Genomic DNA, 230,686 nt, shown 5'->3' with positions numbered 1-230,686 from the left:
GCGCCGGAAAACATACTGAAACACCTGCACATTCCCTGGAGGTCACGGAAGGGCGCGGTTGCCTCGGTCCGCTCCGGGGCGCAATCCACGTCCTGGACGGGCACCACGCACGGGGTCCGGCGTCAGGGCGTCGGCGGGTCCTGGCGCCGCTCGAATTCCAGCACGTCGCCGCCACGCAGGTTGAAGGTCAGGTGGCGCGGCGCGCCGCCGCTGTCCAGCGTGAACGTGTCGATCGCGCCCAGCCCGCGCAGGTAGTCGCTTTCGAGCGCGGCGCGGGCCGCCGGCACGCACGCCATGCGCGTGGCGGCGGGCGCGTCGATCGCCAGCTTGCCGCTTTGCAGCTTGTAGCTGCCCATGTAGCGATTGCAGCCCGAAAAGCCTTCGACCCGGTATTGCTTGCCCTGCGCCAGGAAGGTCAGGCGGATCGGCTCGCCGTTGTCGCCATGCGGAATCTCGCGCAGGGCGCCGCCGGACTGCGTCCAGCGCACCAGCTCCCAACTGGTCTGGGCCAGTGAATCCGCGCTGCTGGCCGCGTTGGCGGCGGCGGCGCCCTCGGCGCGCGCGCCTCCGGTCGATCCGGCGCAGCCGGCCAGCGCTATGGCCAGCATTCCGGCGCCGACCAGGCGGCAAGGCGTAGACAGGAAGGTAAACATGGACAGCACTCCTGAAAAGACACAGCCTCGACTGTAACCGCATGGGCTCAGCACGTCCCGTGCCCTCCTCCCGACAGCCGAATCCCAAAGCTGCACGCGGGGCGAGGCGCGTTACGCCGCGCGCTGGAAGGGGTGCATCGTATGCCGCATGGCGGCGGGCCGCCGTGGCGCGCAGAATCGGCTGACGCCTCGCGCCCGGCCGGCAACGGCCCGGCTGACGACCAAGACAATTTCCGGAGACACGGCGATGGGCATGCTGAGAACTTTGCTGGCGCTGTCCGTCGTCCTGGATCACCTGGGCGGCGGCGCGACCGACTGGCTGGTGGGCGGGCGCCTCGCGGTGCAGCTTTTCTACGTGATATCGGGCTTTCTGATCTCCTATGTGCTGACCGCCACTGACCACTACCGCGACGCGCCCGGCCGGTTCTACGCCAACCGCGCGCTGCGCCTGTACCCGATCTACCTGGCCGTGGCCGTATTGACGCTGCTGGCCTATGCCGTCGGCGGCGAGGGGTTCTGGCGCGTTTACGACGGCCTGCCGCTGGCCGCCACGCTGTTCCTGGCGCTGTCGAATCTGTTGATCCTGGGCCAGGACTGGCTGATGTTCTTCGGTATCGACCACGGCGCGCTGGCCTTCACCGGCAGCTTCGCCCGCAGCGACGTGCCGCTGTACCAGGGCCTGCTGGTGCCGCAGGCCTGGACGCTGGGCGTCGAGATGAGCTTCTACCTGATCGCCCCCTTCGTGCTGCATTCGCCCCGGCGCCTGCTGGTCCTGCTGGCGGCGTCCCTGGCGCTGCGCGTGGCGCTGATCGCCAGCGGCATCGGCCTGAGCGACCCGTGGACCTACCGCTTTTTCCCCACGGAACTGGCGCTGTTCCTGGCTGGATCGCTGTCGCACCAGATGCTGCTGCCGCGCTGGCAGGCCTGGAGCCGCCGCGTCGCCTGGCTGCCCGAGCTGGGCACCGGCCTGCTGACGCTGTACGTGCTGGTGCATTTTTCGATCGGCATGCCGCATACGCTGCGCGACGGCCTCGCGGTGCTGCTGTTCGCGGCGCTGCTGCCGCTGGCCTTCCTGTTCCAGGCGCGCCATCGGCTGGACAAGGCCATCGGCGAACTCAGCTACCCGATCTACATTGGCCACGCGCTGGTCATTCTTTTTTTCGGCTGGCTGCTCGACGGCGCGCAACTGCGCCAGCCCGCCATGTTCACGGCCCTGGTGGTGACCGGCTGTATCGGCTTTGCCGCGTTGCTCAACAGCCTGATCGCCGATCCGGTGGAACGCCTGCGCCGGCGCCTGCGCACGACGCAGCCGCCAGCGGCGACGGACGCGGGCAACGCGCCCGAAGCGGCGCGCAGGAAAACGCCGCGACGGCGCGCCGCCGCCACCGCCGTGGGGACTATTCGCCGCGCGCCTTGATGTAGGCCGCCAGCACCTGTTCGATCTGGCGCTTTTCCTGTTGGCTCAGGCGCGCATAGGTCGCGTACGACACCGTCTCGAACGGCCAGGGCGGCTGCTCGGGATGATTGCTCGCATTCATGGCGGGCTCGGCATAACCGGGGTTGAGCATCGGCCCTTCGCCGGTGCTGAGCCACATGGGATTGACCCGCAGCGCTCGCGTCAGCTTGATGAGCGCGTCGCTGGAGGGCTGCTGGCGTTGGCCGCTCTCATAGTTGCCGATAGCGCTTTGCGACAGGTTGCTCGCGACCGCCAAGTCTTTCTGTGTCCATCCCTGAAGCATTCTTGCAGTGCGCAGACGATGGCTAAACGTGTCCAATCGATCAACCTGAGACATTAATATGAATTTATTTATTTGATTAAAACATCTCAATACTGCCGCCAAAGAAAGGGATTACACCCCAATTCCGGGGCTAATCCGTAAATCGCTGCGCGCTCCGCCGCCCGTTGCGGCGCGCCACCCGCGGCCAGCGCCAGGACCTGCGGCGGATCAAAAAAACCCCTTGCTATCATCGGTTTGCGCGCTGGCGTCGCCCCCGCTCCCGCCCGCCTCCTCCAAGGTCCGCAACCGCCAGGCCGGGGATTAAAAGCCGGCCCGAGTTTATGGGTATTCACCGATTAAAAATAGAAAATAATGTATCGGTAATACTTAATATTTTATTGTCGCAACTGCATAAAAAAACAGTGTTTCAAGGGCTTCGCGGGGTTATGCGGCGAGACCACTGTTACCAGCAGAAACTACAGAAACGTATCTTCACAAAAAAACACGCCCGTGTTTAAATGAAACACGGGCGTGACTTCCATGCGGAATCGGATCATCGGCGGCCTGCGCGCAGCGCGCTCAAGCCAGGCGCCGTCTCAGACCCCGACCGTAGCCTCAGCGGGCCGTGGCCCCGGCACGGATCAACAGTTCAGACCTTCGCCCGCCATCAGACAACATCGCCAGATGCCGCCACATCATGGCGCAGCAGAGGGAGAGGGGCATGACACGCAACGCAGGCGCAGGCGGGCATCCATGAACAATACGCTGGACGTCATCTTTCTCGGCCTGGAAGACGCCAGGCATGCCCGGCTGGTCGAAGCCCTGTCGCACCTTGGATTCAGCGTGCGCCGCTGCCATGACCTGGCCGACGTCTACGACCGCTATTCCCGGCGCCCGAGCCCGCTGATCATCCTGGAAGCGCCGCTGCCCGACATCCACAATGCCGCCGTGCGGTTGCGCGCCATCGACCGCGGCCTGGGGATCGTTGCGATTGCGCCCTTCGGCAGCGAAGAAAGCCGCATCCGCACCCTGCTCTGTGGCGCCGATGCCTGCCTGCCGCCCGATGTCACCGGCCTGGAACTGGCGGCCGTGCTGCAGGCGCTGGTGCGGCGCGCGGTGGGCCTGGACATGTCCGACCATATGGCCGACAGCGCCGCCGACGAGCCGCAGCAGGAAGCCTGGCGGCTGGTCAACAAGGGCTGGACGCTGATCAGCCCGAGGGGCTACAGCCTCGGGCTGACCACGGGAGAACGCGATTTTCTGACCCGACTGGTGAATGCGCCAGACCGCAAGGTCAGCCGCGATGCGTTCTATCCGGACGGCGCCGAGGACGCCGACGGCGCCATCACGCGGCGCCGCTTCGTCGACGTCATGATCAGCCGGCTGCGGCGCAAGGCGGCCGCCAATCACATGACGCTGCCGATCCGCGCCGTGCATGGCTGGGGCTATATGTTCGCGGCGGACATCACGCTGGAACTGGAACCGCGGGAGGGGGGAGAGGAAGGTCGTCCGGAAGGACAGGGAGACTGGCGCCGCTACACGCTGGATGCGAACGCGCCCTCTTACTGATACGCTACGGGCCAGGCGGCTGGCGCCAGGCGAAAAAAACGCGGCGCTGCCCCGAAGGTAAGACGCCGCGCTAAAACAACACGTGAGCCTGGAGTCATCAGCCGGCACTGATGCCTTCTACCTAGATCACGCGATTCCAACATTCGTGCCTCGTACAACTCACGCACGGGCTAGCCGTGAGCCCGGTTGGGGTCTCTAGTCCCCGCCCAAGCTGCAGCGTGATTAACGCCCGGGGATTTCGTCCGCCCTAGCAGCTGGCGGGCTTGTCGCCCGTATCAGCGGCGTTCCTTTCGGATAGCCGCGTGATGAACGAAGTTTAGGACGTCGGCCGCAATTCAAGTAATTCTTTGTTGATAGCCTTCTATACATATTGGATATAGCGAGCCCCGCGCCCGGGCCGATAGAATGCCGTCAAAGGACGCCCCCGCCATGCCCCCTCTGCTGACCCGCGCCGCGCGCAGATTGCGCCGCACCATCGCCCTCGTTCCGCCCAACTGGTGCCTCGCCATCCTGGTGGCGCTGGATGGATATGCCTTCATGCATCCGGTGCTGCGCGAAGTGCGCGCCCGCGAGTATTCCTTCTGGCTCGCGCTCGACAACTGGCATGACGTCATGCGGGTAGTCGGCCTGCTGGAGATCCCGCGGCTGGTGCTGGGCGTGGGCCTGCAGATCATCGCGCTCGGACTGATCCTGAAGGCGCGCATCGCCTGGGCGTTCTCGCTGGTGCTGCTGATCGGCATCGGCACCTTCGCCATCCTGGGCCACGACGGCCGAGCCGGGCTGGGCATCTATACGCTGGTGCTGGTGGTCGCGCTGATCGCGTACTGGCGCCGCTTCGACCGCGCCAGCGTCACCGCGGGCTCGCTGTTCGCGCTGGTCAGCATGGTGTCGCTGCTGATCTACGCGGTCTTCGGCACGCTCTACATGGGCGAGGAATTCAATCCGCCTATCAGGGACGCGGCCACCGCCCTGTACTTCTCGATCGTCTCGATGTCGACGGTGGGCTATGGCGACATCACGCCGCACAGCAACGCGGCGCGGCTGTTCACCGCGTCGATTATCATCCTTGGCATCACCGTCTTCGCCACCTCCATCAGCGCGATCGCCGGCCCGGTGATCGGCGGCAACCTGAAACGGCTGGTCAAGGGCCGGTTTTCCAACGCCATGAGAAAAAACCACATCATCATCGCCGGCGCCACTCCCCTGGCCATGAGCGTCTACGACGGCCTGCGCCGCCGAGGTGATGAGGTCACGGTCATCGTTCCATCCGGCACGCCGCAGGAATACCCGCCCGCCACCGACCTGATCGAAGGCGACCCGTCCAGCGTCGAGGTGCTGCGCAGCGCGGGCGTGGCCCGCGCGCGCTACGTGCTGGCGTTGCGCGAGGACGACGCCGAAAATGCCTTCATCGTGCTGGCCGCCAAGGAAGCCACCGGTGACCAGGGCGCCAAGACCGTGGCCCTGGTCAACACCAGCAAACACCTGGAGAAAATCCGCCGGGTGCAGCCGGACCTGGTGTTCTCGGTGCAATTGCTCGGCGCCGAGCTGCTCACTCGCGCCATCAATGGCGAGCCGCTGGACAGCCAGTCGATCACCGAACTGTTCTTCGCCAAAGCCGCGCCGCAGGCCAAGGCCGGCTGAGGCCGCCCCTTGCGGCGAGGGCGCGGCTACAGGCCCGCCGCCCCTTGCGCGCTAGCCGCAACGTTAGACGTTGCCCGATAACGTGACGGGCGGCCGCGCCGCGTTCTCGGCATACCAACGGACGAAGTCGGCCGAGCGCATCGGCCGCGCAAACAGGTAGCCCTGGATGTATGCCACACCGCGCGCCGTCAGGTAGGTGAACTGCTCCGGCATCTCGACGCCTTCGGCCACCACCGCCAGGCCCAGCCGGTGCGACAGCGTGATGATCACGTCGAGCACGGGCGTTTCCTCGCCGCCGGGTTCAATCGCGTGCACGAATCCTTTGTCGATCTTGAGGTAATCGACCGGGAACTTCTGCAGGTACGACAGTGAACAATGCCCCGTGCCGAAATCGTCGATGGCCACGAAAACGCCCCGCTCGCGCAACGTGTCGATATTCCTTCGGGCCTGCCCGCCGTCCGAGATCAGGCTGCGTTCGGTGATCTCCAGCACGATCAGCGAAGGCCGGATGGCGCCGCGGAAAGCCTGCACATCCGCCACCAGCGACGGGCTGGAGAGATGCTCCGGCGCCACGTTCACGGCGACGTGAAAATCCGGCGGCGTGGTCCAGCCCTGCATGTCGCGCTGGATCAGCCTGAGCAGATGCTGCGTCAGCGGCACGATCATGTCGTCGGCCTCGGCCGCCGCGATGAAGATGTCGGGCCGCACCGGACCGACGCCCGGGCGGGTCCAGCGCATCAACGCCTCGACGCCCTCGCAACGGCCGCTGCGGTTACCGTACACCGGCTGGTATTCGACATGGAATTCGTCGGCCGCCATCGCGCGGCGCAGTTGCTCCTTGAATGATTGCCGGCTCACCTGCAGGCGATAGGCGCCGAACGCCAGCAACGCGCCGCACAGCAGGGCCACCGGCAGATAACCCACCAGCAACTGCTGCCAGGCCTCCACCACGGTTTCGGCCGGCGCCATCACCCTGACGACCAGGTCGCCGCGACCGGCGACCGGCTCGGCCGACTCGAACAAGCGCTCGACGGCGGCCCCGCCCCATGCGTCGTTGCGGATGGGCGCGCCGCCGCCCAACGTGACCTCCATCTGGTAAGCCCCCAGCGACGACACCGCGTTGAGCAGGTCTTGCACGTAGCGCCCGTCAACCACCACCACGCCGCCCCGGCCGTCCTCGCCGGCCATGCCCAGCAACAGGGCCGAACGGTCGGGCGCCAGCGGTGTGCCGGCCACGCTGACGAACCATTGCGTCGGCGGCGTGCCAACAGGCCAGCGGTGGAACGCGCCGGTCTCGTAGTCCACCTCGCCCAGGGCCGACGAGCAATAGATGTGTTCTTGCTTGACCAGCAACAGCGAGCGGAAATACGGATTGAGCGTGCCCCAGCGGTACAGGTCGGCGCGCGCGGTCTGGCAGGGCTGCGCCGACAGGGCCGTGACGCGCGGCAGGATATCGAGGGCGCGGGCCAGGATCTGCTCGGTCTGCACGCGCACGATCCGCCCCGCCGTGGCGGCTTCGGCGCGTTCGGTGCTCAACGCGTGCAGCCAGGTCCAGCCGATGCAGCCGAGCACGGGCAGCACCAGGGCCAGCGCCACCGGGAAATAGCGCCAGGACGGCACGCGGACCGTCATTCCTGAAGTGGGCACATCGTCCTCGCAACGTCAGTCATGGGGAGACGCAAGGATACAGGCAGGCGCGGCCCGGCGCGCGAGTGCGCCGCAATAGCTCGAATGGATGTTTTTCCCATATACTGAATGATACTTATTATTATCATTTGGTATGTCCCATGGGAAAGCCGTCCGCCTTCTCCGCCCTCGCTTCCCTGTATGTGGACTATCGCCCGTGGCTGGTGGATCGGCTGCGCTTTCGCCTGCGCAATCATGCCGACGCCGAAGACCTCGCCTCGGAAACCTTCCTGCAGGTCGCCTCGGTCCGAGAACCGGTTCCGATCGCCGAGCCCAAGGCCTACCTGTCCACCATCGCGCGACGTCTCCTGTTCCACTTCTGGCGGCGCCGCGAACTGGAGCAAGCCTATCTGCAATGGCTGACGCTGCACGCAGCCGACAGCGCCCCCTCGCCCGAGTCCCAGGCCCTGGCGGTGGAAACGCTGCTGCGCGTCGACACCATGCTGGCCGGCCTGCCGCCCGCCGTGCGCGCGGTGTTTCTGTACAGCCAGTTGGACGGCTTGACCTACGCCGAGATCGGCCTGCGCATGGGCCTGTCGGTACGCACAGTGCAGCGCCACTTCGCGCAGGCGCTGGAACGCTGCCTGCGGGTGCAACGCGAGGAACGCGCATGACCCGCGAAGCCGATCGCCAGGCAGTGCAATGGATGGTGCTGCTCAGTTCCGGCACCGCCAGCGCCGCCGACCACAGCCGCTTTCGGCAGTGGCGTGAGGCGGCGCCCGCGCATGCGGACGCATGGCAGGCGCTGCAGGCCGGCGTCGGCCAGCCGCTGCAGGCGCTACGCGCGGCCGGCCTGTCGGCCACGCCGGGCTCGGCCGTGCGCGACTTGCTGGCGCGCGGCCCGTCCCGCCGCCAGTTTCTGGGCAAGACACTGGCGCTAGCCGGGGTGGGCGTCGGTGGCGCGTGGCTCGGTGCCCGCCTCTGGCGGGATCGCGGCGACTGGCACACCGACACTGCACAGCGTCTGTCGATCTCGCTGGACGACGGCAGCCGGCTGGAGCTCGATGCCCGCAGCAAGATCCGGCTCGAATTCAGCCCCCAGGTACGGCGTGTGCGCTTGCTGCGGGGCGCGGTGGTCGCTGCCATCGCCCCTGATGCCCACCGTCCGTTCTGCGTCACCACCGACGATGGCAACGCCTGGGCCCGCGGAACCGAGTACATGGTACGCAAAGAAGCCGACCACAGTGTCGCGGCAGTGCTGGCGCACGAGATCCGCATCACCACCCGCGCCGGCCACCAACTCGACCTGGCCCAAGGCCAGGTGGCCCGCTATGACGCCAGCGGCATCCGCCCGCTGGCGGCGGAGCGCGCTGCCTCCCTGGCGGCATGGCGTGAGGGACGGCTCGAGGTCCTGGACGCGCCGCTGGCCGCGGTAGCCGATGCACTGCGGCCCTACATGCCCGGCGCGCTGCACCTTTCCGAACGCGCCGCCGTCCTGCGGGTGCAAGGCGTTTTTTCGCTCGATCGTCCGGAACAGGCCTGGGCGGCGCTGGCCGCGACCCTGCGACTCAAGATCACCCGCTATGGCGGCTGGCTGACGTGGGTCGATCAGGCATGACGCGGTTCCCCGCCGCGTTGAAAACAACTAATTACAAATTGCGTGTCCGGTTTTTCGCCGCCGATACACCTCCGGGTAAATCCACCCACTTGTGCTCTCCCGGAGATCCCCCGACATGCCCCGCCTCTCCCGCGCCAGTCTGCTCTTGACGGCCGCGTTGACCGCCCCCGCCGCCTTCGCGCAACCGGCGCGACTGGTCTACGACCTGCCTGCCGCGCCGTTAGCCACCACGCTCAACCGCATCGCGGTACAGAATGACCGCGTGCTGTCAGTGGACCCGGCGTTGATGCGGGGCCTGGACGCGCCCGCGCTGCATGGCAGCTATACGCTGGACGAGGCGCTGCGCCACGTGACCGCCGGTTCGGGACTGGAGCCCGTGGCACTGCCCGGCGGGGCGCTCACATTCAAGCGCAATGCACAGGCGGTGCCGATACTCACGCCGATCAGCGTCACCGGCGCCGCCGAGAACGCCTGGGGCCCGGTGCAGGGCTACGTGGCGCGTCGCAGCGCCACCGCGACCAAGACCGACACGCCTATCATCGAGACACCGCAGTCGATCTCGGTCATCACCGCGGACCGCTACAACACGCTGGGCGCCACCAACATCAAGGACGCCCTGGCCTACACGCCCGGCGTCTCCACCACGACCTATGGCTCGGACTCGCGCTACGACTGGGTGTCGCTGCGCGGCTTCGACGCGTATACGCCCGGCTTCTACCTGGACGGGCTGCCCTTGCGCAACAACGGCAACTGGGGCATCTGGCAGACCGAAAACTACGGCGCGGAGCGCATCGAACTGCTGCGAGGACCGGCATCGGTGCTGTTCGGGCAGACGGGCCCCGGCGGCCTGATAAACGTGGTGAGCAAGCGCCCGCAGGAGGAGCCGCTGCGCGAGTTGCAGGCGCAGGTGGGCGACCATCAGCGCCGCCGCCTCGCCGCCGACTTCACCGGCCCGATGGATGAAGACGGCAAGTGGCTGTACCGTTTCGTCGGCATGGGCCTGGACTCCGAACTGCCTGCCCATGGCATCGACAACGACAGGCTGTACCTGGCCCCATCGCTGACCTGGCGGCCGTCGACGGACACCACCCTGACGTTGCTGACGCAGTACGCGACCAAGCGCGGCGGCACCTACACGCGGGCCCGCCCGGCCGTAGGCTCGCTGGTGCCGACGCCGGCCGGCACGCACATCCCGGCATCGCTGTTCGTCGGCGAACCCGGCTATGACTACTTCAACCAGACCCAGTGGATGGCCGGCTACGAATTGGAACACCGCGTCAGCGATGCGCTGACGCTGCGCCAGAACCTGCGCTACGGCCACCTGGACCTCGATTATTCGGCGGTGCAAGCCAGCGGCTATGCCAGCGTCAATGACGACGTCACGGATCCTGCCAACTACCAGGTGTTGCGGCGCTCGGCGTTCGGCAGCCGCGAACATATCGCCAGCTTCAACGTGGACAACCAGGTCCAGACCGACCTGAGTCTGGGCAATTGGCACCACCGCATCCTGGTGGGCGTGGACTACCAGCGCAACCGCATCGACCAGGTCAGCTTCAGCGGTGGCAAGGCGCCCCCGCTGGACATCAACGACCCGAAGTACCGCCAGGGGCCGATCACGCGCGCCAAGCCCTGGATGGATGCGGACCTGACGCTGGCGCAGACGGGGGTGTACCTGCAGGATCAGATCAAATGGAACGAGCGCTGGGTCGCCACCCTGGGCGGCCGCTATGACAGCGCCGACAACAAGCTGCGGGACCGCCAGGACGGCACCACCACCCGCATCAGCAGCCACAAGTTCACCAGCCGCGCCGGCCTGGTCTACGTGGATCCGACCGGCTGGGCGCCGTACGTCAGCTATGGCGAGTCCTTCATTCCCACCGCCACCGTCGACTCCTCGCAGCGCAAGCCATTCAAGCCGGAGACCAGCCGCCAGTACGAGGCCGGACTGCGCTACCAGCCTCCCGGCACCAAGGACAGCTACAGCGTGGCGGCGTTCGACCTGCGGCGCCGCAACTACATTACCTACGACGCCGACTCCATTCCCCGGCAAACCGGCGAGGTCACGGTGCGTGGCGTCGAATTCGAGGCCACCGTGCAGCCGATTCCGCGCCTGAACGTGATCGCCGCGTATTCGTGGACACCCAAAGCCGCGGTCACGGCCAGCAGCAACCCCGATGAAATCGGCAGGCAGGCCACCGCCGTGCCGCGGAACCGGGCCTCGCTGTGGGTCGACTACCGCTTCGAATCGCGTATCAAGGTAGGTGTGGGCGCGCGCTTCACCGGCGCCAACTATGGTGATGGCAGCCTGGCCCCCAAACAGGTGCCGTCGTTCGTGCTGTTCGACGCAATGATCGGCTATGACATCGACCGCTGGAGCCTGGCGCTGAACGCTCGCAACCTGACCAACAAGACCTATTTCGCCAACTGCGGCTACGGCAATTGCTATTACGGCGATCCTCGCACCGTAATCGCCACCGCCAGCTACCGTTGGTAGTGACGGGCTACAGCAGGTCGCAGATCAGCGCCACATGCGCCTCGCGCCGCTGCGGCAGGTTGAGGCGTTCATCCGGTCCCAGCAGGATCGCCATGAAGATGGCGTGGACCACCGGCGACAACAGCAGCCACGGGTGCCGCAACGCGGCGCCGTCGCCGCACAGGCCGCGCGCGCGGGCCAGTTCCAGCAATTGCGCGATGTCGGCCTGGTGCGCATCGGCGGTCTGTTCGCGCCAGCGGCGCGCCAGGTGCGGCACGCGCAGGCTTTCGGCCAGCAGCAGGCGCATGGCGGCGATCATGGCGGGGTTGGCGAGGCTGGCGTAGAGATGGTTGACGAGCCGCTCGGCCAGGTGGCGGGGGCTGGCCGAGCCTTCGACCAGGGCGCGGGCGTCGAGACGGGGCGGACAGAGGTAGCGCGCCAGCAGCGCCTCGAAGACCTCTTCCTTGCTGGCGAAGTGCGCATACAGGCCTCCCTTGGACAACCCCGCGCGCAAGGCGATGTCATCCATGCGGGCGCCGGCATAGCCGGCGGCCGAGAACTCCTGCAGCGCGGCGTCGAGGATCTGCCCGACGCGCACGGTCGGAGGGAGACGCAGACGTTGCGTGCTCATTACCACTGCTCCCTGTGCGAATTGGCGCGCGGACGCACCGCCGGCCAACCGCTCCATTAAAAACCGACCGGTCAGTCGTTAGCTTGATCCTGATCAAGGATTGATCAGACCAGCGGCGGCACAATGGTTCCGAAGTCGGATTTGTCCGACGCCAGGCCACAAGCCCGGTTGCGCGACGATCCGTCCCCACGCGAGGCAATCCCGCCCCCGTGCGCCCCGGAGCCCTCATGCCGATCACGCCCCCGCCAGCCCCCCAGCAGAATGCGGCGCACGCAGGCCGGTTCGATGACGACGCCTGGCGGCAGTGGCCCTTTGCGCTGTGGTGCCAGGGCTTCATGCAGGCCGAGCAGGGCTGGGACACGTTTGCCCGCGCCCTGCCCCTGGCCGATCCGCACCAGCGCGCGCTGGCGGCCTTCGCCGCGCGCCAGTGGCTGGAACCGCTGGCGCCCGACAACAATCCCTATACCAACCCCCTGGTGTGGCGCCAGACGCTGGAGGAAAGCGGCGCCAACCTGCTGCGCGGCGCCTGCCACGCCTGGGAGGACGGCCTGCGCCAGTGGGCCGGGCTGCCGCCCGCCGGCGCCGAACACTTCCGCCCTGGCCACGAGGTTGCCGCCACCCCAGGCAAGGTGGTGCTGCGCAATCACCTGGCCGAACTGATCCAGTACCGGCCCACGACCGGCCGGGTGCGGCCCGAGCCGATCCTCATCGTGCCGGCCTGGATCATGAAGTACTACGTGCTCGATCTGTCGCCCCACAACTCGCTGATCCGCTATCTGGTCGGCCAGGGCTACACGGTGTTCTGCGTGTCATGGAAGAACCCCACCGCGGCCGATCGCGATCTGGGCCTGGAGGATTACCTGCGCCTGGGCGTGCGCGAACCGCTGGCGGCGATCGAGGCCATCGTGCCCGGCGCCAGGGTACACGCGGCGGGCTATTGCCTGGGCGGCACCCTGCTCGCCATGGCCGCCAGCGCCATGGCGCGCGACGGCGACCGCCGCCTGGCCAGCCTGAGCCTGCTGGCGGCACAGACCGACTTCAGCGAACCCGGCGAGCTGGGCCTGTTCATCGATGCCTTCCAGGTTGCGCTGATGGAGGCCGAAATGACGGCGCTGGGCTATTTCCCGGCGCGCCAGATGAGCGGCGCGTTCCAACTGTTGCGCGCACGCCAGTTGGTGTGGTCGCGCATGACCAGCGAATACCTGCTGGGCCAGCGCAGCCCCATGACCGACCTGCAGGCCTGGAACGCCGACGCCACCCGCATGCCAGCGCGCATGCACGGCCAGTACCTGCGCCACCTGTACCTGGACAACGACCTGGCCGCCGGCCGCTTCGCCGTGGACGGCCGTCCGGTGCGATTGAAGGACCTGAGCCTGCCGATCTTCTGCGTCGGCACCGAGACGGACCATGTGGCGCCGTGGCGTTCGGTCTACAAGCTGCACGGCCTGTCGCCGGCCCCGCTGACGTTCGTGCTGACCAGCGGCGGCCACAACGCCGGCATCGTCAGCGAACCGGGCCATCCGCGGCGGCGCTTTCGCAGCCTGCTGCGCGCGGCGGGACAGCCGGCGCTGACCCCGGAGGCCTGGCTGGCGGCGGCCACGCCCCATGAAGGCTCGTGGTGGCCGCACTGGCGCGGCTGGCTCGACGCGCTGTCCGGCCAGCCGGTCCGCCCCCCCGCCCTGGGCGCCGCGCGCAAAGGCTATCCCGCGCTGGACGACGCGCCCGGCGCTTATGTGATGGAGAAATGAGCATGACCCGCCGCTCCCTTTCGCGATGGCGCGCCGCCCGGCTGGCGCCGGCCGCCCTGGCCGTGCTGCTGGCGCAGGGCTGCGTGTCGATGGCGCCGCAATACGCGCGGCCCGCGGCGCCGGTGGCCGCCACCTACCCCGATCAGGCAGCCACGGCCGGCGGCGCGGCGCTGAGCGCGGCCCGGATCGACTGGCGCGGCTACTTCACCGACCCCGTGCTGCAAGGGCTGATCGGCGACGCCCTGGCGCACAACCGCGACCTGCGCGTGGCCCTGCTGCGCGTCGAGGAGGCGCGCGCGCTCTATGGCATTCAACGCGCCGACCAGTTTCCCACCATCGGCCTGCGCGCGGACGGCACCCGCGCCCGCACCCCGGGCGACCTGAACGTCACCGGCCAGCCGCAAGTGGCCAGCCAATACCAGGCCGGCGTCGGCATGGCGGCATGGGAGCTGGACTTCTGGGGCCGCGTGCGCAGCCTCAAGGACGCCGCGCTGGAGAACTACCTGGCGTCCGACGCCGCCGCCGAAGCCGCCACGCTGACCCTGATCGCGCAGGTTGCCGACAGCTATCTGTCGCTGCGCGAACTGGATGAGCGACTGGCGCTGACGCGCGCGACGATCGCCTCCCGCGAGGAGTCGCTGCGCATATTCCGCCGGCGCTACGAAGTCGGCTCGATCTCGAAGCTGGACCTGACGCAGGTCGAGACGCTGTGGCAGCAGGCCCGGGCGCTGGGCGCCGATCTGGAACAGGCCCGCGCCACCCAGGCCCACGCGCTGGAACTGCTGACCGGCCGGCCCCTGACGCTGCCGTTGCCGCGCGCCGGCCTGGACGACGACAGCGTCATGCGCGACCTGCCGGCGGGACTGCCGTCCGACCTGCTGACCAACCGGCCCGACATCGTCGCCGCCGAACACCAACTGCGCGCGGCCAACGCCAACATCGGCGCGGCCCGCGCCGCCTTCTTTCCGCGCATCACGCTGACCGGCGCGTTCGGCACCGCCAGCGCCGAGCTGGATGGCCTGTTCGGCAGCGGCAGCCGCGCCTGGAATTTCGCGCCCAGCATCGACCTGCCGATCTTCGACGCCAGACGCCGCGGCGCCAATCTCGACCTGGCCGAAGTCCGGCGCGATCAGGCCGTGGCCAGCTACGAGCGCGCCATCCAGGGCGCCTTCAAGGACGTTGCCGACGCCCTGTCGGCGCGCCGGTGGCTGGCCGAACAGGTCCAGGTATTGCGCGCCACCGTGGACGCGCAGGCCGAACGCGCGCGCCTGGCCAAGCTGCGCTACGACCACGGCGCCTCGCCCTATCTGGAGGTCCTGGACGCGCAGCGCGACCTGCTGGCCGCGCAGCAGACGCTGGTGCAGACCCGCCGCGCGCTGCTGTCTGCCCGTGTCGGCCTGTATGCCGCGCTGGGCGGCGGCACGCAGGCGCGCGCCGCCGCCCAGCCCGCGACCCCGCCTGGCCCCCTGCCGCTCAACACAGGATCCGCATCATGAAGTTGCCCACCCGAAAACTGATTCCCCTGCTCGCGATCGTAGCCGTGGCTGCCGCCGGCTACTACGGCTGGCGCCTGCTGTCCGACACCGGCCCCGGCGCGGGCTTCGTCAGCGGCAATGGCCGCATCGAGGCCACCGAGGTCGACGTCGCCACCAAGCTGGCCGGACGGGTCCAGGACGTGCTGGTGGCCGAGGGCGATTTCGTCAGCGCCGGCCAGCCGCTGGCCCGCATGCAGATCGACACGCTGCAGGCCCAGCGCGAGGAAGCGCGCGCCCAACACCAGCAGGCCATCAACAACGCCGCCAGCGCCAGCGCCCAGATCGCGCAGCGCGAGAGCGACAAGCTGGCCGCCGAGGCCGTGGTGGCGCAGCGCGAAAGCGAGCTGGACGCCGCGCGCCGGCGCCTGGCGCGCTCCGAGACCCTGTCCAGGGAGGGCGCCTCGTCGATCCAGGAACTGGATGACGACCGCGCCCGCATGCGCAGCGCGCAGGCCGCCGTCAACGCCGCGCGCGCCCAGGTCAAGGCGGCGCAGGCGGCCATCGACGCCGCCAAGGCGGCGCAGGTGGGCGCCCAGTCGGCGGTCAACGCGGCGCTGGCCACCATCGCCCGCATCGAGGCCGACATCGCCGACAGCGAACTGCGCGCCCCGCGCGACGGCCGGGTGCAGTACCGCGTGGCGCAGGCCGGCGAAGTGCTGGGCGCGGGCGGCAAGGTGCTGAACATGGTCGACCTGGCCGATGTCTACATGACCTTCTTCCTGCCGGAACAGGCGGCCGGCCGCGTCGCGCTGGGCCAGGACGTGCGCATCGTGCTGGACGCGGCGCCGCAGTACGTGATTCCCGCCAAGGTGTCGTTCGTGGCCAGCACCGCGCAGTTCACCCCCAAGACCGTCGAGACCGCCACCGAGCGGCAGAAGCTGATGTTCCGCGTCAAGGCGCAGATCGCTCCCGAACTGCTGCGCCAGCACCTGCAACAGGTCAAGACCGGCCTGCCCGGCGTGGCCTGGCTGAAACTGGATGCCGACGCGCAGTGGCCCGCCAACCTTGAAGTCAAGGTGCCGTGATGGCCGCGACCACGACGGCCTCCCCCGCTCCGGTGGTCAAGCTGTCGGGGGTATCGCTGCGCTACGGCAAGACGCTGGCGCTGGACGCCATTTCGCTGGACATCCCCGCCGGCCGCATGGTCGGCCTGATCGGCCCGGACGGCGTGGGCAAGTCGAGCCTGCTGGCGCTGATCGCGGGATCGCGCGCGGTGCAGGAAGGCGCCGTCGAGGTGCTGGGCGGCGACATGGCCGACAAGCGCCACCGCGATGACGTCTGCCCGCGCATCGCCTACATGCCGCAAGGCCTGGGCAAGAATCTCTACCCCACCCTGTCGGTGGAGGAGAACCTGCAATTCTCCGGCCGCCTGTTCGGCCATGGGGAGGCCGAGCGCCGCCGCCGCATCGACAGCCTGACGCGCAGCACCGGCATGGCGGCGTTCCTGTCGCGCCCGGCGGGCAAGCTGTCCGGCGGCATGAAGCAGAAGCTGGGCCTGTGCTGCGCGCTGATCCACGACCCCGACCTGTTGATCCTGGACGAACCCACCACCGGCGTCGACCCGCTGGCGCGGGCCCAGTTCTGGGACCTGATCAATCAGATCCGGCGCGAACGCCCGGGCATGAGCGTGATTGTCGCCACCGCCTACATGGACGAGGCGCAACGCTTCGACTGGCTCATCGCCATGGACGACGGCCGGGTGCTGGCCACCGGCACGCCCGACGAACTGCGCCAGCGAACCGGGGCCGACTCGCTGGAGGCCGCCTTCATCGCGCTGCTGCCCGAAGAGAAGCGGCGCGGGCACAAGCCCGTCGAGATCACGCCGCTGGCGCTGGGCGATGACGCGCCCATCGCCATCGAGGCGCGCGACCTGACCATGCGCTTCGGTGATTTCGTCGCCGTGGACCATGTCAACTTCCGCATCCGCAAGGGCGAGATCTTCGGTTTTCTGGGCTCCAACGGCTGCGGCAAGTCCACCACCATGAAGATGCTGACCGGCCTGTTGCCGGCCAGCGAAGGCCAGGCCTGGCTGTTCGGCGCAGAAGTCGATCCGCGCAACCTCGACACGCGCCGCCGGGTCGGCTACATGTCGCAGGCGTTTTCGCTGTACGGCGAGCTGACCGTGCGCCAGAACCTGGTGCTGCACGCGCGCCTGTTCCACGTGCCCGAAGCGGACATCCCCGGCCGCGTGGACGAAATGGTGGCGCGCTTCGAGCTGGGCGAAGCGCTGGACGATCTGCCCGAGAAGCTGCCGATGGGCGTGCGCCAGCGCCTGTCGCTGGCGGTAGCCATGGTGCACAAGCCCGAGCTGCTGATCCTGGACGAGCCGACCTCGGGCGTGGACCCGGTGGCGCGCGACAACTTCTGGCGCCTGCTGATCGCGCTGGCGCGGCAGGACCAGGTCACCATCTTCATCTCGACCCATTTCATGAACGAGGCGCAGCGCTGCGACCGCATGTCGCTGATGCACGCCGGCAAGGTGCTGGTGAGCGCCGCCCCCGACGAAATCACCCGGATGCGCGGCGCGAAGACGCTGGAGGAAGCCTTCATCGCCTACCTGATCGACGCGGGCGCGGGCACCGCGCCCGACGCGTCGCCGGCGATCGAACAGGCGCCCGTCGCGCAAGCGCCGGAACCGGTGCACGCGCCGCGCGGCTTCAGCCTGCAGCGCATGTTCAGCTACATGTGGCGCGAGGCGCTGGAACTGCGCCGCGATCCGGTGCGCGCCACGCTGGCGCTGGCCGGCTCGCTGCTGCTGATGTTCGTGATCGGCTTTGGCATCAGCCTGGACGTGGAAGACCTGCGCTACGCGGTGATGGACCGTGACCAGACCGCGCTGAGCCAGAACTACAGCCTGAACCTGGCCGGCTCGCGCTACTTCATCGAGCAGCCGCCGATCACCAGCTACCAGGATATGGATGCGCGCATGCGCAGCGGCGAACTGTCGCTGGCGATCGAGATTCCGCAGGGTTTCGCGCGCGACGCCGCGCGCGGCCGCGATGCCCAGATCGGCGTCTGGATCGACGGCGCCATGCCGCAGCGCGCCGAGACCATCCGCGGCTACGTGCTGGGCATGCACCAGGGCTGGCTGCAACAGCAGGCGCGCGAACGGCTGGGCGCCGGCGCCACGCAGCAGGTCGGCATCGAGACGCGCTTTCGCTACAACCCCGACGTGCGCAGCCTGCCGGCCATGGTGCCGGCCGTGATCCCGCTGCTGTTGCTGATGATGCCGGCCATGCTGACCGCGCTGGCGGTGGTGCGCGAAAAGGAACTGGGTTCGATCATCAACCTGTACGTCACGCCGGTGACGCGGCTGGAATTCCTGCTGGGCAAGCAGGCGCCCTACGTGGCGCTGGCGATGCTGAACTTCCTGCTGATGACGCTGCTGGCAGTGACGCTGTTCGGCGTGCCGATCACCGGCAGCTTCCTCACGCTGCTGGCGGCCGCGCTGATCTACAACGTGGTGGCCACCGCCATCGGCCTGCTGGCCTCGACCTTCACCCGCAGCCAGATCGCGGCGCTGTTCTTCACCATGATCGGCACGCTGGTGCCGGCGGTGCAGTTCGCCGGCCTGCTCAACCCGGTGTCGTCGCTGGAAGGCGGCGGCAAGCTGATCGGGCAGGTCTACCCCGCCACCCACATGCTCACCATCAGCCGCGGCGTGTTCAGCAAGGCGCTGGATTTCTCCAACCTGCAGGGGTCGTTCTGGCCCCTGATCGTCGCGATCCCCGTGATCCTGGGCGCGTCGGTGCTGCTTCTGAGAAAGCAGGAGACCTGAACCATGCCGCGACATGCCGCCAATATTTTCCGCCTGGGCGTCAAGGAGCTGTGGAGCCTGGCGCGCGATCCGATGATGCTGGTCCTGATCTTCGTGTCGTTCACGCTGATGATCTACACCGCCGCCACCGCCGTGCCCGAGTCGCTGCACAACGCGGCCATCGCGGTCGTGGACGAGGACGTCTCGCCGCTGTCCGCGCGCATCACCTCGGCGTTCTACCCGCCGCACTTCACGCGACCGGCGATGGTCACCTCGGCCGAGGCCGACGCGGGCATGGACGCCGGGCGCTACACCTTCGTGGTCAACGTGCCGCCGAACTTCCAGCGCGACGTGCTGGCCGGCAGGCCGGCCGAGATCCAGTTGAACGTGGACGCCACCCGCATGAGCCAGGCGTTCACCGGCAGCAGTTACATCCAGCAGATCATTACCGACGAGATCAACGAATTCGTCAAGCGCTACCGCAAGCCGACCGAGCTGCCGGTGGACCTGGCGGTGCGCATGCGCTTCAACCCCAACCTGACGCAGGCCTGGTTCGGCAGCCTGATGGAGATCATCAACAACGTCACGATGCTGTCCATCATCCTGACCGGCGCGGCGCTGATCCGCGAGCGCGAGCATGGCACCATCGAGCACCTGCTGGTCATGCCGGTTACGCCGACCGAGATCATGCTGGCGAAAGTCTGGTCCATGGGGCTGGTCGTCCTGGTGTCGGCTGCGCTATCGTTGACATTCGTCGTGCGTGGCCTGCTGCAGGTGCCGGTCGAGGGATCGGTGGCGCTGTTCCTGGCCGGGGTGGCGCTGCACCTGTTCGCGACCACCTCCATGGGCATCTTCATGGCCACCCTCGCGCGCAGCATGCCGCAATTCGGCATGCTGCTGGTGCTGGTGCTGCTGCCGCTGCAGATGCTGTCCGGCGGCACCACGCCGCGCGAGAGCATGCCGGACTTCGTGCAGAACATCATGCTGGCCGCGCCCACCACCCATTTCGTGGAACTCGGCCAGGCAATTCTCTTTCGTGGCGCCGGCCTTGGCGTCGTATGGCAACCGTTCCTGGCGCTGGCGCTGATCGGCAGCGTCCTGTTCGCCTTCTCGTTGACCCGTTTCCGCAAGACCCTCAGCCAGATGGCGTGAGGCATGTGCATTCGTTGCCCCTTACCACTCTCTTAAAAGGACGCATGATGAAGAAGACAAACGCCCCCACGCCCCCGGACCTCGCTGGCGCCTACGCCGCCTATTGCCAACGACTGGGCGAACTGGCGCGCGAAAGCCAGCAGCGCTGGCTGCAACTGGGCCAGCGCCTGGCCAGTGACGGCACCGGCCAGTACCTGTCGACGCTGGCGCCGCTCAAGCTCGACGGCAACTGGCAGAACATCGCCCCGGCGCTGGGCGAGGTCACGCGCAAGCAATGGCAGTGCCAGCTCGAAGCCAGTCAGGCCATCACCCACGCCGCGCTGGAAGACCAGGCGGCGATGGCCGCCGGCGTCAGCGAAGCCGTGAGCGGCTGGCTGCGCAACGCCTCGGCCGCGGCCAGCGGCGGCCTGGCCGATTCGCCGTTGACGCGCATGTGGTCGTCGTATTGCGACCAGATGACCTCGGCCTGCTCGGCCATGCGCGAGGCCAGCCAGTTTGGAGCGCGCCATGGCGACTAAACGCACCGCGCTCATCACCGGCGGCGCCGGGTGCCTGGGCCGCGCCATCGCCCGGGCCCTGCTCGATGCCGGCCACGACGTCATCGTCACGTGCCACTCCAGCGAAGCGGCCACGCGCGAATGGCTCGACGAGGAGGCGGCCGCAGGCCGCCGCTACGACATGGCCAAGGTCGACGTGGCCGACTACGACTCGTGCCAGGCGTTGGCCCGGCGCCTGGCGGACGAGGGCCGCCAGATCGACATCCTGGTCAACAACGCCGGCATCACCCGCGACGCCAGCCTGCGCAAGATGAGCTACGCGGACTGGAACGACGTGCTGCGCAGCAATCTCGATTCGATGTTCAACATGACGCAACCGCTGTGCGGGCCGATGGCCGACCGTGGCTGGGGACGCATCGTCAACATCTCATCGGTGAACGGATCCAAGGGCGCCTTCGGGCAGACCAACTACGCCGCCTCGAAGGCCGGCATCCACGGCTTCACCAAGTCGTTGGCGCTGGAGCTGGCCAGGAAAGGCGTCACGGTCAACACCGTGTCGCCGGGCTACCTGGCCACGCGCATGGTCGAGGCGGTGCCGCAGGAGGTGCTCAAGGAGAAGATCCTGCCGCAGATTCCGCTGGGCCGGCTGGGCCAGCCCGACGAGATCGCCGCGCTGGTGGCGTTCATCTGCAGCGACGCGGCGGCGTTCATGACCGGCAGCAATGTCGCCATGAACGGCGGGCAGCACATGTACTGACGCCTCCGCCACGGATGGCCGCATCGCCCCCCTGGACGAGGTCGATGCGGCCATCCGCCAGATGCCGGTCCAGCGCCAGGCTCGGGGACATGGGCGCCTGATCCGCGGCGCGGCGGCTAGCGTCGCAGGCGCTCCAGCAGGAAGTCGGCAAATGTCCTCACCCGCAACGACACATGGCGCACGTGCGGGTAGAGCAAAGTGAATGGCCGCGTGGCGCCGCCAAAGCGCGGCAACACCTCCACCAGATCGCCGCGCCGCAGATCCTCCTGCACGGTGAAGCGGTACGCCTGGAACAACCCCGCGCCATGGCGCGCCAAACTGACGCCGCCCAGCACATCGCCCGAGCAACTGGTGCCGCCATGGGTCGGCACGTCGATCTGCCGGCCGTCACGCATGAATATCCATGGGATGTTGCGACCGGTGCTGGGCAACTCGAACTGGATGCAGTCGTGCCCGTCGAGATCCTCCAGGGTGCGCGGCGTGCCCGCGCGCCGCAGATAGCCCGGGGCCGCCACCAGCACCAGTTCCGCGTCTTCCAGCTTGCGCGCCACCAGATTCGAGTCCGGCGGCAGCCGGCCGCGAATGGCAAGGTCGTAGCCTTCTTCGGCGAAGTCGACATTGCGGTTGCTGATGTGCACATCGACCTGCACCTGCGGGTACCGCTGGCGGAACTCGCCCAGCAATGGCAGCACGCGGTGATGGGCATACGGCGTGGGCATGCTGATGCGCAGCTTGCCCGCGGGCTCGGCCTGCTGCCCGGTGACCTCGCGTTCGGCCTCGGTCAGCAACGCCAGGGCAGAACGGCACTGCTCCATGTAGCGCAGGCCCGCCGCGGTCAGGCGGATCTGGCGTGTGGTGCGCACGAACAGGCGGACGCCGAGGCGCTCTTCCAGCCGCGACACCGAGCGGCTGACGGCGGCCGGCGTCACGCCGGCCGCATTGGCGGCGGCGGTAAAGCTCTGCAGTTCGGCTGCCAGGCAGAACAGCTCCACGCTGCCGAGCATCAGGTCTTCGAAGCGACGTTGCATGAATGGCGTCCTGGCTGGCCTGGCGGAGCCCGCCAGACTCATTACATGATGTATGCATAGATTTGATCTTTGAGGTGTTTATCACGTTTCGGGTCATAAGTAGAGTGGCGCTACCCCTTCTTATCCGGAGTCCAGACATGACCCATCCCGCCAAAACCATCATCGTGACCGGCGCCTCCAGCGGCATCGGCCTGGCCATTGCCCGCGCCTACCTGGAGCGCGGCGACAATGTCGTCGGCAATGCCCGCGGCGCCGAGCGCCTGGCCCAGGCAGCGCGCCAACTGGGCAATCCGCCTCGCTTCATCGGCGTGCCCGGCGACATCGGCGATCCCGACACCGCGCGCGCCCTGTTCGAACGCGCTACGCAGGCCTTCGGCAAGGTCGACGTGCTGGTCAACAACGCCGGCATCTTCATCGCCAAGCCGGTGGGCGACTACACCGCCGACGACGTCGACCAATTGTTCAGCACCAACCTCAAGGGCTTCTTCTATCCGTCGCAACTGGCAGCGGCGCATATGGCCGCCCATGGCGGCGGGCACATCGTCAACATCACCGCCAGCATCGCCATGCAACCGCTGCAACAAGTGCCCGCGCTGCTTCCCGTCCTGGTCAAGGGCGGCCTGAACCAGGCCACCAAGGCACTGGCCCTGGAATTGGCGCCGCACCGCGTCCGGGTCAACGCGGTGGCCCCGGGTATCATCCAAACGCCGATGCATGAAAACGGCGACGCGGATTTCCTGGACCGGCTTTCGCCCTCCGGGCGGCGCGGCGACACCGGGGACGTGGTCGATGCGGTGCTGTACCTGACCGAGTCGTCATTCACCTCGGGGGCCGTGATCCCCGTCGATGGCGGAGCCACTGCCGGCCGGTGGTAATCCGCAAGGCAACGCCTTTTGGCCGGCGCGCGCGCCGGCTGCCAACCGCCAAGGAACAGACATGCCTTACATCAACATCCAGATCACCCGCGAAGGCGCCACGCGCGAGCAGAAAGCCGAACTGATCCGCGGCGCCACCGACCTAGTGGTGCGAGTGCTCGGCAAGGACCCGCAAGCCACGTTTGTCGTCATCGAGGAAGTCGATACCGACAATTGGGGCGTGGCCGGCGAAACCGTCACCGTCTTGCGCCAGCGCCAGCGCGCCACGCGTTCGACATAGACGTCTCCCGCGCCGCAAAGCGGCGAGCGGCTGAACACGAATGCCCTTTGCCCTGCCCCGGCGGCAGGATCAGGCAGCACAGCGGTCCCGCTGTGCTGTTTTTTTTGTAACGGCCGGATCTGGCCCTTTTCATGAAAACGGCCGGTCTTCCCTATGGCGGCGCGCCATTTCCACGTCGACGCCCGCCAAACTGATCCGCTTTTTTCGCCGCCTTCTGAATCTGTACTGCTCAGCAGGGCCGGCCTATCTTGACGCTACAGGCATCAGCCTGTCCGCGCGCGCCGCCCGGTGGCGGCAGGAACGCGCGGGCCTTGAAGTCAGGAATCACCCGCCATGGATAGCGACGCGCTACTGCTTGCCCGAATACAGTTCGGATTCACCATTTCCTTCCACATCATCTTTCCGGCCATCACCATCGGCCTGGCCAGCTACCTGGCCGTGCTCGAAGGCTGCTGGCTGCGCACCCGCAACACCGTCTACCGCGATCTCTACCACTTCTGGACCAAGATCTTCGCCGTCAATTTCGGCATGGGCGTGGTGTCCGGACTGGTGATGGCGTACCAGTTCGGCACCAACTGGAGCTTCTTTTCCGATTTTGCCGGCAGCGTCACCGGGCCCCTGCTGGCCTACGAGGTGCTGACGGCCTTCTTCCTGGAAGCCGGCTTTCTCGGCGTGATGCTGTTCGGCTGGTCGCGCGTGGGCCCGGGGCTGCACTTCTTCTCGACCATCATGGTGGCGCTGGGCACGCTGGTGTCGGCCACCTGGATCCTGGCGTCCAACAGTTGGATGCAGACCCCCGCGGGCTACGAGATCCTGGACGGCCGCGTGGTGCCGACCGACTGGCTGGCGGTGATCTTCAATCCCTCGTTCCCCTACCGGTTGGCGCACATGGGCATCGCGGCGTTCCTGGCCACCGCGCTGATGGTGGGCGCGTCCGGCGCCTGGCATCTGCTGCGCGGCGACCGCAGCCCGGCGGTGAAAAAGATGTTCGCGATGGCGATGGCCATGCTGGCAATCTCGGCGCCGCTGCAGGCGGTGGTGGGCGACTTCCATGGCCTGAACACGCTCAAGCACCAGCCCGCCAAGATCGCCGCGATCGAAGGCCATTGGGAAAACGAGCCGGGCGCGGGCGTGCCGCTGACGCTGTTCGGCATTCCCGACATGGAGCGCGAAGAGACCCGCTACGCGCTCAACGTGCCGCGCCTGGGCAGCCTGATCCTCACGCATAGCTGGGACGGCCAGTTCCCCGGCCTGAAGTCGTATCCGCCCGAAGACCGCCCCAATGCCACCGTGGTGTTCTGGTCGTTCCGCGTGATGGCGGGGCTGGGCATGCTGATGATCCTGCTGGCCGGCTGGGCGCTGTGGGCGCGCTGGCGCGGACGGCTGTACCAGTCGCGCGCGCTGCAGCGTTTCGCGCTGTGGATGGGGCCGTCGGGGCTGGTGGCGATCCTGGCCGGCTGGTACGTGACCGAGATCGGCCGCCAGCCGTGGGTCGTCTATGGCGTGATGCGCACCGCCGACGCCGCCACCCGCCACGGCCTGGGCGAATTGACGCTGACGCTGGCGCTGTTCGTGGTGGTGTACCTGTTCGTGTTCGGCGCCGGCGTGTCGTACATGCTGCGCCTGATCCGCATGGGCCCGACCCCGGCGCCCGGCCACGCGCCGCTGTCCGGCGGCCCGGGCGAACCGCGCCAGCCGTCGCGGCCGCTGTCGGCCGCCTCCACCTCGGCGGACGCCCCGTCCGCGCAACCTGGATTCAAAGGAGCCTGAGGCCATGGGCATCGACCTTGCATTGATATGGGCCGTCATCATCCTGTTCGGCGTGATGATGTACGTGGTGATGGACGGCTTCGACCTGGGCATCGGCATCCTCTTTCCGCTGATCGGCGACGCCGAGGAACGCGACGCCATGGTCAACACCGTCGCCCCCGTGTGGGACGGCAACGAGACCTGGCTGGTGCTGGGCGGCGCGGGACTGCTGGCCGCGTTTCCGCTGGCGTATTCGGTGATCCTGAGCGCGCTGCACCTGCCGCTGGTGTTCATGCTGCTGGGCCTGATCTTCCGCGGCGTGGCGTTCGAGTTCCGCTTCAAGGCCGACCCGCGCCACCGCGCGCTATGGGACCGCGCTTTCGTGCTCGGCTCGCTCTGCGCCACCTTCTTCCAGGGCGTGACGCTGGGCGCCTACATCGAAGGCATCCCGGTGGTCGACCGCGTCTACCAGGGCGGGCCGTGGGACTGGATCAGCCCGTTCTCGCTGTTCACCGGCGCGGGCCTGGTGGTGGCGTATGCGCTGCTGGGCTGCACCTGGCTCATCATGAAGACCGAGGGCCGCCTGCATCGCCACATGTGCGCGCTGGCGCGGCCGCTGACGCTGGCGCTGCTGGCGGTGATCGCCGCGCTCAGCGTGTGGACGCCGCTGGCGCAGTCGCATATCGCCCAGCGCTGGTTCAGCCTGCCCAACATGTTCTGGTTCCTGCCGGTGCCGCTGCTGGTGGCGGCCGCCGGCATCGACCTGATGCGCCGCGTGCGCGGCGCGCCCGCCGCGGGACCGTTCGTGCTGGCGCTGTGCCTGGTGTTCCTGGGCTACAGCGGCCTGGGCATCAGCATCTGGCCGGCCGTGATCCCGCCCGACGTGTCGATCTGGACCGCGGCCGCGCCGCCGCAGAGCCTGGGCTTCGCCCTGGTCGGCGCGCTCGCCATCATTCCGATTATCCTGATGTACACCGCCTGGTCCTATTACGTGTTCCGCGGCAAGGTGCGCACCGGCGAGGCGTTTCACTGATGGACGCGCCGACCTCCCTGCCCCCCTGGCGCAGCCGGCTGCTGTGGCTGCTGTTGATCTGGGCCGGCGGCGTGGCGTCGCTGGGCCTGGCCGCCGGCGCGCTGCGGCTGGTGATGCGCGCCATCGGCATGTCGACCTGAACCGCAGTCCTCCACGGATCCCCCCATGAAGCGCTATGAACGGCTGACCGAAGAAATCACCGCCTCGATCCTGTCGGGCCTGCTGCAGGCGGGCGACCGGCTGCCCTCGGTGCGCCAGACCAGCGCCAGCCGTGGCGTCAGCCCGTCGACGGTGTTCAAGGCCTATTACCTGCTGGAAGCGCGCGGCCTGATCCGCGCGCGCGACCGCTCGGGCTACTACGTGCTGCGCGCCTCGCAGGCCGCGCTGCCCGAGCCCGACGGCCTGTCCAGCGCCGCCGCCGGCCGCCATCCGGTCGATGTCAGCGACAACGTGCTGCAAGTGCTCAACGCCACCCTGCGGCGCGACATGCTGCCGTTCGGCTCGGCCTTTCCCAGCCCGTCGCTGCTGCCCTACGGCCGGCTGGCGCGCTACATGGCGACCACGGTGCAGCAACTGGACCCGTGGGGGTCGATCGACGATCTCAGCCCCGGCGACCCCGCGCTGCGCCGCGCCATCGCGCTGCGTTACCTGGCCGACGGACTGACGGTGCCGGTGGACGACATCATCATCACCAACGGCGCGCTCGACGCGCTCAACCTGTGCCTGAGCGCGGTCACGCGGCCGGGTGACGCGGTGATCGTCGAATCGCCGACGTTCTACGCCGCCCTACAGTCGCTCGAACGCAACCAGTTGCACGCCATCGAGGTGGCCACGCATCCTCGCGAAGGCATCGACCTGCAGGCGCTGGAGCGGGCCATCGTGCAGCACCAGCCGCGCGCCTGCTGGCTGATGACGACCTTCCAGAATCCGCTGGGCAGCCTGATGCCCGAGGCCAAGAAGGAAGCGCTGGTCAGGCTGCTGGCGCGCCACGGCGTGGCGCTGATCGAGGACGACGTCTACGGCGAACTGTACTTCGGCGCCACGCGGCCGCGTCCCGCCAAGGCCTTCGACACCGAGGGCATGGTGATGCACTGCTCGTCGTTCTCCAAGACGCTGGCGCCGGGCTATCGCGTCGGGTGGGTCGCGGCCGGGCGCTACACCCGCGCCATCATGCGCAACAAGCTCACCACCAGCCTGGCCACCGCCGCGCCGACGCAGGCGGCGATTGCCGCCTATCTGGCGCAGGGCGGCTACGACCGCCACCTGCGCCAGTTCCGCCAGACGCTGGCCTTGCAGCAGGGCGAGATGCTGCAGGCGGTGGCGCGCTACTTCCCCAAGGGCACGCGCGCCACGCGGCCGCTGGGCGGCTACTTCACCTGGGTCGAGCTTCCGGCGCGCATCGACACCCTGCGCCTGCACCGCGCCGCGCTCGACCATGGCATCAGCATCGCGCCGGGGCCTTTGTTCTCCAGCTCAGGCGCGTTCGGCAACTTCCTGCGGCTGAACTGCGGCCATCCCTGGAACGAGGCGATGGAGCAAGGCATGGCGACGCTGGGCAAGCTGATGGCGACATGACGGGCGCGCGCGGCTGGCGTTGCGGGCCCATGCCGATGGCCCGCCGCTCCCTTTCGGAACCCGTCACGCCCGCCACCCGCTTTCAGTGACTGATCATCCACGGCCGCGCGCCGGCGAAGGTCTTGCCGCCGTCGGCCGTCTGGCGGGTCCGGCCGGCGGCCTTGGCGCCGGCGCAGCAACCGCAACCCATGCCGTGACCGCCACGGGTGCTGCGCGGCTCGTGGGCGGCGCGTTCGTTGGCGGCACGGGCGCGGTTCATGGCCGAGGACAGCGCCGAGACCGCCGGCGCGCCGCTGACGAAGCGCTCGCAGGCGCCGCCGCATTCGGGGCAAGGCGCGGGGTCGCGCCATTGCGACAAAGGTCTCAGCACGGAGAACTCGCCGCAGTCCTGGCAGCGGTAGTCATAGAGCGGCATGGCGGCTCCTCACAGGTCTTTGGCGATGGGCATGTCCATGCCGCGCGCTATCTGCGGCACGTCGCCCAGCGCGTTGGGCTGGATGTCGATGTCGAAGATCTCGGTGGGCAGCCACAGCGTGGCGCAGGCGTTGGGAATGTCCACCACGCCGCTGATGTGCCCCTGCACCGGCGCCGTGCCCAGGATCGAATACGCCTGCGCCCCCGAGTAACCGAACTTCTTCAGGTATTCGATGGCGTTCAGGCAGGCCTGGCGATAGGCGATGTGCACGTCCAGATAGTGCTGCTTGCCGCCTTCATCGACCGAAATGCCCTCGAAGATCAGGTAGTCCTTGTAGTTGGGCGTGATGGGGCTGGGCTTGAAGATGGGATTGCGGATGCCGTACTTGGCCATGCCGCCCTTGATGAGCGACACCCGCATATGTACCCAGCCGGCCATTTCGATGGCGCCGCAGAAGGTGATCTCGCCATCGCCCTGCGAAAAGTGCAGGTCGCCGACCGACAGGCCGCCGCCCTTGACGTAGACCGGAAAGAACACCCGGGACCCGCGCGACAGGTCCTTGATGTCGCAATTGCCGCCATGCTCGCGCGGCGGCACGGTGCGCGCGCCGGTGGCGGCCGCGCGATCGCGCTCGGCTCCCTTGAGCTTGCCCATGTGCGCCGTCTTGGGCGCCGGCGGATTGGCCAGGGGCGGAACGCGCTCGGGGTCGCTGTCGATCAGCTTCTGCTCGCGCGCATTCCACTTGTCCAGCAGCGCCTGGTCGGGCAGGCAGCCGATCAGGCCCGGATGGATCAGGCCGGCGAAGCGCACGCCCGGGATATGGCGCGAGGTGGTGAACATGCCTTCGAAATCCCAGATCGACTTTTGCGCGGACGGGAAGTGCTCGGTCAGAAAGCCGCCGCCGTTGTTCTTGCTGAAAAAGCCATTGAAGCCCCACAGGCTCTCCGGCTTGGCGCCGATATCGAGCAAGTCCACCACCAGCAGGTCGCCGGGTTCGGCGCCTTCGACGCCGACCGGGCCGGACAGGAAGTGCACCGTGGACAGGTCCACATCGCGCACATCGGAGGCATCGTCATCGTTCTTGATCGCGCCGCCGGTCCAGTCGTAGGTTTCGAGCACGAAGTCATCGCCCGGCCTGACCCACGTCGCCATGGGGATGTCGGGATGCCAGCGATTGTGCACGCCTTCGTTTTCGTAGGGGGATTGGGCCAGGTCGACCTTGATCAGGGTTTCAGGCATGTCATGCTCCTTTGAGATGGACAATGAATTCAGACAGACAGGTATTTGCTGATCGTCTGCTCATCAACGCGCTCGCGCGGGTCTTCGTGCACGAAGCGGCCCTTGTCGATCACGATGAGGCGGTCGGCGATCTGCATGGTGAAACTCAAGACCTGCTCGGACACCACGATGGCCAGGTTGCGCAGCTTGCGGATCTCCAGCAGGCTGCGGGCGATGTCCTTGATGATGGACGGCTGTATGCCCTCGGTGGGCTCGTCCAGCAGCAGCACGCGCGGGTTGGTGACCAGGGCGCGGGCGATGGCAAGCTGCTGTTGCTGGCCGCCCGACAGATCGCCGCCGCGCCGGCCGCGCATTTCGTGCAGCACCGGAAACAGGGCGTAGATGTCTTCCGGGATGGTGTCGCGCAGCGCCCGCCCGCGCATGCCGGTGCGGATGTTCTCCTCCACGGTCAGCGTCGGGAAGATCATGCGGCCCTGCGGCACGTAGGCCACCCCGCTGCGCACGCGCTGATGGCTCTCCAGGCGCTCGAGCGCCTTGCCCTCCAGCGAGATCGAGCCCTGCATGGCGGGCAGCAGGCCCATCATGGTCTTGAATAGCGTGGTCTTGCCCATGCCGTTGCGGCCCATGACGGCGACGATTTCACCGGCCGCCACCGCAAGGTCGACGCCATGGATGACTTTGCTTTGGCCATAGCCTGACACCAGGCCAGCGATATTGAACATGTTGCCTCCCGGCTTCAATGACCCAGATAGACTTCAACCACGCGCGGATCGGACTGCACCTTGTCCATGCTGCCCTCGGCCAGCACACGGCCCTGGTGCAGCACCGTGACCTTGTGCGCGATGTTCTTGACGAATTCCATGTCATGCTCGATCACGATGAGCGATCGGTTGCGGCTGATCCGATTGAGCAGTTCGGCGGTGCGCTCGCGTTCGGACACGCTCATGCCGGCCACCGGTTCGTCCAGCATCATCAGCTCGGGCTCCTGCATCAACAGCATGCCGATCTCCAGCCATTGCTTCTGGCCGTGCGAGAGCAACTCCGCCGAGCGGTCGAGCTGGTCCGCCAGGAAGATCTCTTCGGCCACCTGCTCGACCCGTTCAAGCACCGCCGGACTGCGCCTGAAGGTCAACGCGCCCAGCACGCTGCGCCCGGCCGGGTACGACACTTCCAGGTTTTCGCGCACGGACAGGGTTTCGTAGATGGAGGGGGTCTGGAACTTGCGGCCCACGCCGGCGCGCACGATTTCGTACTCGGCCAGGCCGGTCAGCTCCGTGTCCTTGAAGCGGATCGAGCCGCTGGTGGCCTTGGTGCGGCCGCAGATCAGATCCAGAAGCGTGGTCTTGCCGGCGCCATTGGGGCCGATGACCACGCGCAGCTCTCCCTGGTCGACATACAGGTTGAGGTCATTGACGGCGACAAAGCCATTGAACGAGACGGTCAGGCCTTCGATGTACAGGGCGAACGCTGAGGGGTTCATGCTGCCTCCGTGGCGCCATCCGCCTCGCGCCGTGAGGTCCTGCGCGCCAGGCGTTTCTGGATGTATTGGTTGTACAGGCCGGCCAGCCCGTTGGGGAACGCCATCACGACGGCAATGAACAGCCCGCCCATCAGGAACAGCCAGAGCTGCGGAAAACTCTCGGAGAAATAGCTTTTGCCGAAGTTGACCAGCAGCGTGCCGTAGACCGCGCCCAGCAGGGACAGGCGGCCGCCGACCGCGGCGAAGATGACCATTTCAATGGAAGGCACGATGCCCACGAACGACGGCGACATGAAGCCTACCTGCAAGGTGAACATGGCTCCGCCGATGGCCGAGAAGACGGCGGCCACGCAGAACACAAACACCTTGAAGCTGGCGACGTCATAGCCCGAGAAGCGCACGCGCTCTTCCTTGTCGCGCATCGCCATCAGGAGCTTGCCCAGCTTGGAGGAGAGCAGGTAGCGGCCGAACAGGATGCAGGCAAACAGCAGCGCGCCGTTGATGAAGTACAACGCCAGCCGGGCGCTGTCCGTGCGGATGTCCCAGCCCAGCAGCGTCTTCAGGTCGGTGATGCCGTTGACGCCGCCGGTCCACCCTTGCTGGCCGATGATGAGCACCGAGAGAATCAGGGCCACGGCCTGCGTCACGATGGCGAAGTAGGTGTCGCCCACGCGGCGCTTGAACATCGCCGCGCCCAGGATCAACGCCAGCAGGCAAGGCAACACCGGCACCGCCAACAAGGTGAACCAGAAGCTCTTGAAGGGCACCCAGAACCAGGGAAGCGAGGTTAGCTGGTTCCAGTCCATGAAGTCCGGGATGCCGGGCGTGGACTGGATTTTGGTGGCGTCCGGCGTGGAAGCTTCCAGCTTCAGGAACATGGCCATGCAATAGCCGCCCAGGCCGAAGAACACGCCCTGGCCCAGGCTCAGGATGCCGCCATAGCCCCAGCACAGCACCAGCCCCAGCGCGACAAAGGCATAGGACAGGTATTTGCCGATGAGATTGAGCCGGAAGACGTCCAGGGCCAGCGGAAACACCACGAAAAGCAGCAGCGCCAGGATCGCCAGTCCGGCCAGCCCTTCGCGCCCGCCCACGACATTGCGGAAGAATTTCTGCATGATGCGCCCCTACTTGCGTACCTTGATGCTGAACAGGCCTTGCGGACGCAGCATCAGAATGATCACGATGGCCGACAGGGTCAGCACTTTCGCCATCGAGCCGGTCATGAAGAACTCCGAGATCGATTGCGTCTGCGCGATGACGAAGGCCGATGCGATGGTGCCGAAAAGGCTGGCCGCGCCGCCGAACACCACGGTCAGGAAGGTGTCGACGATGTAGAGCGAGCCGCTGGTGGGCCCGGTGGAGCCGATGGTGGTGAAGGCCGCGCCGGCAATGCCGGCGATACCGCAGCCCAGCGAGAACGTCACGCGGTCCACGCGCTTGGTGTCGATGCCGACCGCGCCGCTCATGGCCCGGTTCTGCACCGTGGCGCGCACATGCAGGCCCCAGGTCGAGCGGAACAGCGCCAGCAGCAGCGCGCCGGTCAGCAGGATGCTGATGGACATGACGAACAGGCCGTTGATGGGGATATCCACGCCGTCCAGCGGTTGCCAGGAGCCCATCAGCCAGTCGGGCAGCGTGGGGCTGACTTCTCGCGGACCGAACAGCGAGCGCAGCGTCTGCTGCAGCACCAGGGACAAGCCCCAGGTCGCCAGCAGCGTGTCCAGCGGCCGGCGGTAGAGATGGCGGATCATCAACCACTCGACCAGCCAGCCCAGGCCGAAGGTCACGGCAAAGGCCAGCAGGATGGCGATGAAGAAATAGGCCGGCATCAGGCCGGGCGCGTATTGCTGCACCAGCTCGGAACAGAGGTAAGTGCAATAGGCGCCCACCGCCAGGAACTCGCCATGGGCCATGTTGATGACGCCCATCTGGCCGAAGATGATCGCCAGGCCCAAGGCCATCAGCAGCAACACGCTGAAGACCGATAGACCGTTGAAGCCCTGCATCAGCAGGATGGCCCCGAGATCGGAGAAGGATTCCATGGATGGCTCCCGGCAGTGGCAAGGGCGCCGCGCGCGGCGCCCGGATCGAGGGGATTACTGATAACCCTTGGGGAAGGGATCGGGCTTGATCAGTTCCGGGGTTTCGAAGATCACGTCGAACTGGCCGTCCTTGCGGATCTGGCCGATGCGGGTCTTGCTCCACAGGTGATGATTGGGATCGATCTTGACGTAGCCTTCGGGCGCTTCCTTGAACTCCAGCCCGGCCGAGGCGGCGACCACCTTGTCGACATCGAAGCTGCCGGCCTTCTCCACCGCCATCTTCCACAGCCAGGGGCCCAGGTAGGCCGCCTGGGTCACGTCGCCGATCACGGCATTGGCGCCGTACCTGGCCTTGAACGCCTCGACGAATTTCTTGTTGTTGGCGTTGTCCAGGCTCTGGAAATACTTCATGCAGGACCAGAAGCCCTCGGCGTTTTCCCCGCCGATGCCCAGCAGTTCATCTTCGGTCACCGAGATGGTCAGGAGTTTTTGCTTGCCGCTGGTGACGCCGGCCGCCTTGAGCTGCTTGTAGAACGACACATTGCTGCCGCCCACCACCACGGCGAAGACGACGTCGGGCTTTTTCAGTTTGATCTTGTTGATCAGCGAACCGAACTGCGTGTGGCCCAGCGGGTAGTATTCCTCGCCCACCACTTCGCCCTTGAGCACGTTCTCGATATGCTTGCGGGCGATCTTGTTGGAGGTGCGCGGCCAGATGTAGTCGGAGCCGATCAGGTAGAAGGAGCGCGCCTTCTTCTCGCGCGCCAGCCAGTCCAGGCTGGACAGGATCTGCTGCGTGGCCTCCTGGCCGGTGTAGAAGACGTTCTTGGACTGCTCCAGGCCTTCATAGAAGGTCGGATAGTAGAGCAGGCCGTTTTCCTTCTCGAACACCGGCAGCACCGCCTTGCGCGAGGCCGAAGTCCAGCAGCCGAACACGGTGGCGACCTTGTCGCTGACCAGCAGTTTTCGCGCCTTCTCGGCAAAGGTCGGCCAGTCGGAGGCGCCGTCTTCCTGGATGATCTTGATCTTGCGGCCCAGAATGCCGCCCATGGCATTGATCTGCTCGATGGCCAGGCGCTCGGATTGAATCGACCCCGTTTCGCTGATGGCCATGGTGCCGGTCGCCGAGTGCAACTGGCCCACCGTGACTTCGGTGTCGGTAATGGCCAGGCCGGTGCTGTTGATGGCCGAGGTGGCCGGGGCGGCCGCGCGCGACAGGGCCGGTATGCCCAACAACGGCAGGGAGGCGAAAGCCAGGGCCAGGCGCCGGCGCGAGGGCAGTTCCGGCGCGGTGTCAAAAGGGGGTTTGCCAGACATCGATGACTCCTCAATGGATCACGACCAGGGAAACCGAGCATGCGCGGCGCATGCCGCGGCCCGGCGGGTGAAGGCATACTAGGAGCCCATGACGCAGCGCAACATACGTTGATTGACGTACAGGCAGGCCCGCCCCCGGGCGTTACAACGGCAACTACGTTCAATGACGTATCCCCTACCCCACCCGGAGCCCGACTTGTCCGCCAGCGCGCCCCAACGCATCGTCAAGATCCGCCGTGACTACAACACCTGGGTCGCCAATGAGACGCTGGAAGACTATGCCCTGCGTTTCACGCCGGTGTCGTTTCGCAAATGGTCGGAATTCCGCGTCGCCAATACCGCCCTGGGCGCGGTGTCCTTCCTGGCGCTGGAAGCCATCGGCGGCGCGCTGGCGCTGAACTATGGGTTCATCAATGCCTTCTGGGCCATCATCGCCGTGGCCCTGGTCACCTTTCTGACCGGCCTGCCGATCGCCTATTACGCGGCGCGCCATGGCCTGGACATGGACCTGCTGACGCGGGGGGCCGGCTTCGGCTATATCGGCTCGACCATCACCTCGCTGATCTACGCCTCATTCACCTTCATCTTCTTTGCGCTGGAGGCGGCCATCATGGCGCTGGCCATCGAGCTGGCCACCGGCCTGCCGCTGTCCATCGGCTACCTCCTGTGCGCCGTGGTCATCCTGCCCATGGTGGCCTATGGCATCACCTTCATCAGCCGGTTGCAGTCATGGACTCAGCCGATATGGCTGGTGCTGCTGCTCCTGCCCTATGCCTTCGTCGCCTTCCGCGACCCGGGCACGTTGCAGGATTTCCTGCGGTTCCCGGGCCATGACGGCCGGGGCGGCGGTTTCAATCTGCTGATGTTCGGCTCGGCGGTGGCGGTGGCCGCTTCGCTGGTGACGCAGATCGGCGAACAGGTCGACTTCCTGCGCTTTCTGCCCGAACGCACGGCGGCCAATCGCCGGCGCTGGTGGCTCGCCCTGGTCTGCGCGGGCCCGGGCTGGATCCTGCCGGGCGCGGCCAAGATTCTGGGCGGCGCCTTCCTGGCCTGGCTGGCGCTGTCCCGGGGCGCGCCAGCCGACAAGGCCGGCGACCCGACCCACATGTATCTGGCGGCCTACACCTATGTCGTCAGCGATCCCGGCCTGGCGCTGGCGCTGGTCACCGCTTTTGTGGTGGTCTCGCAGGTCAAGATCAATGTGACCAATGCCTATGCCGGCTCGCTGGCCTGGTCCAACTTCTTTGCCCGCATCACGCACAGCCATCCGGGCCGGGTGGTGTGGCTGGTGTTCAACGTGCTGATCGCCGTGGTCCTGATGGAGATGGGCGTGTTTGGCGCGCTGGAGCATGTGCTGGCGGTGTTCTCGCACGTTGCGCTGGCCTGGATCGGCGCGCTGGTGGCCGACCTGGTGATCAACAAGCCCCTGGGACTGTCGCCGAAGCGGATCGAGTTCCGCCGCGCCTATTTGTACGACATCAATCCGGTCGGCGTGGGCAGCATGCTGATCGCCATGACGCTGGGCCTGCTGGCTTTCGCCGGCGTGTTCCCCGGCACGGCGGGCGCGCTGGCGCAGGCATTGTCGCCTTTTGTGGCGTTGCTGGCGGCGTTCGTCTGCGCGCCTGTCATCGCCTGGCGCACGCGGGGACGCTACAACCTGGCGCGCAAGCCGGTCGACGTGGCGGGTTCGGATCATGTCTGCGTGATCTGCGCCAACCGTTTTGAACAGCCCGACATGGCGCACTGCCCGGCCTACAACGGGCCCATCTGTTCCTTGTGCTGCACGCTGGATGCCCGCTGCCAGGATCGCTGCAAGCAGCAGGGACGGCTGAAGGACCAGGTGCAGGCGGTCCTGGGCCGACTGTTGCCGGCGCGGGTCACGCCGCTGCTGCATAGCCGCCTGGGCCACTACCTCTTGATCGTGGCGGGGATGGGGACGCTGCTGGCGGGCATCCTGGGCCTGATCTACTACCAGGAGTACGCCAGTCACATGCGGGCCGGCCTGGACCCCTCGGGCTTGCGGCCCACCTTCTTAAAACTCTACGCCGCGTTGTTGCTGATCGGCGGCGTGTTGGCCTGGTGGCTGGTGCTGGCCCACGAAAGCCGGCGCGTGGCGCAAGAGGAATCGGATCGCCAGACGCATTTGCTGCTGCGCGAGATCGAGGCGCACAAACAGACCGACGCGCAGTTGCAGCAGGCCAAGGAAGCGGCTGAAAGCGCCAATCTGGCCAAGAGCCGCTTCATGGGCGGCCTGAGCCATGAGTTGCGCGCGCCGCTGAACAGCATGATGGGCTATGCGCAGATTCTGCAGCGCGACCCGGGCTTGCCGCCCGCGCGGCGCGAGGCCATCGACGTGATTCATCGCAGCGGCAAGCATTTGATCGGCCTGATCGATGGCCTGCTGGACATCGCGCGCATCGAGGCGGGCAGGCTGCGGCTGGAGAACAGCGAACTGCGCCTGCCGGAGTTTCTGGAGCAGATCGTGCAGATGTTCCGGCCGCAGAGCGCCCTCAAAGGGCTGGCCTTCCGCTATGAGGCGACGGAATTGCCTTCCATCGTGCATATCGACGAGAAGCGGCTGCGGCAGATCCTGATCAACCTGCTGAGCAACGCGCTGAAATTCACCTCGGCCGGGCAGGTGTCGATGCGCGTGAAGTCTGCCGCGGACATGGTGCTGTTCGAAGTGCAGGACAGCGGCCGAGGCATACCGGCCGAGGATCTGGAACGCATCTTTCTGCCCTTCGAGCGCAGTTGGGCGGCGGCTGAAGAGGCGGAATCCGGCACGGGCCTGGGCCTGACCATCTGCCGCATGCTGACCGGCATCATGGGCGGCGAGCTGACGGTGCGCAGCGCCGTCGGCCGCGGCAGTGTGTTCACGCTCAAGCTGTTTCTGCCGGAAGTGCGCTCGCCCCGCAGCGACGCCCGGCCGTCGGGACTGGTGGTGGGTTATCGCGGCGAGCGGCTGCGGATCCTGACGGTGGACGACCAGCCGTCACAGCGGCGGCTGGTGCGCGACCTGCTCGAGCCCCTGGGCTTCGAGGTGCACGAAGCGCCGCATGGCGCGGCCTGCCTGGCCTGCGTGCATACGCTGCGGCCGGCCCTGATATTGATGGACGTCTCGATGCCGGAGATGACCGGATGGGAAGCGCTGCGGCGCTTGCGGGATGAAGGCGTGGCCGTGCCGATTGTGATGCTGTCGGCCAATATCCTGGGGCTGGATCCGAAAGATCCGACGCAGAGCGGGCATGACGCGTTCATTGCCAAGCCCGTGATATACGAGGACCTGCTGAGCCAGTTGGGCCGTCTGCTCAAGCTGGACTGGCAGGTGGCGCAGGTGGAAGCGGCCCTGCCGGCAGGGGATCTGCACCGGGTGGCGCTGGAGCGCGAGGATGCCGAAGCGCTGCTGGAGCTGGGGGCCATGGGCTACATCAAGGGCATACAGGCGAAGCTGGAAGAAATACAGGGCCGCCGGGCCGAAGCGCGGGATTTGACGGCGCATCTGCGGATGCTGGCCGGCGAATTTCAACTGAGCGAATTCAATCAAGTGCTTAAACACCATGTACAGCGTCACCATGCCCACGCCCGATAAGAACCTCGTCATGCTGGTCGATGACGCCCCGGACAATCTGAAAATGCTCTCCACCGCATTGGATGAAGCGGGGTATCAGGTGCTGGTGGCAACCGACGGCCAGTCGGCCATAGAACGGGTGGATTTCGTGGTGCCGGACATCGTGCTGCTCGATGCGGTGATGCCGGGAATGGATGGGTTCGAGACCTGCGCGCGCCTGAAAGCGCATCCGGCGGCCGGAGAAGTGCCGGTGGTGTTCATGACGGGCCTGACCGAGCCCGAGCACGTGTTGAAGGGGTTTCGGGTGGGCGGCGTGGATTACGTGACCAAGCCGCTGGATCCGGATGTGGTGGTGGCCAGGCTGCAGACGCATTTGCGCAATGCGCGCAGCCTGTCGGCGGCCTTTGACGCGATCGATGCGGCGGCGCGAGCGGTGGTGGCGCTGGACGCTCGCGGGCTGCCGATCTGGAAGACCGGCAAGGCGCGGCTCTGGCTGGCGGCGTATTTCGGTTGCGCCGAGGATGCGACGGAGCTGCCGGCGCCCTTGGCGGATTGGGTGGCGGGCAATCTGGCGGCCGGGCCGGCAGCTGAACCCCTGGTGATCACCCGCGCGGGGGGACGCCTGACCCTGAGTCTGTCGGCATCGCGCCGTAGCGGCGAGACCTTGCTGCTATTGCAGGAGACGGCGCCGTTGGCCGCGGCCTACGGCCTGACGCCGCGCGAGGCCGATGTGCTGCGCTGGTTGGCCAAGGGCAAGACCAATCGGGATATCGCCGAGATCCTGGGCATGGCGCCACGGACGGTGAACAAACACCTGGAACACCTCTACGTCAAGCTTGGCGTGGAAACGCGCGCGGCGGCGGCGGCGCTGGCGGTGCGGCGGGGCGAGTTCTTTTGAACCGCTCCGCGCCTGGGCCGGGCAAGCCGGTGGCGACATGAAATACGCGATATTGATACAGATGGAAACCCCGGCCCGCCGGACATCGCCTTAGAGTGCCAAGCCTTCAAAGTTCAGGACGGTGCCGCGTCGCGGCCCGCTGCTCGCATGACGGCTTCCTTTCCTCGCATCCTGCCGCGCTACGCGCTTGGCTGCTACCTCGGCGCGGCTGCGCTGCTCTACCTGTTCGCCGCGCAACTGCTGGCCACCGTCGACATCTGGCTGCTGCCGCGCCGGCTGCTGGTCGAGATGCTGCGTTATCGCGCCATGTGGCTGATCTTCTTCCTGACCCTGCCGACCGTGGGCTACCTGTTGTGGCGCGGCTCGGACCTGGTCGCCTGGTGGCGCGCGCCCGCCACGCTGACGCTGGATGAGCGGGCGCTGCATCTGGGCGCGCTCACGGTGCCCTACGGCGACGTCGCTTCGATGCGCCATCGGCACAACCGCGATCACCTGCTGTTGACGCTGGGCAATGGCCGGCGCGTGCGGCTGCGGCTGGCGATCTGGGACCATGCCGACGCATTGCTCGACCTGCTGGACGCGCGCGTGGGCGGCCATCTCGAAGCCGACGTCCGGCGCCGCATCGATGCCGGCGCCACCGTCTCCTTCGGCGCGCTGGGCATGAACGCGGCCGGCCTGGTCCACAAGGGCCGGCCGATCCCGTGGGCCAGCATCGACACCATCCGCACGCAATCCGACAGCGAAGGCATGGAGACCGACGAGACGCTGATCATCGTCGCGCGCGGCAAGACCCACAAGGTCGACCGCTCCAGCATCGACAACGAGCCGGTGCTGCTGGCCTGCCTGCGGCATTACCTGCCCGCCTGATTCCAACGCCCGCCCGCATGGCGGCCATTCACCCTTAGCCCTTCAACCCAGACATGGAAATCTACAGCTCCGCCTCGCACCAAGCCCAGACCCTGGCCGATCGCCCGGTCTACCACTCGCGCAACCGCCTCATCGCTGGCGCCGTCATCTGGACAGTGGCCGCGGTGGCATTCGGCGCGCTGGCCGCGCGCGCCCGCGGCAATCTGGGCGGCATGGCGTTCTTCGCCGCCATCGCGGCCATCGGCGTGTGGCTGGTGATCCGCTGCCTGATGCGCGCGTTCGGCGCCCCCAAACCCGTCATCACCTTCACCCGCCAAGGCCTGCGCGTGACGGACGGCACGCTCATCCCGTGGCGCGCCATCAACGAGAACACCTACGTCAACCAGACCTACGTCGGCATTCCGATCGGCCGCCAGATCCAGCTTAAGACCTCGCTGCCGGATCGCAAGCGCGTGCTGATCCCGGCCATGGCGCTGGCGATCAGCGGCGACGAATACCTGGCCCTGTGCGACGCCTACCAGGCGGGTTGAAGCCTCACCGCTGAGGCGGGACGCCGCCGCGCAACGCGCTCAGTTCGCGGTGGCGCCGGAATCCTTCACGGCCTGCGCCCAGGCCGCGATCTCCCGGTCGATGAACGCGCCGAATGCGGCCGTATGCAGGGTCGATGCCTGCGCCCCCTCTTCCATCAGGCGCTGCCGGACCGTCGGCGCGGCCAAGGCCCCGCCCAAGGCTTCGTTCAAGCGCGCCACGACCGCGTCCGGCGTGCCCGCCGGCGCCACCACGCCGTGCCACGACAGCGCCTGGAACCCCGCCAGGCCCGACTCCGCCATGGTCGGAATCTCGGGCAATGCCGGCGAGCGCTGCGGCGAGGTCACCGCCAGCGCGCGCAGCGTGCCCGCCTTGACGTGCGGCAGCACGCCAGGAATGGTTGTGAACATGAAGTCGATCTGACCGCCGATCAGGTCAGTGATGGCCGGACTGCCGCCCTTGTACGGCACATGCGTGAACTGCAGGCCGGCGGCCCGTTTGAACATCTCGCCGGCCAGGTGGCCCGGCGTCCCCGCCCCGGCAGAACCCATGTTGCTGCGATCGCCCTGCGCCTTGACGTAGGCGATCAGGTCGGACACGGTCGCGGCCTTCACGTTGGGACCGACCACCAGCACGTTGGGCACGGTGGCCAGCAGCGTGACCGGCGCGAAGTCCTTGACCGCGTCATACGAGATGCGCGAATACAGCGACGGGTTGATGCCGTGCGTGCTGGCGGTCGCCAGCAGCAGCGTATAGCCGTCGGGCGCGGCCGATGCCACCTGCTTGGCGGCGATGGTGCCGTTGGCGCCGCCCTTGTTGTCGATCACGATGGTCTGCCCCAGCGTCTTCGCCGCCTCGGCCGCCACCGTGCGCGCCAGGATGTCGGAGGTGCCGCCGGCCGAATGCGGCACGACCAGCGTGATGGGCTTGGCGGGAAAGGTCTGCGCGTGCGCGGCCGGCAGCGCCGGCAGCAGACAGGCGGCGGCGAATGCCGCGCGGGCAAGGCGATGAGGGATCATGCAAGTCTCCTGGGGAATATTGGGATCGCGGCGTCTTCGAGGACGCCGTCATGCGCGGGCGGCCCGCCCGCGGCTCAATCGGCGCCCAACTGCAACTTGTCGGGCTGCCGCTTCTCGATCGACCACTTCAACAGCGCGGCCGAGCGATAGATGCCATGGGCGAACTTGCCGTAGGGCAAGGTCAGGAACAGCGCCATCACAACGCCCAGGTGCACTGCCAGCAGCAGGGCCATGGCGCCGGTATCACGGCCGGCCAGCAGCGCCAGGCCGGTGGCGCTGGTCAGCAGCAGCAAGGCGATGAAACCCCGGTCCATCGGCTTCTGCGCCGCGTCGCCCTGCAGCGGATGGCGCTTCAGGTTCAGCCACAGCAGCCCCGCCGGCCCGATCAACAGGCCAATGCCGCCCGCCGTGCCCAGCAGCACCGGCGCGCTCCAGAACGGATAAGGCGCCTGCTGCCCCAGCAGGTAGTGATACAGCGTGGCCACGCAGGTCGCGGCAAAGCACAGCATGAAGCCGTAGAACGTGAAATGGTGGAAGCGCCGGCGCCGCAGGGTGAAGGCATCGTCGGCGTTGTTGCAGCCCTTGCCATGGCCGCCGTCCAGGTAGCGCAGGCGCAGCGCATCGTGCGCGGCCTCGGCCACCGCCGCGCCGCTGGCCGCGCCCGGGCTGACGTCGCGCCAGAAGCGCGCCGCGCCGATGCCCAACGCCAGCATGGCGAAGCCGAACACCGCGCCGAACATCAGCGCCAGCGTGTTGTGCGGGAACACCGCATAGAAATTGCCCGCCATGGGCGCGTGGAACAGCCCGCCCGTCAGCATCACCGTCAATGCCAGAAACAATGCCAGTCCCGCCGCCGTGGCCAGCGACAGCGCCAGCCCGTTGCGCCGGTACAGTTTGCCCAGCACGGCCGGAAACGCGTACTCGGTGTAGGTCTGCAGCCGCACCTTGGCCATGGCCTGCGGCACGTTCACCGCGAACTCGTGCGGCGGCGCGTACTGACAGGCGTGCAGACAGGCGCCGCAGTTGTGACACAGGTTGGCCAGGTAGTTCAGATCGGCCTTGCCGAATTCCAGGCGCCGGGTCATGGCCGGGAAGACGGCGCAAAAGCCTTCGCAATAGCGGCAGGCATTGCAGATCTGCATGACGCGCGCCACTTCGGCTTCGTCGGTGCTGAGCGCGGCGCCACGGCCATGCCAGCGCACCGGCTGTTCGACCATCGCCGGCGCGGCCTGCGGGAACGATTGGGCCTCGCGGGCCAGGGTTTCAAGCTGCCGCATGCTGTGCTCCTGCGTGATGCGATTGGCGCGCGGCGGCCGCGGCGCGCGTGCCGGCAATCCGGCCGAACGCGGTGCCGATGGACATGCCGACGCCCGCCGTGTAGCCCTTGCCCAGCACGTTGCCCGCCATCATCTCGCCGGCCACGAACAGGTTGTCGCTGGGAACGCCGTTGAAGCGGACCGCGGCGGTCTCGTCCACCTTCAGGCCCAGATAGGTGAAGGTGATGCCGGGCCGCAGCGCGTAGCCGTAGAACGGCGCGGTGTCGATGGGCCGGGCCCAGTGGGTCTTGGCGGGCGCCAGGCCCTCCGTGCGGCAGTCGTCCAGTGTCGTATGGTCGAAGGTGCCGGTCCTACAGGCCTGGTTGTATGCGCGGATGGTGTGCTCGAACGCCACCGGGTCCAGTCCCAGTCGCCGCCCCAGTTCCGCCACGGAATCGGCGGTGACGCCGGGAAACACCGGCGGCATGAAACGGCCCACGGCCTTGGCGTCGATGATGGAGTAGGCGATCTGCCCCGGCTGCATGGCCGTCAGGCGGCCCCAGATGGCGTAGCGCTTGGGCCAGAAATCCTCGCCCTCGTCGTAGAAGCGTTGCGCGTCGCGGTTGACCACCACGCCCAGCGAGACGCAGTCGATGCGGGTGCAGATGCCGCCGTCGTACAGCGGCGCGCGCGCGTCGATGGCCACGCAATGCGACTGCGACGGATCGCCGATGCGGTCGGCGCCGGCGTCCAGCATGAACTTGAGCAGCACGCCCTGGTTGTAGCGGGTGCCGCGGATGAGGAAATTGTCGGCCGGCCATTCGCCGCGCTCGTTGCGGCCCCAGGCCTCGCGCAGCCAGTCGCGGTTGGACTCGAAGCCGCCCGCCGCCAGCACGCAGGCGCGCGCCTCGATGCGCTCGGCGCCGATGCGGGCGGCCTTGAAGCGGCCGTCCTGCAGTTCCAGCGCGTCCACCGGCGCGTCGTAGCGGATGCGCACGCCCAGGGCCTCGGCGCTGCGGTAATAGGCATTGACCAGCGCCTTGCCGCCGCCCATGAAGAAGGCATTGGTGCGGGCCACGTGCAGCGCGCCCGACAGCGGCGGCTGGAAATTGACGCCATGGCGCCGCATCCAGTCGCGACAGGTGGCGGATTCGCGGATCACCAGCCGCGCCAGTTTCTCGTCGGTCTGGCCGCCGGTGACCTTGAGCAGGTCCTGCCAGTATTCCTCTTCCGGATAGGCGTCCACCAGCACGTCCTGCGGCGCGTCGTGCATGCAGCGCAGGTTGCGCGTGTGCTGCGAATTGCCGCCGCGCCATTCGCGCGGCGCGGCCTCCAGCAGCAACACGCTGGCGCCCGCCTCGCGCGCCATCAGGGCCGCGCACAGCGCCGCGTTGCCTCCGCCTATCACCAATACATCGACCATGTCATCGTTCCCGGATCAAGGAACGGACTGTAGGCCGACGCCGCGCGCCGCGATATCAGCGCGCCGTCAACGGGTCTTCATGATTCGTGAAGGGCGGTATTCCGCCACTGTGTGAGTACCGCTCATGGGCAGCACGCGCCGCCCGCTCAAGACGCATGCAGCGCGGTCACCGCCCATTTGCCGTCGCGCGCCAGGGTGCGCGAGACGTCGGCCAGCACCAACCTCGCGGCCAGCGCCGCCGGCGACAATTCGTCGTCCGACAGGCTGGCCAGCAGGTTGGGCCGGAACAGGTCGGCGTCGTCGATCCGCGCCATGGCCAACTGCCCCGGCGCGATGCGGGCGGTGGCGGAACTGGGCTGGATGGTGGCGGCGTAGCCCAGTTGCACCACCTCCATCAACAACGCCAGGCCATCGACTTCGGCCACCACGCGGGGCGTCAACCCGCGCTGCTGGAATCCCCGGCTGACCAGGGCGCGCAGCCCGTGGCGGCCGCTGGGCAGCACCAGCGGCAGGCCCGCGATCTCCTCCAGGCGGGTGGCGGGGCCGGCGGGCAGGCCCGTCATGCCGCGCCCGGCGCACAGGTACAGGGGCTCGTCCAGCAACGGCGTCACGCTCCAGCGGCGCGCCGCTTCGGCATGGAACACGATGGCCAGGTCGAGCTGGCGGCCGTTGAGCATGTCGGCCAGGTGGCCCGACAACGCCTCGACCAGGTGCAGGCGAATGTCCGGATAGCGCGCGTTCATGGCCTGCACGAACGGCGCCCCCAGGATGGAGGCGGTCGTGGACGACAGGCCGACGCTGACGTGGCCGGCCAGGCGCGCCTGCTGCGCGGCATGGACGGCGTCGTCGGCATGGCGCAGCGCGAGCTGTGCCTGGCGGAAAAACGCCAGCCCGGCATCGGTGGGCACCACGCCGCTGGCGCTGCGTTGCAGCAGCCGGGTGGCCAGCTCGCCTTCGAGCCGGCTGATCTGCTGGCTGAGCGCCGACGTCACCATGCCCAGCGACATGGCCGCGCGGCCGATGCTGCCGGCTTCGACGACGCGAACGAAATAACGAAGCTGGCGCAGTTCCATGGCGGGCCCGGGACGATCACGAGGGAAGACTCGCCGATTGTAGGGCGTGGAGCGCGCCATCACCCTGCCCGGATCCGGGCCGCCCCGGACGGGACAGGCCCGCGCGTCCGGCTCGGTTGCTCAATAGCGCGCGTCCTTGGGCTTCTTGCCGTCCGGCCAGTCCTTGTCCTTGGGCGGAAAGTCCGGCCGCGGCATGTGCGTGAAGTACTCGGCCACGTCGACCGCGTCCTGGTCGGACAGCACCTTGCCCTCGCCCCAGTTGCCATGGGTATTCACGCCCATCGGCATGCTGTTGCGGATGAAGGCCGCCGCCTTGTAGGTGCGGGCCAGTCCGGCGCCGATGTTGAACGATTCCTCGCCCCACAACGGCGGGAACACGATATTGCCGGCGCCGTCGCGCTTGCCTTCGCCATTGGCGCCGTGGCAGGCGGCGCACTGCGCCGCGTACAGGGTCTTGCCGCGCGCCGCGTCGGGCACCAGCTTGGTGTCGATGGGCCAGGCATTCTTGATCTGCACCTGGGCGCCGTGCGGCACGTCCTGCGCCAGCCACTTCATGTAGGCCAGCATCGCCAGCATTTCCGGCGACTCCTTGTCCAGCGGCTTGCCGTTCATCGAGCGTTGGAAACAGCCGTTGATGCGGTCCGCCAGCGTCACTTCGCGGCCCGCGCGCGGATTGAACTGGGGGAACGAATTGACCGAATTGATGTAGGGCGCGCCCAGCGGCTTCTTGCCCTGCTGAACATGGCAGCTGCTGCAATTGAGGCTAGCGCCGGTGTTATCCGGCAGCAGCCGGCGGGTCTCGTTGAGCAGGCGCTGGCCGTAGCGGATCTGCTCGGCGTTGGGCGCCTTGTCGATCAGGGTGTCGGACGGAATGGTGTAGTCGGCCAGCCGCTTGCCGTCTTTGTCGAGCACGGCGAAAGTCCTGGTTTCGCCGGCCGGCGCCGGCGGCGCCGCCAGCGCGGCCAGGCCGCCCCCGGCCAACAGCGCCGCCGCGGCGGCGATCTTGTAGAGCTTATTCATGCTTGCCTCCCGACACGATGTTCGGCTTCTTGCTGGCCAGGAAACCACGGATGTGCGCGACCTCGTCGCTGGCGATCGGCGGCGCCTGGTTGGTCCAGGCCGTGCGGATGAAATTGATGACGTCGGTGATGTCCTGGTCGCTCAGGTGGTTGAAGCGCGGCATCGCGAAGGCCATGGCGTCATGGTCGTTGGCGGGCATCTTGCCGCCTTCCAGCGTGATCTGGATGATGGACTGCGGGTTCTGCGCGAAGATCGCGGAGTTGCCCGCCAGGGCCGGGAAGATGCGCGGCATGCCCTGGCCATCGGCGCGGTGGCAGATGACGCAATGCTCCATGTAGATCACCGCGCCGCGCGAGTCGTAGCGGCCGGCCAGCAGCGACGCCGTGGTGACATCCGCCTTGGCCGGGAAGGCCGGCGCCTTGCCGGGCACCGGCGGCAGCTGCTTCAGGTAAGCGGCGATGCTGGCCAGGTCGTCGTCGGTGAAATAGCGCGTGCTGTGCTCGACCACGTCGGCCATGGCGCCGAACACCGCCACCCGGTCGGTGCGGCCGGTCTTCAGGAACAGGGCGATGTCGGCCGCGCTCCAGGAGGCCAGGCCGCGGGCCTCGCCGCGCAGGCTCTTGGCGCGCCAGCCGTCGATCACGGCGCCCGACAGGAAGGCGTCGCCGTCGGCCATGGACAGCGCCTTTTCCTGGTAGGCCAGGCCGCGCGGCGTGTGGCAGGCGCCGCAGTGGCCCGGGCCTTCCACCAGGTAGGCGCCGCGCCTGACCTGCTCGTCGGCGCCCGCTGGCGCGGCGAAGTCGCGCTTGCCGGCGAACAGCAGTTGCCACCAGGCCATGGGCCAGCGCATGTTCAGGGGCCACGGGATGGTGGAGTCGGCGCTGGGTTTGTCCACGGGTTCGACCTGCGACATGAAGTAGGCATAGAGCGCCTGGATGTCGCGGTCGGGCATGATGGCGTACGACGGATACGGCATGGCCGGATAGAGCGCCGCGCCGTCCTTGCGGATGCCGTACTGCACCGCGTTCTTGAAATCGGCGTAGCTGTAGGCGCCGATGCCGCTGGCCTTGTCGGGCGTGATATTGGAAGAGTAGATAGTGCCGACCGGCGTCTGCATCGCCAGGCCGCCCGCGAAGGGCTTGTCGCCCGGCACGCTGTGACAGGCGACACAGTCGGCGGTGCGCGCGAGGTAGGCGCCGGCTTCGGCCAGCCGGCGATCCTGCGGATCGACGGCGGCGGTGGCGTCCGTCTTGCGGATGGCGGTCAACAGGTGCGCGCCGCCGATGCCGCCGCCTATTCCCAGCAGCGCCACCAGCGCCACCGCCTTGATCCCGAAATGCTTCATTCTGACCCTCCGTTGCGTGCCGGGCAGCGCGCACGTCGGGGGTTCGTACTGCGTCGTCCAGCTTATGGAGGCAGCTTACGCCTTTCAGTAATAACCATATTACCGAAAAGCATGAAAGGATCGGGGTTGTTTGACGGGGCGCAAACCACTGCGCGTCCTCCGACTCATTAACAGGGCAAGAATCGGAAAACGGTCAGATTTGGGGCGGGAGCGGCGGACCTGGCGGCCGCGCCGACCCGCGCCAATGACCGCCGTCAGGCCGGGATCGTCAGGCCCTTGGCCACCGCCGGACGCGCCACGAAGGCCTCCAGCACGCGGGCGACGTTCTTGAACTGCGAGAACTCGACCAGATCGCCGGCGCCATAGAAACCGACCAGGTTGCGCACCCAAGGCAGGATGGCGATATCGGCAATGGTGTATTGCTCGCCCATGACCCAGTCGCGCCCTTCCAGGCGCTTGTCCAGCACGCCCAGCAGGCGCTTGGATTCGGCCACGTAGCGGTCGCGCGGACGCTTGTCCTCGTAGTCCTTGCCGGCGAACTTGTGGAAGAAGCCCAACTGGCCGAACATCGGGCCGATGCCACCCATCTGGAACATCACCCATTGCAGGGTCTCGTAGCGGCCGGCGGTGTCGGCCGGGATGAACTGGCCGGTCTTGCTGGCCAGGTACACCAGGATGGCGCCGGACTCGAACAGCGCCAGCGGCTTGCCGTCCGGACCGTTGGGGTCGAGGATGGCCGGGATCTTGTTGTTCGGGCTGAGCGACAGGAATTCCGGCGAGAACTGGTCCTGCGAGTCGAAACTGACCCGATGCGGCTCATAGGGCAGGCCCAGCTCTTCCAGCAGGATCGACACCTTGACGCCGTTGGGCGTGGGCAGCGAATACAACTGGATGCGGTCGGGATGCTGGGCCGGCCATTTCCGGGTGATGGCGAACGCGTCGAGGGAGGACATGCGGGGGAGCTCCTGGAGATCCGGTGGCGGTAAGGGATGACGATCGTGACAGGCGGGACGCCTGGCTGGCGCCCCGCGCGCGTCGGGCAAATGTAGCGCAAATCGCCCGCAAGCAAACGCCCGCCGGCCGCGCCGCGGGCACCCACGGCGCAACACAGTGTTCCAGCGGAAAGCCCATCGTCAGCGGCCCCGGCGGCGAAGGCTCCAGCCTGCTCCCCCACGCCCCGGGCAGCGCGCGGCCACGGCATCCACGGCCGCGCCCGGCGCGTCGGCCTCAGGCGTGGTTCTTCTGCGGCAGCACGGTCAAGGCCACCAGCGCCACCACGCAGGCGCCCATCACATACAGCGCCGGCGCGAAGGCCACGCCGGTGGTGTAGGTGATCCAGGTCAGGATGGCCGGCGCGAAGCCGCCCAGCACCGTCACCGCGGTGTTGTAGGCCAGGGACATGCCGGACGAGCGCACCGCCGTCGGGAACACCTCCGACAGCGCCGACGGCGCGGTGCCGACGTACAGCGCCACCAGCAGGCAGAACGACGACTGCACCACGATCAGCGCGAGCTGCGTGTGGTTGGCCTGCAGCCACATCATCAGCGGATACACCGCGATCAGCAGCAACAGCGCCGAGGCGCGCAGCACGGCGCGGCGGCCGTAGCGGTCGGACAGCGTGCCCGAGAAGAAGCAGCCGCCGATCAGGAAAAGGTTGCCGATCAGCGCGCCCAGGAAGGCCTGAGAGCTGGTGAAACCCATGCTCTTTTGCACGTAGATCGGCATGAAGATGATCAGCGCGTAGGGACCGATGGCCCACAGCACCGACATGCACAGGCCGGTGAACAGCTCGCGCGGATAATCGCGCAGCACGCTCAACAGCGGCGCCTTGACGGGCTTGCCGCTGGCGGCCTGGCGCTGCTGTTCCTCGCGGAAATGCGGCGTCTCGTCCAGCGTGCGGCGCATCCACAGGCCCACCGGCGCGATCGACAGGCCGACGATGAACGGAATGCGCCAGCCCCATTCGCCCACCTGGTCTTCCGTCAGCAGCGTCGTGACCAGCGTGGCGACCAGCGCGCCCAGCAGGTTGGAGATGCCCATGCTGGCCTGCAGCCACGAGGCATACTGGCCACGCTTGCCGGCGGGCGCGTGCTCGACCAGGAAGGCGGTGGCGCCGCCCACTTCGCCGCCGGCCGAGAAGCCCTGCAGCATGCGGCCGCAGACGATCAGCAACGGCGCGCCCACGCCGATGGCGGCGTACGGCGGCGCGATGGCGATCAGCAGCGTGCCCAGCGCCATCAGCATGATGGTCATGGTCAGCGCCGCCTTGCGGCCGGCGCGGTCGCCATAGGCCCCCAGCACCAGCGCGCCCAGCGGCCGCACCACGAAGCCCAGCCCGAAGGCCAGGAACGAGGCCATCAGTTGCACCGTCGGATCGGCATTGTGGAAGAAGTTCTGCCCGATATACACCGCGAATAGCGCGTAGACCGAAAAGTCGTACCACTCCAGCGCGTTGCCGATGGAGGCGGCGATGACCGCCTTCTTGGCGCCCTTGTGCTCGTCGGCGCCCGCGTGGGCGGCATTGCCCCCCGCCATCCCCGCGCCCGGGTTGATTGCGATGTTTTTCATTGACGTTCCCGTTGATTCGCCCCGTGTCCGGGGCTGTTATGTGTTGCCTTTCAAACCCGCGTCGCCATCGTGTCGATGCGGTCGATGTCCTTCTTGCCGACTCCGCCCAGCGCGTAGCCGGTGAAGTCCATGCCCAGCGCCTTCTCGACGATGGGGTAGACCGACGCGTCGGTGACACTCGATGACAGCGGGATGTGCTGCTTGGACACGTGCAGGATGGACACCTGCAGGCCCTCGCGCAGCTTGCCGGCGCTGACCGGATTGCCGTCGGCGTCCAGCGTGGTGATCACGTCCGGATAGCAGGCGATGCGCACGCCCTGCACGTCGGTCACGGCCATGTGTTCGTTCATGACGTGGATGACGCGCTTGCCCGCGCCCTCGCCGATTTCGATGGTGCCGATGTCGAAGGCTTCCTCGGTGTACTTGAGCGTGTTGCGCGCCACCTTGCCCGAACCGATGATCTCGCCCTGCGTGGCCTTGCAGATGGCCTCGATGATGGCGCTGCCGCCCTTGGGCTGCGCCGCCAGGATCGCCTCGCCCAGCGCCAGCGCGCGGCTGATGCCGCCCAGCGCGGCGTGACGCCGCACGTAGGACGCGCGGATCGGGTTGCGGCAACTGGCGATGAAGCCGCCGGCCATGTCGGCGGCGCGGCGCAATACCGGCGACACCTTGCCGGTGGCGCCATGCACGGTCAGCTCCATATAGGCATTGTTGGCGCGGTTGCCGCCCACGGCGCACTGGATCATCGGCTCGGGGCTGCCGGCCAGGCCCAGCGAGCCCATGTCGCCGGTGGGATGGGCGCGGATATCGCCCACCGCGTCCACCACCTTGGTGCCCAGCACCGCCGACGGCAGCCAGCCGTTGAGCGTGCTGGACATGCCGTTCTGGCCGATGATGAGGCCATACAGGCGCTCGCCCAGCGCATCCTGCAGGCGCTCGGCCGCCTTGACGTAGTCGATGCCCAGCATCTGCCAGTCGGTCAGGCCGCCCGGCGCGCCAATGGCGGCGGCGGTGGCGATCCAGGCGTCATCGGGCACTTCGTCCATCGACACCAGCTCGGGCCGGCCGATGGTCACGGCCAGCGATCCCAGTTCGCGGCCATGCTCGGCCCAGCCGCCCCCGCCACAGGCGAACACCGAGCCGCCCCTGACCGCGGCCTCGACGTCCCGCATCGTCAAGATTCTTCCCATTGCTGCACCCTTCCTTTCCCGATTGCGTTACCAGCGCCAGCGGCGTGCGCGCTGGACAGACGAGCGCATCATAGGAACCAATCCCTTTAATGTCGTATTACCTTTTATGCCTTGTTCATAACATTGGGTTAATGGAGGGGCGCGCCCCGGGCAAGGGGCAATCCCGGGACGGAACGGACCTAGGGATATCCCCAGGCGGCGGCAGGGGGAAGATCAGGCGCCGGCAGGCAGATCCAGCGTCACCAGCACGTCGATGAAGGCCTGCGCCAGCCGCGACAGCGGCTGCAATTGCAGGTGGAACACGTTGACCGGCGCGTTGACCGTGTCGGCGATCGGCACCGTCACCACATCCGACCAGATCGGCCCGGCCACGGTGATCTCGTCCGCCAGCGCCACGCCGGCGCCGGCCTGCACCAGGGCACAGGCCACGTGCGCCTGCTGCACCTCGATGCGCGGCTCGGGCTGCGCGTCCTCGGCGCCGAACAGCTTGTGCACCAGCATGCCGAAGGGAATGTCCGCGCTGTAGCCGATCAGCGGCTCGCGCGCCAGTTCGGCGGCGGTGACCTGGCGGCGTCCGGCCAGCGGATGGCCGGCGGGCAGCACCGCGACGATGCGGTTCTCGTACAGCGGCCGGGTCGCCAGGCTGGGATGGTTCACGGGCATGTAGGCCACGCCCAGCTCGACCTGCTGGGTCAGCAGCGACTGTTCCATCGCCGCCGGAATCTGCGTCTGCAGCACGATGCGGATTTCCGGATGCAGTTGGCGAAAACGGGCGATGGCGCGCGGCAGCAGCGACTGGCCCAGGCTCGGGCTACAGGCCAGGCGCAATTGGCCCTCGCGGTTCTCGGCCAGGTTGTCGGCCACCTCGTTGACGCGCTGCACGTTCTGGTAAAGCGCGGTCACTTCGACGAACAGCCGACGCGCCTCCGGCGTGGGGTAGAGCCGCCCCTTGATGCGCTCGAACAGCATCAGGCCCAGGCGCTGCTCGGTGTAGGCGATCAGCCGGCTGACGGCCGGCTGGGACACGAACAGCAGCTTGGAAGCGCCGCTGATCGAGCCGCTCAACATGATGGCGCGGAAGACCTCGATCTGGCGCAGATTCAATTTCATATGCTTAACCTGATGTTAATTCCCATGCACATATAAGCATAAGACGTTTTGAATCGCGCTTACTACACTGCCCTACAGTTCTTCATTGGATGGAAGGGGTCATGAGCGATTTCGATTGGGTGGTGCGCGGCAATATCGTCGATCCGCACGGTATCGTGGAAAACGGCTGGCTGGCCGTGCGGGACGGCAGGATCGCCGCGCGCGGCATCGGCGCGCCCCCCGCGGCGCGCGACAGCGTCGACGCCAGCGGGCAGTGGATCATTCCCGGCGTGGTCGACGGCCAGGTGCACTCCGGCAGCCAGGCCAACCAGGAAGGCCTGGGCTGGGCCTCGCGCGCGGCCGCCGCCGGCGGCGTCACGGTCATGGTCGACATGCCCTACGACGATCCCGAGCCGGTCGCCTCGCGCCCGCACCTGGACGCCAAGATCGCCGAGGTCGAGCGCGACTGCCACGTGGACGTGGGGCTGTTCGGCACCCTGAACAAGGAACACGGCCTGGCGGCCGCCGCCGGCCTGATCGAAGGCGGCGTCTGTGCCTTCAAGTTCTCGACCTTCGAAGCCACCCCGGGCCGCTTCCCGCGTATCGAGGAAGACGACCTGTACGAGGCCTTCCGCCTGATCGCGCCGTCCGGCCTGGTGTGCGGCGTGCACAACCAGATGCAGGAGATGACGCGCAAGAACATCGCCCGCCTGATCGAGGCCGACGACACCGGCTGGGATGCCTTCATGCGTGCCCATACGCCGCTGATCGAGAACCTGGCCACCGCGCTGATCTACGAGATCGGCGCCGAGACCGGCGCCCGCGCCCACGCGGTGCACGTCTCGACCTCGCGCGGTTTCGAGATCTGCAACATGTACCGCCGCAACGGCCACCGCGCCAGCATCGAGACCTGCGTGCAGTACCTGATGCTGAACCACGAGGAACACACGCGCCGCTTCGGCGCCAAGACCAAGCATTACCCGCCGATCCGCCCCAAGGCCGAGGTCGACCTGCTGTGGACCCACATCGCCAACGACGAATGCACCTTCGTGTCGTCGGATCACGTCAGTTGGGGCCTGGAGCGCAAGCAGAACCCCAACGTCTTCAAGAACTCGTCCGGCGGCCCGGGCCTGGAAACGCTGCTGCCGGCCTTCTGGACCGGTTGCGAGGAACACGGCATCTCGCCATCGATGGTGGTGCGCCAGTTGTGCGACAACCCCGCGCGCCACTTCCTGCTGGATGACCGCAAGGGCACGCTGGAGGTCGGCAAGGACGCCGACATCGTCATCCTGACGCCGGAACGCCATGCCTACGATCCGTCCACCAGCCTGTCGGCGGTGCAATGGAGTTCGTTCGAGGGCCGCGAATTCACCGTGCGCGTGGCCGGCACGTGGTGCCGCGGCCAGCAGGTCTATGACGGCCGCCGCATCGTCAACAACCCGGGCGACGGCCGCTTCCTGCGCCCGCGCAAGGCATGAACGGCATGGCCATGTCCTTTCCGCCGTTGAACGCTGAGCGCCTGTGGTCGCGCGTCGAGACCCTGTCGCGCTACACCCTGCCCGACCAACCCTGGACCCGGCGCGCCTTTTCGCCGCTGTTCCTGCAAGCGCGCGAGTGGCTGCGCGGCGAGTTCGAGGCCGCCGGCCTGACCACCCGCCTGGACGCCGGCGGCAACCTCATCGGCACGCGCGCCGGCCGCAACGCGCAGCGCAAGCCCATCGCCACCGGCTCGCACTGCGACACCGTCATGAGCGGCGGCCGCTTCGACGGCATCATCGGCGTGCTGGCCGGCATCGAGGTCGCCCACACCATGCGGGAACACGGCATCGAACTGGAACACCCGTTCGAGGTCATCGACTTCCTGTCGGAAGAACCCAGCGACTACGGCATCTCCTGCGTCGGCAGCCGCGCCCTGAGCGGCCAACTCAGCGCCGACATGCTGGCTGCCCGCAACGCCGACGGCGAGACGCTGGCGCAGGGCATCGCCCGCATCGGCGGCGACCCCAGCGCGCTGGCTCGGCCCCTGCGCGGCCCGGACGGCACCGCCGCCTTCGTCGAACTGCACATCGAGCAGGGCCCCGTGCTGGAAAGCCGCCATTTGCCCATCGGCGTGGTCACCAACATCGTCGGCATCCGCCGCGTGCTGATCACGGTCGAAGGCCAGCCCGACCACGCCGGCACCACGCCCATGGACATCCGCCGCGACGCGCTGGTCGGCGCGGCCCGCATCATCGACGCCGCCAGCCGCCAGGCCAGCGCCGCCAGCGGCCATCCGCACTACGTGGTCGCCACCGTCGGCAAGCTCGCCATGACGCCCAACGCCGCCAACGCCGTGCCGGGCCGCGTCGAGCTGACGCTGGAAATGCGCAGCGACAGCAACGCCGTACTGGACGCCTTCCCCGAAACCCTGATGGCCGGCGTGGCCGCCGACCTGAAGGCCCTCCGCCTGACCGCCGGCTTCGCGCAGTTGAGCCGGGCCCAGCCCACCGACTGCACCCCGCTGGTGATGGACGCGGTGCAGGCCGCCGCCGACCAGCTCGGCTACGCCAGCATGCGCCTGCCCAGCGGCGCCGGCCACGACGCCGTCTACATGGCGCCCACCGGCCCCATCGGCATGATCTTCATCCCCTGCCTGAACGGACGTAGCCACTGCCCCGAGGAGTGGATCGAGCCGGCGCAGTTGCTGGACGGCACCCGCGTGCTGTACCAGACCGTGCTGGAACTGGATCGCAGGTTGCGCGGCTAGCGCGGCGACCCAGCCGCGCCGGGCAGGACGCCGCGCACGGCCGCGGCGGCCAGCGCCAGCGGCAGCGCGATATCCCACTGCGCCAGGAACAACTCGAAGGTCGCCTCCCAGCGCGCCCAGGTGGCGCCGAATACCTGTGGGTCCGGCGGCCCGAGGTAGATTGCGAGCAATGCGGCCACCGCGACTAGCCCGGCGCGTCCAAGCGCCGGGAGACGGCTGCGCGCCAATCGCTCCGCCAGCGCCAGGGCCGCCGTCGCGGCCAGCCCAGCGAATGCCGCGTGCAGGAAGAAATCGACGCGCTCGTACATATAGGGCGCCTCGGGAATTTCCAACCCATAGCTGCCCGTGCGCAATTTGGCGGTCAGGCAGGCGCCGAACAAAGACGCGGTGGCGAAGAACAACAGGAAATCGCACAGGCGCGACAGGAATCTGGACATGCTTGAGAGTCGGGAGACGGCGGGCAGCCCACAGCATGCCACAGAGCCGCTCCGCGTCGCCCACGCATGCGCCGGCCGGGCTACATTACCCGGCATCCCGACCACCCGCGCCACCGCCATGTCCGCCCTCCGCCTGTTCTGCCTGCTTGCGCTGCTCTGCCTGCCGCCCGGTTTGGCGTCGGCCGTCACGCTCACGGACCAGCGTTATGGTCCGGACGCCGCGCAACTTGCCGACGTCTATCTGCCCGCCGCGCCCGGCGCGCCGCTCGCCCCGATCCTGGTGCTGGTGCATGGCGGCTCCTGGTTGCACGGCGACAAGGCCGCACCCGATTTCATCCAGGGCAAGCTGGCGCGCTGGCTGCCGCTGGGCTTCGTGGTCGTCTCCGTCAATACCCGCCTGCTGCCCGACGCGGGGCCGCGGGAACAGGCCGAGGACCTGGGGCTGGCCGTGGCCTGGGCCCAGCGCGAGGCCGCCGGCTGGCGGGCCGATCCGGCGCGCATCCTGATCATGGGCCATTCCTCGGGCGGCCATCTGCAGGCCCTGCTGGCGGCCGACGCCCCGCTACGCGAGCGCACCGGCGCCCGGCCCTGGTTGGCCAACATCATCCTGGACGGCACGCCCTTCGATCTGCCGGGCATCATGGCCGCCGAGCACGCGCCGTTCTATGACAAGGCATTCGGCAACGATCCGGCCTATTGGCGCGCCGCCTCGCCCGCCGCGCAACTGAGCGGCCCCAACCCGCCGACGCTGCTGGTCTGCTCGTCGTTGCGGCCGCACTCATGCCAGCGTTCGCGCGACTACGCGCAACGGTTGAGCGAGCACGGCGGCCAGGCGCAGGTGCTGCCGGTGGCGCGCAATCACGGGCAAATCAATACCGATGTCGGCGGCGACAACGAACAGACCCGGGCGATCATCGCATTCATCGATGCGCAATTGCGGCGCCAGCCCGCCCGCGCGGACACCCATGGACAATAGACGGGCAAACCCGCAACGCTGGCGCATCGGCGCCTGGCTGGCCTTGGGCGACGGCGTGCTGCTGGCCGGCGGCGCGGCGCTGTGCGCGCTGCCGCTGCTGGCCTGGGCGCTGCTGCCGGGCGCGGCCGCCCTGGCGGGCGTGGCGCTCACGCTGCCCGCGCTAGTGTCCGGCGTCATCATGCTCAGGACGCCGTTCAGCGCCGCCCCCGACACCAGCGAGGAAGGCCTGCCGCTGCGGCGTGACGACGCGCCCGGCCTGTTCGAAGCGCTCGACGGCATCCGCGACGCGATGGCCGCGCCGCCGCTGGATGCGATCTATCTCGACGGCGAATTCAACGCCGCCATCCGCCAACACCGCAGGCTGGGCGGCAAGACCCGCAACGTCCTGTGGCTGGGGCTGCCGCTGCTCGACATGCTGTCGCCATCGGCCTGCCGCGCCATCCTGGCGCATGAATACGCCCACATCGCGCAACGTCATGGCCGCTACGCCAGCCGCGTGTATTTCGCGCGCCTGCAATGGCAGGAAGTCGCCCGCCGGCTGGACCGGCGCCGGCGCCTCTCCAGCGCGCCGCTGCGGCTGTTCGTGGCCTGGTACGTGCCGCGCTTCCTGGCGGTCAGCCTGGACTTCGCCCGGCAGTGCGAAGTCCAGGCCGATGCCGAAGCCGCGCGCGTCTGCGGCCAGCCCGCCATGGCCGAGGCGCTGTCGGCCATGGCGCTGCAATGGCGGGCGTTGCGCGACGCCTGGCCGGCGCTGCTCGCCGCCAGCGATCCGCCGCGACCCTACGCGGCGTTGGCGGCGCGGGACGCGCTGGCCGCGCCTGCCGACGAAGCCGAAGCCCGCGTCTGGCTGCACGCCGCCCTCTGCGCCACGACCGCCGACGGCGATACACACCCGTCACTGGCGGATCGCCTGGCCGCGCTGGCAGCCGATCCGGCCCGGCCGTTGCCGTGGCGCCGCGCCGCCCCCACCGCCGCGCAGGCCTGGTTGTCCGGCCAGCGCGCGTCCCTGGCGGCCCGGCTCGACGCGTGCTGCGCGGCGCAATCGGCTGACGAGGCCGCGCAGGTCCGCCAGGAGCGGGAAGCGCTCACCGCCCAGTACCACGACCTGCTGCGCAAACGCCGCATCCGCGCCTTGTCGGCCGACGAGACCGCGCGCTGCGCCTGGTTGCGGGGCACCCTGGACGACGACGTCGCGGGCGCCACCCTGCTGGCCGAAGACGGCCTGCGGCTGGCGCCCGGCCACCCCGCCCTGCTGGCCCAATTGGCGCGCTGCCGCCAGCGCGAGGGGCATCCACGGGAAGCCGCGGACCTCTGGCTTCGCGTCGCGGACCACGCCGGCCCGGAACAACTGCCCAGCCTGCGCCAGCTCAGCCTGGCGGCCCTGCGCGCGGGCGACCACGCACTGGCCGAGGACTACCGCCGCCAGGCCGACGCCCTGCAGCAATCCCTCTCGCGCGCCGACGCGACGGACGGTTACGATCCGCACGACCTGTCGCCCGCCGAGCTCGGCAAGCTGGCCGACACGCTCGACCCCTTGCTGCGCATCGCCACCGGCGCCTGGTTGCTGCGTCCCGCGGGCGGCGGCCGCTATCAGTTGCTGGTGCTGGCGCGCGACGCCGCCCTGCTGCGCCTCATCGGCCGCCTCACCGGCGAACCCAGTTACCTGCGGCGCGATTGCGAACAACTGCTGGGCCGGCTGCTGCCGCGCCTGCGCCTGGACGTGGAGGCCGACATCATGGCCGCCGGCGATCCCCGGCTCGCCTGGTGCGTCGAGCAGGCGCGCGTGCGCCGCCCTGCCTGACGGTCGCCTGACACGCCGCGCGCCGTGCAACTTTCCGCCCGGCGCGCGGTCGATCCACCACACCACGCCCTCCGGCATGCCGGCGGCCACCACCGCCCCCCGGGCAGGCGGGTGAATGGCAACCCGCCCGACCGGGCAAAGGCACCCGCAATGCGTTCTCTTTCTTTCTCCTTCCGTGGCGGCGCCCTGCCCGCCGTCGCGCGCTGGCGCTACCTCGCCTGCCTGCCGCTGATCCTGCTGGGCGCCCAGGCGCTGGCCGCGCCGCGCCAGTGCGAACCGGCGCCGCCCGGCCCGCGCGACCTCGAAGGCACCGGCTACTACACCGACGCCGCCCACTCGAAGATCGACCCGGCGCTGCAGGCCCGCAACCAGGCCCAGACCAAGCCGCTGAACGATTACGCCCGCCGCATTGCCGACCTGTCCGACGCCTACCTGGCCCATGGCGACACCGCCGCCGGCCAATGCGCGCTGGCGTGGCTGGCAGCCTGGGCCAAGGACGACGCCATGCTGGGCCGCATGATCCACGGCAACAACGACCAGGCCGACTACCTGCGCGAATGGACCCACGGCGCGGCGGCCATGGCCTATCTCAAGACCCTGCCGCTGGCCACGCCGGCGCAGCGCGGCCTCATCGCCTCCTGGCTCGAACAGCTATCGCGCGCCAACCTCGCCTACTGGGACGATCCCCGGCACAAGCGCAACAACCACTATTACTGGACCGGTGTCGGCGTCATGGCGACCGCCCTCGCCACCCGCGATGCCGGCCTGCTGCGCAGCGCGCAGGCGATCTACCGCAAGGGCATCGACGACATCCAGGCCGACGGCAGCCTGCCCATGGAAATGGCGCGCGGCGGCCGCGCGCTGCACTATCACGACTATGCCGCCGCGCCCTTGGTGACAATGGCCGAGCTGGCCTTTGAAGACGGCCAGGACTGGTATGGCTACCGCGACGGCGCGCTTGGCCGGCTGGCGCGGCGCGTGGCCGAGGGCTACCGCGACAGCGCCTGGTTCGCGCGTCAGGCCGGGGTGGCGCAGCAGGACCGGCAGCCGCATGGATTCACGGGCTGGGTCGAGTTCTACCGCCGCCATGCGCCGCAAGCGCACGTCTTCGACGCCCTGCACGCCGCCGGGCCGTACGACGAGCCCCGCCTGGGCGGCGACCTGACGCTGATGGCGACCCACGGCATCCTGCCCCGCTCGTGACGCCGGCGCACCGCCCGGACGGGCCGCGCCAGGCGTAAACTGAACCGTGACGACAAGCTGTATGCGGCCGCCGAGGGGCAGCCGCCGGAGATCGCCATGCAAACCACCGCCACTCGCACACTCGCCCTGCTGGCCGCCCTGCTGATACTGGGCGGCTGTTCCTCGCTGGGTCCCGGCGGCCCGCCGCATCCGGGCGCGGTCAATCCCTACAGCAGCGGCGGTTTCCACGACGCCGGCCCGAACTACCCGGACACCGGCCCCTGAGCGCCCTGGCCGGCGTCCACCGCGGCCACTTCCCGCACTTTCACCAGCGCGATGCGCCACGACACGTGTCTGGCGCCGCCCCGGCGCGCCTTGAAGCGCCGGTTCGCCGCAGACGCCAATGCGCCCCAGGGCGCTTGCGCCAAGATCGGACGGAAGGTAAATTGTTGACAATCAATCGCCTCGAACGGGCCTTAACCGGTTTTTCACTGGAAAAATCATCAGATTGTTGACACAATGAGCAAAGTGCTGACGCTGCCCGGCGCCGCCTCCGGCGATAGCGAGACCCTGGCGGAACACATCTTCCGCAAGATCCAGTCCGCCATCGTCAAGGGCGAGATCGCCCCCGGCAGCAAGATTTCCGAACCGGAACTGGCGCGCATCCACGGCGTCAGCCGCGGCCCGCTGCGCGAGGCCCTGCACCGGCTCGAAGGCCAACGGCTGCTGGTGCGCGTGCCGCACGCCGGCGCCCGCGTGGTGTCGCTCAGCCCGCAGGAACTGGCCGAACTCTACGAAATCCGCGAATCGCTCGAAGGCATGGCCTGCCGCCTGGCGGCCGAGCGCATGGCGCCGGCCGAAGTCGAGCAGGTGCGCCAGGTGCTGCACGCCCACGAAAAGGACGAGGCCTTCCAGGCCGGCACCGGCTATTACCAGCAGGAGGGCGACTACGATTTCCACTACCGCATCGTCAAGGGCAGCGGCAACCAGATGCTGTTCCGCATGCTGTGCGACGAGCTCTACCAACTGGCGCGGATGTACCGTATCCAGTACTCGACCACTCCCAACCGCCCGCGGCAGTCGTATGCCGAGCATCACCGCATTCTGGACGCCATCGCCGACCGCGATGGCGAGCTGGCTGAACTCCTGATGCGCCGCCACATCCGCGCATCCCGTCTCAACATTGAAAAACAGATCGCTCAGGGCAACCTGAAGCGCACCGAGGCATGAACAAATCCTATCGCAAGCCCCTGCAAGGCACCCGCCTGGACTATTTCGACGCGCGCGCCGCCGTGGACGCCATCGCCCCCGGCGCCTACGACCGCCTGCCCTACACCTCGCGCGTGCACGCCGAGAACCTGGTGCGCCGCTGCGATCCGGCGCTGCTGACCGACGCGCTCAAGCAGTTGATCGAACGCCGCCGCGACCTGGACTTCCCGTGGTATCCGGCGCGCGTGGTCTGTCATGACATCCTCGGCCAGACCGCGCTGGTCGACCTGGCCGGCCTGCGCGACGCCATCGCCGACAAGGGCGGCGACCCCGCCAAGGTCAACCCGGTGGTGCCGGTGCAACTGATCGTCGACCACTCACTGGCGGTGGAATACGGCGGCAACGATCCCGACGCCTTCGCCAAGAACCGCGCGGTGGAAGACCGCCGCAACGAAGACCGCTTCCACTTCATCGACTGGACCAAGCAGGCCTTCCGCAACATCGAAGTGGTGCCCCCGGGCAACGGCATCATGCACCAGATCAACCTGGAGCGGATGTCGCCGGTGATCTACACGCAGGACGGCGTGGCCTTCCCCGACACGCTGGTCGGCACCGACAGCCACACCCCGCACGTGGACGCGCTGGGCGTCATCGCCATCGGCGTGGGCGGCCTGGAAGCCGAGAACGTGATGCTGGGCCGCGCCTCGTGGATGCGCCTGCCCGACATCATCGGCGTCGAACTGACCGGCCGCGCCGGCCCCGGCATCACCGCCACCGACGTGGTGCTGACGCTGACCGAATTCCTGCGCAAGGAAAAAGTCGTGGGCGCCTACCTGGAGTTCCACGGCGAAGGCGCCGCCAGCCTGACGCTGGGCGACCGCGCCACCATCTCCAACATGGCGCCCGAATACGGCGCCACCGCCGCGATGTTCGCCATCGACCAGCAGACCATCGACTACCTGCGCCTGACCGGCCGCGAGGACGAGCAGATCGCGCTGGTGGAAACCTACGCCAAGACCGCCGGCCTGTGGGCCGACAGTCTCAAGACGGCCGAGTACGAGCGCGTGCTGCGCTTTGACCTGTCGACCGTGGTGCGCACCCTGGCAGGCCCGTCCAACCCGCACCGCCGCCTGCCGGTTTCCGACCTGGCCGAGCGCGGCATCGCCGGCACGGTCGAGAACCAGCCCGGCCTGATGCCCGACGGCGCCGTCATCATCGCCGCCATCACCAGTTGCACCAACACCAGCAATCCGCGCAACGTCATCGCCGCCGGCCTGCTGGCGCGCAATGCCAACCGCGCCGGCCTGACGCGCAAGCCGTGGGTCAAGAGCTCGCTGGCGCCCGGCTCCAAGGCCGTGGCCCTGTACCTGGACGAAGCCGGCCTGACCGAAGACCTGGAGAAACTCGGCTTCGGCGTCGTGGCGTTTGCCTGTACCACCTGCAACGGCATGTCGGGCGCGCTCGACCCCGTGATCCAGCAGGAGATCATCGACCGCGACCTCTACGCCACCGCCGTGCTGTCCGGCAACCGCAATTTCGACGGCCGCATCCACCCCTACGCCAAGCAGGCCTTCCTGGCCTCGCCGCCGCTGGTGGTGGCCTACGCCATCGCCGGCACCATCCGCTTCGACATCGAGCGCGACGTGCTGGGCACCGACGCCAGCGGCCGCGAGATCCGCCTGAAGGACATCTGGCCGAGCGACGAAGAGATCGACGCCATGGTCAAGGCCGCCGTCAAGCCGGAACAGTTCCGCAAGGTCTACGCGCCCATGTTCGGCCTGCGCAACGAGCGCGACGCCGCGGTCGAGCCGCTGTACGCGTGGCGCCCGCAGAGCACCTATATCCGCCGTCCGCCGTACTGGGAAGGCGCGCTGGCCGGCGAGCGCACGCTGCGCGGCATGCGTCCCCTGGCCGTGCTCGGCGACAACATCACCACCGACCACCTGTCGCCGTCCAACGCCATCCTGATGGACAGCGCCGCCGGCGAATACCTGCACAAGATGGGCCTGCCGGAAGAGGACTTCAACTCCTACGCCACCCACCGCGGCGACCACCTGACCGCGCAGCGCGCCACCTTCGCCAATCCCAAGCTGTTCAACGAGATGGTGAAGGACGCCGACGGCAACGTGAAGCAGGGCTCGCTGGCCCGCGTGGAACCGGAAGGCAAGGAGATGCGCATGTGGGAAGCCATCGAGACCTACATGGACCGCAAGCAGCCGCTGATCATCGTGGCCGGCGCCGACTACGGCCAGGGCTCGTCGCGCGACTGGGCCGCCAAGGGTGTGCGCCTGGCCGGCGTCGAAGCCATCGCCGCCGAAGGCTTCGAGCGCATCCACCGCACCAACCTGATCGGCATGGGCGTGCTGCCGCTGGAATTCAAGCCGGGCGTGAACCGCAAGACGCTGGGCCTGGACGGCACCGAGACCTACGACGTGGTGGGCGAGCGCAAGCCGCGCGCCGACCTGACGCTGGTGATCCACCGCCGCGACGGCGAGACCCTGGAAGTGCCGATGACCTGTCGCCTCGACACCGCCGAGGAAGTGTCCATCTACGAAGCCGGCGGCGTGCTGCAACGCTTCGCGCAGGACTTCCTGGAAGCCGAATCGGCCGCCGGTTCGGCCAAGAAGGCCGGCTGACCCCCCCACAGCATGGCGGGCGCCGCGGCGCCCGCCTTCCCCACCCAAGACATCAGGACTGCCCCATGGCCCATGCCCCCCAGATCAAGATTCCCGCCACCTACATGCGCGGCGGCACCAGCAAAGGCGTGTTCTTCAAGCTCGACGACCTGCCCGAATCCGCCCGCGTGCCGGGCCCGGCCCGCGACGCGCTGCTGATGCGCGTGATCGGCAGCCCCGACCCCTACGGCAAGCAGATCGACGGCATGGGCGCGGCCACCTCCAGCACCAGCAAGACCGTCATCATCGGCAAGAGCAGCCGCCCCGAACATGACGTCGACTACCTGTTCGGCCAGGTCTCGATCGACCAGGCCTTCGTCGACTGGAGCGGCAACTGCGGCAACCTGTCGGCCGCCGTCGGCCCCTTCGCCATCACCAATGGCCTGGTGGACCCGGCCCGCGTGCCGCGCAACGGCATCGCCGTGGTGCGCATCTGGCAGGCCAACATCCAGAAGACCATCATCGCCCACGTGCCGATCACCGACGGCGCGGTGCAGGAAACCGGCGACTTCGAACTGGACGGCGTGACCTTCCCGGCCGCCGAGCTGCAACTGGAATTCATGAACCCGGCCGAGGAAGGCGACGGCGGCTCGATGTTCCCCACCGGCAACCTGGTGGACGACCTGGAAGTGCCCGGCATCGGCACCTTCAAGGCCACCATGATCAACTCCGGCATCCCCACCATCTTCCTGGACGCCGAGGCGCTGGGCTACACCGGCACCGAGCTGCAGGACGACATCAACGGCGACGCCGCCGCCCTGGCGCGCTTCGAGACCATCCGCGCCCACGGCGCGCTGCGCATGGGCCTGATCCAGAAACTGGAAGAAGCCGCCGCGCGCCAGCACACGCCCAAGGTGGCCTTTGTGGCCCGCCCCAGGGCCTACACGTCCTCCAGCGGCAAGCAGATCGGCGCCGGCGACATCGACGTGCTGGTGCGCGCCCTGTCCATGGGCAAGCTGCACCACGCCATGATGGGCACAGCCTCGGTCGCCATCGCCACCGCCGCGGCCGTGCCGGGCACGCTGGTCAACCTGGCGGCCGGCGGCGGCCAGCGCGACCAGGTCAACTTCGGCCACCCCTCGGGCACGCTGCGCGTCGGCGCCCAGGCCCAACTGATCGACGGCGAATGGACCGTCACCAAGGCCATCATGAGCCGCAGCGCGCGCGTGCTGATGGAAGGCCGGGTGCACGTGCCGCCCACCGGGTTCTGAAACGACCGCCGCCGACCGGGTCCCGAGGTACCCGTCGCCGACGGGCATCCGAGGCCCCGCCGCCGACGGGCGCGGGCTGCGGTATTCTCTGCCGCAGCCCCTTCCCTTATCGACGGAACCGTCCATGGCACACCCCGGCGCCCCACGCCGATTCAAGCGCATCCTGGCCGTCTCGGCCCTGCTGCTGTCCGCCAGCGCCGCGGCCACCCCGATCCTGATGCAACCGCTGCCCGGCGCCCCCTACACGCCGGGCCGCTACTACCTGATTCCCCAACCCTATGCGCAGGTCAAGGCCGACATCGAGCAAGGCCTTGCCGGCAAGGACCTGGGCGGCTTCGACGGCCGCGACGACAGCGGACCGCTGTCGGCCATGGAGTTCTACTGGGCCGAGATCGGCGCCCGCCATCTGCCCGCGCTGAAACAGGCGCTGGAACAGCAGGCCAGCCAGGCCGCGGACCCGGTCCTGGCCAAGGCGCTGGCGGCCGGCGCCGTCAGCCCGCAGGAGCGCGACACGTTCCGCGTGGCCATCGCGCGCCAGCCCGACTACGCCCAGGAACACATCAAGTCGCTGCCGTTCTTCTCGCAAGCGGTGGCGCGCTGGTCTTTCCAGCGCGAACGCGGCAAAGCGCGCCGCACGCAGGCCGACTACGGCACCGTCATGGATCTCTCCGGCGTGACCGGCCGCGAGGCGCTGACGCTGGTCTGGCACGGCGGCGCCGACACCACCGTCACGCGCCATTTCCGCCTGACAAGCTGCATGGTCGGCGTGACCTGTTTTCCCGACCCGCATTTCGACTACGACAGGCAACGCATCGAGCACACCGACGCCGCGCTCGACCGTTACCTTGACGGTTTGGCGCAACGCCTGCAGGCCCTGCCCGAGGCCGATGCCGACCGCGTGATGCAGGCTTACTTCGATGCGTACGCGCGCGGCCGCGCCACCGCCACCGCGTCGGCCGCGCCCACCGTGGCGGCGGCCACGCTGCCGCAGACGAGCGTGTCCGGCATCCGCCTTCCCGCCGACGAATCCGACCTGCGGCGCTACGACAACGACAGATGGCGCCTGCTGGCGCTGCCCGACGGCAGCCTGCTCGCTTCCGGCGCGGCGACGCAGCGCTTCGTGCCGCGCACCGCGCCCGCTGCCGCCGAGGGCGCGCCGCGGTCCGGCCAGAACGCGGTAACCGCCGTCGACCGCGAGGCCGCCGCGGGCTTTGGCCTGGCGGGCGCGCTCAAGATCACCGCCGACGGCCAGGTCTGGGCGCAAGGCCTGCGCGAGGACGGCGCCCGTACGCTGCTGGCATGGCGCCCCGGCCAGCGCGGCGTGGTCGTCCACCCGCTGGGCGCCCGCTTTCCGGACCGCTACATTGACGACTGGACCCTGCCCGCCGCCGGCGGCGTGGCGCTGCGCGTCGGCGACGAGCTGTACACCGTGACGCCGCAAGGGCGCTGGAGCCAACGGTCCTGGAACGGCGCGCTGCGCCGCGACGCCGTCGACACCCTGGAGCATGCCCTGCCCTGGGTGCCGAGCGACGCCATCCAGTTCGGCGACGGCCTGTTCTGGGCCGCCGACCGCGACGGCTACGGCATCGATCCCGGTGGCGCCCGCGTGGTCGCCAGCTTCCCGACCGCCACCCCCAAGCTGTTGTTCGGCAGCCGGCGCGGGGAATGGGCCCTGGCCGTGGCGGAAACACCCGATGGGCGGCGCCTGCGTGCCATCGACCTGCGCACGGGCCTGGCCCGCTTCGACCTGGAAACCCCCGCCGTGTACTACACCTCGGCGGCGGCGCGCAGCGCCCACGGCCGCCTATTGGCGGTCAGCGGCGCCGACAGCACGGTGATTGTCCTGGACATGACGCAGGGCCGGCTGCTGGCCAACCTGCGCGTGCCCAAGGAATACAGCGTCAGCGCGCTGGCCTTCTCGTGGGCCGGAGACCGGCTGTGGATCTACGCCCGGCCGGTGGGCAACAGCGACGTGGCGCAACTGATCGCGTGGGATGCGCCGGCCGGAGCGATCGACCCCGCGCGGGGCCGCGACCTGCCCGACCAGATCCGCTGCGACTACTCGATGGCGTGCCGCTGACCCCGGCCGGCGCGGCGCGCCGCCCGGCATCGCGCGGCCGGGCGGCCGCTTACTGGGCCTTGTCCTTCGGCGCGCTGGCCACCAGCGCGTCAAAATCCTTGTCCAGCGCGGCCAGCGAATCGGCGATGTGGGCGCGGCGTTCCTTGATCCACTTGTCCTGCGAGGCCAGTTGCTCGCGCGCCTCCTTGACCATGCGCTCCATTTCCGCCGGCTGAGGGCCGCCACTGGTGGCGCGGTTCTTGACGATGGCGACCGGGTCCAGCGTCGAACGGAACTCGGCCTCGCTCATCGGCAGTTCGTTCGGGTACTTGGAACCCTTCATCGCCTCGGCGTAGATGCGGCGCGCCTGGTCATACGGGAAGTCCAGCGGCTTGATGTTGTTGGCCTTGGCGTAGCTCACCACTTCCGACGCGAAGTGATGGCCGTCGCGGAACGGCAGCTTGTACTTGCGCATCAGCACGTCGGCCAGTTCCTGCGAAGCGGTCCAGTCGCTGTTCAGTTCCTCCAGCGCGCGGTCCGGGCTGATCACCATGGCCTTGAGCACGCGGTCCCAGCGCTTGAGCGCGGAGATGCCGGCGTCGACCATGGCCGAGTTCTGCTTGACGTCCTTGGGGTCGCTCATGCCTGGCGTGATGTTGTGCGTCTGGATCACCGGCCCCATGGCCAGCGTCACCGCCGTCGACGCGTCGCTGCGGGTGTCGTTGAGCAGGCCCGGATTGCGCTTTTGCGGCATGGCGCTGGACACGTAGGTGTTGCCGCCGCCCTCTTCCAGCAGGATCCAGGGCCGCGACTGGGCATACTGCGTCATCACGTCCTCGACGAAGTTGCCGGTGCGCAGCGCGATGCTGGTGACGATCGACGCCACTTCCACCGGCTGGTCCATTGACGAGATCTGCGAGGCGTCATAGGCGTTGTCCACCAACGCGGTGAAGCCCAGGTACTGCGCCATGCGCTTGCGGTCCAGCGGCCAACTGGTGCCGTTGAGCACGGTGGTGCCCATGGGCGAGCGGTCGATGCGCGCGTAGGCTTCGCGGATGCGCTGCGCATCGCGCGCCAGGCCGGCGGCCTGTCCCAGCAGGTAGTGGCCATAGCTGTTCGGCTGGGCCGCCACGCCGTTGGTGTAGTTGGGCACAATGGTGGCGCTGTGCTTGGCGGCCAGCTCCACCAGCGTGGTCGACGTGGCATTGAGCTGGTCCGCCAGTTCCAGCAGCTTGTCGCGCAGGATGGCGCTGCGGTAGGTGGCGTGCATGTCCTGGCTGGAACGGCCGGCATGCAGCAGCGTCACGTCCTCGCCCGCGGCCTTGATCAGCAGCGGCTCGAAGGTGATGACGCTGGCCGGCCGCTTGGCGCCCGGCTGGTTGCCGTCATTGATCACCTTGGCCACGCCCGCCGCCAGGCGCGGCGCCATGGCCTTGTCGAGCAGCCCCTGGTCGGTATTGATCACGGCCGTGGCCTTGTTGATCTCGCCCAGCCAGAAGAAGGGATCGTGCGGCGGCTTGGCAGCGGGTGCCTGCTGGGCGGAGGCGGCGTGGGCGCCGAGGGACAAAACGAGGGCTGCGCCCAGGGCGGGCAGGAAATGTCTCATGGTGTTCTCGTTATGAGGGGGAAATCAAACCCTTGTATCAAACACCATTTTTGCGCCCCGTGTGCCACAAAATGCAATCCGCCATGCAACGGGCCGGGCGCGACCGCCCACGCCTGCGGGTTGACCCCTATGCCTGGCGGCCAGTCGAATGCTATGCCGCCGACGCTGGCACCGCCCAGCGCAACACGAAGCGCGCCCCGCCCATCGGGCTGTCCGTGACACTGATGGCGCCACGGTGCCCGACCGCGACGCGCTGCGCGATCGCCAGCCCCAGCCCGGCGCCGCCGGTGCCGCGATCGCGGCTTTCATCCAGCCGGATGAAGGGTTCGAAAATCCGTTCGCGATCGGCCACCGGAATGCCCGGTCCGTCGTCGTCCACGATCAGCTCGAAATGCCCCGCCGACGTGTGCGTCAGCGCGACTTCGACGCGGCCCCGCGCATAGCGCACCGCGTTCTGCACCAGGTTCAGCAGGGCCCGGCTCATATAGCGCGGATGCAGGCACACGTGCGGGGGATGGCCGTCCGCCACGACGCAGCGCACATTGCGCGCCTCGGCCTGGTGCGCCACCTGGGCCAGGGCCTCGCCCAGCCAGTCGCGCGTGTCCACGGTTTCCAACCGCACGGCCTCTTCGGTGGGCCGTTCCAGCCGCGCGTACACCAACAGCTCCGCCACCATGCTCTCCAGCTCCGAAATGTCCGCGCGCATGTCGCGCAAGACCGGCTGATGCGCTGGCGGCAGGCCGCCGCGCCCCAGTTGGTCCACCTCGAACGACAGCCGCGCCAGCGGCGTGCGCAGCTCATGCGAGACGGCGTTGGTCAGGCTGCGCTGATTCTCGATCAACGCGGCAATGCGCTCGGCCATGTGATTGAAACTCTCGCCGACGTGACGGATCCCGGCGATGCGCGACAGGCGCACGCGCATGCTCAGTTCCCCGTGCCCCATGCGCAGCGCGGCATTGCGCAGCGCGTCCATGTCGCGCCACATCGGCAACGCCCACAGCGCCAGCAGGCCGATCGCCACCACGATCCCCAGGCACAGCCAGACGGACAGGGCGACCACGGTGTCGAACACGTTGGGCAGGCGCAACTCCAGCCACTGCGCGGGCTCGCCCGGCAACGGCAGCAGGTGGGTGTCGAAATCGTCGCGCATCACGACGCCCATGGTCTGCCATTGCTCGCGCTCATCCTCGGTCAGGTGGACCTGATACGCTTGCAGCAAGCGCATCGCGATGCCGTAATGCGGCTGCACCTGGTCGCGCAGCACGTCTTCGCGCCGCGCCGGCGGCACCGCGTCCAACCGCTCATGCAACTCGTAGAACTGGCCCCGCAGCGATTGGAAGGCAACCTCTTCGACCATCGGCTTGAGCAGCGCCCCCAGCCCCTTGTCCACGAACAGATAGGCCAGCCCCAGGCTGATCAGCACCACGACAACGACACGAATGAGAAATCTGAGCATCAGTAGCCTTCGGGCCGGCGGCGGGCGCGTCCGCGCAGCGAGGGCGGGCGGAGAGGGATGATGGAAACGCGCGGACGGCCGCAATGGCGGATCGCGCGGGCCGCGGCGGATGCGCGCCCCGGGATGATAGAAAACAAGCCGGCGGCCGTTCCGCCGCCTTTTGTGTGGGATTTGTGAAAAAAAGTGAAACGCCGGCGGGCCGCGGTGCCGCTAGCCGTCGCGGCGATCGACCCGCGCGGCCATGCCGCAGATCAGGCGGCCCTGTCGGGCGCGGCGCCCGCCATGCCCCGTCACCCCAGGTATTCGACGTTGCCGCACACCGAAATGCTCTGGCCGCTGATCATCGCGCCCTCGTCCGAGCACAGGAACGCGACCTGATTGGCGATATCCTCGGGCTGCGTCATCCTGCGCAGCGACACCTTCTCCACCAGTTGCGCGCGCATGACATCGTTGCTGACGCCGCCGGCCGCCGCGCGCGCGGCGATGATGCGCTCGACCCGCTCGCCCGCCACCACGCCGGGCAGCACCGAATTGACGCGGATGCCGGACGGTCCCAGCTCCATCGCCCAGGTCTGCGTCAGCCCCGCCAATCCGAACTTGCTGGCGCTGTAGGGGCTGCGCAGCGAAAAGCCCAGGCGCCCCGCGACCGACGAGATATTGATGATCGCCCCGCCGCCCGCCTCGCGCAGCAGCGGCACCGCGCCGCGCGCGCACAGGAACGTGCCGGTCAGGTTGACGTCGAGCGTGGCGCGCCACGCCGCCAGGTCCGTCTCCTCCAGCCGGCTGGTGGGGCCCGACACGCCAGCGTTGTTCACCAGCGCGTCGAGCCGGCCCCAGCGCGTGGCCAGGTCCGTGAACATCGCCAGCACCTGGGCCTCATCGGATACATCCGTGACGCTGCCGCTCAGGCCCGGATGCGCCCGCACGGCGGCCTGCACCGCCTCTGCCGCCACATCACAGATATGCACCTGCGCCCCCGACGCCAGGAACTTGCGCGCGATCGCCAGCCCGATTCCCCCCGCGCCCGCGGTGACCAGGACCCGCTTGCCTTGCAACGATTCGATCATCAGGCTTCGTCCTTTGAAAAATGCCGCATCGGTCTCACAGCGCGAATGCCGGCCGCACGCCGCCCCGCAGCGGCAGGCCCATGATCTCGCGCGCCTCGGCGGGCGTCGCGGGCTCCATGTCCAGCTCGCGGATGATGCGCACGATGCGCTCGGTCAGTTGCACGTTGGTCGCCAGCTCGCCATGGCGGTAATACAGGTTGTCCTCCAGCCCGACCCGCGCATGCCCGCCCAGCAGCAGCGCGCTGATGTTGGCTTCGAGCTGCGACGGCCCGATGCCGCTGACGCAGAAGATGCTGTTCCTGGGCAGCAGGTCCACCATCATCTGCAAATGGCGCGGCGAGAACGGCATCGCGTTCTGGAAGTTGCGGTGCACATTCATCACCAGGTTGATGAAATGCGGCTCCTCGTCCAGCCCTTCGTTGATCAACGTGGTCGCGTCCTGCAGGATATGGGTCGGGCTGAACACCTCCCACTCCGGCTTGATGCCGCGCGCCTTCATGCCGGCCGCCAGTTCGCGGGCGCGGGACAAGGGCGTGTTCATCAGGTATTCGCGGTCGCCGAAGGCCAGGTTCAGCGTGGTGGCGTCCAGCGTGCACATCTCGGCGCCGGCGCCCATGCCCTTGAGCCGCTCTTCCCACAGGATCTCCCAGGTGCCCGGCGTGGTTTCCCTGACCATGTCGCCGTGCACGCCGCCACCCGTGGAATTGTTCAGCACGATGTCGCAGCGCTCACGGATGCGCTGGTTCATGTCGCGGTAGATGGCCGCGTCGCAGGTGGCCTGGTCGTCGGGACGGCGCGCGTGCAGCGCGACCACGCTGGCCCCGGCGTTGTAGCAACGGTAGACGTCCTCGGCGATCTCGGCCGGCTGGGTCGGCAGATGCGGGTTCTGGCTCTTGAACGCCATGCCCCCGGTGGGAGCAATGGTCACGATCACTTTGCGTTTTGCCATGGCGATTCTCTTATTTCCAAAGGGCGCAGCGGGTCTCGGCCTTGGTGGTGAAGGCCTCGTTGCCATCGATGGTCTGGACCACCTTGAAGTAGTCCCAGGGCGCCTTCGATTCCTCGGGCGTCTTGACCTGCAGCAGATACATGTCGTGCACCACGCGGCCATCCGGACGCACCACGCCGTTCTTGATGTACACGTCGTCGAGCTTGTTCTCGCGCAGATACGCCAGCACCTTGTCGGCATCGTCGGTGCCCGTCGCCTTGACCGCGCGCAGGTACTGGATGGCCGCCGAATAGTCGGCCGCCTGCAGCGACGACGGCATGGCGTTGCGGCGCTCGTAGAACTTCCGCGCCCAGGCCCGCGTCTCGTCCGACGCGTTCCAGTACCAACTGTCGGTCAGGTACATGCCCTTGGCCGTCTCCAGGCCCATGGCGTGGATGTCGTTGATGAACATGATCATGCCGGCCAGCCGCATCGTCTTGGTCAGGCCGAATTCGTTGGCCGCCTTGATCGCATTGGTGGCGTCCGCGCCGGCATTGGCCAGCGCCAGGATCTCGGCCTTGCTGGCCTGCGCCTGCAACAGGAACGACGAGAAATCGCTGGTCGACAGCGGATGCTTGACCGACCCGACCACCTTGCCGCCGCCCGCCTCGACCACCTTGGTGGTATCGGCCTGCAACGCATGACCAAAGGCATAGTCCGCCGTCAGGATGTACCAGCTCTTGCCGCCCGCCTTCACCACCGCCGCGCCCGTGCCGCGCGCCTGCGCCACGGTGTCGTAGGCATAGTTCAGCGTGTATGGGGTGCACTGCTCGTTGGTCAGGGCCGGCGCGCCCGCGCCCACCACGATGATCGGCTTCTTCTTGTCGGCGGCCACCTTCGACATGGCCAGCGCCGTGCTCGAATTGGTGCCGCCGATCAGCATGTCCAGGCCCCGCTGGTCGAACCATTCGCGCGCCTTGGCCGAGGCAATGTCCGCCTTGTTCTGGTGGTCCGCCGTCAGCAGCTCGATCTTCTTGCCATTGATCTCGCCGCCCATCTCCTCGATGGCCATCTTGATGGCTTCTGCCCCGCCCGGGCCGTCCGGCCCAGAATAGACGCCCGACATGTCGGTGATGAAGCCGATCCGGATCACGTCGTCGGAAATCTGCGCCCGGGCCGCGCCCGCGTGCAGCAGCGCGCCGGCGATGGCGCCGGCCAGGACAGCGCGCGAAAACCTGCGTGGCATTGACAACATACCTGTCTCCTCTTATGGTTTTTTGGCTCTGGGGCCCCGAATATTCTCGGACTGGCCCCGCCAGCGAACAGTCATCATGTTGACAAAGCGCCCTAGGGTTTACCTGGGCGCCCTCACCACGGCGGAACGGGGACAACCATGCGCGCACCGGCAGCCGGAACCGGCCATGAACCTGCCAGCCCGAAGCGGCGAGCCAAGCAAGACCCGGTGGACCGGATGCTGGCCGTCGTGCCCTGGTACAACGGCCTGCCGCGCCTGGAACGCGACGTGGTCCGGGCCGAGCTGCGGGTGGTGTCATTGCAGGCGGGCGAACGCCTGTTCCGCGAGGGTTCGAAATCGCTGGGCTGGTATGGCGTGGTGGACGGCCTGGTGAAATGGTCGTCGCGCGGCTCGGACGGTCGGTCGCTGTCGCTGGCCGGCTTCAGCACCGGCAGTTGGTTCGGCGAGGCCACCATGATCCGCCGCGAGCCGTTCGAATACGAAGTGGTGGCGCTGCGCCCGAGCCAGGTCGTGATCCTGCCGCGCGACACCTGCGAGCGCCTGTGGAACAACAATATCGCGTTCACCAAAGCGCTGATGACCCACCTGGCGCAGCGCGTCAATTGGCTGATGGCCTGCTATACCGGCAACGTGCTGCTGGACGTGGACACCACGGTGGCCCGCGCCGTCGCCGCGCAGTTGAACGCCGAGCAGCATTCCGGCACCAACGGCCGCCTCAAGATCTCGCAGGAAGAGATCGCCGGCCTGTGCGGCGTGTCGCGCCAGCGCTGCAACGCCGCGCTGACGAAGCTGGCGCGGGCGGGGGTGCTGCGCACGCATTATGGCGGCATGACGATCCTGGATCGGGAGGGCCTGTACCGGCACGCGAAGCTCAACCGCGAGCCTGCTGATCACCCGGCCGACATGCCCGCATAGCCCGCCGGTCGACCCGGGCGGTCAACGCCACGCGCTTCCGCCGTTCACCTGTCCGCGGTATCTTCTCGCCTTCCATTGCTGCTCATCCCGCGCCCCATGATCCCCACCCCGACGGCCCCGGCCGGTCCGCTGCTCACGCCCCGCCTGTCGCTGCGGCAAGCGACTCGCCAACATGCCCCGGCCCTGCTGGCGTACCACCTTGCCAACCGGGCCCACCTGCGGCCCTGGGAGCCCGCCCGGTCCGACGCGTTCTACACCGCCGCGTCGACCGAAGAACGGCTGGCCGCGATGGAAACGAGTGCCGCCGCCGGGCAGGCGGTGCACCTGCTGCTGTTCGACAGGACCGACGACAGCCTGGTCGGCACCTGCAACTTCACCAATATCGTGCGGGGGGCCTTCCAGGCCTGCCATCTGGGCTTCTCTGTCGCGCAAGACCGCGAAGGCCAGGGCCTGATGCGGGAATGCCTCCTCGCGGCGACCCATTTCATGTTTGCCGAGCACGGGCTGCATCGCATCATGGCGAACCATCGCCCCGAGAACACGCGCAGCGCGCGCCTGCTGAGCAGCCTGGGGTTCGAGCGCGAAGGAACGGCTCGGGCCTATCTGAAAATCGACGGAAGCTGGGCGGACCACGTGCTGACGTCGCTGATCAATCCCGCCGACGCCTGACCGGCCGTCACGACGCGCCGCGCCCCGGGCAAGGCCGCGTTTACGCGGCTTGCCGCGTGGTGGCGCGGTTGCGGCGCAGTTCCACCACCTGCTCCGCCCCCGCCGCGCGGGCACGCAACTGGCCGCAGCCGCCGTCCACATCCTGCCCGGCGCTGTTCCTGATCTTGGTCAGCACACCGCGGCGATGCAGCGTGCGCACGATCTCGCGAATGCGTTCGGCCTCGGGCCGCTGGTAGTCGTCGCCTTCCATGCTGTTGAACGGGATCACGTTGAGCACGCCGAACTTGCCCTTGAGCAGGCGCGGGATGGCGTCGAGTTCGTCGTCGCCGTCATTGACCCCCTTGAGCAGCGTCCACTGATACTGGATCGGGTAACCGGTATCACGGGCGTAGCGCTCGCCCATTTCCACCAGGTCCCGCGGCGCGATCTTCGGCGCGCGCGGCAGCAGGTGCTCGCGCAGCTCTGCGCGGGTCGTATGCAGCGACAATGCCAGGGCCGGCTTGACCGCCTGTCGCGGCAGCGCGTCGAACACGCGCGGATCGCCCACGGTGGAGAACACCAGGTTCTTGTGGCCGATATTGCCTTCGGTGCCCAGCAGGTTGATGGCTTCCAGCACGTTGTCCAGGTTGTGCGCCGGTTCGCCCATGCCCATGAAGACCACTTTCTTCACCGCGCGCAGCCGCCGCGCCAGCACCACCTGCGCCAGGATCTCCATGCTGGCCACCTGGCGGATCAGGCCGCTCTTGCCGGTCATGCAGAACCGGCAGCCGACCGCACAGCCGACCTGGGTGGACACGCACAGCCCGTCTCGCGGCAGCAGCACGCTTTCCACCATCTGGCCGTCGGCCAGGTCGACCAGCAGCCGCGAGCCATCGTGGCCGGCATGCTCGGAACGGACACGGGCCAGGCCGTCCAGCTCCGCCGCCAGGGCGGGCAGCGCCTCGCGCAGCGCCAGCGGCAGATAGTTGTCGAAGCGCCGCCGCCATATGTCGCTGTCGAACGCCTGACCGGTCAGCCAGGCGCGCAGGACCCGCCCGCGATGGGCGGGCTGGGCGCCTAGGGCGGCGAGACGTTGGTGGAAATCGGCGTAGCGCATGGGGAGCGGATTTTAGCGCGCCCGGCGGGGGGCGCCCGGCAAGCTCGATGCCGGGCAGGGCGAGCCGGACAGGCCCGATCTACCCGGCGATGGCCTGGGCCAGTTTCTGGATGGACAGCGGCGCGCAGCCCTCGGCGTCATTGCTGACCGTGACGTAGGCCGGCTGGCCCGCGCCCGTAATGCCGCGGATCGTGCGCGCCAGCGCCGCGCGCGTGGGAAGATCCTCGCTGAGCAGGGCATTGAACGGATCATGCTTCTTCTGCGCGTCCGCATAACCGTATGCGCCGAACACGCGGTTCAGGTTCCAGCGGCAGACCAGCGGCCCCGGCCAGAGCGCGCGCAGCATCGGCAGTTGCGCGTCGATCGGCGGCATCTTGCCATGCAGCCCCAGGCAGAACGTGGCCCCATGCGCCTTGAGCGTGTCAACCAGCGCCTGACCCAGCAGTTCCGGGTCGCGCACTTCCACGGCGACGATCACGGCATCATGCGCGGACAATGCCTCCCGCACGGCGGCCAGCATGCGCCCCAGTTTCTCGAACAGCGATGCCGAGCGGCTCAACATGCCCAGAGGCAACGGACTCAGTTGGAACACCAGCACACCGAGCTTGGCCCCCAGGCCTTCGAGCGCCAGGCGCACGAATTCCTGGACAGCCACCGACGGGTCGAGGAAAAGCGGGTTGGCCTGCCGCGTCCTGCCTGCTTCGCCACGCACCTGGGCGTCGGTAACGCTGGCAGGGCATTTGACGACGAAACGGAAATCCTCATCGACCTGCCCCGCATAAGCGGCGTACTGGCTCGCCGTCAACGGCTGCCAGAACGTGCGGTCCACGCAGACCGTGCGCAAAAGCGGATGCTGGTGGTAGGCGCCCAGGCCGTGCCTGGACAGTGTGCTCGAATCGTATTCGCCGTCCCAGACCAGCCCTTCCCAGCCGGGATACGACCAGGTGGAGACGCCAAAGCGCAACTGGGCGGGCAACTGCCGGGCGAGCGCGCGCCATTCCTGCCCCGCGGGCGCGGGAAGCACTTTGGCCATGCCCCGGAGGGCGGAAAGCTCGGGGATGTCAGGAGGCGTTGCCTGCCGCGGGGCCTCGGCCGGAGGAACGGGCAGCGCGTCGCCGAAAAGATCTTCTTGCATTACTTGTCATTCTGGCGCGGGTGATGGGCTATAGGGTACTTGAATCACGCCGGGCACTTTGGATGTAATTATTTTGGCCATTCTTATCCAAAAAGAATGAAATATTTTCATTCCCATATTGCTGGAAAAGACGTAAGCACCTCCCTGACTTTCAGAAAACACCTCATAAATGCTAATATTTTGGCATCTAATATCTTAAATAGCTAAAATATTAGCCATGGCAAAAAAGACCGCCCCTCTCCTGCCAGGAACCAGCAAGCTCCTCGTCGAATTCGGTGAGCGGCTCAAGCTTGCGCGCCTGCGCCGCAAGTTGTCCGCCAAACAAGTCGCCGAGCGAGCGGGCATGTCTCCCATGACCCTGCGTTCCCTGGAGGCCGGCGGGTCGGGAGTCACGATCGGGGCTTACCTGTCCGTCATGCAAGTCCTGGGGCTGGCCGACGATCTCGCCAAGCTTGCGGGCGCCGACGAACTCGGCCGACAACTTCAGGACGCTCGCTTGATCAGGAATGCTTCTGTGCGTCGCCAACACAGGACCGCCCCGGAGACGGTCGGCCACCCGTCACCGAACGCCCGAGCGCGGGACAACGCCTCCTCAACCCAGACCAATAGCGCGAAGACGAAGGTCCGCAAGCCGGCGGCTGCAAGCGCGGGGAAGCCGGTGGAAGGCAAACCAGGGAAAAGCGTCGACATCGCGAGTACGGACAGCCTGGCCTCTTTGCTTCGGAAACCGAAACGTAAAGGGAATGCGCCGTCATGAGCATGATCGCCGTATATGCGGATTGGGATGGACTGCCCGGCCCCCAACGACTCGGCTTCTTGCACAGCCGCAAGACCCGGGCGACTGAGCGATTCGAATTCGAATATGACGAAGCCGCGCTCACCTCCCCGCTTTTCCACGGGCTGCAATTGGACCCGGGCATTCAAGCCTTCGGCGGACCACAGTACCCCGTCGCACCAAGAGACCAATTCGGGGTCTTCAAAGATTCCAGCCCCGACCGTTGGGGCCGCCTTTTGATGGATCGAAGATTCGAGCGTGACAAACGCCAAGGTCTGGTGCCGGCGCGGGCCCGTCTATACGAGTCGGATTACCTGCTTGGCGTGCATGATGTGTACCGCGTGGGCGCGCTGCGGTACCGACTCGAGGACACTGGAGATTTCCTCGACAATCGCATCAACCTTGCGGCCCCGCCGTTTACAGAAATCCGCGCGCTGGAGCAGGCCAGCCGTGCGCTTGAGCGAGACCCCGACAACGTCGCGGTCCGGGGACAGGACTGGCTGCGCATGCTCATCGCGCCAGGCGGCTCACTCGGCGGCGCCAGGCCCAAGGCGAGCGTCGTGGACGACGCCTCGACGGGGGTCAGTTACCTGGAACTGGCGGAGGCGCTCATGAACCAGGGCGCGCAACCCAATCAAGATCTGCGAGAACTATGGTCGCGAATCGTCTTCAACATCCTCGTATCCAACGCCGACGATCACCTTCGCAACCATGGCTTCATCCTGGTGCCGGGCCTGGGCTGGAAACTCTCCCCGGCGTACGACATGAACCCCGTCCCTTACGCCGACGGTCTCAAGCTGAACATTACCGATGCGGATAATGCCCTGGACCTGGAATTGACTCGACAGATTGCCAACTACTTCCGCCTGACCCTTCGTGAAGCAGACGAAATCATCAACGATTTCCGGGACATTGTCGGCCAATGGCGAACCCTGGCCCAAAGACTGGGCCTATCCGCATGGGAACAGGACCGAATGGCAGAGGCCTTCCGCCTTGCCGCATGATGCGCGATTGACGCGGATGTCACGCCGCGCACACCCGCTGGCGCGGCGGCCCATGCGAGCATGGCACACGGCCCGTTGCGAGTCAGACAGGGAACTGGCGAATTGGAGCGGGTGAAGGGAATCGAACCCTCGTATGAAGCTTGGGAAGCTGCCGTTCTACCATTGAACTACACCCGCTCGGGTGTCGTGCCCCGGCGCAAGACCGGAGCAGAGACAGGAATTATAGCCTGGGTTTTTCCGCCCCAGGCCACCGCCTTCAGTTCGCCGTGATCCCCGCCGCCTTCACCACCTTGCCCCAGCGGTCCAGCTCGGCCTGGGTATAGTCGCCCAGCGCCTTCGGCCCCATGAATTCGGCCTCGGCGCCCTGCTCGGCCGCCTTCTGGCGGAAGGCGTCGGTCTGCATGATCTTCTGGATTTCACCGGCGATCTTGTCCACCACCGGCGCGGGCGTGTCCTTGGGCGCGTACATGGCGAACCAGGACGAGACGATCAGGTCGGGATAGCCGGCCTCGGCGGCGGTGGGCACGTCCGGCAGCGACGCCAGGCGCGTATTGCCGGTGACGGCCAGCGCGCGCAGCTTGCCGGCGGCGATCTGGCCGAGCAGCGGCGGCGGCGTGGTGATGGTCATGTCGACGGCGCCGCCCAGCAGGTCGTTCAGCGCCGGGCCGGTGCCCTTGTACGGGATATGCGTGATCTGCGTGCCCGCCATCTGGTTGAGCAGTTCGGTGGCGACCTGCTGCAATGAACCATTGCCGGACGAGGCGTAATTGAGCTTGCCGGGATTCGCCTTGGCGTACGCGACCAGGTCTTTCAGCGACTTGATCGGCAGGTCCGGCCGCACCACCACGACCTGGGGCGCGGACAGCACATTGGCCACCGGCGCGAAATCCTTGATCGGATCCCAGCCGGAGGTCGGCGTGACGTGCGGGGTGATGACCTGGAAGCCCGAATACTGCAGCAACAGCGTGTAGCCGTCGGGCTTGGCGCGGGCCACCGCCTGCGCGGCGATGCCGCCGGAGGCGCCGGGCTTGTTCTCGACAACCACGCTCTGGCCGAGGGCGACGCCCAGGGGCTGGGCGATGAGTCGGGCGGCGATGTCGGTGGTGCCGCCGGGCGCGGCCGACACGATCAGCGTGACGGGACGATTGGGAAAATCCGCCTGGGCGTGGGCGGCGCCAGCGGCGGCCACGCCCAGCGCGATGGCGCAGGCGCGTAGAACGGGAACGAAACGGAATGCGGTCATGCGGTTGTCTCCTTGCTGTTTTTGTATGAAGCGCCCGATGGCCGGGCGCGTGGTGTGAAGCAAAACCTAGGCGGCGTCGCCGGCCGGCCCGAACCGCTCCGCCAGCCACGCGGGCGGCGGATGCGCGGCCAGGCGCGGCCCGGCGCGCAACAACGCCATGGGCAGCTCGCGGCCGACCAGCCCCGGCAGTCCGCGCAGGATGGCAAGCAGCGATTCGAGCGACACGCCCGTGCGCACGCCCATGCACTCGAACATGTGGACCAGTTCTTCGGTGTTGACGTTGCCGCTGGCGCCGGGCGCGTACGGACAGCCGCCCAGGCCGCCGGCGGCGGCGTCGAAACGGGTGATGCCGGCCTGCCAGGCGGTGACGGCATTGGCCAGCGCCATGCCGCGCGTATTGTGCAGGTGGACGGTAAGCGCGGTGCCCGGCAAGCGCTGCGCGGCCTGCGCGCACAGCTCGCCGACCTGGCTGGGGTAGGCCATGCCGGTGGTGTCGCACAGCGTGATGCCTCGGGCGCCGGCGTCGACTAGGCGGGCGGCCAGGCCCAGCACTTGCCCTGCCGGCACGTCGCCATCGAAGGGGCAGCCGAACGCGGTCGACAGCGAGACGTTGCAAGGCGCGCCGGCGCGTCCGGCGGCCGCCAGCACCTGGCTGAGTTCGTCGAACGATTGCTGGCGGGTCATGCGCAGGTTGGCGCGGTTATGCGTCTCGCTGCAAGACATGACCAGGTTCATCTCGTCGACGCCGGCCTCCAGCGCCCGCTCCAGGCCGCGGATGTTCGGCACCAGCGCCGTATAGATCACGCCGGGCCGGCGGCGGATGCCCTGCATCACGGCGCCCGCGTCCGCCAGGGCCGGAATGGCCTTGGGCGAAGTGAAGCTGGTGACCTCGATGCGGGCAAAGCCGCAATCGGACAATGCATCGACGAAGGCGATCTTGTCTTCGGTCGGCACCATGCGCGCCTCGATCTGCAAGCCGTCGCGCGGGCCGACCTCGTTGATTTCCAGGACGGGGGAACCGGTGTTCATGAGCGCATCCTCGATGCCGGATTAAGGGGAATGGCGCGGTTCATGCGATCACGCCGCGCGCCCGCAGCGCCTCGCGCTGTTCCGGGCCCAGGCCCGCTGCCGCCAGCACCGCGTCGGTATGCTCGCCCAGCGTCGGCGCGCGCTCGCGCACCGCGCCGGGGTTGGCCGACAGGCACGGAAACACCGCCGGCATGTCCACGGCGATGCCGCTGGCGGCCTCCAGGCGGGTGATGGCGCCGCGCGCCTGGTAATGCGGATCGTGGGCGATGTCGGCCACCGAATAGATGCGGCCCGACGGCACGTCGGCCTCGCGCATGGCCTGCAGCACCTCGTCGATGCTGCGTTCGGCGGTCCAGGCGCCGATGGCCTGGTCGATCTCGGCCACGCGGCGGGCGCGGCCGTCGTTGCGCGCCAGCTCGGGATCGCGGCCCAGATCGTCGCGGCCGATGCGCGCCATCAGCCGGGTGTAGATGGCGTCGCCATTGCCCGCGATCAGCACATAGCCGTCGCGGCACGGATAGGCGTTGGACGGCGCGATGCCGGGCAGCGATGCGCCGGCCGGTTCGCGCACGGCGCCAAACACCGAATACTCCGGCAGCAGGCTCTCGCTGAGATTGAACAGGCTCTCGTACAGCGCCGCGTCGATGACCTGCCCCTGGCCGCCACGGGCATCGCGCTGGTACAGCGCCAGCAGCACGCCCAGCGCGCCATGCAGGCCGGCGATGGTGTCGCCCAGCGACAGGCCGGCGCGCACCGGCGCGCGGCCGGGCTCGCCATTCAGGTAGCGCAGGCCGGCCATGGCTTCGCCAATCGCGGCAAAGCCCGGCTCGCGCGCCTTCGGCCCGGTCTGGCCGTAGCCGGAAATGCGCAGCATGATCAGGCGCGGGTTCAGCGCGTGCAGCGTCTCCCACGACAGGCCCCACTTCTCCAGCGTGCCGGGGCGGAAATTCTCGATCAGCACGTCGGCCTCGGCCGCCAACTGGCGCACGATGTCCTGGCCCTCGGGCTGGCGCAGGTCCACGCACACGGATTGCTTGTTGCGCGACTGGGCCTCCCACCACACCGAGGTGCCCTCGTGCAGCAGCCGCCATTTGCGCAGCGGATCGCCCTGCCCGGGCGGTTCGATCTTGACGACCTGCGCGCCAAAGTCCGCCAGCGTCTTGGCGGCGAACGGCCCCGCGATGAGTTGTCCGAGTTCCAGCACGCGTATGCCGGCGAGTATCTGCCCTGCCATGTCGCCTCCCGGGCGCATCCAACCGATGATGGCCCGCAGTGTGCGTCATCGCCCGGGGCGGCGGAATGGACGATTCGGGAAGGGGGCATTCCCGGATCGAGAAAGCCCGGCGCGGCGGCCGCGACCCGGCCGGACAGGCCGACCGATTGCCGGCCGCCACCAAGCGCTTTTTTTGCGTGCGAGCCGGCCTCTAGGCCGTGCCCGGGTCCTGCGCGCCGCGCAGATGCGCCAGCAACAGCCGCGCCGCCACCGGCAGCGCGTCGGCATCGCGCACACCCAGCAGCAGCCAGCGGCGCGCCCAGTCGTCGGACAGGGCAATCAGGCGGATCGGCATGGAGCGCGCATGCGGCTCGGCCGCCAGCCGCGGCAGAATGCCGACCCCGCGCGTGGCGGCCACCATGCGGCAGATGGCGTCGAAGCTGCGCACCTGGATGCGCAGCCGCATGTCGCGGCCCAGCCGGCCGCTCTCGTCGGCCAGGCGGGTGGCCAGCGAGGTCGCGGGCGGCAGGCCGACGTAGTCGTAGGCCAGGGTATCGGCGAACGCCACGCTGGCCTGGCGCGCCAGCGGATGACGCTGCGGCACGATCAGCACCAGCTCGTCGAGCCGGTACGGCACGGTGGCCAGGCCCGCCGCCGGGGTGCGGTCCGCGAACACGCCGATGTCGGCGCGGTTCTCCAGCACGGCAGTGACGATGTCGCTGCTGTTCTGCTCTTCCAGGTCGATGCGCACGGCCGGGTGCGCTTCCATGAAGGACGCCAGATCTTCCGGCAGGAACTGGGTCAGCGACGAGGTATTGGCGGCGATGCGCACCTGCCCGCGCACCCCCCGGGCATAGTCGGACAGGGTGCCCGCCATCTGCTCGACTTCCTGCAGCACCCGCAGGGCATGGACCAGGCAGGCCTGGCCCGCCTCGGTCAGCTCGACGCCGGCCGCGTTGCGGTACAGCAGTTGGGTGTCCAGCGCGGCCTCCAGGTCCGAGATCCGCTTGCTGGCCGCCCCCACCGCCAGGTGCGACGCGCGCGCGCCGGCCGAGATGCTGCCCTGGCGGGCCACCGAGACGAAAAGCGAGAGCGTGACGAGGTCGATGCGGGCGATATTCATGATGGACGCGCGGCGCCAGGCGGACGCCGCGGCTGCACTATAGCGCGCGGACCCCGGGGGGGACCCGCCCCATTCGATCGCCAGCGATAAGTCCCCATTTAAACCGAAACGCGGACTGCAGCCCGGCGGGGCTGCCACTACAATCCCGCCTATGACAACGAACAGCTCTGCGACTCCGCCCGTGAACACCCCCGCAACACCCGGCAACCCCGACGCGCCCGCGCCGGTTTCCCCCCAGACCGAAGCCGCGCTGGCCAGCGCCGCGCACGCCCCCAACAGCCCGGGCGCCACCCACATCCGCAGCTTCGTGCACCGCCGCGGCCACATCACCCAGGGCCAGTTGGCCGCGCTTGAGCAGTTGCTGGGCAAATGGTCGATTCCCTACGCCGCCAGGCGCCTGGACCCCGCGGTCGCCTTCGGCCGCGAAGCGCCGACGGTGCTGGAAATCGGCTTCGGCATGGGCGAGACCACCGAGAAGATCGCGCTGGCCCGCCCCGGCGACAACTTCCTGGGCGTGGAAGTGTTCAACGCCGGCGTCGGCTCGCTGCTGCGCCGCATCGAGGACTCCAGCATCCCCAACCTGCGCATCATCCAGCACGACGCGGTCGAGGTGGTGCGCGACATGATCGCGCCGGACTCGCTGGCCGGCGTGCACATCTACTTCCCCGACCCGTGGCCCAAGAAGCGCCACCACAAGCGCCGCCTGATCCAGCCGCCGTTCATCGCGCTGCTGGCCAGCCGCATCGCGCCGGGCGGCTATATCCATTGCGCCACCGACTGGGAAGACTACGCGGTGCAGATGCTCGACGTGCTGGGCAACGAGCCGCAACTGAAGAACACCACGGACGGCTACGCGCCGCGCCCTGATTACCGCCCCCTGACCAAATTCGAGACGCGCGGCCTGCGATTGGGCCATGGCGTCTGGGACCTGATCTTCAAGCGAGTCGCCTGATGCTCTACCCCGCGATCGAACCCTACCGCCACGGCATCCTGGATACCGGGGACGGCCACCAGGTCTACTGGGAACTCTGCGGCAACCCGCAGGGCAAGCCCGCCGTGTTCCTGCACGGCGGCCCCGGCAGCGGCTGCTCGCCGGTGCATCGGCAACTCTTCGATCCCAAGCGCTACAACGTGCTGCTGTTCGACCAGCGCGGCTGCGGCCGCTCGACGCCGCACGCCGGCCTGGACAACAACACCACCTGGCACCTGGTGGCCGACATCGAGCGCCTGCGCACCGAGATCATGGGCGCCGACAAGTGGCTGGTGTTCGGCGGCTCATGGGGCTCGACGCTGGCGCTGGCCTATGCCGAGACCCACCCGCAGCAGGTCAGCGAACTGGTGGTGCGCGGCATCTTCACGCTGCGCCGCGCCGAAGTGCAATGGTTCTACCAGGAAGGCGCGTCGTGGCTGTTCCCCGATCGCTGGGAAGAGTACCTGGCCCCCATTCCCGAAGCCGAGCGCGGCGACCTGGTGGCGGCGTACCACAAGCGCCTGACGGGCAATGACCCGGCCGAGCAACTGCGCGCCGCCAAGGCCTGGAGCAAATGGGAAGACAGCACCATCACGCTGCTGCCCAGCCCGCGCCACCAGCAGAGCCACGCCGCCGACCGCGCGGCGCTGGCTTTCGCGCGCATCGAGAACCACTACTTCGTCAACGCCGGCTTCATGGAAGAAGGCCAGTTGATCCGCGACGCCCACAAGCTGCGCGGCATCCCCGGCACCATCGTGCAGGGCCGCTACGACGCCTGCACCCCCGCGCGCACCGCCTGGGACCTGCACCGCGCCTGGCCCGAGGCCGAGTTCCATATCGTGCCCGACGCGGGCCACGCCTTCGACGAACCCGGCACGCTGGCGCGCCTGATCGCCGCCACCGACGCCTACGCCAAACGCTGAGGAGACCGACCCATGCACATCACCCTGAACGGCGACGCCCGTGAATTTCCGCTCGACACCACGGTGAACGAACTGCTCGAAACGCTGGGCTATGCCGGCAAGCGCGTGGCGGTGGAACGCAACGGCGAGATCGTGCCCAAGAGCCAGCACGCGCAGACCGCGCTGAGCGACGGCGACCAGATCGAGATCGTCGTGGCGGTGGGCGGCGGCTGACCCGCGGCGCGGCCGGCAAGCGGCGATCGCCCCCTGCAAAAGGGCTGCAGCAATGCAGCCCTTTTTTCATCATCCTGACGGATGGCTAGCAACCTGTTACACGATTACCCCCCTCAGGCGACGACGTGGCGAGTCATAATCGTTGATGCTGGCGCGTCCGGGCCCGGCCCGGCCCGGCAAACAGGCTTGAACGCCGCCGCCCGCCCGCGGGACCACGGCAACGCCGGCATCGTGCGCAGAAGTCCAGGGACCGCGCGCCCTGACACGCATCGCTCTTTCTCTCACCGCAACATAGACAAAGGAAACACGATGGGTCTGCTCAATTTCATCAAGGACGTTGGAGAAAAACTCTTCGGTGCCAGCGAAGCCAAGGCGGCCACGCCGGATGAGCTGAAGAAGGAACTCGACAAGCACGGCCTGAATGCCGATGGCCTGCAGATCTCGGTCGATGGCGACAAGGTCACCGTCACGGGCGAGGCCGCCAACACCGAAGCCGCCGAGAAGATCGCGCTGGCGCTGGGCAACACCGTCGGCGTGGCCGCGGTGGACAACCAGTTGAAGGTCAAGCAGGCCGCGCCCGAGGCCAAGATGTACACGGTGCAGAAGGGCGACAACCTGTGGAAGATCGCCGAGGCGCAATACGGCAAGGGCCAGGGCGCCAAGAACACCCTGATCTTCGAGGCCAACAAGCCGATGCTGACCAGCCCCGACAAGATCTATCCGGGCCAGGTGCTGCGCATCCCGCCCCTGTCGTAAGCCACGAAACAGAATGGGCCCTCGCGGGCCCGTATCGCGGCGCAGAACCCCCTGCCTGCCGCGATGATTTGGCCAGGCGCAATGCCTGGCCATTTTTTTGGCGGAAATCCCCGGGGGCAAGCGCCCGCGGTCAGCGGCAGCCCCGAGGGCCCCCCGCCGCCGGGCGCCGGCGCGCCGGTCAGCCCTTCATGAAGCGGCCCATGCCCTTCATGCCGCCCATGGCGCGCATCATCTTGGCCATGCCGCCCTTCTTCATCTGCTTCATCATGCCCTGCATCTGCTCGAACTGGGCCAGCAGGCGGTTGACTTCCTGCACCGGCACGCCCGACCCCGCCGCGATGCGGCGCTTGCGCGAGGCCTTGATGAGTTCAGGCTTGGCACGCTCGGCAGCCGTCATGGAATTGAGGATGCCCTCGGTGCGGCGCAACTGCTTTTCCGCCTGGCCGCCCTGCAACTGGCCGGCGGCCTGCTGGAACTGGGCCGGCAGCTTTTCCAGCAGCGAGCCCATGTCGCCCAGCTTCTTGACCTGGCCGAGCTGGTCGCGGAAGTCGTTCAGGTCGAACTTGTTGCCCGACTTGATCTTGGCCGCCAGCTTCTGGGCCTCGGCGATGTCGATGTTCTTCTGGGCCTGCTCGACCAGCGAGACGATGTCGCCCATGCCCAGCACGCGCTGCGCCATGCGCTCGGGGTAGAACGGCTCCAGGCCGTCCAGCTTTTCCGAGACGCCGACGAACTTGAGCGGCTTGCCGGTGACGTGACGCACCGACAGCGCCGCGCCGCCGCGGGCGTCGCCGTCCAGCTTGGTCAGCACCACGCCGGTCAGCGGCAGCGCCTCGGCGAAGGCGCGGGCGGTGTTGACCGCGTCCTGGCCCTGCATGGCGTCGACCACGAACAGCGTTTCGACCGGCTTGACCAGGTCATGCAGCGCGCGGATCTCGCGCATCATGGCCTCGTCGATGCCCAGGCGGCCGGCCGTGTCCAGGATCAGCACGTCGTAGTGGTGACGGCGGGCATGGTCGACCGCGTTGCGGGCGATGTCCTCGGGCTTCTGGCTGGGGTCGCTTGGCAGGAAATCGACGCCGACCTGCGCCGCCACGCTCTTCAACTGGTCGATGGCGGCCGGGCGGTAAACGTCGGCGGACACCACCAGCACCTTCTTCTTGCCGGTCTTGCGGCCGTGCTGGGTGTGCTGGCCTTCGCTCAGCCAGCGGGCCAGCTTGCCGGTGGTGGTGGTCTTGCCCGCGCCCTGCAGGCCGGCCATCAGGATGACGGCGGGCGGCTGCACGGCCAGCGACAGTTCGCCGGAATCGGCGCCCAGGTCGCCGCCCATGAGGGCGGTCAGTTCCTTGTGTACCACGCCCACCAGGGCCTGGCCGGGGCTGAGGCTGCTGGCGACTTCTTCGCCCAGCGCCTTTTCCTTGACCCGGGCGACGAAATCGCGCACCACGGGCAGCGCCACGTCGGCTTCCAGCAGGGCCATGCGCACTTCGCGCAGCATTTCCTGGGTGTTGGCCTCGGTCAGGCGGGCTTCGCCGCGCAGTGTCTTGACGACGCGCGACAGGCGTTGAGTTAGGTTATCGAGCATGAGAGGCGTTTCCGCTTAAACTAGTTGATTGAACGGTGGCCGCAGGCGCGGATTCTGCGCTGTCGGGCGGCATGCGCCCCCAGGCCCCATCCAGACAACGGTTTCTATGTCACTAGGCATTGTATTTCACACAGCGGCCGCCTTGGCGTACGCCGTGCTGGGAGGGTCCCTCTGGATCCGCCTGGCGGGCGCCGGGGAAGTCGAGCAAACGGGCAAAGTCGCCCGTCTGTGCCTGCTGGGAGCCCTGGTTCTCCATGGAATCGGGCTGCAACAGTCCATGCTGGGGGCCCCGCACCTGTTCATCGGGTGGGCGCTGGCCCTGTCTGCCGCCATCTGGCTGGGCATGGTCGTCTTCTGGCTCGAAAGCCTGCTGGTGCGCATCGACGGCCTGCAATTGCTGCTGCTGCCGGCCGCCACCCTGGCCAGCGGCCTGGCCGCCCTGTTCCCCCAGGGACAATTCGTGCCCCATGCCGACAACGCCTGGCTGCGCGTGCATTTGCTGATCGCGCTGGGCGCCTACGGGCTGATTACCATCGCCGCCCTGCACGCGATGCTGATGGCGCTGCTCGACCGCCACCTGCACCGCCCCCTGGACGCCCCCGCCGAACGCAGCATCATCGGCCGCGTGCTGGACTCGCAGCCGCCGCTGCTGGTGCAGGAACAACTGCTGTTCCGCATCATCTGGATCGGCTTCGTGGTGCTGACCCTGGCCGTCGGCTCGGGCTCCATCGCCTCCATGAAGCTCACCGGCCAGATCCTGCCGTTCGACCACAAGACCGTCTTCACCCTGCTGTCCTGGTTCACCTTCGGCGTGCTGCTGGCCGGGCGCCACATCTGGGGCTGGCGCGGCCGCGTCGCCCTGCGCTGGACCCTTACCGGCTTCGGATTCCTGATCCTGGCCTACACCGGCAGCCGGTTCGTGCTGGAAGTCATTCTGCATCGAGGCTGACGTGGGCAAACTGCTGTTCTGGATCGTCATCATCATCGGCGTGCTGTTCGTGGCGCGCATCGCCGGCCGCATGGCCGCCGCCCGCCAGGATTCCCCCGCCAGCGCCAAGCCGCGCGCCACGCCCAACCCGCCCGCCACCGGCGCGCCGGAGGCCATGGTCCGCTGCGCCCACTGCGGCATCCACCTGCCGCGTTCCGAGGCCCTGCTGCAGGGCGGCCAGACCTGGTGCAGCCAGGAACACGCCCGGCTGGGACCGGCGGCGAAATAAAAGGCGGGTCTGAGCGACTGGCCGGCCCGGATCCGCGGGCCCGCCAGCCCGCCATTCCGCCATTCCGCCAGCCCGCCCTGCCCGCCAGCCAGCCCGGAGAGGCTCGCCCATCACAGGACGCAACGACAGCACCGCCCCCGGGTGGGCCCGGCCCTCATTCGCCCCCTTTTCACACGCACGGCATAATGCACGTTGGATACCAACCTGCTTTCCTCCCATGCCCCTGCTTCTGGATCGACATGGCTGGCTGGCGCCGGCCCCGGGCGTTTCCCGGCTGCCCTCCCCCAACTGCGACGCGCGTCCCCAGGACGCCCAGGTGTCGCTGCTGGTGCTGCACAACATCAGCCTGCCGCCCGGCCAATTCGGCGGCCCCGAGGTGGCCGGCCTGTTCCTGAACACGCTGGACTACGGCTCGCACCCCTGGCTGGAACGCCTGCGCGGCCTGCGGGTATCGGCGCATTTCTTCATCCGCCGCGACGGCCGCATCGTGCAGTTCGTCTCCACCGATGCGCGCGCCTGGCATGCCGGCGTCTCGCGCTTCGCCGGCCGCGAGCGCTGCAACGATTTCTCCATTGGCATCGAGCTGGAAGGCACCGACACGCTGCCCTACACTGACGAACAGTACCTGGCCCTGCGCCGGCTGACGCCGGTGCTGCGCGCACGCTACCCCCTGGCGGCCGCCTGGGGCCACGAACACATCGCGCCGGGCCGCAAGACCGACCCGGGGCCCGCTTTCAACTGGACGCGCTTCGGGCGCGACAGCGGCTTTGCGCGGCGGCAGTTGCCGCCCGTCTGACCCTTACAAGGACCGGTTATGTTGAAGATCTGGGGACGGCTGACGTCCGTCAATGTGCAGAAAGTGATGCTGGCCGTGCGCGAACTGGCGCTGCCGCACACCTTCATCGAGGCCGGCGGCCCGTTCGGCGTGGTCGACACGCCCGAGTACGCCAAAATCAACCCCAACCGCACCGTGCCCGCCATCGACGACGGCGGTTTCGTGCTGTGGGAATCGAACGCCATCGTGCGCTACCTGGCCGCCCGCTACGGCGCTGGCACCCTCTGGCCCGACGACGTCTGTCTGCGCGCCGACGCCGACCGCTGGATGGACTGGCAGACCACCGAATGGCAGGGCGCCATGGGCCCGGCCTTCCTGGGCCTGATCCGTACGCCGGAAGCCAAGCGCGACCACGCCGCCATCGAGCTGTCGGTCAAGCGCAGCAATGCCCGCGCGCAGATTCTGGACCAGGCGCTGCAAGGCCGCGAGTTCATCGCCGGCCGCCACCTCACCATGGGCGACATCGCCCTGGTGTGCTCGGCGCACCGCTGGCTGGCGCTGCCGATCGAGCGGCCGGACACCCCGGCGCTGTCGGCGTGGTACCGGCGCGTGATGATGCGGCCGGCGACGCAGGGGGTGTTGACGTTGCCGTTGGAGTAAGGGGAAAGCGCCGCGACATCTCCGGACGAACAGAATCGCGACGCGGAACCGGCCTGTCTCACTTCCTCCGGTCTTTGAGCCAGGCCCTGACACGGCGCACCGACATCGTGACCTTGACGGACAACATGGCGGCGCTGAACAACCATCCCAAAACCCCGCCAGCCAATGCTGCCCACGACAATATCGGCTTGGTATCGGGATCATCCAGGCTGCTCCAACCTATCCACGCAAGCGCTGGGCAAACGAAGATCAGGCACAAGACCGGCACGAAATAGGACATGTCCACGCTTATCAAAACAAATCGCCGTCTGAACCCCGGCGTGCAGTGGAGCGTGGAGACCGGCAGGTCCTTGACGAGCTTTTTGTGTTGAACGTGAGTCACGGCGACCAGAAGGATCCCCAGCGCCAGCGACAGCCATAAGAAGCCGGCGCGAAACAGAGCCGGAATGGTCAGAATCGCCGTACCGGTCGACGCCGCAGTCAGCCTCTGGATCGCCCTCATGGTTGCTTCGTCAACGATGTAGCCGGGCTTGTTCCAACCCATCCTGCCGTAGTAGATGATGGTGCCGTCTTCCAGGGTTTCGAACAGCCCTCTCGGTGCCAATGCCATGTTCCACCTCGATAAAAAAAGTCCGAGCAGCGGGTTATTCGAAGAAGAAATTGGCGTCGTCAAGGAACGGATAGATATTTCCGACTACCTGCGCCATATGCAGTTCGTTGTAGTTGGAGGGGTTGAGGTAGTTGGTGTATTCGATGAAGAAGTCCGCTTTGCCGCTGCCAGTTCTGTCACCTTCCAGACGCACGGTGGTGCTCAAGTAGTAGACATCGTCAGGCTCCTGGATCGGAACGTTCGTTCCATGGGAATCCATCGTCACGTACCTGAGCTCGCCAGCATGCCCTGTAAATGCGAGTTCTCCGATGAACCGCATCGCCTGATGGCCATCGGTGTTGACGTCGCCATCCAGATTGGAAAAGTCCAGCACGTCGGGATCCAGGTGGAACCCAAAATAGTCGCGCAGCTCCGGATAATTGGGTAAATACCTCTGCACGTTGAAGTGATCGGCTTCCGAGCCTGTCGTCAGCCCGTGAATGAACTTGGTGGTGATTTCCCCGCTTCCTGGCGCGGCGAAATCTCCATCGTTGAACACCAGGCGATTGCCGCCGCCATGCAGCACGAAGGTATCGTTGCCCGCCCCGCCGGTTATCGTCATGCCTCCGAGCGCATCGCCGATGATGATGTCATCATGACGGCTGCCGATGATGTAATCGATGTTTCGATAACTATCTTCGGAGAACGGCGCGGAAGAATCGACATTCAACTCTTCGGATGCAAACCCTCCCCGCAGTAATTTCAGGGCGTTGTCGCGCGTAAGAAAGCGCTCTTCGAACCAGCCAGCGCTAACCCCGTGGAGTTGGGCCAGGGCCTTGATCCGATCATCCACACGATCATTGCCTTGTATGAAGATATCGACGCCTTTTTCGTTCAACGAAAAATCCAGCACGTTGTAGCCGTCCGGATTGCCAATGACCGTATTGATCCCGCCATGATCGGTCTTTGGCATGAACCAGTTGATCGCCTTGCCGCCGACCATCTTGTTTGGCGTGTCGTCGCCGATGAACAGATACGAACGGTCATCATCAACAACGCATGTCTTGAGGCCGTTATCGGGTTCAATCTCAACATAGCGAACCGTTTCCGGCGGAGCGCTCAAACTCGAATCCGCCCCCGCCGGATCGACGCCTTCCAGATCTTCGGGCGGAATGGCGTCCGCGATGCCTGAGAGGATATCGGGCAGGATGGCGGCCGCGTCCGGATACAACTCCGGATGCTCGATGATCTCGCGCATTGCCAGGTAGATCTGATAATCGGAGAACTGTGTCAAGCCATCATCGGCGGAGGGTGCGTTTGGTTGCGCAGGCGTATCCACAGAAGGCAGGGAAGACGCGCCCAGATCGCTGCCAGCTGGCGGTGCTTGATGATCGGAAGAGGCGTCATCCACGCTCGAAGGCTGCTCGATCAACATGGCATCTACGTTCAAGAGCGCGTCATTGATCAATTTGGCGGCCCAGTCCTTTAATCCAAATCGATCTGAGCCAAAGGCAACACCGATGCCTATGATGATGGATGCCGCAACGGCGGCAGGCGCTGTCGCCGTAAGTCCAACAGCGCCCGCCGCGCCAACGAGCAGCCATGAGGCTCCGAGGTTGAACACGAACAACGCAGCCTCAGAACCCATTGCAACCTTGGGCGGCGTGCCGGCGGCGATGTCCTTCTGAATGGCGTTCCAACTGAACAAACCTTGAATCAGAAAATTATTCTTGCGGGACATCCATTTCAAGGTACTGAAAGTTTTCTCATCCAGACCTCTCTCCAGCAGTTGACCAACATACTTCAGCAAATGCCCCGTTTCCGGCACGACCGCGCTGACCACCGACGCCGCCATACCGCCAGTGGATGCCGGATCGCGGTAATGCCTGGATTCATCGGCGTAGTGGGAAACGTAATAGTCCCTTATCCCAGGAAGCAGATCAGCGAGAAATCTATCTATGCCAGGAATGGGGAGCTCGGGAGGACGCTCGTAGTGGTACTCGTTGTTCTCCAGGTTCCACAGCCCGGATCCCAAAGCTGGTCCGCCCCAGTTGGACGGCACAGGCGCGGGGGCTGCAACCGGAGCAGGCGGTTCAGGTGCGGCGGCAGTCTCGGAGGAGTCAGGAGCGGCGCTGGGTGGCTCGGGGTCTTCAATCACGAACCCTTCGCCATCCCACGTCCCGTACCAATCTCCCTCACACTCCCTGTACCAATCCCAGTACCATTCCCAGCCCCACGCCCCAAAAGGTCCCAAGGTCGGCGGCATAGGGGGCCAGCTTCCAACAACGGTGATAGTGCCAAGTGTGGGTACGGCCATGATGCGGCTCCTGATCGCAGATCAATCAATAGCCACCCACCACCACGCAGGCGACCGTCCATAGACATAAACGGTTGAGCCGCGATTTACAGTAAAAAAAAGCCGCAATTCAGACCAGTCCTCAGACCCTGGCCCGCGTCCCGCGATCCGGAGCATGTCGCCGCAATCGCGGGGCCCTCATCTGACGCCCTACTCCACCCAAGGCGTATTCGCCCAGATCTGCCGCAGCCGCCCATCATCCTGCTTCAAGCGTTCCTGCCACTGCGGCCCATCCAGGTAATCCATCTCGGTGAACTGCTGCTTCATCTGCGCCTGGAATTCCGGATTGGCGGCGACCTTGCCCAAGGCCTGGCGCAGCTTCTCGGCGACATCCGCCGGCAAGCCCTTGGGCGCGACAATGCCGCGCTCGGAGGCGAACACCAGGTTCACGCCCAGCTCCTTGAAGGTCGGCACGTCCGGCCCCAGCGGCGAACGCGTCGCGCTGGCCTGCGCCAGCACGCGCATGTTCTTGCCGTGATAGGGCATGACTTCGCCAAGGTTCAGGCCGCCGATCACGGTATGCCCACCCAGCACCGAGCTGCGCAACGGCCCCGCGCCGTTGTACGGTACGTGGTTGAGCTTGGTGCCGGTCAGGTTCTGGAACAGCACCAGCGCCAGGTGATCATCGGTGCCCACGCCGGTCGAGCCATAACTGATCGAACCCGGCTTCTCGCGCGCCGCCTTGATCAAGGCATCCAGCGTCTGGTACGGACTGTCGGCGGCGACGCTGAAGGCGCTTGGGTCGCGCACCAGGTTGGCGAGATAGGTGAAGTCGGCGGTGGTGAAGCCGGCCTTGCGTTCGATCGGCAGCGACACCAGCCCGGGCATGTTGGTCATCGCCAGCGTATAGCCGTCGGGCTTGGCGCGCGCCACGTACGACAGCGCGATGGCGCTGGACGCGCCCGGCTTGTTCTGCACCACGATGGTGGTTCCCAGCTCCTTTTCCAGGAACACCGCCAGCGAACGCGCCGTCAGGTCGGTGCCGCCGCCGGGCGCGAAGCCCACCACCAGTTCGATGGGATGGTCGGGCCAGGCCCAGGCCGGCCACGCGGCGCACAGCGCGGCCACGGACAGCGCGGCGCGAGCGGCCGCCTTGCGTGTAAAGAACATGGTTGTCTCCTGTGTGGGTACTGCTGTTGTTATGCGTTGTGATGAGCCGGACAGGCCGGCCAGTCACGCGGGACGGCTGCGACGGCCGCCCCGGGTCAAACTGTTCCCTAACCGACCTTGCCCCTTTCCTGCGCCTCGCGCCACGCCAGCAGGCGCCTCACGCCTTCGGCCATGCCCACTTGCGGCTGCCAGCCGATCTGTTGTCCCGCCAGGTCGTGCGGGATATGGAAGGCGCCGCCCGAGGTCAGGCGCACGGTGCCCGGAGGGTCCGGCCGGATCTCCGGTTCCAGGTCGCTCTTGCAGTAGTCGAGCACCAGCCGCACCAGTTCACCGGTGGTGATGGGCGCCGGGCCGGACACGTTCACCGCGACATCGGTCGCGTCGCTCTGGAACGCGGCGACGTTGGCGCGCGCCACGTCCGAGACGTGCACGAAGTGCTTGGTGTCGGTGCCGTCGCCAGGCAGCAGGGGACGCTCGCCCTGGCGCACGCGGTCATAGGTCTCCATGATGTACAGCGAATTCGCGGCGCGGTAGTGCTGGCGCTCGCCATACACGGTGGAATAGCGCAACACCACATAGTCCAGCCCGCACTTCTGGAAGTACTGGCGGCAAAGCTGTTCGCCCATGATCTTGGAGGCGCCGTACAGGATCGCCGCCGGCGGCGCGCCGACGGAATGGAACGGGCCGTTCTCGACCAGCGCGCCCGCGATGCCGCTGCCGTAGCCATAGACCGCGTTGGACGAGGCGAACACGAACTTCTTCACCTTGTTGGCGCGGCACGCTTCAAGCATGTTCTGCGCCCCGCGGATGTTCACGTCCACCGCCTGCCACGGCGTCTGCGCGAAGCCCAGCGTCATGTAGGCAGCCAGGTGCAGCACGCCATCCACGCCCTCGGTCGCGGCCAGCAGGTCGGGCAGGCGCATCAGGTCGCCGCGCACCACTTTCACGCGCGGATTGTCTTGCAGGTGGGCGATGGCCTCGGGCGTGCCAAAGGCGAAGTTGTCCAGCAGGATCACCTCGCGCACGCCGGCGGCCAGCAGCGCGTCGGCGGTGTGCGAGCCCACCAGGCTGGCGGCGCCGGCGATCAGGATGCGGGCATCGGCCAGCGGCAGCGCCGCGCTTTTCTTGTCGGTCGTCATGTGATTCACAGTCCCATCGGTTGATTGTGCATGCCCCAGTACAGGCTCTTGACCTGACTGTAGAGGCGCAGGCCATGCAGGCCCTTCTCGCGGCCGATGCCGCTGTCCTTGAAGCCGCCGAACGGCGTGGCGATATGCGATTGCTTATAGGTGTTGATCCAGACCGAGCCAGCCTCGATCTCACGCGCCACGCGCCAGGCGCGGGCATAGTCGCCGGTCCACATGCCGGCGGCCAGGCCGAAGGGCGTGTCGTTGGCCTGCCGGATCACATCGTCCTCGTCGTCGAACGGCAACGCCACCAGCACCGGCCCGAAGATCTCTTCCTGGCAGACGCGCGCGCCATTGCCAAGGCCGTCGATCACCGTGGGCAGGTAGAACCAGCCGTTGGCCAGCTCGGCGCGATCCGGCGCGGCGCCGCCGACCAGCACGCGGCCGCCTTCGGCGCGGCCGATGTCGACATAGCCGGCCACCTTGTCGCGATGCGCGCGCGACACCAGCGGCCCCATCTGCGTGGCGGGATCATCAGGCAGACCCACGCGCACCTGGCGCGTGCGTTGCACCAGCGCCTCCATGAAGCGGCCATAGATGGACTTCTGCACGAACAGGCGCGAACCGGCCACGCAGCTTTGCCCGGCCGAACCGAAGATGCCCGACACCACGCCGGCCACGGCGCGGTCCAGGTCGGCGTCGTCGAACACGATGTGCGGCGACTTGCCGCCCAGCTCCAGGCCCACGGGAATCAAGCGCTGCCCGGCGATGCCGCCGATGGCGCGGCCCGTTTCGGTGCCGCCGGTGAACGACACCATCCGCACGCCGGGATGCTTGACCAACGCGGCGCCGACGTCCTCGCCGTAGCCCGGCAGCACCGTCAGCAGCCCTTCCGGCAGGCCGGCCTCGGCACAGATGCGCGCCAGTTCCAGCGCCAGTTGCGGCGTCTCCTCGGACGGCTTGAGCAGCACCGCGTTGCCGGCCGCCAGCGCTGGCGCGGCCTTCTGCGCCTCGTTCATGATGGGCGAGTTCCACGGCGTGATGGCCGCGATCACGCCGAACGGCTCGGCCAGCGCCATCGAAAAATACTCGCCGCGCGGCGAGGTCATCTCGTTCTGCCAGGTCTCGCACACCGCGGCGTAATAGCGGAAATGCCCGGCCGCGCTGTCGACCATGTTCAGGCATTCCTTCCACGGCTTGCCGCTGTCGATCATCTGCAGCCGCGCCAGCGGCTCGCGTTCGGCGGCCAGGCGCCGGCCGATCTCGTACAGCGTGGCGGCGCGCTGGTCGGGGCGCAGCTTGCGCCACGGCTGGCGCTGGAACGCGTCCCAGGCGATGGCGACGGCGGCATCCACGTCGCGCGGCAAGGCGCGCGTGACAATGCCGGCAACGCTGCCGTCGGCGGGATTGATGGAGGTGATGACGGCGTCGCCGTCCTGGCCGTGGCGCCATTCGGCGCCCAACCGGAAGGGCTTTGGGCTCGATGCTTGCATAAGGTCGGGGCAATCCAGAGGTCTCGGTAGACGCATCATCGGCCGGCCGACTATTAGGCACAATTCGATATTTTTCTTATATTCTTAGCCTATGGCTATGAATATCAAGTACCGATCGCTCAAGGCCTTCCTGCTGGCGGTCGACACCGGCTCGTTCACCCACGCCGCCAACCAACTGGGCGTGACGCAGCCCTCGTTCACCGCGCTGATCCAGGACCTGGAGGACGTGCTGGGCCTGCGCCTGTTCGAACGCACCACCCGCAGCATCAGCCTGACCTCGGCGGGGCAGGACTTCCACGCCCGCGCGCAGCGGCCCATTGCCGACCTGGAGGAAGCCTATCGCAGCCTGGCCGACCTGGCGGCGGTGCGGCGCGGCAACGTCACCCTGGGCGCCCTGCCCTCGACCGCGCTGGCGCTGCTGCCCGTGGCGGTCGGCGCGTTGCGCCAACTGCATCCGGCGCTGAAGGTGCGCGTGGTCGAGGCGCACAACGACGAACTGGTGGCCATGCTGCGCACCAACCAGATCGAGTTCGCCGTCGGCGCGCTGGCCGAGCCGGCGCCGGACCTGTCGTTCGCGCCGCTGGCCGAAGATTGCTTCTGCGCCATCTACCCGGCCGGCCATGCCCTGGAGAAAAAGCGCGGCCCGCTGCACTGGCGCGACGTGCTGCGCTATGACCTGATCCTGCTGTCGCAAGGCTCGAACGCGCGCCAGCAGTTCGACCGCGCGGTGCGCGAGGAAACCGGCGCGCCCGCCACCGCGCTGCGCTATGACGTGACCAACATGGGCACCGCCGCCGGCATGGTGCGCCAGGGCCTGGGCGTGAGCGTGCTGCCGCGCCTGGCGCTGCCGGAATTGAACCTGTCGGGACTGCGCGCGGCGGCGCTGTGCGATGCCTCGGCGCGCCGCGCCATCGGCCTGCTGCACCGGCGCGACCGCTCGCTCTCGCCGGCCGCTCAGGCGCTGGCGGCGCAGTTGGAAACGGCCATGGACCAGATCGCGAGGCGGCTGTTGCCGTTGCCGCCCTTGAAGTGAGCCGGCCGCTTGCGCCTGTCAGCCAGCGCAAGCGGCCAGGAAGGCGGGCACGGCGAATGACGAACCGCGCCACGCCAAGCCGCCGCAGCCTGCCACGCGCTCGTTGCGCGGTCGCGGGGGCCTTCTCGGCCGCGGCTTCCGTGCAAACGCGGATTTAGCCCGCCGCGAACAGCGCGCCGATGCGCGCCACGTCTTCATCGTCCAGCACCCCCGCCTGCCAGCGCAGCGTCAGCCACGCCAACAGGTTGTCGTAACGCGCGCGGTCCAGTTCGCGCAGCGCCTCGAAACGCTGGCGCTCCGCGTCCAGCACGTCCAGGTTGGTGCGCTCGCCGCCCAGCACGCTGCGCCGCGTGGCCTGCACGCGCAATGCGGCGGCCTCGGCGGCCTGCCGGTAGGCAGCGATGCGTTCCCGGCTGCTGGCAAAGGTATGGAACTGCCGCGCCAGGTCATCCAGTAACGCCCACGTGGCGGCATCGAGCTTGTGCTGCGCTTCTTCCTGCTCGGCCAGCGCCTGACCGCTGGCCGCGGACGTGCGCCCCCCGGAATACAGCGGAATGCTGACCTCGATGCCCACCGAACCGGTGTCATAGCGCTGCCCGATCTGGTTCTCGCCATTGGAATGCGTCAACTGCTTGCGAGCCACCAGCCTCGCCGTCGGCAGATGTCCCGCGCGGGCGGCCTCGTAGCGCTGGCGGCTGGCTTCCAGCAAGTGCCGCTGCGCCAGCAATTCGGGGTTGCTTGCCAGCGCCAGCTCGCGCCACGCCGGCAGGTCACGCCCTTCCACGGCCAGCCCGGCCAGCGCGGCCGCCCGCAAGGGCGCCAGCGGTTGCTCGGCCAGCGCCGGGCCGACGATCGCGCCCAGCGCATTGCGCGCATCGCGCAACTTGTCCCGCGCCTCGATCTCCTGCGCCTGCACCACGCGGGCGCGCGCCTCGATCTCCAACTGATCCGTGCGCGTGCCCTGGCCCGCCGCCACGAAGCGTTCGCTGCGGCGCGCGTCCTCCTGCAACGAACGGCCCTGGGACTGCGTCAATGCCAAGGCTTGCTGCGCGTAGAGCACGGCGGTATACGCCTGCAGCACGCGCACCGCCAGCGCCTGGCGGGCGCGCTGCAACGTCAATCCCGCCGCCTCGGCGCGCTCGCGCCCGGCCCGGTACTGCGCAAAGGCCGCCGCGTCGAACAACGGCTGGCTCAACGTGAAGCCCGAGGCGGAGCTGGCGTAGCGCGACCGTTGCTCCAGTGTGCCAAACCTCGTCTCCTGGCGCGACGACGTAACGTTGCGGGCGCCGCTGTAGTGGTAGCTCAGGTTCGGCAGCAAGCCGCCGCGCCCCAGCGCCTCTTCCTGCGCATCGGCCCGCTCGCGGGCTCGCGCGGCCTGCCAGGTGGGATCGGACGCCAGCGCCATCGTGTACGCCTGCTGAAAATCCAGCGCCTGCGCCGCCCCCATCGCGGGCAGCAACAGCGCCCCCATCAACATCCACGCCGCCGCGCGCGCGCCCCGCCAGCGATTCATGCGTCCCCCCACGCCAGCCGCGCGCGGTCGAGCAAGGGCTTGAACAGATAGTTCAGCAGCGAGCGCTCGCCCGTGCGCACGAACACCTCCACCGGCATGCCGGCGCGCAGCGGCGCATCGCCAATGCGGCGCAACTGACCCGGCGCCACATCGGCGCGCAGGCGATAGTAGGGACGACCATTGCGGTCATCATCGAACCGGTCCGCCGACACCAGCGTCACAGTGCCTTCCAGCCGTGGCGTGCGGCTGGCATCAAAGGCGGTGAACATCAGCTCGACCGGCAGGCCCCTGCGCACCTTGTCGATGGACTCCACCGGCAAGCGCCCCTCGACCACCAGCGGCACGTCCTCGGGCACGATCTCCATCAGGCGCGAACCCGGCTGCACCACGCCACCGACGGTGTGCGCGGCCAGCGCCACCACGGTGCCGCTGACCGGCGCGCGGATCTCGCTGTGCGCCAGATCGAATTCCGCCGCCGCCAGTTTCTGCGTCAACTGTTCGCGCTGCACGCGGGTCTCCGCCAGATCGGTGCGCACCTCGCGCTGGAATGCGTCGCGGCGTTGCTGCCCGCGCAGCGCCAGTTCCGCGATCTGCTGGCGGGTCTGGCCCAGCGCGCCCCGGTCCGAGGCCATGTCACCGTCCAGTTGCGCCAGGCTGCGCTCCAGGTCCAGCACGCGGTTGCGCGGCACGTAGCCTTCGCGCGCCAGACCGCGCAGGTTGCCGACCTGTTCCCGCAACAGGGTGCGTTGCGTGCGCTTGTGTGCCAGCGTGGATTCCAGGCCGGCGGCCAGGGCGCGGCTGCCGGCCAGCGTCGCGTCGATGCCAGCCAGTTCGCCCGCCAGCGCCGCCCGCCGGCTGGCAAACAGTTGGCGCTCCATCGCATAGGCGGCGGCCGCTTCGGCATTCGCTTGGGCATCGGGCGGCGCAAGATCATCGCGGCCATCGCGCTCGGCCAGCAGGCGCGCTTCGCGGGCCATGACCGCCGCCTGCTGCGCGCGCAGGCTTTGCGCCTCGCCACGCACCCGGGTGTCGTCCAGCCGCACCAGCGCCTGGCCGGCCCGGACCTGGTCGCCTTCGGCCACCAGCAACGCGCTCACCACGCCGCCCTCGATGCTGTCCACCGCCTGCCGCTCGCCGGTCACGACGACGATGCCGGGCATCGCCACGCCGTTGTCCAGCGGCGCCCATGCCGCCCACGCCAGGAAACCGCCAAAGCCCAGCGCCAGCACCCACCAGCCGAAGCGGGCCGACCAGCCGCCGTTCTCATCGCCCTCGACGGCGCCGATATCGCCCTTGTTCAGCTCGGGCCGCAACACCACCACCCGATTGCCCGCGGCGCGCCCCGTCATGCCTTGCCTCCGAGGATTCGCCCCGCAAACGCGCCACCGGCCAACGGATAGACCTGCGCCGCCGATCCGCCCGAGCGCGTCTGTGCCGGCGAGCCGGCCACGCCGGACGCCGCCGTCCCCGTCGCGCCGGCCATCGTCGCCGCACGGCCGCCCGGCCCGGCGGATGCCGTAGGCGGCGATGGCGTCGCCCCGGGCGCCCCCTCGGGCCCCGGCCGCAACACGTCGTGGGTGGCGCCGAAGCGCTGCGCGCGGCCATCGCGCAGCAACAGCAGGTGCGTCGTCGCCGCCAGCACCTTGGGCCGGTGCGTCACCAGCACCACCGTCGCGCCGATCTCGCGCAGCCGGCCCAGCGCATCGAGCAAGGCCTGCTCGCCCGCGTCATCCAGGCTGGCGTTGGGCTCATCCAGCACCACCAGGCGCGGCGTGCCGTACAGCGCCCGCGCCAGCGCGATACGCTGGCGCTGCCCGCCCGACAATCCCTGGCCTCCGGCGCCCAACGGCGTGTCATAGCCGCGCGGCAGGGCCAGGATCATGTCGTGCGCGCCGGCCAGCCGCGCCGCGTCGATCACCCGCCGGGCCAACCCCTCGCCATCGCTGTCCGGCCCAGGAAAGCGCGCGATGTTCTCGGCCACGGTCCCGGAGAACAACTCCACGTCCTGCGGCACATAGCCCAGCCACTCCCCCAGCCGCGCGCGTTCCCATTGCTTCAGGTCGGCCCCATCCAGCCGCGCCGTGCCCAGGCGGGCCGGCCACACACCCGCCACCAATCGGGCCAGAGTCGACTTGCCCGCGCCCGACGGGCCGACCACGCCCAGCACCTGCCCCGGCTCCAGCGCGAACGACACGTTCACCAGCGTCGGCTGCGCCGCGCCCGGCGGCGTCACCGTCACGCCCTCCAAGCGCAATGCGCCCTTCGGGTCTGGCAGCGTCAGGCCCGTCGACGGCTTCGGATACGTCGTCAGCAGTTCCTGCAGGCGCCGCCACGCCAGCCGCGTGCCCGCCCATTGCCGCCAGGCGCCGATCACCTGATCGATCGGGCTGAGCACGCGCCCCATCAGGATCGAGCCCGCAATCATCATGCCGGCGCTGACATGGCTTTGCAGCACCAGCCACGCTCCCAGCCCCAGCACCAGCGATTGCAGCGCCATCCGCACCGTCTTCGACAGGCTCGCGATCATCGCCGAGCGCTGGCTTGCCAAGCCCTGGCGCCGCACATAACCCACATGCAGCCGCTGCCAGCGCGCGCGCAACCGGTCCAGCATGCCCATGGCCTGAATGGCTTCGGCATTGCGCAGTTGCCCTTCGGCCTCCACCCCGGCCCGCACCGACAGCCCGCCCGCCTCGGCCAACAGCTTGCGCGACACCTGCTCGTTGAGCCACGCCAGCGCCACCAGGATGATGGTTCCCGCCAACGCCAGCGTGCCCATCCAGGGATGGAACAGGAACATCACCAGCAGAAACAGCGGAAACCACGGCGCATCGAAGAATGCGAACACCGCGCTGCCGGTCAGGAACTGGCGCACGGTGTTCAGGTCGTTGACCGCCTGCCCCGCATTGGCGGGCACACCCGCCAGGCCGCGCTGGAACGCCGCTTCGTGCACGCGCCCGGCCAGCGCCGCGTCAAAGCGCGCGCCGATCTGAACGATGACGGCGCTGCGCGCGTAATCCAGCGCGCCCATCAGCGCGAGCAAACCGACGATCATCAGGCTCAGCATCACCAGCGTGAAGACGTTGCCGGACGCCAGCACGCGGTCATAGACCTGCAGCATGTAGAGCGACGGCGCCAGCATCAGCAGGTTGGCGGCGACACTGAACGCGGCCACGCTGTACCAGCCCGTGCGAAAGCGCGACAGGAGCGCCTTGATATCCAGGACGTCCGAGCCCTGTGCCGCGCCCGCGCGCGTCTGGGTTTGCTGCATTGAATTTCCTTGCCCGGATGACTGCCGGGACACGCAGAATGAAGAAACAAAAAGACGGTCGCGACGGGGGATAGGCCCGCCGCGACCGTGACCCACGCGCCCGAGAAAGCGCGGGGAAACTCACGGGTGGGTTACGCCGCCAGGGCGAGGTCGGTCTCGGTGGCGAAGTTGTGGGCGACCAGGTCGGCGATGGAGGTGTGCATATCCATCCCGTTCTGTTCCAAGGCGTCGACCAAACCTCCGTTCGTGATGTGGCTGATCTTGTCTGGTGTGCCAACAACCGAACCGTTCATCAGGCCCCAAACGATGTCATGCACTTCGTTGCCTCGTCCATCGGCAACGTCGCCCTCGATAGGCTGATCGAAAGTAAACGTAATGAGCGGATCGACCACATGTCCGGCTCCGTCCAGGCCACCGCCCAGGGTGATGGAATCCAATGAACCCCACACTGTGTGCGCGGTCGGGCCGTCACCTGCGTGGCCGCTGTAAGGAGGGAAGAAGTAGTGCAGATCACCCGAAGCCACGAAGGCGTAGTTGGCGACCGTTTTGCTGACATAGCCATAGTCGGTGCCGTTGAAGGCGTTGCCACCGAAGAATCCGCCCTTATTGGGGACGCTGGTGTGCTCACCGGCAACCCCTCCATTCTGGAACGCGTCCAGCATGAGCTCCAACGAACTCTCCGTTGTGATACCCGTGGGAAGGTGGCTGATATCGATAAAACTTACTTGTGCAGACATTGTCATGCTCCGTTTATTACCAATTGCCGGGGTGAATCCCCGACCCAAAAAAGCGCCGCACTGTGTGTACGTCGCACATGCGAAAAATCCGCATGTCCCTTTCTCGGGAAAGGCATTCGCCCACCCGAGCGATTACTTGCCTAAAAGCGAACCTCCATGCCCAACGCAACGGAGCGCCCCGGCGCGAATGTGCGTGCCATCGCATCGGAATATCCGTCGACATACATTCGATTGGTGATGTTCTCGACTGACGCCATAAGCTTGACGTTGTCATTGGCTTGATAACTGGCATACCAGTCCCAAGTCGTGTACTTGAACCAAACCTGGGAGCCACCAGAATCGCGGTTGTACCAACCTTCACCGCTGTAGTTGAATCTCACGCCGGTATCCAGCTTGCGCTCCAGCAAGCGCACGCCGACCAGCAGCGTGCCTTTATCCACCGGCTTGGCGATCGCGCTGTTGAAGACGAAGTTGTCGCAAACGACCTGATCATCAGCCCAAGCTCGCCACGATTCATACCCGCGCGCGAGGGCTTTCTGATGCTCGACCGGATAGCTTCCATCTGCATTCGGGCGGTCGAATTTGTTTTCGCCAGCCCCCAGGAAGTAAAGGTCTTCGCAGAACTTGTTGGGGCCGCCTAGATAATGGGTATAGCTCGCCCCCCCATAGATCCAGCCAGCCTCATAACGCCCTTCAAATTCCAATCCGCGGAACTTTGTGCGGTTGCGGTTGTTGACGAAGGCCGTTGTGCCGGGCAATGGCAATCTTTCCAGGTTGGAGCCGGGCAAAATGACGTCCATGGACGAAAAAAGGTAGTTATCCGCCCTAGTGTCGAAGTAGCCCGCCTTTAGCGATAGACTGTCGCCATCCAACGCGACGTCCTGGAATATGGTGTTGGCGCCTACCTCCCAGGTCCGGGAGGTTTCCGGCTCTGCATTCGGATTGGGGTAGATGGAGGCAAATCCATCTCTAGGATGATTGCCCACCATCAGCATTTCGTTGATGGCGGGAGGCCTCCAGGACTTGCCCCAGCTACCGTACACTTCCAGCCAATTGGTTGGCCGAATCGCTCCGGACAACGCGGGCAACAGCATCCCGGCACTGCGACTCACGTCGTAGTCATACAAGGCGTTCTGGTCGTCGAGGTCTTCAGGCTGAAACTCCTTTTCGTAGTCAGAGGATCTACGCCCGCCAGGTATGTAGAAGTTCTTCGTTCTTCCACGTTGGTCGACGTACGTCGGCACATCGGCCCACCAAGCAGCGATGGCCGATTCGTCGCCAGCCAACGCCAAACGGCAGCCTGGCCCGTAAACAGATTGAACTTGGCTGCGCGGGTTTTCGTTGGGTGCCAGGCCTGGAAAGGCGCCATAAGCGCACATTTCTTTTGCAAATTTGTCGAGCCTGGAAAGGTGGACGGTCTGCTTTCCGGGAACTTGCGTCTTACCCTTGAGGCGGTAGCGCTCGTAACGAAGGCTGGCGGATATGGTGAAGAAATCGTCCTCCAGCTTCAGCTCTGTGAAGATGCTGCCCATGCTGCGACGGCCTTGGGGATTGAGGGCATCCTTGCCCGTAGTGCCAATGGGGCGCACCTCGCGACCGTCGTGATTCCAGCGCTGGTTCGAAGTTGTATGGTCAGTGAAATACTCTACGCCGTAGTTGGCACTGAGCGTTGTCGCCCCGAACACGAAACGCGATGTGTTGTCGAGCTGAAATCCTTGGGTCTTGGTAGACAGTCGATTATTTCGGCCCACACCGTACTGTCTGCAAACGTCAAGCGCGTAGGGAGTTTTATCGGGCTTCTCGCAAGCGCCGCTATCCCAATACTCATTGTCAATATTCTCTCGGATCTTTGCTGCGTCCGTGAACTCGCCATCAAACCTGGAGAAGGGATAGGTTGGCGTCGTGTAATTCTCAACATTTGTTTCGACGCCATATGCCTTCACTTTCAGATCAAGTAGAGGGTTGTCGGCCGGCTTGATTTTGTAATCGAGGGCGAAGCTGTTTGACTGGGCCTTCGAATTTCCCATCTTGCGCCAAGGAGTGCCACTCTCCTGTGCTGACGTGTCGGCATCAGTGGTGTAGGAGTATCCGACTCGCGTGCCGACGTAGCTGAACAACAGCGACTGATCATCACTCAGTTTCCAGCGTGCCTTGAACAGACCGGAGTCCTGTTCTTGAGCGGCGAACTTCACATCGTTGAATTCGATCTTTCCGCCGTTGAACCACACTGAATTCTGGCCCTCGATACCTCCGCGCGCGCCAATCCGATAATCCCCGATCGACCGCCGCGACACCGCCGCCATCACTTCCAGGTTCTCACCCGCGCGCGCCGCGCCCGCCGCGCTGCCGATGAAATTGACCCCGTTCCCCTGGTATCCCATCCCGGACGTGCCGCGCAGCTTCAGCCCGATATCCCTGCCCTCGCGCAGCACATCCCCAAAATCCAGCGTGCGGAAATCCACGCTTCCCGCCATCGCGCCGGTGCCATGCACCCCACGCACCACGCCTCGCTCTACCACGGCCTCGGACAGGAGTTCCGAATCGACATACATTTCTCCATTGCGTTGCATGTGCCCGTTCTGCACGAAATCCTGGCGCATGCCGTCGATCATCATGTTGACGCGGCCGAAGTCCTGCATGCCGCGGATGTTGATCGACAGACCGGGGTTCTGGCGATTGACGGCGCTGGCGACGCCGGGGGTGTCCTGGATGAGTTCGGCGGCGTGGCGCACCGGCACGCGGTCCATTTCTTCACGCGTGACGATGCTGACGGCGCGGGGGGCCTGATAGACGCGCTCGTTGACATCGTTGCCGCGCACCACAACGGGCGCCATCGAGTACACCCGCGCACGCGCGCCGGGACCGTTGTCGACCAGTTGCACGTTCGGTCGGACAGCGCCCGCGGTCCGGCGATAGCGGTAGCCGATAGGACTGTTTCCCAGCAACCGGGTCAGGCCGGTCTCGACGTTGAAGCTGCCTTTGAGGGGGGCACTGGTGTAGGCCGACAAATCGACGTCGTTCATGTACAGGTCAACGCCAGCCTGACGCGCGAATGCCAGCACGGCCTGCGCCATAGCTTGAGCCGGGATGTCGAAAACGAACGTCCGTTGACGTTCATCGTCCTTCCGATCGGCGGGCTCCGCCATGCCCGCGGCACGCTCCTGGGTTTGCGCCATGGACACGCACGGCAGCGCCAACGCGCCCGCGGCCAGCATCCGACTCACAATACGGAACGTCACCTGTCTTCTCTTCACTTTCGCCTCTGGTTGCCTCTGATGCAAACGCGCATCATTACCATTAACGTTTGAGAATCGAAGTTCAGTAAAAAAAGTTCGAAAAAGGCAGTTCCCAGAGGGAGAGCGGTGCGAAGGCGTCCTGACTTCGTCTTACTCAGGGCCGTGCATCCGGGCCAAGCGTATCTCGCGGCGGCCGGTGATTACCCAGCCAGTTTTTCCGCCGCGGCTTGCAGCCCGCCGAGAATGCTGTCCGCGAGCGCTTCGGGAAATCCGGTTGGAATCAGTTCGCTGACGGTGCGTATCACCTGCCCGGTCTGGGCGACCAGGTCGTCGATCACGAAACGCGCGTCGCGCCCGTCCGGCGTGACGACGCCATGCTCGGCGCCCAGCGCCAGCCAGTGCCTGCGTTGAATGTCCTGCATCTTCCAGTGCGGATTCCTGGTGCGCACGGCCATGGCCATTCTTGCCTTGAACGGCGAAAGCTGATTCGCGCGCGCTCCCATGACGGGGTAGGCGGACAGCACATCGTAGAGCGGCGCAAGCTCGTAAGCGCCGCCCGGGCGCAGGAAGATGCTGAAATTCTTGGCGTGCCCATCCGTGGCGCGCAGCATCCAGAAGATAACCTGTGCCTGAAAGAAGATCCGCCGATCACGGTCAGGGTCCAGGGACGTGGACAGCAGCCTCATGATGGGCCCCATGCCCGGCCCGCCATCCGCCTCGTATTTAAGATGCGGCGGTGTGCCCGTCGCCTGGCACATGTCTTCCTGCGGCAGCCGCAGCAGCCAAGGTTGCCCCGTCGACCGACGGGCCCAGCGCCGGTCGAAGCGCTCGACGGCCAGCACTTTCATGTCCTCGAACAACAGCGGTTGCGTGCGCGCCACCGGCAGGCCGTAGGCGCGCAGGATCTCCGAGCATAACCATTCGTTCTCGACCGAGTCGCTCATGTCGTACTGAAGATTGCCGACCCGACCCAAGGGCATTTTGAGGATGTGCGAGGTCGGGGTCGCGCCATGTGGCAGACACCATCGACCATCGAACCACAGCAAAGCCGTCTTCTCCTGGGCGCCCGCGATGGAAATGCGGAAGTCGTCGGTATCGGTGGCGCCGGCGCCGCCGAAGGGCGTCGGCGCAAGGGTGTTGCGCAGTACCTGCGCCACTTCGGCCTCGCTCAGCGGCGTCGCGTTAAGCACGCGCGCGTCCTGGGGCGGCGTGGCATCAGGCAGCACCTGCAATGCGCCCGCGCAATCACGGCCCACTTCGGCAAGCAGCGTGAACGCATCGGTTGCGGTCGCATGGAATCGCCGCGCGACACGCTCGCGGATTTGCCGGCTGTCGGGCAGCAGGTTCTCAAAGTAGGTGCGAACCGCATCCCCGCGATGCGGCGGGTTGCCGGGCGTGAAGGGAAGCGACAGCGATAGCGGCCTGCCTTGATCGGCGCTGACCCAGGCGTCGGCGTATTGCAGGATGTCGCCGGCGCGGGGCTGCACGCTCCAGGTGCCGACCATGGCGCCATTCATCCAGAGGTGCAGGGACTGTGTGTGCGAGCGACGTCCCATGGCTCACCAGTCCTGATCGGACACCTGCCGGCTTGCCGGCGGTTCATCGGGTTCGCGCAACACCAGTTCCACGCCCAGGATGCTCAGCAATTGCAGGAGCCGATCCGCACCGACCTTTTCCGCATTGCGCTCCAAGGCGGAAAGCGTCTGTTGCGTGATACCCAGCCGCAAAGCAGCGGCGGCCTGGGTCAGCCCGGCCTTTTTTCGGAATGCCTGAAGCAATGCCGGCAATTGCTCCGCGGTGCGTACGGTGTAGTCGGCCATACACGTCTCACGCTGTTTTTCAGGTTTACGAAGCATAGGCTGTAAATGGCGTATACGCAATATAGGCTGTATTTCATACATACAAATCATGATTTGTTTGAATTTACAGCACATGATTTGTATTCGAGAATTCAGTACAGCACCGTCACCCCCGGCAGCCGCAACCGCGCAAGCCGCAGCTCGCTACAGAGCGTGGCCAGCGCGCCCTCAAGGTTATCCAGGTGGAACAGCGCATTGACCGGCCTGCGCGCCGCGGCGCGGTTCGCCAGGATCAACTGGCCCCGCCGGAAATCGCCGATGCGCCGCAGGACCTGCTCCAGGGGTTCGCCGTCGAAGATGAGATAGCCGTCGGCCCAGGCGGCCCCGCGCGCGGGTGCGACGGGGCTGCGCGCGATGCCGGCGGCGTGGCTGAAAGTGGCGCTGTCGCCGGCTGTCAGCGCCGCGTGGGCAACGCCCGCGGTGGGCGGGCGATCCATCAGGAGCGCGACACGATGCTGCAACACGCCCATCCAGCCGTGACCGGCATCCTGGCGCCGCACGGCGTAGCGCGTGCCCAGCGCGGTCATGCTGGCGCCCGCGCTCTCCACCACGAACCTGCGCGGCTCGGCCGCCCCCGTAGGTGCCGGCGAGAACACCGCTTCGCCGCGCAGCAGGCGCACCCGACGGATCGAAGCGTCGTATTCCACATCGAGCGCGCTGTTGCTGCCCAGCAATACGCGGCTGCCATCGGGCAACGCCACGGAACGGATTTCGCCGACGTCGGTGCGATAGTCGACCAACCAGGGTTCGATGAGGTCCGGCCCATTGATCGTGCCGGCGACGACCAAAGCCGCGCAAGCCAGCGCAAACGCGCGCCGTCGGGGCGCCATGAGATGCGCTCGGCACCATGCCTCGGCACAGGCACGCCAGGAGAAGCGCCGCGCCGTCGGCGCCGGCTGCGCGAGCGAGGGCGCATCGCGGCAGGGGCCGGCCAGGGCCCAGGTCATTTCGGCATCGGCCAGGGCCGGGCCGTGGCGCGCGTCGCGCGCCAGCCAATGATCGAGGCGGCGTCGTTCAGCCCGGGTGAGCGCGCCGGCCTCCAGGCGCACGGCCCACAGACTGGCCTGGCGACGCAGGCGTCGTTCGCGATGGATACGTGATGGGATCTTCATGAAAGGGATAACGGGCCAGACGCGAAAGACAGTAAAAAAAGTGGCCAGAGCGCACATTCATTGCGCAGGCTCACGGATCGCGCCCCAGGCGTTCACGCATCAGTTCAAGGGCCATGGCCAAGTGCTTCTGCACCGAACTGGGCGAGATATCCAGATAGCGCGCGGCCTCCGCATGGCTCAGGCCCTCGACGCGGCAGAGCCTGAAAATCTGCCGCGTGCGCGGCGGCAGTTCGGCCAGCGTCGCGGCCAGACGCGCCAGTTGCCGGCGCACGTGCGCATGCACGTCGGGCGCGGTGCGCGGATCGCGCACGCCTTCCAGCAGGTCATCCGCCGCCATGTCGGTGCGGGATTGATGGTGATTGCGGCGATGGTCGATGAGCAGGCGATTGACGATGGCGTAGAGGTAGGCCAGCGCGCTGTCGTCCGGCGGGAGGTCTTCGTGGTGGGCCAGGAGCCGCGCGAAGCAGTCCTGCACCAGATCGGCGCTGAGTTCGGCTTCGCCGGTTTTCAGGAACAGGTAACGGCGCAGCCGCTCGGCATGGGCGGCATACAGGCGCTCGACATCAGGTTGGGGCGCCACTTGCTCGTCGCCAGGGGTCTACTCAATCGTGATGAGCGTCATTGATGATTGAGCAAGAGACTAGCACCGATATGCCGCCCCGCCGGTCGCGGCGGCATATGGATTGGTCGGAGATTTGACCGACGCCGGCGGTGCCGGTAGACGGCCCGCGCCATGCGCCGAGGTCGCCTTTTTTTGCCAGCGCGACGCGTTATGTGCCGGCGTCGCGCGTCTTGGTAGGTCCGCCCTGCACCTTCCAGCCGAGCTCGGCGGAGATGCGCGCCGCCGCGTCCTTGACCACGTCGACCATCTCGTTCATGCGTTCCAACGACATGTACGGCACCGTGCTGGACACGCTGATGGCGGCGACGATGCCGCTGGAGGCATCGCGCACCGGCGCCGCCACGCAGCGGATCGAAGGTTCGTTGTCTTCCAGGTCGAAGGCGTAGCCGTTGGCGGCGTAGTCGCGCATGCGGTCGCGGAAGGCTTCCCAGGTCTGGCGGCCGCCCGGCGCGCGCGAGGACACCGGCGCGCCGACGCGGTGCAACGCCTTCCATTGCGGCTCGTCGGCATCCAGCAGAAGCGCCTTGCCGACGCCGGTGGCGGCCAATGGCATGCGGTGGCCGACGCGCGAGCGCATCTCCAGGCCCTTTTTGCCGGGGATCTTTTCCAGGTACAGCACTTCGTCGTTGTCGCGCACCGCCAGGTGGATGGTGTCGCCGGTCTCGGCGGCCAGGCCGTCCAGGTACGGACGCGCCAGCGTCGCCATGGGAAAGGCTTCGCGCGCCTGGAAGCCGAGTTCGATCAGCTTGGGGCCCAGCACGTAGCCGACGCCGGGAAGCGAGCGCAGGTAGCGCTCCTGCACCAGGCAACTGGCGAGCCGGTGCGTGGTGCTGCGCGCCACGCCGATGTGGGCGCAGATGTCCTTGAGGTCGCGCGCGCCCGCGGCCACGGCCTGGATCACGCCCAATCCGCGCATCAGGGTCTGCGTGCCGGCGGGGGCCGCGGCGTCGGGATCGTAGGCGGGGGAAGAATCGGACATGGAGGGAACAAGGGGCTGGAAATCGGGATTGGCGAACGGGAAATTAATTCCCTATATATGGGATTTAATTCTATATTTTGAGATTTTTCAAGCGCTGATCTAGAATTTTTCCCAGCCCGTCCGCCGCCGCCCCGGCGCCGTCGCGGGCCTGACGACAACAAGGCTGGCCAGCCCCTGCCTGCCGCGTACGCCGCGAATGCGCGCGCCCGCGCCCGCAGCGCGCCGCCGGCCCGAGACGAGACAGATTCTGATGACAACCGGATCGCCTGCCCGCGCGGCTCTCATAGCGCTGGACTGGGGCACCTCTTCGTTGCGCGCCTACCGCCTCGATGGCGCCGGCCGCACGCTGGATACCCGCCATCTGCCGTGGGGCATCATGCGCCTGCCGCAACCCTTGCAGGACGGCGCGGCCACGCCCAGCGGCCAATCGGGCTTCGAACTGGCGTTCGAGCAGGCCTGCGGCGACTGGCTGCGGGCAGAGCCCCATCTTCCCGTGATCGCTTGCGGCATGGTCGGCAGCGCGCAAGGCTGGCGGGAAGCCGCCTACCTGGACGTGCCGGTGGCCCTGGAACGCATCGGCACCCTGCTGACCCGCGTCGAGCGCAACGGCGCCACGCCCGTGCACATCGTGCCGGGCCTGATCCAGCGGCATGGCCTGCCCAATGTGATGCGCGGCGAAGAAACGCAGGTATTCGGCGTGCTGTTCGACCAGACCGACGACCCCGCCGACAGCGTGCTGATCGGCTTGCCCGGCACCCATTCGAAATGGGTCAACGCGCGCCGCGGCCAGGTCACGCATTTCGACACCTTCATGACCGGCGAGGTTTACGCCGCGCTGCGCGGCCACACCATCCTGGGCCGCACCATGATCGAGGCGCCGACCTCCGACATGGCGGCCTTCGAGCGCGGCCTGAAGGTGGCAGGCGTGCCGGCCGGCCGCGCCGGCGTGCTGTCGACGATCTTCAGCACCCGCGCGCTGGGGCTGACCGGCGAACTGACCGGCGTGTCGCAGGCCGATTACCTGTCGGGCCTGCTGATCGGCCATGAGATTTCCGCGCTGGCCGACATGCTGCGGTTGCAGGGCGAGCTGCCGCGCATCGTGCTGTGCGGCGACGACGCGCTGTGCCAGCGCTACATCCTGGCGTTGCGGCACTACGGCCTGGGCACGCCGCGACTGGCGCAACACGCCACCGAACGCGGCCTGTGGCACCTGGCGGTTTCCGCCGGGCTGGTGCCCGCCCCCTCTTCTTCCGAGACCACATCATGACCCATACCGGACTGCAAACCGCCATGGCCCATTGCGGCCTGATCGCCATCCTGCGCGGCATCACGCCCGCCGAGGCCGTGCCCGTCGCGCAAGCGCTGTACGAGGCGGGCTTTCGCCTGATCGAGGTGCCGCTGAATTCGCCGGAGCCGCTGGCCAGCATCCGCGCCATGCGCGACGCGCTGCCGGCCGACTGCCTGGTGGGCGCCGGCACAGTGCTGAACCCCGATGACGTGGCGCGCATCAAGGACGCCGGCGGCGAACTGATCGTCATGCCGCACAGCGACCTGGCCGTGGTGCGCGCGGCCAAGGCCACCGGCCTGGCCTCGTGCCCCGGCGTGGCCACGCCGACCGAAGCCTTCGCCGCGCTGGCCGCCGGCGCCGACGTGCTCAAGATGTTCCCCGCCGAGCAGCTCGGCCCGGCCGTGCTCAAGGCCTGGCGCGCGGTGATGCGCCCGCCGATCGCGCTGGTGCCGGTGGGCGGCATCACCCCCGACAACCTTTCCACTTACGCCCAGGCGGGCGCCAGCGGCTTCGGCCTGGGCTCCGCCTTGTACAAACCCGGCCTGTCGGCCACCGAAGTCGGCCAGAACGCGCGCGCTTTCATCGCCGCCTGGCAACGCGCCTATCCCGCCCAGGAGACCCAAGCATGAAGATCACCAAGCTCACTACCTACATCGTGCCGCCGCGGTGGTGCTTCCTGAAGATCGAAACCGACGCCGGCATCGTCGGCTGGGGTGAACCCGTGGTGGAAGGCCGCGCTCATTCCGTGGCCGCCGCCGTCGAGGAACTGTCGGACTACCTGATCGGCAAGGACCCGCGCAACATCGAGGACCACTGGACCGTGCTGTACCGTGGCGGCTTCTACCGCGGCGGCGCCATCCACATGAGCGCGCTGGCCGGCATCGACCAGGCGCTGTGGGACATCAAGGGCAAGGACCTGGGCGTGCCCGTGTCGCAACTGCTGGGCGGCAACGTGCGTGACCGCATCCGCGTGTATTCGTGGATCGGCGGCGACCGTCCGGCCGATACCGCCGCGGCCGCCAAGGGTGCGGTCGAGCGCGGCTTCACGGCCGTCAAGATGAACGGCACCGAGGAACTGCAGTACATCGATTCGTTCGACAAGGTCGAGAAGTGCCTGGAGAACGTGGCCGCCGTGCGCGACGCGGTCGGCCCCAATGTCGGCATCGGCGTGGACTTCCACGGCCGCGTGCACAAGCCGATGGCCAAGGTGCTGATGAAGGAACTGGACCCGTTCAAGCTGATGTTCATCGAAGAGCCGGTGCTGAGCGAACACTACGAGGCGCTGAAGGAACTGGCGCCGCTGACTTCCACGCCGATCGCGCTGGGCGAGCGCCTGTTCTCGCGCTGGGACTTCAAGCGCGTGCTGGCCGACGGCTATGTCGACATTATCCAGCCGGACCCATCGCATGCCGGCGGCATCACCGAAACGCGCAAGATCGCCGCCATGGCCGAGGCCTACGACGTGGCGCTGGCGCTGCACTGCCCGCTGGGCCCGATCGCGCTGGCCACCTGCCTGCAGATCGACGCCGGTTGCTACAACGCGTTCATCCAGGAACAGAGCCTGGGCATCCACTACAACGCCGCCAACGACCTGCTGGACTACGTCAGCAACCGCGAGGTGTTCGCCTACGAGAACGGCATGGTCGCGATTCCGCAGGGCCCCGGCCTGGGCATCGAGGTCAACGAGGAATACGTGAAAGAACGCGCGGCGGTAGGCCATCGCTGGCGCAACCCGATCTGGCGCCACGCCGACGGCAGCTTCGCCGAGTGGTAAGCCGGTAGAAAAAAGCGAAAGAGGAGACCCCCTTGACCACCGCCACCCACCCGGGCCTGCAAAGTGCCCAGCGGCCGACGCGCAGCCGCTATCTCATCATGGTGATGCTGTTCATCACCGTCGTCATCAACTACCTGGACCGCAGCAACCTGTCCATCGCCGCGCCCGCGCTCAAGGACGAGTTCGGCCTGGACACGGTGCACGAAGGGCTGATCCTGTCGGCCTTCGGCTGGACCTATGCCGCCATGCAGATCCCCGGCGGCTGGCTGGTGGACCGCGTGTCGCCGCGCGTGCTGTACGCGGCCGCGCTGATCCTGTGGTCGGCGGCGACGTTCTTCATGGGCTTTGCCGGCAGTTTCGTGATCCTGTTCGTGCTGCGCCTGGCCGTGGGCGCGCTGGAGGCCCCGGCCTATCCGATCAACAACCGCGTCGTCACGACCTGGTTCCCGGAAAAGGAACGCGCCACCGCCATCGGCTTCTACACCTCGGGCCAGTTCGTCGGCCTGGCGTTCCTGACGCCGGTGCTGGCCTGGCTGCAGCACCACTACGGCTGGCACATGGTGTTCGTCAGCACCGGCCTGCTGGGCATCGTCTGGGGCGTGCTGTGGTACCTGATCTACCGTGAACCGCGTCAGTTCAAGGGCGCCAACGCGGCCGAAATCGAGCTGATCCAGAAAGGCGGCGGCGTCGTGGACCTGGACAAGCGCGTGACCGAGAAGAAGGCGCCATTCAACTGGAACGACCTGGGCCTGGTGATGAGCCAGCGCAAGCTGTGGGGCGTGTACCTGGGCCAGTTCTGCCTGACCTCGACGCTGTGGTTCTTCCTGACGTGGTTCCCCACCTATCTGGTGAAGTACCGCGGCATGGACTTCATCAAGTCGGGCTTCCTGGCGTCGGTGCCGTTCCTGGCGGCGTTCATCGGCGTGCTGTGCTCGGGCGTGCTGTCGGACTTCCTGATCCGCCGCGGCGCCACCGTGGGCCTGGCGCGCAAGCTGCCGATCATCCTGGGGCTGCTGATCTCGACGTCGATGATCGGCGCCAACTTCACCGACTCGACGCCATGGGTGATCTTCTTCCTGGCGCTGGCATTCTTCGGCAACGGCCTGGCGTCGATCACGTGGTCGCTGGTGTCGGCGCTGGCGCCGGTGCGGCTGCTGGGGCTGACCGGCGGGGTGTTCAACTTCGTGGGCAACCTGTCGTCGATCTGCACGCCGATCGTGATTGGCTTCCTGGTGTCGAAGGACAGCTTCGCGCCGGCCATCGTGTATGTGTCGTCGCTGGCGCTGCTGGGCGCGCTGTCGTACATCCTGCTGGTGGGCAAGGTGGAGCGGATCGAGGCCTGATCCGCGCGGCGTCGCCGCCACACCGCAACCGCAACGAAGGGCGCCCACGTGGGCGCCCTTCTGCTTTGTGTCGTCGATTCGAGCGAAGTTCCGCGCGAGGTATGGCAGTATAATCACGTTATGTTATATCATATCTATTGATAGCCGTTCCCAACTCGACCGCCAAGTCACCCGACCGGTCCACCCCTCCCCTTGTTCCCCCCGCATCTTCCGACGAAGAAGGACTCGCAGTGCTCGAAGCCATCGGCCTGACCAAACGCTACGGCGACCAGATCGCGCTCCACCCGCTGGATCTGCGCATCGAGCCGGGCGAAATCTATTGCCTGCTGGGCGCCAACGGCGCCGGCAAGACCACCACCATCAACCTGTTCCTGAACTTCATCGCGCCCGACGGCGGCCAGGCCCTGATCCACGGCCTGGACGTGGCGCGCGAACCGCTGGCCAGCAAGCGCCACGTGGCCTACATCCCCGAGCAGGTGAACCTGTACGGCACGCTCAGCGGGCTGGAGAACCTGCGCTACTTCGCCGCGCTGGCGCTGGGCGAGGCGCCGCCGCGCACACGCCTACTGGAACTGCTGGCCGAGGTCGGCCTCGACCCGGCCGCGGCCGACAAGCGCGTCGCCGCCTATTCCAAGGGCATGCGTCAGAAGGTCTGGATCGCCGTGGCGCTGGCCAAGGACGCGCGCGCGCTGCTGCTGGACGAGCCCACCTCCGGCCTGGACCCGTCCGCCGCCGCGGAATTCACCCGCCTGCTGCAACGCGCGAGCGAACGTGGCGTGGCGATCCTCGCCACCACCCACGACCTGTTCCACGCCCGCCAGACCGCCACCCGCGTCGGCATCATGAAGCGCGGCCGGCTGGTCGAAAGCCTGGACAGCCGGCAGATCGACGACACCGACCTGCAGGCGCTGTACCTGGCGCACATGAGGACCAGCGCATGATTCTGCTGATCGCCCTCAAGGACCTGCGCGAACGCCTGCGCGACGGGCGCCTGTACTGGGCTGGCGGCATCGTCGCGGTGCTGCTGCTGACCGCGCTGTCGGTGGGCTACCTGCACCAGCAGGAAGCGCGCGCCGAGCAGGCCGCGGCCCAGAACACCGACTACGGCGACTGGCTGCGCCAGGGCGCGCGCCATCCGCACGATGCCGCCCACCAGGGCATGCACGTCTTCAAGCCCGACACCACGCTGGCGCTGCTGGATCCCGGCATCAATCCGTACATCGGCAGCACCGTGTGGCTGCAGGCGCACCGCCAGAGCGAGGTCAAGTTCCGCCCGGCACAGGACGCCACCGGGCTGCAGCGGTTTGGCGACCTGTCGGCCGCCTGGATCCTGCAGGCGCTGGGACCGCTGCTGGTGATCGTGCTGGGCTTCAACGCGTTTTCCGGCGAGCGCGAGCAAGGCATCCTGCGCCAGACGCTGAGCCTGGGCATCGCCCCGTGGCGCCTGCTGTGGGGCAAGGCCACCGCCCTGGCCATGAGCCTCGGCCTGCTGCTGGTGCCGGCCGCGCTGGCGGCCGTCGTGGCGGTGTGGCTGGCCGGCGGGCGCGCCGACGCGCTGTGGCGCTTCGCCGTGCTGGCGGGCGGCTACACGATGTACCTGGCCATCTTCATCTTTGTCACGCTGGGCGTGTCGGCGGCGGCGCGCTCGTCACGCGTGGCGATCACGGTGCTGCTGGCGCTTTGGATCGCCAATACGGTGATCGCGCCGCGCGTCATGGCCGAACTGTCGCGCGGCCTCTATCCCAGCCCGACCCGCCTCGAATTCAACCAGGCCTTGCAGGACGACCTCAAGGCCACCTCGGACCGCGTCTGGATGCAGGCCTTCGGCACCACCGAGCGCTGGAGCCGCGACGTGCCGCTGAACAAGTGGGGCCTGGCGCTCAAGCTCGACGACCAGTCCAGCTACGCCGTCTACGACCGCCACTTCGGCCGCCTGTGGGACACCTGGGAACGGCAGCAGACCGTGCAGGAATCGGCCGGCTGGCTGATGCCGCTGCTGGCCGTGCGCGCGCTGTCGGCCGCCATGGCCGGCACCGACTTCGCCCACCATCGCGATTTCACCACCGCCGCCGAACGGCAGCGCCGCGTGATCCAGGACATCGTCAGCGCCGATCTGGTGGCGCACGCCGACACGCAGGAACACCTGCATTTCTCGTATCAGGCCAGCCCCTCGCTGTGGGCGCGGGTGCCGCCCTTCAAGTACCAGCCGCCCGCCGCCGGCTGGGCGTTGCACCACGCGCGCCTGAGCCTGCTGATGCTGGGCGCCGCGCTGCTGCTGAGCCTGCTTTTTGCCTGGCGCGCCGTGGCCCGCCAGACCGCCCTGTAGGAGACCCCTGGTGCACGATACGCAATTTCGCCGCTTCGGGATGGTCCTGCGGCACGAACTCCGCCTGCTGACGCGCGAGCGCGCGTTGTGGCTGTGCGGCCTGCTGTTCCTGCTGCTGGTGGGCTATGCCGTCTTCAACGGCCTGCTGCAGACCTCGCTGCGCGACGAGGCCCAGGCCGCGCTGGCGCGCGCCGATGCGCAGAACCGCGCCGGCCAGCTTGCGCAGCTACAGCGCATCATGGACGGCAGCGAAACCCCCACGCCGTTCGGCAACCCGGCCAGTCCCGCCAACATGGGCGGGGGCCTGGGCGCGCACTACGCCATCATGCCCAGCGTGCCGCTCGCGCCCGTGGCGCTGGGCCAGACCGACCTGTTCCCTTCGCAGTTCAAGGTGACCTACGACAGCAAGGTCAACTTCATCCACAACAACGACATCGAGAACCCCTGGCACCTGCTCAGCGGGCACTTCGACCTGGCGTTCGTGGTGGTCTACCTGCTGCCGCTGCTGATCTTCGCGCTCGGCCACAACCTGCTGTCCGGCGAGAAAGAGGACGGCACGCTGCGCCTGCTGCTGTCGCAGCCGCTGTCGCTGCTGACGCTGGTCAGCGGCAAGATCGTCCTGCGCGCGGCGGTACTGCTGGGCGCGGCCGTCCTGCTGCCGGTGGTGGCGCTGCTGATCGCCCGCCCGCAGGCCTTGCAGGCCGCCAGCGCCACGCTGTGGTGGGCGCTGCTGGTGGGCGCCTACGCGCTGTTCTGGTTCGCGGCCGTGGTGGCGGTCAATGCCTTCGGCAAGTCCTCGGCCGCCAACGCCATGATCCTGATGGTCGGCTGGGTCCTGCTGGTGCTGGTGGTGCCGGTGATCCTGAACCTGGTGGCGGCCTATGCCAGTCCGGCGCCGTCGCGCGCCGAGCTGGCCACGCGCACCCGCGTGGCGACGGCGCTGGCCATGCGCGACAACGCCGCCCTGCTGTCGACCGACTATGGGCACATGGATAGACCCGACGCCCTGATCCCGCGCGACGGCCACCTGGAAATCACTGGCCGCCCGCTGGGCCATGCGCGGGTCGAACGCCAGGTGGACGCGGCGATGCAGCCCGAGCTGGATCGCTTCGACGCGCAGATGGCGCGCCAGCAGGCGCTGGTCGCCCGGTACAGCGTGCTGTCGCCGGCGGCGGTGGCCTATGAAGGCATCACTGCGCTGGCCGGCACCGGGCAGCGCCGCCACGCGCACTTCATGCGCCAGATCGATGCCTATCACCGGGCCTGGAAGGATTTCTTCCTGCCCCGCATCGAGGCCAGCCGCGCCATCACGCCCGAGGACTTCCCCGGCATGCCGGTCTTCCAGTGGCAGGAAGAGGACCCCGCCGCCGTCCGCGGCCGTGCCCTGCGCGCGCTGCTGCAACTGCTGGCGCCCGCCGCGCTGCTGCTGGCGCTGGCTGGCTGGCGCCTGCGCCGCTATCGCGTGGTCTGACAGACAGGTTTTTCACCCCCATCGAGTTTCGGGAAAGCGTCATGAGAAGAGTCGTATCCACCGCCGCGCTCGCGGCTTGCACCGCCGTGCCCAACGTCCAGGCCCAGGAGGCCCAGGCGCGCGAGGCCGAACTGCCCAGCATCCGCGTCGAGGCCGCCAGCGACGCGGACAGCCTGCACCTGGACAACCGCAGCAGCAGCGCCTCGCGGCTGGGCCTGACCGTGCGCGAAACGCCGGCATCGGTCGAGATCGTGTCGCAGCAAGCCATGCGCGAACGCGGCGCCGCCACCCTCAGCGAAGCCCTGCGCGGCGCCACCGGCCTGGCCGGCGGCGGCCCGCCGTCCTCGCCCACCACGCTGTCCTCGCGCGGTTTCACCGACATCCTGTACCTGTACGACGGCCTGCGCATGTCGGGCGCCGGTTCGACCAACCGGGTCGAGGACACCTGGAACTACGAGCGCATCGAGGTGCTGAAGGGCCCGGCCTCGGTGCTGCAAGGCGATAGCGCCATTGGCGGCATCGTCAATTTCCAGACCAAGCGACCGGACCGCGACAACCCCTCGCGCGAAGCGATGTTCTCGTACGGCAGCTATGGCAGCACGCGCACCGGCATCGGCCTGGGCGACAATTTCGGCGAGACCGGCGCCTATCGCATCGACTACAGCCACAACGACAGCCGCGTTGGCACCATCGCCCGCAACAGCAACAAGCTGGACCACCTGACCACCGGCGTGGCCTTTGACGTCGCGCCCGCCACCCGCCTGGACCTGTCATTCGACTACTCGCGCGACACCGGCCACGCCTATTGGGGCACGCCGCTGATCCCGCGCAGTCTGGCCAAGGACCCCACCGGCGTGGTCAGCACGCCCGACGGCCACGTCCTGGACCGCGCGCTGGCTGGCAAGAACTACAACGTGCTCGACGATCGCAACGAGGCCGAAGCCTACTGGGTGCGGGCGCGGGTCACGCACCAACTGACGCCGTCGTGGACGCTGCGCAATGAGCTGGCGATGAACAAGGTGGACCGCCTGTGGAAGAACTCGGAATCGGCCACCTTCAGCGCCCCTGGCTCGATCGACCGCGACCAGACCATCATCACGCACCACCAGCGCTACCTGATCGACCGCTTCGACGCGACCCACAACGGCACCCTCGGCGGCCTGTCGAACAAGTTCGTGATCGGCGGGGAACTCAGCAAGACCAGCCTGGACAGCGAACGGCGCTTCTCGAACCGATCTGCCAGCACCGGCGATGCCTTGCGCGTCTCGCTGTGGAATCCGGACGTGGGCTATTTCAACGACGACCCCGCGCTGATGAGCGGCCCAGGCAACCGCACCGATTTCACCACCGACGTGCGTGGCGCCGCGCTGTTCCTGGAGGACTCCCTCAAGCTGACCGACCGCTGGACCGTGGTCGGCGGCTACCGCTACGACCGCATCCGCGTCGAGCGCAGCATCACCGACCTGAACGCCGGCACGCACACCGCCTTCGGCACCCGCTACAGCGCCAACTCCATGCGCCTGGGCACGGTATACGACGTAACGCCATCGTCCTCGGTCTACGCGCAGTACACCAATGCCACCATCCCGGTCGGCTCCCTGTTCCTGCTGTCGCAGTCCAATGCTTCGTTCCCGCTGGCCAAGGGCGAGCAATGGGAGGCCGGTTTCAAGCAGAGCCTGGGCGACGTGGAATGGACCGCGGCGGTCTATCACATCAAGCTGGAGAACGTGTTGACGCGCGACGCCAACGACCCGCGCGTGACGGTCAACAACGGCCGCCAATCGTCGCGCGGCGTGGAGCTGTCGGCGGACTGGCGCGTCACGCCGCAACTGACCCTCTCCGGCAACATCGCGGCGCTGAACGCGCGCTTCGATTCGCTGACCGAGGCCGACGGCACCTCGCGCGTGGGCAATACCCCGCCCAATGTGCCCGAGCGCGTCGCCAACCTGTACGCCAACTACCGGCTCAAGGAACTGCCGATGAACTTCTTCGTCGGCCTGAACCACACCGGCAAGATCTACACCGACAACGCCAACCAGATCCGCATCAACGGCCACACCACCGTGGATGCGGCGGTCAGCTACCGCCTGCGGCCGGCGCTGATCACCTTCCGCGTGCGCAACCTGACCGACAAGCTGTACGCCTACTACGGCGGCCGGTCCACCAGCCAGGTGTTGCTGGCGCCAGGCCGCACGTACGAGCTGGGCGCGACGTTCGAGTTCTGACGGGACGAATCGCGATGTCGCCCCGCTTCACGCTCAGCAGCCCTGCACCGCCAGCTTGCGCTGGCGCTGGTTGGCGGCGCGCTGCCACAGCACCAGCACAAGGCCCGCCGCCGCGATGATTGCGCCGGCAATCGGCACCGCGGCATACCCCATCCCGGCCGAGATCACGCCGCCGCCGGCCGCGGCGCCCACCGCATTGCCCAGATTGAACGCACCCACGTTCACCGACGAAGCCAGGCCGGGCGCGTCGGTGGCGGCCCGCATCACCCGCATCTGCAGGGGCGGCACCACGGCAAAGGTGCCGAAGCCGAAGATCAACAGGCCGATCGCGGCGCCCACCGGGGTCTGCGCCAGCCACGGGAACGCCAGCAGATCGGCGATCACCAGCACCAGGAAGGCGATCAGGCTGCCATCCAGCGAGCGGTCAGCGAAGCGGCCGCCGGCGGTGTTGCCGACGGTGAAGCCGATGCCGATCAGCACCAGCATCGCGGTCACGAAGTGGGGCGACGCGCCGGTCAGTTCGGCCAGCGTCGGCGCCACGTAGGTGTACAGCGTGAACATCGCGCCCGCGCCCAGCACCGTGGTCAACAGCGCCACCAGCACCACCGGAGTCTTGAGCACCGCCAGTTCGTGACGGATGTCCGGGCGCCGCCCGGCTTCGCCCGCCGGCAGCGCGAACCATAGTGACAGCATCGCCACCAGGCCGAGCACCGAGGTCGCGGCGAACGACATGCGCCAGCCGATCACCTGGCCCAGCCAGGTCGCCGCCGGCACGCCGCCGACGTTGGCGATGGTCAGCCCCAGGAACATGGTTGCCACCGCGCTGGCCTGCTTGTGGCGCGGCACCACGCTGGCGGCCACCAGCGAGCCCAGGCCGAAGAAGGCGCCATGGTTCAGGCTGGTCACCAGGCGCGCCAGCAGCAGCGTGGTGTAGTTGGGCGACAGCGCCGACAGCAGGTTGCCGAGCGTGAAGATCGCCATCAGCACGATCAACGCCTTGCGGCGCGACCAGCGCGACAGCGCCAGCGTCATCAGCGGCGCGCCGACCATCACGCCGATCGCATACGCGCTGATCAGCATGCCGGCGCTGGGGATGGATACCCCCACGCCGTCGGCGATCACGGGCAGCAGGCCCATGGGCGAGAATTCGGTGACGCCGATGCCGAAGGCGCCGACGGCCAATGCCAGCAAGGGCAGGCCGGCTTTCACCGGCGGGGTTTCATGGGTGGACATACGGGTTCCTTGGTTGGATGCGCCGACCAGGGAATCCAGCGGCGTCGCGGCAACGGCCGGCGCATGGGGCGGGTCTGATCGGAAGACAGGCGGCCAGTATGACGGGTATACCCTTACGGAAAAAGCGACTAAACGGGGAAAGACTTTTGACTTGGAGTCATGAATGACGTGGGGGGGGGTTCGAGAGAGGAACGCCCTCGGCCCGTCAACGCCAAGCGTTTTACGCGCGCGGATTGCATAAGAAAAATTCCCGCTCGGTAATTTTTTCCACGGAAATCGCGTTGTTCATCAGGAAATTACCGAGCGGGAATATGCGTCGAGGACAACAGGGACCGGTTGCACGATTCCATCCCCAACGAGGTCGTCCGGCCCCAACCGCCGCTCGCCAATGAAAAAGGGCGCCCTCGCGGGCGCCCTTTTCCTGCCTTCGTACCGCCGCGCTTACTTCAGCAGCAGCGCATTCAACCGCTTCACGAACGCCGCCGGGTCGGCGATCTGCGCGCCTTCGGCCAGCAAGGCCTGGTCGAGCAGCAGCCGGGCCCATTGGTCGAACTCGCCGTCTTCGGCGGCGCGGATGCGGGCCAGCAGCGGGTGTTCCGGGTTGATCTCCAGCACCGGCTTGACGTTGGGCGCTTCCTGGCCGGCGGCCTTCAGCATGCGCAGCAGGTGCGGGCTGAGTTCGTTCTGGCCCACCACCACGCACGCCGGCGAATCCACCAGGCGCAGCGTCACGCGCACTTCCTTGACCTGGTCTTCCAGGGTCTTCTGCAGGCGCTCGACCAGCGGCTTGAAGTCCTCGGCCACTTCGGCCTGGTGCTTCTTTTCTTCCTCGTCGGCCAGCTCGGCCAGGTCGAGGCCGCCCTTGGCCACGGAGACCAGCGACTTGCCGTCGAATTCACGCAGGTACGACAGCATCCATTCGTCGACGCGGTCGGACAGCAGCAGCACTTCGATGCCCTTCTTGCGGAAGATCTCCAGGTGCGGGCTGTTGCTGGCGGCGGCGAAGGTATCGGCCGTGACGTAGTAGATCTTGTCCTGGCCTTCCTTCATGCGGCCCACGTAGTCGGCGAACGACACGGTCTGGGCCTGGTCGCCGGTGTGCGTCGAGGCAAAGCGCATCAGCTTGGCGATGCGTTCCAGGTTGGCGTGGTCTTCGCCCGCGCCTTCCTTGAGCACCTGGCCGAATTCCGACCAGAACGTGGCGTAGTCTTCCGGCTTGTTCTCCGCCAGGTCTTCCAGCAGCGACAGGATGCGCTTGGCCGAGCCTTCGCGGATGGCGCGCACATCGCGGCTTTCCTGCAGGATCTCGCGCGACACGTTCAGCGGCAGGTCGGCCGAGTCGATCACGCCGCGCACGAAGCGCAGGTACGACGGCAGAAGCTGGTCGGCGTCGTCCATGATGAAGACGCGCTTGACGTACAGCTTGACGCCGCGGCGGCCGTCACGGTCCCACAGGTCCATCGGCGCGTGCTTGGGCACGTACAGCAACTGGGTGTATTCGCTGCGGCCTTCGACCCGGTTGTGGGTCCAGGCGAGCGGGTCGTCGTAGTCGTGCGACACCGTCTTGTAGAACTCGCGGTACTGTTCCTCGGTCACATCCGCCTTGTTGCGGGCCCACAGCGCGTTGGCCTGGTTGACCGTTTCGAGTTCGTCCTTCTTGACCTGTTCGCCCTTTTCCGAATCCCACTCTTCCTTGGCCATGCGGATCGGCAGCGAGATGTGGTCGGAGTAGCGGCGCAGGATCTCGCGCAGCTTCCAGCCGTTGAGCAGCTCGTCTTCGTCGGCGCGCAGGTGCAGCGTGACGTCGGTGCCGCGCGTGGCCTTGTCGGCGGCGGCGATGGTGAACTCGCCCTGGCCGTCGGATTCCCAGCGGATCGCGTCGGTGGCGCCGGCGCGGCGGCTGACCACCGTGACCTTGTCGGCCACGATGAACGAGGAATAGAAGCCCACGCCGAACTGGCCGATCAGTTGCGCATCCTTCTGCTTGTCGCCGGTCAGTTGCGAGAAGAACTCGCGCGTGCCGGAACGGGCGATGGTGCCCAGGTTGGCCACGGCCTCTTCGCGCGACAGGCCGATGCCGTTGTCGGAGATGGTGATCGTGCGCGCTTCCTTGTCATAGCTGACGGTGATGGCCAGCTCGCCATCGCCTTCCAGCAGCGCCGGGTTGTCGATGGCCTCGAAGCGCAGCTTGTCGCAGGCGTCGGATGCGTTCGACACCAGCTCGCGCAGGAAGATTTCCTTGTTGCTGTACAGCGAATGGATCATCAGGTGCAGCAGTTGCTTCACCTCGGCCTGGAATCCCAGGGTTTCGGACGTGGCGTTCTGGCTCATCGTTGTATGAAAAGTCGGAAAATTAGGGACAAAAGGAAGCCGGATCGCGGGGCACATGGCCCAGGCGTTTTCCGGGAAACCCTGTTGTGATGGGGGCCATCTGAAATATTTCAAGGCCGGGGAATGGGGCGGCCATCCCGGTTCCCGGCTGGCGCGCGCAAGCAGCCCCTGACAGCGGGCCCGGCCTCAATCAAAAAGGGACCAGATGCCGCTGCGATAACGCGTCTTGGCCTCCAGCACCGCTTCGGATTCGGGCGCCGCCAGCTTGCCGCTGCGCACCAGCTTGCGGATGTCATCCGCCTTGATCTGCCGGGTCTCCTGGGAGCGCAGCAGGAAATCCGCCGCGGCCGGATCCAGGATGCGATAGATCGGGCTGTGGATCAGTTGGGTCGCCCCCAGTTCGTCCAGGTAATAGAGCGCGTCACCATTGCGCCAGACCGAACCGTAGCCGTGATAGACGTCGCCCAGCTTGGCCCATGGCCCCGTGGGCGCATCCTTGAGCCGCAGGATCAGGGTGGACCTGGACAGCAGGCCGCCGCCGCCGCGCGAGCGGTTCCAGACTTCCTTGCTCTGGAAGAACAGCACCTGGCGGCCGTCCCGGAACACGTAGGGCGACAGCGCCGTGAAGCCGCCCGCCGCGAACGGATCGTCGCCGGCCCGCTCCACCGAGCGCTTTTCGCTGTTGTAGAAATAGACGCCGTCCTTGCTGGCGAACAGCGCATGGAGCACATGGCCGCCGGCCTCGTCCAGCAACCGGTATGGCGCATGCGCCGGGTCGAAGGCCCGCGCGCCCAGGTACACCATGCCGTCGCGCCGATCGAACAGATAGGGCTGGTTGTGGAGATTGCCGACCATGAAGGTGTAGAGCGCCGGATCGTCCGACAGCGGCAGCAGCGTCTCGCGGTAATAGACCCGGCGGCCATCGGCAAAGAAGTCATTGCCTGGCCGCGTCTCGCCGCGCTGGATCGCGGCGATGCGACGCAACCGCGCCGGATCCGCCTGCGGCATTGCGCGGCCTTCGTAAAACACGCGGGCGCCGTCGGTGGCCAACTGGCGATCGAGCAGCGGCCGGTAGGCTTGCGCGCTGGCCGGCAGGGCCAGGAACGGATACAGGTAGGTCTGCGGCTTGTCGCCCTTGCCGGCGCGGTACAGGATCCGCTGCCAGAGTTCATCCAGCCGGCCCAGTTCGAGATTGCGCTCGGAGGCGAAGTCGCAAAAGTAGGTGGCCGAGCCGTCGCTGAAATAGCTGTTGCCCAGGTAGCGCGTCGATGCGGGCCGCATGCCCGGCAGCACCAGGTTGCCGCAATACACGTGGCGACCGTCACGCGCCGCCTGCCGGCCGTCGTAGCGGCCCGTGTCGAAGGTCTCGAAACCCGCCGGATCCGCCTCGCGCATCCGGTAATAGCCGTTGCTGGGCACGGCCGCGTAGACCTCGCCCCGGTAGCGCTTGTAGATGCTGCTGCCGTAGGACTCGCCATGGTCGATCGCGGCGAAATCGTCGCCACTGTCATCGATCAGCCAGACCAGCAGCATCATCGGCAGGATGGCCGTCAACAAGACCAGGACGATCACGATCCCTCGGGTGCGCTTGTGCATCGATTCCCGGGCCGGCGGCCCCTGGTTGGCGGATCAGAATTCTATCAAGCCCCCTGCCGCCGCCCCAGGCAGACGCGCTGCGCCCGAGGGCCTTCCCCGCTAAAATGCCGCACTTTCCTCCCCTACCCCCTCCCCGGCCGGCTCCCTGCCATGCAACCCGCCTCCCTGACCCAACCTGCCTCCCACGGCGCGTCCAACGACGCCGAACCCCGCCACGACCTGGTCTACGGCCCCGACGACCGTCCCGCCGCCCCCGTCGCCTTCGTCGCCGCCCTGCAGCACCTGCTGGCCATCCTGGTCCCCATCGTCACCCCCGGCCTGCTGATCTGCCAGGCCCTGGGCGTGAGCAGCCGCGACACCACCCTGATCGTGTCCATGTCGCTGGTCATCTCCGGCATCGCCACCTACGTGCAGTGCAAGCGCTTCGGTCCGCTGGGCGCGGGCCTCTTGATCGTGCAAGGCACCAGCTTCAACTTCGTCGGCCCGCTGATCGCCGGCGGCTCGGTCATGGTCAAGCAGGGCACGCCGGTCGAGGCCGTCATGGCCGCGATCTTCGGCGTCGTCATCGCCGGCTCCTTCGTCGAAATGGGCATCAGCCGCATCCTGCCCTTCGTCAAGCGCCTCATCACCCCGCTGGTCACCGGCATCGTCGTGCTGCTGATCGGCCTGACGCTGATCAAGGTCGGCCTCATCAGCATGGGCGGCGGCTACGGCGCCATGGCCAACGGCACTTTCGCCAGCGCCGAGAACCTGACGCTGTCGGGCCTGGTGCTGGGCACCATCATCCTGCTGAACCGCGTGCCGGTGGTGTGGATCCGCAGCACCGCGCTGGTGCTGGCGCTGGCGGTGGGCTACATCGCCGCCGCCTACATGGGCCGCCTGGACTTCACCGGCGCGCGCGAAGCCGCACTGTTCCAGGTGCCGATGCCGCTGCACTTCGGCCTCGGCTTCTCGTGGGCGCTGTTCGTGCCGATGCTGATCATCTACCTGGTCACCTCGCTCGAAGCCATCGGCGACGTCACCGCCACCAGCAAGGTCTCCAAGCAGCCGGTCGAAGGCCCGCTGTGGATGCAGCGCATCAAGGGCGGCGTGCTGGTCAACGGCGCCAACTCGCTGCTGGCGGGCATTTTCAACACCTTCCCCAGTTCGGTCTTCGCCCAGAACAACGGCGTCATCCAACTGACCGGCATCGCCAGCCGCCACGTCGGCGTGTGGATCGCCGGCATGCTGATCCTGCTGGGCCTGTTCCCCGCCGTCGCCGGCGTGCTGCAGGCCGTGCCCGAACCCGTGCTGGGCGGCGCCGCCATGGTCATGTTTGGCGCCGTGGCCGCCTCGGGCATCAACATCCTGGCCGGCATCCACCTGGACCGCCGCGCCCTGCTGATCATCGCCGTGTCGCTGGCCCTGGGCCTGGGCGTGTCGCAGGTGCCCGAGATCCTGTCACACCTGCCGCACGCCGTGAAAAACGTGCTGGAATCGGGTGTTGCCACCGGCGGCATCTGCGCGCTGGTCATGAACTGGTTCCTGCCGGAAAAGAAGTAAGCACGCAGGCCGGCGCGCCCCGCGCCGGCCCCTGGCCTGACAATTTTTCCCAGACCGCATATAATCGCGGTCTTCGCTTTACCCGCGACCGTCGCCTGGACGGCTCCGCGACCAGCCTGCCCGGGTGGTGAAATTGGTAGACGCAGGGGACTCAAAATCCCCCGCCGCAAGGCGTGCCGGTTCGATTCCGGCCCCGGGCACCATCTTTAGAATCGCCGGTGTTTGCAAGCATCGGGTGTGATTCTTCACTTCCCCTGATATCAGGGAATCTCCCGGTCGAGAAATCCAGATGCCGCTTCCGCGACGGCGAAGCATAGGCGTCCCGGCAAGATTTACCCCCCGACACAACGACGTCGCTGCTCCCCAAAAGCGGACAGGCGGGCCTCCCCTCGTGACGCATCCGCCCTTCCCCCGCAAGAAACTCCAAAAGTGCAACTAGAGGCCAAGCGGTCTATCATGCATTCCAACAACATCACATCCGCAAAGACAGGAAATGGAAGAAGTCATTCAGCGGCTACGCCAGTTTCGTGATGAGCGAAACTGGCAACAATTCCACAACCCTAAAGACCTGGCCTTGGCCCTCAGCATCGAGGCAAGCGAACTGCTGGAGGTTTTCCTATGGAAACCTCCTGAAGCCGCTGATCGCGAAAGGGTGAAAGAAGAGCTGGCCGATGTCTTGGCTTACGCGCTGCTGCTGTCCGATACGTACAACTTCGACATCAAGAAAATCGTTCTGGAGAAGATCGAAAAGAACGAACTTAAGTACCCCGTACAGAAAGCAAAGGGAACCGCGAAAAAATACAACGAGCTATGACCCAGCCGCATCTTGTCGAAGTGAACCGTTACCGGTTCTCCGTAGAAACGCTGACCGAAATCGAGACCAACGCATACGCAGCGAACAATTGGCCGCTTGTTTATATCCTCAGCGATGGAAAGACACGTTGCGCCTACGTCGGCGAGACGACGGACACGCTGGCTCGCCTGGGTACGCATCTCAAACACCCTCAGAAGCGATCATTGACGACGGTATACCTCGTCAGCAGTGAACGCTTCAACAAGTCAGCGACTCTCGATATAGAGTCTTCCCTCATAAAGTACATGTCGGCCGATGGCCGATTCAGCATGTTGAACGGCAACCTGGGGCTGAGCGACCACAACTACTATCAGAGGGACGAACTCTATTCCAGGATATTTCGGGAGACGTGGGACAGACTGCGTCAGCACGGAATCGCTCAACGGTCGATCGAGGCCATCGACAATTCTGACGTTTTTAAATACTCGCCGTACAAATCTCTGTCTACCGACCAACAACAAGGCCTGATCGAGATAATGCGCTCGCTGGTCGAGCCCCAGCTCAGACACGTCGTGGTCCAGGGAGGCGCCGGAACCGGAAAATCGGTATTGGCGATATTCCTATTCAAGCTCATTCAGTCCGACCTTGATGAACTGGATCTGCGCGAATTTTCCGATGAAGAGAAGGAAGTCCGAGACCTGCTGCGGCAAATCAAGCAGTCGATTCCACAGCCGCGCATGGCCCTGGTGGTCCCCATGAGCTCCTTCAGGAGCACGCTCAAGAAGGCGTTCCGGAACGTTTCGGGCCTACATGCCGATATGGTGATCAGTCCTTCCGAGCTGGCAAAGCGGCGCTATGACATCGTCCTGGTGGACGAGTCGCATCGCTTGCGCAAGCGCGTAAACCTGGGAGCCTACTTCGGGAGCTTCGACGCGGCCTGCGCCGTGCTTGGACTGGACAAGAATACATGCAGTGAGGTGGACTGGGTGACGCGCCAGTCAGACAAAGCCGTCTTTTTCTACGACCCAGGCCAGAGCATCAAGCCATCCGATGCCGATGCAGCCGACTTCGAGGAGATCAAATCTTCGCCGAACAGCACGGTAATAACACTGGCGTCCCAGTTCCGGGTACGCGCCGGGCAGCACTATGTGCGGTTCGTTGATGATCTCCTGCACATGCGGCTTCCGGCTGACGAAAAGTTCAGCTCCAACAAATATGAGTTTCTGGTTTTTGACGAACTCTCCGACATGGTGAAGGAGATAGGACAAAGAGACGCCAGCTACGGTTTGGCCCGGCTCGTGGCCGGTTTCTCCTGGCCCTGGGTTTCCAGAAAGCCCCCCTACCAACATGACATCGAAATCGGTGACGTGCGGCTGCGGTGGAACAGCACCACTGTGGATTGGATCAACGCGAAAGGCGCCGCGGACGAGGTGGGCTGCATTCATACCACCCAAGGCTATGATCTGAACTACACCGCCGTAATCTTCGGCCACGAAATCCGCTATGACGAAGCGCTGGACCAGATCGTCATTGATCCCCGCAACTATCATGACCGGAATGGTAAGCAGACCATTGAAGATCCGGATGAGCTCAAGCAGTACATACTGAACATCTACCGGACCATCATGCTGCGCGGCATACGCGGCACGTTTCTCTACGCATGCGACGATAGCTTGAGGCGCTATCTGAAGCGGCACGTGAACAGCTACAAATCCAACGTCATCACCTTCCCGCAGCCTCGCGGCGATTCCTTGGAACCTTACGTCAACGCGGTCCCGCTCTACGACCTGAGAGCGGCGGCTGGCGGTTTCAGCGCGCTCCAACACGTCGAACATGAAAACTGGGTGGCGGTACCAGCTGACATGCCCGTGGGAAGGAATATTTTTGCTTGCCATGTCGTCGGTGAGTCAATGAACAAGGTCATCCCCGACGGCGCCATCTGCCTGTTCCGCTTGAACCCCGGCGGCAGCCGGAATGGAAAAATCGTGCTAGTGGAATGTGCCGATACGCAGGACGGCGACGCCGGTTCGCGATACACGGTGAAGGAATATCAGAGCTTTAAGGTGCAAACCGAAGACGGGACTGAGAATCAGCAGATCCTATTGAAACCGCGATCCACCAATCCGGACTTGCTTCCGATCGAACTCAACCGGGAAGACGACGAACATCGCTACCGGGTGGTGGGCGAGTTTTTGGGAGTGATCGGCCAGGCGGATTCGAGCGAGGGAGCCGTCGATTGATGGACAAACTTCTTGTCCGGTGACATTGGTATTCCGACGTGGTGGCCTCGCCTTTGGCGAGGCTTTTTTTTGCCCCGATTAGCGCAGCGCGCAGCGATTCGGGCAGCCTTTCTGTTCGCCTCAAACCTGTGCGGCAGTCTCTCGCGTCCGTTCTTGCCGGACGGGCCCGGAGTCCTCACCCGTTCCCTGCGCTGCGCTTCGGGCTGCGACTTCCGGTGCCGCCCCTGATGCCTCTTCCGGCCAAACGACGTTAGTAGCGATGCTGTCAAGCGGATGACGGATCAAAGGGTTGGCGCGGCCCGCAGCCCACAGGTCGAGGACATGGCTCCTTGACGCGGCAGGAGCGCCCCCACGCTATGCCCGGGGGGCATGAGTGCCAGGCCAGAGTCCGAAACCCCTTCTGCCGAGGCTCCCGCCGGCGAGGGTGGATAGGTCCAGAGAGGCAAGCCTCTTTGGAAACTACGGCTAGTACACAGCCGATATTGGCGTCCATGCCAGGTAAAACAAGACAATTTCAGCGCACCACCTCTGTGGCTGTGCGTACCTAACCAAATTACCCATACTTCTTGTAAGATCGAGTTACCTGCGGCAAGGAGATACCATGGCTGGCAAGGGTAAATACGGGCAACAGCCCCACAAAACCATATCGGATACCGAACGCAACCGCCGGCAATCGGCAGTTAACTATGCGCGGGCTTCCGTCGGGCTAGAAGGCTTCTCCCTCAGTGAAGCAGATGAGGCCCACGCTCAGCGTTTCGTCGATGGTCAGATAAGCCTGCAAGAGTTTGTCCTGCCGCGCGCTGACGCACTCTCAAAGTCTTCGTCATGACGAAGAAATTTAGGATTTGGGGACTAGTGCAGGATAGGCTGTCGCCGGCTAATGTAGTTCACACGCAATTGAAAACTAGGCTAAGGCTTGTTCTAGCTCCCTGCTGTCTTTCAAAGCTACTCATTCAGCCCCCAGCCATTTCGAGAGTTTGTATTCATTAATTAAACGCCGCATCGAAGTTTCTATCTGAAAAGGAGTAAACATGGCCACGCAAAGAAAAGCATGTGTTGTCTACACCGAGGGTTTGAAGGGAGCAGTTCCTACTGTTACCGAGGAACTTCAAAAAAAGGGATTTGATGTATGTCTGTCTGCTGCGGATCTAGAGATAGCAGAGGCAGCGCAAGCAGGGCATCTCGAAAATGTAAATGCTGAAGTAAAAGAATGCATTGCTAATGCAGAAATTTGCATCTTCTTGATTCCTCAAAAGGCCCCAGAGAGCATAACTGGAGCGGCTGAGTGTGCAAGAGCATCAGGAGGAAAGATTATTGCTGTTGTGGAGGACGTCAAATCCATTCCTCAAATTTTTGACGAATTAGCCACAGCACTGGTGTGTGTTGGCAGCCCACAGCTACCTGAAGCGTTAGGCGGTGAAGAAATATGGGAAGCACCCAAGCAATCTCCCGAGGGACGCAAAATCGCCCGCGTCAAATGCCAATGAACACCATGCCAAGAATTTATTCGTACAAACTGTCAAGGGACTTTGGGTTCGCGCCCAACCCGTTTCATGGCGTCTGCACACTCGCAACCTGCAAACCACAAATTAGGGAAGGAGCACAGGTCGGAGATTTAGTTTTTGGCGTTGGCAGCAAAGCGCTAAATCTTGAAGAAAGAATGATTTTCGCCATGCGAGTCACCGAGAAGCTAAGTTTTCAACAGTACTGGGATGATCCGCGCTTCTCAGTTAAAAAGGCAAGCTTTTCTTCAAGCAAAGCTGCTGCTTTCGGCGACAACATTTACCATCTTGATAGAGGTCAATGGACCCAAGAAGATTCGCATCACAGTCTTGAAGGCGGCAAATTAAATAAAGCCAACTTCGACAGAGATCTTGGCTCTGAAAATGTTCTTGTGAGTAATGACTTTGTGTACTGGGGAGCAGGGGCCCCCCCAATACCGGATCATCTCAGAGTCCTTGATGGGGACGACCTATATCCAAATGGAAGATTTTTTCGTTCCAGATATTCAGAAATATTTAGAAGCGAAGTAGCTCGTTGGTTTGCAAATCTTCCCGAAAGGGGAAACCTTGGCCGCCCAACCTGCTGGTAAATAGACCTCTACACAAATCTGCGTATTTTTGACAAGCCTACCCATCAGAACTTCCATTTCTAGAAATTTCTATCATCGTCAAGTCAAAAAGAAAACCAATTTAAAGCCGAGCCATCTCTTAACCAGCCGGCACTGCTGATGTAAAACCTTTCTTATAAGAGAGATTTTTATGCCTAGGCTTTCTCCTCAGCCCGAACCACTGTCAATCACCGATTACGTGGCAAAGGCCTTTTCGACCAATCAATTCAAGCAAGACCAAGATGGTTTTCAAAAGATCATATTTGGCTATTTTGGTGAGATTGGTGGGCTTCTTTCTGCCATAAAAAAAACGGGGCGAGACAAACTTGCCTCGACCGAGGCGGAGCTAGCAGGTGAAGAACTAGGTGACGCACTTTGGTATTTAATAAACATCGCAAATTTCTTGAACATCGATGGAGATCAAGTAGGTGAACAATGCATCAAGATTCTGCGAGAAAGAGGCCAAGAGTCTTTGCAACAGGCAGTCAAGCCAGTAACTTTTCGGCACATAGATAGCCTACTTGAGATTCGTCGCACACCAGGATCGCTTGATAGGTCACTTCAGCTTGGTTGCCTTGCATACCAGGCAGGGTTGATGGCAAAAAATAAATTATCCGATTATCAAAAAATGCCTGATCCAACTCATATAGAACATGTGGGCACGCACCTCGCAGAACTTGCCATTGCATGCGCAAGTTTCAATTTGAGGCTAGAAGATGTTGCCAGGAATAATATAAAAAAAATAAAGAGTCGTTGGCCGGGAGAAGAGAGAAGTTACCCAGCACCATTTGACGAAGGATTCGCGGAACACGAACGTTTCCCTCCAGAGATAAAAATAAGTTTCATCGAACGAGGCACCCGTGAAAGCGGCCATGTGGTTCAAAGTCTTAATGATGTTTTTATTGGTGATCGCCTAACCGATAACAGCAATGAACCTGATGACTACCGGTTTCACGACGTTTTTCATCTCGCTTATTTGGCGTTTTTGGGATGGTCTCCGGTCCTTCGTGGATTACTAAAAAGAAAGCGAAAATCCAATCCACGAGTTGATGAAAACGAGGATGGAGCCCGTGCAATGATTATTGAGGAGGGCATTGCTACGTGGATTTTCAATCATGCAAAAGAAAGGAGCTTTTATACTGGCGATAAAAGCCGAGGCTTGGATTATGCTCTGCTAAAGCAGATCAGCAGCATGGTACAAGGTTACGAAGTTGAAAAATGCCAACTCTGGCAATGGGAACAGGCTATAATGGAAGGTTTCGACGTTTTTCGTCAGCTACAAGAGCATCGAGGGGGCGTCGTGACCGTGGATGTCCGCAACCATGTGATGACCTTCATCGCTCCTAACAAGGCTTGTTCTCCATGACTCCCACTGCCTTCGTGAATGCATTATCCGAACTTAAGCTGGATAACGTATTTAATCCCTATTCAGATGTTTGTGCTGTTCACGACCGAGCGGACGCTGCCTTCGCTCGCCGTCGCAACTTAAAGGGATATCTCAAAGCCGCAGTAAGTATGGGTGTAGACACCATATGGATGGGACGCGACCTCGGCTATCGTGGAGGCCGTCGTACTGGCTTGGCGCTTACGGACGAGTTCCATCTTCCTGAAATGACTCAGCGTTATCCAGGCACGAACTTCAAGCAGGCTACGCTCGGCCCTGCCGTGGCCGAGAGAACCGCCTCTGAAATTTGGTCGGTTCTTCGATCTCTAACTTTGCCACCACTCTTATGGAATGTTTTTCCCTTCCATCCACACGAACCAAATAATCCATTCTCCAATCGCAAGTTTACGGCCCGAGAGCTTTTGCTCGTTGATGACCTTAACGAAAAACTAATTAAGTGGCTCAATATCCGCAGGATAGTGGCTATCGGACAAGATGCATCGCAGTATTCAAGCCGCTTTGGGCTTGAAGTTATAACTATTCGTCACCCAAGCTATGGCGGCGTAACGGACTTTCGTAATGGAATGAGCGAGCTGTATGACATTCCTTGCCAATACTTCAAGTCTAAGAGGGATCAAGGCGTACTTTTCTAATTTTGTTAGGCCCTCCCGAAGACTAGTAGCCCCCAACGAGTTCGCAAGACGTGTGTAGCCTCGCAGATGTACTGTACCGAAATTTAGGTACAGTACAGGTACAGTGATCAGTTCTCACCAATTCAGCTAAAATACGCTAACCTACTGATTTAAAACTGGTTTTACCTATTTCAGCCTACGCTAGATTTCGCTCCATTTGCCTGTACGAGCACAGTAAATCACCGACTCAACATCCCCCGGCGCAAGGCGTGCCGGTTCGATTCCGGCCCCGGGCACCGGATTGAAAAAGCCGCTCCTGCAACGCAGAGCGGCTTTTTGTTTGCGCGGCGTTATGCGTGCGCGGTGTCCTTGCCCTTGGCGACGGCCGTGAGCGATACGCCCAATGCATCCATGACCCGGCGCAGCGTCAGGTAGCTTGGGTTGGCGCCCGGCGCGAGCACGCGGTACAGGTTCGTGCGCGCCAGGCCGGTCTCCTTCGCAATGGCCCCGATACCGCGCGCGCGGGCAACATCGCCAAGCGCCTGGAGAAAAGCGTCCGGATCGGGATCGGCCGCCGCGTCCGCCAGGTAATGCGCAATGGTCTCGTCATCGGCCAGATAATTCGCCGGATCGAAATCACGTAACTGGGTCATTTGAATGCCTTCCCTTTGAGTTCGGCCCATAGCCGCTTCGCGGTCGCAATGTCGCGCGCCTGGGACTTCTTGTCGCCACCGCATAGCAGCATCGCCGACACTTGCCTCCGATAATTGTCGCTCAAAAGGAACATAAAACAAGCTTCGCAAGGCGCAAAGCACCACCCACGCCAGGCCACCGCATGCCCACTCCGGCGATCAACAGCAGAGTAAGCTCCCCGACAAGCACGGAGACCTCGACATGGACATTTACGAGCGCCCTTTCGATTGGGTGTCCGCGACCGAAGGGCGAGTCCGATTCGCCGGGGCATCCGCGGCTGGGACGAACGCGGACACGACACCTATGCGGTCGACGTGGATGGCAAGGTCATGTCTGGCGAGATCGCCAGGACCTTTCTTCTCAACCAGAACGACTTCAACATCCAGATCGTGTCGTTCGGCTATGGCGTGCGCGAACACGTCGGCATGCCGCGGCCGGCGGGCGCGCCGGCGCGAGCGATCATGATCCGCGCGGAGCCTCCCTCTGCCTGAGCGTGATCATTGCTTCACGCCAGGCTCGATCTCAATACCGCCCCCAGCGCCCTTCGTAATACACCCAATGCCCATGCCGCTGGCGCCACTCAGGCCCATGATACACATAGCCCGGCCGCGCCGGCAGCCAGGCGCCCTCGATCCAGGCATGGCGGCCGCCGACCCATTCCCAATGGCCCGGCGCCCACACATAGCCCACGCGCGGCGGCGGCACGACTTCCACCCGGGGCGGCGGCGGCGCCACGTCGATGCTGATGGCCACGCCGGCCTGCGCGACGCCGGGCACGGCGAGCGCTCCCAGGGACAGGACCGCCGCGGCACCCGCGGTCATGGCGGCTTTGACTAGACTCTTCATGATGCATCTCCCTCGCAATCGCGTCAGCCGATGCGGACGCGGTGAGGGCAGTGTGCGCGGAAGGAATTATCGAAATGGCTACGCGCCGGGGGCAGACGGTTTCAGTGGATTTCCGCAGTGGCGCTCCTCACGCCAGCGGCCCGCGCCGGCGCCATCCGGCCCCGTAAATTCCGCCCAGTGGATTTAACGGGAATTCCCCGATTCTCCGCCCCAGGCCCGGCCGATACCATTCGCCGCATTTCCGCCTGTCGGCGGACATAGACCCATAAGTTGCGCGCCCGCGCGGAGACACCATGAAAGCACTGACTACCGTCGCGGCAGGCGCCGCGCTCCTTCTCTCGTCGTGGGGCGCCAGCGCGGGCGCGACGTTCGAGAACGTCAAGAACAAAGGCTTCGTGCAGTGCGGCGTATCCACCGGCGTGGCCGGCTTCTCGGTCAACGACAGCAAGGGCGGCTGGACGGGCCTGGACGTGGACCTGTGCCGCGCGCTGGCCGTGACCATGTTCGGCGATGCCTCCAAGTCGAAGATCATGGCCGTCAGCGCGGTGCAGCGCTTCACCGCGCTGCAGTCCGGCGAAGTCGACGTCCTGCCGCGCAACACCACCCTGGTCATGACGCGCGACACTACGTTGGGCCTGATCGGCGTGGGCGTGAACTACTACGACAGCCAGGGCATCATGGTGAACAAGTCGCTGAACGTGAAGAGCGCCAAGGAGCTGGACGGCGCCACCGTCTGCGTGCAGCCTGGCACCACCACCGAGCTGAATCTGTCCGACTGGTTCCGCTCGCAGAACATCGCCTTCAAGCCGGTGGTGGTCGAGCGCATGGATGAAATCGTCCGCGCCTTCGCGGTGGGCCGCTGCGACGCCTTCACCGGCGACAAGTCGCAACTGGCCGCGGCCCGCACCAATCTCGAAAACCCCGAGAAATACGACATCCTGCCGGAGAACTTCTCCAAGGAACCGCTGGGCCCCATGGTGCGCCAGGGCGACGAGCAATGGTTCAACGTGGTCCGCTGGACCCTGTTCGTGATGCTGGAGGCCGAGGAATACGGCGTCACCTCGAAGAACGTGGACGAGATGCTCAAGAGCACCAACCCCAACGTTCAGCGTCTGCTGGGCGTGACGCCGGGGATGGGCAAGAACCTGGGCGTGGATGACAAGTGGGCCTACAACGTCATCAAGCAGATCGGCAATTACGGCGAGAGCTTCGAGAAGAATCTGGGGGCCGGCAGCCCGCTGAAGCTGGCGCGGGGGTTGAACGCGTCGTATCGGAATGGCGGGTTGATGTATGGGTGGCCGGTGCGGTAAGACGGCTGTCCGACAGGACGAACGGGCGCGCAGAGCGCCCGTTTTCTTGTGCGCCCTGCTGCCATCCATTCCAAGATGTAAGCACAGCCCACCAAGCGCCGGCCGCGTCCTGAACCCCGTTTATGATGGCGTCGTAGCGAGTCCGCCCAAATGCGTTACTCTCCCCACCCCAATCATTCCCCCGCAAGGAGCCCAACATGGCACAAGCCTCCGCCCGCCACATCCTGGTTTCGACCGAAGCCAAGGCCAACGAACTGAAGACCGCCATCGAAAACGGCGCCGACTTCGCCCAACTGGCCAAGGAAAACTCGAGCTGCCCGTCGAGCCGCGACGGCGGCAACCTGGGCACGTTCGGCCCGGGCCAGATGGTCAAGGAATTCGACACCGTGGTGTTCAGCGCCCCGGTCGGCGAAGTCCAGGGCCCGGTGAAGACCCAGTTCGGTTACCACCTGGTCGAAGTGACCAGCCGCAAGGACTGAGTCCTCGCCTGAGCAGGCCAAGAGTCCGTCGTCGGCGCATCGCCGGCGGCGGCTTTTTTTTGGAAGCACAAAACGGCCCGCGGCGCAGCCGCAAGCCTGACCGCCCCCTACAGCAGATACAACCGGAACGGATACGCGTAGTAGATCTGCTCGGTGCGATTCACCTTGCCCTCGAACTCCTGGTAGATCCGCTTGCGGGCGCGATACAGCGCTTCCATGGGCGCCTCGCCCTGGCGCGCGCCGCCGAAGAAGTAGCGCAGCATCAGGGTCGAGGAATGGCCCGCCTCGTTGCTGATGATGGGAGCCAGGTAGTGCCGGGCGCCGCACCGGCGCGCGGCGTCGATGAAAGCCTTGCTCATGCCCAGTTGGCTCGCGTCGAGATAGACCAGATCGAAAGCGGCGCCCTGCAGGTCCTTGGGGTACATGTCGTCCTCGCCCAGGCCGATGGCATCGTTCTCGTCTTTTTCCGGCCGCCCCCAGGTGGGGCTGACGACGCCTTCGCCGCTGATCAGCAGGAAATCATAGCGGCTGCGCGCGAACATGTCGGGCGTGGCGGTCGTGGTGAGCTGGAAGGCCGAGCCGGGGTAGAGGCGGCGCACGTCGCCGGTGCCGTCGTCGGGATCGGTCTGCGGGTCCCTCAGGATCAAGCCCCGAGCCTCGGGACCGAAGGCGACGGCGCGCGGACGCGCGCCGGCAATCGCGGGCGCGGCGGGCGACAGGCGGGATCCGGGCGCGGCGCTGTCCTCTGACATTCCGGCCGTCGCCAGGAATCGGAACGCGACCGGCTTCTGGACAAACAACGGCGTGCCGTCAACCGGCAGCAGATCGAGCGCGAAGTGCATCGAAGTCGGCTGGATCTCGAAGATGACGCACGGCGCCTTGCGCAGCGCGGGCAGCAGGGGTCCCAGCAGTTCATGCGACAAGACCGCCATGCGCGCGTCAAACCGGCCGTCGAGGCGCCGGTTTTCTTCCAGCATGTCGTAGACGCGGCGGAACTCCTTGGACAGGAGCGCGGCCGACCGCTCGGGGACGACGGTCTGCGTGGTCGCGTCGTAATCCGATTGCAGCGTCAGGCGGTCGTCCTGCTGTTGCAACACGATACGCATGCAACGGGCCGGTGAAACAGCGGCGCCCGCCGTCATCGCGGCGGCGGCGCCCGGCAGCGCCAGGGCGCAGGTCAGCAGCAAGACGCCCGCGGCACGTGAGCGCAGCGGGCGTCGAGGCGGGCGGCCGACACGAAAGACGGCGTAGGGAGTCATTGATGCGGCATTCGGGAACGAGATACGCCAATGCTACGCAGGATCCGTGTGAAGGTCTGTGAAGTTTGCACCTGACTTTGTCCGCGCCCGGACGGTCAGGCCTTGCCCGTCATCACCATGTGCGCCAGCGCGTCGGCGTCCAGCCCCGCCACGTCGCGCTCAACGACCTTGACGCCGCTTTTCAGAATCGCGACGCGGTCGGCCAGCGCGACCACGTCCGCCATGTTGTGGCTGATCAGGATGACGGTGCGCCCTTCCTCGCGCAGCTTGCGCACCAGGTTCAGGACCAGCGCGGTTTCCTTGACGCCGAGCGCGGCGGTGGGCTCGTCCATGATGACGACGCGCGCATCCCAGCGCAGCGCCCGCGCGATGGCCACGGCCTGGCGCTGGCCACCCGACATGCGCTCGACGGGGCGGTCCATGTCGTCGATCGGCACCGACAGGCGTTGCAGGTAGCCGCGCGCCTCCTGCGCCATGCGGCGCTTGTCGAGCACGCGCAGCGGGCCGATGCGGCGCACCAGTTCGGCGCCCATGAAGACGTTTTCCCAGATCGACAGGCGCGGCGCCAGCGCCAGGTCCTGGTAGATGGTGGCGATGCCCTGCGCCAGCGCGTCATGCGGCGAGCCGAACACCACCGGCTTGCCATCCAGGCTCAACTCGCCGCCCGTGGGCGCCTGGGCGCCCGAAATGATGCGGATCAGCGTGGACTTGCCGGCGCCGTTGTCGCCGCAGATGGCCATGACGCGGCCCGCCGGCACCTCCAGGTCGACGCCCTTCAGGGCCTCGACGGCGCCGTAGGACTTGCGGACTTGGCGAAGCGATAGCGCGGCGGGCGGAGCGGCGGTCATGGTGGCGGAAGCGGACATGAATGATGCGGCGGCGGGCGGCGCGGCACGCCGCCTGCCGTGGGCCTATTTGGCGGGAGTCAGGAATTTCTGCACGTTGCTGGCATCGACCAGCACCGAGTCCATGAACAGGTAGGGGCCGGACGCGATCTTGTCCTTGGGCTCCTTCTTGACGACGATGCGGTCAATCGCGTCGACGGCGGTGACGCCCAACTGCTCGAACGGAATCATCATGGTGGCGGTGATGAGGCTGTTGGGATCGGCGATGCGGCGGTAGGTCTCCGGGCCGCCGTCGACCGACACCAGCGTGATGTCGCCCTTCTTCATGCCTTGCGCCTGCAGCAGGTCGTCAATCACGTAGGCCTGGCCGTCGAACGAGGCCCAGACGCCCTTGAACTGCCCCTGGTTGCGCAGGAACAGCGCCTGCATGCCGTTGCGCACGTCGTCGCGCCAGCTTTGCGTGCGCGCCATGCTGAACTTGGCCAGGTCCTTGACGGCGGTGTTTTCCGACAGCACCGCGTCGAGCATCTTGCCGCGGATGCGGGTGCCGGAGTTGCCGTCGAAGCGGGCCGACAGGATGTTGCCCTGGTAGCCCATCTTGCCCAGCAGGTACAGCACCGATTGCGCGCCGGTGGCGTATTCATTGACCTCGACGTCGAACAGCATGTGCGGGCTGGCGCCGGACATGACGCCGACGACGGCGATGCCTTTTTCCTTGGCGGCCTGCAACTGGGCGTCGGTCTCGACCGGCTTGCCCATGGCGATGACGATGGCGTCGACCTTCTTGTTGACCAGCGTGTCGAGCTGCTCGGCCAGCTTGGGCAGCGAGCCTTCGGCGTTCAACTGCGTCACGGTCCAGCCCTTGGCGCGGGCGGCCTCGGCGGCGGCGTTGGCGGCGCGCGCATGGGTCTCCGAGGACATCTGGAAGGCCACCACGCCGACGTCGAAGGCGTGCGCGGCGCTGGCCGCCAGCGCCTGCGCGGCAAACGCGCCCAGCAGCAACGTGCGCTTGATGAATCGGTTCATGCTGTTTCCCCTTCCTATCCGAATTTGAAGGCCGCTTTCTTGAGCACGGCCGATGACACCGCGACGGACGCGACGATGATGAAGCCCAGGACGACGTCCTGCACGTAATAGGCCGCGCCCATCAGCACCAGGCCGTTGCCCAGGACCTTGAGGATCAGCGCGGCGACCAGCGTGCCGGGAATGTTGGCATGGCCGGGATTGAACATGGTCATGCCCAGCAGCACGGCGGCGATGGCGTACAGGAAATAGTCGCCGGCCATGTTGGGCGCGGCGGACGACAGGCTGGAGGTCAGCAGCACGGCGGCCAGGCCGGCGCACAGGCCCGACAGCGCCAGGCCGATGCTCTTCATGGCGCGGATGTTGATGCCCGCCAGGCGGGCGGACTCGCCGGCCTCTCCGGTGGCGGTCATGCGGGCGCCGGTGCGGGTCCACTTGACCAGGAAGAAGGCGAGCAGCACCGCGCCCACCATCCACAGCACCAGCGCGGGAATGCCGAAAGGCTTGCCGCGCGCCAGGTCGGTGAAGGCGGCGGGCCAGCGGCCCACGTACGAGACGCCGTCCGTCAGCATGAAGGCGAAGCCGCGCGCCATGGCGGCCATGCCGAGCGTGGCGATCAGGGAGGGCACCCGCAGCCGGGTGACGGCAAAGCCATTGAAGAGGCCGCAGAACAGGCCGACGCCCAGGCCGGCGGCAATCGCCAGCAGCACGGGTTGGCCGGTATGCACCAGGGCGCCGGTGACCACGGCGGCCAGGCTGGCCACGTCGGCCACGGACAGGTCCAGTTCCGCGGTCACCAGCGCCAGCGTGAAGCCGATGGCGATGATGGCCAGGAAGCTGGTTTCCTTGGCGATGTTCAGCAGGTTGCCGGGCGCGGCGAAATTCGGGGCGGCTATCGCGAAAAAGCCCACCAGGACCAATCCCGCGATTGCCGTACCGTACTTTTCCAGGATGCCGCGCATCGACTCGCCCTTGCTGCATGTGATTGATGGCGGGGCGTCCACCATGCCGCGCCCGCCGGCCGGATCGTGGTCCGGACCTGTGGCGTCGTAGTGTATACCCGGCACACGCGCGCCGGCAGCGCGGCGCGCCGGATCGCGCCTAGGGTTTTACCCCAGCCGCAGCGCCGTCAATGCATGCGACACGGGCGCCAGCGCGGCTTCGGCGGCGCGGAACTGGGCATACAGGGCCCGATAATCGGCGACCCGGTCGGCGCGCGGCGCGTAGCGCCGGGCGACGCGCGCCAGCGCATCCTGCGCCGCCGCGAAGCTGGCGTAACGCCCCACCGCGGTCCAGGCCGTGGCCGCCGCGCCAAGAATGCCGGGCTGGTCGGCCTGGCCGACGATGACGGGACGCTCGCAGATGTCGGCCTTGGCCTGGCACCACCGCGGATTGGACGCGGCGCCGCCGCCGAAACGGATTTCGGCCACGGGCCGGCCCAGCGCCGCCTCGGCGCGCTCCAGCACGATGCGGTTCAGGAACGCCACGCCTTCCAGCACGGCCCAGGCCAGGTCGCCCGGGCCATGGCGCCGGTTCAGGCCGACAAAGGCGCCGCGCAGGTGCGGGTCCCAGTAAGGCACGCGCTCGCCCTGCAGGTACGGCAGGAACAGGGCCGGCTGCGGATCGCGCGGCACGCCAAGCAGGGTATCCATCGCCGGGCCGACGCCGGCCATGCCTTCAGCGCCCAGGCGGCCCAGCAAGGGCAACAGCCAGGCAATGGTGTCGGCGCCATTCTGGCCCGGCCCGCCGACCTGGTGATGGCCGCCGCCCCAATCCACGGTCATCAGGCCCTCGGCATGCACCGGCTCGGCACCGACCGCGCCGAACACTTCGGTGGTGCCCGAGATGTTGTAGGCATACCCCGGGCGCAACGCGCCCAGGCCGGCGACGGCGGCCCAGGTGTCGTTGGCGCAGGCAATCACGGGACGGCCGGCCAGGCGGGCCAGCGCGCCCGGCAGGCCGGCCAGCACCGGGCCGACGGTGTCCAGGGGATCGAGCAGGTCGGGCACCCACGCGGGGTCGGCGCCGATGGCGGTGAGCAGGTCGCTGGCGGGCGCCGCCGAAGCCGGCACCTCCGCAACAGCCGGGGACGCCGGCCCGGCGTATATCGGGACAGGCGACGCCGCAGCCGCCAGGCGAGCCAGCGAGACCGTGTCGCTGGCCACCCGGCCGGTCAGGCGCAGATTGAGGTAATCCTTGGGATCCAGCACCGCCCGCACACGGGCCGCGTGCGCCGGTTCCCTGCGCAACAACCAGGCGATGCGCGCCCAGGGATGAAAGGCGTTGATCTGTCCGATTTCCGGATGGCCGGCCGGCAGCGACGACAACCATTCGGGCAGGTCCGCCGCCGCCCGCGTATCGCGCCAGGTGATGGCGGGCCGGAGGGCCGCGCCGTGCGCGTCCACGAACACCTGCGTGCGCGTGACACCGCAGATGGCAATGGCCTGGACCGCGTCGAAAGCCGCCGCTCCGGCCTGCGCCGCCAGGGTGTCCGCCAGCGCCTGCAGGCCGCGCCACCAGGCGTCGGCGTCGATCTCGTCCCAACCAGGCTGAGGCGCGACACCCGCCGGGCTGTCGATGAAGCAGGAATGGGCGATGCCGCCCTCCCCGTCGACCAGCGCCGCGCGAAAGCGCGTGCCGCCCAGGTCCACCGCGAGGACGTAGTTCACAGAAGCATTCATGACATCGATCGAAAAGGGCAAGGGAACGGGCGCGCCGGAACCGGCATATTACGAAAACGCCCCTTCCGGCGCATCAATGGAAGCGATGGCACGCCCCCCCAGATCCCGCACTTCCCCGTCGACGGCCCGCCCTACGCTGCGCCGCAGCACCGGATTCCCTATCAATTGATAATTTCTGTTCAGGTGACAGCGGCCGGCGGCGTGCGACAGAATGGCCTGCGCCTGGCGGGAGACAGCCGGGCCTTCACATCCAAGAGGTCCAGGCCCATGAAGCCATCCAGGAACAAGGTCATCATCACCTGCGCCATCACCGGCTCGGTCCACACGCCGTCGATGTCGCCGCACCTGCCCGTGACGCCCGACGAGATCGCCCGCTCCGCCATCGAGGCGGCCGAGGCGGGCGCGGCCATCGTGCACTTGCACGCGCGCCGGCCGGACACCGGCCAGCCGACGCAGGACCCGGCGCTGTATGCGCAGTTCCTGCCGCGCATCAAAGCCGCGTCCGATGTGGTGATCAACATCACCACGGGCGGTTCGCCGGTGCTGCCGCTGGCCGACCGCATGGCGCCGGCGCTGCGCTTCAAGCCCGAAGTCGCGTCACTGAACATGGGCTCGATGAACTTCGGCATGTACGAACTGCTGGAGCGCTTCAAGACGTTCTCGCACACCTGGGAACGCCCCTACCTGGAAGGCAGCAACGACCTGATCTTCAAGAACACCTTCAAGGACATCGAGCACATCCTGACATCCTGCGGCGACAACGGCACGCGCTTCGAGATCGAGTGCTACGACATCGGCCACCTGTACACCGCTGCCCATTTCGTCGACCGCAAGCTGCTCAAGCCGCCTTTCCTGATCCAGTCCGTGTTCGGCATCCGGGGCGGCATCGGCACGCACCCCGAGGACGTGATGATGATGAAGCGCACCGCCGACCGCCTGTTTGGCGCCGACTACACCTGGTCGGTGCTGGCGGCCGGACGCAAGCAGACACCGCTGGCCACCATGGCCGCGACGATGGGCGGCAACGTGCGCGTGGGACTGGAAGATTCGCTGTGGGACGGGCCGGGAGAACTGGCGCGGTCCAACGCCGACCAGGTGCGGCGCATCCGCCGCATCCTGGAAGACCTGTCGCTGCAGATCGCCACGCCCGACGAAGCGCGCGCGACCCTGCAACTGAAAGGTGGCCAGGACGTTGCCTTCTGAACCAAGGCGGCGAGGCCATCCACCACAACGAGATCCGCGGGATCGAGGAGACACACATGAAAAAGACACTGTGCGCGGCCGCGCTGGCCGCCGTGCTGGGATGGACGGGCGCGGCCCGGGCCGACGAGGGCGTGATCCGCATCGGCTTCATCACCGACATGTCGGGCCTGTCGGCGGACGCCGATGGTCCCGGCGGCGCCGAGGCCATCAAGATGGCGGTGGCGGACCTGGGCGGCGCGGTGGCGGGCAAGAAGGTCGAGGTGCTGGTGGCCGACCACCAGAACCGCGCCGACATCGCCTCGTCGCGGGCCCGCGAATGGCTCGACCAGAAAGGCGTGAACATGCTGATCGCCGGCGCCAACTCGGCGGCCGCGCTGGCCATGGCCAAGGTGGCCGAAGAGAAGAAGACGCCGTTCTTCGTGGTGAGCGCGGGCGCCTCGGAATTGACCAATTCGCAATGCACGCCCTACACCGTCCATTACGTCTACGACACCGTGTCGCTGGCGCGCGGCACGGCGCGGGCGATGCTCAAGGAAGGCAACGAGGACTGGTTCTTCCTGACGGTGGACCACGCTTTCGGGCAGGCGCTCGAACGGGACGCGTCGACCGTCGTGCAGGCCGAGGGCGGAACGGTCAAGGGGCGCGTGCGCCATCCGCTGAACACGGCGGACTTCTCGTCCTTCATCCTGCAGGCGCAGGCGTCGGGCGCGTCGGTGCTGGGGCTGGCCAACTCCGCCAGCGACACCAGCAACGCGGTCAAGGCGGCGGCCGAATTCGGGTTGACGCCGAAGATGAAGATCGCCGGCCTGCTGGTGCTGATCACCGACATTCACGCGCTCGGCCTGCCGGCGGCGCAGGGCATGTACCTGACCACGGCGTGGTATTGGGACCAGGACGACGCGTCGCGCCAGTGGGCGGCGCGCTTCGAGGAGAAGATGAAGAAGAAGCCGTCGATGCTGCAGGCCGGCGACTACTCGGCCACCACCACCTACCTGAAGGCCGTGGCCGCCACCGGCAGCACCGATGGCGACACGGTCATGAAGTGGCTGAAGGCCAATCCGGTGAACGACTTCTTCGTGAAAGACGGCAGGATCCGCGCCGACGGCCTGATGGTGCACGACATGTTCCTGATGCAGGTGAAGACGCCGGCAGAATCGAAGGGGCCTTGGGACTACTACAAGCTGGTGGCGCGCGCGCCGGGCGACCAGATCTATACCTCGCCGGCCGAATCGGCCTGCCGCCTGATGAAACCCTGATCCCGCGCGGGTCATCCCTGGAGGAACGAGCATGACTGTGAAGACCCCCGTCCCGGCGGACATCGGCGCCCTGCCCGTGGACCTGTCGGGAAAACGCGTCATCGTCACGGCGGGCGCGGCCGGCATCGGCGCGGCCATCGCCGGCGCATTCGCGGCGCGCGGCGCGCGGGTGCATGTGTGCGATGTGGACGAACAGGCGCTCGCGGCCTGCCCGCATCCCCAGTCGCGCGCCGACGTGAGCCGGCGCGATGAGATCGAGCGCTACATGGGCGAGGCGCTGTCGCACCTGGGCGGACTCGACGTGCTGGTGAACAACGCCGGCATCGCCGGGCCGACCGCCGGCATCGGCGACATCGCCCCGCGGGACCTGGACGCGACGCTGGACATCAACCTGGCCGCGCAGTTCCATACCGTGCGGCACGCGCTGCCCGCGCTGCGCGAGGCGGGCGGCGGCAGCATCATCAACATCAGCTCGGTCGCCGGCCGCATGGGCGTGCCGATGCGCACGCCCTACGCCGCCACCAAGTGGGGCGTGGTCGGCCTGACCCGCTCGCTGGCGGTGGAGCTGGGCGGCTACGGCATCCGCGTCAACGCGCTGCTGCCGGGCCTGGTGGCGGGGCCGCGCATCGACCGGGTTATCGCGGCCCGCGCCCGCAACATGGGCGTGACGGTGGCCGAGGAAACCCGGCTCGAACTGGCCGGCGTCAGCCTGGGGCAGTTCGTGCGCGCGGCGGACATCGCCAACATGGCGCTGTTCCTGGCGAGCCCCTTCGGCGCGATGGTCAGCGGACAGGCCATCAGCATCGACGGCGACCTGCAATCGCTGCCGTGGCAACCGCCCGCGGACTGAGGGTCTTCCCCTGCCGCACCGGGGCGCGCGGCCACCGGCGCTCGGCGCCCGGCGCCTAAGCGAGCAACTGGATCGTTTGCTCGTACACCCCCCGTTGCCGTTCGCGGGCGGCCGCGTGCAGCGCCTCGACCAGGCGCTCACTCGGCTCCTGGCTGGCCGCCTCGTTGCGCGCGATCAACACGAAATCGAACCACTGGCGCGAAGCCAGCGGCAGCGCCACCAGTTCCGGATAGGCTGTCGCGATGTCTGCCGCCGACAGCGCGTTGACCATGCTGACACCGCGCACCGCGCATACGGTGCCCGCCAGCAGCGACATATGGGCCCGCATGCCGGAACGCAACTGCATCGACTCGGCGATGTCGCCCTGGGGCATGACGTAGTCGGACCACAAGGGCTGCACGTAGCTATCGGGGCGGATGTCGCCGACCCTCACGACATCGCCACGCGCAAGGCAATGCTCGCGATGCACGATGGCCATGACCTCGGTGCGCAGGAAGGGCCGGAACGCCAGCCGCGCGCTCTGCTGCGACACCGCCCCCAGCCCGAAATCGGCGCGCATGGTGTCGACGGCACTGATCGCCTGCACCGATGACTCCAGATCGAGCGAGAACGGCCTCGTGCCATTGGCTTTAAGGTAGCGGCGCACCGCGTCGGGCGCGTACGAAAGCGCCAGCGCGGGCGAGCAGGCAATGCGCAGCCCGCGGCCGCCGAACTGCTCGATGCTGTGCAGCGCCTCGTCGATGCGCACCAATTCATCCAGCACGAACTTGGCCTCGCCATACAGGTACTGGCCGGCCTCGGTGGGCCGCAGCGTCTTGTGGGAGCGGTCGAACAACTGCACGCCGGTCGACTGTTCGAGCCGCGAGATGGCGTGGCTGACGGCCGGCTGCGTGAGGTGCATGGCCTGCGCGGCCTGCCGGGTGGATCCGGTCATGACCACGGTGTAGAAGATGCGCAGGTCGTGGATGTTGAAATTGCGTTTCATGCGGCGTCGCGGCTCCACTGTTGGCGCGGAGGCTCGCTCCGCCCGATGCCTGATTCTAGGTCGAGAAGACCGCCAAGGGCTGGCGGGCCGGACGGGCAACCGTCCGGTATCCGCGAATCGCCGTCACACCTGGTCTTCGGAGTAGATGCCCGCCGAGATGGTGGCGCTGCCCACGAACATCTCGCCATACAGCACCGGCACGGGATTGCCCTGCGCCGTGGTGTTGACCGGGCCGTTGAAGTTGTACGACGCGCCGTTATTGGGCCCGTCCTTGACGCTCAGGGCGCGCTGCTGCGGCGTGAGCAACTGCACCACGCCGCCCAGCGTCATGGCCAGGCCCATGGTCATCAGCGAAGTGCTGGCGCCCGCCCACAACGCGACGTTGATACCGGGGATGAAGGACGCGACGATCATCGCCACGCCCACCACCACCTGCATCAGGCCGCCACGCTTGGCGCCGGTGGGCATGGGCGCGATGCGGATGTCTTCACGGCCCGCAGGCCGCGCCAGTTCGCTTTCCTCCAGGTTGCGGCGGCCGAGGAAGCAGGCGTAGCGCACGCCCCGGGATTCGCTGTCGAGCAGGCGGGCCTCGAAGCCGGGCAGCAATACGCACAGTGCGCGTACCGCTTCGGCGGTGCTGGAGAGGGCCAGCCGGTGCAGCCGGCCGAACTCCGCGCCCAGCCGGCCGTAGAGGCGGACGGTTGTGAGGGGTTGGGTCATGCCTGGCTCTCCGGCAGTCCTTGCGGCGCGGCCGCGGCGTCGGCCGGCTTCGGGTAGCGCTGCTTGACGTTATGACATTGCGCCACCCAGCTCGTCACCTCGTCGGGCAGCGCCTGGCCCGACGCCAGCAGGTGCGCGGCGAACTTCATGATCGCGTCGAGCTGGTCGCCGATGGCGGGATAGGCACGGGCGCGCAGCGGCGCGTAGGGTTCATAGTGGCGGATTTTCAACGGTGAACTCCTTGTTCAGATAGGGCCAGGCTTCGACGGTGACGTGAAATGTGCCGACATGCTCGAAAGACAACTCGGCGACTGTATCAGTGCAGGCGTACGCCGACTTACCGACATGGATGGTGCACGGCACCGGCAGCGCCGACAGCGTGTGTTGCGACAGAATGGCGGGGGACGCCGGCCTTTCGACGATGGCGCCTTCCCGTACGTAGTAGCGCTCGGAATCCGACGCGCCTTCCACGAAGGGGACCCCCGTGACCTCGGATGTCGCCTCGACACTGGCACGAGGCCCGCGCATGACGCCGGTTATCTGGCCGGTCGAATCGTAAAATGATGCAGTAAACATACTCTTACCTCTTCACCATGAGAGCGATGAAACGAATGTCGGCGTTGTTGCTCACCGAGTTCGACGAGACCACGGTAATTTCCGTGTTGCCTGCGCGAGCCTGGCCAATAGCGATAGCGGTTACCGGCAGGCTGTAGTACTCAATCGGTTGCCAGCCCTCACCGCTCCCGCTCTGCCAGGATGTCTGCATGCCAGCGGCTTCCTCCTTCATTTCGCCATTGACGTAGATGCGAAGATTCGACGTAGTCGCTGGATACCCTCCTCGGTATGCAATCACCACCACCGGCCCTTCCACGTTGCTGTTGATGATTGCCGTACCGCCCTTCTTGCCGGACCACGATACGGGAATCGTCACCGCATTCCCGGCGATCGACAGCGTATCCACCTGCGCATCGTGAATATTGGCGCGCTTGATATACGCCTGGCCCACGTTGGCAAGTTGCGCGGCAATCGTATTGACATCGATACGCTGCGCACTCATCACCCCGGCATTGATCTTCTCCGCGCTCAAGCTCCGGATCATCGCATTCGTGATCTTCGCCGAACCGATCAAGGCGTCGTTGATGAACGTCTGCCCGTTCTCGATCACGAACGGCGTGGTCGTCGCGCCGTTGGCCACGTTCAGCAGCGCCAGCCGGTCGGCCTGGAAGTACACCGAGGTCTGCATCTGGCCATCCGGCTGGGAGTAGGCGCCCAGCGACATGCCCGCTGCGTAGATCTTGTTGTCCTTCGTGACCTGGGCCTTGATGCTCCAGGTGGCCTTGAGCTGGCCGTCGACGTCCACCAGCGCATTGCGCGTTTCCTGCACGCCGGCGGCCGCGCCGTTGGCGGTCGCCATCACCGTGTCGACGCGCGAGGACAACGCCCCATCGGCATCGGCCCGCTTGGTCTCCTCCGCCGTGATCGCGGCGCGGGTCTCATCCAGGCCGGTGGTCAGGCCATCGATGGTGCCGGTCAGCTCCTGGGCCAGTTCGTCGCGGCTGATCTTGCCGTTCAGGTATTCCAGGATCTCGCTGGCTTCCCAACTGGACTCGCCCATCACGCCCTGGTCGCCCGGATACCAGGCGCCGATCTCGCCGTTCAGGGCAACGATTCGGCCCCAGAAGTAGAAGCGCTTGCCGGCCGCCAGCCCCATCAGGGTATGGGCGCTTTGCGGGAAGGCGAAGTCGCCCAGCTTGACGGCGCTGGCGCGGTCGTCGGACGCGCTGTACCAGATCTCGGTGCGCTGGGCGGTGAAACGCCCTTCCGGAAAGGCCCAGCGCAGGTCGATGCCGAATACCAGCGGTTTGGCGGCCAGCAGCGCCAACGCCGGCGGCGGCGCGATGTCGCCTTCCAGCATTGTCTCGGTGGAGTTGACCCACACCGACGAGATGTCCGACACGTTGATCGCCCGCACCCGCGCCACGTAGGCGCCGGCGCGGATATCCGGCAATTCCAGCGTCAGCGCGCCGGTGCGGCCCGCTTCGACCCAGTCGGAATTGTCGCGCCGCCACTGCACCTGGTACGCCACGGCCGACGGCGCCGCGTCCCAGCTAATGACGCCGACGTGCCGCGCCAGGCCCTGGTCGATCACCGAGCGCGACGCCAGGCGGATGTTCACAGGGGCCGGTTGCACCGACGGCGGCACGACGGTGATCGGCTTGGGATCGAGTCGCGTGCCGAAATCGACGTTGTCGAACTTGCCAGGTTCGTGCTGCACGGCGGCGATCTCGGCCACCAGGCCTTCCTTGCGCTTGACGCTCAACACGCGGAACGTCTGCGCCGACAGGGCCTCGGACTCCAGCGTCCACACGCACTCGGCCTGCGGCGCCTGCGAGAACGGCGTGGTGACCGTGATGTGCAGCACCGTGCCGGGCAGGCCGACCAGGTCGGCGGTCAGCTCGGTCGAGTCCACCGTGAAGACGGTGTTGTCCACGGTCAGGCCGGTGCCCACCGCGGTCGCCACCACGCGGGTCTCCGACAGGCCGTTGGGCAGGTTGACGGTCAGGCGGTCGCCCGGCCGCACGCCGAGTTCGGCGTCAACCGTGACCTGCGTCGCCGAGCCTTCGCGGATGCGGCCGCCGATGCGGCGGCCCGCCAGATGCTGGTCGGCCACGCGAATGACGCTGCCCGGCCGCACACGGCAGGCGTCCAGGCCCACCGAGAACGTGACCGAGCGCGTCTCCAGGTTGGAGGTCAGCAGCATCCACTTGCCGATCCGGTGCGCCTGGCCGCGCGAGGTGCAGCCGAACCCGGTCACTTCCACCTGCTGAATGCCGTAACGCGCAATGCCCTCGCGGTTCTCGACATACTCGACCTTCTGGCGGCCCATCTCGGACATGTCGTTCCAGGACACCAGCGCCACCGTATAGCGCGTGGTCAGCGCCGAGCCGACGTAGTTGAAGCGCCCATCGACCACGTTGGCCGACGAGAAGGTGTAGACCGGATCGCCCGGCATGTCGGCCGAGGCGAACACGGCGGCGTTGGCCCAATAGGCCATGCCGCGAAAGATCGAGGCGAAGTCCTGCACTACCCGGTAGGCATCGGCCGCTTGTTGCAGGTAGACGTTGCAGGTAAAGCGCGGCTCCTTGCCGCCGAAGCCGTCATCGACCATCTCGTCGCAGTAGCGGCCTATCTGGTACAGGCCCCACTTGTCGAGCCAGCCCGCCGGCACGCGCGTGCCCAGGCCGTAGCGGTCGTTGCTGATGAGGTCGTAGAACACCCACGCCGGATTGTTGGTCCAGGCCAGCTTGAAGGTGCCGTCCCACACGCCGTCATAGCGGCGCAGGTCCGGGTGATAGTTGGACGGCACCCGGATGATGCGGCCGCGCACGTGATACGCGCGGGTGGGAATGCTCTGGAACTGCGACGCGTCGATCTTGATGCCCACCAGCGCCGACATCGGATAGCGCAGCTTGGCGTCGACGATCTCGGTGACCGTGTCCACCACGGTGCGGTCCGAGATGGTGTTGCTGTTGGCGTTGGGCGTCACGCGGCGCACGCGCACGGTCCAGCCCTGGCGCGCGCGCGGCAGCTCGATGCGATGCGAGCGCGTATAGCGCTGAGTGGTCTTGCCGTCGAACGCGGTCGACAGCACCGTCTGGTAGCCGGCGCCGTCGGTGTTCAGCTCGATCACGTATTCGACGCGGTAGCCGTTGATGTCGCCGTTCTTGGTATCCGCGCGGCTCAGGCCTTCGACCGCCAGCGTGACGCGCACGGCCGAGGCCTGCAGGTTGGTGAACAGACGCGTCCACGGCTGGCTCGACTTGAGCTCGGCGTTGATGCCGATGGTGTTTTCCGACGCGGGAAAGCCGGGCAGCGGCTCCTGCAACTGCGTGCCGGTGCGAAAGTCGATCGACGCGCCGGTGAAGTTCAGCGAGCCGTCCTCGTTGGCCACGGGCGTGCCGTTCAGGTAGACATCGCGCAGCGCGTTGTCCATGCCGTGCACGGGGCCGTAGATCTCGCCTTCGCCCAGCAGGTCGATGACGCGCGCGTAGGCGGTGCTGTGCAGGCTGTCGGGCGATTCCACCGGCGTGCGGCCGCCGCCGCCGCCCTTGCCCTTGTGGCCGACAAGGCCCCGGCCCTCGGCCAGCGGCTTGCCGCCAAAAGAAAAGGCGCCCGCGGGCGCCCTGTTCCTGATGCGATGTCGTTGTTTCATACCTGGTCTTCCGAATAGATGCCTGCGGAGATCGTGGCGCTGCCGACGAACATTTCCCCGTACAACAGCGGCACGGGATTGCCCTGTGCCGTCGTGTTAACGGGTCCGTTGAAGTTGTAGGAGGCGCCGTTCTCCGGCCGATCCCTGGCGCTGAGCAGCCGCTGCTGCGGCGACAGCAGTTGCGCGACGCCGCCCAGCATCATCGACAGGCCCAGCGTGGCCGTGGCCTGAATCATGCCCCCCGCCGTGAACGCCGCCGTCAGGCCGCCGCTGTAGAACGCCGCCGCGGCGATCAACGCCGCCCCCAGCACCGTCTGGAACAGGCCGCCGTTCTTGGCGCCCGCCAGCACCGGCGCGATGCGGATGGCATCCGCGCCCACTGGATGCCCCAATTCGTCTTCCGACAGATTGCGGCGGCCGGCAAAGCAGGCAAAGCGCACGCCCCGTTGCTCGCTGTTCGCGAGCGCGCGTTCGAAGCCCGGCAACAGCGCGCACAGCGCCCGCACCGCCTCGGCCGGACTGGCCACGGCCAGACGGTGCTCGCGGCCGAAGCGCGCGCCCAGCCAGCCGTAGAGTCGCACCACTCGTGTCCTGTCGTTCATGTCTTTTCTCCATGGCGCAGCACCACCCGGGTGGCTTCACGCCAGAATCCACCGTACACGACTCGCTCGGAGTCGCGCCCATACAGGTGATGCAGCATCGCGTCGGGCAGCGGAAACAGGTCCGGCGCTTCGCTCAACGGCTGCGCGCCGAGGAAGACGCCGGCATGGTTGGCGCGGTCCGAACGCACCTGCATCACCACCACGTCGCCCGGCGCCAGCGCTTCATGCGGCTGCAGCGGGCGAAAGCCCGCCTCGGCGTAGTGATCCATGTACAGATCGCCGGCGCGGCCAGGTTCCCACCAGCCATCCTCGCGCGGGAAGTCCGGCAGGGTGATGCCGCGTTCGCGCGCATACCAGTCGCGCACCAGCGAATAGCAATCGAGCACGCCGTGGGCGAACTGGCGCCCCAGCAGCGGCGCCTGGAAGCCCTCCGGCGTGAAGCCGCGGATCTCACCGGCCTTGACCTTGCCGTCCAGATCCTTGGCCACGGCAACGATGTACCAGGGCAGGCCGGAGGCCTCGCAGGCCACCCGGTCGGCTTCGCTGGGCAGCGCCGCCGCATCCGGGTGCGAGTGCACCACGGCCGTGATCCGGCCGCTTTCCTCGGCCGCCGCGTAGTCCTGCGCCGACATGACGAAGTGCTCTTCACTGGCGGCGGTATTGCGGCACGGCACATACCATTCGCGTCGGCCCGCCTTGACCACCAGCCCGCAGCATTCCTGCGGATACGTCGCCACGCCATGGGCGCGGATGGCCTGCATCGTGCGTTTGAGCATGGCTATCCCCTGACCAGGTCGGCGGACGGAAAGCCGCCGAAGTTGATGACTTCGTATTCGCCGAAGCGCTTCTTGCAGTCGGACATCAGGCCCGAACAGCGGTCCAGCGTCGGATCGCTGACCGGCTTGCCATCCAGGTCGAACATGCGGCTGCCGGTGTAACCGCAGTAGGGACCGCGATAACCGCCCTTGCGCAGCCACGAGCACACGCCGGCGATGATCGGCCGGTCGGGAAGCTTCTGGCCGTTGAAATCCAGCGCGCTGGACAGCGAGAATTCGACCACCTCGGCGGTTTCGGCGGTCTTTTGCTGCACCAGCCAGACTTCCTGCGGCAACTCTTCCTGCGGATCGGCGGTGGGATTGCCCTGCGGGAAATTGACCGCATCCAGATACTTCCCGAGCGTGCGACGCACCACCACGCGCGCGCCCACCAGGTCGTCCAGGTGGACGCAAAGCGCCGAGATCACGCCCACCACCGGCTTACCCTTGTCGTCCTGCCCAATGTTGCCCACGGACAGCGTCGGCGAGGGCTGCTGGCCCTCTCCCACCAGTTCGAACCCTTCGGCGCGGATGGCCCACGGATCGTACTGCTGCCCCTGCCACCAGATGGGTCCCACTTGCGTGTAGCCATGGAAACGCAGGACCTGGCCGCCGATGGCCGTCGCATCCAGCTCGAACAGCTCGACCAATGCGCCGACTTCCAGCTTTTGAACGTCTGAATAAATACCCATTGCTATTCCTCTTCAGCCTGCCGTGGCGGTTGTCCGGACTCGCCGTCCCCGCCACGCAGGCGCTCGACCTGCCTGGTCAGTTCCTCGATACGTCGGTGCATTTCCTGCATGGCGCAGACCATGCGCGCGACCAGCTTGGAGCTGTCGACGCCTTGCAGCTTCATGCGTGGCGCGGCGCCGTGGACATCGGTCATGACCGCGTCCTTTTCGCCCGACACGGCCAGCGGCGCCACTTCCTGCAGTTCATGCGCGATGAAGCCATCCTGCGCGCTGTCGTCCATCACCATCCGGAACGTGCGTGGCCGCATGCGCAGCACGGACCGCAAGGCCCATGCGCCGTCCATATCCTCGATGTCGTACTTCACGCGGTAGTCCGACGTGGTGTTGTACGAGGTTGCCGACGGCGAGGTCTGGATGGTGCCCACCAGCCCGCCTGCGGCGTTGGTGAACACGATGGGCGACGTGTTGTCCGCCTGCGGGCTATACAGCGTGCCGAAGCGGCTGCCGCCGCCTTCGAAGTTGATGGCCTGCCGCACCAGGTAATTGCGGCTGTATTCCGCGCCCAGGACCCAGGTGGCGGCGGTGTTGATGCGTCCGCAGTCATAGCCGATGACTTCGAATATCAGCGGCTGGTAGGCGCCCGTCCCGGTTCTGCCGCTGGTGATGTACGAGCCCGACGGAAAGCATTGCAAGGACAGCACGCTGGCGTTGGCGCCGCTGTCCTGCCACACGTTCACGCGGCTGCCCGCGGCGGCGGTGCCGGGTGCGACATTCAGGTTGCCCGTGCCCGACAGGCTCTGGAAAACCCCGCCCGCATTGGGACCAAAGCCCATCGCGCCGCGGACTTTCCAGGCGGCGGAATCAAACACCAGGTCCTGCGCCACGCTCGGATCGTATTTCGCGTAGGCCGTTCCATTCCAGCGGTGCCAGCCCGCGCCGTCGACGTAGATGTCGCCACAATCCGCGGTCGGCATCTGCAGCGCATTGCTCCAGCTACCCACGGCGCGCCACGGTTGCCAGCCGCCGTTGGTGGTGTTGCCGTGGCGCACATAGCGGCGCGGTTTCTGGCCGGTGAAGAGCACCGACACTTCCTGGCAAACGATCCCCGCCGACAACCAATAGACATTCATGTAGCCCGCATTGACGGCGGCGCTGGGCGGCCAGTTCGATCCGGCCGACATGGGCGTCGCCGCGCCCCAGGTGTAGAACGTGTTGTCCGAGACCAGCGTGTTGGCGTCCGTCGCGGCGGTCAGGTAGACATGCGTCATCGCCTGATCGGCGCGGGCCTGTTCGAACCACGGCCCCCAGGTGGCGACGCCCGCGCTCTGGAAACGGTTGCGGATGAACTTGCGCGGATTGGCCAGCGTATAGGTGGTGTACTCCTGGTACACCGCGTTGTTGCTGCCGGTACCGAATTTCACCGACAGCAGGCCGGCCAGCGGCGCGGGATAGTTCGCCCCGGCCGCCGCGGCCGCATTGGTGTTCTGGCTGTAGTCGCCCGGCGTAGCATAGGTATCCAAGTCATCCGCAGCGCCCAACGGCCGCGCGTTGACGCCCGGGATCTGCGCCTGCGGCACCTTGCCGGCAGCGTCCAGTGTGGCAATGCCGCCCGGCGCCGCCAGTTGCCCTGAATCGACGCTGGCCACCCAGGGCGACCAGGTTCCGGTGATCAGCGAACGGTTATATACCTTGTTGCCATTGCCGGCGTAATACACCTGGCACACCCCGGAGGTAACGCTGGCGCCGCCCTGGGGCGAGGCAGACATGACCAGCAGGTAGCCCGACTGTCCGACCGGGAAATTGCTGCCCCCGGCCGCGATCGCCGACGAGGCGACGGCCCACAGGCCCCGTTGCGTATAGCTGTTCAGATCCTGCGCGGCCGCCATCGATCCGGCATAGGACACCACGGTCGAGACGTCGGTCAGTTCCTTCCAGGCGGACCAGGTGGTCGCCGACACCCGCACGCGCCAGAAGCGCTGCATGGCGGCCGCGACATTGGTGCGGGTGGTGTAGACCTGCGCCACCGGCGTGCCGGTGGCCGTGACTTCAAGAAAGCCGACGTTGGCCACCGGATAATTGGCGCCCGCCGTGGCCCCGGCGATGGCGGACTGATAGAACGAACCCGGCGTGGCGTAGTCATTCAGATCGTGCGCGGTCGTCGGCAGGACGGCCGCAAACGCGCTCGGGATCTGCGCCACGGGCACCTTGCCATTCGCATCCAGCGTGGCCAGACCATTGGCGGCCCCTTTCTGCGACAGCGCCGGCAGCTCCTGCCAGGCGGCCCAGATGCCACCATAGAACGAACGCCAGAAACGACGCGAATAGGCGCCCGACCGGTACTGGGTGTATTCCTGGTATACGAACAGCCCGTCCGCGGAAGCCGCCACTTCCAGCAGGCCGGCGTTCGCGATCGGATAGTTGCTGCCCGTCAACGCGTTGGCGTTGGCGCCCTGGTGATAGCGTCCGGGGTTGGTCAGCGTGTTCAGGTCCACTGTCGCGCCAAGCGTCGACGCATTCCACAGGCCAGCCAGTCCGGACTGCACGTCGGCGAAGTTCGCGTTCACCTTCTGCATGGCCACGCGCAGCGGATCGCCCGCCTGGTCGTTGTCGGTCTTGCCGACATTGATCGCTTGTAGGGTTGCCATGGTGTCAGGGCCTGAAGACTTGTTGGAAGGTCACGGCCAGCGAGTACATCTCGCCGCCCATCGCGGTCAGGTCGTAATCCGTCGCGGTGTAGTAGCCCGGCTCGCCCAGCGGCGGTTGCCACTGGAAGGCCCGATACCCCTGGTGCCGGTCCAGGAACGCCACGATCGGCCCGACCTGCGCTCCCGAGCCGGAGAACTGCAGCGGCCACGAGGCCACTTTGTTGTTGATGCCGTCGGCCGCGGTCTGGCGGTAGCCATCGCCGAACTGCGCGCTCAGCACGCGAAACTTGGTCCGCCCTTGCGGATTGACGCGCGGCGACCAGGTGAAGGTTTCGATTGCCATGATCATGCCCCCGCTAAACGGTTGTTGTTGGCTTGCCAGGCCAGGCCGCCCTGGCGATACGATTGCGTCATGCGGCGGTCCACAAGCTGGGTGACGTATTCGCCGATCTGCTGGCCGAACTGCTGCCACCCGCCCTCGCCCGATTCGCTCGAGGAACTGACGTTGCCGTCCTGCACGTAGACATTGACGGATACCCCGCCGGCGGTCTGGCCCGTGTCACCGCCCACATTCGGGAAGGCGGCGCGGATGCCGAGCGAGCCGTCGGCGCCGCGATGCAGCGGCATGATGGCCTCGGGGCCGGCTTCGCCCATGACGCCCATGGGGAAGGCGACGGGGCTGGCGGTCATGCCGTTGGTGAAGGCGCCGCCTTTGGCGAACTGGACGGGAAACGCCTGGGCCACCGATGGCACGATGGCGCTGGCGGTACTTGCGCCACCCGAACCGAACAACCCAGCAATGAAGCCGCCCGCCTGGCCAATCCAGCCCCCCAGGCCGCCCGAACCCGACATGAATTCCTTGCCCAGCAACGTCTCCATGAGCTGGGCTGAGGCGGCCGACGTCACCATCTTGGCCACGTTGTCCAGGAACGACAGCCCCATCTTGTCGAATTTCTCGGAGACGAAGTCGTACATCTTGGTGCCCAGGATGTCCTGGATCTTGCCCGCACCGTTGCGCGCCGATTCGAGCAGCTTGTCGTTCACCTTCGCCATGAAGTCGCCGTCTTTCTCGACGAGCCCGAGATTGCGCCGTTCCTTGTCGTACTTGTCCTGGCTGAGCGTGCCATCTCGCAGCGCATCGTCGAGCGCCCATTGCTTCTGAGTCCTCTCGCGTCTGGATTCCGCATCGGGATCCGCGAGATTCTCGATATAGGCGCGCATCTTCGTCTGATCGCGCAGCCTGTCGAGATCCCACGCGGCGGTCGTCAGGCTGTACTTGTCGCTGGGACTCTCACCCGCGAACCGGCCGGCCTCGGTTTCGTACTCCATCTTCGCGGTTTCGGATGAACGGCCCAGCATCGCGCCGGCCTTCTTCATTTCCGCCAGCGCCTGCTCGACCGCCTCGGACCGGATCGCCTGGGCATGCTTGTTCAGCGCGTCCGTCGACTTTTTCTTGCCGTCGGTGCCCTTGTCGGTGGTGTCGTTGCTTTTCTGGCACACGGTCGCGGCCCGCGCAACGGCGCTCTCCCATGCCCGCCGGGCCGCCGCATTGCGATTGAGCTCGAGGGTGTTCTGTCTGAGCGCCCTGTTTTCCGCCTCGATATTCGCGGCGTTATTGTTGTTTGCCATGGTCCTATACCTCACATAGATCCGCCTCCGGCCCGCTTGCGCGGGCCGGACACGTCGTCAAGACCCCTTCTTGACCTTCGACATCAGGAACGCCTTCAACGCGTCCGCCCCCGCTTCGGCGGGAGGTTCCTCGTCTTGCGCGCCCCAGCGCACCAGCATGTCGGCGGCGCGCACCTTGCCCCCCGCCGCGCGCGCCACCGTGGCGGCCAGGCTGGCCGTGAGCACGTCGGCCCGGTCGTCGCCCAACGGAGACGTGCGGTCCCACTCGCGCCACAGCGACACTTCATGGGTGTCGATGGTGTCCATCAACTCGCCCAGCGTGCGTCCCAGTCGAAGTGCCAGGACCATCAGGAAACGGAGGTCTGGCGTTTCCTGGAGGGCTTTTTTGCGCGCTCCTGCGCCCCCTCCCCGAGGTTGCCCAGCTCGATCGCCTTGGCCACCAGCGTGGCGTGCGCCAGCCCGTAGGCCGCGGCCACGACGTCAACGTCTTCGTCGTCGAAGACGCGGCGCGGCCCCTGCTCGGTCTGCTCGAACAGCGTGCGCACCAGCAGGCTGGCCGAGGCGCGGGTGTAGTCCACGCCCGGCGCGTCCAGCTTGGCGCGCACCACCTCGTTGTCCTCGCCCGGCACCACGCCCGCGGCCGCCCAGATCGCGCGGATATGGAACAGGTGATCGCCGGCGCTGGGCGCGCGCACGATGACGCGGGCGTCCTGCCATTGCGGCACGGTCAGGGTTTCGTGGGCGAAGCCGGCCAGCGGATCGACCGCCAGGCCGCGCAGGCCAGCCGCGCGCGCGGAGGATTTGATCGACGTGTCCGTCATGGCGTTCAGCCCCCGTTGGCGGGCGCGTCGGTCAGCTTGACGGCGCCGGTGACACGCACGTTGAACGTGGCGGACACGACGTTGTCCAACTGGCCTTGCCACTGGTATTGCGTCACCAGGCCGAGGAACTCGAACTTGGCGCCGTCGGCGAAGGTCACGCGGAAGGCGCGGGTCTTCTTGTCGCTGCGCGCGGCCACCAGCGCCTTCTGGGCGGGGTCGCCGGCCTTCCAGTTGCCGGCCATGCTGAAGGTGCCGCTGTCGTCCAGGCCCAGGGCGTACTCCTTGGCGGTGGACTTGAGCACAGTGACGTCGATCTCGGTGGTCTGGCCGCCCTGGAAGTTCGGGTCCTTGATGGTGATGGCCAGATCGGCGTAGGTCAGGCCGGCGGCGCCCAGGTCTTCGGTGGCCGTGGTCGACACTTCCAGTTGGGTGCCCTGCGTTTGAACGAATTGCGAAACGGTAGTACCTGCCATTGCAGACTCCAAAAAAAAAGCCCGCCAGAGGCGGGCAATAGTGGCGTTTCCGGGAATCCGGAGCGGCCATGAAAAAGCCCCGCGGCGATTGCCGAGGGGCTTGGTCGATACGTTCAGATTTTCTTCGGGCGCAACTTGGCCCGACGACTCAATTATGCGGACGTGGTCCGCGCACCGCAAGCCTTTGCGCGATCGGCGTGTCGCACCTGCGGCGCCGTCACTAGCCCGCGCCGGCGCAACGCCGGCAGCAGCGCGACCTTGGCTTCCTGATAGGCGGCGTGCTGCTGCTCGGGCGTCAGGCGCGGATTGCTGAAGACGCGGGCGCCGGCCGCGCGGTTGCCGGCGTGTACGCCGATGGCCGAGCGCTGCTGCCACGGCAGCTCGTCGATACACAACTCCGTCTGCTCGCCGCGCGCGGCGGCCAGGCGGGCGTCGACGTCCTCGTCGTCATAGGCCTCGTCGGCCGTCATGCCGCGCGCGAATGCCGATACCCGGCCCACGCCCAGCTTGGGCCGGTAGCCGCGGCTCCATTGGTACCACTCCATGATCAGCGCTTCGACCTGATCCGATTCTTCCCGCGTCATGTTCTGCCCCTTCAGATTCTGGCCCTGCGCCGCTTGCGACCGGCCGGCCCGCTCCGCCGGCCGCGGCGCAAAGGAGCGCGCGATGGCGGCGCCCGCCTGCGATGCCGCCGCGACCCAGCCCTGCGGGGCCTGCAATGCCATGTTTCCTGCCTGATTCATTCGCCGCTCCTTGCCGTTGAGTTCGATGCCGGCGTCCGTCGCTGGCGGACCCTGCCGGGTTGGCGCCACCCGGGCGCCGGGGTTGCGGACCGCCGCTGCGGGGGTCCGTATGGATGAGGAAGAGAAGCCCTTCGGTAGCGATACGCTACCCACGCTTCCGTCTGATAACAGCACACATTTTGGGTGATCCATGACTGGAATTCTACAAGTGTATAATCTCGATTTCAACACTTGTTGTTGCACAATTTTCCACAACTGTTTAGCGTCGACACCATGGCTCTCGGAAAACAAATCAGGCGCTATCGCGCCGCTCTCGGTCTCACCCTGGAACAACTGGAAGCGCGCACCGGCGTGGGCGTGGGCACCATCGCCGCGCTCGAGGGGCGCGACAGCGAACGCTCGAAGTACGCGGCCCGCCTGGCGGCGGGCTTGGGGCTGTCACTCGAGCAACTGCTGGACGAGTCGGCGCAGTATCCGCCAGACATCGTGCTGGCCGATGCCGGCGGCGGCGATGCGCCGCCCGTGGATGTCGGCGCGGGCGACGATCTGCGCATCCCGCGCTTCGATACCGGCGGCGCCATGGGCGCGGGCGTGGAGCTGCGCGACCAGCCCGGCGTGATCCAGAGCCTGCGCGTCAGCCAGGAATGGCTGCACAAGAACCTGCGCCACTACACCGCGGCCGCCAACCTGTGCGTGGTGACGGGTTTCGGCGACAGCATGCGGCCCATGTACAACCCGGGCGATCCGCTGCTGGTGGACCTGGGCGTGGTCAAGGCGGACGTCGACGGCGTGTTCTTCTTTCGCGTCGGCAACGAGGGCTTCATCAAGCGCCTGCAGCGCATTCCCAGCGCCAACGGCCTGCTGATCCGCGCCAAGTCCGAGAACACCAAGTACGACGCCTGGGACATCACCGAAGACATGGACCTGCAGATTTTCGGACGCGTGTTGAAGGTGTGGCGCAGCGAGGATCTCTGACGCCGCCCGGCGGCGTCAAGCGGGCGGGCGGCGCGCGGCGGCAAGATGGAAGCGGCCTCGCACGCCACCGCCCGGGCGTGTGCGCTACAGTCCGGCGCGCCGCGGTTGCGGCGATTGCCAGCTTCCGTCCAGCAAGGCCGGTTTGGGCCAGTAGTAACGCAGCGTGATCGTGAAAGGCCCCGCCGGCGCAGACAGCCAGTTGGCCTCGCTGCCCTTGCCGGGCGACTGAGGCTGGATGTGCAGCGTCAGCCCGCCGTCGCGATCGCGCTTGAGCGCGGGCAGCATCGCCGAATCGACCCGCGTGCGCCGGGCGGTGTGAGGCGCCTGCGCGGCCCCGGCCGTGCGCTGCAGCGTCACCGACCAGAACGCGTTGACCGGCGGCAAGGCGCGCGGCGCGAACCGCAGCACATACGGCTGGGCGCCATCCAGCGGCTGGCCCGTGGCGTCGGTGGCCAGCACCGCCGTGATCGATTCTTCGCGGCTGTCCGTGCCCAGGCCGACCTGCGCGCCGGTGGCGCGCGCCAGATAGTCGTTGCCCAGCGTGCGGCGGTCGCCGAACAGCGTATCGGCCTTGCCGTCCAGCGCCAGGCGGCGCTTGTCGATCTCGTTCTGGCCATCGTGCATGCCTTCCTGCATGACCTGGCGCAGGCGCGGATTGCTGCCGTCCGTGACCGCCGGCGCGCCCGGCCGGATGCGCATGCTGTCGAGCCGCTTGCGCAGCGACTTCTCGCTGTGCGCCACCGGCGCGAACTGCAGCAGGAATCCCAGCTCGTTGTAGAACTCGAGCGAGGTACGCATCTGCGCTGGCGCTTCAGGCGCCAGCCAGTCGACCGCGGCCGCCGTGGGCGGCGCCTTCTTCAGATAGGCCGAGAGCGGCTGGATGCGGTAGCCGGCCTCGATGCGCCTGACGCTGGCCTGGTCCGCGGACGAAAAACGCTGGATGCGCCCCGAAAGGCTCACCAGCTCGGTCTCGGCGCGGAGCACCGCGGCCATCCCCTTGGGCGCGGCGCCGCTCCAGCGTGGCCCCGCCACCAGATACCTGCCGCCGCCATTGCCCGTCGCGCGGCTGCCGATGTAGGCGAAGTTGAAGCCATACAGGTCGGTCAACCGCAACGCGTGGTAGCGCCTGGCTTCCATCGGCGGCACGCTGATGACGACGGGCTCGGCGCGCAGATCCAGCACGGCCGAAAACTGCGGCGTGTCATCCGGCGACGGCTCGGCGCGCACAAGTGTGTTGAACGGCCCCCGGTAGCGGGGATTGCCCCGATCGATGCTGGCGGCATGCATGGCCTGATAGCTGGCCACCATGGGATAGCCGTAGACATAGGCTTCCTTGGCGATGCGGCGCGCCTCGGGCGCCGACACCCCGTCGATGCCAACGTACTGCGCCCCCGTCGCCGCGTCGGGCGAGGTGAAACTGCAGCCGGCCGCGGCGGTGCACAACATCATGACAAACAGGCCGCGAACAGAGCGGCTCGATCCAACGCCTGCGGGGCGTATGCGCATTCCATGCTCCAACACGGGAAGTGGTTGGCAACGCCCGGATGGCGGCAGCGTCGCGACCGAAAAAACAGTCGCGCAAATTCTGGCACATTTCGCCACGCTCGGGATAGCGTGCGCCGATGACGGCACGACTTTGCGCCCCCCGCGCAGGCGCGGGGCGCTTGGCGCGCAACGCGAATTCGGTGAATCAGTCCGGCAAACGCAGGGCTTCCAACTGCCGCGGCGGAATCGGCGTGATCGCGCTTTCGGTGGCGGAGGCGTCGGTGGTCAGGTGCTGGATCAGGTCGAGCGTGGTCGAGCGGCGGGTCAGCATCAGGCAGGTGACTTCCGCGTCGGCCACGCGCGTGGCGTGCCAACAGCCGGGACGCATGCAGACGCCCTGCCCGGGATCGACGCGGAATGCCGCCAGCGTGTCCAGGTCGGGGCTGCCGTCGGCCGCGCTGCGGGCCACCACCTGGACGATGGCGCCGGTCAACGGCACGATCGCCTGCTGCGTCAGCAGGTGCTTTTCCAGGCTGGCGACATCTGGCGAAGCGCTGCGGTAGTTCACCCACAGCACCTCCGCGTCGCCGCCGGCCCCGGTATTGAAGACGTGCTCCTGCCAGAAGTCGGTGGCGTCGTTGCTGAACAGCGGCACGCCATTGCCCTGCGGGATCGGCTTGCCAAGCATCCAGCCATAGGATGCGAAGGCTTCGGCGGTCAGATCGTAGATGGGCAATGCGGCAACGCGGGTCATGGCTCGTCCTTGGCGGAAGGGGCAGGGGTGGTGCGCTTGGGAAATTCGGCGGCGTAGTCGAAATCGCCGCGCGCGATCGCCGCCAGGATGGCGGTGCGCCGTTCGGCGGCGCGCTTGAGGTTGGCAGCGGTCGGCTTGACGCGGATGCGCTCCACGCAATGGCGGCCCTGGTAGAAGAAACCGATCTCGATGGACGATTCGGATGCCGGCCGGACGCCGTCGAATCCCTTGCTCATGCCGACACCTACGCCGGATGCGAGCCGGCGCCCCCTGGAAAGACCCGGATTATCGCAGTTTTTCGAGTATTCCAGCCGCGTCGCCGCCCTTGTCGTGCATGGCCTGGCCGGTCGGCGCACCAGACCGCGCTGCGCGGCATCGGGTAGCGCGGGCGCTCGTCGGGCTGCAGGATCAGGATGCGCGGGTCGATGGTGCCGCGATCGCTGGTGCGCTGGCGCATATGGGCCACGTCCGCCGCGCCTTCCGTGGAGGCGGCCTTCGGCGCTGTTATAACGCCTATTGCCCTCACTCTGGAGACCGCCATGCCCACCGACCTGTCGTCGCAGTACGTCTTCCTGGACGCCGCCGGCCATGCCACCGCGCTGGCGGGCGGCGACGCCTTCTGGTCGCAACCGAAGGAGGACCTGGCGCGCTACGGCCGCGGCTGGCTGGTGTCCGAATACGCCTGCGCCCGCGACTGGCCGCAATGGGAGATGCATCCGCAAGCCGACGAGATCGTGCGCCTGATGGCCGGCGCGGCCGATCTGCACCTGGAGGGCCCCGCCGGCGCGCAGGTCGTCCGGCTGCGGGCCGGCGATGCCTATGTGGTGCCGCGCGGCGCCTGGCATACGCTCAAGGTGGTGGAGTCCTGTCGCATCCTGCACATCACCATGGGCGCGGGCACGCAGCACCGGCCGGTCTGAAGCCCGCGCGGCCGCGTAGCGCCCCCGGGCGGCGTCCCGGCGCGGATCAGCCCGCCGCAACGGCGGCGCGGATGCGCGGTAGCTCGCGGTCGTCGATCGGCCAGTGCAGCGCCGCCGACAGCACGCCCAGCGCCATTGCGCCGATCCAGATCAGGTCGTACGAATGCGTCGCCTCGTACACCACCCCGCCCAGCCAGACGCCGAGGAACGAACCCACCTGGTGGCCGAAGAAGACGAAGCCGAACAGCGTGGTGATGTAGCGCACGCCGAACACCTGCGAGATCAGGCCGTTGGTCAGCGGCACCGTGCCCAGCCAGACGAAGCCCATGACCGCGGCGAACACGTACACCGACGCGGGCGACAGCGGCAGAAGGAAGAACAGCGCCATCGCGGCGGTGCGCAACAGGTAGATGCCGGCCAGCAGATACTTGCGGCGATGGTGCGCGCCCAGGATGCCGCAGACATAGGTGCCGGCGACATTGGCGAGCGCGATGATGGCCAGCGCCGCGACGGCGTCCGCCGCCCGCAGGCCCTTGTCCATCAGGTAGGCCGGCAGGTGCGTGCCGATGAAGGCGAGCTGGAAGCCGCAGGCCAGGAAGCCCAGGTTCAGCAGCCAGAAGCCGGGCTGCGTGAAGGCCTCGCGGATCGCCGCGCCCAATGGCTGCTCCGGCGCCGCCGCGGCGCCAGCAACCCGCCGCGACGTCTCTTTCAATGGCCAGGCCAGCGGCATCACCACCGCCAGCACCGCCGCGAAGATCATCAGCGCGCCGACCCAGCCCGTGCCGCCGATCAGCCACTGCGCCGCCGGCACCATGGTGAACTGCCCCAGCCCGCCGACCGCGCCGGCCACGCCCAGGGCCCAGCCGCGCCGCTCGGGCGGCACCAGGCGGCTGAGCGCGCCATAGATGACGGCGAACGCCGTGCCGGAAAGCGCGACGCCGATGCAGATGCCGGCGGTCCACATGAAGGCGGCGGGCGTAGCGGCGTGCGCCATGCCGGCCAGCCCCACCGCGTAGAACACGAGTCCACCCAGGATCACCTTGGCCGAACCGAAACGGTCGGCGATCATGCCGGTGAACGGCTGCACCACGCCCCAGGTCAGGTTCTGCACCGCCAGCGCCATGGCGAAGGTTTCGCGTGACCAGCCCCTGTCCATGGTGACCGGCAGCAGGAACAGGCCCTGCACGTGGCGCACGCCCAGCGCCAGGCCCATGACGATGCCGCCCGCCAGCACCATGAGCCACAGGTTGCGGGGCGCGGCGGCGCGAGCAGGCGGGGAGGCGACGGACGATGCGGCGACGGACATGGCGAACCTCGGGCGTGGGACGTCGATCCCGTGCGGATGGATGGATGACGCTATTACAGGGGCGCCGGGGCCGCGCTTCAACTGATTATTTTTCGCCGGCTGCATGCGCGCCGGGAATGCCAAGCGGCAGCCACAGCGAGAACACCGACCCCTTGCCGGTCACCGAGCGCAGCGAGATGTCGCCATGCAGCAGGTCCGCCAAGCGGCGCACAATGGCCAGCCCCAGGCCCAGCCCCTCGTCCCCCCGAGACGCCGCCGGCGCGCCGACGCCGCGCGTGAACTCGGTGAAAACGGCTTCCCGCAGTTCAGGCGCGATGCCCACGCCGGTATCCCAGACCTGGAGCAACACCCCGCCCCGCCGCCTGCGCGCCGACAACAGCACCCAGCCCGCAGGCGTGTACGACAAGGCGTTGCCCAGCAGATTGTCGAGGATGCGGCGCAGCAATGCCGGATCGGTCTCCAGCGTCAGCGAGGTCGGCGCCACCACCAGGCGCAGGCCCCGGGCCCGCGCCTGCGGCTCATAGTCCAGCCGGACGTCGTCGAACAGGGCGTCGAGCGCGACGACGCGGCGCTCGGTGCGAACCAGGTGCGCATCCAGGCGCGACACATCCAGCAGGCCGTCCAGCAGGCGGTTCAGCCCGTCCAGCACGCCCTGCTGGCGCCGCGCCACATGCAACGCATCCTGCCGCGTGACGCTACCCTGCTCCGCACGGCTGGCCAGGATGTCGGTGAACATGCCGAGCGCGTGCACCGGCTGGCGCAGGTCGTGCCCGGCGGCGGCCAGGAAGCGCGTCTTGGCGCGGTCGGCCGCGGCCACGCGGTCGCGTTCGTGTTCCAGGCTGCGGATCAAGGCGCTGTTCTCGAAGCGCAGCGCCACGGTGGTCCTGAGGCTGCGATAAGTGACCGCGCTGAAATACAGGTTCACCGCCAGCAGGCAGACGCCGAAGGCCGCGTACACGAGGTGCAGCCCGTCAGCCGAGACCAGGCAGGCGGCGATGAACGGCGCCACCATGCCCAGCGCCGACCCAACATAGGCGGGCGGACAGGCCGACAGCGACGGCACCGCGCCACTGCACATGCCGGCCAGCATCACGCAGCCGAACGCCAGCAGCAGGTCCTGTCCCGACATCACCGCCAGCAGCCCCGCCAGTCCCCACAGCAGGCCCGAGGTCCACGACAGCAGGCAGAAGCCGCGCACCCAGGGCCGCACGGGCCCGGCCGCGCGCCGCACGAACCGGCGGCCGACGACCACGCGCGCCAGCGTCAGCAGATACACGGCGCCGAGCCAAGCCGCCAGCACCCCGGCGGGCGCGGCGTCGCGCATGACGTACAGCACCGGCAGCGCGACGGCGAAATTGGCGAACAGGACGCCATAGGATTGCTTGTAGAGCAGCGTGGCCAACTCGGTCGCGACGGCGTCGGCGACGGGGGCCGCGTGCGTCGCGGAGGCGTCCGGCGATTGGGGCGGGGATAGCGCGGCAGGGGCGGTCATGCGCCTGGATCGGTCCCTATAATGGTGCATCATTCTGACACAAGCCGCGGCTCCCTCACCGCCTTCATGACTCCGACCTCCCCGCCTCCCCTGCTGCGCGTCCTGCTGGCCGATGACCATGGCATCGTGCGCGAGGGCCTGAAAATGGTGCTGAGCCAGGCGGGCGCGATGATCGGTTCGATCGACGAAGCGGCCACCGGCGAGCAGGTGCTGGCGCTGCTGGCCGCGCACGGCGCCGACGTGCTGGTGCTGGACCTGGGCATGCCCGGTGTGGCTGGGTCGGGCTGGGTGCGCGCGCTGCGCGTGCGCCATCCCGCCCTGCACATCATGGTGCTGACCGCCAATACCGACGCCCGCAGCCGCCAGGCGATCCTGGAGGCCGGCGCCGACGAATACCTGGCCAAGACCGGCAACTCGCGCGAACTGATGGCGGCGATCCAGCGCCTGCATGACGGCCGGGCCGGACGCCCGGCCCAGCCGCGGTCCACGCACGCGCCGGCGCCGGCCGAAACCCTGACGCGGCGCGAGCAGCAGGTGCTGGCGCTGGCTGCGCAGGGCGCCACCGCCGCGCAGATCGGCGAGGCCCTGCACATCAGCCCGCTGACCGCGCGCAAGCATCGCGAGAACCTGATGCGCAAGCTCGCGCTGCACAGCACTGCCGAGCTGGTCGCCTACGCGGTGCGCCTGGGCCTGCCCTGCGCCTGATCCGCCCGGCGCCTGCCTGAGCGCGGCCTCGCCGCGCTCGCCAAAATACGGCACGCGCCGTATTTGCTACCGAATCTTCCAAACGTAGACTGGTTTCGCAGCATCCGCTTTCTCTTTCCGACAGGGCCATGGGAGATCGCGGGGCTGCACCGCACTCCTCCACGCCACTTTCCGCGCGGACCCGCCCGGGCCGCGCAGGACAGGTGCGCGCCCGCGCCAGGCGCCCGCCGCGGCGCTGCGGGCGCTCCCGTCCACGACCCGCTGCGCCGCCACCATGCCCCCTGCTTCCTGTCCGTCCGCCGTCATCCCGTCTTCGCCGCACGCCGATCCGGTCAGCCAGTTGGTGCGTGACGAGTCCGAACGCCTGCGCCGCTTCGTGCTGCGCCAGGTGGGCAACAGTTCCGACGCGGAGGAAATCACGCAGCAGGCCTTCGTCGAAATGACATCGTGCTACGACCGCTTCCGAGGCGAGAGCAAGCCGTCGACCTGGCTGTTCGGCATTGCTCGCAACCTCATCCGCAACCACCTGTCGCGCGCACCCGAACGGCGCTATGCGTTCGTGAGCGAGGACGCCCTGGCCGAGGAACACGATCGCCGCTCGGACCCCGCCGCCCGCACCGAACTGCTGCAGACGCTGCGCATCATGGACCGGTCCTTGGCCGCCCTGCCGCCCGACCTGGGCGACGTGGTGATGCTGATCTGCGCCGACGGCATGTCGTACGAGGAAGCGGCGACGCAACTGGATCTGCCGATCGGTACGGTGCGCAGCCGCCTGTCGCGCGCGCGGTCGCTGCTGCGCTCGCGCATGCGCCAGCAAGGCGCCTGGCTCGACAACTGAAGCGTTTGCGGACGCGTTGTTAACGGTTCGTTTTCTATAGTTACATTTGCCGCTTCTTTACCTGCTACTGCTGGTTACAGTGCTGCCTTCGTTCCTCTTTGGCAGGCATCACCACCATGCGGCACGTCCGGCTTCGCTTGATTCCCCTCACAGCCCTCCCGTGCGCCGCCGCGCGGACCGCGTCATGAGGCGCGCCGTCATGTGGCGGCCGCTGGCCCTGGCCCTGGCCGCGGCGCTGGCCGGCCTGCATGCCGGCAGCGTCCGGGCGGAAGAGGCGTTCGCCGACTGGCAATACGATTGCGTCGGCCGCACCTATGCCATCACCCCGGACGTCTCCTGCAACCGCGACTATGCCGAAGGCCTGGCGGCGGTGTTGACGGGCAAGGCGAGCGATGCGGCCGGCACCTGGGGCTATATCGACAAGCAGGGCCGGATGGTCATCACGCCGGCCTACCAGGACGCCGAGTCGTTCCAGAACGGGCTGGCCGCGGTGCGGCAGGATGGCCTGTGGGGCTACATCGATACGCGCGGCGCCTGGGTGATCAAGCCGCGCTTCGCGCGCGCCTCGGGCTTCAACGCCGCGGGCACCGCGCTGGTCGAGGACAATGAGCGCGACGTGCTCATCAATCGCCAGGGCCAAGTCGTCAAGACCTTCGAACTGGGCACGCGATCCTGGGGGTTCGAGCCGGGCCAGAAACTGGCGGCGATGGAAGTGCCGCAGGCGCCGCGCCTGTTCAACACCGCGACCGGCCGCGCCCTGACGCTGCCGGCCGACGTGATGCGGCTGGAGCGGCCGGTCGCCGACACGCTGCCGGCGCAGCGCCGCAGCACCCGCTACGGCGGCCTGTGGGGCCTGCTGGATGCCGACGGCAAATGGGCCATCGCGCCCGAGGTGCTGGGCTCGGATCAGCCGCCGCTGCGCGACGGCGACACGCTCGCCGTGCACCGCGACGAGGCCTGGGCATTCGTGCGGCCCGACGGCTCGCCGCTGACGGCGGGCCGTTATGAAAGCGTGGTCCGGCCCGGCGCGGGCCTGTGGCTGGTCAAGCCCCGCGACACGGCGCAGTACGTGCTGCTGGATGCCAACCTGCGGCCGATGCGCACCTTCACGAACCCCTACGTGGGCGTGGAGGAAAGCGGCGGCTGGAAGGTGCTGACCGACGTCGACGCGGTCGTGATGATCGCCCCGGGCGGCAATATCGTGGTGACGCCGGCCGCCTTCGGCCGTGTCACGGTCAGTGACGATGGCCTGGCCTGGCTGTACGCCCAGGGCCCCGGCGACGCGTTCGCGAGCGACGCGGCCAAGCCTGCCTCGGAGACGGACCACGCCGACGCCGCCGCGGCGCCGGCCGAAGCGGGCGCCGGCCCCGCCGATCCCCCGCCACCGACGGCGCCGGCCATCATCGAATCCGCGCCGACGCCAACGACTGCCGACGCCAGCGGTCCGGCGACCGATGCCGCGGCGGTCGACATCGCGGGCCCGACGGTCGATGCCGCGGTCGACAACGCGGTCCCCGCTGCCGTCGAAGCCGCGGCCGATGCCGCCACCAGCGTCGCGGTGGCCGGCACCGACAGCGAAGCCACGCTGCGCCAGATCTACCGCGCCGACGGCACGGCGCTGCTCGACAGCGATACCGCCGAACGCCTGGGCCAATATCGCGTGCTGCCCTTCTCCCCCCGGCGCGCCAACGACAGATCGCGCGAGGCCGGGCCCGACGCCGACCAATTGCCGCTGGCCCTGCTGCGGCCGAACGACTACCAGCAGCCCACCGGCATCCTGACGCGCTCGGGCAAGATCGTCACCAATCCCGACTGGGACGACATGAGCACCTACGACGCCGCCGCGCCGTTGCTGGTGAAGACGCGCAAGCGCACCGTCGGCGCGATCGACGCCGAGGGCAACTGGATCCTGCCGCCCACCTACGCCGGCATCGGCGGCTTCAAGGGCGCCTACAGTTGGGCGCGCACGCCGGGCATGAGCCGCGACGAGGCCGTGCTGATCGACACACGGGGCAACGCGCAGAAGCTGCCGGCCTACGTAGAAGTCAACGGCGAGAAGATCGACGGCGACCTGCTCTACTTCTATAAGCAGGACGAGCGCCGCAACCGCCGCTGGGGACTGTGGAACATCCGCAGCGCCAGCGTCGCCGTGGCGCCGACGCTGGGCCGGATCGAGGATTTCCAGGACGACTGGGCCAAGGCGCAGGACCGCGACCGCTGGGGCATCATCGACCGCCATGGCAAGTGGGTCGTGCCTGCCACCTACACCGGCAGCTACGACCTGGACTACCTCGGCAACGGCTACCTGCTGGTGCGCGAGCCCAAAGGCAAGAATGACTCGGGCTACCGCGACGACTACCGCCTGATCCATTTGCCCAGCGGCAAGCGCAGCGCGGTGCTGCACGAGAAACCGCAGGACCTGAAACACGGCCGCTACCTGGGACAGGGCAAGGACGGCGGCACGCTGCTGTTCGACGCAGGCGGCGGCATGACCCGCCTGTTCGACGGCGTGCCCGAGCGCCAGGATCAGTTCGGCGACTGGATCTACGTGCAATACCGTTCGCGCAACGGCGCGATCGACGCGCGCGGCAACCTCAAGGTCTCCGCCAGCAACGGCGAGTTCAACCCCTTCTTCGTCCAGCCCGAGGGCCTGGCGCGCGTCTACGACGGCCAGCGCTACCGCCTGATGGACGAAAACGGCAAGGCCCTGCTCGAAAAACTCGGCGACGGCACGCCGCTGGCCTCCATGCAGCGGGTGATCTTCCGCGACCGCGACACGGCGGAAAGCGTCATGACCGATCTCCAGGGTCGCGAAATCACGCGATTCAAGGGCGAGTTCGCGGTTGAAGAGGACACCGCCAGCGAGGGCGTGGTGGCCTATCGCGGCCACGGCGACCGCTACGGTTTCGTCAATGCATCCGGCAAGCGCATCGTCGGCCCCTACTTCAACAAGCTCGGCCCGCTGCGCGACGGGCTGGCGCTGGCGCGGCGCGACCAACGCAGCGGCAAGCTGCTCGGCTACATCGACCTGAGCGGGCGCTACGTGATCCCGCCCGAGTTCGGCTGGGCCGGCGACTTCAAGGAGGGGCGCGCACTGGTGCGCCGCGATCGCCTGCTGGAATTCATCGACACCCGCGGCAAGACCACCGCCATCTTCGGCCTGCTGTGCGGCCAGATCATCGTGATGGACGGGCAGGAACGCGTGACCTGGCCGCGCGAGGAGCTGACCTGCCCCGACGCCGTCGGGACCGAAGGCGTGCCCGTCCCCGAATCCACCAAAGCAGAACAATCATGACCACGCGCGCGTTTCACGCTACCCGTATCGCCTGCGCCGTCGCCGCGCTAGGCCTGTCGCTGTCCGCACACGCCCAATACCGCCAGAACGGCATCCCCTGCGTCGACGGCCTGATGGACCCGGCCGCGACCAGCCGCGACATCCAGGCCTACCAGGGCCCCACTGGCTGCATCGGGCCGCTGTCGGACAACCGCGCCGCCGTGCTGCTGCCGTCCTCGCTCGAGGAAATCGACCGCGTGCCGACCGACCAGTCGCTGCGCCGGCATGCCTGGGGCTTCATCGATGGCAACGGCAAGCTGGTGGTCCCGCCGCAGTTCGAGCGCGTCGGCAGCTTCCACCATGGCCTGGCCGCGGTGCGCTGGAAGGGCAAGTGGGGCTATATCGACGCTAGGGGCAGGATGGCGGTGCCGCCGCGCTATGACAGCGTCGGCGACTTCGTCGAGGCCGGGCTGGCGGTAGTGACGCTGGACGGCCAGCGCCAGTTGATCGACCGCAGCGGCAAGGCCGTGGGCGATGCGCTCGATGCCAGCGTCGAAAACGTGATCCTGGGCGAGGGCCGGCCCGCGCAACTGTCCGTCACCTATCGCGAGGAATACCGCTCCCCCGACGGCGAACGCCGCTACGCCAAGGATGGCCTGCGGGTGGTGTCGAGCTTCGGCAAGGACCTGTTCATCGGCATCGACAACCATGGCATGTACGGCCTGCTCGACGCCGACTGGAACTGGCGCGTGGAACCGAAGTTCAGCGACATCACGCGGCAGAAGGACGCTCCGCTGGCGCTCGGCATCGGCGACGAAGAGGTGGTGCTGATCGACGAGCAGGGCGCACTGATTGGCGAAGGCAAGCGCTACCAGCGCCTGGGCCGCGTCGGCAAGGCCTTCTGGAGCGCGCAACTGCCCACCAAGGGCTACGCGCTGCTGGACGCGCGCGGCCACTCCATCGCCACGCTCACCAACGAGGAAGCGAACGCCTCGGACATCTACGACAACACGCTGGTCTACGTCTCGGGCGACAGGCTCAAGGCCTACGTGCCCGGACGCCCCGAGGCCCTGACGCTGGGCAGCCGCGACCTCAAGCCCGAGGAGAACGAAGGCGGCTATCTGCTGTTGCGCGACAAGGCCGGCAACGTGGCCGGCCTGCTGACGCCCAAAGGCGTCTGGCTGCAGGGCGAGAGCGCGCCGCCCTGGCTGGCGCAGGCCGGCCGGCTGGCGGTGCGCCAGGGCAAGCTGTGGGTCTCCAGCCAGGACGGCCAGTTGCTCAACGCGATCGACGCCGATGGCCGCGCGGTGCTGCAGCCCGAGGCGGTCGAAGCGGCGCAAGGCTCGCAACTGCGCGACTTGCCGCTGGACGTGCCGGATGGCCCGCTCGGCGTGCTGGGACAGGGCTATTGCCACTGCACGGAAGGCGGCGCCGGGCTGCTGTTGGCCGACGGCAGCGTCGCCACCCGCAAGGACTGGAGCGAGATCGTGCCGCTGGACGGCCCGCGCGACGACGACACGGCGCAGGACGACGCCGAGGCCGAATCGCTGACCGCCGACCAGTTGCGCTTCGCCGCGCAGAGCGACGCGGGCATGCAACTGCTCGACGGCCGCGGCAAGCCGATGGACCTGCCGCTGCAACAGCACATCGGCGCCTTCCGCCATGGTTACGCGCTGATCTACGCCAAGGGCGAGACGCGCCTGGTCGACCGCGCCGGCAAGACCTACGACCTGCCCGACTACTTCGAGGCCGAAGTGGTCGCGCCGGGGCTGGTACGCTACCTGAAGACCGCGGCCGAAGGCGATCCGTGGGGCCTGTACGACTTCATCGCCGGCAAGGAAGTGTCGGCCCCGGCCTTCCAGTACATCGGCGCGTTCCACGACGGCCGCGCCATCGCCGCGCTCGGCAAGGACAAGGTGGGCGTGATCGATCCGCAGGGCAAGTGGGTCGTGCCGCCGCGCCACAACGACGCCCGCCGCGTCAACGACAAGCTGTGGCTGATGTACCAGGCGGGCTCGAAGGAAGAGGACTACCGCCGCCCGGCCGCGCTGTTCAATCGCGAGGGACGCGCCCTGACCCGCTTTCAGCCGGCGCTGGAAGTGTCGCGCGACGGCAGCGGCGCCTATCTGGCCTACAGCCAGAAGAACCGCTGGATCATCGCACCCGACGCCTCCGACGCGCTCGACCTGCAGGACGCGAACTACACACCCATGGGCACCTGGCTCGCCATCCGCCGCGCCGACCGCCACGGCTACGTGGATGGCCAGGGCCGCTGGCAGATCGCGCCGGGCGCGGTGGCCGGCACGCCATTCCAGGGCACGCCGCCGCGCGCGCTGGTCAGCGGCGAAGACGGCGCCCGCCTGATCGACGAACACGGCAAGACCGTGGCCAGCCTGCCTGCCGGCGACTGGTACTGGCCGGCAGGCTCGGCCTGGTTGCTGCGTTCGGACACCGACGCCGAGGGCAACCCGGTCACCGTTTACACCGACACCACGGGCAAGACCCGCATGACCCTGCCGGGCACCGCGACCTCGTTCTCCGAAGGCCAGGCAGCCATGGTGCTGCCCAACGGCAACATGCGCGCGGTCAACGACAAGGGCGTGGCGACCGGACCGACGTTCGACCACATCGGCCCGCGCCGCGATGGCCTGGCGCCGGTCCTGGTTGGCGACCGCTACGGCTACGCCGACGGCCAGGGCCGGCTGGCGATCACCCCGGTGTATCTGTGGGCCTCGGCGTTTGCCAACCAGCGCGCCGTGGTGTCGACGCGGGACATCTCGATGATCGTGGACGAGCGCGGCACGATGGTGGCGCGCGTCACCATGGAATGCGGCATCCGCACGCTCCGCGGCAGCTACAACCAGCGGCTGTGGCCGCTGTCGATGCCGCAGCGCTGCCGCCAGTGAGGCCAGCTCGCGCCGGCGCGCCGCATCCGCGCCCCGCTACTGCGCGTCCAGCGCCAGGTAACGACGGGTCTGCACGATCTCCTCGCGTTCCTTGAAACTGGTCAGGCGCTCGGCCAGCGCGCTGCTGTCGCCAGTCTCGCGGATCGCCGCCAGCGTGGCCTGCATCGCGTGGATGGCGGCGCGCTGCAGGTCCGATGGAATGATCGCCAGGCGATAGCCCATCGCGGCCAGGTCGGGCAGCGGCACCAGCGGGGTCTTGCCGCCATAGAACATGTTGATCAGCTTCAGGCCCGGCAGCCGGTCGGCAATGGCGCGGATCTGCTCCAGCGTTTCCGGGGCCTCGACGAACACCATGTCGGCGCCGGCCTTCACATAGCGCTCGGCGCGCGCGATGGCCGCATCGAAGCCTTCCACCGCGATGGCGTCGGTGCGCGCGATCACCATCGTGTCGGCGTCGGCAAGCGTCTGGCGGGCGATGTGGACCTTGCGGCACATTTCCTCCGCGTCCACCAGGCTCTTGTCGTCCAGGTGGCCGCAGCGCTTGGGAAACGACTGGTCCTCGATGTGGAAGGCCGCGACCCCGGCCCGTTCCATGATGCGCACGGTGCGCTCGACGTTGGCCGAGCCGCCGAAGCCGGTGTCGGCGTCGGCCACCACCGGCAGGCCGCTGGCGTCGACGATCTTCTCGACCCGGTCCATGACCTCGGTGAAGCTCAACAGGCCGATGTCGGGGTAGCCCGCGGCGCGCGCGATGGCGCCGCCGCTGGCGTAGACGGCATTGAAGCCGGCCGCCGCCACCAGGCGGGCCGACATGCCATCGTAGGCGCCGGGCGCCACCACGATGTCCTGGGCCAGATGGCGGCGCAGCAGCGCGCCGGGAGTGGGAGTCGAAGCCATGCGCATTCCTTTGGAAGACGAAGAGGGGGATATCCGCATCATCGTGCCGCCACACTAGAATGTCCAATATATGGAAAATTGATAACCGGTACTTTTTGGATACCAATATGGAACTGCGCCACCTGCGCTATTTCGTGGCCACCGCCGAGGCCCAGCACTTCACCCGCGCGGCCGAGCAGTTGGGCATGGCGCAGCCGCCGCTGTCGCAGCAGATCCGACAACTGGAAGCGGAGATCGGCACGCCGCTGTTCGAGCGGCGCGGCCGCGGCGTCAGCCTGAACGATGCCGGCCGCGCCTTCCTTGCCTGCGCACAGGACATCCTGCAGCGCGCGCAGGACGCGGCGCGGACGGCGCAACGCGCGGCGCGCGGCGAGGTCGGTGAACTGTCGTTGGGCTTCACCGAATCGGCGTCGTTCCATCCGGTGGTGACCGAATTGATCCGGCTCTACCGGCAGCAATACCCCGATGTGGAAATGACGCTGTCGCAGGATGACAGCGAAACGCTGGTGGCGCGGCTGCGCGACGGGCTGATCGACGCCGCCTTCGTGCGGCCGCCGTTCGCGATGGAGGGCGGCCTGCGCTTCATGCAGTTGACGGAAGAGCCGCTGGTGGTGGCGCTGCCGCTGGGCCACGCGCTGGCGCGGCGCAAGCGGTTGGCGCCGGCCGACCTGGCGCAGGAGCGCTTCATTCAGTATTCACGCAAGTCGGGATACGGCCTGAGCGCGGACATCATGGCGGCGTGCCGCCAGCATGGGCTGAACCCGCTGCCGGGCCAGCGCGCGCCGCAGTTGTCATCGGCGGTGAACCTGGTGGCGGCGGGCATGGGCGTGGCGATCGTGCCGGCGTCGCTGCGCCACCTGCGTCCGGACGGCGTGGTCTACCGTCCCTTCGCGCTGGACTGGCCGCGCGCGGTGCTGGGGCTGGCGGTGCGCGACGACGCGCCCGGCGGACGGGTGGCCAACCTGCTGGCGCTGGCGCAGGGGTAGCGGCGCGCGCGACGTCAATCGTCGTGCGATTCGTGCACGGCGATGGCGCCGCGCTTCCAGTAGCTGGCGGCGCGGATGCGGCGCTTGTCGACGCCGTGCTGCGCGACCATGATTTCACGCACCGCCTTGGCCACGGCCGACTCGGCCGCGATCCAGGTGTAGCCCTCGCCGGATGGCAGCGCCAGCTCACGCGCGGCTTCCAGCAGCAGCGTGCTGTAGCCGGCCGCGGTGCCGTCGCGGTGCAGCCAGCGCACGGTGGCCTGCGCTTGGGTCGGCAGCGGGATCTCGTTGGCGGCGGCCGGCACTTCGACCAGCACCAGGGCCTGCGCGGTCGCGGGCAGTTCCTCCAGGCGGCGGGCGATGGCGGGCAGCGCGGTCTCGTCGCCGATCAACACGTGCCAATCGAAGCCCTTGGGCACCACGAACGAACCGCGCGGTCCGCCGATGCCCAGGCGCTGGCCAGCCTCGGCCTGCTCGGCCCAGGTCGAGGCCGGGCCGTCGCCATGCAGCACGAAGTCGATATCCAGCTCCTCGCGCGCGGCGTCGTAGCGGCGCGGCGTGTAGTCGCGCGCGGCCGGGCGCGGCGCGCCGTCGGGGAATTTGATGCCGTCGGGACCGACCTCGGGCAACAGCAGCGGTTGCGACGGATCGGCGGGAAAAAACAGCTTCACGTGGTCGTCGAAGGACGCGGACACGAAGTCGCGCAGGTCTTCGCCGGTGAAGGTGACGCGGGCCAGCAGGCCGGCGATGCGCTCGACGCGCGCCACGGTCAGGATGCGCATCTTCAGGGGATGGCGCACGCGTTCGACAGTCAGGTCGCTACGGGTCATGGGGTCTCCAATGGGATAGGCGGACTCAGTCACAGCTATTGCCGGTGATTTCCGCGGTCGCGCGACGCAGGATGGCGGCGATGCGACGTTGCTCGGCGGGCGAGGCCTCGGTGCGTTGCAGCAGCGCGTGGCGGATCTCCTGGCGGGCGTGCACGAACTCGTCGATCCAGCCGCTGGCGTCTTCCTCGGCGGCAGCGCGCGGCTCGCCGCTCCAGGCCTGGCGCATCCAGTCCATCTTGCGGGCCACGTGCTTGAGCTTGTTGAACATCACCGACAGGCGCTCGCGGTTGGCTTCCAGGTGTTCGCGGCCCGGGTCCGCCAGGTGGTAGCGCTTCTTGCTGCCCTCCTGCTCGACGGTGGCGTAGCCCAGTTCTTCGAGATAGGTCAGCGCCGGATACACCATGCCCGGGCTGGGCGTGTAGAAGCCGTTGGACATCGCGCCCAGCGCCTTGATCAGCTCGTAGCCGTGGCTGGGGTTCTGTTCCAGCAGGCCGAGCAACATCAGTTGCAGGTCGTCGGCGGTGACCTTGCGGCCGCGCGCCCAGTGACGGCCATCGCCGCCGAAGCTGTCGTCGGCATCGCCGCCGCGGCCATTGCCGCCCCAGGGACCGCCGAACCAGCCGCGACCGCCGCCGGCGTGGCGGCCATGGCGGCCGCGGCCGCCGTGCAAGCCGTCCGCGTCATGGCCGGCGTGGCCATGGCGTTCGTGACGGCCGTGGTGATCGTGATGATCGTGGAACTCGTGGCGGCCATGATGGCCGTGGTGATCGTGGGATTCGTGATGGCCATGGTGGCCATGGCGGCGCTCGTGCAACGCATGGCGCGAGCCACGGGCGAAAGCGGTCAGGAAATGAAAGTGGCGCATGGGGGCCTCGCTGGTGTCTGACGTATTACTTACGATGTATCTTAAGATATAGGTCTTACGATACACAGACACGATTCCGGCCGTCAAGCGCCTTCTTGATTCCCGCCGCTATCGGCGCTCGTTGTCCAGCACGCCGGCGGCGATGCCGGCCACGATCAGCGCCATGCCCAGCAACAGCGGCGCACTCAGCGGCTCATGCAGCAGCGCCGCCGAGCACAGCAGGCCCACCACCGGCACGCCCAGCAGGCCGATCGCGGTGACGCCCGCGGGCAGGGACCGGTTCACGTTCACCGCCGCCCAATAGGCCACGGCGATGCCAAACACCCCGCCGTAGCCCAGCAGCCAGGCCAGGTCCGCATGCCACAGCACGCGCGGCGCGCCCTCCGCCGCCCAGGCCACCGCAGCCAGCACGCCGGAGGCCAGCAGCGCCTGCCAGAACGCCAACTCGAACGGCGGCGTGACCCAGCGATGCGCGCGCACGTAGACGATATTGGCGGCCCAGCACAGCGCCGCGAGCAGCACCAGGCCGTTGCCAAACACCGCCTCGTGATTGCCCCAGTCGAACGCCAACGGATTGAAAATGACGGCCAGCCCGAGCACGCCCAGCGCCAGCCCCAGTTGCCGGCCGCGTCCGATCGGCTCGCCCAGGAACACGCGGGCGGCGGGAATGACCCACAGCGGCGTGGTGTAGGCCAGCACCACCGAGCGGCCGGCCGGCACGTATTGCAGTCCGAGGCTGACGAGCGCGGCGAACGCGCCCATGTGCAGCAGGCCCACGCTCAGGATCACCGGAATGTCGGCCTTGACCGGCCACGCCACGCGCCGCAGCGCCAGGCCCAGCGCCAGCAACGCGGCGGCGCCGACGACGCTGCGCGCGGCCACCGCCCAGATCGGGGTCATGTATTGCAGCAGCAGTTTGCTGACGACCCAGGTGAGCCCCCAGGCCAGCACCACCACGATGAGCAGCGACAAGGCCTGGCGGCGCGGCAGGATTTCAGTGGACATGGCGTGGGCGGAAGTGGCGGATCGCCCCGACTATAGAAGCGCGCCGCGCCCCCGCCGTAGAACCACGCGGCGCCTAATCTCTGGAGCCACGCACGGCCGCGCGCGGCTTGCGCGCCAGCCAGCGCGCGAAGGCCATGGCCTGCGGCTCGTCCGGCGCGGGCGCGTACACCACCAGGCGCAGGTGGCGGCTTTCATCGACCGACAGGGTGGAATGCTCGAACGCCACCTCTCCCAGCGTCGGCAGGCGCAGGCTGCGCACGCCCATGCAGGCGCCGTGCACGTCGTGCTCGCGCCACCAGGCCTTGAACTCGGGCGCGACGCGCTCCAGTTCGTCGACCAGTTCGGTGATGTCCGGCGCGCCCGAGGCCGAGGCGAAATCGCGCCGGAAGGTGGACAGCATGGCCGGCGCCTGAGCCGGCCAATCGACGAACAGTTCGCGCATCGCCGGATCCACGAACAGCATCCACAGCAGGTTGCGCCGCCCCGTCGGCTGCGCGCCGAAACCGAACACGCGTTCGGCGGCGGCATTCCACACCACCACGTCCCAGCGCAGGTTGAGGATGTAGGCGGGACGCGCGGGCAGGTCGTCCATCAGGCGCCGCACCTGCGGCGGCACGGTGCACCAGGTGCGCCCCGGTTCCGCCGGCGGACGCTGGTGCGCCAGCAGGTACAGGTGGCGTCGTTCCGCCGCGTCCAGCCGCAGCACGCGCGCCAGGCTCTCCAGGAAGGTGGCCGACACGCTGATATTGCGGCCCTGCTCGAACCAGGTGTACCAGGCCAGGCCGACGCCGGCCAGCGCCGCCACTTCCTCGCGCCGCAGGCCGGGGGTGCGCCGGCGGCCGCCGGCGGGCAGGCCCAGCGCGGCCGGACTCAGGCGCTCGCGGCGCAGCCGCAGGAATTCGGCGAGGTCGGCGCGGGTACGGTCCAGCCGCTGCGCGCCCGTGCCGAGCGCGCCGGTGCGCGGCGCGGGCGCGGCGTCATGCGAAGGGGAACGGGGCATAGGCTATTGCCTTCAGTAATAGCATAAACAGCTAAATTGTATAAGTCTGGAACAGCCCACAGAATAGCGCCAATCCCCACTCCCGCGGCCTGTCCATGCCCTGCGCCACCCTGCCCTCGCCCTGCCCCGACACCTCCGCCCGCCCCGCCACGCCGGGCCCGCTCGGCCTGGCCGTGCTGCTGTCCGGCGGCTTCATCACGATCTTCGACCTGTTCGTGGTCAACGTCGCCATCCCCAGCATGCAGCACACGCTGTCGGCCAGCTTCGCACAGATCAATTTCATCATCGTCGCCTACGAGCTGGCCTATGGCGTGCTGCTGATCGCCGGCAGCCGGCTCGGCGACCGCCATGGCCGCCGGCGCCTGTTCATGCTGGGCATGGCCGGCTTCGCGCTGGCCTCGGCGCTGTGCGGGCTGGCGCCCGATGCCAACACGCTGATCGGCGCGCGCGTGCTGCAGGGCGTGGCGGCGGCCATGCTGTTCCCGCAGGTCTACGCGCTGATCCGCGTCAGCTACGACGGCCACGCGCGCCGCCGCGCCTTCGGCCTGCTCGGCATGACGCTGGGGCTGGCGGCCATCGCCGGCCAGGTGCTGGGCGGCTGGATCGTGCACGCCGACCTGTTCGGCCTGGCGTGGCGCACGATCTTCCTGGTGAACGTGCCGCTTGGCGTGCTGGCCTGGCGGCTGGCGCGCCACATCCCCGAATCGCGCGACGCCGCCGGCGCGCCGATGGACTGGGGCGGCTCGGCGCTGGTCGGCGCGGGACTGGGCCTGTTGCTGCTGGCGCTGGTCGAAGGCCCGGCGCGCCATTGGCCCGTGTGGACGCTGGCCTGCGGCGCGGCGGCGGTCGCGTTGCTGGCGCTGTTCGTGTGGACGCAGCGCCGCGCCGGCGCCGCCGGGCGCGTGCCGCTGGTCGATATGGCGCTGCTGGCGCAGCCCCGATTCGCGGCAGGCTGCCTGCTGGTGACGCTGGTGTTCTCCACCGCCAGCGCGATGTTCCTGTGCTACGCCCTGCTGTTGCAGACCGGGCTGGGCGTAGACGCGCTGACAGCGGGCGCGGTGTTCGCGCCCGCCAGCGTCGGCTTCGTGGCGGGCTCGATGGCCGCGCCGCGACTCGTGGCGCGCTTCGGCACGCGCGCCATCATGGTGGCCGCGATGCTGTACGGCGGCGCCACGGCCGCGTTGATGTGGCAGGTGGACGCGGCCGGCGCCCTGCTCGCGCCCTGGTCGCTGGTGCCGGCGCTGATCTGGCTGGGCGCCGCGCAGGGTGCGGTCAATACACCGCTGGTCAACCTCGCGCTGGGGTTGGTGCAGGACCATCACGCGGGCATGGCCGCCGGCGTGGTCTCGACGCTGCAACAGGTCGGCGCGGCGCTGGGCGTGTCCGCCGCCGGCATGCAGTTCAGCGGCGCGCTGGACGCGCACGCCGACGCGGCGCTCGGCGATCGCTATGCGCGCGCGTTCGCCAGCGCCATGCAGTTCAACGTGGCGGCGATCGCCGCGTCGGTATTGCTGCTGTGGTGGCTGGGACGGCGGCGCTGACCTAGCCCGCCGACAATTCGCGCGCGCGTTGCTCGGCCTTGAGCGCCGCCTCGGTAATGGCGGGCGCCACGCCCGCCTCGCGCAGATGCGCCAGCGCGGCGTAGGTGGTGCCGCCCTTTGAGGTCACGCGTTCCTGCAGTTCGACCAGGGGCGCTTCGTCGCGCGCGGCCAGCTCGGCCGCGCCGCGAAACGCCGCCACCGACAGGCGGCGCGCATCGACCGCGCCAAAGCCCAGCGCCAGCGCCGCCTTTTCCAGCGCCGCCATGAAATGGAACACATAGCCCGGGCCGCTGCCGGTCACGGCGGTGACCGCGTCGATCAGGGTTTCGCGATCGACCCAGATGCGCTCGCCCACGGCGGCGAACAACGCGTCCACCTGCTCGCGCTGCGCCGCGCCGCAGGCCTGGCTGGCGTACAGGCCCGTCATGCCCAGCCCGACCTTGGCCGGCGTGTTGGGCATGGCGCGCACGATACGGGCATGGCCGTCCAGCCATTGCGACAGCGCGCTGAGATTGACCCCCGCCGCGATACTGACCACCGTCGTCTGCGCGCGTAGATGCGCCTGGACTTGCCCGCACGCCTCGCGCAACACCTGCGGCTTGGTCGCCAGCACGCACAGCGCCGCGTCGGCGATCTCGGCGCCCACGCTCTCGCGGCACGTCACGCCGCGCGCGAGCAGGCCGGCGCGGGTGGGCTCGAAGGGTTCGATCACCAGGAAATCCGCCAACTGGCGGCCCTGTTCGAGCAATCCTTCGATGATGGCGCTGGCCATGTTGCCGCCGCCGATGAAGACGATTTTTTCTTGCATGATCCTGCTTCCTTTCCTCAATCGAAAATGGCCCGGCGCCTGCGCACCGCCGTGGCGTCCAGCGCGCCAATGCGAGTGCGCCCCAGCAACCGTAATGTGTTTTCCAGCTCGGCGCGCAGGATCGCCAGCACCTCGCCCGCGCCGCGCGGCCCGCGGCCCGCCAGCCCATACAGCGGCGCGCGGCCCAGCAGCACCGCGCGCGCGCCCAGCGCCGCCGCCTTGGCGATATCGCTGCCGCGCCGCACCCCGCCATCCACCAGCACTTCGAGCGACTGCCCCAGTTCGGCCGCGACCTCCGGCAGGACTTCGAGCGGGCAGGGAGCGCATTCCAACTGCCTGCCGCCATGGTTGGACAGCACGATGCCGTCCACGCCGCGCGCCTTGGCCCGGCGCGCATCGGCCAGCGTCTGGATGCCCTTGATGACGATGCGGCCGCGCCACCGCCGGCGCAGCCAGTCGATGTCGTCCCAGGTCAAGGCCAGGTCCATCTGCCGGCTCAGGGCGGACGCCTGTTCGGAGATGTTCTCCCGCGCGTTGGAACTGACGGCCAGGTTCTTCAGTTGCGGCCCGCCGCCGCGCAGCATGCGCCAGCACCAGCCCGGATGCGCCGCCAGGTCCAGCAGCAAGCGGCCGGAAGGACGCAGCGGCAGTTGGAAGCCGTTGCGCTTGTCATGGTCGCGATTGCCATGCACCGGCACGTCGACCGTCAGGAACAGCGCCGTGTAGCCGCTGCCCCAGGCCCGGTCCATCAGGTGTTCGGCGATGCGGCGGTCGCGCTGCACGTACAGCTGCAACCATAGCTCGCCCGCGCCCGCCGCGCGCACTTCTTCCAGGAGCGAGGTCGATGCGGTGGACAGCACGAACGGCAGCCCCGCTCGATGCGCGGCGCGCGCCAGGTGCACGTCCGCGTCGGGCCAGAACAGCCCGTTCAGGCCCGTCGGCCCGACGATCGCGGGCATGGCCGCGGCCGCTCCCAGGACGGTGGTTTGCAGATGGCAGTCGGTGACGTCCGCCAGCACATCGGGCACGAATTCCAGCGCGCCGAAGGCGGCCACGTTGCGCCGCAACGAGGCGCCGTCCTCCGCGCCCCCGTCCAGATAATCGAAGGCCAGCCGCGGCAGTCGCTTGCGCGCCTGCGCCCGGTAATCCATCACGCTGGGCAGCATTTCTCTTCCTTGTTGCCGGGAATCCGATTAAATTACATATCGAACGTATCGATTGTATTTCGATTGTTTTTTAGACGATTGCCAGGATGTTCTGCCCTAGGACATACCCTCAATTCAATCGTTATACGATTACTTAAATCGAAAAGCGATTTAAGTAATCGTATGCTGTGTCTCAACGTGATCGGCTTTTCTACCCCCGATCTCCATGGGACGACAGACATGACCACAGGCACCTCCCTGCTCGATGCGCTCATCCAGGCCTTGGGCGACAGCGCGATCCTGCGCACCGACACCGACATGGCCGGCTACACCGAAGACTGGCGCGGCCGCTACAAGGGCGCGGCGCTCTGCGTGGCCCTGCCGAATTCCACGCAGCAGGTCGCCGACATCGTGCGCCTGTGCAACGCCCACGCCACCCCCGTGCTGCCGCAAGGCGGCAACACCAGCCTGTGCGGCGGCGCGGTGCCGGACGAAGCGGGCCCGCCCCCCGTCATCGTCAATCTCTCCCGCCTGCGCCAGATCCGCCGCGTGGACCCGGCCAACAACTCGATGGAAGTCGAAGCCGGCTGCGTGCTGGCCGCCGTGCAGCAGGCCGCCGCGGAACAAGGCCGCCTGTATCCCATCAGCCTGGGCGCGGAAGGTTCATGCCAGATCGGCGGCACCATCGCCACCAACGCCGGCGGCACCGGCGTGCTGCGCTACGGCAATACGCGCGACAACATCCTGGGCCTGGAGGTCGTGCTGCCCGACGGCTCCATCTGGAACGGCCTGACCGCCCTGCGCAAGAACAATACGGGTTTCGACCTGAAGCACCTGTTCATCGGCGCCGAAGGCACCTTGGGCATCGTGACCGCGGCCGTGCTGAAGCTGCACCCGCTGCCCACCCGCCACGCCATCGCCTGGCTGGCGCCCACCGATCCGCAGGCCGCGCTCGATATCCTGGGCCTGTTCCAGCAGCAGTGCGGCTCGCGCCTGTCCGCCTTCGAGATGATCGACAGCAATCAGTTGGACATCGTCATGGCGCACGTGCCCGGCCGCAAGAATCCGCTCAGTGGCGCGCATCCGTGGCATGTGCTGGTGGAGCTGTCGGACACCGGCAGCGGGACGGAACTGCAGGACGTGCTGCAGCAGATCCTGGAGCAGGCGTCCGAACAGGGCCTGCTGCACGATGCCGTGGTGGCCAGCAACGACAGCCAGCGCGCCGCGCTCTGGGAAGTCCGCCACAGCGTCTCGGAAGGCAACAAGAAAGCGGGCGTGGGCCTGACCACCGACAGCGCGGTGCCCGTCTCGAGCGTGCCGCGATTCATCGCCGCCGCCACCGACGCCGTGCGCCGCCTGGTGCCCGACCTGCCCATCCTGATCGTCGCCCACCTGGGCGACGGCAACGTCCACTTCATTCCGTTTTTCACGTTCGACGCGTGGAACGCGCTGCCCGAGCGCGACGCCATGGCGGCCGCCATCCGCCGCGCCGTCAACGACGTGGCCGATGCGCTGGGCGGCACCTTCAGCGCCGAGCATGGCGTGGGCCGCACGTCGCTGGCCGAAATGGCGCACTACAAGTCCCCGGTCGAACTGGCCATGATGCGCACGCTGAAAGCCAGCTTCGATCCCGCCGCCCTCTTCAATCCCGGTCGCTTGCTGCCCTGAAGCCGCCCTTCCCGTCCGCCGTCCCGCTGGAGCCCTTCCATGAAATCCACCTCCTACAACGCCTCGCGCCGCCGCGCGCTCAAGACCGCCGCCGCCGGCGTCGCCACCCTGGCCATGCCCATGATCTGGACGCCGTCGCGCGCGGCCTCCAAGCGCATCGTCGTGCGCGATGACGGCGGCATCTACAGCAAGGCCTATGGCGCGGTGTTCTATAAGCCGTTCACGGACGCCACCGGCATCCAGGTGGTGGGCGTGCAGGCCAACGCCGAGCCCACCGCGCAGATCCGCAGCATGGTGGACACCGGCAACTACACCTGGGACATGGCCAAGATCAGCCAGCCCGCCATCCTGATGCTCACCGAAGGCGGCAAGGTCTACCTGGAAAAACATGGCCTGGAATCCGACCCGGTCGTGGCCACCATCCCCAAGCAATACATGTCTCCCTATGGCGTGGGCAACAACGTCTACACCACGGTGCTGGCCTATCGCACCGACGCCTTCAAGGGCCGCCGCGCCCCGGCGTCGTGGGCGGACTTCTGGGACGTCAAGAACATCCCCGGCCGGCGCGGCCTGCGCAAGCATCCGTTCGACACCATCGAGGAAGCGTTGATGGCCGACGGCGTGCCGACCGACAAGGTCTACCCCTGCGACATCGACCGCGCCCTGGCCAGCCTGGACAAGATCAAGCCGTCGGTCGATGTGTGGTGGAACACCGGCGCGCAGGTCGAGCAGATGCTGGGCTCCGGCGAAGTCGACATGATCGCCACCTGGGTCTCGCGCGCCCAATCGGCCATCGCCAACGGCGCGCCCGTGCAGATCGTGTGGGACCAGAACATCTGGGGCTGCGACAACTGGTCGATCCTGAAGGGCACGCCCAACGCCGACGCCTGCCGCGAATTCATCAAGTTCGCCTCGGACCCCAAGCGCCAGGCCGCGCTGGTCGAGTTCTTCGCCGCCGGCGTGACCCAACCCGCCGCGTTCGACCACATCAAGGCCGACGTGGCGCGCAATTGCCCCACCCACCCCGACAACATCAAGACCGGCCTGCACATCAACGCCGCCTACTGGCTGGACAAGCAGCGCGACGTGCTCGAGCGCTTCAACGGTTGGGTCTTGAAGTAACACCTTGCATACGCCGAACACCATGTCTTCTTCCAATCTGCAGATCTCGGGCCTGGGCAAGCGCTACGGCGATTTCGTCGCCCTGGCGCCCACGCACCTGGATGTCGCCCGCGGCGAATTCCTGACCCTGCTGGGCCCGTCCGGGTCCGGCAAGACCACGCTGCTGAGCCTGATCGCGGGCCTGGCCAGGCCCGACGAAGGCCGCGTGCTGATCGACGGCAACGACGTCACCCACGGCGCGCCGTACGAGCGGGACATCGGCATGGTGTTCCAGAACTATGCGCTGTTCCCGCACATGACCATCCTGGAGAACATCGCCTTTCCGCTGAAGATGCGCAAGGTGCCGGCGGCCGAGGCGAAGCGGCGCGCGCAGGAAGCGCTGGACATGGTGCGGCTGCCGCAGGTCGGCGCGCGCCTGCCGCGCGAACTGTCGGGCGGCCAGCAGCAGCGCATCGCGCTGGCGCGCTGCATGGTCTACCGCCCCGCGATCATCCTGATGGACGAGCCGCTGGGCGCGCTGGACAAGAAGCTGCGCGACCAGATGCAACTGGAGATCAAGCGCATCCACCGCGAACTGGGCACCACCATCGTCTACGTGACGCATGACCAGGAAGAAGCCATGACCATGTCCGACCGCATCTGCCTGATGAATGGCGGCGCGATCGAGCAACTGGGCACGCCAGCCGACCTGTACTTCCGCCCGCGCACCCTGTTCGTGGCGGACTTCCTGGGCGAATCCAACCTGCTGCAGGGCGAGGTCACGGCCATCGACGGCCCCACCTTGACGGTCAAATTGGCGCAGCAGGGCGTCACCGGCCAGGCCCTGTCCAACGGCGCCGCAATCAAGGTCGGCCAGAAGGTCACGTTGATGTTGCGGCCGCAGAACCTGCAGGCCGGCCCCGCCCGGGAGCACGGCCAGGCCCTGACCGGCAGGCTGCTCGACGTGATGGTGACCGGCAGCCTGACCAAGCTCTATCTGGATTCGGGCGCGCCCGACAGCGCCCCGCTCGTGGTCGCCTACCCGACGCGCCGCCAGGCCGAGCAGTACGCCATCGGCCAGCCGCTGTCGGTGACCTGGCAGGCCGCCGACGCGGTCGCCATCGCGGAGTGACCGCATGAGCCCCCTCGCCCCTCCCCGCAAGCGCATGAGCCAGGGCCGCCGCCATTTCCTCATGGCCGCGCCGCTGGCGATCCTGTTGCTGGTGCTGCTGATCTATCCGGTGGGCCAGTTGCTGCTGCTGAGCTTCTACGGCGACCAGGGCTTCTCGCTGGCGCAATACCACCGGCTGTTCGAGTCGTCGGTGTACGTCAACGTGCTGCTCATCACGCTGAAGATCTCGCTCTGGACGACTTTCTTTGCCGTGGTGGCCGGCTACCCGGTCGCCTACCTGATCTCGAGCCTGTCGGCCCGGCGCAAGACGTCGCTGCTGTTCTGGGTGTTGCTGTCGTTCTGGACCAGCTTCCTGGTGCGCACCTTCGCGTGGGTCGTGCTGCTGGGCCGCAACGGCGTGGTCAACCAGATGCTGCAGGCGCTGGGCATTCTGGATGCGCCGGCCAACCTGCTCTACAACTTCGGCAGCGTGCTGGTCGGCATGGTGCATGCGCTGATGCCGCTGGCGGTGCTGACGATGCTGTCGGTCATGGAGAACATCGACCGCAACCTGCCGCGCGCCGCGTCCACCCTGGGCGCGCGCCCGGGCACCGCGTTCTGGAAGATCTACTTCCCGCTGTCCATGCCCGGCGTGGCCGCCGCGGCCATCATGGTGTTCGTCACCGCCATCGGCTTTTTCATCACCCCGGCGCTGCTGGGCGGCCGCAAGGAGACGATGATCACCCAGATCATCATCGACCAGGTGCAGCAGACCATGAACTGGGAATTCGCCGGCGCGGTGTCGGTGCTGCTGCTGGTGGTGGTGCTGGCCGTGTTCGCGCTGTACGACCGGATACTTGGCCTGTCGACCATGACCGGCGCCGGCGCCTCGCGCCCCCGCGCCTCGGCCAAGCCCGGCCTGGCGCGCCGCGCGGGCGAGGTCCTGCTGGACCTGCTGGCCGCGCTGTCCGACCGCCTGTTCTCGCTGCTGCCCACTCGCCTGCGCCGTTCGGTGTCGGGCACCGGCCAATCGCGCACCCTGTGGTGGATCGTGCTGGCGGTGCTGGCCTTCCTGTCCGCGCCCGCCTTCCTGATGATCCCGCTGTCGTTCGATTCCGGTTCCGGCCTGACCTGGCCGCCCAAGGGCTTTTCGCTGCAGTGGTACGAGCAGATGTTCACGTCGCCGGTATGGATGCAGGCCATCACGCGCTCGCTGGTCGTGGGCGTGGGCACCGGCCTGCTGGCCATGCTGATCGGCACGCCGGCCGCCTTCCTGCTGGTGCGCGCCGACATGCGCGGCAAGTCCGCCATGCTGGCCTTCGTGCTGTCGCCCATCGTGGTGCCGCGCATGATCATCGCGGTGGGCATGTTCTATTTCTTCGCCCGCGTCGGCCTGGTCGGTTCGACCGTCGGCCTGATCCTGGCGCACACGGTGGTGGCGGTGCCGTACGTGGTGATCACCATGATGGCGGTGCTGCGCAACTACGACACGCGCCTGGACCTGGCGGCGCAGAGCCTGGGCGCGGGGCCCTGGTCGACGCTGCGCTTCGTGACCTTCCCGATCCTCGGCGCGGGGCTGATGTCATCGTTCCTGTTCGCTTTCGCGACCTCGTTCGACGAGCTGACGATCGCGCTGTTCGCCTCGGGCGGCCTGAACGCCACCCTGCCCAAGCAGTTCTGGGATGAGGTGACGCTGCAGATCTCCCCGGTGATCGCCGCCGTGTCCACCTGCCTGTTTATCTTCATCGCCGCGCTGATCTGGCTCGCCGACCGGCTGCGCCGCCGCAGCCTGGCGGGCTGAGGCGCGGCGCCGTTTCCCTTCCATCAGGATTTTTCCATGTTGAATGCAAGCCAACTGCGCGGCGTGTTTCCCGCGATTCCCACCCCGGTCAATGCCGACGACACCATCAACGTCCCGGCGGCCCAGGCGCTGATCGCTTACCTGCTCAAGCAGGGCATCGACGGCATCGTGCCGCTCGGCGGCACCGGTGAGTACGGAGCCTTGGCGCGGGCCGAACGCATCCGCATGTGCAAGCTGACGGTGGACGCCGTGGCCAAGCGCGTGCCGGTGATTCCCGGCGTGCTGGACCCGGGCTTTCACGACGCCCTGCAGGCCGGCCGCGAATTCGCCGACGCGGGCGCCGACGCGCTGATGGTGCTGACGCCCTACTACACGACCCCGACCCAGGCCGGCATCCGCGAGTACTTCCTGCGCTACGCCGACGCATCGCCGCTGCCGGTGATGATCTACGAGATCCCGTACCGCACGCGCATCGCGATCGCGCCCGAAGTGCTGCACGAACTGTCGCGCCACCCGAACATCATCGGCATGAAGGCCTGCAACACGGACATGTACCACTTCCTGCGCACGGTGGCCGGCGTGGACGAATCATTCGCCGTGTTCAGCGGCGAGGACACGCTGCTGCCGGTTCACCTGGCCGCCGGCGCCCAAGGCGGCATCGTGGTGACGGCGAGCCTGCTGCCCAAGGCCTGGCGCAAGGTCTATGACCTGGCCGCCGAAGGCCACACGCGCGACGCCATGCTGCTGCACCGCCGCCTGATCCCGCTGATGAACCTTGCGTTCGCCGAGACCAATCCCGGACCGATGAAGTCCGTGATGGACCTGATCGGCGTCGATGCGCCGGAAGTCCTGGATCCCCTGGTGCAGCCCGGGGCCGACCTGCAGGCGTCCTTGCGCGCGGTGGTCAAGCCGTTGCTGGCGGAGTTCGAAGGCGTTTGAGCCAGGCGATTCGGGAAGGACTGGGTGCGATCGATCGACGGCGCCCGGTCCTTACCTCGAATACGCCGAGAACTTGGACTTGGAGATGGACGTGGCCGCCACCTGCACGTGCTGCGCCAACTCCGCCTCGACCCTGGCAACGGTCCATCGCGTCGTCGGCACGGAAATGTTGATCGCCGCCACCGCCAATCCGCGATGATCGATCACCGGCGCCGCCACCGAAATATCTCCCAGCACAGTTTCGTTCACGATGATCGCGTAGCCCTTCTCGGCCACGCGCTGCGCGCGTTCGAGCAGCTTGTCGGGATTGACTTCCGTGTAGGGCGTGATCGGCTCCAGGCGGGTCTGCGCCAGGATTTCGCGGCGCTGCTCATCCGACAGGCGTGACAGGATCGCCGTGCCCGACGCGGTGAAAAAGGCCGGCAGGCGGCTGCCCACGGCGATGTCCACGTTGACCAGGTGATGGCCGGGAAAGCGGGCCACGAACACGATCTCGTGCCCGTCCAGCTCTTGCAGGTTGGTGGTTTCGCCCAGGGTGCGGCTGATGTCCAGCAGATAGGGCGACGCCTTGTCGATCAACTCATTGGCGCGCACGTAGTTGTACGAGAACTGCAGCACCTTCGGCGTCAGTCCGTAATTGCGCGTGTCCGGAATGCGGCGCAGATAACCCAGCATTTCCAGCGTGTAGACCAGGCGTTGCGTCGCGCTGCGGTCCAGGCCCGACGCGCGCGCGATGTCGGCCAGCGTCATGTGGCGCTTGGGGCCGTCGAAAGCATGCAGCACCTGGAAGGCTTTTTCGGTCGAGCCTACAAACAGCGAAGACCGGGTCTCGGTCGCCGCCTGCGTCTTGTCCGTATTGTCGGGCTTGCTTTTGGGCACGGGGAAACAGCCTATTGAGGAAGTAACGTGCGCGCAGGTTGGAGCGCGCGGTTGCCGGCTTGCCGGCGGCAATCGCGCGTATCGCACACCAATTAATTGTAATTCAATTATTAATAGCTAATCCCGATTATCAAACGCAACCTGCCGCGGCCAGCGGCACGCCCGGCTGGCTTGCCGAGCGGGTGCCCGCCAGCGGATGGCAGGACTGCGGATGATAGGTGTGCACCAGCGACAGCTTGACGCGATCGCTGCGGTTGCCCTGGGCCGCATGCAAAGTGCGGCAATGGAAGAACACCAGGTCGCCAGCGCGCAGCTCGGGGCAGACGGCGCGCGCGATCCATTCGGCGTTTTCGGGCGCATCGTCGCGGAAGAATTTCTTCTCGTCGAACTGCGCCGGCTGGAATGCGGCCGCGTGCGAACCGGGAATGAACGAGAGGCCGCCGTTGTCCCAGGTCTCGTCGCCCAGCGCCAGCCAACAGGACACCAGGTCGGTGTCGGAGAACGACCAGTAGCGGATGTCCTGGTGCCAGCCGGTCAGGCTGCCATAGGCCGGATGCTTGGTCATCACACAGTTGTGGTGCACGGTGGACAGCACCGGCGTCTCGCCGAAATAGCGGGCCAGCGATTGCCCGATGCGCGCATGGGTGGCCCATTGCGCGAACAAAGGATCGCGCCCGTAGGCGCTGAGCAGGCGCCGCACGGTGAGGCCGCCTTCGGCATTGCGCGACTCGGGCGCGCCGGGATAGCGCAGGTCCGCCTCGTATTCGATGGGCGCGATGTGCTCGCGCAGATGCCGCTCGGCCAGCGCGCGCAGCGCCGCCACCTCGGCGGGGTCGGCGAACTGCCGCGCGACCACGAAACCCTGCTCGCGCAGGACCGCTAACTCATCTTCTTGCAACGACCCGGACATGATGAACCTGCCAACCCCTCAGACCCCGCGGCGTAAGCTGCAAAGCGTCTGCGCACAGGGCAGGCGCGTGCCGGACGAGGCGCCGGCGATCGCGGGAGAGCTAGATTACACCCAAACGCGCGGCCGCTCGGGCGTATTCGCAACAGAACCGGCGGCCAGGGACCCTGGCCCTTCAGGCCTGCCCGCCTGTCGGTGTCTTGTCGGGCAGCGCGCCCGCCTGGATCCGTGCGGTATCGCGTTCGACTTCCTCGTGGTGCACCCACTCGCGCCACACGGCCACCAACAGCGCCATCAGCACCGGGCCGACGAACAGCCCGACGATGCCCATGGTCTTCACGCCGCCCACCAGGCCGAAGAAGGTCGGCAGGAACGGCAGCTTGACCGGGCCGCCCACCAGGCGCGGGCGCAGCGTCTTGTCGACGATGAACAATTCGACGCTGCCCCACACCATCAGCGCGATGCCCGCCACCATGTGGCCGGAACCGACGAGATACAGCGACACCAGCGTGAACGACAGCGGCGCGCCGCCGGGGATCAGCGCCATGAAGCCGGTGACCACGCCCAGCAGCACCGGCGACGGCACGCCCGCGACCCAGTAGGCGATGCCCAGCACCACGCCCTCGCCCAGCGCGATCAGGCCCATGCCGGTGACGGTGGAGTTGATGGTGGCCGGGACCACGCGCGAAAAGCGCTGCCAGCGCGCCGGCAGGATGCGTTCGCCCAGCACATCCAATTGGGCCACCATGCGCACGCCGTCCTTGTAGACGAAGAACAGCGTGATCAGCATGAACAGCACGGTGAGCAGCAGTTGGAACACGTTGCCGGTGGCGGCCAGCACCATGCGGTAGATGTTGCCCAGGTGTTCGCCGCTGACGGCCTCGACCAGCGCGCCCAGCGCATGCGGCTGGCCGATGTAGGCCTGCCAGTATTCGCCGAGGCGGTCGCCGACCACCGGCATCGAGGTGATCCAATTGGGAACGTCGACCCCATGCCGGTTGGCGGCGATGGCCCAGGCGAAGAAGGTGCTGGCCTCCTTGATGGCGTACGACAGCGCCAGCGACAGCGGCACGATCAGCACCACGATCACCACCAGCAGCGCCAGCGACGCGGCCAGCGCGGTGCGGCCGCCGCAGCGCTCGACCAGGCGCTGGTAAAGCGGCCAACTGGCCAGGCCGATGATCAACGCGGCCAGCGCGGGGACCAGGAAGCCGCTGAGGAAATATACCCCCGCCAACAGGACGAGCAGCAAAAGCCAACGGGCGATCAGGTAGGCGGGGAGTACAGGCTGCATAGAGCGGATCGACAGTGAATGCGTTGAGGCTTTGACTGTCGGACTATACAGACGTTTCGCGAAATACGAGGGACACAAGCCCCGTATTTACTACGGGGTTTCCCCTGATTTTCCGGGATTTTGCCGGCGAATTACCGGCGAATTGCCCGCGTGGCGGACCCACGGGGCCCGCCACCTTGGCCACGGCGATTCGCCTAGAGGGCGTACTCGGCGGCCTCTTCGCGCGCGGTGCGGCGACGCGGCAGCGGATCGTTGGCGGCGGCCACGCCCGCCACGGCCATCTGCTTGGCCTGGCTGATCTGGCGCTGCTGGAACACGCCGCAGCTGGCGGCGGCCGGATCGGTCTCGTCGCGGCCGCTGAGCAGCGGGCAACTGGCGAACAGTTCGGCCGCCCAGTCGGCGAACGCGCGCACCTTGGGCGAAAGCTGGCGGCTTTGCGGATACAGCACCGAGATCGCGGTGGCGCTGGGCTTCCATTGCGGCAGCACCTCGATCAGCTCGCCCGACTGCAGGTACGGCAGCGCCATGTAGCGCGGCGTCTGGATCAGGCCGAAGCCCTTCAGGCCGCAGTCCAGGTAGGCGCCGGCTTCGTTCACCGCGACGGTTCCGCGCATGTCCACTTCCTGGTGCTTGCCGTCGATCTTGAAGTCCCAGGCGCAGTTGCGGCCGGTGCGGCTGGAGAAATAATGCACCGCGTGGTGGTTGCGCAGTTCCTCGATGGTCTGCGGCATGCCGTGGCGGGCGACGTAGGTCGGCGAGGCGCAGGTCACGGTCTGCAGCGTGCCGATGCGGCGCGCCACCAGGCTGGAATCCTCCAGGTCGCCGGCGCGGATGACGCAGTCGACGGCCTCCTGCACCATGTCCACCGGCCGGTCGCCCAGGCCGAGCACCAGCTCGACGTCGGGGTACTTGTCGTGGAAATCACACAATGAGGGAATCAGGATCAGCCGGCCGATACAGGTCGGTACGTCGATGCGCAGCCGGCCCTTCAGGCGCAGCGCCGCTTCCTGGAAGCAGGCCTCGGTTTCCTCGACGTCGGCCAGGATGCGCACGCAGTGCTGGTAATAGCCGGCGCCATCAGGCGTGAGGCCAATGCGGCGGGTGGTGCGGTTGAGCAGGCGCACGCCCAGCAGGCGTTCGAGGTTCTGGATGATGGTGGTGACGGTGGTGCGCGGAAGCGAGAGGCTGTCGGCCGCCCGGGTGAAGCTATTGGCGTCCACGACGCGCACAAACACCTGCATAGCCTGAAAACGGTCCATGGCGACGGTGTCCTTTAAGGGCAATTTGGTCGGGGTGTACGGAGCATAACCCGAAACCGCCCGGGATTAGACAAATCCACCGAACAGTGTTGCCGAGATAGCAGTGTTTATCCGCGCCCGTAAAACACTCAGAATGCAAACCATCTTGAAGTGCCCGTGCCGCCCGGCGCCATCCCAGGGCCTGTCAATCCTCAGATTCCGATCCCGGTAAAACCCGTCCCCAAATAGACGGATTTCACCAGGGAAGCGTAACCGCGTTGCATGTTGCACTGCAATATTACATCGGTGTTTCAGGACTGCCAGACCCGCCGCGATGCCCGCCCCCGCCGCCTCCCCGCCCCCCCCCGCGGTCCCCGGCAAGCGCGCTTCACCCCGACATCACCCACAAGGAACATCATGGTTTCGCGTAATCGTATTGCTATGCTCGTCGTTTTCGCGGCCGTCATCGCGGCCGGCGGTGGCTACGCCCTGTTTCGCGCCCCGGCGGGCGCCAATGCGGCCCAGGCGCAGGGCGCGCCCGCCGCGCCCCCTGTCGAAGTGGCGGAAGTGGTCAACAAGACCATCGTCGACTGGCAGCGCTATTCCGGCCGCCTGGAAGCCATCGACCGCGTGGACATCCGTCCGCTGGTCTCCGGCACCCTGACCGCCGTGCACTTCCAGGACGGCAGCATCGTCAAGAAGGGCGACGTGCTGTTCACCATCGATCCGCGCCCCTACGCGGCCGAAGTGGACCGCGCCGCCGCCGCCCTGACCGCCGCCAAGGCCCGCGCCTCGTATACGGCCACCGAACTGGCGCGCGGCCAGCGCCTCTTGGCCGACAACGCCATCGCCCGCCGCGACTTTGAGGAAAAGCAGAACGCCGCGCGTGAAGCCGCGGCCAACCTGCAGGGCGCGCAGGCCGCGCTCGACTACGCCAAGCTCAACCTGGGCTACACCCGCATCGAGGCGCCGGTCGCCGGCCGCGTGTCGCGCGCGGAAGTCACCGTGGGCAACGTGGTCGCCGCCGGCGCCACCTCGGTGCCGCTGACCACGCTGGTGTCGGTCTCGAAGATGTACGCCTCGTTCGACGTCGACGAGCAGACCTTCCTGAAGTACGTGAACCCGGCCCGCAACGGCAAGGCCGGCTCGGTGCCGGTCGAGCTGGGCCTGGCCAACGAGGAAGGCTATTCGCGCACCGGCTTCGTGCAATCGGTGGACAACCGCCTGGACGCCACGTCCGGCACCATCCGCGTGCGCGCCGAGTTCGACAACGCCGACGGCACCCTGCTGCCCGGCCTGTACGCCCGCATCCGCCTGGGCGGCAGCGAGCCGCGCAGCGCCGTGCTGATCGACGAGAGGGCCATCGGCACCGACCAGGACAAGCGCTACGTGCTGGTGCTGGACGACAAGAACCACGCCAACTACCGCCAGGTGAAGCTGGGCGCCAACCAGGAAGGCCTGCGGGTCGTGGACTCCGGCCTGGCCCCTGGCGAACGCATCGTGGTCAATGGCTTGCAGCGCGTGCGCCCCGGCGACGCCGTGAGCCCGACCGTGGTGCCGATGGTCGCGGCGCAACGCAACCCGGTCAAGACCGCGGCCGCCAACTAAGCCGCCGGTGAACCGCAAAGCAGAACGAGAACGTTCATGAATATCTCGAAATTCTTCATCGACCGGCCGATCTTCGCCGGGGTGTTGTCCGTGCTGGTGCTGCTGGGCGGCCTGCTGGCCATGTTCCAGCTGCCGATCTCGGAATACCCGGAAGTGGTGCCGCCCTCGGTGGTGGTGCGCGCGCAGTACCCGGGCGCCAACCCCAAGGTCATCGCCGAAACCGTCGCCTCGCCGCTGGAGGAATCCATCAACGGCGTGGAAAACATGCTGTACATGCAGTCGCAGGCCAACAGCGACGGCAACCTGACGCTGACGGTCAACTTCAAGCTGGGCGTGGACCCGGACAAGGCGCAGCAGCTGGTGCAGAACCGCGTGTCGCAGGCGCTGCCGCGCCTGCCGCCGGACGTGCAGCGGCTGGGGGTCACGACCACCAAGAGCTCGCCCACCCTGACGCTGGTGGTGCACCTGATCTCGCCCAACGACCGCTACGACATCACCTACCTGCGCAACTACGCGATCCTGAACATCAAGGACCGCCTGGCGCGCATTACTGGCGTGGGTGAAGTGACGGTGTGGGGCGCGGGCAACTACTCGATGCGCGTGTGGCTCGACCCGCAGAAGGTCGCGCAGCGCGGCATGACCGCCGCCGAAGTGGTCGCGGCCATCCGCGAGCAGAACGTGCAGGTCGCCGCCGGCGTGATCGGCGCGTCCCCGACCCAGGGCGACGTGCCGCTGCAGCTGAACGTGAATGCACGCGGCCGCCTGCAGACCGAAGAGGAATTCCGCGACATCATCCTCAAGACCTCGCCCGACGGCGCCGTGACGCACCTGTCGGACGTGGCCCGCGTGGAACTGGATGCCCAGGAATACGGCCTGCGTTCTCTGCTGGACAACAAGCAGGCGGTGGGCATGGGCATCATGCAGTCGCCGGGCGCCAACGCGCTGGACGTGTCGTCGCAGGTGCGCGCCGCCATGGCCGAGCTGGCCCAGGACTTCCCCCCGGGCGTGGAATACCGCATCGAATACGACCCGACCCAGTTCGTGCGCTCCAGTATCGAGGCCGTGGTGCACACGCTGCTGGAAGCCATCGCGCTGGTGGTGCTGGTGGTGATCCTGTTCCTGCAGACCTGGCGCGCGTCCATCATCCCGCTGCTGGCGGTGCCGGTGTCCATCGTGGGTACGTTCGGCCTGCTGCTGATGTTCGGCTATTCCATCAACGCCCTGTCGTTGTTCGGGATGGTGCTGGCCATCGGGATCGTGGTCGACGACGCGATCGTGGTGGTGGAAAACGTCGAGCGCAACATCGCCGCGGGCCTGAGTCCGCGCGACGCGACCTATCGCGCCATGCGCGAGGTGAGCGGCCCCATCATCGCCATCGCGCTGACGCTGTGCGCGGTGTTCGTGCCGCTGGCGTTCATGACGGGCCTGACCGGCCAGTTCTACAAGCAGTTCGCCATGACCATCGCCATCTCGACGGTGATCTCGGCCTTCAACTCGCTGACGCTGTCGCCGGCCCTGTCGGCCCTGCTGCTCAAGAGCCACCACGACAAGCCGGACTGGCTGACGCGGGGCATGAACCGCGTGTTCGGCCGCTTCTTCAACTGGTTCAACAACATGTTCGGCCGCGCTTCGGAAAGCTACGGCGTGGGCGTGTCCGGCGTGATCCGCCGCAAGGCCGGCGCCATGGGCGTCTATGCGGTGCTGGTGGCCGCCACCATCGGCGTGTCGTACCTGGTTCCCGGCGGCTTCGTGCCGGCGCAGGACAAGCAGTACCTGATCGGCTTCACCCAGCTGCCCAACGGCGCCTCGCTGGACCGCACTGACGCCGTGATCCGCCGCATGAGCGACATCGCCCTGAAGGAACCCGGCGTGCAGAGCGCCATCGCCTTCCCGGGCCTGTCCATCAACGGCTTCACCAACAGTTCCAGCGCCGGCATCGTGTTCGTGATGCTCAAACCCTTCGACGAGCGCAAGGGCGCCGCGCTGTCGGGCAATGCCATCGCGACTTCGCTCAACCAGAAGTTCGCGGCCATCCAGGACTCGTTCATCGCCGTGTTCCCGCCCCCGCCCGTGATGGGCCTGGGCACACTGGGCGGCTTCAAGTTCCAGATCGAGGACCGCGGCGCCGCCGGCTACGCCGAACTGGACAAGGCCAAGTCCGCGTTCCTGGCCAAGGCTCGCCAGGCGCCCGAGCTCGGCCCCGCGTTCTCCAGCTACGAGATCAACGTGCCGCAGCTGGACGTGGACCTGGACCGTGTCAAGGCAAAGCAGCTGGGCGTGCCGGTGACGGAAGTCTTCGACACCATGCAGATCTACCTGGGTTCGATGTACGTCAACGACTTCAACCGGTTCGGCCGCGTGTTCCAGGTGCGGGCGCAGGCGGACGCGCAATACCGCGCGCATGCCGATGACATCCTGCAGCTCAAGACCCGCAATGCCGCCGGCGACATGGTGCCGTTGTCGTCGCTGGTGACCGTCAAGCAGACCTTCGGCCCCGAAATGGTGGTGCGCTACAACGGCTACACCGCCGCCGACATCAACGGCGGACCGGCGCCGGGCTATTCGTCCGACCAGGCCCAGGCCGCGGCCGAGCGCGTGGCCGCCGAAACCCTGCCGCGCGGCATGAAGCTGGAATGGACCGACCTGACCTACCAGCAGATCCTGGCGGGCAACGCCGGCCTGTGGGTGTTCCCGATCAGCGTGCTGCTGGTGTTCCTGGTGCTGGCCGCGCTGTACGAGAGCCTGACCCTGCCGCTGGCCGTGATCCTGATCGTGCCGATGAGCATCCTGGCGGCGCTGACCGGCGTCTACCTGACGGGCAACGACAACAACATCTTCACCCAGATCGGCTTGATGGTGCTGGTGGGGCTGTCGGCAAAGAACGCGATCCTGATCGTGGAATTCGCCCGCGAGCTGGAGATGAATGGCCGCTCGCCGCTGGAAGCCGCGATCGAGGCCAGCCGCCTGCGCCTGCGTCCGATCCTGATGACGTCGATCGCCTTCATCATGGGTGTGGTGCCGCTGGTGCTGTCGTCCGGCGCCGGTTCGGAAATGCGCCACGCCATGGGGGTCGCGGTGTTCTTCGGCATGCTCGGCGTGACGCTGTTCGGCCTGTTCCTGACGCCGGTGTTCTACGTGCTGCTGCGTTCGATGGGCGGCAAGAAATTGCACTCGGCCGCGCCGCACGAAGCGCCTGTGTGCGTGCCGCACATCGACCCGCACGCGCCGCCCGCGCCGCAGCACAACGCCTGATCCGGCCCGCAAAAATAGCCAGCGCGTCCCGTCCCGAACGGCGGGGCGCGCGCCCAAGAGAATCGTCATGAAGACCAAAAGACTGATCCGCGGTTCCGCCCTGCTTGCCGTCCTGCTCGTGCTGGCCGGCTGCGCGGTGGGTCCGACCTACGAACGGCCCGCGGCCGCCACCCCGGCGGCGTACAAGGAAGCCGCCCTGCCCGCCTCGGAAGCGGGCACCTGGAAGACCGCCCAACCCTCGGAAGAGCAGTTGCGCGGCGAATGGTGGAAGGTGTTCGGCGACGAAGGCCTGAACCAGTTGCAGGAAGAGGCCCTGAAGGCCAACCAGAACCTGCAGGCCGCCGCCGCCCGCCTGACGCAGGCCCGCGCGCTGCAACGCGAGGCCCGCGCAGGCTTCTTCCCCAGCCTGGACGCGGGCTTCGGCCCGAACCGCCAGCGCCCCTCGGCAGTGTCGCAAGGCCTGCCTGACGGCACGCCCACGCGGCCGGTGACCACCTGGCGCGCGCAAGGCACGGTGTCGTACGAGGCCGACCTGTTCGGCCGCGTCGCCTCCACCGCCGACGCCGCCACCGCCGATGCGCAGCAGAGCGAGGCGCTGTACCGCTCGGTGCTGCTGGCGCTGCAGGCCGATGTCGCCACCACCTATTTCCTGGTGCGCGAGCAGGACGCCGAAGCCGCGCTGTACCGCCAGACGGTGCAACTGCGCACCGAGACGCTGCAACTGATCCAGCGCCGCTATGACGCGGGCGACATCAGCGAGCTGGACCTGGCGCGCGCCAAGGCCGAGCTGGCCTCGGCGCAATCGGAAGCGCTGGGCATCGACCGCCGCCGCGCCGCCGGTGAACACGCGCTGGCCGTACTGTTGGGCCGCGCGCCGTCGGAATTCGCGATGCCGCCCAAGCCGATCGAGAAGGTGGCGCTGTCGATCCCGGCCGGCCTGCCGTCAACGCTGCTGGAACGCCGCCCCGACATCGCCGCGGCCGAGCGCGCCATGGCTGCCGCCAACGCCCGCGTGGGCGCGGCCAAGTCGGCGTTCTTCCCGCGCCTGGACATCACGGGCGCGTTTGGCTACGAGTCGTCGGAACTGGGCAACCTGTTCCAATGGTCGAGCCGCACGTTCCTGCTGGGCCCGCTGGTCGGCGCCGCGCTGTCGATGCCGATCTTCGACGGCGGCCGCCGCCAGGCCGGCCTGGACCGCGCCCGCGCGGTGTACGAGGAAGACGTGGCGGTGTACCGCCAGACGGTCCTGAACGCCTTCCGCGAAGTCGAGGACAACCTGTCCAACCTGCGCATCCTGGCCGACCAGACCCGCGCGCAGGACGCGGCGGTGGAAGCCTCGGCCCGCGCCGCCAAGCTCTCGCACACGCAATACCGCGAAGGCTCGATCAGCTATCTCGATGTGATCGAAGCGGATCGCAGTGTGCTGCTGCAGCAGCGGGTGGCGGTGCAGTTGAGCGGCGAGCAGGCGCGGTCGGCGGTGGATCTGATTCGGGCGATCGGGGGCGGGTGGGGGAATCCGGTGCCTGGGGCGGAGGCTGTGGCGGCCAATCGTTAGTTGTTCATTGCTCGAGCATTGCGTTAGGTGCTGTTAGCGATGATGAGTCGGTCTTCGTAGGTCGCCCCTCGGGCGGGCGGCCACGATAGGCGTCTGTGCATCTGAAAGTGAAGCGGGTGCGCTGCGCGCGGGTGGCGAGCGGTTTTCTGGTGGTTCCGCTCCGAAGGGGGAGGGGGTAATGGCGGCGCGTTGAGGGCTGGCTTGCGCGTGACGAGCGCGTGCGCCGCCGACAACAGTCGTGGTGCTGGCAGCCGCGCAATCGCACCGGATAGCGCCCTTTTCGTGGTGCCGATAGCCGTGCAATAGCATCGGATGGGGGGCCTTTCCACACGCGAGAGCGTCATCATCCCGACGCAAGACACCACGTAAGCCGCAAAAGGCCGCCCGCGCGGCCGGCTTGCGGCGGGCCCCGCAAGACCCTCCCTCCAGCTCCGATGTGCGCCAAAACGCCAAGCACACAGCTCGCCCCAGAGACCGTCATTACGTCTCATCGCGAGCGCGTGGCGGGGTCGGTGGGGGATGGCGGGGCGTGTAGATGCGCCCGAGGGAATCCGTAGGGAGCCGAAGGCGGACGAGGATGACGAAGGGGCAGTCCGGAGCGAACGCTCCGGACCGCAATCGTAGCCCCGCCATCCCCCACCGACCCCGACACGCGCGCCTCAAGAACCTACTCCAGTCGCGACAACCAACAACACCCTACAATCTCCGCCATGTCGACCCTCCGCCTCTTCTACGGCCTCTGGCCCGAGCCTGACCTGGCTGACACGCTATCCACCTGGGCCACTCAAGCCCAACCGCACAGTCATGGGCGCGCCATGCGCACGGAAACCCTGCACATGACGCTGGCCTTCCTGGGTTCCGTGGAAAAGGAGATCGCCGAAGAACTCATCGACGCCACCCCCTACCATCGCCTGCAGCCGGGCACCGTCACCCTGGACCGTTACGGCGTCTTCGCCCGCCCCCGCATTCTCTGGGCCGGGCCCGCGCAGACTCCGGATTCGCTGCAGGCCAGCCACGACGGCCTGTGGCTCTGGCTGTCGGCGTTCGGCTTCGCGCCGCCGACGCAGCCCTTCCGCCCCCACGTCACGCTGCTGCGCAACATCGAGCGCAACGACCCGCCGGCCGACGCCCCGCCGCCCGTGACCTGGCGCTATGACCGCATGGTGCTGGTGGCGTCCGAATCCACCGAGGGCGGCAGCCGCTACCGCGTCGTCGCCCGTTCGAAACCGCAGCCGGACTGAGGCCACGACCCGGTGCTCTGGCACAATCGAGCGCGTCGCAACGACTTAGGATCTCCATGATCATCCTGCTCGACCAAGACGGCGTGCTGGCCGACTTCGAACATGCCTTCATCGACGCCTGGCGCGCGCGCCACCCCGGCATCGCGCCGGTGCCGTTCGAGGACCGCAAGTCCTTCTACATCCGCGTGGACTACGCGCCCGAGCTGCGCGGCATGGCCGAGGCCATCTACACCGCGCCCGGCTTCATCCGCAACCTGCCGCCGGTGCCGGGGGCGCTGGAAGCCGTGAAGGAGCTGCTGGCGCTGGGCATGGACGTGCGCATCTGCACCTCGCCGCTGTCGCAGTTCGAGAACTGCGTCGCCGAGAAATACCTGTGGGTCGAGAAGCACCTGGGACGGGAGGCCACCAGCCGGCTGATCCTGACCAAGGACAAGACCCTGGTGCACGGCAATCTGCTGATCGACGACAAGCCGTTGATCCAGGGCGCCGTCAAGCCGCGCTGGAAGCACATCCTGTTCGACGCGCCCTACAACCGCCAGGTCACCGACCGTCCGCGCATCACCTGGGGCAACTGGCGCAACGTGCTGGCGGGCGAGCTGTATACGGCCGACGAATGACGGCCGGATGACATCCTGACGGCGGGGTGGCCGGCCCTGTTCAGCGGCCGGGGTTGGGACTATCCTGTGGTGCTGTATCCCCACCTCTGGAGGAGCCTGCACCATGAATCTGCACCGACTGCTCAAGCAGCGAGAAGCCGACCACAAGCCCTTGCGCGTAGCGCTGCTGGGCGCCGGAAAGTTCGGCGCGATGTTCATGAGCCAGGCCCCCCGCACGCCCGGCATGCGGCTGGTGGCGGTGGCCGACCTGACGCCCGACCGCGCCCGCGCCGCGCTCACCCGCGTCGGCTGGCCGGCGACGGCGCTCAATGCCGCCAGCCCGGGAGACGCGCTCAAGAACGGCAAGGTCTACTTCACTGACGATCCGCTCGCCGTGATCGCCAGCCCCGAGGTCGACATCGTCATCGACGCCACCGGCCAGGCGGCCGCCGGCATCGGCCACGTGCTGGCCTGCTGCGAGCACGGCAAGCACATCATCATGGTCAACGTCGAGGCCGACGCGCTGGCGGGCCCCTTGCTGGCGCGACGCGCGCGCGAAGCCGGCATCGTCTATTCGCTGGCCTACGGCGACCAGCCGGCGCTGATCTGCGAGATGGTGGACTGGGCGCGCGCGGCAGGCTTCGAGGTGATGGCGGCCGGCAAGGGCACCAAGTACCTGCCCGAGTTCCACACTTCCACGCCCGACACCGTCTGGCCGTACTACGGCTTCACCGCCGAGATGGTGGCGGCCGGCGACTTCAACGCGCAGATGTTCAACAGTTTCCTGGACGGCACCAAGAGCGCCATCGAGATGGCGGCGGTGTCCAACGCCACCGGCCTGCTGCCCTCGCCGTCCGGCCTGCATTTCCCGCCCTGCGGCGTGGACGACCTGGCGCGCGTGCTGCGGCCGCGCGAGGATGGCGGCATCCTGCACCATCGCGGCCAGGTGGAAGTGATTTCCTCGCTCGAACGCGACGGCCGACCGGTGTTCCGCGACCTGCGCTGGGGCGTGTACGTGACGCTGGCGGCCGATAGCGACTACGTGCGGCGCTGCTTCAAGGAATACGGCCTGGTCACCGATCCCAGCGGCAACTACACCGCCATGTACAAACCGTATCACCTGATCGGCCTGGAACTGGGCATCAGCGTGGCGAGCGTCGGCCTGCGGCGCGAGCCCACGGGGGCGCCGGCCGGCTGGCATGGCGACGTGGTGGCCACGGCCAAGCGCGACCTGCAGGCTGGACAACTGCTGGACGGCGAAGGCGGCTACACCGTGTACGGCCGGCTGATGCCGGCGCGCGACTCGGTCGACGAAGGCTACCTGCCGCTGGGCCTGTCGCACCAGGTCAAGCTCAAGCACGCGGTGCGGCAGTCGCAGGCGATCCGCTGGAGCGACGTGGAATATGACGATCGTTCGGCCGCGGTGCAGTTCCGTCGCGAGATGGAACAGACCTTCGCCTGAACGCGGCGCCTCGCCATGCCGCCCCCGGCCCCGCGTGAATCGGGGCGGGCCGACGACCGTCAGACCGGCGGCGAACGTTCCGCCTGGAACAGCCGCAGGCGGTCGGCGGCATTGCGCAGGTGCTGCTCGGCGGCCTTACCGGCGGCATCGGAATCCCCGCCCTCGATGGCCGCGAAGATCGCCTGGTGTTCGCTCTGCACCGCCGCCATGCGCTCGGCGTACATGCGCGCCGTGTTGTTGCGCGCGCTGCGGATGACGCGCCGCACATTCGCTTCCAGATAGTCGTTCAGGGCCACCAGGTGCGGATTGTGCGTGGCCTGCACGATGGCCTGGTGGAACTGGTAGTCCTCTTCGTCGCCCAGCTTGTCGTTGATGAGCGCGTACTCCATGCCCACCAGCGCCTGGCGCATCTTCTTCAGATCAGGTTCGGTGCGGCGCTGCGCCGCGTAGCGCGCGGCGGTGACTTCGATCGACAGCATCAGCTCCAGGATGTGTTCCAGGTCCTGGTTGTCGCCCGGCGTGGGCGCGGCGATGCGGAAGGCGTTGCGCTGGAAGTTCGGGTCGACGAACACGCCGCTGCCTTGCTGCGAGGTGATCAGGCCTTCGGATTTCAGGCGCGCCAGCGCCTCGCGCACCACGGCGCGGCTGACCGAATAGATCTCGGTCAACTGCTTTTCGGTGGGCAGGCGGTCGCCGGGCGCCAGCGTGCCCTGGCGGATCTGCTCGGCCAGCGCGTCGGCCACGCCCGCCGAAAGCGAATGCCTGGGCGCGGCGCGCTGCGGGTCGGAGTCCTGTGCTTGAGTGGGCTGCATGGGGAATCGTTAAAACGTGAAGGCGGCTCGCGGCGGGGAAGCCCCTGGGACGCGCCGGCCCGTGGTTATAGGAATTCTCGACGTTTCACTGCGGCGGCGCCCTTGAAAATTATAGGATTTTGCCGGAATCAAGGGCACGGCCGTTTCAGACTTTACGCGATATAGATGCCGCCGTTCACCTGCATCACCTCGCCCGTCACGAAACCGGCCAGCGGCGAGCACAGGAAGGCGATCGCGCCGGCGATTTCCTCGGCCGTGCCGAAGCGCCGCAACGGCGTGCTCTCCAGCAACTGCGCGCCCTTCTGGCCGATCAGGTCGTGCGTCATGGAGGTGGCGATGATCCCGGGCGCCACCGCGTTCACGCGGATCTGCGGCGCCAGCTCCAGCGCCAGGCTGCGGGTGAAGCTCTGCACCGCGCCCTTGGAGGCCGAATAGGCCGCGTGCGCGTAGCTGCCGCGCTGCGCCGCCAGCGACGTCAACAGCACGATCGAGCCGTTCTGGCGCAGGTGGCGCTGGGCGGCGCGGCACACGTAGAAGGTGCCGTCCAGGTTGACGCCCATGAGCTTCTTCCAGGCCTCGTCGCTGGTGTCCTTGACCAGTTGCTCGGGGTAGATGCCGGCGCAATGCACCAGGTGGTCGATACCGCCGAAATGCTGCGCGGCGCGTTCCAGCACCCGGTCGCAATCATGCGAGGCGGCCACGTCCAGCGCATGCACGAACACCCGCTGGCCGCTGGCGTCCAGCTCGGCGGCCACCTCGTCCAGGCGCGCCTTGTCGATGTCGGTGAGCACCAGCCGGGCGCCATGGGCGGCCATCAGCCGCGCGGTCGCCAGACCGATGCCATTGCCGGCGCCGGTGATGGCCACTACCTGTCCTTCGAACGAAATCATGCTGTCTCCAAAGCGCTTTTTCGGGGGCACGCGCCCGCTCCCGGGGCGCCGCCGACGGTTCGATTGAACCGCCAAATGCATCGCTTGACACGGGAAAAACGCTTGCCCTATGATTTATCGGACAACTTAATAAAGTTGCCTGACAACTTGTGTTGAAAGCGTAAAGCAACTGGCGATTTCAGGCAAGCGGGTCGGAAAAACACGGCCAACGGCCGCATGACAGGCAGGGGACAACCAGGTGGAAATCACCGGCAGCACAACCGTATTCGCGATCGCGGCCGACCCGATCGCGCACGTCAAGACGCCCCAGCGGCTCAACGCCCTGCTGCGCGAGCGCGGCATCGACGCCGTCATGGTGCCGTTCCACGTGGCCGCCGCCGGCCTGCCCGGCCTGTTCGCGGGCCTGCGCGGTCTGGCCAACCTGGGCGGACTGGTGGTCACCGTGCCCCACAAGGAACGCGCCGCCGCGCTGTGCGACGCCCTCACCCCCGCCGCCGAACTGATCGGCGCCGTCAACGCCGTGCGGCTGCGCGACGGCTGCCTGACCGGCGGCAACTTCGACGGCCTGGGCTTCGTCGCCGGCCTGCGCGGCCAGGGCCATGAGCCCGCCAGCCGCCACGTCTACCTGGCGGGCCTGGGCGGCGCCGGCAAGGCCATCGCCTGCGCCATCGCCGAGGCCGGCCCGGCCAGCCTGCGCCTGTACAACCGTTCGCGCGGCAAGGCCGAGGCGTTTGCCGAGCGCCTGGCGCGCCACTATCCCGGCCTGGCCATCAGTGTGGCCGGCCCGCGTCCCGAGCCCTGTGACATCGCCATCAACGCGACCACCCTGGGCCTGGACGACAACGATCCCCTGCCCTTCCCGCTGGATGCCCTGGCGCCCGGCGCCGTGGTGGCCGACGCCGTCATGAGCCGTGTCGACACGCCGCTGCTGCGCGCCGCGGCCGCACGCGGCTGCCGCACCCATCCCGGCCTCTACATGCTGGAAGGACAACTCACCGAAATTGCCCGCTTCCTGGGCATAGAAGCGCCGCATTCCTAAGCGCGCTTGCTTGATTCACGGACCTACCACTCCCGTTCCACGGAGGAGACACGCATGAAATTGGCTTTCACCACCGGCCTGTTGTGCCTGGCCGGCATTGCCGCATCGGCCCAGGCCGCGCCCGTCAAGATCGGCCTGATCGAGACGCTGTCCGGCCCGCAGGCCTCGACCGGCCTGATGTTCCGCGCCGCGGTCAAGTACCAGTTGGACCGCATCAACGCCGCCGGCGGCTGGAACGGCCAGCCGCTCGAACTGGTCGAGTTCGACAACCAGGGCGGCCCGGTGGGCGCCTCCGACCGCTTCCGCGCCGCGGCCGCCGAAGGCGTGCAGATCCTGGTACAGGGCTCGTCGTCGGCCATCTCCGGCCAGCTCACCGAGGACGTGCGCAAGCACAACCTGCGCAATCCCGGCAAGGAAGTGGTGTTCCTGAACGTGGGCGGCGAGGCCCTGGAACTGACCGGCCAGAAGTGCCACTTCTACCACTTCCGCTTCACCACCAACGCCGACCTGCGCGTCAAGGCGCTGGCCTCGGTCATGTCGGCCGACGGCACGCTGGGCAAGCGCGTCTACGCCATCAACCAGAACTACTCCTGGGGCCAGGACATGGAAGGCGCCACCGAGCGCTTCGCCAAGCAGTACGGCTATGAAGTGGTCGGCAAGACGCTGCACGAAGTCAACAAGATCCAGGACTTCGCGCCCTACGTGGCCCGCATCCGCTCGGCCAATCCCGACACCGTCATCACCGGCAACTGGTCCAACGACCTGCTGTTGCTGATGAAGGCCACGCAATCGGCCGGCCTGAAGGTGCGTTTCGCCACCGTGTTCCTGGACCAGGTCGGCAACCTCGCCAACGCCGGCGAGGTCGCGCTGGGCCACTACATCGCCCACCCCTACAACATCGAGGCTGCGGGCGAGGAAGGCGCCAAGTTCGCCGAGGACTACAAGGCCAAGACCGGCCACTACCCCAGCTACACCGAGCCGCAGACCGTGATCGGCATCACCTTCCTGGGCGAAGCGCTCAAGCAGGTCAAGCCCAAGGACGGCAAGCTGTCGGTGCCGGACCTGGCGCGCGCGCTGGAGAAGGTCACCTACACCTCGCCGCTGGGCACCTACACCATGCGCGCCGAAGACCACCAGGTGCAACTGCCGATGGTGGTGTCCAAGGTCGGCAAGAACGCCAAGTACAAGGCCGACGGCACCGACATGGGCTTCGAGCCGGTCAAGGTGCTGTCCGCCGCGGACGTGTCCGCGCCGGTGCAGGCCACCTGCAAGATGGTTCGCCCGGACTGATGATGACGCGACGGCCGCGGACGGCATGCCGTCCGCGGCCACTCGCCAATAAAAACGCTCACCGGCGCGGGGCCGGAAAAAACAGGGCGTGATCGATCGCCAGGCGCCCGGCGCCTGCGCGCAAGGATTTTGGAGCGGACATGGAATACTTTACCGTCTCGCTGTTGAACGGCGTGATTTACGGCCTGCTGCTATTCATGGTGTCGGCGGGCCTGACACTGATCTTCGGAATGATGGGCGTGCTCAACTTCGCGCACGCCTCGTTCTACATGATAGGCGCGTACGCCGCCTATACCCTGACGCCCGTCACCGGGTTCTGGACCGCGCTGGTGCTGGCCACCGTCATCGCCGGCGTGCTCGGCATGGGCGTGGAGCGCTTCTTCCTGCGCCGCGTGCACAAGTTCGGCCACGCGCAGGAACTGCTGGTGACCTTCGGCCTGGCGTTCATCGTCGCCGAGCTCATCAAGCTGTTCTACGGGGATTTCCCGGTCGACTACCGCGTGCCGCAGTTCCTGAACTTCGCGGCCTTCCGCGTGTTCGACGCCGACTATCCGTTCTACCGCCTGCTGATGGGCGGCGTGTCGCTGGCGATGTTCGCGGTGATCTACCTGCTGCTGTCGCGCACCCGCGTCGGCATCGTGGTGCGCTCGGCCATCTATCGGCCGCGCATGGCCGAAGCGCTGGGCCACAACGTGCCGCTGGTGTTCATGAGCGTGTTCGGCGTGGGCGCGGCGATGGCCGGCCTGGCGGGCGCGGTCGCGGGCGCCTTCTACACCACCAATCCGAACATGGCGCTGGAACTGGGCGTGCTGGTGTTCGTGGTGGTGGTCGTGGGCGGCCTGGGCTCGCTTGAAGGCGCCATGATCGCCTCGCTGCTGATCGGCCTGATCAGCTCGTTCTCGGTCGGCATCGACGCCAGCCTGGCGACGCTGTTCGGCCTGTTCGGCGCCGGCGAGTGGGCCGAGAGCGTGGGCGGCCTGATGACGGTGAAGATCTCCAGCCTGGCGGCGACGCTGCCGTTCCTGCTGATGCTGGTGGTGCTGCTGGTCAAGCCCTCGGGCCTGAAGGGAGAACAGGCATGAACCAGACTTCCTCGCGCCGCGCCACCGCCGGCCTGCTGTTGCTCGCCTGCGTGGCCGCGTTGTGCGCGCTGCCGTGGCTGCTGCCCGCCGGCCAACTGGTCGCGGCGGTGCAGATGCTGATCGCGGCGCTGTTCGCCTGCGCCTTCAACCTGCTGGCCGGCCAGGGCGGCATGCTGTCCTTCGGCCACGCGGCCTACTTCGGCGTCGGCACCTTCGCCACCATCCACGCCATGAATGCGCTGGGCGGCGCGGGCCTGTTGCCGACGCCGCTGATGCCGCTGGCCGGCGGCGTGGCCGGCCTGCTGTTCGGCCTGGTCGCGGGCTGGTTCGCCACCATGCGCGCCGGCGTGTACTTCTCGATGATCACGCTGGCGCTGGCCGAGCTGCTGCACGCGCTGGCGCCGCACCTGAAGGGCGTGTTCGGCGGCGAGGCCGGCCTGTCGGCCATGCGCATGCCGGCATGGGGCTTCACCTTCGGCTCGGACGTCGAGGTGTACTTCCTGGTGCTGGCCTGGGTGCTGGTGTCGCTGGCCGCGCTGTATGGCCTGACCCGCACGCCGCTGGGCCGGCTGACGCTGGGCCTGCGCGAAAACGCCAACCGCCTGCGCTACCTGGGCTACCGGCCGCACACGCTCAAGACCATGGTGTTCGCGCTGTCGGCCATGTTCGCCGGCATCGCAGGCGGCCTGCAGGCATTGAACATCGAGGCCGGCAACTACGTGCTGTTCGAGGTCAAGCTGTCGACCGACGCGGTGCTGTTCGCCTACATCGGCGGCGTCAACGCCTTCCTGGGACCGGTGCTGGGCGCCTCGATCCTGACCTTCCTGTCGCAGACGCTGGCCGACATCACCCGTTCCTGGCTGCTGTACCAGGGCATCCTGTTCGTGCTGGTGATGCTGTTCGTGCCGGACGGCCTGGTCGGGCTGGTGCAGCGCGCCGCCAGGTCGCTGCGCCAGCGCGGGCTGGCCGACTGGCTGCCGCGCTCCGCGGTGTCCGTCGCCGGCGGCCTGCTGCTGACCGGCGCCACGGTGTTCTCGGTGGAACTGCTGCAACGCATGTTCGCGCGCGACTACCGCTCGCTGCTGGCGATGAACCCCGATGCCGGCTGGCCCGCCATTTCCCTGTTCGGCCACGACTGGGCGCCGCTGGCGCTGTCGACCTGGCTGCTGCCGCTGGCGCTGTTCGCGGCGGGCCTCCTGGCCTGCCGCTGGGCGCTGGCCCTGTGGCGCGGCGAGGCCGAGGCCGCGCCCGTGCTGGAGACCGCGAAATGAGCCACGAGATCCTGACCCTGACCGACGTGCGCAAGTCCTTCGGCGACGCGCAGATCATCCGCGGCGTCAACCTGAAGGTCGAGGCCGGCGAACGCCACGCCGTCATCGGCCCCAACGGCGCCGGCAAGTCCACGCTGTTCCACCTGATGTCCGGCTCGTTCGCGCCGACCTCGGGCGACATCAGCCTGCGCGCGCGCCCGATCGGCGGCCTGCCGCCCGAACGCATCAACCGCCTCGGCCTGGCGCGCTCGTTCCAGATCACCAACGTGTTCCCGCGCCTGTCGGTGCGCGAGAACCTGCGGCTGGCGGTGCTGCGCATGCACGGCCTGGTCTACAACTTCTGGCGCCCGATCGCGCGCCACCGCGCCGTCAACGAGAACGTCGACCAGTTGCTGGAAAAAGTGCGTCTGGCGCCCAAGCAGCACACCGCCGCGGGCGACCTGAACTACTCCGAGCAGCGCTCGCTGGAAATCGGCATGACGCTGGCCTCGCGGCCCAAGGTGATCCTGCTGGACGAGCCGATGGCCGGCATGTCGCAGCACGAGGTCGACTACACCGTCGAACTCATCAAGGACGTGACGCGCGACTGCACCCTGCTGATCGTCGAACACGACATGCAGGTGGTGTTCTCGCTGGCCGACCGCATCAGCGTGCTGGTGTACGGCGAGATCCTGGCCACCGGCACGCCCGCCGAGATCCGCGGCGACGCCCGCGTGCGCGAAGCCTACCTGGGAGAGGAAACGGTATGAGCATGCAATCCCCCCTGCTGGCCCTGCAAGGCGTGCACGCGCACTACGGCAAGAGCCACATCCTGCACGGCATCGACCTGACGGTGGGCCGCGGCGAAGTGGTCAGCCTGCTGGGCCGCAACGGCGCCGGCCGCTCCACCACCATGAAGAGCATCATGGGGCTGGTGGACGTGACGGGCGGCCGCATCGCCATCGAAGGCCGCGACATCACCAACAAGCGGCCTTTCGAGATCGCCCGCGCCGGACTGGGTTTCGTGCCGGAGGAGCGCGAGGTGTTCGCCAACCTGACGGTGGACGAGAACCTGCGCATGGGCGAACAGCCCGTCCGGCCCGACGCGCCGGCCTGGACCATCGAGCAGATGTTCGGCTATTTCCCGCGCCTGAAGGAACGCCGCAATACCCGCGCCGGCAACCTGTCCGGCGGCGAACAGCAGATGCTGACCATGTGCCGCTCGCTCCTGGGCAACCCCAAGGTCATGCTGATCGACGAACCCACCGAGGGCCTGGCGCCCAAGATCGTGGAAGTGATCGCCGACGTGATCCGCGACATCCACCAGCGCGGCGTGTCGGTGGTGCTGGTCGAGCAGAAGCTGACCATCGCGCTGAAGGTCTCCACCCGCGTGAGCGTGATGGGCCATGGCCGCATCGTTTTCGAAGGACCGCCCGCGCAGTTGCATGAGCGCCAGGACGTGGTCCAGGAATGGCTGGCGGTCTGACCGCGGCCCTATCTGTAGAGGCAAGCACTTGGACAATACCCCTGAAGTACGCCACGCCGACCTGCGCGGCAAGAACGTGGTGATCACCGGCGGCGCCAAAGGCATCGGCTACGCCACGGCCGAGGCGTTCGTGCGCCAGGGCGCGCGGGTGGCGCTGCTGGACATGGACCCGGTAGCGCTGGACGCGGCCGTGGCCGGGCTGCGCGCGGCCGGCGGCGAGGCCCTGGCCGCGCAGGCCTCGGTCACCGACGCCGAGGCGGTCGAACGCGCCTTCGCCCAGGTCGAGCAGGCCTGGGGCGGCATCGACGTGCTGGTCAACAACGCCGGCATCTCGGCCAACAAGCCGTCGCTGGAAGTCACCCCCGAGGAATGGCGCCGCGCCGTCGACATCAACCTGACCGGCGTTTTCCTGTGCGCCCAGGCCGCCGGCCGCCGCATGGTGCCCAAGGGCGAGGGCTGCATCATCAACCTGGCCTCGATGTACGGCGTGGTGGCCGCGCCCGACCGCGCCGCCTATTGCGCCACCAAGGGCGCGGTGGTGCTGCTGACCGAGACCCTGGCGGTGGAATGGGGCCCGGCGGGCGTGCGCGTGAACGCGCTGGCGCCCGGCTACGTCGAGACCGACCTGGTGCGCGACCTGGCCGCGCGCGGCCGCCTCGACCCCGAACGCCTCAAGCAGCGCACGCCGCTGCGGCGCCTGGCGCGGCCGGCCGAAATGGCCGACCTGGCGGTATTCCTGGCGTCCAGCCAGGCCGCCTACATCACCGGACACACCCTGGTGGCCGATGGCGGCTGGAGCCGCTACAGCTACCTCTGACCGCTTACCTACATTCTGGAGATTCACTCATGGCCACCTACCAACCGCTTGGTTCCCAGGCGCCCTGGCGGCAACTGACGGTCGAGGCCTCGGACTGGCAACAGGCCGACCCGGCGCTGCTGGCCACCATGCTGACGCAACTGCACTGGATCCGCGCCTTCGAGGAAGCGGTGCTGGACCTGGCCGCCGAAGGCCTGGTGCACGGCCCCGCCCACTCGTCGGTGGGCCAGGAAGGCGGCGCCGTCGGCTCGGTACTGGCGCTCGGCGCCGGCGACCAGATCAACGGCTCGCACCGCGGCCACCACCAGTTCCTGGCCAAAGCGCTGCAACACGTCGCGCCGGCGGGCCTGGACCCGCGCAACCCGCTCACGCCCGCCATCGACGAAGTGCTGCACAAGACGCTGGCCGAGATCATGGGCCTGGCGCAAGGCTACTGCCGCGGCCGTGGCGGCAGCATGCACCTGCGCTGGCTGGAAGCCGGCGCGCTCGGCACCAACGCCATCGTCGGCGGCGGCGTGCCGCTGGCGGCCGGCGCGGCCTGGGCCCACCGGCACGCCGGCACCGACCGCGTGGCCGTGACGTACTTCGGCGACGGCGCCGTCAACATCGGCTCGGTGCTCGAGACGATGAACCTGACCGCCGCGTGGAAGACGCCGCTGTGCTTCTTCATCGAGAACAACCGCTACGCCGTGTCCACCACGGTCGAGGAATCGACCGCCGAGCCGCGCCTGTCGGCCCGTGGCCAGGCCTTCAACATCCCGGCCTGGCAGGTCGATGGCATGGATCCGCTGGCCGTGCACCTGGCCATGTCGGAAGCCGTGGCGCACATGCGCGCCGGCAACGGCCCCACCATCATCGAGGTGGACGTCTACCGCTTCTTCCACCAGAACGGCCCCTTCCCCGGCAGCGCCTTCGGCTACCGCAGCAAGGAAGAGGAAGCGCAATGGCGCCGCCGCGACCCGCTCGACAAGATCGCCGCCGAGATGATCGGCCGCCAGTTGATCACCCAGGCCGAGGTCGACGCCCTGCGCCAGCGCTGCAAGGACGTGATGAAGGACGTGTCGGGCCGGCTGACCGAGGCCACCGACGGCGGCAAGCGCCGCGTGCGCGCCGACCTGTGGCCGCGCCCCGACTTCCGCGACGTGGGCCTGCGCAGCGACGGCTCGGAACTGGCCGGCCTGCGCTACCAGGACGCCGCCGACCCTGCCGGCGCCCGCGTCGAGCGCAAGTTCGTGGACGCGGTGGCGGATGTGCTCGACCGCCGCATGGAAACCGACCCCGGCGTGGTGGTGCTGGGCGAGGACGTGCACCGCCTGAAGGGCGGCACCAACGGCGCCACGCGCGGCCTGAAGGACAAGTACCCCGATCGCGTGCTGGGCACGCCGATCTCCGAGAACGCCTTCGCCGGCCTGGGCGGCGGCCTGGCCATGGACGGCCGCTACAAGCCGGTGGTGGAATTCATGTACCCCGACTTCATGTGGGTCGCGGCCGACCAGATCTTCAACCAGATCGGCAAGGCCCGCCACATGTTCGGCGGCGACATCGACGTGCCGTTCGTGCTGCGCACCAAGGTCGCGATGGGCACGGGCTACGGCTCGCAGCACTCGATGGACCCGGCCGGCGTGTTCGCCACCGCGCCGGGCTGGCGTATCGTCGCGCCGTCCACGCCGTATGAGTACATCGGCCTGATGAACACCGCCCTGGCCTCCAAGGACCCGGTGCTGGTGATCGAGCACGTCGATCTCTACGCCTCGTCGGGCGAGGTTCCCGACGGCGACCTGGACTACGCCATTCCGTTCGGCAAGGCGCGCGTGCGCCGCGCCGGCTCCAAGGTCACGGTGCTGACCTACCTGTCGATGGTCAGCCGCGCGCTCAAGGCGGCGGAGGAAACCGGCGTGGATGCGGAGGTGATCGACCTGCGCACGCTGGACCGCGCCAACCTCGACTGGGACACCATCGGCGCCAGCATCCAGAAGACCAACAACGTGCTGATCGTCGAACAGGGCGCGCGCGGCACCTCGTACGGCGCCATGCTGGCCGACGAGATCCAGCGCCGCTACTTCGACTGGCTCGACCAGCCGGTCAAGCGCGTCACCGGCGGCGAGGCCTCGCCCAGCATCTCCAAGGTGCTGGAACGCGCGGCCTTCGCCGACACCGAGGAAGTCATCGCCGGCCTGAACGACGTGCTGGCCGACCTGGGAGAACGCGCATGACGGCCGCCCTGCGCATGAGCGTGCCGATGGAAGTCGGCATCTGCTGCGCCGACCTGGACGCGCTGCTGGCGTTCTACACCGAGGTGGTCGGCCTGACGCTGGTGAACCGGGTCAGCGTGCCGGCCGACAAGGCCCGCGCCACCGGCCTGACACCGCATGGCTACGACGTGGCGCGCCTGCAGACCTCGTATGGCGAGCGCATCAAGCTGCTGCAGCCGGCCAGGGCGCCGGAGCCGGCGGTGCGAGGCGCCGCCATCCTGGACCGCCAGGGCAGCGCCTACCTGACCTTCATCGTGCATGACCTGGCCGGCACCGTCGAGCGCCTGCGGGCGCGCGGCGTGGTCTTCGACAGCGATCCGGCGCCGATGGAAGTGCGGCCCGGCACCTGGCTGGCCTTCTTCCGCGACCCCGAAGGCAATGTGCTGGAACTGGTCGAATACGACGACCCGGCGGCCTACCGGCCCGACCTGGCCGTGCGCACAGAATAGGACGAACTACACGTGGCACACCTTATCAAGCTCCCCTCCGTCGCGGCCGATGCCGACGCCGGCACGCTGCACCAATGGCTCAAGCAGGAAGGCGACACGGTCGCCGTGGGCGAGGCGCTGGCGGAAATCGAAACCGAGAAGGCAATCGTCGAGATCAACGCCGAACAGGCGGGCGTCTTGGGCCGCATCGTGGTGCAGGCCGGTCCGGCGTCAGTGCCGATCAACACCGTGATCGGCGTGCTGCTGGCGCCGGGCGAGGACGCCAGCGCGATCGACAAGGCGCTGGCGGAACACGGCGCGCAGGCAGCGGCCCAGCCGGCCGTGGCACAGCCTGCCGCAGCGCCGGCCGCGGCGACATATGCCGCGGCTACGCCGACGACCGCGACTTCGACGGCCGCGACGTCCGCCGTCGCGCCCGGCACGCGCCGCTTCGCCAGCCCGCTGGCGCGCCGCCTGGCCGCGCAATGGCACGTCAACCTGCTCGACGTGCAGGGCACCGGCCCGCGCGGCCGCATCGTGCGCCGCGACGTCGAGGCCGCGCGCGACCGCGCCCCCGTTGCCGCCGCGCCCCAGGCCAGCCGCGCCGCCGGCCGCCGCGTGCCGCATTCCGGCATGCGCCGCGCCATCGCCCGCCGCCTGACCGAAAGCAAGCAGCAGGTGCCGCACTTCTACCTGACGGTGGACTGCCGCATGGACGCGCTGCTGGCCCTGCGCGCCCAGGCCAACCAGGGCGGCGCGGTCAAGCTGTCGGTCAATGACTTCATCGTGCGCGCCGCCGCGCTGGCGCTGCGCGAGGTGCCCGAGGTCAACGCTAGCTGGCACGAGGACGCCATCGAATTCCATGCCGGCGCCGACATCAGCGTGGCCGTGGCCACCGACGGCGGCCTGGTCACGCCCATCGTGCGCGACGCCGACGTCAAGCCGCTGTCCGCCATCGCCGCCGAGATCGTCGAGCTGGCCGGCCGCGCCAAGGTCAATCGCCTGAAGCCCGAGGAATTCACCGGCGGCTCGCTGACGGTGAGCAACCTGGGCATGTACGGCATCAAGCAGTTCGCCGCCATCATCAACCCGCCGCAGGCCGCGATCCTGGCGGTGGGCGCGGCCGAACGCCGCCCGGTGGTGGACGACAATGGCGACCTGAAGGCAGCCACCGTCATGACCGTGACGCTGTCGGCCGACCACCGCGTGGTGGACGGCGCCGTCGGCGCGCGCTGGCTGGCCGCCTTCCGCGCGCTGATCGAAGCCCCCGTGCGCATCCTGCTGTGAGCCCCGCCATGACCAAGACTTCGTTTGACCTGGTGGTGGTGGGCGGCGGCCCCGGCGGCTACGTGGCCGCCATCCGCGCGGCGCAACTGGGCCTGTCGACCGCGCTGGTGGAACGCGCCGAACTCGGCGGTATCTGCCTGAACTGGGGCTGCATCCCGACCAAGGCGCTGCTGCACAGCGCCACCGTGCTGCGCGCCTGCCGCGAGGCCGACCAGTACGGCGTGACCGGCGCCGGCGCGGCCCAACCCGACCTGGCCGCGATGGTGGCGCGCTCGCGCAAGGTCGCCGGCCGCCTGGGCCAGGGCGTCACGCACCTGATGAAGAAGAACGGCGTGACGGTGTTCGCCGCCAGCGCCCGGCTGGCCGGCGGCGGCCGCGTCGCGCTCGACAACGGCGCCACGCTGTCGGCGCGCCACATCATCCTGGCCACCGGCGCGCGGGCGCGCGAGCTGCCGGCGCTGCCGGTGGGCGAACGCGTCTGGACCTATCGCCAGGCGCTGACGCCGCCGGCGCTGCCCAAGTCGCTGCTGGTGGTGGGCGCGGGCGCGATCGGCGCCGAGTTCGCCAGCTTCTACCGCGCGGTCGGCGCGCAGGTGACGCTGATCGACATGACCGCCGAGATCCTGCCGCAGGAAGACGCCGAGATCTCCGCGCTGGCGCGCAAGGCGTTCGAAAAGCAAGGCATCCGCGTGCTGACGCAATGCGCGGTCAAGTCGTCCAGCCTGACGGCCACCGGCGTCAAGGCCGTGCTGGAGCAACAGGGCAAGCAGATCGAGCTGGAGGTCGAGCGCGTCATCGTCGCGGCCGGCATCGTCGGCAACGTCGAGAACCTGGGCCTGGAGCAGACCCGCGTGAAGGTGGAGAAGACCCACATCGTCACGGATGGCCTGGGCCGCACGGCGGAACCGGGCGTCTACGCCATCGGCGACGTGGCCGGCGCGCCGTGGCTGGCGCACAAGGCCAGCCACGAGGCGGTGCTGTGCGTGGAAGCCATCGCCGGCCTGCCGGCGCACGCACTCGACCCGCTGCGCATTCCCGCGTGCACCTATTCGCATCCGCAGGTCGCCAGCATCGGCATGACCGAGGCCCGCGCCCGCGAGCACGCCAAGGCGACGGGCGGCGAGATCCGCGTCGGCAGGTTCACCTTCGTCGGCAACGGCAAGGCCATCGCCATGGGCGAGGACCAGGGGCTGGTGAAGACCGTGTTCGACGCCAAGACCGGCGAGCTGCTGGGCGCGCACATCATCCACCCGGAGGCGTCCGAGCTGATCGCCGGCTACGGCGTGGCGGCGGCGCTGGAAGCCACCGAGGAAGACCTGATGCACAGCGTGTTCGCGCATCCGACGCTGTCGGAGACGCTGCACGAATCGGTGCTGGCGGCCTTCGGCCGGGCGCTGCACGGCTAAGGCCCGTGGCAACGCGCCAGGCGTCTCGCGTGGACCGTCCTCGGCCGCGCGGGGCGCCCCGCTTCACAAGCGGCTGGCGAAGAAATCCAGGAAGCAGGCGATGCGCCGCGACAGCTGCGTGTTGCGGTAGTACACCGCATGCATCGGCTGCAGGTAGTCGGTGTGCAGGTCTTCCATGATGCGCACCAGCCGCCCTTCGATCAGATCGTCGCGCGACACGAAGTCCGACAGGCAGGCGATGCCCACGCCGCGCAGCGCCAGGTGGCGCTGGGTCTCGCCGCTGGACGTGGCCAGCGTGGGCGTGGCCAGATAGGTCGAGCCGCCCGCGTGGCGCAGCGGCCAGACGTTCAGGCTTTCCGGCTGGGTGAAGCCCAGCAGTTCGTGCCCGGCAAGATCCTCGACGGTGCGCGGCACGCCGCGCCGCGCCAGGTACTCGGGGCTGGCCATCAGCCAGCGCGGACGCGGCCGCATCGGCCGCGCATGCAGCGTGGAATCGTTCAACGGCCCCATGCGCAGGGCCACGTCGGTGCGGTGCTCGATCAGGTCGACGATGCGGTCGTTGCTGGTCAGCTCCAGCGAGATGGCCGGATACTCCCGGCGGAAGTCGGCCACGTGCGGCACCACGCAATGCAGCATCACCGGCACCGAGGCGTCGACGCGCAGGCGGCCGGCCGGCTGCTGGTTGACGATGCGCATGCACTCTTCGGCCTCTTCCAGCGACTGTACGATCTGGCGCGCCTTCGGCAGGAAATGCGCGCCCTCGGCGGTCAGCTCCATGCGCCGCGTGGTGCGATTCAGCAGCGTCACGCCCAGGTCTTCCTCCAGGCGCGACAGGCCTCGGCTGACGCCGGAGGCGGTCTGGCCCAGCATCTCGGCGGCGGCGCTCATCGAACCGGCGTCGACCACGCCCAGGAACAACCGCAGGGCTTCGGAATTGAGCGCCATTTTTGACTCCGGATCACAAGTAGCGGAATTTTATAGCGCGCTGCTGACGCAATGTCGCGGTGGCCCGGCCGATGACAGGGTTATCCGCCAAACGCGCGGGCAGCGATTCGGAGCCGGCATGAGGTGGCAAAAAGGACAGCGGCGAGGGTTGCTGCGCGCTGCCGCCGGCGCGGCGCACGCCAAAAAAAACGGCGCACGCGGCGCCGCTTTTTCACTGCATCGACCGCCGGCCGATCAACGCTTCTGCTTGAGCTGCGACAGATCGCGCACCGCGCCGCGGTCGGCCGAGGTGGCCAGCGCCGCGTAGGCCTGCAGGGCCTGCGACACCACGCGCTCGCGGCCCACCGGCAACCAGCCGCCATCGGCGCGCGCGTTCATCGCGGCGCGGCGGCGGGCCAGTTCCTCGTCGGACACGGCCAGGTGCATCTTGCGGTTGGGGATGTCGATCTCGATGGTGTCGCCGTCTTCCACCAGGCCGATGGTGCCGCCCTCGGCCGCTTCGGGCGAGGCGTGGCCGATCACCAGGCCCGACGAGCCGCCCGAGAAGCGGCCATCGGTGAACAGCGCGCAGGTCTTGCCCAGGCCCTTGGACTTCAGGTACGACGTGGGATACAGCATTTCCTGCATGCCGGGGCCGCCCTTGGGGCCTTCGTAGCGGATCACCACCACGTCGCCCGGCACGACCTTGTCGCCCAGGATGCCTTCGACAGCGTCGTCCTGGCTTTCGAACACGCGCGCGCGGCCGGTGAAGACCCACTGCGATTCATCCACGCCGGCAGTCTTGACGATGCAGCCCTTCTCGGCCAGGTTGCCGTACAGCACGGCCAGGCCGCCGTCCTTGGAGTAGGCATTTTCCTTGCTGCGGATGCAGCCGGTCTTGCGATCGGTGTCCAGCGTCAGGAAGGTCGCGTCCTGGCTGAAGGCCACGGTGGTGGGAATGCCGCCGGGCGCGGCGCGATAGAACTTCTGCGCCGCTTCGCCGGCGCCGCCGGCCACGTCCCATTGCGCGATGGCGTTGCCCAGCGTGCCGCTGTGCACGTTGCCGCAGGACAGGTCGAGCAGGTCGGCGCGCGCCAGTTCGCCCAGGATGCCGAGGATGCCGCCGGCGCGGTGCACGTCTTCGATGTGGTACTTGTCGGTGGCCGGCGCGGCCTTGCACAGGCACGGCACCTTGCGCGAGATGCGGTCGATGTCGGCCATGGTGAAGTCGACGCCGGCTTCCTGCGCGGCGGCCAGCAGGTGCAGCACGGTGTTGGTGGAACCGCCCATGGCCACGTCCAGCGCCATGGCGTTCTGGAACGCGCTCTTGGTGGCGATGTTGCGCGGCAGGACCGATTCGTCTTCCTCGACGTAGTAGCGGCGGCACAGGTCCACCACCAGGCGACCGGCCTGCTCGAACAGGCCCTTGCGCCAGGCGTGCGTGGCGACGATGGTGCCGTTGCCCGGCAGCGCCAGGCCGATAGCCTCGGTCAGGCAGTTCATCGAGTTGGCGGTGAACATGCCGGAACAGGAGCCGCAGGTCGGGCATGCGCTGCGCTCGACTTCGGCGACATCGGCATCCGACACGTTGGGATCGGCGGCCTTGATCATGGCGTCGATCAGGTCGATCTTGGCGATCACCTTGCCGTCGGTCGGCGACTTGACCTTGCCGGCTTCCATCGGACCGCCGGACACGAACACCACCGGAATGTTCAGGCGCATCGCGGCCATCAGCATCCCCGGGGTGATCTTGTCGCAGTTCGAGATGCAGACCATGGCGTCGGCGCAGTGCGCGTTGACCATGTATTCGACCGAGTCGGCGATCAGTTCGCGCGACGGCAGCGAGTACAGCATGCCGCCGTGGCCCATGGCGATGCCGTCATCGACCGCGATGGTGTTGAATTCCTTGGCGACGCCGCCGGCGGCCTCGATTTCCTTGGCGACCAACGCGCCCAGGTCGCGCAGGTGCACGTGGCCCGGCACGAACTGCGTGAACGAGTTGACCACCGCGATGATCGGCTTGCCGAAGTCTCCGTCCTTCATGCCGGTGGCGCGCCACAGGGCGCGGGCGCCGGCCATGTTGCGGCCGTGGGTCGAGGTGCGGGAACGGTAGTGCGGCATGATCTTGTCTCAGGCGATTAGCGTGGGCGGCAAAACGGTAAATAATACGCTGGTTCCGGCCGCCAGCGGCCGCAGGCCGCCCCGAGGCCACGCCGCGGCCATCAGGCGGACGCCGTGCCGCGCGCGGCGAAGGCGCTGGGCGGCTCGCCCAAGGCCTTGCGGAACATGGCCGCGAACGCGCTGGGACTGTCGTAGCCCAGATCCAGGGCCACATCCAGCACCCGCTCGCCGCGCGCCAGCCGCTCCATCGCCGCCAGCAGCCGCGCCTGCTGGCGCCAGCGGCCGAAGGTCATGCCGGTGTGGCGCAGAAACAGGCGGTGCACCGTCTTGGGATCCACCCCCAATTCCCGCGCCCAGTCGGCCGCGCCCGCCTGGCGCTCGGGGTGGCGCACGATGGCGCGGCAGATGCGCGCCAGGCGCGGCTCGGACGGCTGCGGCAGGTGCAGCGGCAGCACCGGCTCCTGTTTCAGCTCGTCCAGCAGCAGCATCATCAGGCGGCCGTCGCGGGTGCCGGGCTGCCATTCCAGCGGCACCTCGGCGGCCGCCACCATCAGCTCGCGCAACAGCGGCGAGATCGACAGCACGCAGCATTCGGTGGGCAGGTGCGCGGCCGCGCCCGGCTCGACGAACACCGTGCGCATGCGCGGTTCGCCGCTCATGCGGATGGCGTGCGAGACCCAGGCCGGCACCCAAACGCCGCGCGTGGGCGGCACCACCCAGATACCGGCGTCGGTATCCACCACCATCACGCCCGAGATGGCGTACACCAGTTGCGAGCGGCGATGGCGGTGGCGACGCACGCGATGTCCGTCCTCGTAGTCCACCGCCAGGGCCGCCACCGGACGCAGCGAGGACTCGTACGGAAACAGGTCCAGATCGGCGGGCTTGCGCGATCGGGAGGCGGCGGGCGATTTCGGTTTGTCCATTTCTCGATGATTCATGTCCAACCGGCGGTAGACGGTCTTTTCCAGTGTACCTATCCTGCCCGCCATCCCGTCGATTTCCCTGTCGTCCGCGTTCCGATCATGCCTCTTGCCTGCCATTGCCCCGCCGCCCGCTGCGCCGCCTTGCGCGGCCGGCGCGCGCGCATGGCCGGGAAATCGGACGCCCTCACAGCCGCGCGCGCGGTCCCGGACACCCGGCGCCTTTGCGCCAACGCGCGCCCCGCCGAGCCGCGCCGGCGCCTTTACGCCCATACCCGCCTCGTCCCGAGCTGCCGCGCCCTTCGCGCCCACGCCGCGGCCGCCGTCCTGCCGACGCTACGACTAGCGCGCGGTTGCCGGGCCTTGCGCCCCGTGGCCGCCCGGCAGCCCCGGGCCCTCTGACGGGCCCGTCCGCCACCTCCCTTGCCCGACCGCCGCCGCAGACCGGCGGCCCCAGACGCCGCGCGCCGCGCGGCCGGAGGTTTTCATGCTCGACCATCCCCAACACAAATACCGCCCCGTCCAGCCCTTTTCCCGCGACTACGCCGAACGCCAATGGCCCGCGCGCCGCCCGAGCGCGCCGCCGATCTGGATGAGCACCGACATGCGCGACGGCAACCAGGCGCTGATCGAGCCCATGGACGCGGCGCGCAAGCTGCGCTTTTTCGAGCAATTGGTGGCCGTGGGCCTGAAAGAGATCGAAGTCGCGTTCCCCTCGGCCTCCGACACCGACTTCAATTTCGTGCGCAAGCTGATCGAGGAAAACCGCATTCCCGACGACGTCACCATCGAGGTCCTGACCCAGTCGCGGCCCGATCTGATCGAACGCACGTTCGAATCACTGCGCGGCGCGCGCCGCGCCATCGTGCACCTGTACAACCCGATCGCGCCGCAATGGCGCCGCATCGTGTTCGGCATGAGCCGCGCCGAGATCAAGGAGATCGCGCTGGCCGGCACGCGCCAGATCCGCGCCCTGGCCGACGCGCATCCGGAAACGGAGTGGATCTACGAGTACTCCCCCGAGACCTTCAGCCTGGCCGAGCTGGACTTCGCGCTGGAGGTCTGCGACGCCGTCAGCGCGATCTGGCGCCCGACGCCGGCAAACAGGATGATCATCAACCTGCCGTCGACGGTGGAATGCACCACCGCCAACGTCTATGCCGACCAGATCGAATGGATGCACCGCCGCCTGGCGCGGCGCGACAGCATCGTGCTGAGCGTGCATCCGCACAACGACCGCGGCACCGCGGTGGCCTCGGCGGAACTGGCGGTGCTGGCCGGCGCCGACCGCGTCGAAGGCTGCCTGTTCGGCAACGGCGAGCGCACCGGCAACGTCGACCTGGTGACGCTGGCGCTGAACCTGGACCGGCAGGGCATCGCCAGCGGCCTGGATTTCACCGACATGGCGGCCGTGCGCGACTGCGTCCAGGCCTGCAACCAATTGCCGGTGGACGTGTTCCACCCCTACGCGTTCACGTCCGCAACGCCAGCAGCGCTTCCTGCAGGTGCCGCAGCCCCCGGCTGAGCGGCTTGTCGCGGCGCACCACCACGGCCAGCGTGCGCGCCAGGCGCGGCGTCAGGGAACGCACCGCCAGGCTGGCGCGCTGGCCCGCGCCGCTGACCGCCAGCCGCGGCAGCACCGCGCACGCCAGGCCGGCCGCCACGATTTCCTTCATGGCCTCGGTGCTGCCCAGCTCCATCACCGGCTTGGCCGCCACCCCTGCCGCGTCGAACCAGTCATCCACCAGGCCGCGGGTGCGCGCGCCCGGCTCGAACAGCACCAGCGGCAACGCCGCCAGCGCCTGCGGCGTCACGGCGTCCGGCATTCCCAGCGGGCCGCGCGCCGGGAAGATCGCCACGAACTCGTCTTCCAGCACGGGCGTGGCCTCGATCATGCGGCCGGGCGCGGGCAGCGTCACCAGGCCGATGTCGAGCGTGTTGTTCTCCAGGCCGCGCAGCATGTCGGCGGTATTGCCGGTGCTGGCCACCACGTCCAGCGCCGGAAAACGCCGCCGCAGGCCGGCCAGCAGCGGCGGCAGCAGATAGGTGCAGGCGGTGGCGCCGGTGCCCAGGCGCACCCGCCCGGTCACTTGCGAAGCATGCGCCGTCATGGCCTGCTCGGCCCGCGCCAGCGCGGTGTCGATGGCGCGGATGTGGGTCAGCAGTTCCAGCCCGGCGGCGGTGGGCCCGGCGCGGCGGCCGACCCGCTCGACCAGCTTCAGGCCGAAGCGGCGCTCGAGCTGGCGCACCTGCAGGCTGACGGCGGGCTGGGTGATGCCGCCGCGTTCGGCGGCGGCCGAGAAACTGCCCAGTTCGATCACCTGCGCAAAGGTGCGCAGGGCATCCAGATTGAGTCCGCGCATGGCATCGCACCCCCTGCTTTATCCAAAGTTTTACTTATGAAAAGCATAATAGACCAAAGCTTTATTTATGCATGGGCTTGCGCCACACTGGCGGCTGGTTTTTCACCCGTCCGTTCCTTCCCACCGCGAACCCGCCATGCCGCAACCCGCCGCCCCCACCATCCTGATCCGCGACAGCGTGGATGCCGACCTGCCCGCCATCAAGGCCATCTACGCGCACCATGTGGAGCATGGCACCGCGTCATTCGAACTGGAACCGCCATCGATCCAGGAAATGCGCCAGCGACGCGCCGGGGTGCTGGAGAAAGACATGCCCTACCTGGTGGCCGAGATCAACGGCGAAGTGGTGGGCTACGCCTACGTCACCCCCTACCGCCCGCGCCCGGCCTACCGCCACACGGTCGAGGATTCGGTCTACGTCAAGGCCGGCCGCGCCGGCCTGGGCATCGGCGGCAGGCTGCTGGCCAGCCTGGTCGAGCGCTGCACCGCGGCCGGCTGGCGCCAGATGCTGGCGGTGGTGGGCGACAGCCGCAATGCCGCCTCGCTGGCGGTGCATGCGCGCCAGGGCTTTCACCCTGTAGGCACGCTGCGCTCGGTGGGCCACAAGCATGGCGAATGGCGTGACACCGTGCTGATGCAGCGCGCCTTGGGCGAGGGCGACAGCACGCCGCCGCAACGCCCATGATCCCGCCGCGCGCGGTGGTGTGCCTGGGGCTGACGCAACTGGTCGGCTGGGGCGTGACCTTCTACCTGATCGGCGCGCTGGGGCCGGACATGGCCGCCGACCTGGGCTGGGACCCGGCCACCCTCTACGGCGGCTTCTCCTGTGCCATCGTGGTCATGGCGCTGGTGTCGCCGCTGGCCGGCCGCGCGATCGACCAATGGGGCGGACATCGGGTCATGCCCGCCGGCGCCACGCTGGCGGCGGCGGGCTGCGCCGCGCTGGCCGCCGCGCACGGCCTGCCTGCCTATTTCGCCGCCTGGACGCTGCTCGGTGTGGGCATGCGGCTGTGTCTGTACGACGCCGCATTCGCCTCGCTGGCGCGCGCCGCCGGCCCCACGGCGCGGCGGCCGATGTCGCAGATCACGCTGTTCGGCGGGCTCGCGTCAACCGTCATGTGGCCGGTGGGCCATGCGCTGTCGGGCTGGCTGGGCTGGCGCGGCGCCGTGCTGGCCTACGGGGCGCTGGCGTTGGCGACCGTGCCCCTCTACCTGGCGCTGCCGCGCGCACGCTACGCCGCGCCGGTCCAGGCCGCCGGCCAGGGTGGCGCGGGCCTGACGCGCAACGCGTCCGAGCGGCGCCTGGCCGGCCTGCTGTACGCGGCGATCGCCATGCTCACCAACTTCCTGGCGGCCGGCAATGCCGCCCACCTGATCCCGCTGCTGTCGGGGCTGGGGCTGGCCAAGGCGCTGGCGGTCAATGTCGCCGCGTTGTGGGGCGTGGGCCAATTCGCCTCGCGGCTGGCCGACGTCGCGCTGGGATCGCGCCTGCACCCCTTGACCCTGACCCTGGCGGTGGCCGCCCTGATGCCGCTGGGATTCGTGCTGGCGCTGCTGTCGGGTGGCCAACTTGTCACCTTGGCCGCCTACGCCTTGCTCTACGGCGCCTGCAACGGCCTGCTGACCATCGCGCGCGGCACGCTGCCGCTGGCGCTGTTCGACTTCCGCAGCTACGGCGCGCTGGTCGGCGCCCTGCTGATCCCCAGCTTCCTGCTGACCGCCGCCGCGCCGGTGGCCTATGCCTACGTGATCGAGCGGCACGGCGCGCACGCCGCGATGGGCATATCGGCGGGCTTGGCCACGGCCATCCTGGCCGCGGCGCTGGCGTTGCGATGGCGCTTCATTGCCCGGACGCGGAGCTGAGCGGCGCGCCGCCATCTCGCAATGCCACGGCCGGCGCCACGCGCTCGCGGCCCCGCGCCATGTCGGCGCGGCGCCAGCGCTGCTCGGCGAGCGCGGTGGCCAGTTCATCGCCTGTGCCGGGCCGGAAAAACAGAAAGCCCTGCAGCAGGTCGCAACCGGCTTCGCGCGCGGCGCGGCAATGCGCCTCGGTCTCGATGCCCTGGGCCACGGTGACGATGTCCAGGTCCCGCGCAAGCTGACAGATCGAGGCCAGCACCTTCTGCGCCTCCGCCTGGCGCGCGGCATTCCAGACGATGGACTTGTCCAGCTTCAAGCCGGTCAGGGGCAGCGTCGACAGCCATTCGAGGTTGTTGTAGCCCTTGCCAAAATCATCGAGCCAGACCTGGATGCCGCGGCTGGTGAAGGCCTCCAGCATGGAGCGGATATCGGCGGATCCCGCATGCAGCGCCGCTTCCTCAGTGAGCTCGATGCGGATGTCGTCCGGCGCCAGGCCGCACGCGGCGATACCGCGCAGGACTGTGCCGACGACATCGCAGCGGGCAAAGCACTGCGGCGAGATATTGAGGTTCACCGCCGGCGCCGGCCCTTGCGCCGCCTGCCGCCAGCGCGCCTGGTCATGGGCGATGGCTTGAAGGCTCCAGTTGATCAGGGCCTGCGCCGCCTCGGGGGCGCCAGCTTCGCGCAACAGACCATCGATGCCCATGGTCTCGCCGCCCGTCGCGCGCCATCGCAACAGGGCTTCGGCGCCGACGATTTCCAGATCCGCGGCGGTGACGATGGGCCGGTAATGCAACTGCAGGCGGTCGCCCTGGATCGCTGCCAGCAGCGGCGACACGGCGCCTTCCTTGCGGATCACCATGGGTTCGTGGCTCGCGCCGCCGCCATCCTGGACCAGCGCGGCCGAGAATGCATAGCCCTTGCCGCGCAGGCTGCGGATCGGAATGGCCATGCCGGCGGCGGCGCCCTTGCGCTTGAGGCGGCTGATGACCAGGTCCAACGCGCGGCCATTGCCGGCAATGTCGAGGCTGGCGGCGGCGAAACCCGCGCGGCGGATGACGCGCTCGGGATGGCCATGCATGCCCTTGAGCACCGCGCGTTCCATGGGCGTGAGATTGACGACCGCCCCGCCGGGCGAGGCCAGCGTCCATTCGTTGTCGCACAGGCGCCAGCTTTGTTCCGCCACGGCGGGCTCGGCCGTCACGTCCGGCCGGCGCGGCGCGGAGGCTGCGGGCGGCTGGCACAAGGTCAGCTTGCGCTGCGCCGACTGGATCGCCGCCGCCACCTCGCTGTAGCTGATGTTCGCGCCATAGCAACTATCCGCGCCGGCCAGCAGCGCGTTGATCCGCACCGCGGGGCTTTCGATGTGGCGGATGGCGATGATGGTCGAGTGGGCGAAGCGCGCGCGCAGTTGGCCGATCGTGATGTCCAGGTCCCGCGGCAGGCACAGATGCACCTGGATTTCCCCGGCATGGCGCGCCGGCGCCGGTTCATGGAGCGATACGGGGTTCAGGACGAAACCGATCTGCTGGAGCGAATCGGTGATGCCTTGCTTGGCGAATTCGTTATCGAAAATAAGGATAATGCGCGACCGATTCATGATGATTGAGCCCTGGATAAAAACGCTTTCCATCGAACGGTATTGAAATGTTTTTTTGCATCTCCATACCTGGAACAGGGTCGCAAAAAAAGGGCGCTCAATCCTTCCTGTTGCCGCGTAAAGTCGAAAATCATTGAATTCTATTCATCTAAAAATGAATGGAATTCAATATATCGAAATAAAACTCACCGATGAGTGAAACG

The 230,686-nt window shown here is 67.5% G+C and carries 200 protein-coding genes and 2 tRNA genes; 103 read left to right on the top strand and 99 right to left on the bottom strand.

Annotation, left to right across the window (positions count from 1 at the left end):
- Positions 1 to 122: 122 nt before the first annotated feature.
- The gene (locus tag SB816_RS05035; RefSeq protein WP_144655563.1) at positions 123 to 653 is read right to left on the bottom strand and encodes an META domain-containing protein; all 531 of its coding nucleotides are present in this window, start codon (positions 651 to 653) and stop codon (positions 123 to 125) included.
- 253 nt (positions 654 to 906) lie between these two features.
- Here SB816_RS05035 and SB816_RS05030 point away from each other — a divergent pair, with 253 nt between their 5' ends.
- On the top strand, positions 907 to 2,070 hold the full coding sequence (locus tag SB816_RS05030) for an acyltransferase (RefSeq protein WP_332909708.1): 1,164 nt from the start codon (positions 907 to 909) through the stop codon (positions 2,068 to 2,070).
- Here the strand turns inward: SB816_RS05030 and SB816_RS05025 are convergent.
- A complete protein-coding gene (locus tag SB816_RS05025) occupies positions 2,051 to 2,446 on the bottom strand; it encodes a helix-turn-helix domain-containing protein (RefSeq protein WP_081273670.1) in 396 nt (131 codons plus the stop codon). The genes SB816_RS05030 and SB816_RS05025 overlap by 20 nt on opposite strands.
- Positions 2,447 to 3,124: 678 nt before the next feature.
- On the opposite strand from SB816_RS05025, the gene SB816_RS05020 reads away from it, so the two are divergent.
- Together SB816_RS05020 and kch are read left to right on the top strand one after the other, a co-directional pair.
- A complete protein-coding gene (locus SB816_RS05020; protein WP_064528617.1) occupies positions 3,125 to 3,940 on the top strand; it encodes a response regulator transcription factor in 816 nt (271 codons plus the stop codon).
- Between the two features lie 441 nt (positions 3,941 to 4,381).
- Positions 4,382 to 5,581 (top strand): voltage-gated potassium channel protein, encoded by a 1,200-nt coding sequence (kch, locus tag SB816_RS05015; protein ID WP_395757844.1) that lies wholly within the window; start codon positions 4,382 to 4,384, stop codon positions 5,579 to 5,581.
- 63 nt (positions 5,582 to 5,644) lie between these two features.
- Here kch and SB816_RS05010 read toward each other — a convergent pair whose 3' ends face one another.
- Positions 5,645 to 7,228, bottom strand: coding sequence for an EAL domain-containing protein (locus SB816_RS05010; protein WP_309600102.1), 1,584 nt, complete (start codon positions 7,226 to 7,228; stop codon positions 5,645 to 5,647).
- A 140-nt stretch (positions 7,229 to 7,368) separates the two neighbouring features.
- Here SB816_RS05010 and SB816_RS05005 point away from each other — a divergent pair, with 140 nt between their 5' ends.
- The 3 genes from SB816_RS05005 (at position 7,369) to SB816_RS04995 (ending at position 11,319) form a co-directional block, all read left to right on the top strand.
- On the top strand, positions 7,369 to 7,881 hold the full coding sequence (locus SB816_RS05005) for a sigma-70 family RNA polymerase sigma factor (RefSeq protein WP_054500629.1): 513 nt from the start codon (positions 7,369 to 7,371) through the stop codon (positions 7,879 to 7,881).
- Positions 7,878 to 8,825, top strand: a complete 948-nt coding sequence (locus SB816_RS05000) for a FecR family protein (RefSeq protein WP_116793806.1) — start codon at positions 7,878 to 7,880, stop codon at positions 8,823 to 8,825. The genes SB816_RS05005 and SB816_RS05000 overlap by 4 nt, the downstream gene beginning before the upstream one ends.
- Positions 8,826 to 8,940: 115 nt before the next feature.
- Positions 8,941 to 11,319, top strand: coding sequence for a TonB-dependent siderophore receptor (locus tag SB816_RS04995; protein ID WP_269872097.1), 2,379 nt, complete (start codon positions 8,941 to 8,943; stop codon positions 11,317 to 11,319).
- Between the two features lie 7 nt (positions 11,320 to 11,326).
- Here SB816_RS04995 and SB816_RS04990 read toward each other — a convergent pair whose 3' ends face one another.
- Positions 11,327 to 11,929 (bottom strand): TetR/AcrR family transcriptional regulator, encoded by a 603-nt coding sequence (locus SB816_RS04990; RefSeq protein ID WP_144655567.1) that lies wholly within the window; start codon positions 11,927 to 11,929, stop codon positions 11,327 to 11,329.
- A gap of 227 nt (positions 11,930 to 12,156) precedes the next feature.
- On the opposite strand from SB816_RS04990, the gene SB816_RS04985 reads away from it, so the two are divergent.
- From SB816_RS04985 to phbB, 7 genes are read left to right on the top strand one after another with little or no spacing between them, the layout of a single operon-like run.
- A complete protein-coding gene (locus tag SB816_RS04985) occupies positions 12,157 to 13,677 on the top strand; it encodes a PHA/PHB synthase family protein (protein ID WP_410546579.1) in 1,521 nt (506 codons plus the stop codon).
- 2 nt (positions 13,678 to 13,679) lie between these two features.
- On the top strand, positions 13,680 to 15,173 hold the full coding sequence (locus SB816_RS04980; RefSeq protein ID WP_410546578.1) for an efflux transporter outer membrane subunit: 1,494 nt from the start codon (positions 13,680 to 13,682) through the stop codon (positions 15,171 to 15,173).
- Entirely contained in the window at positions 15,170 to 16,237 is a 1,068-nt protein-coding gene (locus tag SB816_RS04975) for an HlyD family secretion protein (RefSeq protein ID WP_054414947.1), read from the top strand. The genes SB816_RS04980 and SB816_RS04975 overlap by 4 nt, the downstream gene beginning before the upstream one ends.
- A complete protein-coding gene (gene rbbA / locus SB816_RS04970; RefSeq protein ID WP_410546577.1) occupies positions 16,237 to 18,990 on the top strand; it encodes a ribosome-associated ATPase/putative transporter RbbA in 2,754 nt (917 codons plus the stop codon). Before SB816_RS04975 ends, rbbA begins: the two co-directional genes overlap by 1 nt.
- Positions 18,991 to 18,993: 3 nt before the next feature.
- Entirely contained in the window at positions 18,994 to 20,121 is a 1,128-nt protein-coding gene (locus SB816_RS04965) for an ABC transporter permease (RefSeq protein ID WP_054500622.1), read from the top strand.
- A gap of 44 nt (positions 20,122 to 20,165) precedes the next feature.
- Entirely contained in the window at positions 20,166 to 20,639 is a 474-nt protein-coding gene (locus tag SB816_RS04960) for a hypothetical protein (RefSeq protein ID WP_054500621.1), read from the top strand.
- Complete coding sequence (gene phbB / locus SB816_RS04955) at positions 20,629 to 21,375, top strand: acetoacetyl-CoA reductase (RefSeq protein ID WP_054500620.1); 747 nt, start codon at positions 20,629 to 20,631, stop codon at positions 21,373 to 21,375. Before SB816_RS04960 ends, phbB begins: the two co-directional genes overlap by 11 nt.
- 116 nt (positions 21,376 to 21,491) lie before the next feature.
- Here the strand turns inward: phbB and SB816_RS04950 are convergent, their stop codons facing one another.
- Positions 21,492 to 22,403 carry a LysR family transcriptional regulator gene (locus SB816_RS04950; protein ID WP_054500619.1) on the bottom strand — a complete coding sequence of 304 codons (912 nt, stop codon included), beginning with the start codon at positions 22,401 to 22,403 and terminating at the stop codon, positions 21,492 to 21,494.
- A 137-nt stretch (positions 22,404 to 22,540) separates the two neighbouring features.
- Between SB816_RS04950 and SB816_RS04945 the strand changes: the two genes are divergently transcribed.
- From SB816_RS04945 to SB816_RS04920, 6 genes are all read left to right on the top strand, one after another.
- Positions 22,541 to 23,278 carry an SDR family NAD(P)-dependent oxidoreductase gene (locus SB816_RS04945; protein WP_054500618.1) on the top strand — a complete coding sequence of 246 codons (738 nt, stop codon included), beginning with the start codon at positions 22,541 to 22,543 and terminating at the stop codon, positions 23,276 to 23,278.
- A gap of 61 nt (positions 23,279 to 23,339) precedes the next feature.
- Entirely contained in the window at positions 23,340 to 23,558 is a 219-nt protein-coding gene (locus tag SB816_RS04940; RefSeq protein WP_047991913.1) for a tautomerase family protein, read from the top strand.
- Between the two features lie 333 nt (positions 23,559 to 23,891).
- Positions 23,892 to 25,328 carry a cytochrome ubiquinol oxidase subunit I gene (locus SB816_RS04935; protein ID WP_054500617.1) on the top strand — a complete coding sequence of 479 codons (1,437 nt, stop codon included), beginning with the start codon at positions 23,892 to 23,894 and terminating at the stop codon, positions 25,326 to 25,328.
- 4 nt (positions 25,329 to 25,332) lie between these two features.
- A complete protein-coding gene (gene cydB, locus SB816_RS04930; RefSeq protein WP_410546576.1) occupies positions 25,333 to 26,340 on the top strand; it encodes a cytochrome d ubiquinol oxidase subunit II in 1,008 nt (335 codons plus the stop codon).
- A complete protein-coding gene (locus SB816_RS04925) occupies positions 26,340 to 26,480 on the top strand; it encodes a DUF2474 family protein (protein ID WP_410546575.1) in 141 nt (46 codons plus the stop codon). Before cydB ends, SB816_RS04925 begins: the two co-directional genes overlap by 1 nt.
- A gap of 25 nt (positions 26,481 to 26,505) precedes the next feature.
- Complete coding sequence (locus SB816_RS04920; protein WP_059272611.1) at positions 26,506 to 27,915, top strand: PLP-dependent aminotransferase family protein; 1,410 nt, start codon at positions 26,506 to 26,508, stop codon at positions 27,913 to 27,915.
- 82 nt (positions 27,916 to 27,997) lie between these two features.
- Here the strand turns inward: SB816_RS04920 and SB816_RS04915 are convergent, their stop codons facing one another.
- Genes SB816_RS04915 through urtA form a run of 7 tightly spaced genes read right to left on the bottom strand, consistent with a single transcriptional unit; the run spans position 27,998 to position 34,411 of the window.
- Complete coding sequence (locus SB816_RS04915; RefSeq protein ID WP_059272612.1) at positions 27,998 to 28,330, bottom strand: zinc ribbon domain-containing protein; 333 nt, start codon at positions 28,328 to 28,330, stop codon at positions 27,998 to 28,000.
- Between the two features lie 9 nt (positions 28,331 to 28,339).
- On the bottom strand, positions 28,340 to 29,569 hold the full coding sequence (gene fmdA / locus SB816_RS04910; RefSeq protein WP_054500614.1) for a formamidase: 1,230 nt from the start codon (positions 29,567 to 29,569) through the stop codon (positions 28,340 to 28,342).
- A gap of 29 nt (positions 29,570 to 29,598) precedes the next feature.
- A complete protein-coding gene (urtE, locus tag SB816_RS04905) occupies positions 29,599 to 30,291 on the bottom strand; it encodes an urea ABC transporter ATP-binding subunit UrtE (protein WP_064524738.1) in 693 nt (230 codons plus the stop codon).
- Between the two features lie 14 nt (positions 30,292 to 30,305).
- On the bottom strand, positions 30,306 to 31,049 hold the full coding sequence (gene urtD, locus SB816_RS04900; protein WP_064524741.1) for an urea ABC transporter ATP-binding protein UrtD: 744 nt from the start codon (positions 31,047 to 31,049) through the stop codon (positions 30,306 to 30,308).
- Positions 31,046 to 32,167 carry an urea ABC transporter permease subunit UrtC gene (gene urtC / locus SB816_RS04895; protein WP_054500611.1) on the bottom strand — a complete coding sequence of 374 codons (1,122 nt, stop codon included), beginning with the start codon at positions 32,165 to 32,167 and terminating at the stop codon, positions 31,046 to 31,048. Before urtC ends, urtD begins: the two co-directional genes overlap by 4 nt.
- A gap of 9 nt (positions 32,168 to 32,176) precedes the next feature.
- Positions 32,177 to 33,094, bottom strand: coding sequence for an urea ABC transporter permease subunit UrtB (urtB, locus tag SB816_RS04890; protein WP_054500610.1), 918 nt, complete (start codon positions 33,092 to 33,094; stop codon positions 32,177 to 32,179).
- 54 nt (positions 33,095 to 33,148) lie between these two features.
- Positions 33,149 to 34,411 carry an urea ABC transporter substrate-binding protein gene (urtA, locus tag SB816_RS04885; protein WP_054500609.1) on the bottom strand — a complete coding sequence of 421 codons (1,263 nt, stop codon included), beginning with the start codon at positions 34,409 to 34,411 and terminating at the stop codon, positions 33,149 to 33,151.
- Between the two features lie 163 nt (positions 34,412 to 34,574).
- Here urtA and SB816_RS04880 point away from each other — a divergent pair, with 163 nt between their 5' ends.
- The 4 genes from SB816_RS04880 to SB816_RS04865 all read left to right on the top strand — a co-directional run bounded on the left by SB816_RS04880 (position 34,575) and on the right by SB816_RS04865 (position 40,274).
- Positions 34,575 to 38,000, top strand: a complete 3,426-nt coding sequence (locus SB816_RS04880) for an ATP-binding protein (protein WP_410546574.1) — start codon at positions 34,575 to 34,577, stop codon at positions 37,998 to 38,000.
- Complete coding sequence (locus SB816_RS04875) at positions 37,984 to 38,877, top strand: response regulator transcription factor (RefSeq protein WP_236749484.1); 894 nt, start codon at positions 37,984 to 37,986, stop codon at positions 38,875 to 38,877. The genes SB816_RS04880 and SB816_RS04875 overlap by 17 nt, the downstream gene beginning before the upstream one ends.
- A 147-nt stretch (positions 38,878 to 39,024) precedes the next feature.
- Entirely contained in the window at positions 39,025 to 39,744 is a 720-nt protein-coding gene (locus tag SB816_RS04870; RefSeq protein ID WP_410546573.1) for a hypothetical protein, read from the top strand.
- A 53-nt stretch (positions 39,745 to 39,797) separates the two neighbouring features.
- Positions 39,798 to 40,274: a hypothetical protein gene (locus SB816_RS04865; protein ID WP_410546572.1), complete on the top strand. Its 477-nt coding sequence runs from the start codon at positions 39,798 to 39,800 to the stop codon at positions 40,272 to 40,274.
- Positions 40,275 to 40,313: 39 nt separating this feature from the next.
- Here the strand turns inward: SB816_RS04865 and SB816_RS04860 are convergent, their stop codons facing one another.
- The 10 genes from SB816_RS04860 to SB816_RS04815 form a co-directional block, all read right to left on the bottom strand.
- A complete protein-coding gene (locus tag SB816_RS04860) occupies positions 40,314 to 41,291 on the bottom strand; it encodes a Bug family tripartite tricarboxylate transporter substrate binding protein (protein ID WP_054500605.1) in 978 nt (325 codons plus the stop codon).
- 74 nt (positions 41,292 to 41,365) lie between these two features.
- Positions 41,366 to 42,568: a tricarballylate utilization 4Fe-4S protein TcuB gene (tcuB, locus tag SB816_RS04855; RefSeq protein ID WP_410546571.1), complete on the bottom strand. Its 1,203-nt coding sequence runs from the start codon at positions 42,566 to 42,568 to the stop codon at positions 41,366 to 41,368.
- Positions 42,555 to 43,970, bottom strand: coding sequence for an FAD-dependent tricarballylate dehydrogenase TcuA (tcuA, locus tag SB816_RS04850; protein ID WP_336234768.1), 1,416 nt, complete (start codon positions 43,968 to 43,970; stop codon positions 42,555 to 42,557). Before tcuA ends, tcuB begins: the two co-directional genes overlap by 14 nt.
- A gap of 146 nt (positions 43,971 to 44,116) precedes the next feature.
- Positions 44,117 to 45,043 (bottom strand): LysR family transcriptional regulator, encoded by a 927-nt coding sequence (locus SB816_RS04845; protein WP_049076303.1) that lies wholly within the window; start codon positions 45,041 to 45,043, stop codon positions 44,117 to 44,119.
- 120 nt (positions 45,044 to 45,163) lie between these two features.
- A complete protein-coding gene (locus SB816_RS04840) occupies positions 45,164 to 46,063 on the bottom strand; it encodes a c-type cytochrome (protein ID WP_175144818.1) in 900 nt (299 codons plus the stop codon).
- Complete coding sequence (locus tag SB816_RS04835; RefSeq protein ID WP_049076306.1) at positions 46,056 to 47,408, bottom strand: c-type cytochrome; 1,353 nt, start codon at positions 47,406 to 47,408, stop codon at positions 46,056 to 46,058. The genes SB816_RS04840 and SB816_RS04835 overlap by 8 nt, the downstream gene beginning before the upstream one ends.
- Before the next feature lie 254 nt (positions 47,409 to 47,662).
- Positions 47,663 to 48,361 carry a glutathione S-transferase N-terminal domain-containing protein gene (locus SB816_RS04830; RefSeq protein WP_063582130.1) on the bottom strand — a complete coding sequence of 233 codons (699 nt, stop codon included), beginning with the start codon at positions 48,359 to 48,361 and terminating at the stop codon, positions 47,663 to 47,665.
- Between the two features lie 274 nt (positions 48,362 to 48,635).
- Positions 48,636 to 49,976 carry an MFS transporter gene (locus SB816_RS04825; RefSeq protein WP_081273461.1) on the bottom strand — a complete coding sequence of 447 codons (1,341 nt, stop codon included), beginning with the start codon at positions 49,974 to 49,976 and terminating at the stop codon, positions 48,636 to 48,638.
- Positions 49,977 to 50,026: 50 nt separating this feature from the next.
- On the bottom strand, positions 50,027 to 51,166 hold the full coding sequence (locus SB816_RS04820; protein WP_144655580.1) for a DUF917 domain-containing protein: 1,140 nt from the start codon (positions 51,164 to 51,166) through the stop codon (positions 50,027 to 50,029).
- A 213-nt stretch (positions 51,167 to 51,379) separates the two neighbouring features.
- The gene (locus tag SB816_RS04815) at positions 51,380 to 52,276 is read right to left on the bottom strand and encodes a LysR family transcriptional regulator (protein WP_049076313.1); all 897 of its coding nucleotides are present in this window, start codon (positions 52,274 to 52,276) and stop codon (positions 51,380 to 51,382) included.
- Positions 52,277 to 52,377: 101 nt separating this feature from the next.
- On the opposite strand from SB816_RS04815, the gene SB816_RS04810 reads away from it, so the two are divergent.
- Together SB816_RS04810 and SB816_RS04805 are read left to right on the top strand one after the other, a co-directional pair.
- Entirely contained in the window at positions 52,378 to 53,733 is a 1,356-nt protein-coding gene (locus SB816_RS04810) for a dihydroorotase (protein ID WP_054500597.1), read from the top strand.
- A gap of 5 nt (positions 53,734 to 53,738) precedes the next feature.
- Positions 53,739 to 55,001: a Zn-dependent hydrolase gene (locus tag SB816_RS04805; RefSeq protein WP_410546570.1), complete on the top strand. Its 1,263-nt coding sequence runs from the start codon at positions 53,739 to 53,741 to the stop codon at positions 54,999 to 55,001.
- Here the strand turns inward: SB816_RS04805 and SB816_RS04800 are convergent.
- On the bottom strand, positions 54,998 to 55,438 hold the full coding sequence (locus tag SB816_RS04800; RefSeq protein WP_116791610.1) for a hypothetical protein: 441 nt from the start codon (positions 55,436 to 55,438) through the stop codon (positions 54,998 to 55,000). The two genes, SB816_RS04805 and SB816_RS04800, sit on opposite strands and share 4 nt — an antisense overlap.
- Before the next feature lie 118 nt (positions 55,439 to 55,556).
- Here SB816_RS04800 and SB816_RS04795 point away from each other — a divergent pair, with 118 nt between their 5' ends.
- The 8 genes from SB816_RS04795 (at position 55,557) to SB816_RS04760 (ending at position 66,572) form a co-directional block, all read left to right on the top strand.
- Positions 55,557 to 56,414, top strand: coding sequence for an alpha/beta hydrolase (locus SB816_RS04795; protein WP_410546569.1), 858 nt, complete (start codon positions 55,557 to 55,559; stop codon positions 56,412 to 56,414).
- The gene (locus SB816_RS04790; RefSeq protein WP_410546568.1) at positions 56,404 to 58,215 is read left to right on the top strand and encodes a M48 family metalloprotease; all 1,812 of its coding nucleotides are present in this window, start codon (positions 56,404 to 56,406) and stop codon (positions 58,213 to 58,215) included. Before SB816_RS04795 ends, SB816_RS04790 begins: the two co-directional genes overlap by 11 nt.
- A 150-nt stretch (positions 58,216 to 58,365) precedes the next feature.
- The gene (locus tag SB816_RS04785; protein ID WP_082401802.1) at positions 58,366 to 59,418 is read left to right on the top strand and encodes an alginate lyase family protein; all 1,053 of its coding nucleotides are present in this window, start codon (positions 58,366 to 58,368) and stop codon (positions 59,416 to 59,418) included.
- Between the two features lie 96 nt (positions 59,419 to 59,514).
- Positions 59,515 to 59,682: a hypothetical protein gene (locus SB816_RS04780; protein ID WP_116791614.1), complete on the top strand. Its 168-nt coding sequence runs from the start codon at positions 59,515 to 59,517 to the stop codon at positions 59,680 to 59,682.
- Positions 59,683 to 59,916: 234 nt separating this feature from the next.
- The gene (locus tag SB816_RS04775) at positions 59,917 to 60,627 is read left to right on the top strand and encodes a GntR family transcriptional regulator (RefSeq protein WP_049076328.1); all 711 of its coding nucleotides are present in this window, start codon (positions 59,917 to 59,919) and stop codon (positions 60,625 to 60,627) included.
- Positions 60,624 to 63,242: a Fe/S-dependent 2-methylisocitrate dehydratase AcnD gene (gene acnD, locus SB816_RS04770; RefSeq protein WP_054500592.1), complete on the top strand. Its 2,619-nt coding sequence runs from the start codon at positions 60,624 to 60,626 to the stop codon at positions 63,240 to 63,242. Before SB816_RS04775 ends, acnD begins: the two co-directional genes overlap by 4 nt.
- Before the next feature lie 65 nt (positions 63,243 to 63,307).
- A complete protein-coding gene (prpF, locus tag SB816_RS04765; protein ID WP_175143434.1) occupies positions 63,308 to 64,492 on the top strand; it encodes a 2-methylaconitate cis-trans isomerase PrpF in 1,185 nt (394 codons plus the stop codon).
- A gap of 124 nt (positions 64,493 to 64,616) precedes the next feature.
- Positions 64,617 to 66,572, top strand: a complete 1,956-nt coding sequence (locus SB816_RS04760) for a WD40 repeat domain-containing protein (protein WP_410546567.1) — start codon at positions 64,617 to 64,619, stop codon at positions 66,570 to 66,572.
- Positions 66,573 to 66,621: 49 nt separating this feature from the next.
- On the opposite strand, the gene SB816_RS04755 is transcribed toward SB816_RS04760, so the two are convergent.
- From SB816_RS04755 to SB816_RS04735, 5 genes are all read right to left on the bottom strand, one after another.
- A complete protein-coding gene (locus SB816_RS04755; protein WP_410546566.1) occupies positions 66,622 to 68,157 on the bottom strand; it encodes an argininosuccinate lyase in 1,536 nt (511 codons plus the stop codon).
- A gap of 151 nt (positions 68,158 to 68,308) precedes the next feature.
- Positions 68,309 to 69,613, bottom strand: a complete 1,305-nt coding sequence (locus SB816_RS04750) for an ATP-binding protein (RefSeq protein WP_410546565.1) — start codon at positions 69,611 to 69,613, stop codon at positions 68,309 to 68,311.
- Between the two features lie 290 nt (positions 69,614 to 69,903).
- Positions 69,904 to 70,680 carry an SDR family oxidoreductase gene (locus SB816_RS04745; protein WP_116791619.1) on the bottom strand — a complete coding sequence of 259 codons (777 nt, stop codon included), beginning with the start codon at positions 70,678 to 70,680 and terminating at the stop codon, positions 69,904 to 69,906.
- 34 nt (positions 70,681 to 70,714) lie between these two features.
- Complete coding sequence (locus SB816_RS04740) at positions 70,715 to 71,629, bottom strand: 3-keto-5-aminohexanoate cleavage protein (RefSeq protein ID WP_410546564.1); 915 nt, start codon at positions 71,627 to 71,629, stop codon at positions 70,715 to 70,717.
- Positions 71,630 to 71,639: 10 nt separating this feature from the next.
- Positions 71,640 to 72,863 carry an ABC transporter substrate-binding protein gene (locus SB816_RS04735; protein ID WP_100507583.1) on the bottom strand — a complete coding sequence of 408 codons (1,224 nt, stop codon included), beginning with the start codon at positions 72,861 to 72,863 and terminating at the stop codon, positions 71,640 to 71,642.
- A gap of 138 nt (positions 72,864 to 73,001) precedes the next feature.
- Between SB816_RS04735 and SB816_RS04730 the strand changes: the two genes are divergently transcribed.
- Both SB816_RS04730 and SB816_RS04725 read left to right on the top strand, forming a co-directional pair.
- Positions 73,002 to 73,778, top strand: coding sequence for a Crp/Fnr family transcriptional regulator (locus tag SB816_RS04730; RefSeq protein ID WP_231891503.1), 777 nt, complete (start codon positions 73,002 to 73,004; stop codon positions 73,776 to 73,778).
- A 96-nt stretch (positions 73,779 to 73,874) separates the two neighbouring features.
- Positions 73,875 to 74,447 carry a GNAT family N-acetyltransferase gene (locus tag SB816_RS04725; RefSeq protein WP_175189463.1) on the top strand — a complete coding sequence of 191 codons (573 nt, stop codon included), beginning with the start codon at positions 73,875 to 73,877 and terminating at the stop codon, positions 74,445 to 74,447.
- Positions 74,448 to 74,487: 40 nt separating this feature from the next.
- Here the strand turns inward: SB816_RS04725 and SB816_RS04720 are convergent, their stop codons facing one another.
- Together SB816_RS04720 and SB816_RS04715 are read right to left on the bottom strand one after the other, a co-directional pair.
- Entirely contained in the window at positions 74,488 to 75,543 is a 1,056-nt protein-coding gene (locus tag SB816_RS04720) for an RNA methyltransferase (RefSeq protein WP_116791620.1), read from the bottom strand.
- 79 nt (positions 75,544 to 75,622) lie between these two features.
- On the bottom strand, positions 75,623 to 76,678 hold the full coding sequence (locus SB816_RS04715; RefSeq protein WP_410546563.1) for a DUF72 domain-containing protein: 1,056 nt from the start codon (positions 76,676 to 76,678) through the stop codon (positions 75,623 to 75,625).
- Between the two features lie 217 nt (positions 76,679 to 76,895).
- Here SB816_RS04715 and SB816_RS04710 point away from each other — a divergent pair, with 217 nt between their 5' ends.
- Entirely contained in the window at positions 76,896 to 77,435 is a 540-nt protein-coding gene (locus SB816_RS04710; RefSeq protein WP_081273463.1) for a helix-turn-helix domain-containing protein, read from the top strand.
- Entirely contained in the window at positions 77,432 to 78,457 is a 1,026-nt protein-coding gene (locus tag SB816_RS04705) for a type II toxin-antitoxin system HipA family toxin (RefSeq protein WP_410546562.1), read from the top strand. The genes SB816_RS04710 and SB816_RS04705 overlap by 4 nt, the downstream gene beginning before the upstream one ends.
- Before the next feature lie 103 nt (positions 78,458 to 78,560).
- Here SB816_RS04705 and SB816_RS04700 read toward each other — a convergent pair.
- From SB816_RS04700 to SB816_RS04680, 5 genes are all read right to left on the bottom strand, one after another.
- Positions 78,561 to 78,634: transfer RNA gene (locus SB816_RS04700), tRNA-Gly, on the bottom strand.
- Between the two features lie 79 nt (positions 78,635 to 78,713).
- Positions 78,714 to 79,700, bottom strand: coding sequence for a Bug family tripartite tricarboxylate transporter substrate binding protein (locus tag SB816_RS04695; RefSeq protein WP_064524789.1), 987 nt, complete (start codon positions 79,698 to 79,700; stop codon positions 78,714 to 78,716).
- 66 nt (positions 79,701 to 79,766) lie between these two features.
- Entirely contained in the window at positions 79,767 to 80,729 is a 963-nt protein-coding gene (locus SB816_RS04690) for a hydroxymethylglutaryl-CoA lyase (RefSeq protein ID WP_410546561.1), read from the bottom strand.
- Positions 80,730 to 80,769: 40 nt separating this feature from the next.
- Positions 80,770 to 81,963 (bottom strand): CaiB/BaiF CoA transferase family protein, encoded by a 1,194-nt coding sequence (locus SB816_RS04685; RefSeq protein WP_054500579.1) that lies wholly within the window; start codon positions 81,961 to 81,963, stop codon positions 80,770 to 80,772.
- A gap of 190 nt (positions 81,964 to 82,153) precedes the next feature.
- Positions 82,154 to 83,065 (bottom strand): LysR substrate-binding domain-containing protein, encoded by a 912-nt coding sequence (locus SB816_RS04680; protein WP_059272644.1) that lies wholly within the window; start codon positions 83,063 to 83,065, stop codon positions 82,154 to 82,156.
- Between the two features lie 181 nt (positions 83,066 to 83,246).
- On the opposite strand from SB816_RS04680, the gene trmB reads away from it, so the two are divergent.
- From trmB to lysM, 4 genes are all read left to right on the top strand, one after another.
- The gene (gene trmB, locus SB816_RS04675) at positions 83,247 to 84,017 is read left to right on the top strand and encodes a tRNA (guanosine(46)-N7)-methyltransferase TrmB (RefSeq protein WP_410546560.1); all 771 of its coding nucleotides are present in this window, start codon (positions 83,247 to 83,249) and stop codon (positions 84,015 to 84,017) included.
- Entirely contained in the window at positions 84,017 to 84,958 is a 942-nt protein-coding gene (gene pip / locus SB816_RS04670; RefSeq protein WP_054500576.1) for a prolyl aminopeptidase, read from the top strand. The genes trmB and pip overlap by 1 nt, the downstream gene beginning before the upstream one ends.
- Positions 84,959 to 84,970: 12 nt before the next feature.
- Positions 84,971 to 85,171 (top strand): sulfur carrier protein ThiS, encoded by a 201-nt coding sequence (thiS, locus tag SB816_RS04665; protein WP_056559414.1) that lies wholly within the window; start codon positions 84,971 to 84,973, stop codon positions 85,169 to 85,171.
- A gap of 309 nt (positions 85,172 to 85,480) precedes the next feature.
- Positions 85,481 to 85,927: a peptidoglycan-binding protein LysM gene (gene lysM, locus SB816_RS04660; protein ID WP_006385755.1), complete on the top strand. Its 447-nt coding sequence runs from the start codon at positions 85,481 to 85,483 to the stop codon at positions 85,925 to 85,927.
- Between the two features lie 178 nt (positions 85,928 to 86,105).
- Here the strand turns inward: lysM and ffh are convergent, their stop codons facing one another.
- Positions 86,106 to 87,512, bottom strand: a complete 1,407-nt coding sequence (gene ffh / locus SB816_RS04655; protein WP_049076369.1) for a signal recognition particle protein — start codon at positions 87,510 to 87,512, stop codon at positions 86,106 to 86,108.
- 106 nt (positions 87,513 to 87,618) lie between these two features.
- On the opposite strand from ffh, the gene SB816_RS04650 reads away from it, so the two are divergent.
- The 4 genes from SB816_RS04650 to SB816_RS04635 all read left to right on the top strand — a co-directional run bounded on the left by SB816_RS04650 (position 87,619) and on the right by SB816_RS04635 (position 90,164).
- Positions 87,619 to 88,461, top strand: coding sequence for an inner membrane protein YpjD (locus SB816_RS04650; RefSeq protein ID WP_049076371.1), 843 nt, complete (start codon positions 87,619 to 87,621; stop codon positions 88,459 to 88,461).
- A gap of 1 nt (position 88,462) precedes the next feature.
- A complete protein-coding gene (locus SB816_RS04645) occupies positions 88,463 to 88,729 on the top strand; it encodes a PP0621 family protein (protein WP_059272645.1) in 267 nt (88 codons plus the stop codon).
- A gap of 217 nt (positions 88,730 to 88,946) precedes the next feature.
- Entirely contained in the window at positions 88,947 to 89,525 is a 579-nt protein-coding gene (ampD, locus tag SB816_RS04640) for a 1,6-anhydro-N-acetylmuramyl-L-alanine amidase AmpD (protein WP_054500574.1), read from the top strand.
- A gap of 18 nt (positions 89,526 to 89,543) precedes the next feature.
- Positions 89,544 to 90,164, top strand: a complete 621-nt coding sequence (locus SB816_RS04635; protein ID WP_269873591.1) for a glutathione S-transferase family protein — start codon at positions 89,544 to 89,546, stop codon at positions 90,162 to 90,164.
- A gap of 58 nt (positions 90,165 to 90,222) precedes the next feature.
- Here SB816_RS04635 and SB816_RS04630 read toward each other — a convergent pair whose 3' ends face one another.
- The 5 genes from SB816_RS04630 to SB816_RS04610 all read right to left on the bottom strand — a co-directional run bounded on the left by SB816_RS04630 (position 90,223) and on the right by SB816_RS04610 (position 96,839).
- The gene (locus tag SB816_RS04630) at positions 90,223 to 90,774 is read right to left on the bottom strand and encodes a hypothetical protein (RefSeq protein ID WP_144655599.1); all 552 of its coding nucleotides are present in this window, start codon (positions 90,772 to 90,774) and stop codon (positions 90,223 to 90,225) included.
- A 34-nt stretch (positions 90,775 to 90,808) separates the two neighbouring features.
- The gene (locus tag SB816_RS04625; RefSeq protein WP_343719364.1) at positions 90,809 to 92,911 is read right to left on the bottom strand and encodes a hypothetical protein; all 2,103 of its coding nucleotides are present in this window, start codon (positions 92,909 to 92,911) and stop codon (positions 90,809 to 90,811) included.
- A 348-nt stretch (positions 92,912 to 93,259) separates the two neighbouring features.
- Positions 93,260 to 94,219, bottom strand: a complete 960-nt coding sequence (locus SB816_RS04620) for a tripartite tricarboxylate transporter substrate binding protein (RefSeq protein ID WP_049076377.1) — start codon at positions 94,217 to 94,219, stop codon at positions 93,260 to 93,262.
- 107 nt (positions 94,220 to 94,326) lie between these two features.
- A complete protein-coding gene (locus SB816_RS04615; RefSeq protein ID WP_269873587.1) occupies positions 94,327 to 95,358 on the bottom strand; it encodes an NAD-dependent epimerase/dehydratase family protein in 1,032 nt (343 codons plus the stop codon).
- A 5-nt stretch (positions 95,359 to 95,363) separates the two neighbouring features.
- On the bottom strand, positions 95,364 to 96,839 hold the full coding sequence (locus SB816_RS04610) for an aldehyde dehydrogenase (RefSeq protein ID WP_410546559.1): 1,476 nt from the start codon (positions 96,837 to 96,839) through the stop codon (positions 95,364 to 95,366).
- A 97-nt stretch (positions 96,840 to 96,936) separates the two neighbouring features.
- Here SB816_RS04610 and SB816_RS04605 point away from each other — a divergent pair, with 97 nt between their 5' ends.
- Complete coding sequence (locus SB816_RS04605; RefSeq protein ID WP_082401801.1) at positions 96,937 to 97,872, top strand: LysR family transcriptional regulator; 936 nt, start codon at positions 96,937 to 96,939, stop codon at positions 97,870 to 97,872.
- A 154-nt stretch (positions 97,873 to 98,026) separates the two neighbouring features.
- Here SB816_RS04605 and SB816_RS04600 read toward each other — a convergent pair whose 3' ends face one another.
- The 10 genes from SB816_RS04600 to SB816_RS04555 all read right to left on the bottom strand — a co-directional run bounded on the left by SB816_RS04600 (position 98,027) and on the right by SB816_RS04555 (position 111,198).
- A complete protein-coding gene (locus SB816_RS04600; protein WP_410546558.1) occupies positions 98,027 to 99,385 on the bottom strand; it encodes a TolC family outer membrane protein in 1,359 nt (452 codons plus the stop codon).
- On the bottom strand, positions 99,382 to 100,734 hold the full coding sequence (locus SB816_RS04595) for an HlyD family type I secretion periplasmic adaptor subunit (protein ID WP_410546557.1): 1,353 nt from the start codon (positions 100,732 to 100,734) through the stop codon (positions 99,382 to 99,384). Before SB816_RS04595 ends, SB816_RS04600 begins: the two co-directional genes overlap by 4 nt.
- The gene (locus SB816_RS04590) at positions 100,731 to 102,653 is read right to left on the bottom strand and encodes a type I secretion system permease/ATPase (protein WP_410546556.1); all 1,923 of its coding nucleotides are present in this window, start codon (positions 102,651 to 102,653) and stop codon (positions 100,731 to 100,733) included. Before SB816_RS04590 ends, SB816_RS04595 begins: the two co-directional genes overlap by 4 nt.
- Positions 102,654 to 102,784: 131 nt before the next feature.
- Positions 102,785 to 103,390, bottom strand: a complete 606-nt coding sequence (locus SB816_RS04585; protein ID WP_054500566.1) for a heme acquisition protein HasA — start codon at positions 103,388 to 103,390, stop codon at positions 102,785 to 102,787.
- Between the two features lie 140 nt (positions 103,391 to 103,530).
- Positions 103,531 to 106,629 (bottom strand): TonB-dependent hemoglobin/transferrin/lactoferrin family receptor, encoded by a 3,099-nt coding sequence (locus SB816_RS04580; protein ID WP_410546555.1) that lies wholly within the window; start codon positions 106,627 to 106,629, stop codon positions 103,531 to 103,533.
- Between the two features lie 197 nt (positions 106,630 to 106,826).
- Entirely contained in the window at positions 106,827 to 108,182 is a 1,356-nt protein-coding gene (locus tag SB816_RS04575) for a type II toxin-antitoxin system HipA family toxin (RefSeq protein ID WP_410546554.1), read from the bottom strand.
- A 3-nt stretch (positions 108,183 to 108,185) separates the two neighbouring features.
- Positions 108,186 to 108,446, bottom strand: a complete 261-nt coding sequence (locus SB816_RS04570) for a helix-turn-helix domain-containing protein (RefSeq protein ID WP_049076396.1) — start codon at positions 108,444 to 108,446, stop codon at positions 108,186 to 108,188.
- A 131-nt stretch (positions 108,447 to 108,577) separates the two neighbouring features.
- Complete coding sequence (locus SB816_RS04565) at positions 108,578 to 109,654, bottom strand: FecR family protein (protein WP_410546553.1); 1,077 nt, start codon at positions 109,652 to 109,654, stop codon at positions 108,578 to 108,580.
- 13 nt (positions 109,655 to 109,667) lie between these two features.
- Positions 109,668 to 110,177 (bottom strand): RNA polymerase sigma factor, encoded by a 510-nt coding sequence (locus SB816_RS04560; protein WP_410546552.1) that lies wholly within the window; start codon positions 110,175 to 110,177, stop codon positions 109,668 to 109,670.
- Positions 110,178 to 110,367: 190 nt separating this feature from the next.
- Positions 110,368 to 111,198: an IclR family transcriptional regulator gene (locus SB816_RS04555; protein ID WP_064527577.1), complete on the bottom strand. Its 831-nt coding sequence runs from the start codon at positions 111,196 to 111,198 to the stop codon at positions 110,368 to 110,370.
- A 250-nt stretch (positions 111,199 to 111,448) separates the two neighbouring features.
- Here SB816_RS04555 and SB816_RS04550 point away from each other — a divergent pair, with 250 nt between their 5' ends.
- The 8 genes from SB816_RS04550 to SB816_RS04515 all read left to right on the top strand — a co-directional run bounded on the left by SB816_RS04550 (position 111,449) and on the right by SB816_RS04515 (position 121,625).
- Positions 111,449 to 112,465, top strand: coding sequence for a 2-dehydro-3-deoxygalactonokinase (locus SB816_RS04550; protein ID WP_410546551.1), 1,017 nt, complete (start codon positions 111,449 to 111,451; stop codon positions 112,463 to 112,465).
- Positions 112,462 to 113,115: a 2-dehydro-3-deoxy-6-phosphogalactonate aldolase gene (locus SB816_RS04545; protein ID WP_410546550.1), complete on the top strand. Its 654-nt coding sequence runs from the start codon at positions 112,462 to 112,464 to the stop codon at positions 113,113 to 113,115. The genes SB816_RS04550 and SB816_RS04545 overlap by 4 nt, the downstream gene beginning before the upstream one ends.
- The gene (dgoD, locus tag SB816_RS04540) at positions 113,112 to 114,260 is read left to right on the top strand and encodes a galactonate dehydratase (protein WP_006391563.1); all 1,149 of its coding nucleotides are present in this window, start codon (positions 113,112 to 113,114) and stop codon (positions 114,258 to 114,260) included. Before SB816_RS04545 ends, dgoD begins: the two co-directional genes overlap by 4 nt.
- Before the next feature lie 32 nt (positions 114,261 to 114,292).
- On the top strand, positions 114,293 to 115,603 hold the full coding sequence (locus SB816_RS04535; protein WP_064527571.1) for an MFS transporter: 1,311 nt from the start codon (positions 114,293 to 114,295) through the stop codon (positions 115,601 to 115,603).
- A gap of 230 nt (positions 115,604 to 115,833) precedes the next feature.
- Positions 115,834 to 116,544 carry an ABC transporter ATP-binding protein gene (locus SB816_RS04530; protein WP_410546549.1) on the top strand — a complete coding sequence of 237 codons (711 nt, stop codon included), beginning with the start codon at positions 115,834 to 115,836 and terminating at the stop codon, positions 116,542 to 116,544.
- A complete protein-coding gene (locus tag SB816_RS04525; protein ID WP_054500556.1) occupies positions 116,541 to 117,929 on the top strand; it encodes an ABC transporter permease subunit in 1,389 nt (462 codons plus the stop codon). The genes SB816_RS04530 and SB816_RS04525 overlap by 4 nt, the downstream gene beginning before the upstream one ends.
- Positions 117,930 to 117,939: 10 nt before the next feature.
- Positions 117,940 to 119,400, top strand: a complete 1,461-nt coding sequence (locus SB816_RS04520; RefSeq protein WP_064527565.1) for an ABC transporter permease subunit — start codon at positions 117,940 to 117,942, stop codon at positions 119,398 to 119,400.
- 41 nt (positions 119,401 to 119,441) lie between these two features.
- Positions 119,442 to 121,625: a TonB-dependent receptor gene (locus SB816_RS04515; RefSeq protein WP_410546548.1), complete on the top strand. Its 2,184-nt coding sequence runs from the start codon at positions 119,442 to 119,444 to the stop codon at positions 121,623 to 121,625.
- Positions 121,626 to 121,658: 33 nt separating this feature from the next.
- On the opposite strand, the gene SB816_RS04510 is transcribed toward SB816_RS04515, so the two are convergent.
- From SB816_RS04510 to SB816_RS04500, 3 genes are all read right to left on the bottom strand, one after another.
- Positions 121,659 to 122,858 carry an MFS transporter gene (locus SB816_RS04510; RefSeq protein WP_054414716.1) on the bottom strand — a complete coding sequence of 400 codons (1,200 nt, stop codon included), beginning with the start codon at positions 122,856 to 122,858 and terminating at the stop codon, positions 121,659 to 121,661.
- A 441-nt stretch (positions 122,859 to 123,299) separates the two neighbouring features.
- Entirely contained in the window at positions 123,300 to 125,189 is a 1,890-nt protein-coding gene (gene htpG / locus SB816_RS04505; protein WP_410546547.1) for a molecular chaperone HtpG, read from the bottom strand.
- Positions 125,190 to 125,375: 186 nt separating this feature from the next.
- Positions 125,376 to 126,761: a DKNYY domain-containing protein gene (locus SB816_RS04500; protein WP_410546546.1), complete on the bottom strand. Its 1,386-nt coding sequence runs from the start codon at positions 126,759 to 126,761 to the stop codon at positions 125,376 to 125,378.
- 174 nt (positions 126,762 to 126,935) lie between these two features.
- Between SB816_RS04500 and SB816_RS04495 the strand changes: the two genes are divergently transcribed.
- The 9 genes from SB816_RS04495 (at position 126,936) to SB816_RS04455 (ending at position 135,507) form a co-directional block, all read left to right on the top strand.
- Complete coding sequence (locus tag SB816_RS04495; RefSeq protein ID WP_269873569.1) at positions 126,936 to 128,327, top strand: nucleobase:cation symporter-2 family protein; 1,392 nt, start codon at positions 126,936 to 126,938, stop codon at positions 128,325 to 128,327.
- Between the two features lie 118 nt (positions 128,328 to 128,445).
- Positions 128,446 to 128,530: transfer RNA gene (locus tag SB816_RS04490), tRNA-Leu, on the top strand.
- A 290-nt stretch (positions 128,531 to 128,820) separates the two neighbouring features.
- Entirely contained in the window at positions 128,821 to 129,141 is a 321-nt protein-coding gene (locus tag SB816_RS04485; protein WP_049076465.1) for a nucleotide pyrophosphohydrolase, read from the top strand.
- Entirely contained in the window at positions 129,138 to 131,360 is a 2,223-nt protein-coding gene (locus tag SB816_RS04480; RefSeq protein ID WP_410546545.1) for a DNA/RNA helicase domain-containing protein, read from the top strand. The genes SB816_RS04485 and SB816_RS04480 overlap by 4 nt, the downstream gene beginning before the upstream one ends.
- 601 nt (positions 131,361 to 131,961) lie before the next feature.
- A complete protein-coding gene (locus SB816_RS04475) occupies positions 131,962 to 132,189 on the top strand; it encodes an antitoxin VbhA family protein (RefSeq protein WP_269873566.1) in 228 nt (75 codons plus the stop codon).
- A 202-nt stretch (positions 132,190 to 132,391) separates the two neighbouring features.
- Entirely contained in the window at positions 132,392 to 132,847 is a 456-nt protein-coding gene (locus SB816_RS04470) for a hypothetical protein (RefSeq protein WP_269873565.1), read from the top strand.
- Positions 132,844 to 133,452: a hypothetical protein gene (locus SB816_RS04465; RefSeq protein ID WP_269873564.1), complete on the top strand. Its 609-nt coding sequence runs from the start codon at positions 132,844 to 132,846 to the stop codon at positions 133,450 to 133,452. The genes SB816_RS04470 and SB816_RS04465 overlap by 4 nt, the downstream gene beginning before the upstream one ends.
- Before the next feature lie 169 nt (positions 133,453 to 133,621).
- Positions 133,622 to 134,836, top strand: a complete 1,215-nt coding sequence (locus tag SB816_RS04460; protein ID WP_269873562.1) for a nucleoside triphosphate pyrophosphohydrolase family protein — start codon at positions 133,622 to 133,624, stop codon at positions 134,834 to 134,836.
- Entirely contained in the window at positions 134,833 to 135,507 is a 675-nt protein-coding gene (locus SB816_RS04455) for a uracil-DNA glycosylase (protein ID WP_226847268.1), read from the top strand. The genes SB816_RS04460 and SB816_RS04455 overlap by 4 nt, the downstream gene beginning before the upstream one ends.
- Before the next feature lie 329 nt (positions 135,508 to 135,836).
- Here SB816_RS04455 and SB816_RS04450 read toward each other — a convergent pair whose 3' ends face one another.
- Positions 135,837 to 136,139, bottom strand: a complete 303-nt coding sequence (locus SB816_RS04450) for an addiction module antidote protein (protein WP_049076473.1) — start codon at positions 136,137 to 136,139, stop codon at positions 135,837 to 135,839.
- A 267-nt stretch (positions 136,140 to 136,406) separates the two neighbouring features.
- Here SB816_RS04450 and SB816_RS04445 point away from each other — a divergent pair, with 267 nt between their 5' ends.
- Positions 136,407 to 136,670, top strand: a complete 264-nt coding sequence (locus SB816_RS04445; RefSeq protein WP_410546544.1) for a hypothetical protein — start codon at positions 136,407 to 136,409, stop codon at positions 136,668 to 136,670.
- 31 nt (positions 136,671 to 136,701) lie between these two features.
- Here SB816_RS04445 and SB816_RS04440 read toward each other — a convergent pair whose 3' ends face one another.
- A complete protein-coding gene (locus tag SB816_RS04440; RefSeq protein ID WP_162876609.1) occupies positions 136,702 to 137,025 on the bottom strand; it encodes a YXWGXW repeat-containing protein in 324 nt (107 codons plus the stop codon).
- 293 nt (positions 137,026 to 137,318) lie between these two features.
- Between SB816_RS04440 and SB816_RS04435 the strand changes: the two genes are divergently transcribed.
- The gene (locus tag SB816_RS04435) at positions 137,319 to 138,335 is read left to right on the top strand and encodes an amino acid ABC transporter substrate-binding protein (protein WP_410546543.1); all 1,017 of its coding nucleotides are present in this window, start codon (positions 137,319 to 137,321) and stop codon (positions 138,333 to 138,335) included.
- A 197-nt stretch (positions 138,336 to 138,532) separates the two neighbouring features.
- Positions 138,533 to 138,814, top strand: a complete 282-nt coding sequence (locus SB816_RS04430; RefSeq protein ID WP_006385706.1) for a peptidylprolyl isomerase — start codon at positions 138,533 to 138,535, stop codon at positions 138,812 to 138,814.
- Between the two features lie 107 nt (positions 138,815 to 138,921).
- On the opposite strand, the gene SB816_RS04425 is transcribed toward SB816_RS04430, so the two are convergent.
- From SB816_RS04425 to SB816_RS04405, 5 genes are all read right to left on the bottom strand, one after another.
- The gene (locus SB816_RS04425; protein ID WP_064524993.1) at positions 138,922 to 140,001 is read right to left on the bottom strand and encodes a hypothetical protein; all 1,080 of its coding nucleotides are present in this window, start codon (positions 139,999 to 140,001) and stop codon (positions 138,922 to 138,924) included.
- A 167-nt stretch (positions 140,002 to 140,168) separates the two neighbouring features.
- Complete coding sequence (locus SB816_RS04420; protein WP_049076483.1) at positions 140,169 to 140,939, bottom strand: ATP-binding cassette domain-containing protein; 771 nt, start codon at positions 140,937 to 140,939, stop codon at positions 140,169 to 140,171.
- Positions 140,940 to 140,984: 45 nt separating this feature from the next.
- Entirely contained in the window at positions 140,985 to 141,944 is a 960-nt protein-coding gene (locus SB816_RS04415; protein ID WP_054414631.1) for a sugar ABC transporter substrate-binding protein, read from the bottom strand.
- Between the two features lie 14 nt (positions 141,945 to 141,958).
- On the bottom strand, positions 141,959 to 142,903 hold the full coding sequence (locus tag SB816_RS04410; protein ID WP_410546710.1) for an ABC transporter permease: 945 nt from the start codon (positions 142,901 to 142,903) through the stop codon (positions 141,959 to 141,961).
- A gap of 147 nt (positions 142,904 to 143,050) precedes the next feature.
- Positions 143,051 to 144,622, bottom strand: a complete 1,572-nt coding sequence (locus tag SB816_RS04405; RefSeq protein ID WP_410546542.1) for a xylulokinase — start codon at positions 144,620 to 144,622, stop codon at positions 143,051 to 143,053.
- Positions 144,623 to 144,889: 267 nt separating this feature from the next.
- On the opposite strand from SB816_RS04405, the gene SB816_RS04400 reads away from it, so the two are divergent.
- The 3 genes from SB816_RS04400 to SB816_RS04390 are packed head-to-tail and all read left to right on the top strand — an operon-like array spanning position 144,890 to position 147,931.
- A complete protein-coding gene (locus tag SB816_RS04400; RefSeq protein ID WP_049076490.1) occupies positions 144,890 to 145,825 on the top strand; it encodes a 3-keto-5-aminohexanoate cleavage protein in 936 nt (311 codons plus the stop codon).
- Positions 145,826 to 145,881: 56 nt separating this feature from the next.
- Positions 145,882 to 147,081 carry an ABC transporter substrate-binding protein gene (locus SB816_RS04395; protein ID WP_410546541.1) on the top strand — a complete coding sequence of 400 codons (1,200 nt, stop codon included), beginning with the start codon at positions 145,882 to 145,884 and terminating at the stop codon, positions 147,079 to 147,081.
- A gap of 31 nt (positions 147,082 to 147,112) precedes the next feature.
- Complete coding sequence (locus SB816_RS04390) at positions 147,113 to 147,931, top strand: SDR family oxidoreductase (protein ID WP_410546540.1); 819 nt, start codon at positions 147,113 to 147,115, stop codon at positions 147,929 to 147,931.
- Between the two features lie 55 nt (positions 147,932 to 147,986).
- On the opposite strand, the gene SB816_RS04385 is transcribed toward SB816_RS04390, so the two are convergent.
- The 15 genes from SB816_RS04385 to SB816_RS04315 form a co-directional block, all read right to left on the bottom strand.
- A complete protein-coding gene (locus tag SB816_RS04385) occupies positions 147,987 to 148,916 on the bottom strand; it encodes a LysR family transcriptional regulator (RefSeq protein ID WP_054500544.1) in 930 nt (309 codons plus the stop codon).
- 123 nt (positions 148,917 to 149,039) lie between these two features.
- On the bottom strand, positions 149,040 to 149,636 hold the full coding sequence (locus SB816_RS04380) for a tail assembly protein (RefSeq protein WP_410546539.1): 597 nt from the start codon (positions 149,634 to 149,636) through the stop codon (positions 149,040 to 149,042).
- Positions 149,633 to 149,866: a hypothetical protein gene (locus tag SB816_RS04375; protein ID WP_054500542.1), complete on the bottom strand. Its 234-nt coding sequence runs from the start codon at positions 149,864 to 149,866 to the stop codon at positions 149,633 to 149,635. Before SB816_RS04375 ends, SB816_RS04380 begins: the two co-directional genes overlap by 4 nt.
- Positions 149,847 to 150,212 (bottom strand): hypothetical protein, encoded by a 366-nt coding sequence (locus SB816_RS04370; protein WP_064525010.1) that lies wholly within the window; start codon positions 150,210 to 150,212, stop codon positions 149,847 to 149,849. Before SB816_RS04370 ends, SB816_RS04375 begins: the two co-directional genes overlap by 20 nt.
- Positions 150,213 to 150,216: 4 nt before the next feature.
- Positions 150,217 to 153,849, bottom strand: coding sequence for a host specificity protein J (locus SB816_RS04365; protein ID WP_231132936.1), 3,633 nt, complete (start codon positions 153,847 to 153,849; stop codon positions 150,217 to 150,219).
- Complete coding sequence (locus tag SB816_RS04360; protein WP_175144878.1) at positions 153,846 to 154,451, bottom strand: tail assembly protein; 606 nt, start codon at positions 154,449 to 154,451, stop codon at positions 153,846 to 153,848. The genes SB816_RS04365 and SB816_RS04360 overlap by 4 nt, the downstream gene beginning before the upstream one ends.
- On the bottom strand, positions 154,448 to 155,227 hold the full coding sequence (locus SB816_RS04355) for a C40 family peptidase (protein ID WP_064525016.1): 780 nt from the start codon (positions 155,225 to 155,227) through the stop codon (positions 154,448 to 154,450). The genes SB816_RS04360 and SB816_RS04355 overlap by 4 nt, the downstream gene beginning before the upstream one ends.
- 2 nt (positions 155,228 to 155,229) lie before the next feature.
- Positions 155,230 to 155,958 (bottom strand): phage minor tail protein L, encoded by a 729-nt coding sequence (locus SB816_RS04350; protein WP_054500539.1) that lies wholly within the window; start codon positions 155,956 to 155,958, stop codon positions 155,230 to 155,232.
- 2 nt (positions 155,959 to 155,960) lie between these two features.
- Complete coding sequence (locus SB816_RS04345) at positions 155,961 to 158,603, bottom strand: pyocin knob domain-containing S74 family peptidase (RefSeq protein ID WP_144655628.1); 2,643 nt, start codon at positions 158,601 to 158,603, stop codon at positions 155,961 to 155,963.
- Positions 158,604 to 158,607: 4 nt separating this feature from the next.
- Positions 158,608 to 158,946, bottom strand: a complete 339-nt coding sequence (locus SB816_RS04340) for a phage tail protein (protein ID WP_054501195.1) — start codon at positions 158,944 to 158,946, stop codon at positions 158,608 to 158,610.
- A gap of 2 nt (positions 158,947 to 158,948) precedes the next feature.
- On the bottom strand, positions 158,949 to 160,232 hold the full coding sequence (locus SB816_RS04335; RefSeq protein ID WP_410546538.1) for a phage tail tape measure protein: 1,284 nt from the start codon (positions 160,230 to 160,232) through the stop codon (positions 158,949 to 158,951).
- Positions 160,233 to 160,289: 57 nt separating this feature from the next.
- Positions 160,290 to 160,580, bottom strand: coding sequence for a DUF4035 domain-containing protein (locus SB816_RS04330; protein ID WP_064525023.1), 291 nt, complete (start codon positions 160,578 to 160,580; stop codon positions 160,290 to 160,292).
- Positions 160,580 to 161,053, bottom strand: coding sequence for a phage tail assembly chaperone (locus SB816_RS04325; protein WP_054500535.1), 474 nt, complete (start codon positions 161,051 to 161,053; stop codon positions 160,580 to 160,582). Before SB816_RS04325 ends, SB816_RS04330 begins: the two co-directional genes overlap by 1 nt.
- A gap of 5 nt (positions 161,054 to 161,058) precedes the next feature.
- Positions 161,059 to 161,526: a phage tail tube protein gene (locus SB816_RS04320; RefSeq protein WP_049076510.1), complete on the bottom strand. Its 468-nt coding sequence runs from the start codon at positions 161,524 to 161,526 to the stop codon at positions 161,059 to 161,061.
- 152 nt (positions 161,527 to 161,678) lie between these two features.
- Positions 161,679 to 162,269, bottom strand: a complete 591-nt coding sequence (locus SB816_RS04315) for a hypothetical protein (RefSeq protein ID WP_231132937.1) — start codon at positions 162,267 to 162,269, stop codon at positions 161,679 to 161,681.
- 273 nt (positions 162,270 to 162,542) lie between these two features.
- On the opposite strand from SB816_RS04315, the gene SB816_RS04310 reads away from it, so the two are divergent.
- Positions 162,543 to 163,244: an XRE family transcriptional regulator gene (locus SB816_RS04310; RefSeq protein WP_064525095.1), complete on the top strand. Its 702-nt coding sequence runs from the start codon at positions 162,543 to 162,545 to the stop codon at positions 163,242 to 163,244.
- Positions 163,245 to 163,328: 84 nt separating this feature from the next.
- On the opposite strand, the gene SB816_RS04305 is transcribed toward SB816_RS04310, so the two are convergent.
- The 3 genes from SB816_RS04305 to SB816_RS04295 form a co-directional block, all read right to left on the bottom strand.
- The gene (locus SB816_RS04305; protein WP_231132938.1) at positions 163,329 to 164,693 is read right to left on the bottom strand and encodes a DUF1254 domain-containing protein; all 1,365 of its coding nucleotides are present in this window, start codon (positions 164,691 to 164,693) and stop codon (positions 163,329 to 163,331) included.
- A gap of 241 nt (positions 164,694 to 164,934) precedes the next feature.
- Entirely contained in the window at positions 164,935 to 165,483 is a 549-nt protein-coding gene (locus tag SB816_RS04300; RefSeq protein WP_054500532.1) for an ureidoglycolate lyase, read from the bottom strand.
- Positions 165,480 to 165,719 carry an Arm DNA-binding domain-containing protein gene (locus SB816_RS04295; RefSeq protein ID WP_054500531.1) on the bottom strand — a complete coding sequence of 80 codons (240 nt, stop codon included), beginning with the start codon at positions 165,717 to 165,719 and terminating at the stop codon, positions 165,480 to 165,482. Before SB816_RS04295 ends, SB816_RS04300 begins: the two co-directional genes overlap by 4 nt.
- 303 nt (positions 165,720 to 166,022) lie before the next feature.
- On the opposite strand from SB816_RS04295, the gene SB816_RS04290 reads away from it, so the two are divergent.
- On the top strand, positions 166,023 to 166,403 hold the full coding sequence (locus SB816_RS04290; protein WP_116791656.1) for a cupin domain-containing protein: 381 nt from the start codon (positions 166,023 to 166,025) through the stop codon (positions 166,401 to 166,403).
- Between the two features lie 46 nt (positions 166,404 to 166,449).
- Here SB816_RS04290 and SB816_RS04285 read toward each other — a convergent pair whose 3' ends face one another.
- Together SB816_RS04285 and SB816_RS04280 are read right to left on the bottom strand one after the other, a co-directional pair.
- Positions 166,450 to 167,640, bottom strand: a complete 1,191-nt coding sequence (locus tag SB816_RS04285; RefSeq protein ID WP_054500529.1) for an MFS transporter — start codon at positions 167,638 to 167,640, stop codon at positions 166,450 to 166,452.
- A 154-nt stretch (positions 167,641 to 167,794) separates the two neighbouring features.
- Positions 167,795 to 169,201: a sensor histidine kinase gene (locus SB816_RS04280; protein ID WP_410546537.1), complete on the bottom strand. Its 1,407-nt coding sequence runs from the start codon at positions 169,199 to 169,201 to the stop codon at positions 167,795 to 167,797.
- A gap of 66 nt (positions 169,202 to 169,267) precedes the next feature.
- On the opposite strand from SB816_RS04280, the gene SB816_RS04275 reads away from it, so the two are divergent.
- The 4 genes from SB816_RS04275 (at position 169,268) to SB816_RS04260 (ending at position 176,924) form a co-directional block, all read left to right on the top strand.
- Positions 169,268 to 169,906, top strand: a complete 639-nt coding sequence (locus SB816_RS04275; RefSeq protein WP_054501193.1) for a response regulator — start codon at positions 169,268 to 169,270, stop codon at positions 169,904 to 169,906.
- Between the two features lie 274 nt (positions 169,907 to 170,180).
- Entirely contained in the window at positions 170,181 to 170,744 is a 564-nt protein-coding gene (locus tag SB816_RS04270) for an RNA polymerase sigma factor (protein WP_054500527.1), read from the top strand.
- Between the two features lie 184 nt (positions 170,745 to 170,928).
- The gene (locus tag SB816_RS04265) at positions 170,929 to 174,039 is read left to right on the top strand and encodes a WG repeat-containing protein (RefSeq protein ID WP_410546536.1); all 3,111 of its coding nucleotides are present in this window, start codon (positions 170,929 to 170,931) and stop codon (positions 174,037 to 174,039) included.
- Positions 174,036 to 176,924 carry a WG repeat-containing protein gene (locus SB816_RS04260; protein ID WP_144655634.1) on the top strand — a complete coding sequence of 963 codons (2,889 nt, stop codon included), beginning with the start codon at positions 174,036 to 174,038 and terminating at the stop codon, positions 176,922 to 176,924. The genes SB816_RS04265 and SB816_RS04260 overlap by 4 nt, the downstream gene beginning before the upstream one ends.
- Before the next feature lie 36 nt (positions 176,925 to 176,960).
- On the opposite strand, the gene SB816_RS04255 is transcribed toward SB816_RS04260, so the two are convergent.
- Positions 176,961 to 177,821 carry an oxaloacetate decarboxylase gene (locus tag SB816_RS04255; RefSeq protein ID WP_054500525.1) on the bottom strand — a complete coding sequence of 287 codons (861 nt, stop codon included), beginning with the start codon at positions 177,819 to 177,821 and terminating at the stop codon, positions 176,961 to 176,963.
- Positions 177,822 to 177,928: 107 nt separating this feature from the next.
- Here SB816_RS04255 and SB816_RS04250 point away from each other — a divergent pair, with 107 nt between their 5' ends.
- On the top strand, positions 177,929 to 178,807 hold the full coding sequence (locus SB816_RS04250; RefSeq protein ID WP_064525049.1) for a LysR family transcriptional regulator: 879 nt from the start codon (positions 177,929 to 177,931) through the stop codon (positions 178,805 to 178,807).
- A gap of 14 nt (positions 178,808 to 178,821) precedes the next feature.
- Here the strand turns inward: SB816_RS04250 and SB816_RS04245 are convergent, their stop codons facing one another.
- Both SB816_RS04245 and SB816_RS04240 read right to left on the bottom strand, forming a co-directional pair.
- Positions 178,822 to 179,637: a siderophore-interacting protein gene (locus tag SB816_RS04245; RefSeq protein ID WP_064525052.1), complete on the bottom strand. Its 816-nt coding sequence runs from the start codon at positions 179,635 to 179,637 to the stop codon at positions 178,822 to 178,824.
- A gap of 25 nt (positions 179,638 to 179,662) precedes the next feature.
- Positions 179,663 to 180,307: a PadR family transcriptional regulator gene (locus tag SB816_RS04240; protein ID WP_064525055.1), complete on the bottom strand. Its 645-nt coding sequence runs from the start codon at positions 180,305 to 180,307 to the stop codon at positions 179,663 to 179,665.
- On the opposite strand from SB816_RS04240, the gene SB816_RS04235 reads away from it, so the two are divergent.
- On the top strand, positions 180,302 to 180,523 hold the full coding sequence (locus tag SB816_RS04235) for a hypothetical protein (protein WP_155755518.1): 222 nt from the start codon (positions 180,302 to 180,304) through the stop codon (positions 180,521 to 180,523). The genes SB816_RS04240 and SB816_RS04235 overlap by 6 nt on opposite strands.
- An 87-nt stretch (positions 180,524 to 180,610) precedes the next feature.
- Here SB816_RS04235 and SB816_RS04230 read toward each other — a convergent pair whose 3' ends face one another.
- On the bottom strand, positions 180,611 to 181,507 hold the full coding sequence (locus SB816_RS04230; protein ID WP_054500521.1) for a DMT family transporter: 897 nt from the start codon (positions 181,505 to 181,507) through the stop codon (positions 180,611 to 180,613).
- A gap of 73 nt (positions 181,508 to 181,580) precedes the next feature.
- On the bottom strand, positions 181,581 to 182,507 hold the full coding sequence (locus SB816_RS04225; protein WP_410546535.1) for a helix-turn-helix transcriptional regulator: 927 nt from the start codon (positions 182,505 to 182,507) through the stop codon (positions 181,581 to 181,583).
- A gap of 95 nt (positions 182,508 to 182,602) precedes the next feature.
- On the opposite strand from SB816_RS04225, the gene SB816_RS04220 reads away from it, so the two are divergent.
- Positions 182,603 to 184,048: an MFS transporter gene (locus SB816_RS04220; RefSeq protein WP_410546534.1), complete on the top strand. Its 1,446-nt coding sequence runs from the start codon at positions 182,603 to 182,605 to the stop codon at positions 184,046 to 184,048.
- A 1-nt stretch (position 184,049) separates the two neighbouring features.
- Here SB816_RS04220 and proC read toward each other — a convergent pair whose 3' ends face one another.
- A complete protein-coding gene (gene proC, locus SB816_RS04215) occupies positions 184,050 to 184,856 on the bottom strand; it encodes a pyrroline-5-carboxylate reductase (protein ID WP_410546533.1) in 807 nt (268 codons plus the stop codon).
- A 17-nt stretch (positions 184,857 to 184,873) separates the two neighbouring features.
- Positions 184,874 to 186,022 carry an alpha-hydroxy acid oxidase gene (locus SB816_RS04210; RefSeq protein ID WP_410546532.1) on the bottom strand — a complete coding sequence of 383 codons (1,149 nt, stop codon included), beginning with the start codon at positions 186,020 to 186,022 and terminating at the stop codon, positions 184,874 to 184,876.
- A 219-nt stretch (positions 186,023 to 186,241) separates the two neighbouring features.
- On the opposite strand from SB816_RS04210, the gene SB816_RS04205 reads away from it, so the two are divergent.
- The 5 genes from SB816_RS04205 to dapA are packed head-to-tail and all read left to right on the top strand — an operon-like array spanning position 186,242 to position 192,621.
- Complete coding sequence (locus SB816_RS04205) at positions 186,242 to 187,669, top strand: FAD-binding oxidoreductase (RefSeq protein WP_064525073.1); 1,428 nt, start codon at positions 186,242 to 186,244, stop codon at positions 187,667 to 187,669.
- A gap of 39 nt (positions 187,670 to 187,708) precedes the next feature.
- Positions 187,709 to 188,791 carry an ABC transporter substrate-binding protein gene (locus SB816_RS04200; protein ID WP_410546531.1) on the top strand — a complete coding sequence of 361 codons (1,083 nt, stop codon included), beginning with the start codon at positions 187,709 to 187,711 and terminating at the stop codon, positions 188,789 to 188,791.
- Between the two features lie 22 nt (positions 188,792 to 188,813).
- Complete coding sequence (locus SB816_RS04195) at positions 188,814 to 189,902, top strand: ABC transporter ATP-binding protein (RefSeq protein ID WP_045953411.1); 1,089 nt, start codon at positions 188,814 to 188,816, stop codon at positions 189,900 to 189,902.
- A gap of 4 nt (positions 189,903 to 189,906) precedes the next feature.
- Positions 189,907 to 191,682 carry an ABC transporter permease subunit gene (locus SB816_RS04190; protein ID WP_020926134.1) on the top strand — a complete coding sequence of 592 codons (1,776 nt, stop codon included), beginning with the start codon at positions 189,907 to 189,909 and terminating at the stop codon, positions 191,680 to 191,682.
- A 36-nt stretch (positions 191,683 to 191,718) separates the two neighbouring features.
- Entirely contained in the window at positions 191,719 to 192,621 is a 903-nt protein-coding gene (gene dapA, locus SB816_RS04185; protein WP_410546530.1) for a 4-hydroxy-tetrahydrodipicolinate synthase, read from the top strand.
- A 51-nt stretch (positions 192,622 to 192,672) separates the two neighbouring features.
- Here dapA and SB816_RS04180 read toward each other — a convergent pair whose 3' ends face one another.
- The 4 genes from SB816_RS04180 to SB816_RS04165 form a co-directional block, all read right to left on the bottom strand.
- Positions 192,673 to 193,500: an IclR family transcriptional regulator gene (locus tag SB816_RS04180; protein WP_054500514.1), complete on the bottom strand. Its 828-nt coding sequence runs from the start codon at positions 193,498 to 193,500 to the stop codon at positions 192,673 to 192,675.
- A 130-nt stretch (positions 193,501 to 193,630) separates the two neighbouring features.
- Complete coding sequence (locus tag SB816_RS04175) at positions 193,631 to 194,410, bottom strand: phytanoyl-CoA dioxygenase family protein (RefSeq protein ID WP_054500513.1); 780 nt, start codon at positions 194,408 to 194,410, stop codon at positions 193,631 to 193,633.
- 172 nt (positions 194,411 to 194,582) lie between these two features.
- Entirely contained in the window at positions 194,583 to 195,701 is a 1,119-nt protein-coding gene (locus SB816_RS04170; RefSeq protein WP_054500512.1) for an AI-2E family transporter, read from the bottom strand.
- A gap of 194 nt (positions 195,702 to 195,895) precedes the next feature.
- The gene (locus SB816_RS04165; protein WP_049076545.1) at positions 195,896 to 196,960 is read right to left on the bottom strand and encodes a LysR family transcriptional regulator; all 1,065 of its coding nucleotides are present in this window, start codon (positions 196,958 to 196,960) and stop codon (positions 195,896 to 195,898) included.
- A 396-nt stretch (positions 196,961 to 197,356) separates the two neighbouring features.
- Here SB816_RS04165 and SB816_RS04160 point away from each other — a divergent pair, with 396 nt between their 5' ends.
- The 6 genes from SB816_RS04160 to SB816_RS04135 all read left to right on the top strand — a co-directional run bounded on the left by SB816_RS04160 (position 197,357) and on the right by SB816_RS04135 (position 206,653).
- A complete protein-coding gene (locus tag SB816_RS04160) occupies positions 197,357 to 198,547 on the top strand; it encodes an efflux RND transporter periplasmic adaptor subunit (protein WP_080977511.1) in 1,191 nt (396 codons plus the stop codon).
- A gap of 36 nt (positions 198,548 to 198,583) precedes the next feature.
- A complete protein-coding gene (locus SB816_RS04155) occupies positions 198,584 to 201,799 on the top strand; it encodes an efflux RND transporter permease subunit (protein ID WP_410546529.1) in 3,216 nt (1,071 codons plus the stop codon).
- 67 nt (positions 201,800 to 201,866) lie between these two features.
- On the top strand, positions 201,867 to 203,354 hold the full coding sequence (locus SB816_RS04150; protein WP_175167004.1) for an efflux transporter outer membrane subunit: 1,488 nt from the start codon (positions 201,867 to 201,869) through the stop codon (positions 203,352 to 203,354).
- A gap of 710 nt (positions 203,355 to 204,064) precedes the next feature.
- Positions 204,065 to 204,595 carry an RNA 2',3'-cyclic phosphodiesterase gene (gene thpR, locus SB816_RS04145; RefSeq protein WP_410546528.1) on the top strand — a complete coding sequence of 177 codons (531 nt, stop codon included), beginning with the start codon at positions 204,065 to 204,067 and terminating at the stop codon, positions 204,593 to 204,595.
- Positions 204,596 to 204,651: 56 nt separating this feature from the next.
- Positions 204,652 to 205,212, top strand: coding sequence for a 5'-3'-deoxyribonucleotidase (locus tag SB816_RS04140; RefSeq protein WP_410546527.1), 561 nt, complete (start codon positions 204,652 to 204,654; stop codon positions 205,210 to 205,212).
- A gap of 103 nt (positions 205,213 to 205,315) precedes the next feature.
- Positions 205,316 to 206,653 (top strand): NAD(P)H-dependent oxidoreductase, encoded by a 1,338-nt coding sequence (locus tag SB816_RS04135; protein ID WP_064527369.1) that lies wholly within the window; start codon positions 205,316 to 205,318, stop codon positions 206,651 to 206,653.
- Between the two features lie 59 nt (positions 206,654 to 206,712).
- Here the strand turns inward: SB816_RS04135 and SB816_RS04130 are convergent, their stop codons facing one another.
- Both SB816_RS04130 and SB816_RS04125 read right to left on the bottom strand, forming a co-directional pair.
- A complete protein-coding gene (locus SB816_RS04130) occupies positions 206,713 to 207,465 on the bottom strand; it encodes a FadR/GntR family transcriptional regulator (protein ID WP_006386232.1) in 753 nt (250 codons plus the stop codon).
- A gap of 152 nt (positions 207,466 to 207,617) precedes the next feature.
- On the bottom strand, positions 207,618 to 208,355 hold the full coding sequence (locus SB816_RS04125; RefSeq protein WP_049076567.1) for an SDR family NAD(P)-dependent oxidoreductase: 738 nt from the start codon (positions 208,353 to 208,355) through the stop codon (positions 207,618 to 207,620).
- A 238-nt stretch (positions 208,356 to 208,593) separates the two neighbouring features.
- Between SB816_RS04125 and SB816_RS04120 the strand changes: the two genes are divergently transcribed.
- The 11 genes from SB816_RS04120 (at position 208,594) to lpdA (ending at position 220,692) form a co-directional block, all read left to right on the top strand.
- Entirely contained in the window at positions 208,594 to 209,394 is an 801-nt protein-coding gene (locus SB816_RS04120) for a shikimate dehydrogenase family protein (protein ID WP_410546526.1), read from the top strand.
- Positions 209,395 to 209,448: 54 nt separating this feature from the next.
- Positions 209,449 to 210,684, top strand: coding sequence for a branched-chain amino acid ABC transporter substrate-binding protein (locus SB816_RS04115; RefSeq protein ID WP_006386229.1), 1,236 nt, complete (start codon positions 209,449 to 209,451; stop codon positions 210,682 to 210,684).
- A gap of 140 nt (positions 210,685 to 210,824) precedes the next feature.
- Complete coding sequence (locus SB816_RS04110) at positions 210,825 to 211,766, top strand: branched-chain amino acid ABC transporter permease (protein ID WP_006386228.1); 942 nt, start codon at positions 210,825 to 210,827, stop codon at positions 211,764 to 211,766.
- On the top strand, positions 211,763 to 213,037 hold the full coding sequence (locus SB816_RS04105) for a branched-chain amino acid ABC transporter permease (RefSeq protein ID WP_410546525.1): 1,275 nt from the start codon (positions 211,763 to 211,765) through the stop codon (positions 213,035 to 213,037). The genes SB816_RS04110 and SB816_RS04105 overlap by 4 nt, the downstream gene beginning before the upstream one ends.
- Complete coding sequence (locus SB816_RS04100; protein WP_054419393.1) at positions 213,034 to 213,786, top strand: ABC transporter ATP-binding protein; 753 nt, start codon at positions 213,034 to 213,036, stop codon at positions 213,784 to 213,786. Before SB816_RS04105 ends, SB816_RS04100 begins: the two co-directional genes overlap by 4 nt.
- Positions 213,783 to 214,502, top strand: coding sequence for an ABC transporter ATP-binding protein (locus SB816_RS04095; protein ID WP_006386225.1), 720 nt, complete (start codon positions 213,783 to 213,785; stop codon positions 214,500 to 214,502). Before SB816_RS04100 ends, SB816_RS04095 begins: the two co-directional genes overlap by 4 nt.
- Before the next feature lie 28 nt (positions 214,503 to 214,530).
- Positions 214,531 to 215,319, top strand: a complete 789-nt coding sequence (locus SB816_RS04090; RefSeq protein WP_410546524.1) for an SDR family NAD(P)-dependent oxidoreductase — start codon at positions 214,531 to 214,533, stop codon at positions 215,317 to 215,319.
- Positions 215,320 to 215,348: 29 nt separating this feature from the next.
- Positions 215,349 to 217,532, top strand: a complete 2,184-nt coding sequence (locus SB816_RS04085) for a thiamine pyrophosphate-dependent enzyme (protein WP_175143387.1) — start codon at positions 215,349 to 215,351, stop codon at positions 217,530 to 217,532.
- Positions 217,529 to 218,020, top strand: a complete 492-nt coding sequence (locus tag SB816_RS04080; protein ID WP_054500501.1) for a VOC family protein — start codon at positions 217,529 to 217,531, stop codon at positions 218,018 to 218,020. Before SB816_RS04085 ends, SB816_RS04080 begins: the two co-directional genes overlap by 4 nt.
- A 12-nt stretch (positions 218,021 to 218,032) precedes the next feature.
- Entirely contained in the window at positions 218,033 to 219,286 is a 1,254-nt protein-coding gene (locus SB816_RS04075; protein WP_410546523.1) for a pyruvate dehydrogenase complex dihydrolipoamide acetyltransferase, read from the top strand.
- Between the two features lie 8 nt (positions 219,287 to 219,294).
- Positions 219,295 to 220,692: a dihydrolipoyl dehydrogenase gene (lpdA, locus tag SB816_RS04070; RefSeq protein ID WP_175166998.1), complete on the top strand. Its 1,398-nt coding sequence runs from the start codon at positions 219,295 to 219,297 to the stop codon at positions 220,690 to 220,692.
- A 63-nt stretch (positions 220,693 to 220,755) separates the two neighbouring features.
- On the opposite strand, the gene SB816_RS04065 is transcribed toward lpdA, so the two are convergent.
- The 3 genes from SB816_RS04065 to SB816_RS04055 form a co-directional block, all read right to left on the bottom strand.
- On the bottom strand, positions 220,756 to 221,637 hold the full coding sequence (locus SB816_RS04065; RefSeq protein ID WP_059272725.1) for a LysR family transcriptional regulator: 882 nt from the start codon (positions 221,635 to 221,637) through the stop codon (positions 220,756 to 220,758).
- Positions 221,638 to 221,871: 234 nt separating this feature from the next.
- A complete protein-coding gene (gene ilvD, locus SB816_RS04060) occupies positions 221,872 to 223,737 on the bottom strand; it encodes a dihydroxy-acid dehydratase (RefSeq protein ID WP_059272726.1) in 1,866 nt (621 codons plus the stop codon).
- Between the two features lie 101 nt (positions 223,738 to 223,838).
- Positions 223,839 to 224,678, bottom strand: coding sequence for an AraC family transcriptional regulator (locus SB816_RS04055; protein ID WP_410546522.1), 840 nt, complete (start codon positions 224,676 to 224,678; stop codon positions 223,839 to 223,841).
- 469 nt (positions 224,679 to 225,147) lie between these two features.
- Between SB816_RS04055 and SB816_RS04050 the strand changes: the two genes are divergently transcribed.
- Complete coding sequence (locus SB816_RS04050; RefSeq protein ID WP_049076587.1) at positions 225,148 to 226,185, top strand: 2-isopropylmalate synthase; 1,038 nt, start codon at positions 225,148 to 225,150, stop codon at positions 226,183 to 226,185.
- On the opposite strand, the gene SB816_RS04045 is transcribed toward SB816_RS04050, so the two are convergent.
- Positions 226,133 to 227,023 (bottom strand): LysR family transcriptional regulator, encoded by an 891-nt coding sequence (locus tag SB816_RS04045; protein WP_054419409.1) that lies wholly within the window; start codon positions 227,021 to 227,023, stop codon positions 226,133 to 226,135. The two genes, SB816_RS04050 and SB816_RS04045, sit on opposite strands and share 53 nt — an antisense overlap.
- Positions 227,024 to 227,159: 136 nt before the next feature.
- Between SB816_RS04045 and SB816_RS04040 the strand changes: the two genes are divergently transcribed.
- Positions 227,160 to 227,708: a GNAT family N-acetyltransferase gene (locus SB816_RS04040; RefSeq protein WP_049076590.1), complete on the top strand. Its 549-nt coding sequence runs from the start codon at positions 227,160 to 227,162 to the stop codon at positions 227,706 to 227,708.
- A complete protein-coding gene (locus tag SB816_RS04035) occupies positions 227,705 to 228,886 on the top strand; it encodes an MFS transporter (protein ID WP_064527355.1) in 1,182 nt (393 codons plus the stop codon). Before SB816_RS04040 ends, SB816_RS04035 begins: the two co-directional genes overlap by 4 nt.
- Here SB816_RS04035 and SB816_RS04030 read toward each other — a convergent pair.
- Positions 228,864 to 230,483 carry an EAL domain-containing protein gene (locus tag SB816_RS04030; protein WP_410546521.1) on the bottom strand — a complete coding sequence of 540 codons (1,620 nt, stop codon included), beginning with the start codon at positions 230,481 to 230,483 and terminating at the stop codon, positions 228,864 to 228,866. The two genes, SB816_RS04035 and SB816_RS04030, sit on opposite strands and share 23 nt — an antisense overlap.
- Positions 230,484 to 230,686 lie beyond the last annotated feature (203 nt).

The organism is Achromobacter sp. SIMBA_011, from assembly GCF_046535435.1.
Classification (GTDB): domain Bacteria; phylum Pseudomonadota; class Gammaproteobacteria; order Burkholderiales; family Burkholderiaceae_B; genus Achromobacter; species Achromobacter dolens.
The sequence above is the reverse complement of the archived record's forward strand: the minus strand, read 5'-3'. Positions and strand labels throughout refer to the sequence as shown.

Coding starts and splice junctions, on each gene's coding strand:
- SB816_RS04045 (WP_054419409.1), bottom strand. CDS start 227,023: ATGCGCGGACTCAATCTGGATGCCCTGCGCACCTTTGCGCAGGTGATC.
- SB816_RS04100 (WP_054419393.1), top strand. CDS start 213,034: ATGAGCCACGAGATCCTGACCCTGACCGACGTGCGCAAGTCCTTCGGC.
- SB816_RS04170 (WP_054500512.1), bottom strand. CDS start 195,701: ATGCAGCCTGTACTCCCCGCCTACCTGATCGCCCGTTGGCTTTTGCTG.
- SB816_RS04870 (WP_410546573.1), top strand. CDS start 39,025: ATGACGGCTTCCTTTCCTCGCATCCTGCCGCGCTACGCGCTTGGCTGC.
- SB816_RS04650 (WP_049076371.1), top strand. CDS start 87,619: ATGTCACTAGGCATTGTATTTCACACAGCGGCCGCCTTGGCGTACGCC.
- SB816_RS04065 (WP_059272725.1), bottom strand. CDS start 221,637: ATGGCGCTCAATTCCGAAGCCCTGCGGTTGTTCCTGGGCGTGGTCGAC.
- SB816_RS04710 (WP_081273463.1), top strand. CDS start 76,896: ATGGCAAAAAAGACCGCCCCTCTCCTGCCAGGAACCAGCAAGCTCCTC.
- SB816_RS04630 (WP_144655599.1), bottom strand. CDS start 90,774: ATGGCATTGGCACCGAGAGGGCTGTTCGAAACCCTGGAAGACGGCACC.
- SB816_RS04365 (WP_231132936.1), bottom strand. CDS start 153,849: ATGAAACAACGACATCGCATCAGGAACAGGGCGCCCGCGGGCGCCTTT.
- SB816_RS04055 (WP_410546522.1), bottom strand. CDS start 224,678: ATGAATCATCGAGAAATGGACAAACCGAAATCGCCCGCCGCCTCCCGA.
- SB816_RS04275 (WP_054501193.1), top strand. CDS start 169,268: ATGACTCCGACCTCCCCGCCTCCCCTGCTGCGCGTCCTGCTGGCCGAT.
- SB816_RS04745 (WP_116791619.1), bottom strand. CDS start 70,680: ATGATCGAATCGTTGCAAGGCAAGCGGGTCCTGGTCACCGCGGGCGCG.
- SB816_RS04035 (WP_064527355.1), top strand. CDS start 227,705: ATGATCCCGCCGCGCGCGGTGGTGTGCCTGGGGCTGACGCAACTGGTC.
- SB816_RS04730 (WP_231891503.1), top strand. CDS start 73,002: ATGCGCGCACCGGCAGCCGGAACCGGCCATGAACCTGCCAGCCCGAAG.
- SB816_RS04945 (WP_054500618.1), top strand. CDS start 22,541: ATGACCCATCCCGCCAAAACCATCATCGTGACCGGCGCCTCCAGCGGC.
- SB816_RS04140 (WP_410546527.1), top strand. CDS start 204,652: ATGATCATCCTGCTCGACCAAGACGGCGTGCTGGCCGACTTCGAACAT.
- SB816_RS04315 (WP_231132937.1), bottom strand. CDS start 162,269: ATGAATCAGGCAGGAAACATGGCATTGCAGGCCCCGCAGGGCTGGGTC.
- SB816_RS04250 (WP_064525049.1), top strand. CDS start 177,929: ATGGAACTGCGCCACCTGCGCTATTTCGTGGCCACCGCCGAGGCCCAG.
- SB816_RS04480 (WP_410546545.1), top strand. CDS start 129,138: ATGACCCAGCCGCATCTTGTCGAAGTGAACCGTTACCGGTTCTCCGTA.
- SB816_RS04605 (WP_082401801.1), top strand. CDS start 96,937: ATGAATATCAAGTACCGATCGCTCAAGGCCTTCCTGCTGGCGGTCGAC.
- SB816_RS04800 (WP_116791610.1), bottom strand. CDS start 55,438: ATGTCCAGATTCCTGTCGCGCCTGTGCGATTTCCTGTTGTTCTTCGCC.
- SB816_RS04295 (WP_054500531.1), bottom strand. CDS start 165,719: ATGAGCAAGGGATTCGACGGCGTCCGGCCGGCATCCGAATCGTCCATC.
- lpdA (WP_175166998.1), top strand. CDS start 219,295: ATGACCAAGACTTCGTTTGACCTGGTGGTGGTGGGCGGCGGCCCCGGC.
- urtD (WP_064524741.1), bottom strand. CDS start 31,049: ATGAACCCCTCAGCGTTCGCCCTGTACATCGAAGGCCTGACCGTCTCG.
- SB816_RS04415 (WP_054414631.1), bottom strand. CDS start 141,944: ATGAACCGATTCATCAAGCGCACGTTGCTGCTGGGCGCGTTTGCCGCG.
- SB816_RS04715 (WP_410546563.1), bottom strand. CDS start 76,678: ATGCAAGAAGATCTTTTCGGCGACGCGCTGCCCGTTCCTCCGGCCGAG.
- ampD (WP_054500574.1), top strand. CDS start 88,947: ATGCCCCTGCTTCTGGATCGACATGGCTGGCTGGCGCCGGCCCCGGGC.
- SB816_RS04155 (WP_410546529.1), top strand. CDS start 198,584: ATGAATATCTCGAAATTCTTCATCGACCGGCCGATCTTCGCCGGGGTG.
- SB816_RS04595 (WP_410546557.1), bottom strand. CDS start 100,734: ATGACGGGGCGCGCCGCGGGCAATCGGGTGGTGGTGTTGCGGCCCGAG.
- SB816_RS04380 (WP_410546539.1), bottom strand. CDS start 149,636: ATGACCCAACCCCTCACAACCGTCCGCCTCTACGGCCGGCTGGGCGCG.
- SB816_RS04485 (WP_049076465.1), top strand. CDS start 128,821: ATGGAAGAAGTCATTCAGCGGCTACGCCAGTTTCGTGATGAGCGAAAC.
- SB816_RS04395 (WP_410546541.1), top strand. CDS start 145,882: ATGAAAAAGACACTGTGCGCGGCCGCGCTGGCCGCCGTGCTGGGATGG.
- phbB (WP_054500620.1), top strand. CDS start 20,629: ATGGCGACTAAACGCACCGCGCTCATCACCGGCGGCGCCGGGTGCCTG.
- SB816_RS04385 (WP_054500544.1), bottom strand. CDS start 148,916: ATGAAACGCAATTTCAACATCCACGACCTGCGCATCTTCTACACCGTG.
- SB816_RS04335 (WP_410546538.1), bottom strand. CDS start 160,232: ATGGCAAACAACAATAACGCCGCGAATATCGAGGCGGAAAACAGGGCG.
- SB816_RS04245 (WP_064525052.1), bottom strand. CDS start 179,637: ATGACCCGTAGCGACCTGACTGTCGAACGCGTGCGCCATCCCCTGAAG.
- SB816_RS04880 (WP_410546574.1), top strand. CDS start 34,575: ATGACGTATCCCCTACCCCACCCGGAGCCCGACTTGTCCGCCAGCGCG.
- SB816_RS04865 (WP_410546572.1), top strand. CDS start 39,798: ATGGAAATCTACAGCTCCGCCTCGCACCAAGCCCAGACCCTGGCCGAT.
- pip (WP_054500576.1), top strand. CDS start 84,017: ATGCTCTACCCCGCGATCGAACCCTACCGCCACGGCATCCTGGATACC.
- SB816_RS04230 (WP_054500521.1), bottom strand. CDS start 181,507: ATGTCCACTGAAATCCTGCCGCGCCGCCAGGCCTTGTCGCTGCTCATC.
- SB816_RS04600 (WP_410546558.1), bottom strand. CDS start 99,385: ATGAATCGCTGGCGGGGCGCGCGCGCGGCGGCGTGGATGTTGATGGGG.
- SB816_RS04135 (WP_064527369.1), top strand. CDS start 205,316: ATGAATCTGCACCGACTGCTCAAGCAGCGAGAAGCCGACCACAAGCCC.
- SB816_RS04750 (WP_410546565.1), bottom strand. CDS start 69,613: ATGCTCAGATTTCTCATTCGTGTCGTTGTCGTGGTGCTGATCAGCCTG.
- SB816_RS05020 (WP_064528617.1), top strand. CDS start 3,125: ATGAACAATACGCTGGACGTCATCTTTCTCGGCCTGGAAGACGCCAGG.
- SB816_RS04570 (WP_049076396.1), bottom strand. CDS start 108,446: ATGGCCGACTACACCGTACGCACCGCGGAGCAATTGCCGGCATTGCTT.
- lysM (WP_006385755.1), top strand. CDS start 85,481: ATGGGTCTGCTCAATTTCATCAAGGACGTTGGAGAAAAACTCTTCGGT.
- SB816_RS04975 (WP_054414947.1), top strand. CDS start 15,170: ATGAAGTTGCCCACCCGAAAACTGATTCCCCTGCTCGCGATCGTAGCC.
- SB816_RS04370 (WP_064525010.1), bottom strand. CDS start 150,212: ATGTTTACTGCATCATTTTACGATTCGACCGGCCAGATAACCGGCGTC.
- SB816_RS04610 (WP_410546559.1), bottom strand. CDS start 96,839: ATGCAAGCATCGAGCCCAAAGCCCTTCCGGTTGGGCGCCGAATGGCGC.
- SB816_RS04095 (WP_006386225.1), top strand. CDS start 213,783: ATGAGCATGCAATCCCCCCTGCTGGCCCTGCAAGGCGTGCACGCGCAC.
- SB816_RS04735 (WP_100507583.1), bottom strand. CDS start 72,863: ATGTTGTCAATGCCACGCAGGTTTTCGCGCGCTGTCCTGGCCGGCGCC.
- SB816_RS04080 (WP_054500501.1), top strand. CDS start 217,529: ATGACGGCCGCCCTGCGCATGAGCGTGCCGATGGAAGTCGGCATCTGC.
- SB816_RS04360 (WP_175144878.1), bottom strand. CDS start 154,451: ATGAACGACAGGACACGAGTGGTGCGACTCTACGGCTGGCTGGGCGCG.
- SB816_RS04995 (WP_269872097.1), top strand. CDS start 8,941: ATGCCCCGCCTCTCCCGCGCCAGTCTGCTCTTGACGGCCGCGTTGACC.
- SB816_RS04990 (WP_144655567.1), bottom strand. CDS start 11,929: ATGAGCACGCAACGTCTGCGTCTCCCTCCGACCGTGCGCGTCGGGCAG.
- SB816_RS04195 (WP_045953411.1), top strand. CDS start 188,814: ATGTCTTCTTCCAATCTGCAGATCTCGGGCCTGGGCAAGCGCTACGGC.
- SB816_RS04545 (WP_410546550.1), top strand. CDS start 112,462: ATGACCCATACCGGACTGCAAACCGCCATGGCCCATTGCGGCCTGATC.
- SB816_RS04965 (WP_054500622.1), top strand. CDS start 18,994: ATGCCGCGACATGCCGCCAATATTTTCCGCCTGGGCGTCAAGGAGCTG.
- SB816_RS04835 (WP_049076306.1), bottom strand. CDS start 47,408: ATGAAGCATTTCGGGATCAAGGCGGTGGCGCTGGTGGCGCTGCTGGGA.
- SB816_RS04830 (WP_063582130.1), bottom strand. CDS start 48,361: ATGTCCTCCCTCGACGCGTTCGCCATCACCCGGAAATGGCCGGCCCAG.
- SB816_RS04430 (WP_006385706.1), top strand. CDS start 138,533: ATGGCACAAGCCTCCGCCCGCCACATCCTGGTTTCGACCGAAGCCAAG.
- SB816_RS04740 (WP_410546564.1), bottom strand. CDS start 71,629: ATGGCAAAACGCAAAGTGATCGTGACCATTGCTCCCACCGGGGGCATG.
- SB816_RS04420 (WP_049076483.1), bottom strand. CDS start 140,939: ATGTCCGCTTCCGCCACCATGACCGCCGCTCCGCCCGCCGCGCTATCG.
- SB816_RS04220 (WP_410546534.1), top strand. CDS start 182,603: ATGCCCTGCGCCACCCTGCCCTCGCCCTGCCCCGACACCTCCGCCCGC.
- SB816_RS04450 (WP_049076473.1), bottom strand. CDS start 136,139: ATGACCCAGTTACGTGATTTCGATCCGGCGAATTATCTGGCCGATGAC.
- SB816_RS04680 (WP_059272644.1), bottom strand. CDS start 83,065: ATGAATATCGCCCGCATCGACCTCGTCACGCTCTCGCTTTTCGTCTCG.
- SB816_RS04950 (WP_054500619.1), bottom strand. CDS start 22,403: ATGCAACGTCGCTTCGAAGACCTGATGCTCGGCAGCGTGGAGCTGTTC.
- SB816_RS04825 (WP_081273461.1), bottom strand. CDS start 49,976: ATGAAAAACATCGCAATCAACCCGGGCGCGGGGATGGCGGGGGGCAAT.
- urtE (WP_064524738.1), bottom strand. CDS start 30,291: ATGTTCAATATCGCTGGCCTGGTGTCAGGCTATGGCCAAAGCAAAGTC.
- SB816_RS04150 (WP_175167004.1), top strand. CDS start 201,867: ATGAAGACCAAAAGACTGATCCGCGGTTCCGCCCTGCTTGCCGTCCTG.
- SB816_RS04465 (WP_269873564.1), top strand. CDS start 132,844: ATGAACACCATGCCAAGAATTTATTCGTACAAACTGTCAAGGGACTTT.
- SB816_RS04585 (WP_054500566.1), bottom strand. CDS start 103,390: ATGTCTGCACAAGTAAGTTTTATCGATATCAGCCACCTTCCCACGGGT.
- SB816_RS04575 (WP_410546554.1), bottom strand. CDS start 108,182: ATGGGACGTCGCTCGCACACACAGTCCCTGCACCTCTGGATGAATGGC.
- SB816_RS04925 (WP_410546575.1), top strand. CDS start 26,340: ATGGACGCGCCGACCTCCCTGCCCCCCTGGCGCAGCCGGCTGCTGTGG.
- SB816_RS04565 (WP_410546553.1), bottom strand. CDS start 109,654: ATGTGCGCTCTGGCCACTTTTTTTACTGTCTTTCGCGTCTGGCCCGTT.
- SB816_RS05000 (WP_116793806.1), top strand. CDS start 7,878: ATGACCCGCGAAGCCGATCGCCAGGCAGTGCAATGGATGGTGCTGCTC.
- SB816_RS04920 (WP_059272611.1), top strand. CDS start 26,506: ATGAAGCGCTATGAACGGCTGACCGAAGAAATCACCGCCTCGATCCTG.
- SB816_RS04760 (WP_410546567.1), top strand. CDS start 64,617: ATGGCACACCCCGGCGCCCCACGCCGATTCAAGCGCATCCTGGCCGTC.
- SB816_RS04435 (WP_410546543.1), top strand. CDS start 137,319: ATGAAAGCACTGACTACCGTCGCGGCAGGCGCCGCGCTCCTTCTCTCG.
- SB816_RS04040 (WP_049076590.1), top strand. CDS start 227,160: ATGCCGCAACCCGCCGCCCCCACCATCCTGATCCGCGACAGCGTGGAT.
- SB816_RS04475 (WP_269873566.1), top strand. CDS start 131,962: ATGGCTGGCAAGGGTAAATACGGGCAACAGCCCCACAAAACCATATCG.
- SB816_RS04325 (WP_054500535.1), bottom strand. CDS start 161,053: ATGACGGACACGTCGATCAAATCCTCCGCGCGCGCGGCTGGCCTGCGC.
- dapA (WP_410546530.1), top strand. CDS start 191,719: ATGTTGAATGCAAGCCAACTGCGCGGCGTGTTTCCCGCGATTCCCACC.
- SB816_RS04050 (WP_049076587.1), top strand. CDS start 225,148: ATGCTCGACCATCCCCAACACAAATACCGCCCCGTCCAGCCCTTTTCC.
- SB816_RS04705 (WP_410546562.1), top strand. CDS start 77,432: ATGAGCATGATCGCCGTATATGCGGATTGGGATGGACTGCCCGGCCCC.
- SB816_RS04495 (WP_269873569.1), top strand. CDS start 126,936: ATGCAACCCGCCTCCCTGACCCAACCTGCCTCCCACGGCGCGTCCAAC.
- SB816_RS04290 (WP_116791656.1), top strand. CDS start 166,023: ATGCCCACCGACCTGTCGTCGCAGTACGTCTTCCTGGACGCCGCCGGC.
- SB816_RS04460 (WP_269873562.1), top strand. CDS start 133,622: ATGCCTAGGCTTTCTCCTCAGCCCGAACCACTGTCAATCACCGATTAC.
- SB816_RS04620 (WP_049076377.1), bottom strand. CDS start 94,219: ATGTTCTTTACACGCAAGGCGGCCGCTCGCGCCGCGCTGTCCGTGGCC.
- SB816_RS04685 (WP_054500579.1), bottom strand. CDS start 81,963: ATGGCAGGGCAGATACTCGCCGGCATACGCGTGCTGGAACTCGGACAA.
- SB816_RS04780 (WP_116791614.1), top strand. CDS start 59,515: ATGCAAACCACCGCCACTCGCACACTCGCCCTGCTGGCCGCCCTGCTG.
- tcuB (WP_410546571.1), bottom strand. CDS start 42,568: ATGCGGCAGCTTGAAACCCTGGCCCGCGAGGCCCAATCGTTCCCGCAG.
- SB816_RS04260 (WP_144655634.1), top strand. CDS start 174,036: ATGACCACGCGCGCGTTTCACGCTACCCGTATCGCCTGCGCCGTCGCC.
- SB816_RS04795 (WP_410546569.1), top strand. CDS start 55,557: ATGTCCGCCCTCCGCCTGTTCTGCCTGCTTGCGCTGCTCTGCCTGCCG.
- SB816_RS04310 (WP_064525095.1), top strand. CDS start 162,543: ATGGCTCTCGGAAAACAAATCAGGCGCTATCGCGCCGCTCTCGGTCTC.
- SB816_RS04525 (WP_054500556.1), top strand. CDS start 116,541: ATGATTCTGCTGATCGCCCTCAAGGACCTGCGCGAACGCCTGCGCGAC.
- SB816_RS04190 (WP_020926134.1), top strand. CDS start 189,907: ATGAGCCCCCTCGCCCCTCCCCGCAAGCGCATGAGCCAGGGCCGCCGC.
- SB816_RS04915 (WP_059272612.1), bottom strand. CDS start 28,330: ATGCCGCTCTATGACTACCGCTGCCAGGACTGCGGCGAGTTCTCCGTG.
- SB816_RS04350 (WP_054500539.1), bottom strand. CDS start 155,958: ATGGGTATTTATTCAGACGTTCAAAAGCTGGAAGTCGGCGCATTGGTC.
- SB816_RS04115 (WP_006386229.1), top strand. CDS start 209,449: ATGAAATTGGCTTTCACCACCGGCCTGTTGTGCCTGGCCGGCATTGCC.
- SB816_RS04455 (WP_226847268.1), top strand. CDS start 134,833: ATGACTCCCACTGCCTTCGTGAATGCATTATCCGAACTTAAGCTGGAT.
- SB816_RS04285 (WP_054500529.1), bottom strand. CDS start 167,640: ATGGTGCTGGCGGGCGGCATCGTCATGGGCCTGGCGCTGGGCGTGCGC.
- SB816_RS04690 (WP_410546561.1), bottom strand. CDS start 80,729: ATGAACACCGGTTCCCCCGTCCTGGAAATCAACGAGGTCGGCCCGCGC.
- SB816_RS04810 (WP_054500597.1), top strand. CDS start 52,378: ATGAGCGATTTCGATTGGGTGGTGCGCGGCAATATCGTCGATCCGCAC.
- thiS (WP_056559414.1), top strand. CDS start 84,971: ATGCACATCACCCTGAACGGCGACGCCCGTGAATTTCCGCTCGACACC.
- SB816_RS04820 (WP_144655580.1), bottom strand. CDS start 51,166: ATGGGAAGAATCTTGACGATGCGGGACGTCGAGGCCGCGGTCAGGGGC.
- SB816_RS04175 (WP_054500513.1), bottom strand. CDS start 194,410: ATGTCCGGGTCGTTGCAAGAAGATGAGTTAGCGGTCCTGCGCGAGCAG.
- SB816_RS05035 (WP_144655563.1), bottom strand. CDS start 653: ATGTTTACCTTCCTGTCTACGCCTTGCCGCCTGGTCGGCGCCGGAATG.
- urtA (WP_054500609.1), bottom strand. CDS start 34,411: ATGTCTGGCAAACCCCCTTTTGACACCGCGCCGGAACTGCCCTCGCGC.
- proC (WP_410546533.1), bottom strand. CDS start 184,856: ATGCAAGAAAAAATCGTCTTCATCGGCGGCGGCAACATGGCCAGCGCC.
- SB816_RS04755 (WP_410546566.1), bottom strand. CDS start 68,157: ATGAGACATTTCCTGCCCGCCCTGGGCGCAGCCCTCGTTTTGTCCCTC.
- SB816_RS05025 (WP_081273670.1), bottom strand. CDS start 2,446: ATGTCTCAGGTTGATCGATTGGACACGTTTAGCCATCGTCTGCGCACT.
- SB816_RS04615 (WP_269873587.1), bottom strand. CDS start 95,358: ATGACGACCGACAAGAAAAGCGCGGCGCTGCCGCTGGCCGATGCCCGC.
- SB816_RS05030 (WP_332909708.1), top strand. CDS start 907: ATGCTGAGAACTTTGCTGGCGCTGTCCGTCGTCCTGGATCACCTGGGC.
- acnD (WP_054500592.1), top strand. CDS start 60,624: ATGAACAAATCCTATCGCAAGCCCCTGCAAGGCACCCGCCTGGACTAT.
- SB816_RS04255 (WP_054500525.1), bottom strand. CDS start 177,821: ATGGCTTCGACTCCCACTCCCGGCGCGCTGCTGCGCCGCCATCTGGCC.
- SB816_RS04860 (WP_054500605.1), bottom strand. CDS start 41,291: ATGATCCCTCATCGCCTTGCCCGCGCGGCATTCGCCGCCGCCTGTCTG.
- tcuA (WP_336234768.1), bottom strand. CDS start 43,970: ATGGTCGATGTATTGGTGATAGGCGGAGGCAACGCGGCGCTGTGCGCG.
- SB816_RS04515 (WP_410546548.1), top strand. CDS start 119,442: ATGAGAAGAGTCGTATCCACCGCCGCGCTCGCGGCTTGCACCGCCGTG.
- SB816_RS04110 (WP_006386228.1), top strand. CDS start 210,825: ATGGAATACTTTACCGTCTCGCTGTTGAACGGCGTGATTTACGGCCTG.
- SB816_RS04225 (WP_410546535.1), bottom strand. CDS start 182,507: ATGCCCCGTTCCCCTTCGCATGACGCCGCGCCCGCGCCGCGCACCGGC.
- SB816_RS05005 (WP_054500629.1), top strand. CDS start 7,369: ATGGGAAAGCCGTCCGCCTTCTCCGCCCTCGCTTCCCTGTATGTGGAC.
- SB816_RS04085 (WP_175143387.1), top strand. CDS start 215,349: ATGGCCACCTACCAACCGCTTGGTTCCCAGGCGCCCTGGCGGCAACTG.
- SB816_RS04940 (WP_047991913.1), top strand. CDS start 23,340: ATGCCTTACATCAACATCCAGATCACCCGCGAAGGCGCCACGCGCGAG.
- SB816_RS04210 (WP_410546532.1), bottom strand. CDS start 186,022: ATGCTGCCCAGCGTGATGGATTACCGGGCGCAGGCGCGCAAGCGACTG.
- SB816_RS04875 (WP_236749484.1), top strand. CDS start 37,984: ATGCCCACGCCCGATAAGAACCTCGTCATGCTGGTCGATGACGCCCCG.
- SB816_RS04270 (WP_054500527.1), top strand. CDS start 170,181: ATGCCCCCTGCTTCCTGTCCGTCCGCCGTCATCCCGTCTTCGCCGCAC.
- htpG (WP_410546547.1), bottom strand. CDS start 125,189: ATGAGCCAGAACGCCACGTCCGAAACCCTGGGATTCCAGGCCGAGGTG.
- SB816_RS04355 (WP_064525016.1), bottom strand. CDS start 155,227: ATGCTCAAACGCACGATGCAGGCCATCCGCGCCCATGGCGTGGCGACG.
- SB816_RS04985 (WP_410546579.1), top strand. CDS start 12,157: ATGCCGATCACGCCCCCGCCAGCCCCCCAGCAGAATGCGGCGCACGCA.
- SB816_RS04590 (WP_410546556.1), bottom strand. CDS start 102,653: ATGCAGCAAACCCAGACGCGCGCGGGCGCGGCACAGGGCTCGGACGTC.
- dgoD (WP_006391563.1), top strand. CDS start 113,112: ATGAAGATCACCAAGCTCACTACCTACATCGTGCCGCCGCGGTGGTGC.
- SB816_RS04165 (WP_049076545.1), bottom strand. CDS start 196,960: ATGGACCGTTTTCAGGCTATGCAGGTGTTTGTGCGCGTCGTGGACGCC.
- SB816_RS04160 (WP_080977511.1), top strand. CDS start 197,357: ATGGTTTCGCGTAATCGTATTGCTATGCTCGTCGTTTTCGCGGCCGTC.
- SB816_RS04205 (WP_064525073.1), top strand. CDS start 186,242: ATGACCACAGGCACCTCCCTGCTCGATGCGCTCATCCAGGCCTTGGGC.
- fmdA (WP_054500614.1), bottom strand. CDS start 29,569: ATGCCTGAAACCCTGATCAAGGTCGACCTGGCCCAATCCCCCTACGAA.
- SB816_RS04405 (WP_410546542.1), bottom strand. CDS start 144,622: ATGAATGCTTCTGTGAACTACGTCCTCGCGGTGGACCTGGGCGGCACG.
- SB816_RS04410 (WP_410546710.1), bottom strand. CDS start 142,903: ATGCGCGGCATCCTGGAAAAGTACGGTACGGCAATCGCGGGATTGGTC.
- SB816_RS04340 (WP_054501195.1), bottom strand. CDS start 158,946: ATGGCAATCGAAACCTTCACCTGGTCGCCGCGCGTCAATCCGCAAGGG.
- SB816_RS04130 (WP_006386232.1), bottom strand. CDS start 207,465: ATGCAGCCCACTCAAGCACAGGACTCCGACCCGCAGCGCGCCGCGCCC.
- SB816_RS04390 (WP_410546540.1), top strand. CDS start 147,113: ATGACTGTGAAGACCCCCGTCCCGGCGGACATCGGCGCCCTGCCCGTG.
- SB816_RS04815 (WP_049076313.1), bottom strand. CDS start 52,276: ATGAAATTGAATCTGCGCCAGATCGAGGTCTTCCGCGCCATCATGTTG.
- SB816_RS04510 (WP_054414716.1), bottom strand. CDS start 122,858: ATGTCCACCCATGAAACCCCGCCGGTGAAAGCCGGCCTGCCCTTGCTG.
- SB816_RS04330 (WP_064525023.1), bottom strand. CDS start 160,580: ATGGTCCTGGCACTTCGACTGGGACGCACGCTGGGCGAGTTGATGGAC.
- SB816_RS04960 (WP_054500621.1), top strand. CDS start 20,166: ATGATGAAGAAGACAAACGCCCCCACGCCCCCGGACCTCGCTGGCGCC.
- SB816_RS04320 (WP_049076510.1), bottom strand. CDS start 161,526: ATGGCAGGTACTACCGTTTCGCAATTCGTTCAAACGCAGGGCACCCAA.
- prpF (WP_175143434.1), top strand. CDS start 63,308: ATGGCCCATGCCCCCCAGATCAAGATTCCCGCCACCTACATGCGCGGC.
- cydB (WP_410546576.1), top strand. CDS start 25,333: ATGGGCATCGACCTTGCATTGATATGGGCCGTCATCATCCTGTTCGGC.
- SB816_RS04265 (WP_410546536.1), top strand. CDS start 170,929: ATGAGGCGCGCCGTCATGTGGCGGCCGCTGGCCCTGGCCCTGGCCGCG.
- SB816_RS04200 (WP_410546531.1), top strand. CDS start 187,709: ATGAAATCCACCTCCTACAACGCCTCGCGCCGCCGCGCGCTCAAGACC.
- thpR (WP_410546528.1), top strand. CDS start 204,065: ATGTCGACCCTCCGCCTCTTCTACGGCCTCTGGCCCGAGCCTGACCTG.
- SB816_RS04635 (WP_269873591.1), top strand. CDS start 89,544: ATGTTGAAGATCTGGGGACGGCTGACGTCCGTCAATGTGCAGAAAGTG.
- urtC (WP_054500611.1), bottom strand. CDS start 32,167: ATGCAGAAATTCTTCCGCAATGTCGTGGGCGGGCGCGAAGGGCTGGCC.
- ilvD (WP_059272726.1), bottom strand. CDS start 223,737: ATGCCGCACTACCGTTCCCGCACCTCGACCCACGGCCGCAACATGGCC.
- SB816_RS04805 (WP_410546570.1), top strand. CDS start 53,739: ATGGCCATGTCCTTTCCGCCGTTGAACGCTGAGCGCCTGTGGTCGCGC.
- SB816_RS04400 (WP_049076490.1), top strand. CDS start 144,890: ATGAAGCCATCCAGGAACAAGGTCATCATCACCTGCGCCATCACCGGC.
- SB816_RS04125 (WP_049076567.1), bottom strand. CDS start 208,355: ATGATTTCGTTCGAAGGACAGGTAGTGGCCATCACCGGCGCCGGCAAT.
- SB816_RS04550 (WP_410546551.1), top strand. CDS start 111,449: ATGACAACCGGATCGCCTGCCCGCGCGGCTCTCATAGCGCTGGACTGG.
- SB816_RS04720 (WP_116791620.1), bottom strand. CDS start 75,543: ATGCGCTACGCCGATTTCCACCAACGTCTCGCCGCCCTAGGCGCCCAG.
- SB816_RS04980 (WP_410546578.1), top strand. CDS start 13,680: ATGACCCGCCGCTCCCTTTCGCGATGGCGCGCCGCCCGGCTGGCGCCG.
- SB816_RS04470 (WP_269873565.1), top strand. CDS start 132,392: ATGGCCACGCAAAGAAAAGCATGTGTTGTCTACACCGAGGGTTTGAAG.
- SB816_RS04345 (WP_144655628.1), bottom strand. CDS start 158,603: ATGGCAACCCTACAAGCGATCAATGTCGGCAAGACCGACAACGACCAG.
- SB816_RS04775 (WP_049076328.1), top strand. CDS start 59,917: ATGAGCAAAGTGCTGACGCTGCCCGGCGCCGCCTCCGGCGATAGCGAG.
- SB816_RS04790 (WP_410546568.1), top strand. CDS start 56,404: ATGGACAATAGACGGGCAAACCCGCAACGCTGGCGCATCGGCGCCTGG.
- SB816_RS04305 (WP_231132938.1), bottom strand. CDS start 164,693: ATGATGTTGTGCACCGCCGCGGCCGGCTGCAGTTTCACCTCGCCCGAC.
- SB816_RS04300 (WP_054500532.1), bottom strand. CDS start 165,483: ATGACCCGCGTTGCCGCATTGCCCATCTACGATCTGACCGCCGAAGCC.
- SB816_RS04030 (WP_410546521.1), bottom strand. CDS start 230,483: ATGAATCGGTCGCGCATTATCCTTATTTTCGATAACGAATTCGCCAAG.
- SB816_RS04555 (WP_064527577.1), bottom strand. CDS start 111,198: ATGTCCGATTCTTCCCCCGCCTACGATCCCGACGCCGCGGCCCCCGCC.
- SB816_RS04935 (WP_054500617.1), top strand. CDS start 23,892: ATGGATAGCGACGCGCTACTGCTTGCCCGAATACAGTTCGGATTCACC.
- SB816_RS04785 (WP_082401802.1), top strand. CDS start 58,366: ATGCGTTCTCTTTCTTTCTCCTTCCGTGGCGGCGCCCTGCCCGCCGTC.
- SB816_RS04280 (WP_410546537.1), bottom strand. CDS start 169,201: ATGACCGCCCCTGCCGCGCTATCCCCGCCCCAATCGCCGGACGCCTCC.
- SB816_RS04845 (WP_049076303.1), bottom strand. CDS start 45,043: ATGGAACTGCGCCAGCTTCGTTATTTCGTTCGCGTCGTCGAAGCCGGC.
- SB816_RS04725 (WP_175189463.1), top strand. CDS start 73,875: ATGATCCCCACCCCGACGGCCCCGGCCGGTCCGCTGCTCACGCCCCGC.
- SB816_RS04840 (WP_175144818.1), bottom strand. CDS start 46,063: ATGAATAAGCTCTACAAGATCGCCGCCGCGGCGGCGCTGTTGGCCGGG.
- SB816_RS04440 (WP_162876609.1), bottom strand. CDS start 137,025: ATGAAGAGTCTAGTCAAAGCCGCCATGACCGCGGGTGCCGCGGCGGTC.
- urtB (WP_054500610.1), bottom strand. CDS start 33,094: ATGGAATCCTTCTCCGATCTCGGGGCCATCCTGCTGATGCAGGGCTTC.
- ffh (WP_049076369.1), bottom strand. CDS start 87,512: ATGCTCGATAACCTAACTCAACGCCTGTCGCGCGTCGTCAAGACACTG.
- SB816_RS04695 (WP_064524789.1), bottom strand. CDS start 79,700: ATGACCGCATTCCGTTTCGTTCCCGTTCTACGCGCCTGCGCCATCGCG.
- rbbA (WP_410546577.1), top strand. CDS start 16,237: ATGGCCGCGACCACGACGGCCTCCCCCGCTCCGGTGGTCAAGCTGTCG.
- SB816_RS04105 (WP_410546525.1), top strand. CDS start 211,763: ATGAACCAGACTTCCTCGCGCCGCGCCACCGCCGGCCTGCTGTTGCTC.